This window comes from Gluconacetobacter dulcium, from assembly GCF_014174165.1.
Lineage (GTDB): Bacteria > Pseudomonadota > Alphaproteobacteria > Acetobacterales > Acetobacteraceae > Gluconacetobacter > Gluconacetobacter dulcium.
This window is the reverse complement of sequence record NZ_JABEQN010000003.1, coordinates 1-230,686: the sequence shown is the minus strand read 5'-3', so window position 1 is coordinate 230,686 and position 230,686 is coordinate 1. Positions and strand designations below refer to the sequence as shown.

Annotated in this window: 202 protein-coding genes, 2 tRNA genes, 3 pseudogenes and 1 riboswitch (1 of these 208 cut by a window edge); of the genes and pseudogenes, 97 read left to right on the top strand and 110 right to left on the bottom strand. The window is 62.8% G+C overall.

The annotated features are described in order from the left end of the window. The 11 genes from nuoC to HLH25_RS20630 all read right to left on the bottom strand — a co-directional run. Positions 1 to 941 carry the 5' portion of an NADH-quinone oxidoreductase subunit C/D gene (nuoC, locus tag HLH25_RS04010; RefSeq protein ID WP_310889063.1) on the bottom strand. Its footprint begins 790 nt before the window's first position, so the window shows 941 of its 1,731 coding nt (coding positions 1-941); its start codon is at positions 939 to 941; the stop codon falls past the left edge of the window. A gap of 63 nt (positions 942 to 1,004) precedes the next feature. Further along, positions 1,005 to 1,646 (bottom strand): NADH-quinone oxidoreductase subunit B, encoded by a 642-nt coding sequence (locus HLH25_RS04005; protein WP_182972839.1) that lies wholly within the window; start codon positions 1,644 to 1,646, stop codon positions 1,005 to 1,007. Between the two features lies 1 nt (position 1,647). After that, positions 1,648 to 2,052: an NADH-quinone oxidoreductase subunit A gene (locus HLH25_RS04000; protein WP_182972838.1), complete on the bottom strand. Its 405-nt coding sequence runs from the start codon at positions 2,050 to 2,052 to the stop codon at positions 1,648 to 1,650. 235 nt (positions 2,053 to 2,287) lie between these two features. Next, entirely contained in the window at positions 2,288 to 3,745 is a 1,458-nt protein-coding gene (locus tag HLH25_RS03995) for an efflux transporter outer membrane subunit (protein WP_310889058.1), read from the bottom strand. A 25-nt stretch (positions 3,746 to 3,770) separates the two neighbouring features. Then, positions 3,771 to 4,958, bottom strand: a complete 1,188-nt coding sequence (locus tag HLH25_RS03990) for an efflux RND transporter periplasmic adaptor subunit (protein WP_182972836.1) — start codon at positions 4,956 to 4,958, stop codon at positions 3,771 to 3,773. Further along, complete coding sequence (locus HLH25_RS03985; RefSeq protein WP_182972835.1) at positions 4,951 to 8,121, bottom strand: efflux RND transporter permease subunit; 3,171 nt, start codon at positions 8,119 to 8,121, stop codon at positions 4,951 to 4,953. The genes HLH25_RS03990 and HLH25_RS03985 overlap by 8 nt, the downstream gene beginning before the upstream one ends. 329 nt (positions 8,122 to 8,450) lie before the next feature. Further along, the gene (locus HLH25_RS03980; protein WP_182972834.1) at positions 8,451 to 8,957 is read right to left on the bottom strand and encodes a YciE/YciF ferroxidase family protein; all 507 of its coding nucleotides are present in this window, start codon (positions 8,955 to 8,957) and stop codon (positions 8,451 to 8,453) included. Between the two features lie 463 nt (positions 8,958 to 9,420). Continuing rightward, positions 9,421 to 9,915 (bottom strand): hypothetical protein, encoded by a 495-nt coding sequence (locus HLH25_RS03975; RefSeq protein ID WP_246401178.1) that lies wholly within the window; start codon positions 9,913 to 9,915, stop codon positions 9,421 to 9,423. 347 nt (positions 9,916 to 10,262) lie between these two features. Continuing rightward, complete coding sequence (locus tag HLH25_RS03970) at positions 10,263 to 10,796, bottom strand: polysaccharide biosynthesis/export family protein (RefSeq protein ID WP_343065488.1); 534 nt, start codon at positions 10,794 to 10,796, stop codon at positions 10,263 to 10,265. Positions 10,797 to 10,898: 102 nt separating this feature from the next. Continuing rightward, the gene (locus HLH25_RS03965) at positions 10,899 to 12,215 is read right to left on the bottom strand and encodes an outer membrane beta-barrel protein (protein ID WP_182972833.1); all 1,317 of its coding nucleotides are present in this window, start codon (positions 12,213 to 12,215) and stop codon (positions 10,899 to 10,901) included. A 64-nt stretch (positions 12,216 to 12,279) separates the two neighbouring features. Further along, positions 12,280 to 13,761, bottom strand: coding sequence for an O-antigen ligase family protein (locus HLH25_RS20630; protein WP_182972832.1), 1,482 nt, complete (start codon positions 13,759 to 13,761; stop codon positions 12,280 to 12,282). Between the two features lie 233 nt (positions 13,762 to 13,994). Here HLH25_RS20630 and HLH25_RS03955 point away from each other — a divergent pair, with 233 nt between their 5' ends. Further along, a complete protein-coding gene (locus tag HLH25_RS03955) occupies positions 13,995 to 14,855 on the top strand; it encodes a glycoside hydrolase family 16 protein (RefSeq protein WP_182972831.1) in 861 nt (286 codons plus the stop codon). Next, complete coding sequence (locus HLH25_RS03950) at positions 14,852 to 15,727, top strand: glycosyltransferase family 2 protein (protein WP_182972830.1); 876 nt, start codon at positions 14,852 to 14,854, stop codon at positions 15,725 to 15,727. Before HLH25_RS03955 ends, HLH25_RS03950 begins: the two co-directional genes overlap by 4 nt. A gap of 234 nt (positions 15,728 to 15,961) precedes the next feature. On the opposite strand, the gene HLH25_RS03945 is transcribed toward HLH25_RS03950, so the two are convergent. Continuing rightward, on the bottom strand, positions 15,962 to 17,962 hold the full coding sequence (locus HLH25_RS03945; protein ID WP_182972829.1) for an AfsR/SARP family transcriptional regulator: 2,001 nt from the start codon (positions 17,960 to 17,962) through the stop codon (positions 15,962 to 15,964). A 1,107-nt stretch (positions 17,963 to 19,069) separates the two neighbouring features. Between HLH25_RS03945 and HLH25_RS03940 the strand changes: the two genes are divergently transcribed. From HLH25_RS03940 to HLH25_RS03890, 11 genes are all read left to right on the top strand, one after another. Next, positions 19,070 to 19,774 (top strand): sugar transferase, encoded by a 705-nt coding sequence (locus HLH25_RS03940; protein ID WP_246401175.1) that lies wholly within the window; start codon positions 19,070 to 19,072, stop codon positions 19,772 to 19,774. 10 nt (positions 19,775 to 19,784) lie between these two features. After that, positions 19,785 to 22,016 carry a GumC family protein gene (locus HLH25_RS03935; RefSeq protein ID WP_182972828.1) on the top strand — a complete coding sequence of 744 codons (2,232 nt, stop codon included), beginning with the start codon at positions 19,785 to 19,787 and terminating at the stop codon, positions 22,014 to 22,016. Continuing rightward, complete coding sequence (locus HLH25_RS03930; RefSeq protein WP_182972827.1) at positions 22,003 to 23,151, top strand: glycosyltransferase family 4 protein; 1,149 nt, start codon at positions 22,003 to 22,005, stop codon at positions 23,149 to 23,151. Before HLH25_RS03935 ends, HLH25_RS03930 begins: the two co-directional genes overlap by 14 nt. Continuing rightward, positions 23,148 to 24,446, top strand: coding sequence for a glycosyltransferase (locus HLH25_RS03925; RefSeq protein WP_310889057.1), 1,299 nt, complete (start codon positions 23,148 to 23,150; stop codon positions 24,444 to 24,446). Before HLH25_RS03930 ends, HLH25_RS03925 begins: the two co-directional genes overlap by 4 nt. Continuing rightward, positions 24,443 to 25,642, top strand: coding sequence for a glycosyltransferase family 4 protein (locus tag HLH25_RS03920; protein ID WP_182972826.1), 1,200 nt, complete (start codon positions 24,443 to 24,445; stop codon positions 25,640 to 25,642). The genes HLH25_RS03925 and HLH25_RS03920 overlap by 4 nt, the downstream gene beginning before the upstream one ends. Then, positions 25,630 to 27,213: a lipopolysaccharide biosynthesis protein gene (locus tag HLH25_RS03915; RefSeq protein WP_182972825.1), complete on the top strand. Its 1,584-nt coding sequence runs from the start codon at positions 25,630 to 25,632 to the stop codon at positions 27,211 to 27,213. The genes HLH25_RS03920 and HLH25_RS03915 overlap by 13 nt, the downstream gene beginning before the upstream one ends. Before the next feature lie 55 nt (positions 27,214 to 27,268). Beyond that, positions 27,269 to 28,045 (top strand): glycosyltransferase family 25 protein, encoded by a 777-nt coding sequence (locus HLH25_RS03910; protein ID WP_182972824.1) that lies wholly within the window; start codon positions 27,269 to 27,271, stop codon positions 28,043 to 28,045. A gap of 210 nt (positions 28,046 to 28,255) precedes the next feature. Continuing rightward, positions 28,256 to 29,323 carry a glycosyltransferase family 8 protein gene (locus HLH25_RS03905; protein WP_246401173.1) on the top strand — a complete coding sequence of 356 codons (1,068 nt, stop codon included), beginning with the start codon at positions 28,256 to 28,258 and terminating at the stop codon, positions 29,321 to 29,323. A 200-nt stretch (positions 29,324 to 29,523) separates the two neighbouring features. Further along, complete coding sequence (locus HLH25_RS03900; RefSeq protein ID WP_182972823.1) at positions 29,524 to 30,987, top strand: mannose-1-phosphate guanylyltransferase/mannose-6-phosphate isomerase; 1,464 nt, start codon at positions 29,524 to 29,526, stop codon at positions 30,985 to 30,987. A gap of 36 nt (positions 30,988 to 31,023) precedes the next feature. Next, positions 31,024 to 32,031 (top strand): UDP-glucose 4-epimerase GalE, encoded by a 1,008-nt coding sequence (galE, locus tag HLH25_RS03895; RefSeq protein ID WP_182972822.1) that lies wholly within the window; start codon positions 31,024 to 31,026, stop codon positions 32,029 to 32,031. Positions 32,032 to 32,138: 107 nt separating this feature from the next. Further along, positions 32,139 to 32,345, top strand: coding sequence for a TOBE domain-containing protein (locus HLH25_RS03890; protein ID WP_114728029.1), 207 nt, complete (start codon positions 32,139 to 32,141; stop codon positions 32,343 to 32,345). A 21-nt stretch (positions 32,346 to 32,366) separates the two neighbouring features. On the opposite strand, the gene HLH25_RS03885 is transcribed toward HLH25_RS03890, so the two are convergent. After that, positions 32,367 to 34,439 (bottom strand): ATP-dependent helicase, encoded by a 2,073-nt coding sequence (locus tag HLH25_RS03885; RefSeq protein WP_182972821.1) that lies wholly within the window; start codon positions 34,437 to 34,439, stop codon positions 32,367 to 32,369. A 205-nt stretch (positions 34,440 to 34,644) separates the two neighbouring features. Here HLH25_RS03885 and HLH25_RS03880 point away from each other — a divergent pair, with 205 nt between their 5' ends. From HLH25_RS03880 to HLH25_RS03870, 3 genes are read left to right on the top strand one after another with little or no spacing between them, the layout of a single operon-like run. After that, positions 34,645 to 35,436, top strand: a complete 792-nt coding sequence (locus tag HLH25_RS03880; protein WP_182972820.1) for an ImuA family protein — start codon at positions 34,645 to 34,647, stop codon at positions 35,434 to 35,436. Then, a complete protein-coding gene (locus HLH25_RS03875) occupies positions 35,360 to 36,874 on the top strand; it encodes a DUF6504 family protein (protein WP_456305499.1) in 1,515 nt (504 codons plus the stop codon). Before HLH25_RS03880 ends, HLH25_RS03875 begins: the two co-directional genes overlap by 77 nt. After that, entirely contained in the window at positions 36,871 to 40,035 is a 3,165-nt protein-coding gene (locus HLH25_RS03870; protein WP_182972818.1) for an error-prone DNA polymerase, read from the top strand. Before HLH25_RS03875 ends, HLH25_RS03870 begins: the two co-directional genes overlap by 4 nt. A 15-nt stretch (positions 40,036 to 40,050) precedes the next feature. Here HLH25_RS03870 and HLH25_RS03865 read toward each other — a convergent pair whose 3' ends face one another. The 4 genes from HLH25_RS03865 to HLH25_RS03850 all read right to left on the bottom strand — a co-directional run bounded on the left by HLH25_RS03865 (position 40,051) and on the right by HLH25_RS03850 (position 42,662). Continuing rightward, entirely contained in the window at positions 40,051 to 40,230 is a 180-nt protein-coding gene (locus tag HLH25_RS03865) for a hypothetical protein (protein ID WP_182972817.1), read from the bottom strand. Between the two features lie 107 nt (positions 40,231 to 40,337). After that, positions 40,338 to 40,673 (bottom strand): hypothetical protein, encoded by a 336-nt coding sequence (locus tag HLH25_RS03860; protein WP_182972816.1) that lies wholly within the window; start codon positions 40,671 to 40,673, stop codon positions 40,338 to 40,340. Positions 40,674 to 40,800: 127 nt separating this feature from the next. Next, the gene (locus HLH25_RS03855; RefSeq protein ID WP_182972815.1) at positions 40,801 to 41,616 is read right to left on the bottom strand and encodes a family 1 encapsulin nanocompartment shell protein; all 816 of its coding nucleotides are present in this window, start codon (positions 41,614 to 41,616) and stop codon (positions 40,801 to 40,803) included. Between the two features lie 11 nt (positions 41,617 to 41,627). Beyond that, on the bottom strand, positions 41,628 to 42,662 hold the full coding sequence (locus HLH25_RS03850) for a Dyp-type peroxidase (RefSeq protein WP_182972814.1): 1,035 nt from the start codon (positions 42,660 to 42,662) through the stop codon (positions 41,628 to 41,630). 275 nt (positions 42,663 to 42,937) lie between these two features. Here HLH25_RS03850 and HLH25_RS03845 point away from each other — a divergent pair, with 275 nt between their 5' ends. Genes HLH25_RS03845 through HLH25_RS03835 form a run of 3 tightly spaced genes read left to right on the top strand, consistent with a single transcriptional unit; the run spans position 42,938 to position 45,529 of the window. Continuing rightward, positions 42,938 to 44,371, top strand: coding sequence for a cytochrome ubiquinol oxidase subunit I (locus tag HLH25_RS03845; RefSeq protein WP_182972813.1), 1,434 nt, complete (start codon positions 42,938 to 42,940; stop codon positions 44,369 to 44,371). A 2-nt stretch (positions 44,372 to 44,373) separates the two neighbouring features. Beyond that, complete coding sequence (gene cydB, locus HLH25_RS03840; RefSeq protein ID WP_182972812.1) at positions 44,374 to 45,393, top strand: cytochrome d ubiquinol oxidase subunit II; 1,020 nt, start codon at positions 44,374 to 44,376, stop codon at positions 45,391 to 45,393. After that, complete coding sequence (locus HLH25_RS03835; RefSeq protein ID WP_182972811.1) at positions 45,380 to 45,529, top strand: DUF2474 domain-containing protein; 150 nt, start codon at positions 45,380 to 45,382, stop codon at positions 45,527 to 45,529. The genes cydB and HLH25_RS03835 overlap by 14 nt, the downstream gene beginning before the upstream one ends. A gap of 4 nt (positions 45,530 to 45,533) precedes the next feature. Here the strand turns inward: HLH25_RS03835 and HLH25_RS03830 are convergent, their stop codons facing one another. From HLH25_RS03830 to exbB, 3 genes are read right to left on the bottom strand one after another with little or no spacing between them, the layout of a single operon-like run. After that, entirely contained in the window at positions 45,534 to 46,397 is an 864-nt protein-coding gene (locus HLH25_RS03830) for an energy transducer TonB (RefSeq protein ID WP_310889056.1), read from the bottom strand. Continuing rightward, a complete protein-coding gene (gene exbD, locus HLH25_RS03825) occupies positions 46,394 to 46,837 on the bottom strand; it encodes a TonB system transport protein ExbD (RefSeq protein ID WP_182972810.1) in 444 nt (147 codons plus the stop codon). Before exbD ends, HLH25_RS03830 begins: the two co-directional genes overlap by 4 nt. A gap of 6 nt (positions 46,838 to 46,843) precedes the next feature. After that, on the bottom strand, positions 46,844 to 47,584 hold the full coding sequence (gene exbB, locus HLH25_RS03820) for a tonB-system energizer ExbB (RefSeq protein ID WP_182972809.1): 741 nt from the start codon (positions 47,582 to 47,584) through the stop codon (positions 46,844 to 46,846). 171 nt (positions 47,585 to 47,755) lie between these two features. On the opposite strand from exbB, the gene HLH25_RS03815 reads away from it, so the two are divergent. Next, positions 47,756 to 48,022: a 2OG-Fe(II) oxygenase family protein gene (locus HLH25_RS03815; RefSeq protein ID WP_182972808.1), complete on the top strand. Its 267-nt coding sequence runs from the start codon at positions 47,756 to 47,758 to the stop codon at positions 48,020 to 48,022. A gap of 477 nt (positions 48,023 to 48,499) precedes the next feature. Here HLH25_RS03815 and HLH25_RS03810 read toward each other — a convergent pair whose 3' ends face one another. The 4 genes from HLH25_RS03810 to HLH25_RS03795 all read right to left on the bottom strand — a co-directional run bounded on the left by HLH25_RS03810 (position 48,500) and on the right by HLH25_RS03795 (position 53,796). Continuing rightward, positions 48,500 to 50,500 (bottom strand): FUSC family protein, encoded by a 2,001-nt coding sequence (locus HLH25_RS03810; RefSeq protein ID WP_182972807.1) that lies wholly within the window; start codon positions 50,498 to 50,500, stop codon positions 48,500 to 48,502. A 209-nt stretch (positions 50,501 to 50,709) separates the two neighbouring features. Beyond that, the gene (locus HLH25_RS03805) at positions 50,710 to 51,471 is read right to left on the bottom strand and encodes a class II aldolase/adducin family protein (RefSeq protein WP_182972806.1); all 762 of its coding nucleotides are present in this window, start codon (positions 51,469 to 51,471) and stop codon (positions 50,710 to 50,712) included. 131 nt (positions 51,472 to 51,602) lie between these two features. Continuing rightward, positions 51,603 to 52,361: an amino acid ABC transporter ATP-binding protein gene (locus HLH25_RS03800; protein ID WP_182972805.1), complete on the bottom strand. Its 759-nt coding sequence runs from the start codon at positions 52,359 to 52,361 to the stop codon at positions 51,603 to 51,605. After that, positions 52,351 to 53,796, bottom strand: a complete 1,446-nt coding sequence (locus HLH25_RS03795; RefSeq protein ID WP_343065487.1) for an ABC transporter substrate-binding protein/permease — start codon at positions 53,794 to 53,796, stop codon at positions 52,351 to 52,353. Before HLH25_RS03795 ends, HLH25_RS03800 begins: the two co-directional genes overlap by 11 nt. Positions 53,797 to 54,207: 411 nt before the next feature. Here HLH25_RS03795 and HLH25_RS03790 point away from each other — a divergent pair, with 411 nt between their 5' ends. Next, positions 54,208 to 55,080, top strand: coding sequence for a dimethylarginine dimethylaminohydrolase family protein (locus tag HLH25_RS03790; protein ID WP_182972803.1), 873 nt, complete (start codon positions 54,208 to 54,210; stop codon positions 55,078 to 55,080). Between the two features lie 167 nt (positions 55,081 to 55,247). Here HLH25_RS03790 and HLH25_RS03785 read toward each other — a convergent pair whose 3' ends face one another. Further along, on the bottom strand, positions 55,248 to 58,232 hold the full coding sequence (locus HLH25_RS03785; RefSeq protein ID WP_182972802.1) for an Rne/Rng family ribonuclease: 2,985 nt from the start codon (positions 58,230 to 58,232) through the stop codon (positions 55,248 to 55,250). Positions 58,233 to 58,793: 561 nt separating this feature from the next. Between HLH25_RS03785 and HLH25_RS03780 the strand changes: the two genes are divergently transcribed. From HLH25_RS03780 to HLH25_RS03770, 3 genes are all read left to right on the top strand, one after another. Continuing rightward, positions 58,794 to 59,699, top strand: a complete 906-nt coding sequence (locus HLH25_RS03780; protein ID WP_182972875.1) for an N-acetylmuramoyl-L-alanine amidase family protein — start codon at positions 58,794 to 58,796, stop codon at positions 59,697 to 59,699. Positions 59,700 to 59,748: 49 nt separating this feature from the next. Further along, positions 59,749 to 60,309 carry a chloramphenicol phosphotransferase CPT family protein gene (locus HLH25_RS03775; RefSeq protein ID WP_182972801.1) on the top strand — a complete coding sequence of 187 codons (561 nt, stop codon included), beginning with the start codon at positions 59,749 to 59,751 and terminating at the stop codon, positions 60,307 to 60,309. Positions 60,310 to 60,618: 309 nt separating this feature from the next. Further along, positions 60,619 to 62,199, top strand: coding sequence for a 2-isopropylmalate synthase (locus HLH25_RS03770; protein ID WP_182972800.1), 1,581 nt, complete (start codon positions 60,619 to 60,621; stop codon positions 62,197 to 62,199). 69 nt (positions 62,200 to 62,268) lie between these two features. Here the strand turns inward: HLH25_RS03770 and HLH25_RS20160 are convergent, their stop codons facing one another. Both HLH25_RS20160 and HLH25_RS03760 read right to left on the bottom strand, forming a co-directional pair. After that, positions 62,269 to 62,679, bottom strand: a complete 411-nt coding sequence (locus HLH25_RS20160) for a hypothetical protein (RefSeq protein ID WP_246401158.1) — start codon at positions 62,677 to 62,679, stop codon at positions 62,269 to 62,271. A 123-nt stretch (positions 62,680 to 62,802) separates the two neighbouring features. Continuing rightward, the gene (locus HLH25_RS03760; RefSeq protein ID WP_182972799.1) at positions 62,803 to 63,069 is read right to left on the bottom strand and encodes a cell envelope biogenesis protein OmpA; all 267 of its coding nucleotides are present in this window, start codon (positions 63,067 to 63,069) and stop codon (positions 62,803 to 62,805) included. 399 nt (positions 63,070 to 63,468) lie between these two features. Between HLH25_RS03760 and HLH25_RS03755 the strand changes: the two genes are divergently transcribed. The 6 genes from HLH25_RS03755 to HLH25_RS03730 all read left to right on the top strand — a co-directional run bounded on the left by HLH25_RS03755 (position 63,469) and on the right by HLH25_RS03730 (position 69,801). After that, positions 63,469 to 64,515: a rod shape-determining protein gene (locus HLH25_RS03755; protein WP_114727835.1), complete on the top strand. Its 1,047-nt coding sequence runs from the start codon at positions 63,469 to 63,471 to the stop codon at positions 64,513 to 64,515. 94 nt (positions 64,516 to 64,609) lie between these two features. Further along, positions 64,610 to 65,515 (top strand): rod shape-determining protein MreC, encoded by a 906-nt coding sequence (gene mreC / locus HLH25_RS03750; protein ID WP_182972798.1) that lies wholly within the window; start codon positions 64,610 to 64,612, stop codon positions 65,513 to 65,515. Between the two features lie 12 nt (positions 65,516 to 65,527). After that, the gene (locus HLH25_RS03745) at positions 65,528 to 66,091 is read left to right on the top strand and encodes a hypothetical protein (protein ID WP_182972797.1); all 564 of its coding nucleotides are present in this window, start codon (positions 65,528 to 65,530) and stop codon (positions 66,089 to 66,091) included. A 37-nt stretch (positions 66,092 to 66,128) separates the two neighbouring features. Next, a complete protein-coding gene (gene mrdA / locus HLH25_RS03740) occupies positions 66,129 to 68,042 on the top strand; it encodes a penicillin-binding protein 2 (RefSeq protein WP_182972796.1) in 1,914 nt (637 codons plus the stop codon). A 197-nt stretch (positions 68,043 to 68,239) separates the two neighbouring features. Further along, positions 68,240 to 69,391 carry a rod shape-determining protein RodA gene (gene rodA / locus HLH25_RS03735; protein WP_182972795.1) on the top strand — a complete coding sequence of 384 codons (1,152 nt, stop codon included), beginning with the start codon at positions 68,240 to 68,242 and terminating at the stop codon, positions 69,389 to 69,391. Next, the gene (locus HLH25_RS03730; RefSeq protein ID WP_182972794.1) at positions 69,388 to 69,801 is read left to right on the top strand and encodes a DUF3293 domain-containing protein; all 414 of its coding nucleotides are present in this window, start codon (positions 69,388 to 69,390) and stop codon (positions 69,799 to 69,801) included. Before rodA ends, HLH25_RS03730 begins: the two co-directional genes overlap by 4 nt. A 149-nt stretch (positions 69,802 to 69,950) precedes the next feature. Here the strand turns inward: HLH25_RS03730 and glyS are convergent, their stop codons facing one another. Continuing rightward, positions 69,951 to 72,011, bottom strand: coding sequence for a glycine--tRNA ligase subunit beta (glyS, locus tag HLH25_RS03725; protein ID WP_182972793.1), 2,061 nt, complete (start codon positions 72,009 to 72,011; stop codon positions 69,951 to 69,953). Between the two features lie 3 nt (positions 72,012 to 72,014). Further along, positions 72,015 to 72,887, bottom strand: coding sequence for a glycine--tRNA ligase subunit alpha (locus HLH25_RS03720; protein ID WP_114727829.1), 873 nt, complete (start codon positions 72,885 to 72,887; stop codon positions 72,015 to 72,017). 183 nt (positions 72,888 to 73,070) lie between these two features. Between HLH25_RS03720 and HLH25_RS03715 the strand changes: the two genes are divergently transcribed. The 5 genes from HLH25_RS03715 (at position 73,071) to HLH25_RS03695 (ending at position 76,825) form a co-directional block, all read left to right on the top strand. Beyond that, complete coding sequence (locus HLH25_RS03715) at positions 73,071 to 73,805, top strand: DUF2076 domain-containing protein (protein WP_182972792.1); 735 nt, start codon at positions 73,071 to 73,073, stop codon at positions 73,803 to 73,805. 313 nt (positions 73,806 to 74,118) lie between these two features. Further along, complete coding sequence (locus HLH25_RS03710; RefSeq protein WP_182972791.1) at positions 74,119 to 74,478, top strand: YidB family protein; 360 nt, start codon at positions 74,119 to 74,121, stop codon at positions 74,476 to 74,478. A gap of 68 nt (positions 74,479 to 74,546) precedes the next feature. Beyond that, entirely contained in the window at positions 74,547 to 75,356 is an 810-nt protein-coding gene (locus tag HLH25_RS03705; RefSeq protein ID WP_182972790.1) for a transglutaminase-like domain-containing protein, read from the top strand. Between the two features lie 165 nt (positions 75,357 to 75,521). Continuing rightward, entirely contained in the window at positions 75,522 to 76,538 is a 1,017-nt protein-coding gene (locus HLH25_RS03700; protein ID WP_182972789.1) for a Gfo/Idh/MocA family protein, read from the top strand. A gap of 104 nt (positions 76,539 to 76,642) precedes the next feature. Then, positions 76,643 to 76,825 (top strand): hypothetical protein, encoded by a 183-nt coding sequence (locus HLH25_RS03695; protein WP_182972788.1) that lies wholly within the window; start codon positions 76,643 to 76,645, stop codon positions 76,823 to 76,825. A 776-nt stretch (positions 76,826 to 77,601) separates the two neighbouring features. Here HLH25_RS03695 and HLH25_RS03690 read toward each other — a convergent pair. From HLH25_RS03690 to HLH25_RS03580, 24 genes are all read right to left on the bottom strand, one after another. Continuing rightward, entirely contained in the window at positions 77,602 to 78,264 is a 663-nt protein-coding gene (locus HLH25_RS03690) for an Abi-alpha family protein (RefSeq protein ID WP_182972787.1), read from the bottom strand. 75 nt (positions 78,265 to 78,339) lie between these two features. Continuing rightward, positions 78,340 to 78,717, bottom strand: coding sequence for a DUF6876 family protein (locus HLH25_RS03685; protein ID WP_246401156.1), 378 nt, complete (start codon positions 78,715 to 78,717; stop codon positions 78,340 to 78,342). Beyond that, complete coding sequence (locus HLH25_RS03680) at positions 78,714 to 78,884, bottom strand: hypothetical protein (protein WP_182972786.1); 171 nt, start codon at positions 78,882 to 78,884, stop codon at positions 78,714 to 78,716. Before HLH25_RS03680 ends, HLH25_RS03685 begins: the two co-directional genes overlap by 4 nt. Before the next feature lie 269 nt (positions 78,885 to 79,153). Beyond that, positions 79,154 to 79,447, bottom strand: coding sequence for a BrnT family toxin (locus HLH25_RS03675; RefSeq protein WP_182972785.1), 294 nt, complete (start codon positions 79,445 to 79,447; stop codon positions 79,154 to 79,156). 148 nt (positions 79,448 to 79,595) lie between these two features. Further along, positions 79,596 to 80,108 carry a hypothetical protein gene (locus HLH25_RS03670; protein ID WP_182972784.1) on the bottom strand — a complete coding sequence of 171 codons (513 nt, stop codon included), beginning with the start codon at positions 80,106 to 80,108 and terminating at the stop codon, positions 79,596 to 79,598. Positions 80,109 to 80,313: 205 nt separating this feature from the next. Then, the gene (locus HLH25_RS20735) at positions 80,314 to 80,478 is read right to left on the bottom strand and encodes a DUF6900 domain-containing protein (RefSeq protein ID WP_375288958.1); all 165 of its coding nucleotides are present in this window, start codon (positions 80,476 to 80,478) and stop codon (positions 80,314 to 80,316) included. A gap of 323 nt (positions 80,479 to 80,801) precedes the next feature. Further along, positions 80,802 to 81,437: a hypothetical protein gene (locus tag HLH25_RS03665; RefSeq protein ID WP_182972783.1), complete on the bottom strand. Its 636-nt coding sequence runs from the start codon at positions 81,435 to 81,437 to the stop codon at positions 80,802 to 80,804. 59 nt (positions 81,438 to 81,496) lie between these two features. Beyond that, positions 81,497 to 84,433, bottom strand: a complete 2,937-nt coding sequence (locus HLH25_RS03660) for a hypothetical protein (RefSeq protein ID WP_182972782.1) — start codon at positions 84,431 to 84,433, stop codon at positions 81,497 to 81,499. 14 nt (positions 84,434 to 84,447) lie between these two features. Beyond that, entirely contained in the window at positions 84,448 to 86,766 is a 2,319-nt protein-coding gene (locus HLH25_RS03655; RefSeq protein ID WP_182972781.1) for a putative phage tail protein, read from the bottom strand. 10 nt (positions 86,767 to 86,776) lie between these two features. After that, positions 86,777 to 87,868, bottom strand: a complete 1,092-nt coding sequence (locus HLH25_RS03650; protein ID WP_182972780.1) for a baseplate J/gp47 family protein — start codon at positions 87,866 to 87,868, stop codon at positions 86,777 to 86,779. Between the two features lie 257 nt (positions 87,869 to 88,125). Then, positions 88,126 to 89,559, bottom strand: coding sequence for a phage major capsid protein (locus tag HLH25_RS03645; protein WP_182972779.1), 1,434 nt, complete (start codon positions 89,557 to 89,559; stop codon positions 88,126 to 88,128). A gap of 53 nt (positions 89,560 to 89,612) precedes the next feature. Continuing rightward, on the bottom strand, positions 89,613 to 90,269 hold the full coding sequence (locus HLH25_RS03640; protein ID WP_182972778.1) for an HK97 family phage prohead protease: 657 nt from the start codon (positions 90,267 to 90,269) through the stop codon (positions 89,613 to 89,615). Further along, positions 90,269 to 91,525, bottom strand: a complete 1,257-nt coding sequence (locus HLH25_RS03635; RefSeq protein WP_182972777.1) for a phage portal protein — start codon at positions 91,523 to 91,525, stop codon at positions 90,269 to 90,271. Before HLH25_RS03635 ends, HLH25_RS03640 begins: the two co-directional genes overlap by 1 nt. 145 nt (positions 91,526 to 91,670) lie before the next feature. Continuing rightward, positions 91,671 to 93,386, bottom strand: coding sequence for a terminase large subunit (locus HLH25_RS03630; protein ID WP_182972776.1), 1,716 nt, complete (start codon positions 93,384 to 93,386; stop codon positions 91,671 to 91,673). Further along, positions 93,386 to 93,733 (bottom strand): P27 family phage terminase small subunit, encoded by a 348-nt coding sequence (locus HLH25_RS03625; RefSeq protein WP_182972775.1) that lies wholly within the window; start codon positions 93,731 to 93,733, stop codon positions 93,386 to 93,388. The genes HLH25_RS03630 and HLH25_RS03625 overlap by 1 nt, the downstream gene beginning before the upstream one ends. 194 nt (positions 93,734 to 93,927) lie before the next feature. Beyond that, a complete protein-coding gene (locus HLH25_RS03620; RefSeq protein ID WP_182972774.1) occupies positions 93,928 to 94,743 on the bottom strand; it encodes a DNA circularization N-terminal domain-containing protein in 816 nt (271 codons plus the stop codon). A gap of 9 nt (positions 94,744 to 94,752) precedes the next feature. Further along, positions 94,753 to 95,217: a phage GP46 family protein gene (locus tag HLH25_RS03615; protein ID WP_182972773.1), complete on the bottom strand. Its 465-nt coding sequence runs from the start codon at positions 95,215 to 95,217 to the stop codon at positions 94,753 to 94,755. 15 nt (positions 95,218 to 95,232) lie between these two features. Continuing rightward, a complete protein-coding gene (locus HLH25_RS03610; protein WP_182972772.1) occupies positions 95,233 to 95,448 on the bottom strand; it encodes a hypothetical protein in 216 nt (71 codons plus the stop codon). Continuing rightward, a complete protein-coding gene (locus tag HLH25_RS03605; protein WP_182972771.1) occupies positions 95,445 to 95,822 on the bottom strand; it encodes a hypothetical protein in 378 nt (125 codons plus the stop codon). The genes HLH25_RS03610 and HLH25_RS03605 overlap by 4 nt, the downstream gene beginning before the upstream one ends. Before the next feature lie 106 nt (positions 95,823 to 95,928). Then, complete coding sequence (locus HLH25_RS03600; protein WP_182972770.1) at positions 95,929 to 96,507, bottom strand: phage baseplate assembly protein V; 579 nt, start codon at positions 96,505 to 96,507, stop codon at positions 95,929 to 95,931. Positions 96,508 to 96,517: 10 nt separating this feature from the next. Then, positions 96,518 to 97,666, bottom strand: a complete 1,149-nt coding sequence (locus HLH25_RS03595) for a phage baseplate assembly protein (RefSeq protein ID WP_182972769.1) — start codon at positions 97,664 to 97,666, stop codon at positions 96,518 to 96,520. Next, positions 97,663 to 98,211, bottom strand: coding sequence for a hypothetical protein (locus tag HLH25_RS03590; RefSeq protein WP_182972768.1), 549 nt, complete (start codon positions 98,209 to 98,211; stop codon positions 97,663 to 97,665). The genes HLH25_RS03595 and HLH25_RS03590 overlap by 4 nt, the downstream gene beginning before the upstream one ends. Then, positions 98,208 to 98,582 (bottom strand): GIY-YIG nuclease family protein, encoded by a 375-nt coding sequence (locus HLH25_RS03585; RefSeq protein ID WP_220791669.1) that lies wholly within the window; start codon positions 98,580 to 98,582, stop codon positions 98,208 to 98,210. Before HLH25_RS03585 ends, HLH25_RS03590 begins: the two co-directional genes overlap by 4 nt. Before the next feature lie 49 nt (positions 98,583 to 98,631). After that, positions 98,632 to 99,159 carry a hypothetical protein gene (locus tag HLH25_RS03580; protein WP_182972766.1) on the bottom strand — a complete coding sequence of 176 codons (528 nt, stop codon included), beginning with the start codon at positions 99,157 to 99,159 and terminating at the stop codon, positions 98,632 to 98,634. A 125-nt stretch (positions 99,160 to 99,284) separates the two neighbouring features. Between HLH25_RS03580 and HLH25_RS03575 the strand changes: the two genes are divergently transcribed. Continuing rightward, entirely contained in the window at positions 99,285 to 99,611 is a 327-nt protein-coding gene (locus HLH25_RS03575; protein WP_182972765.1) for an HNH endonuclease, read from the top strand. A gap of 219 nt (positions 99,612 to 99,830) precedes the next feature. Here HLH25_RS03575 and HLH25_RS03570 read toward each other — a convergent pair whose 3' ends face one another. Together HLH25_RS03570 and HLH25_RS03565 are read right to left on the bottom strand one after the other, a co-directional pair. After that, positions 99,831 to 100,091, bottom strand: coding sequence for a hypothetical protein (locus HLH25_RS03570; RefSeq protein ID WP_182972764.1), 261 nt, complete (start codon positions 100,089 to 100,091; stop codon positions 99,831 to 99,833). Between the two features lie 185 nt (positions 100,092 to 100,276). Further along, entirely contained in the window at positions 100,277 to 100,444 is a 168-nt protein-coding gene (locus HLH25_RS03565) for a hypothetical protein (RefSeq protein WP_182972763.1), read from the bottom strand. 170 nt (positions 100,445 to 100,614) lie between these two features. Between HLH25_RS03565 and HLH25_RS03560 the strand changes: the two genes are divergently transcribed. Continuing rightward, entirely contained in the window at positions 100,615 to 101,091 is a 477-nt protein-coding gene (locus HLH25_RS03560) for a lysozyme (protein WP_182972762.1), read from the top strand. Positions 101,092 to 101,256: 165 nt separating this feature from the next. Here the strand turns inward: HLH25_RS03560 and HLH25_RS03555 are convergent, their stop codons facing one another. From HLH25_RS03555 to HLH25_RS03515, 9 genes are all read right to left on the bottom strand, one after another. Next, a complete protein-coding gene (locus HLH25_RS03555) occupies positions 101,257 to 103,308 on the bottom strand; it encodes a hypothetical protein (protein WP_182972761.1) in 2,052 nt (683 codons plus the stop codon). Positions 103,309 to 103,421: 113 nt separating this feature from the next. Next, positions 103,422 to 103,790, bottom strand: coding sequence for a phage tail tube protein (locus HLH25_RS03550; RefSeq protein WP_182972760.1), 369 nt, complete (start codon positions 103,788 to 103,790; stop codon positions 103,422 to 103,424). Between the two features lie 15 nt (positions 103,791 to 103,805). Continuing rightward, positions 103,806 to 104,927 carry a hypothetical protein gene (locus tag HLH25_RS03545; protein WP_182972759.1) on the bottom strand — a complete coding sequence of 374 codons (1,122 nt, stop codon included), beginning with the start codon at positions 104,925 to 104,927 and terminating at the stop codon, positions 103,806 to 103,808. A gap of 117 nt (positions 104,928 to 105,044) precedes the next feature. Beyond that, positions 105,045 to 105,611 (bottom strand): phage tail terminator protein, encoded by a 567-nt coding sequence (locus HLH25_RS03540; RefSeq protein WP_182972758.1) that lies wholly within the window; start codon positions 105,609 to 105,611, stop codon positions 105,045 to 105,047. Further along, complete coding sequence (locus HLH25_RS03535) at positions 105,608 to 106,012, bottom strand: hypothetical protein (protein ID WP_182972757.1); 405 nt, start codon at positions 106,010 to 106,012, stop codon at positions 105,608 to 105,610. Before HLH25_RS03535 ends, HLH25_RS03540 begins: the two co-directional genes overlap by 4 nt. Then, positions 106,012 to 106,386 carry a hypothetical protein gene (locus tag HLH25_RS03530; RefSeq protein WP_182972756.1) on the bottom strand — a complete coding sequence of 125 codons (375 nt, stop codon included), beginning with the start codon at positions 106,384 to 106,386 and terminating at the stop codon, positions 106,012 to 106,014. The genes HLH25_RS03535 and HLH25_RS03530 overlap by 1 nt, the downstream gene beginning before the upstream one ends. Beyond that, positions 106,383 to 106,976: a phage gp6-like head-tail connector protein gene (locus tag HLH25_RS03525; RefSeq protein ID WP_182972755.1), complete on the bottom strand. Its 594-nt coding sequence runs from the start codon at positions 106,974 to 106,976 to the stop codon at positions 106,383 to 106,385. Before HLH25_RS03525 ends, HLH25_RS03530 begins: the two co-directional genes overlap by 4 nt. Positions 106,977 to 108,161: 1,185 nt before the next feature. Further along, a complete protein-coding gene (locus HLH25_RS03520) occupies positions 108,162 to 108,704 on the bottom strand; it encodes an Ntn hydrolase family protein (protein ID WP_220791668.1) in 543 nt (180 codons plus the stop codon). Between the two features lie 49 nt (positions 108,705 to 108,753). Next, positions 108,754 to 109,389, bottom strand: a complete 636-nt coding sequence (locus HLH25_RS03515; RefSeq protein WP_182972753.1) for a hypothetical protein — start codon at positions 109,387 to 109,389, stop codon at positions 108,754 to 108,756. Positions 109,390 to 109,578: 189 nt separating this feature from the next. Between HLH25_RS03515 and HLH25_RS03510 the strand changes: the two genes are divergently transcribed. Then, complete coding sequence (locus tag HLH25_RS03510; protein WP_182972752.1) at positions 109,579 to 110,316, top strand: hypothetical protein; 738 nt, start codon at positions 109,579 to 109,581, stop codon at positions 110,314 to 110,316. On the opposite strand, the gene HLH25_RS03505 is transcribed toward HLH25_RS03510, so the two are convergent. From HLH25_RS03505 to ssb, 9 genes are all read right to left on the bottom strand, one after another. Next, a complete protein-coding gene (locus HLH25_RS03505; RefSeq protein WP_182972751.1) occupies positions 110,296 to 110,811 on the bottom strand; it encodes a hypothetical protein in 516 nt (171 codons plus the stop codon). The genes HLH25_RS03510 and HLH25_RS03505 overlap by 21 nt on opposite strands. Positions 110,812 to 111,860: 1,049 nt before the next feature. Then, positions 111,861 to 112,265 (bottom strand): hypothetical protein, encoded by a 405-nt coding sequence (locus HLH25_RS03500; RefSeq protein ID WP_182972750.1) that lies wholly within the window; start codon positions 112,263 to 112,265, stop codon positions 111,861 to 111,863. Between the two features lie 99 nt (positions 112,266 to 112,364). Beyond that, positions 112,365 to 113,045: a hypothetical protein gene (locus HLH25_RS03495; RefSeq protein ID WP_182972749.1), complete on the bottom strand. Its 681-nt coding sequence runs from the start codon at positions 113,043 to 113,045 to the stop codon at positions 112,365 to 112,367. After that, a complete protein-coding gene (locus HLH25_RS03490) occupies positions 113,045 to 113,929 on the bottom strand; it encodes a hypothetical protein (RefSeq protein ID WP_182972748.1) in 885 nt (294 codons plus the stop codon). Before HLH25_RS03490 ends, HLH25_RS03495 begins: the two co-directional genes overlap by 1 nt. A 364-nt stretch (positions 113,930 to 114,293) precedes the next feature. Beyond that, positions 114,294 to 115,598 carry a tyrosine-type recombinase/integrase gene (locus HLH25_RS20625; RefSeq protein WP_182972747.1) on the bottom strand — a complete coding sequence of 435 codons (1,305 nt, stop codon included), beginning with the start codon at positions 115,596 to 115,598 and terminating at the stop codon, positions 114,294 to 114,296. Positions 115,599 to 115,879: 281 nt separating this feature from the next. Further along, complete coding sequence (locus HLH25_RS03480; protein WP_114727825.1) at positions 115,880 to 116,365, bottom strand: peptidylprolyl isomerase; 486 nt, start codon at positions 116,363 to 116,365, stop codon at positions 115,880 to 115,882. Between the two features lie 55 nt (positions 116,366 to 116,420). Further along, on the bottom strand, positions 116,421 to 116,930 hold the full coding sequence (gene coaD, locus HLH25_RS03475; protein ID WP_182972746.1) for a pantetheine-phosphate adenylyltransferase: 510 nt from the start codon (positions 116,928 to 116,930) through the stop codon (positions 116,421 to 116,423). Then, entirely contained in the window at positions 116,923 to 119,724 is a 2,802-nt protein-coding gene (gene gyrA / locus HLH25_RS03470; RefSeq protein ID WP_182972745.1) for a DNA gyrase subunit A, read from the bottom strand. Before gyrA ends, coaD begins: the two co-directional genes overlap by 8 nt. Positions 119,725 to 119,891: 167 nt before the next feature. Then, positions 119,892 to 120,467, bottom strand: a complete 576-nt coding sequence (gene ssb / locus HLH25_RS03465) for a single-stranded DNA-binding protein (RefSeq protein WP_182972744.1) — start codon at positions 120,465 to 120,467, stop codon at positions 119,892 to 119,894. Positions 120,468 to 120,750: 283 nt separating this feature from the next. On the opposite strand from ssb, the gene uvrA reads away from it, so the two are divergent. From uvrA to speE, 3 genes are all read left to right on the top strand, one after another. Continuing rightward, on the top strand, positions 120,751 to 123,681 hold the full coding sequence (gene uvrA, locus HLH25_RS03460; protein ID WP_246401152.1) for an excinuclease ABC subunit UvrA: 2,931 nt from the start codon (positions 120,751 to 120,753) through the stop codon (positions 123,679 to 123,681). 160 nt (positions 123,682 to 123,841) lie between these two features. Then, entirely contained in the window at positions 123,842 to 124,303 is a 462-nt protein-coding gene (gene speD / locus HLH25_RS03455; protein WP_182972743.1) for an adenosylmethionine decarboxylase, read from the top strand. A 127-nt stretch (positions 124,304 to 124,430) separates the two neighbouring features. Next, the gene (gene speE, locus HLH25_RS03450; protein ID WP_182972742.1) at positions 124,431 to 125,300 is read left to right on the top strand and encodes a polyamine aminopropyltransferase; all 870 of its coding nucleotides are present in this window, start codon (positions 124,431 to 124,433) and stop codon (positions 125,298 to 125,300) included. A gap of 97 nt (positions 125,301 to 125,397) precedes the next feature. Here speE and HLH25_RS03445 read toward each other — a convergent pair whose 3' ends face one another. After that, complete coding sequence (locus tag HLH25_RS03445; protein ID WP_182972741.1) at positions 125,398 to 126,852, bottom strand: catalase; 1,455 nt, start codon at positions 126,850 to 126,852, stop codon at positions 125,398 to 125,400. Between the two features lie 101 nt (positions 126,853 to 126,953). On the opposite strand from HLH25_RS03445, the gene HLH25_RS03440 reads away from it, so the two are divergent. After that, entirely contained in the window at positions 126,954 to 127,907 is a 954-nt protein-coding gene (locus tag HLH25_RS03440; protein WP_182972740.1) for a hydrogen peroxide-inducible genes activator, read from the top strand. Positions 127,908 to 127,994: 87 nt separating this feature from the next. Here the strand turns inward: HLH25_RS03440 and HLH25_RS03435 are convergent, their stop codons facing one another. Then, entirely contained in the window at positions 127,995 to 128,300 is a 306-nt protein-coding gene (locus HLH25_RS03435; protein WP_182972739.1) for a putative quinol monooxygenase, read from the bottom strand. 125 nt (positions 128,301 to 128,425) lie between these two features. Beyond that, positions 128,426 to 128,513, top strand: a riboswitch (glycine riboswitch). 198 nt (positions 128,514 to 128,711) lie between these two features. Here HLH25_RS03435 and gcvT point away from each other — a divergent pair. From gcvT to HLH25_RS03415, 4 genes are all read left to right on the top strand, one after another. Next, the gene (gene gcvT / locus HLH25_RS03430) at positions 128,712 to 129,845 is read left to right on the top strand and encodes a glycine cleavage system aminomethyltransferase GcvT (RefSeq protein ID WP_182972738.1); all 1,134 of its coding nucleotides are present in this window, start codon (positions 128,712 to 128,714) and stop codon (positions 129,843 to 129,845) included. Between the two features lie 36 nt (positions 129,846 to 129,881). Further along, a complete protein-coding gene (gene gcvH, locus HLH25_RS03425) occupies positions 129,882 to 130,247 on the top strand; it encodes a glycine cleavage system protein GcvH (protein ID WP_182972737.1) in 366 nt (121 codons plus the stop codon). A gap of 114 nt (positions 130,248 to 130,361) precedes the next feature. Next, positions 130,362 to 133,244 (top strand): aminomethyl-transferring glycine dehydrogenase, encoded by a 2,883-nt coding sequence (gene gcvP / locus HLH25_RS03420; RefSeq protein WP_182972736.1) that lies wholly within the window; start codon positions 130,362 to 130,364, stop codon positions 133,242 to 133,244. A 241-nt stretch (positions 133,245 to 133,485) separates the two neighbouring features. Continuing rightward, a complete protein-coding gene (locus HLH25_RS03415) occupies positions 133,486 to 133,674 on the top strand; it encodes a hypothetical protein (protein ID WP_182972735.1) in 189 nt (62 codons plus the stop codon). Between the two features lie 222 nt (positions 133,675 to 133,896). On the opposite strand, the gene HLH25_RS03410 is transcribed toward HLH25_RS03415, so the two are convergent. Beyond that, positions 133,897 to 134,163 (bottom strand): hypothetical protein, encoded by a 267-nt coding sequence (locus tag HLH25_RS03410; RefSeq protein ID WP_220791682.1) that lies wholly within the window; start codon positions 134,161 to 134,163, stop codon positions 133,897 to 133,899. A 141-nt stretch (positions 134,164 to 134,304) separates the two neighbouring features. Between HLH25_RS03410 and rpmH the strand changes: the two genes are divergently transcribed. The 9 genes from rpmH to HLH25_RS03365 all read left to right on the top strand — a co-directional run bounded on the left by rpmH (position 134,305) and on the right by HLH25_RS03365 (position 141,407). Beyond that, positions 134,305 to 134,439, top strand: a complete 135-nt coding sequence (gene rpmH / locus HLH25_RS03405) for a 50S ribosomal protein L34 (protein WP_114727814.1) — start codon at positions 134,305 to 134,307, stop codon at positions 134,437 to 134,439. A 78-nt stretch (positions 134,440 to 134,517) separates the two neighbouring features. After that, positions 134,518 to 134,871: a ribonuclease P protein component gene (rnpA, locus tag HLH25_RS03400; protein ID WP_182972734.1), complete on the top strand. Its 354-nt coding sequence runs from the start codon at positions 134,518 to 134,520 to the stop codon at positions 134,869 to 134,871. Further along, complete coding sequence (gene yidD, locus HLH25_RS03395) at positions 134,868 to 135,194, top strand: membrane protein insertion efficiency factor YidD (protein ID WP_182972733.1); 327 nt, start codon at positions 134,868 to 134,870, stop codon at positions 135,192 to 135,194. Before rnpA ends, yidD begins: the two co-directional genes overlap by 4 nt. Beyond that, complete coding sequence (gene yidC / locus HLH25_RS03390; RefSeq protein WP_182972732.1) at positions 135,194 to 136,975, top strand: membrane protein insertase YidC; 1,782 nt, start codon at positions 135,194 to 135,196, stop codon at positions 136,973 to 136,975. Before yidD ends, yidC begins: the two co-directional genes overlap by 1 nt. 10 nt (positions 136,976 to 136,985) lie before the next feature. Continuing rightward, a complete protein-coding gene (gene yihA, locus HLH25_RS03385; protein WP_182972731.1) occupies positions 136,986 to 137,672 on the top strand; it encodes a ribosome biogenesis GTP-binding protein YihA/YsxC in 687 nt (228 codons plus the stop codon). A gap of 28 nt (positions 137,673 to 137,700) precedes the next feature. Continuing rightward, positions 137,701 to 138,630, top strand: a complete 930-nt coding sequence (argB, locus tag HLH25_RS03380; protein ID WP_182972730.1) for an acetylglutamate kinase — start codon at positions 137,701 to 137,703, stop codon at positions 138,628 to 138,630. 139 nt (positions 138,631 to 138,769) lie between these two features. Beyond that, complete coding sequence (gene dapD, locus HLH25_RS03375; RefSeq protein WP_182972729.1) at positions 138,770 to 139,615, top strand: 2,3,4,5-tetrahydropyridine-2,6-dicarboxylate N-succinyltransferase; 846 nt, start codon at positions 138,770 to 138,772, stop codon at positions 139,613 to 139,615. Positions 139,616 to 139,626: 11 nt separating this feature from the next. Then, positions 139,627 to 140,772 (top strand): succinyl-diaminopimelate desuccinylase, encoded by a 1,146-nt coding sequence (gene dapE / locus HLH25_RS03370; RefSeq protein WP_182972871.1) that lies wholly within the window; start codon positions 139,627 to 139,629, stop codon positions 140,770 to 140,772. Then, on the top strand, positions 140,769 to 141,407 hold the full coding sequence (locus HLH25_RS03365) for a hypothetical protein (RefSeq protein WP_182972728.1): 639 nt from the start codon (positions 140,769 to 140,771) through the stop codon (positions 141,405 to 141,407). Before dapE ends, HLH25_RS03365 begins: the two co-directional genes overlap by 4 nt. 54 nt (positions 141,408 to 141,461) lie before the next feature. Here the strand turns inward: HLH25_RS03365 and truA are convergent, their stop codons facing one another. The 3 genes from truA to def are packed head-to-tail and all read right to left on the bottom strand — an operon-like array spanning position 141,462 to position 143,741. Next, positions 141,462 to 142,271: a tRNA pseudouridine(38-40) synthase TruA gene (gene truA, locus HLH25_RS03360; RefSeq protein ID WP_182972727.1), complete on the bottom strand. Its 810-nt coding sequence runs from the start codon at positions 142,269 to 142,271 to the stop codon at positions 141,462 to 141,464. Further along, entirely contained in the window at positions 142,268 to 143,185 is a 918-nt protein-coding gene (gene fmt / locus HLH25_RS03355; RefSeq protein WP_182972726.1) for a methionyl-tRNA formyltransferase, read from the bottom strand. Before fmt ends, truA begins: the two co-directional genes overlap by 4 nt. Positions 143,186 to 143,201: 16 nt before the next feature. Beyond that, positions 143,202 to 143,741 carry a peptide deformylase gene (gene def / locus HLH25_RS03350; RefSeq protein ID WP_182972725.1) on the bottom strand — a complete coding sequence of 180 codons (540 nt, stop codon included), beginning with the start codon at positions 143,739 to 143,741 and terminating at the stop codon, positions 143,202 to 143,204. 176 nt (positions 143,742 to 143,917) lie between these two features. Between def and HLH25_RS03345 the strand changes: the two genes are divergently transcribed. Then, a complete protein-coding gene (locus HLH25_RS03345; protein WP_182972724.1) occupies positions 143,918 to 144,406 on the top strand; it encodes an Hsp20 family protein in 489 nt (162 codons plus the stop codon). Positions 144,407 to 144,538: 132 nt separating this feature from the next. Further along, the gene (locus HLH25_RS03340; protein WP_182972723.1) at positions 144,539 to 144,802 is read left to right on the top strand and encodes a DUF1150 family protein; all 264 of its coding nucleotides are present in this window, start codon (positions 144,539 to 144,541) and stop codon (positions 144,800 to 144,802) included. A gap of 73 nt (positions 144,803 to 144,875) precedes the next feature. Here HLH25_RS03340 and hpf read toward each other — a convergent pair whose 3' ends face one another. The 11 genes from hpf to HLH25_RS03285 form a co-directional block, all read right to left on the bottom strand. Next, positions 144,876 to 145,463, bottom strand: coding sequence for a ribosome hibernation-promoting factor, HPF/YfiA family (gene hpf, locus HLH25_RS03335; protein ID WP_182972722.1), 588 nt, complete (start codon positions 145,461 to 145,463; stop codon positions 144,876 to 144,878). Positions 145,464 to 145,550: 87 nt separating this feature from the next. After that, complete coding sequence (gene rpoN, locus HLH25_RS03330) at positions 145,551 to 146,921, bottom strand: RNA polymerase factor sigma-54 (RefSeq protein WP_182972721.1); 1,371 nt, start codon at positions 146,919 to 146,921, stop codon at positions 145,551 to 145,553. Positions 146,922 to 146,930: 9 nt separating this feature from the next. After that, complete coding sequence (gene lptB / locus HLH25_RS03325) at positions 146,931 to 147,722, bottom strand: LPS export ABC transporter ATP-binding protein (protein ID WP_114727799.1); 792 nt, start codon at positions 147,720 to 147,722, stop codon at positions 146,931 to 146,933. Then, the gene (locus HLH25_RS03320; RefSeq protein ID WP_182972720.1) at positions 147,722 to 148,693 is read right to left on the bottom strand and encodes an LptA/OstA family protein; all 972 of its coding nucleotides are present in this window, start codon (positions 148,691 to 148,693) and stop codon (positions 147,722 to 147,724) included. The genes lptB and HLH25_RS03320 overlap by 1 nt, the downstream gene beginning before the upstream one ends. Beyond that, the gene (gene lptC, locus HLH25_RS03315) at positions 148,690 to 149,463 is read right to left on the bottom strand and encodes an LPS export ABC transporter periplasmic protein LptC (RefSeq protein ID WP_182972719.1); all 774 of its coding nucleotides are present in this window, start codon (positions 149,461 to 149,463) and stop codon (positions 148,690 to 148,692) included. The genes HLH25_RS03320 and lptC overlap by 4 nt, the downstream gene beginning before the upstream one ends. Continuing rightward, positions 149,460 to 150,509: a KpsF/GutQ family sugar-phosphate isomerase gene (locus tag HLH25_RS03310; protein ID WP_182972718.1), complete on the bottom strand. Its 1,050-nt coding sequence runs from the start codon at positions 150,507 to 150,509 to the stop codon at positions 149,460 to 149,462. The genes lptC and HLH25_RS03310 overlap by 4 nt, the downstream gene beginning before the upstream one ends. Before the next feature lie 70 nt (positions 150,510 to 150,579). Then, entirely contained in the window at positions 150,580 to 151,209 is a 630-nt protein-coding gene (locus tag HLH25_RS03305; RefSeq protein WP_182972717.1) for a ribonuclease D, read from the bottom strand. 220 nt (positions 151,210 to 151,429) lie between these two features. After that, positions 151,430 to 151,516: transfer RNA gene (locus tag HLH25_RS03300), tRNA-Leu, on the bottom strand. A gap of 113 nt (positions 151,517 to 151,629) precedes the next feature. Continuing rightward, positions 151,630 to 153,768 carry a Hint domain-containing protein gene (locus tag HLH25_RS03295; RefSeq protein WP_182972716.1) on the bottom strand — a complete coding sequence of 713 codons (2,139 nt, stop codon included), beginning with the start codon at positions 153,766 to 153,768 and terminating at the stop codon, positions 151,630 to 151,632. Between the two features lie 15 nt (positions 153,769 to 153,783). Continuing rightward, on the bottom strand, positions 153,784 to 155,073 hold the full coding sequence (locus HLH25_RS03290) for an autotransporter strand-loop-strand O-heptosyltransferase (RefSeq protein ID WP_182972715.1): 1,290 nt from the start codon (positions 155,071 to 155,073) through the stop codon (positions 153,784 to 153,786). Positions 155,074 to 155,262: 189 nt separating this feature from the next. Next, positions 155,263 to 155,349, bottom strand: a tRNA-Leu gene (locus HLH25_RS03285). Positions 155,350 to 155,527: 178 nt separating this feature from the next. Here HLH25_RS03285 and HLH25_RS03280 point away from each other — a divergent pair. The 3 genes from HLH25_RS03280 (at position 155,528) to gltB (ending at position 162,665) form a co-directional block, all read left to right on the top strand. Further along, the gene (locus HLH25_RS03280) at positions 155,528 to 156,451 is read left to right on the top strand and encodes a complex I NDUFA9 subunit family protein (protein WP_182972714.1); all 924 of its coding nucleotides are present in this window, start codon (positions 155,528 to 155,530) and stop codon (positions 156,449 to 156,451) included. A 206-nt stretch (positions 156,452 to 156,657) separates the two neighbouring features. Next, the gene (locus HLH25_RS03275) at positions 156,658 to 158,112 is read left to right on the top strand and encodes an NAD(P)-dependent oxidoreductase (RefSeq protein WP_182972713.1); all 1,455 of its coding nucleotides are present in this window, start codon (positions 156,658 to 156,660) and stop codon (positions 158,110 to 158,112) included. Between the two features lie 5 nt (positions 158,113 to 158,117). Continuing rightward, a complete protein-coding gene (gltB, locus tag HLH25_RS03270) occupies positions 158,118 to 162,665 on the top strand; it encodes a glutamate synthase large subunit (protein ID WP_182972712.1) in 4,548 nt (1,515 codons plus the stop codon). A 157-nt stretch (positions 162,666 to 162,822) separates the two neighbouring features. On the opposite strand, the gene HLH25_RS03265 is transcribed toward gltB, so the two are convergent. After that, positions 162,823 to 163,992, bottom strand: coding sequence for a hypothetical protein (locus HLH25_RS03265; protein ID WP_182972711.1), 1,170 nt, complete (start codon positions 163,990 to 163,992; stop codon positions 162,823 to 162,825). Between the two features lie 106 nt (positions 163,993 to 164,098). Here HLH25_RS03265 and HLH25_RS03260 point away from each other — a divergent pair. Further along, positions 164,099 to 164,421 (top strand): annotated as a pseudogene (locus tag HLH25_RS03260) (IS701 family transposase); the annotation flags it as partial. Positions 164,422 to 164,589: 168 nt separating this feature from the next. Here the strand turns inward: HLH25_RS03260 and rfaE1 are convergent. The 6 genes from rfaE1 to HLH25_RS03230 form a co-directional block, all read right to left on the bottom strand. Next, positions 164,590 to 166,023, bottom strand: coding sequence for a D-glycero-beta-D-manno-heptose-7-phosphate kinase (rfaE1, locus tag HLH25_RS03255; RefSeq protein WP_182972710.1), 1,434 nt, complete (start codon positions 166,021 to 166,023; stop codon positions 164,590 to 164,592). A gap of 105 nt (positions 166,024 to 166,128) precedes the next feature. Further along, on the bottom strand, positions 166,129 to 167,037 hold the full coding sequence (rfbD, locus tag HLH25_RS03250; RefSeq protein ID WP_182972709.1) for a dTDP-4-dehydrorhamnose reductase: 909 nt from the start codon (positions 167,035 to 167,037) through the stop codon (positions 166,129 to 166,131). After that, positions 167,037 to 167,588: a dTDP-4-dehydrorhamnose 3,5-epimerase gene (gene rfbC, locus HLH25_RS03245; protein ID WP_182972708.1), complete on the bottom strand. Its 552-nt coding sequence runs from the start codon at positions 167,586 to 167,588 to the stop codon at positions 167,037 to 167,039. The genes rfbD and rfbC overlap by 1 nt, the downstream gene beginning before the upstream one ends. A gap of 6 nt (positions 167,589 to 167,594) precedes the next feature. Beyond that, positions 167,595 to 168,467, bottom strand: a complete 873-nt coding sequence (rfbA, locus tag HLH25_RS03240) for a glucose-1-phosphate thymidylyltransferase RfbA (protein WP_182972707.1) — start codon at positions 168,465 to 168,467, stop codon at positions 167,595 to 167,597. 35 nt (positions 168,468 to 168,502) lie between these two features. Beyond that, positions 168,503 to 169,585, bottom strand: coding sequence for a dTDP-glucose 4,6-dehydratase (rfbB, locus tag HLH25_RS03235; RefSeq protein WP_182972870.1), 1,083 nt, complete (start codon positions 169,583 to 169,585; stop codon positions 168,503 to 168,505). A 366-nt stretch (positions 169,586 to 169,951) separates the two neighbouring features. Then, positions 169,952 to 171,448: an LTA synthase family protein gene (locus tag HLH25_RS03230; protein WP_182972706.1), complete on the bottom strand. Its 1,497-nt coding sequence runs from the start codon at positions 171,446 to 171,448 to the stop codon at positions 169,952 to 169,954. Between the two features lie 142 nt (positions 171,449 to 171,590). Between HLH25_RS03230 and HLH25_RS03225 the strand changes: the two genes are divergently transcribed. The 5 genes from HLH25_RS03225 to HLH25_RS03205 all read left to right on the top strand — a co-directional run bounded on the left by HLH25_RS03225 (position 171,591) and on the right by HLH25_RS03205 (position 178,227). Then, positions 171,591 to 172,793: a glycosyltransferase family 4 protein gene (locus HLH25_RS03225; protein ID WP_182972705.1), complete on the top strand. Its 1,203-nt coding sequence runs from the start codon at positions 171,591 to 171,593 to the stop codon at positions 172,791 to 172,793. Positions 172,794 to 172,850: 57 nt separating this feature from the next. Next, positions 172,851 to 173,858 carry an NAD-dependent epimerase/dehydratase family protein gene (locus HLH25_RS03220; protein ID WP_182972704.1) on the top strand — a complete coding sequence of 336 codons (1,008 nt, stop codon included), beginning with the start codon at positions 172,851 to 172,853 and terminating at the stop codon, positions 173,856 to 173,858. 191 nt (positions 173,859 to 174,049) lie between these two features. Then, positions 174,050 to 175,726 carry a capsular polysaccharide export protein, LipB/KpsS family gene (locus HLH25_RS03215; RefSeq protein ID WP_182972703.1) on the top strand — a complete coding sequence of 559 codons (1,677 nt, stop codon included), beginning with the start codon at positions 174,050 to 174,052 and terminating at the stop codon, positions 175,724 to 175,726. Further along, positions 175,723 to 176,967, top strand: a complete 1,245-nt coding sequence (locus HLH25_RS03210) for a glycosyltransferase family 4 protein (RefSeq protein WP_220791665.1) — start codon at positions 175,723 to 175,725, stop codon at positions 176,965 to 176,967. Before HLH25_RS03215 ends, HLH25_RS03210 begins: the two co-directional genes overlap by 4 nt. Positions 176,968 to 177,033: 66 nt before the next feature. Then, positions 177,034 to 178,227 (top strand): capsule biosynthesis protein, encoded by a 1,194-nt coding sequence (locus tag HLH25_RS03205; protein ID WP_182972702.1) that lies wholly within the window; start codon positions 177,034 to 177,036, stop codon positions 178,225 to 178,227. On the opposite strand, the gene HLH25_RS03200 is transcribed toward HLH25_RS03205, so the two are convergent. The 6 genes from HLH25_RS03200 to HLH25_RS03175 all read right to left on the bottom strand — a co-directional run bounded on the left by HLH25_RS03200 (position 178,200) and on the right by HLH25_RS03175 (position 192,556). After that, positions 178,200 to 179,486, bottom strand: coding sequence for an aminotransferase class I/II-fold pyridoxal phosphate-dependent enzyme (locus HLH25_RS03200; protein WP_182972701.1), 1,287 nt, complete (start codon positions 179,484 to 179,486; stop codon positions 178,200 to 178,202). The genes HLH25_RS03205 and HLH25_RS03200 overlap by 28 nt on opposite strands. Continuing rightward, the gene (locus HLH25_RS03195) at positions 179,483 to 186,505 is read right to left on the bottom strand and encodes a type I polyketide synthase (protein ID WP_182972700.1); all 7,023 of its coding nucleotides are present in this window, start codon (positions 186,503 to 186,505) and stop codon (positions 179,483 to 179,485) included. Before HLH25_RS03195 ends, HLH25_RS03200 begins: the two co-directional genes overlap by 4 nt. A 1,024-nt stretch (positions 186,506 to 187,529) precedes the next feature. Beyond that, the gene (gene holA / locus HLH25_RS03190) at positions 187,530 to 188,546 is read right to left on the bottom strand and encodes a DNA polymerase III subunit delta (RefSeq protein WP_182972699.1); all 1,017 of its coding nucleotides are present in this window, start codon (positions 188,544 to 188,546) and stop codon (positions 187,530 to 187,532) included. Continuing rightward, complete coding sequence (locus tag HLH25_RS03185; protein WP_182972698.1) at positions 188,543 to 189,292, bottom strand: LPS assembly lipoprotein LptE; 750 nt, start codon at positions 189,290 to 189,292, stop codon at positions 188,543 to 188,545. Before HLH25_RS03185 ends, holA begins: the two co-directional genes overlap by 4 nt. 4 nt (positions 189,293 to 189,296) lie before the next feature. After that, entirely contained in the window at positions 189,297 to 191,912 is a 2,616-nt protein-coding gene (leuS, locus tag HLH25_RS03180) for a leucine--tRNA ligase (RefSeq protein ID WP_182972697.1), read from the bottom strand. Between the two features lie 122 nt (positions 191,913 to 192,034). After that, positions 192,035 to 192,556, bottom strand: a complete 522-nt coding sequence (locus HLH25_RS03175) for a DUF3576 domain-containing protein (RefSeq protein ID WP_182972696.1) — start codon at positions 192,554 to 192,556, stop codon at positions 192,035 to 192,037. A gap of 337 nt (positions 192,557 to 192,893) precedes the next feature. On the opposite strand from HLH25_RS03175, the gene HLH25_RS03170 reads away from it, so the two are divergent. Continuing rightward, entirely contained in the window at positions 192,894 to 194,846 is a 1,953-nt protein-coding gene (locus tag HLH25_RS03170) for a glycoside hydrolase family 3 C-terminal domain-containing protein (protein WP_343065486.1), read from the top strand. Positions 194,847 to 194,861: 15 nt separating this feature from the next. Here HLH25_RS03170 and HLH25_RS03165 read toward each other — a convergent pair whose 3' ends face one another. Continuing rightward, entirely contained in the window at positions 194,862 to 195,617 is a 756-nt protein-coding gene (locus HLH25_RS03165) for a competence/damage-inducible protein A (protein WP_182972695.1), read from the bottom strand. An 81-nt stretch (positions 195,618 to 195,698) separates the two neighbouring features. On the opposite strand from HLH25_RS03165, the gene HLH25_RS03160 reads away from it, so the two are divergent. Continuing rightward, positions 195,699 to 196,607 (top strand): SMP-30/gluconolactonase/LRE family protein, encoded by a 909-nt coding sequence (locus HLH25_RS03160; RefSeq protein WP_182972694.1) that lies wholly within the window; start codon positions 195,699 to 195,701, stop codon positions 196,605 to 196,607. Positions 196,608 to 196,675: 68 nt separating this feature from the next. Here HLH25_RS03160 and HLH25_RS20460 read toward each other — a convergent pair whose 3' ends face one another. From HLH25_RS20460 to HLH25_RS03145, 3 genes are all read right to left on the bottom strand, one after another. After that, entirely contained in the window at positions 196,676 to 197,677 is a 1,002-nt protein-coding gene (locus tag HLH25_RS20460) for a bifunctional GNAT family N-acetyltransferase/(deoxy)nucleoside triphosphate pyrophosphohydrolase (protein ID WP_182972693.1), read from the bottom strand. A 27-nt stretch (positions 197,678 to 197,704) separates the two neighbouring features. Next, a complete protein-coding gene (locus tag HLH25_RS03150; protein WP_182972692.1) occupies positions 197,705 to 198,790 on the bottom strand; it encodes an aromatic ring-hydroxylating oxygenase subunit alpha in 1,086 nt (361 codons plus the stop codon). Positions 198,791 to 199,006: 216 nt separating this feature from the next. After that, positions 199,007 to 199,921 carry an ATP-binding protein gene (locus tag HLH25_RS03145; protein ID WP_182972691.1) on the bottom strand — a complete coding sequence of 305 codons (915 nt, stop codon included), beginning with the start codon at positions 199,919 to 199,921 and terminating at the stop codon, positions 199,007 to 199,009. Positions 199,922 to 200,060: 139 nt separating this feature from the next. Here HLH25_RS03145 and yajC point away from each other — a divergent pair, with 139 nt between their 5' ends. Continuing rightward, complete coding sequence (yajC, locus tag HLH25_RS03140; RefSeq protein WP_182972690.1) at positions 200,061 to 200,441, top strand: preprotein translocase subunit YajC; 381 nt, start codon at positions 200,061 to 200,063, stop codon at positions 200,439 to 200,441. A gap of 163 nt (positions 200,442 to 200,604) precedes the next feature. Next, complete coding sequence (locus HLH25_RS03135) at positions 200,605 to 201,987, top strand: sugar porter family MFS transporter (RefSeq protein WP_182972867.1); 1,383 nt, start codon at positions 200,605 to 200,607, stop codon at positions 201,985 to 201,987. Between the two features lie 55 nt (positions 201,988 to 202,042). On the opposite strand, the gene HLH25_RS03130 is transcribed toward HLH25_RS03135, so the two are convergent. Next, entirely contained in the window at positions 202,043 to 202,651 is a 609-nt protein-coding gene (locus HLH25_RS03130; protein WP_182972689.1) for a superoxide dismutase, read from the bottom strand. Between the two features lie 147 nt (positions 202,652 to 202,798). Between HLH25_RS03130 and HLH25_RS03125 the strand changes: the two genes are divergently transcribed. Continuing rightward, on the top strand, positions 202,799 to 203,647 hold the full coding sequence (locus tag HLH25_RS03125) for a squalene/phytoene synthase family protein (RefSeq protein WP_246401135.1): 849 nt from the start codon (positions 202,799 to 202,801) through the stop codon (positions 203,645 to 203,647). Between the two features lie 13 nt (positions 203,648 to 203,660). Here HLH25_RS03125 and HLH25_RS03120 read toward each other — a convergent pair whose 3' ends face one another. Then, on the bottom strand, positions 203,661 to 204,557 hold the full coding sequence (locus HLH25_RS03120; RefSeq protein WP_182972688.1) for an NAD(P)-dependent oxidoreductase: 897 nt from the start codon (positions 204,555 to 204,557) through the stop codon (positions 203,661 to 203,663). 121 nt (positions 204,558 to 204,678) lie between these two features. Between HLH25_RS03120 and msrP the strand changes: the two genes are divergently transcribed. The 3 genes from msrP (at position 204,679) to HLH25_RS03105 (ending at position 208,199) form a co-directional block, all read left to right on the top strand. Beyond that, positions 204,679 to 205,635 carry a protein-methionine-sulfoxide reductase catalytic subunit MsrP gene (gene msrP / locus HLH25_RS03115; RefSeq protein WP_182972687.1) on the top strand — a complete coding sequence of 319 codons (957 nt, stop codon included), beginning with the start codon at positions 204,679 to 204,681 and terminating at the stop codon, positions 205,633 to 205,635. Then, a complete protein-coding gene (gene msrQ / locus HLH25_RS03110; RefSeq protein ID WP_182972686.1) occupies positions 205,635 to 206,246 on the top strand; it encodes a protein-methionine-sulfoxide reductase heme-binding subunit MsrQ in 612 nt (203 codons plus the stop codon). The genes msrP and msrQ overlap by 1 nt, the downstream gene beginning before the upstream one ends. A gap of 456 nt (positions 206,247 to 206,702) precedes the next feature. Next, positions 206,703 to 208,199 carry a malate:quinone oxidoreductase gene (locus HLH25_RS03105; protein ID WP_182972685.1) on the top strand — a complete coding sequence of 499 codons (1,497 nt, stop codon included), beginning with the start codon at positions 206,703 to 206,705 and terminating at the stop codon, positions 208,197 to 208,199. Positions 208,200 to 208,289: 90 nt separating this feature from the next. On the opposite strand, the gene HLH25_RS03100 is transcribed toward HLH25_RS03105, so the two are convergent. Continuing rightward, on the bottom strand, positions 208,290 to 208,904 hold the full coding sequence (locus HLH25_RS03100) for a LabA-like NYN domain-containing protein (RefSeq protein WP_182972684.1): 615 nt from the start codon (positions 208,902 to 208,904) through the stop codon (positions 208,290 to 208,292). Between the two features lie 225 nt (positions 208,905 to 209,129). On the opposite strand from HLH25_RS03100, the gene folK reads away from it, so the two are divergent. The 23 genes and pseudogenes from folK to HLH25_RS02985 form a co-directional block, all read left to right on the top strand. Beyond that, complete coding sequence (gene folK / locus HLH25_RS03095; protein WP_182972683.1) at positions 209,130 to 209,627, top strand: 2-amino-4-hydroxy-6-hydroxymethyldihydropteridine diphosphokinase; 498 nt, start codon at positions 209,130 to 209,132, stop codon at positions 209,625 to 209,627. 115 nt (positions 209,628 to 209,742) lie between these two features. Then, positions 209,743 to 210,138 carry a DNA-directed RNA polymerase subunit omega gene (gene rpoZ / locus HLH25_RS03090; RefSeq protein WP_114727759.1) on the top strand — a complete coding sequence of 132 codons (396 nt, stop codon included), beginning with the start codon at positions 209,743 to 209,745 and terminating at the stop codon, positions 210,136 to 210,138. Between the two features lie 4 nt (positions 210,139 to 210,142). Beyond that, entirely contained in the window at positions 210,143 to 212,509 is a 2,367-nt protein-coding gene (locus tag HLH25_RS03085) for a RelA/SpoT family protein (protein WP_246401133.1), read from the top strand. Next, the gene (acpS, locus tag HLH25_RS03080; RefSeq protein WP_182972682.1) at positions 212,506 to 212,916 is read left to right on the top strand and encodes a holo-ACP synthase; all 411 of its coding nucleotides are present in this window, start codon (positions 212,506 to 212,508) and stop codon (positions 212,914 to 212,916) included. Before HLH25_RS03085 ends, acpS begins: the two co-directional genes overlap by 4 nt. A gap of 189 nt (positions 212,917 to 213,105) precedes the next feature. Beyond that, positions 213,106 to 213,840, top strand: a complete 735-nt coding sequence (gene lepB / locus HLH25_RS03075) for a signal peptidase I (protein WP_246401130.1) — start codon at positions 213,106 to 213,108, stop codon at positions 213,838 to 213,840. Then, positions 213,837 to 214,586 (top strand): ribonuclease III, encoded by a 750-nt coding sequence (gene rnc, locus HLH25_RS03070; protein WP_182972680.1) that lies wholly within the window; start codon positions 213,837 to 213,839, stop codon positions 214,584 to 214,586. Before lepB ends, rnc begins: the two co-directional genes overlap by 4 nt. Positions 214,587 to 214,633: 47 nt before the next feature. Next, the gene (gene era, locus HLH25_RS03065; protein ID WP_182972679.1) at positions 214,634 to 215,527 is read left to right on the top strand and encodes a GTPase Era; all 894 of its coding nucleotides are present in this window, start codon (positions 214,634 to 214,636) and stop codon (positions 215,525 to 215,527) included. A gap of 135 nt (positions 215,528 to 215,662) precedes the next feature. Then, a complete protein-coding gene (pyrH, locus tag HLH25_RS03060) occupies positions 215,663 to 216,403 on the top strand; it encodes a UMP kinase (RefSeq protein ID WP_182972678.1) in 741 nt (246 codons plus the stop codon). A 92-nt stretch (positions 216,404 to 216,495) separates the two neighbouring features. Further along, positions 216,496 to 217,062, top strand: coding sequence for a ribosome recycling factor (frr, locus tag HLH25_RS03055; RefSeq protein ID WP_114727753.1), 567 nt, complete (start codon positions 216,496 to 216,498; stop codon positions 217,060 to 217,062). A gap of 142 nt (positions 217,063 to 217,204) precedes the next feature. Then, positions 217,205 to 217,882 (top strand): polyprenyl diphosphate synthase, encoded by a 678-nt coding sequence (uppS, locus tag HLH25_RS03050; RefSeq protein WP_246401209.1) that lies wholly within the window; start codon positions 217,205 to 217,207, stop codon positions 217,880 to 217,882. After that, a complete protein-coding gene (locus HLH25_RS03045; RefSeq protein ID WP_375289009.1) occupies positions 217,848 to 218,768 on the top strand; it encodes a phosphatidate cytidylyltransferase in 921 nt (306 codons plus the stop codon). Before uppS ends, HLH25_RS03045 begins: the two co-directional genes overlap by 35 nt. A gap of 43 nt (positions 218,769 to 218,811) precedes the next feature. Then, complete coding sequence (gene dxr / locus HLH25_RS03040; protein ID WP_182972863.1) at positions 218,812 to 219,969, top strand: 1-deoxy-D-xylulose-5-phosphate reductoisomerase; 1,158 nt, start codon at positions 218,812 to 218,814, stop codon at positions 219,967 to 219,969. 37 nt (positions 219,970 to 220,006) lie between these two features. Beyond that, on the top strand, positions 220,007 to 221,110 hold the full coding sequence (gene rseP / locus HLH25_RS03035; RefSeq protein WP_182972676.1) for an RIP metalloprotease RseP: 1,104 nt from the start codon (positions 220,007 to 220,009) through the stop codon (positions 221,108 to 221,110). Positions 221,111 to 221,377: 267 nt separating this feature from the next. Further along, entirely contained in the window at positions 221,378 to 223,684 is a 2,307-nt protein-coding gene (bamA, locus tag HLH25_RS03030) for an outer membrane protein assembly factor BamA (RefSeq protein WP_246401183.1), read from the top strand. A gap of 7 nt (positions 223,685 to 223,691) precedes the next feature. Next, positions 223,692 to 224,600 carry an OmpH family outer membrane protein gene (locus HLH25_RS03025; RefSeq protein WP_182972674.1) on the top strand — a complete coding sequence of 303 codons (909 nt, stop codon included), beginning with the start codon at positions 223,692 to 223,694 and terminating at the stop codon, positions 224,598 to 224,600. 15 nt (positions 224,601 to 224,615) lie between these two features. After that, positions 224,616 to 225,689 carry a UDP-3-O-(3-hydroxymyristoyl)glucosamine N-acyltransferase gene (gene lpxD, locus HLH25_RS03020; protein ID WP_182972673.1) on the top strand — a complete coding sequence of 358 codons (1,074 nt, stop codon included), beginning with the start codon at positions 224,616 to 224,618 and terminating at the stop codon, positions 225,687 to 225,689. A gap of 94 nt (positions 225,690 to 225,783) precedes the next feature. Further along, positions 225,784 to 226,269, top strand: a complete 486-nt coding sequence (fabZ, locus tag HLH25_RS03015) for a 3-hydroxyacyl-ACP dehydratase FabZ (protein ID WP_182972862.1) — start codon at positions 225,784 to 225,786, stop codon at positions 226,267 to 226,269. Positions 226,270 to 226,481: 212 nt separating this feature from the next. Next, entirely contained in the window at positions 226,482 to 227,336 is an 855-nt protein-coding gene (gene lpxA / locus HLH25_RS03010; RefSeq protein WP_182972861.1) for an acyl-ACP--UDP-N-acetylglucosamine O-acyltransferase, read from the top strand. Positions 227,337 to 227,356: 20 nt separating this feature from the next. Then, entirely contained in the window at positions 227,357 to 228,241 is an 885-nt protein-coding gene (locus tag HLH25_RS03005; protein ID WP_182972672.1) for an LpxI family protein, read from the top strand. A 2-nt stretch (positions 228,242 to 228,243) separates the two neighbouring features. Then, a complete protein-coding gene (gene gloA / locus HLH25_RS03000; RefSeq protein ID WP_182972671.1) occupies positions 228,244 to 228,633 on the top strand; it encodes a lactoylglutathione lyase in 390 nt (129 codons plus the stop codon). 76 nt (positions 228,634 to 228,709) lie between these two features. Next, a pseudogene (locus tag HLH25_RS02995) lies at positions 228,710 to 229,138 on the top strand (IS5 family transposase); the annotation flags it as partial. A 41-nt stretch (positions 229,139 to 229,179) separates the two neighbouring features. Beyond that, positions 229,180 to 230,145, top strand: coding sequence for a reverse transcriptase domain-containing protein (locus HLH25_RS02990; protein ID WP_220791664.1), 966 nt, complete (start codon positions 229,180 to 229,182; stop codon positions 230,143 to 230,145). 97 nt (positions 230,146 to 230,242) lie between these two features. After that, positions 230,243 to 230,539 (top strand): annotated as a pseudogene (locus HLH25_RS02985) (transposase); the annotation flags it as partial. Positions 230,540 to 230,686: the final 147 nt, after the last annotated feature.

The following is a 230,686-nucleotide window of genomic DNA, read 5'->3' as shown; positions in this document are numbered from 1 at the left end:
AACACGGGCGAAAGCTGGCCCACGTCCTGGCTCATGGTGCCGTAGAAGACCAGGTGGCTGGCGATACGGAACAGTTCGGCCAACATCACGCGGATCATCTGCGCGCGGGGCGGAACCTGGATGCCGGCCAGTGTTTCCACCGCCATGACATAGGGGAAATTGTTCATCACGCCGCCCAGATAGTCGACGCGATCGGTATAGGGGATGTAGCTGTGCCAGGATTGGCGCTCGCCCATCTTCTCGGCGCCGCGATGGTGGAAGCCGATATCGGGCACGGCATCGACGATCCGCTCGCCCTCCAGTTGCAGCACGATGCGGAAGACACCGTGCACGCTGGGGTGATTGGGGCCGAGATTGAGAAACATGAAATCGGTGTTCGCCGAATGCCGGCGCATGCCCCATTGGCCGGGGTCGAAGCGCAGGGCTTCCTGCTCGCGCTTTTCCGCGTCCTCGGTCAGGCTGTAGGGCGGCATTTCGGTGGCGCGGGCGTAATGGTCCTTGCGCAGGGGGTGGCCGGTCCATGTGGGGGGCGTCAGGATGCGGCGCAGGAACGGGTGGTCGTCGAAGACGATGCCGAACAGATCCCAGGCTTCGCATTCGTACCAGTTCGCGTTCGGCCACAGGTCGCTGATGGTGGGGGCGTGCGGGCGGTCTTCCGGCAGGGGGACTTTCACGCGCAGTTCGTCACCCGCGTTGGCGAACGAGAGCAGGTGATAGACCAGGGTGAAGGCGGATGGGGGCTGGCTACCGCGATGCCTGCGTTCGCGCTCGTCGATCACCGTGAGATCGAGCAGCATGCGGAGCGCCGTGTCCGGCTGTTTCAGGCGGGCGAGTGCCGCATGCACGTCCTGCCGCACGATCCACACCGTCGGGACGCCGTCGCGCGTGGGCTCGATGGCCAGGATCACCGGCGCGGGGGCATGCGCCAATTGTTCGAACATGGTTTCGGACGTGCGAAGATCGGCCGGCCGGGGTGGGGTGGCCACGATCATCATCGCCTCCGTTCAGAGCGCGTCGGGGGAGCGGAGGTCGCGTGCCGCCCGGCGCGCGTCGCGTTTGGCGTCGCGCATGCTGGGCGGGGTGACGCGCTCGATGCCTTGCGGGCCGACCATCCAGCTTAACGGGCGCCGCTGGGTGCCGATGGCGTTCTGCAACAGCATCAGCCCTTCCAGCAGGGCATCGGGGCGGGGTGGGCAGCCGGGCACGTAGACATCGACCGGCAGGAAGGAATCCACGCCCTGGACCACGCTGTAGATATCGTACATGCCGCCCGAATTGGCGCAGGAACCCATCGAGATGACCCAGCGCGGCTCCAGCATCTGATCGTAGAGATATTTGATGATCGGCGCCATTTTCACGAATACGGTGCCGGAGATGACAATCAGGTCGGCCTCGCGCGGGGTGGCGCGCAGCACTTCGGACCCGAAGCGGGCGATATCGTATTTGCTGGTGAAGGCGGTCGCCATTTCGACATAGCAGCAGGACAGGCCGAAATTGAACGGCCAGATCGAATGCTTCTGGCCCCAGGACACGAAATCCTGCAAACGGCCCATCACCAGGTTACGCCGGATCGTTTCGGTTACGCTCGGGTTCTCCGGTTGCACGGGAGGCGGCGCGTCCGTGGCCGATGTCAGGGACCAGCGCATGCTAGAGTACCTTTCGGGTCAGTCGTTGCGTCGGGCCCCATTCCAGGCCACCGCTGCGCCACAGATAGGCCAGCGCGACGGCCAGGAAGCCAAGGAATAGAACCACCGCGGCGTAGCCCTGCCACCCGGCCTGCCGCACCACCGTGGCCCATGAGAACAGGAAGACCGCCTCGGCATCGAAGATCACGAAAAACACGGCGATCAGGTAATATTGCACCGGCAGGCGCAGATGGGCCGAACCCACGGGCAGGATGCCGGATTCGAACGGCAGGTTCATCGACGCGCCACGGGCCGCCCCGACCCGGCGGTTGCCGGTGACGGATGCCAGGGCCAGCATCACCGACAGCAGCACCGCAATGGCGATGGCGTAAAGCATCAACGGATGCAGCACACAGAAGCTACACATGGACGAGACCATCGGGTTGGTCGCGGCTACCGGGAGTGGCGATGCCGCGTGCGTCGGTGTTGGGATCGCTCAGGGGCTGTTCTGAAAATATCTATTCTGGGTCGGGAACTGATCGGTGCAGGTTGCGGCCTGCGTTCTTTTTCTGGAAACGGTCTGTTCGAACCATAACGCGCTATGCCGGCTGAACGTGGGGCGCGGAGACCGGGTTGCTGGCCGGGCAATCTTTAACGGCGATTTAACGAAGTCGCAGGGTGGGGGATGGCGGACTGGCCGCTTGCCCCGCCCGCCATCCGCCACCCATGGCCCGCACGAGGTCGATCCCCGCGACCAGGCGGCGGGTGACGATGGCGATCATGCCCTCGCGTGCCTGAAGTTCCGCTGTCTGGGCGATGACGACCTGAAGATAATCCACCGCGCCTTCGCGATACTGGATCGTCGCCAACTGGTTGGTGCGGGCGGCGGCGGTAACGGCTTCCTCCTGTCGCGCGGAGGCGTCGGCCAGATGGTTGAGCAGGGCAAGCTGATCTTCGACCTCGCGGAAGGCCGTGAGGGATGTTTGCCGGTAATTCGCGGCCATTTCGGCATAGGCGGCGTGCATGGCCGCCAGATCGGCGAAGCGCCGGCCGCCGTCGAAGACCGCCAGTGTGGCCAGTGCCGGGCCGAGTGCCCAGACGCCTGTGCCGGAGGAGATGAGCATGCCGGTCGTCGTCGCCGATCCGCCCGAGGCGCCGAGGGTAATGGCGGGGAAGAAAGCCGCCCGCGCGATGCCGATGCGTGCGTTGGCCGCCGCCATATGCCGCTCGGCGGCGGCGACATCCGGCCGGCGTTGCAGCAGGGCAGACGGGGCCGTGGTGGGAATGACCGGGACCGGGTCCAGCGTGCTGACCGGCGGGAGCGAGAAAAGGGAGGGTTCCTCGCCGATCAGTACCGCGATGGCATGTTCGGTCAGGGCGCGATTGGCCACCTGCTGGTCCAGTTCGGACTGTACGGAGGCCAGTTGGGTGCGGGCTCGGCCGACATCGAGTTCGCTGGCGGCGCCGCCACTAAAGCGCGTCGTGGTCAGGTTCAATGCCGCCTGGTAGGCGCTGACCGTGCGCCGCAGCACGTCGATCCGGGCATCCAGTCCGCGTAACTGGAAATAATCCTCGGCCAGTTCGGCTTCCAGGCTGAGGCGCATGCCGGCCAGATCGTCGGCGCTGGCCTGGGCCTCGGACCGCGCGGCGGCGACGAGGTTGCGGATGCGGCCCCAGATGTCGGGCTCCCACGAGACGGTGCCCCCAGCCCTGTATGTACGATAATCGAAATAATTGCCGGTCTGGGGAAGGACGGCCCGCTCGCGCTCGGCGCTGGAGGACGCGTCGATCTGGGGAAAGAATTCGGCGCGCGCGCGTCGCACCAGGGCGCGGGCCTGATCATATCGCGCGACTGCCGCCGCGAGTTGCGGGCTGCCAAGTTCGATCCGGGCTTCCAGATCGTTCAGTCGGGTGTCGGCCATGATCGTCCACCAATCCTGGCGCGCCGATGCGTCAGACGGGTGGGCCGGGGTCCAGGGGCCGGTTTCCTTGAAGGTGGTGGGCAGGGTGGGGGACGACGGGGGCTGGTAATGCGGGGCCAGGTCGCAGCCGGCGAGCAGGGTGAGGGTCAGAAGCAGGGGGCCGCCCTGCACCCGGCCGGGAAAAATTGCCCCTGTCACCCGTGCTCGGGACAAACGCCGGCGCTCAGGCGCCATGCGGGTGCTCCGGTTCCCGCGGTTCGACGGCATCGCCGTCGCGCAGATCGTCCCTGGGATTGTCGATGACGGCGCTTTGTGGCGGCAGACCCGTGACCGCGAGTTCGGTGCCGAAATCGGTTACGATGGTGATGGGCTGGATTTTGACATGGTGGCTGGAATCCATCAGGGCGACGGTCGTGCCATTGCGTCGGAACAGCAGGCTGCTGGCGGGCACGCGGACGAGATCGGTGCCCCTGCTCGGATCGGTGCCGGGGAAGGTGAAGGCGATCTGGGCATAGGCACCCGGTTTCAGCAGGTTTTCGCCATTATCGTAGACAAGCTGCACCAGCATCGCGCCGGATTGGGGATCGACCGCGTCCGAGGAATGAATGAGGTGGGCCTGAAAGGTTCGGCCGGGATAGTCGGGCACCGTGAACGCGACCACCATGCCGTCCTGCATTCTCGCGGCATAGGTCTGGGGGACGCTGACATAGAGCCGTAACCGGACGACATCGGAGACGGTGAAGAGCGGCTGCGCCGCCGCGGTGCCGGCGGCGATCAGCGCGCCGATGTCGGTGGCGCGGCTGGTGACCACGCCGGCGAACGGCGCCACGATATGCTTGAAGCCGGAGAGGGTTTGCAGCCGCTCCACATCCGCCGCCGCCTCGTGGCGCATGGCTTCGCTAGCGGCGAAATTGCCTCTTCGTTCGTCGGTTTCCTGTTGCGAGACCGCGTTCTGCGCGTTGAGGCGGTCCCAGCGGCGGGTGGTGATTCCGGCGAGGTCGCGCTGGGCGGTGCGGGTCGCCAGCGCGGCGCGGGCGGCGGCGAGCTGCTGGTCGACGTCCGGTGTGTCGATCTCCGCCAGTAACTGCCCTTCCTGCACTTTTTCTCCGATATCGACGTACCAGCGCCGGAGATAGCCGTTGGTCCGCGCATAGACTGGCGCGCTGTACCAGGCCTGCAACCGGCCGGGCAGGACCAGCCTGTCCGTTGCCATGCCGCCAGGGTGGACGATGCTCACTGTCGGGATGGCGGCGGCTTGTGTCGATGCATGAAGCAGGTGGCGGGCATGGAGGCGCAGAAGCGTGCCTGCCACCAGGACCAGCGCGAAGACCGCGCCCGCGATCAGCACGAACCGGCCGAGCCGGGGCTGGGGCCGGTCGCCCTGTATCGTCCCTGGTGCGGGGTCAGGCATGGGCCGAGGCTCCCCGCGTGGCCAGCCGCGCGCGTCGTTCGTAGATGATCGCGAACAGGGTCGGCACGAAGAACAGCGAGGCACAGGTGGCGAAGACCAGACCGCCGACGACGGCGCGGCCGAGGGGGGCGTTCTGCTCGCCGCCCTCGCCGAAACCCATAGCCATGGGCAGCATGCCGATGACCATGGCCAGCGCGGTCATCAGCACGGGCCGCAGGCGGGTCTTGCCGGCCGTCAGCGCCGCTCGCAGCGCATCGCCATGTTCGTCGAGCTGCTCGCGGCAGAAAGCGATGACGAGGATGGAATTGGCGGTTGCCACCCCCATGCACATGATCGCACCGGTAAGGGCCGGGACCGATAGCGGCGTACCGGTGGCGAACAGCATCCAGCAGATCCCCGCCAGCGCCGCCGGCAGGGCGAGGATGATGATGCAGGGATCGGTCCAGCTCTGGAAATTGACGACGATCAGCAGGTAGATCAGCACAATCGCGCCCAGCAGCCCGGCACCCAGGCCGGTGAAGGCGGTGTTCATGGATTGGTACTGCCCGCGCAGCGTGACTGTGACCGTTGCCGGGCGCTGGTGCTCCAGACGGGTCAGCACCTCTTGCACCTCGGACGCGACGGCGCCGAGGTCGCGGCCGTCATTGCCGGCGAAGACGTCGATCAGCGGGCGGATGTTGTATTGCCCTTCGACGGGCGATGTTGTGCCGCGCGTGATCGTGCCCAATGCGCCCAGCACCTGGGGGCGGGTTGCCTGGGCGCCCGTGCCGGTTACGGGCAGGCCGATCACGTCCGAAAGGGCACCGATGCGGTATTCCGGCATCTGGACCGCGATCGGGTAGGTCACGTTGTTCTGCGGGTTCAGCCAGTACAGCGGCGCGGTCTGGGACGTGCCGGCGATGGAGGTCGCGATGCTGCTGGTAACGTCGCCCTCGGTCAGGCCAAGCTGGTTGATACGGGTGCGGTCGACCTCGAAACGCAGTTCGGGATAGTTGGCGGGCTGCTGGATCCGGGCATCGACCAGCCCGTCGATGTGGCGGATTTCCCGCAGGACAAGTTCGGCGAACTGCCGTGTTTCATCCGGGTGCGGGCCGCTGACCTGGACGTCGATCGGGGCCGGGGCGCCGAAATTGAGGATCTGGCTGGTGATGTCGGACGGCAGGAAGGCGAAGCTCGCCTGCGGGAACAGGCGGGGCAGTTCGGCACGCAGGCGGCGGATATAGCGTTGGGTGGCGTGATGGTTCTCCTTCAGGGCGATCAGGATGTCGCCGTCCTCGGGGCCGATGGTGCCGGAGGCGCTGTAGGAGACGTTGATGGCGCTGTTCGGCAGGCCGATCATGTCGGCGATCGACAGCACCTCCTCCACCGGGATGCGCGCGCGGATCGCTTTCTCGACGTCGAGGAACAGGGCGGCGGTTTCCTCGATCCGCATGCCCACCGGGCCGCGCACATGCAGCGTCATCGCGCCGGCATCGACCTGGGGGAAGAAATTACGCCCGAGGAAGGGGAGGAAGGCCAGGCTGAGGACGGCAAAGCCGAGGAAGAGGGCGACGAAGCGGCCGCGATGTGCCAGCACGGCTTCCAGCACCGCGCCGTATCGCTCACGAAAGGCGGCGAAGCGCCGTTCGAACCCCTGCTGGAAGCGGGTGAACAGGCCGCCGGCCGGCTTGCTTTCATGACTGTGGGCACGCAGCAGGAACATGGCCATGGTGGGGACCAGCGTGCGCGAGAGGATGAAGGACATCGTCATCGCGAACATCACCGACAGCGCCATCGGCACGAAGAGGAAGCCCGAAACACCCGGCAGATAGAACATCGGCACGAAGACGATGCAGATGCACAGCAGCGACAGGAAGGCCGGAACGATGATCTCGCCCGATCCGTCGATGATGGAGGCGTGCACGTCCTTGCCCATTTCCAGATGGCGCTCGATATTTTCGATCGTGACCGTCGCTTCGTCGACCAGGATGCCGACGGCCAGGGCGAGGCCGCCCAGCGTCATGACGTTCAGCGTCTGGCCGAGGACCGACAGGAGAGCGATGGCGCCCAGGATCGAAAGCGGGATCGACGTGGCGACGATCAGGGTGGAGCGCCACGAGCCGAGAAAGAGCAGGATCATCAGGCTGGTCAGCCCCGCCGCGATTGCACCCTCGCGCAGCACGCCGCTGACGGCGGCCTTGACGAACAGCGACTGGTCGTTGACCGGCGTGATCTTCAACTGGGCTGGCAGGCCGCGCCGGGCATCGGGGATCGTGTCGCGGATGCCCTGGACGATGGCGATGGTAGAGGTCTCGCCCGATTTCAGCACCGTCAGCAAGGCCGAGCGCTGGCCGTCGACATGGACGATATTCTGCTGCGGCAGCGCGCCGTCGCGCACATGGGCCACGTCGCGAATACGGACCACGGCGCCATTCACCGTTCTTATCGGCAGCATGTTGAGCTGTTCGACCGAGAGCGGGGCGTTGTTGAGCCGGAGGTTATACTGATATTCGCCGATTTTCACGAATCCGGCGGGTGTGATCTGGGTCTGGACGGACAGGGCATTGGCCACGTCCAGGCCGGAGACGCCCCGCGCCTGCAACTGGCTGGGGTTGAGATCCATCTGGATCTGCCGCACCCGTCCGCCAGTGGGGAAGGGGATGGCGGCGCCGGGCACCATCACCAGCCGGGTGCGGATAAAATTGAACCCGAAATCATAGAGCTGCTGTTCGGTCAGCCCCGTGCCCGACAGGCCGAGCTGAAGGATCGGCACGGTGGAGGCGTTGTAGTTGAGGATCAGCGGTGGGGTCGTGCCGAGTGGAAGCTGGCGCAGCAGCGTCTGCGCAATGGCGGTGACCTGAGCGTTGGCGAGGCGGATATCGGCGCCGGGCTGGAAGAAGACCTTGGTGATTCCGATCCCGGTCAGCGCCTGACCTTCGATATGCTCGATATCATTGACCGTCGTTGTCAGCGCGCGCTGGAAAGGAAGCTGGATGCGGCCCGACATGTCCTGCGGCGAGAGATTGGTATAGGTCCATGCGACTGCGACCACCGGGATGCTGATAGTGGGAAAGATGTCCTTGGGCGTACGGATGGCCGACAGCACGCCGGCAATCACGATCAGGATCGCCATGACCACGAAGGTGTAGGGCCGTGCGAGCGCCAGCCGGACGATGGCGTTCATGAGCGGATGGTGCGGGCTTGTAGCTGATCCGGTGGGAATGCCCCGCAGGTCGGCATCTCCGTCGGCCGTCTTCTTCGGGCGCCGCGCGGTCCCTTACGCCTCCAGGAATGTATCAAGCGCCATCTTTCCATGATCCGGGGTGTGGAACCGTCGCGTGGGGCATGGCTGCCCATCAACAGATATATAGCCGCCGGCAGGGATCGGAGGTTTGTCACATACGAGCGATCAGCATGAATTTTAGCGTCTCGGCAACCCGTGCGGCGCACCTTCCATCCCGTTCGCCCACCGTTGGGGGCGCGAGGAATGGAAGGCTTCGCCGGCAGGTCGTGTCATGTCGGCTGGAGGGCCGCTTCCGGATTGCTCTCGCGCTCGGCGATTGCGATGAGGAGGGCGTCGGTCCGCTTCTCCTCTTCGAGTGTCTCGGACAGCAATTCTTCTGCTTCCGTAAGCCCGAGCGTGGCAGCCCAGGCTTTGAGCGTGCCGTAGCGGGAGATTTCGTAATGCTCGATGGCTTGAGCGCAGCCGATCAGGACCGCGTCCGCCGCCTCGGTGGAGCCGAATGTTTCGAGGTCTTCCTCCATTTCCGCCAGGATGCCCTGTGTCGCCTCGCAGGTCTTGCTGCGCGGCGCCTTGCCGATCAGTCCGAACACCTCATTCAGCCGCTCGACATGGCGGGTGGTTTCGGTGGCGTGGGTTTCGAATGCCTTCTTGAGATCCGGCGCCTGGGCGGCGCGGACGGATCTCTTGAGGGCCTTCAGGATCTGCTTCTCGGCAAAGTAAATGTCCTTCAGCGTTTCATAGAACGCATCGGATAGCGTCTTCTCCTGGGTGGCCATGATGAATTCCTTTCCGTTTCAAGGGGTGCGCGGAGCCTCGGCGGATGTCGTCCGCTGGAGCGCCAGCCGGCCTGCATCTCGGGAAACGGTGCGGTGCGCGAGATGCCGGTCGATCACGTCCGTGGGCGGGTCTCATCCGCCGGGACCGCCTCGAGAGCGCCATCAAGAATGGCAGCTCCCCCGTCGGTAGGCATGTCTGACCCTACGCGCCTGTGCCGGGAGGGTTGCGGAGGATTCGAAATTTCTGCTGATGCACCCGTGCATGAATGAATGCCAGGCGATGCCGGAGTCCATCGACCGGGTGGCCGGGAGAGCAAATGTCGGGGAGCCGGATAAGTCGGGGAAAGGAACCCAGCAGAAGGCCCCGTCATGCCGATTCTGCTCGGGCTCCCAGGCGTTCCGATCGCCGACAGGCTGAGTTTGCAAAAAGCCTTCCATATCGACGCGGATAAGTAGGGCAGCATCACTTCGAATGGATGATGGTGCGTGATTCCTGGTTTTCAGTATCCACGCTGATCCGCTGGTAAACCGCCAGCGAGAGCACGATCACCGTTGCCGTCGCGAGGAGTCCGATGGGATAGAAGATCTGCTGTATGTGCTCGCGGCTTACTTCGAAAACCGCGACCAGCCCCTCGATGAAAATCGCGATAATGATCGTCGTGATGAATTTGGTGAGGCTCAGGCGGGCTTCGAGGGGCGACACCTTGGCACGACTTTGAATGACTTCCTCTTCCATGAAATATTTGGCCACGTCGAAAACGGCGATAGCGATCACGACGTAGCTGATGGCAAGAAGCAGCGCACCGCGCCCCTCATGCCAGGATGTCAGCAGCGTGAAGAACAGATTGAATACGCCGTAAAAGATGAGCCCTGTGGACAGGATCATCAGCATGATACTTGCAGTGCCGAAGGCAGCGCGTGAAACCTTCTTCAATATACTTTCATAGGTGATCGACATCTTCTAACCCGACCTCGTTGGGGAAATCCGCATCGTGGGGCGTATGATGAATGACCGGTGGGATCGTGGGTCGTTTCCGCACCCCGGAACATTCGACCGGGTGCGTCGAATAGCTGACGTTCGAGGGGCCTGACCCTTGGCCAGTGGAGTCTGCGATGCATCTGGAGTGCCGGACCCGAGCACACGGCCCGCGACGGCGGGTCGGGCGCTCAGCTTTCGGTTCCGGGCAGGCGATCCGTATCTTGTGCGCGGGTGAATCGACGGTGGGATACGGATTGAATGCCGGAAACCCGTCATGCGGGATGAGGGGTTTCCGGTGTTCCAGATGCCGCCCTCCGGGCGGTCGATCAGAAATGACGTTCGTAAATCTTGATGACATCGTCGGGCTTCACGTAATCCTGCGGTTCGATGCGGCCGACGACCGCGCCGCCAGGTTCCTGACGAACGACATAGGCATAGTCCTGGAACGCGCGATAGGAGAAGCCGCCGGCGGCCGCCACCGCCTTCAGCATGGTCATGCCCGGCTGATAGGAGAATTGGCCGCCATGTTCGACTTCGCCGATGACGGAAATGGGGCGGTAATCCAGGACCTGCACGGTCACCCGTGCGTTGCTGAGAATATGCTGGTCCTTCAGGGTCGTGGCGACGCGCTCGCTGAGTTCCCTGGTGGTCAGCCCCTCGGCCTTGACCATGCCGATCAGTGGAAAGGCAATGCTGCCGTCGACCGGCACGCGCGTATCGGTCTGGAACTGGTTTTCGCCGAATGTCGACACATTGATCCGGTCGCCGACACCGATCGTGTAGCTTGCCGGGTCATAGCGCGGGATCGGCGTCAGATTGGCTCCGGGCGCGCAGCCGGCGAGGCATGCTCCCGTGATCACGAACGGGAAGCCGATTCTTGCAGTGCGAGCACCAAGGGTATGACGAAGCGGCAACATGTCGGAACTTCCCTGTTGAGGTTGATTGGTGATGATCGTTTCAGGTCACAGATTTACGTCCACCCGTATCATGACGGTATTGACGGTAAATTTTCCCGTCGTACCCAGGACGTTCTGATTGGAGATATTATAATCGAGATTCAGCCTGAGATGCCGGTTCACGAGCCACTGGGCCGAAAGCCCTCCTCCGAAAATGGTCTGGTCGCCGCCGGCCTGCGTGAGGATGCTGCCGACGAGACGTGTGGGCGTGTTCTGGTATTGCCCTTTCTGAAAGGTGAAGTGACCGGAGAGGATAACGTCGCGCCGGTACTGGTGGCTGAGCCCGAGCTGTAAATTTGTATAGGTGAAGCCGGCCACGTTTTCGAAGGCGCTGTCCTCGATCCCGTGCTGGACATCCAGTTGGAGACGCGTCAGGCGTGAAGGTGCCCAGCTTGCCTGGGCTTCCACGATCGGAGTGGCGTAATCGGGATAGGCTGCGTTGCGGTAGAAACGACGCTGGTATCCGGCCAGAACGCGCAAATCGATCAGATGAATGGCGCTGTAATCGATGCCCGCCATAAGGGCCAGTCCGTTGGAATCGCGGCCTGGATAGCCTGCGAGGCCATGCGTGTACCGAATTTCGGTACCCCGCAGCATGACCAGCGCGCTGGCGGCTTCCGTCCAGTGATAACGGCCGGTGAGACTTTCGACGATCACTGCCCGGTTACGATAGGTCTGAGGAACGGAAATGCCGATGGCCGATGGGAGGCGGGCTCCCTGATCGAATGAGAAATTCGTTATGTTCCCTTCCGGAATCAGGGAAAAGCGCCCATCGCGCGCGACGGTATAGCTGAGAGCCGCCCGGTCGACCTGGTATTTCACAGGCTGGATCGTGGCAAAGCTGCCCAGCGTGTTGGGTGTCTGGACGAGGTTGAGGTGGGAATAGTCGAAACCCAGCCTGTCGTTCGCGATATCGTGGTAACCGCCGATCGCGGCTGTCCAGGTCGTCTGGTTCTGCGAACCCTGGCTTGGATAACGCAGATCGGAAACGGAAGCATTGGTGTAGAGCCGGTCCACCGACCAGTCCGAGGTGAGGCCGATCTGCGCGACGGTGGAGATGATCGCGCTCTGCCCGCCGCCGGGAAGGCGATTGGCATTGTCGATGTAGCCGACGCCTTCGTTCAGATCGCCGTTCAGCTTGAACCCGCCGAGATGCAGGCCCTGCGGCTGGAATTCCCTGCTAATGCGAATCTGTTCCGAATCGACCCAGGTTTCGCCGACACCTCGCCCAATTTCGGGGAAATACTGGCTCAGGACCTGGGCGGAAGCATGGGTTGGAAATAACGGCGCGGCACAGGCGACGGCTCCCACGATGCGGTACATGCCTGTTCTGCGCGTTGGTCTGTATGGCCCGTTCATGACGGGAAATCGTATTGTCACGGTCTGATCACCCACGAATGCTGGAGGGGGCGGTTCCGCGTATCCTGCCTGGGTTCGGGCTACGGCGTTCGGCGGGAGGGAAGAGGGGGGCGGGCGCCTTGCTTGCCTGTGTGCCTTCCGCCCGGGCGATGCCGGAAATCAGCAGGGCAAGAAAGACATAAAAAGACGCAGTGGTGATCGTCGGGGCGGAGAGACATGCCGAAACCAGATAGCCCGCGAGGGCCGCGCTGGCCCCGTTGACGACCTGGATATCCTCCAGCTTCCGGTCCATCCGGCGCAATGACCTGACACGGGAGATGAGGCGCCACGCGAACCAGATGAGGCCGAGCATGCCGGGAATGCCGATTGCCGCGAGCAGGCCGGGGATCAGGCTCGACGACCGGTTGTTGCCCCAGCCGACGCCGAAGCCGAACGTGTCGATGGCCGCTTGCAGGCTGTCGAGATCGGTGGAACTGCGGGCATTGTACGATTCACTGTCCTGCTTGTTCGTCACGCTGTCGACGATCGTGCCGAGACTGGTCAGCAGGTCCGGGGTCATGACGGTCACAAGGACCATGATCACGATACTGAAAATCAGAAACTGGACGGCCCGCCGCTTTATCATGGGCAGGAACCGCTTCGCGTGGATTGTAACGCCCATGAGCACCACGATCAGCGCGCCGATCCCAAGAGTGACGATCCCTGTTGCCGATGTGGAAAGAAAAACGCCGGCAACGGCTGCGGCCAGCGTGATTCTGACAAGGGTGCCAGGGAAGTCATTGAGGATCAGCCATCCTGCACAGAAGGCGCCAGCCGCCATGTAGCCGCCAAACGCGGATGGCTCTGAAAAAGTTGCATTGATTCGGGGGAGGGAACCAACTGTTTGTTCGGTAAGGATCGACCATCCCGGATTCGAATAAAGCATGTCCGAAGGGAAGGGGACATGCGCGACATGGCTGGCGAATTGCCAGACGCCGAAGCCGAAGGCGAGCAGTACGCTCGCGAAATAGGCTCGCAGGATGCTGACAGGATGAAATGGCCGCCCTGGAGCGCCCTGTCGGGTCATGTATAGCGCGACCATCACGAAAATGATGATGTTGAGAAGGAGATAAAGGTCCTGGTTGAGGTTCGCCGAACTGGGCGTGAGAGGGGTGATGACGAAGGGAGGCGTCGATTTCTGGGGCCAGACATAGACGCGCCCTTCAAAAAAGCGCGGACTCAGCCAGGATGTCAGGATTGCCCAGCCAGCGACGACGAGCAGCGGGATCAGAAGCGGCCAGACCCGTGCGCGGCCGGGATAGCGGGCGCCGAGCAGAAACTGCGCGCCGATATAGCAAACCATGGCTATGGCCGGCAGCGTGTTGGGGGCAATCCCGAAGCCGCCGACCGTGATCGCGGCGCTGGCCTCGAATATGCCCATGATGATCATGAGCTGGATCAGCCGCTCCGGTCGATTGATCCATAGGAGGCAAAGAGGCGCCAGGACCAGGAAGAAAAGCGTGATGCCCACGTGACTCCCTTCCACCGCGGCCAGGCGGCGTTGCGCATCGAACGTCCAAGCGTGATCAATCGAAAAGATGGACGAAATGCGTTGAATGTATTAACCATCGTCTACGTCCAAGCGAAGATCAAGTTTCTTTTCAGGTGCGTATCTGTCTTCCGGAATATGGAAGGGGAGGTGACCTCTGATCGGCGGGTGGCGAGACCACATCGCAAGAAACAGTCTTTGCCCAAGGAGGCGCCATGACCATGTCCATTTCAGCGATCGTCGAAAGACTGAGGCAGCGTATCATCCCCGCGATGGCAGGCAGTTTTGCCGCGCTGGGTGTCGGATGGGGTGGGGGCGCGCTCGGGGCCGCTCCAGGAGGCAGGATCGATCTTGATGGCAGGGCCGTGATCTTTGATGAGGAGTTCGACCATCTCAGTGTCTCGCCGCACGGACCTGATACGGTCTGGAGCGCGCATACGCCGTGGGGCGGTGATTTCGGCGATGCCACCTTCCGTGACAAGGAGCCGGGCTTGCCCTTCAGCGTTCGGGACGGAATCCTTCGCATCGAGATGCGTCGCACGGCGGACGGCAAATGGCAGTCCGGTTTGCTGTCGTCCGCGCCTGGCTTCGGCAGCGGTTTCACCGCGCCTTACGGTTATTTCGAGATGCGGGCGCGCCTGCCGGCGGGGGACGGGGTGTGGCCTGCCTTCTGGCTGGAGGAACTGACACCGACAGGATCGGGGAAACATGCCCTGGAAGTCGATATCATCGAGCATTACGGTCGTTTTCCTGCCGCCTATAACGTGACTGTTACGGAGCGGAATCCAGCAAACAGCCGTGAAAACCACTCGGAGATGCATACCCAGGCCGTTCCGAAAGGAAGTCTGTCGCAGGCCTTCCACACGTATGGTGCCGACGTGACGCCGCAATGGGTCATCGTCTATTTCGACCGCCGGGAGATCTGGCGTACGCCGACCCCGCCGCGTCCGCTTGCGGGCCTTGATGTGCTCGTCGATCTCGGATTGGGCGGCGGCTGGCCGATCGACAAGACGCCCAGCCCGTCGATCATGGAAGTTGACTATGTCCGTGTTTATCAAAGCAGGAAGACGCCATGAAGATTGTCGTCGGAATTGCCACGGCGGGACGGGCGCCTGTCCTTGCCGAAATACTTCGTGACCTCAGGGGCCAGATCCGCCAACCCGATGAAATTGTCGTCTGCGCGCCATCCGATGAGGATATGCAGGGCGCGGCGGAGGCGTTTCCCGGTGTGCGCCTGATTACCGGGCCGCGCGGATTGACCCGGCAGCGGAACGCGATCCTTGCCGCAATACCCGGCGCCGATGTCGTCATGTTCTTTGACGATGATTTCCTGGCCGAGCCGCATTACCTTGAGGCGGTCGAGAGACACCTGGAGACGAACGCTCGTACGGTTGTCGTGACCGGAGCGGTTCTAGCCGACGGGATCAAGGGGCCGGGCCTTGATGTCGCCGCAGGTCGGGCGATCCTGGCCGCGCGCGGAGAAGGCCATGGCCCATCAGGGCCGGAGCCTGTCTTTACCGGATATGGCTGCAACATGGCGCTTCGCCTGGCGCCGATGCGCGCATTCGGCCTGTCGTTCGACGAACGCCTGCCGCTCTATGGATGGCAGGAAGATGTGGATCTTTCGCGTCGGCTGGCGGCCCATGGCGATGTGCGGCTTCTGCCGGACGCACGGGGTGTTCATCTGGGTGTCAAACGCGGCCGCAGTTCCGGGATCAAGTTGGGCTATTCGCAGGGTGCAAACCCGCTTTATATCGCGGCAAAGAAGGAGGGGTATCCGCGAACGCGCGCCTGGGAGCATATTATCCGCAATCTGCTCTCCAACATTGTGAAGGCTATACGTCCGGAACCCTATATAGACCGGCGCGGGCGGCTGGTGGGCAATATGCTGGCTTTTTTCGATCTCGTGCGCGGTCGGATGTCACCGGAACGGGCGGCGACCTTATGAGGCCCTGTTTTTTTCGATATACTGATTCATGGGACGATCGCGCACAGGCATGATCCAGACAATTCTTGCCGCTATTGGCGCCTATATCGCTCTCAGCTTTCCGATTGCGCTGCTGATCGGCCGCTGGATCAGGATTTCACGCAGGAAATAACCGGCGAAGGAACAGGGATTCCTTCGCCGGCGACTTGTCGTGTCGTCACGCACAGAATGTTTCTTTTTCAGAGCGAGTCTTTCTCATTCCGGAAGGCCCGTCAGGTGCAATGCGGTCGCGAGTTTGGCGCGGGCCCCTGCCGGGAGAGACGGATTGCTCATTATCACGCGGCGGATCGTCAGCTCCGGGTCGAGCGCCGAGAGCCGGGCAAGGATGGCGGTGCGTTCCGCACCGTTCTCTTCGGTGGTGAGCGCGACGAGATGGTAGACAAGCGCTGATGGAAGCTGCGGATAGAGTGCGGCGACCATCCGCCCGACCCGGACTGCTTCCGTGGGCAGATCGGCGAGGAAGAGGTAAAGAACCGCGCAGGGATCCATCGCGACGCTGAGCGGCTGCGCGTTTCCCGATATGCGATAATGTTTCAGAAGATTTCGCGCGGTTTCCTCTCGGCCGTTTATCAAGGCAAGAAGGGCCTGAAGTGCCCGGTAGGGAGCGAACCATGCCTGATCAGCGTCTTCGTCATTGCTCTTGAATGGGGAGAGCAACGCGTCGGCCGTGTCCGCGTAGCCGGGAATATGACAATAAACGAAGGCGAGCAGGAAGTTCCGGCTGATATTATGCTGTGAAAGAACCGCCGCATGTTGGGCGGCGGCCAAGGCGCGCGCCACACTCGCCGCATGGTCGCCCTGGAGGAACGCGTTGGCGCGGGTCATCTCCGTTACGGCGCGGGCAATGGCGACGAGCGGCTGATTGGGGCCGAGCCATTCCGCGAATTTGAGAAGGGTTTCAGCTTCGTGCAGGGCATGAGGCTGGGCCTGTAGCAGCGTGACCAGCGCCCGGGCCGCCAACTGATCGGGAGTCAGTGCCTGGATACTGCATTTCAGAAGATGGCGGGCATGGCGAAGGATGGCGGACCATTGCGCCGACAGAACCGCCCTGGCAAGCAGGGGGGCGGCGAGGCCGGGATTCTGCCGGGTACCGGATGGCAGGGCGGCGCGTACTGTCCAGATCATCTCGCCGCCATTCTGCACGTCGATCAGTCGCAGCAGCAGGGCCGGGTGTTCCTCATTGCCTTTCACGCTGGAATGCAGGATGCCCGTGCACAGAAAATCGATCTGCTTGCCACGGAGGGCTTCGATCCAATCGCCCGTTGCATCCAGTTCGTCGCGTGGCGGCTGGGAAATGACCAGCGTAAAGGCGTCGGACCCGACGAACATCATGTTGAGCAGGCTTCCCAGTTCGTCCGCCAACGTCTTCAGGGATGGGTCTTTCGTCTCGATCGGCATGAGGGTGAGACTGAGGGACCGCACTTTCGCCGAGGCGGCCGGTGGCTGAGAGTCACCTTCTCCTTTTCCGTTCTGTGGGCGTGGCCCGATCGCGGGCGGATCAGACAGGCGGCGCAAGGTTTCGAGCCCCGGGGCACCGTTCTTCCAAGGAAAATGGCCAGCGGAAAGCGAATCGTTCGGCTGCGCATGAAACTGGCCCGCCCGCGCAATCGGGGGAGGGGTCTCAGGACCAGCGTCGCCTGGCATGGGGTCTTTGTCTGATGGAGAGTAGGAGGGGAGAATGCGTGCCAGACTGTCCGGGCTCACCTGGTCGGATTTCATCAGATGCTGGATATGGCGGGAGAAGCGCGCTCTCTGGGTCTGGAGCCATTGATCGAAGGCTGGATCGATTCCGTTCAGGTCAGTGAACAGCATCTCCTCAGGCTCAACCGTATCGTCCAGCGCACCGAGGTCTCCGGTATAGATATCCTCCACATCGACCGATGTCAGGTCCGGCCTGAGCGTTAATGTATGTCGCCCGATATCGATGATCTCGGTGCCGAAAGGCTGGAGCGCGTCGAGCAGGCGGTGGATTTCCTGCCGCAGGGAAGCGCGTGCAAGATCGGTCGGACGCGTGCTCCATAGAAGTTCGGTCAGGCGCTGACGCATGACGGGCTTGCGGTTGGAGAGAGCCAGAATGGCCAGCAATCCCCGTGTTCTCCGTGCTCCCGCCGGAAGAACGTTTTTGCCTGTCGGGGTCATGGCGACCATGTGCCCGATCAGTCGAATTTTTAGGATGTTCGCCCCCGTCGTCGGCACGTCATGCTAACTCCACGCTCGCGATGCGCACGCTTTGTCGCCGGGCCGTATCCCGAGGATATATGAAAAGCCAACGGCCTGCGATCCGCCGCGCCGCTTCTGTACAATGACCAGAAGGACAGGCTTCGGCATGACGAAGATATTATAGGAAATTTTGACAGAAAAAAGGCTCCGTGCTCCAGATTGCCTCCGGATCGGTTCAGGTCGATACCGAACCCGCTGCGCTAACGGCCTTCCAACTGTTTGGTTTCTGCGACATATACCGTTTCCTGTTCGTTTGCCGTCAAATAACAATGGCGTCACGAACTGGGGCGTCCCTGTCGGTTGCGGGCCGCCCCACCTTTGGCGGAAGGACGGCAGAGGACGGAGAGGTTCGAGCGGTGTGAACATGCAACGCGGTTCCATCAACGTGGCGATCAGAGATCCTGTATGGGTTTTCATCATCCTGCCAGGCTTTTCGAGCATGATCATAACCCCTTGCGTTCTCACTATAGGCTGCGCTCACGCGCCATGTCCCCGGCTGCGTTATGCGATGCCGCGCCCCGCTGCCGACATGGAATAATCACGACGCTTTACCGTTGAACGTGTCCATGAATTGATGGTGCGAGCAACAACGTCTAGCATTCCAGAAAGAAACAGGAAAAGACGGATGTTTGATAATATAAGAACTGTCCGGGTCTATTGTTTCGTATAATAATGAAATATTACGTTAAAAAAAGAGAATTTCTTCGTTAATTTTTAGTTGGCGGTCATCGCGGATTTTTCTCGCAATCACTGCGGAACTCGCATTTGCGTGATCAGAATTTCGCTCTGAGGGGACGAGATTCAGGCATTTTCTGGCACATGAATAAAGTGATTTCGAGATTCAAACAGTATTTTAACAGACAAATAACGATGTATTCATATCTATAATACTTACGAAAATGATTAAAAACACATTACGGCTTGTTTTTATTATTGCGCTTTGCTCATCCGCGCAGGCAACGTCCCGGTCATACCAGGGAGGTAGCGATCTGATTGAGATCACGCCGCTTCAACTTGCCTGCCAGCTTCATTCTTCGCTGATGACGAGGTGTTCGTATGTCTGGTCTGCAACAGGAAAAATTCATGGGGGCAGCCTTTCTCGCGGATGATGCGACGGTGGTTGTCCCCTATGCCGGGCTTATCGGCGTGCAAGTCGCCAGGCCCGAGAATGCCGTGCCGATCCGCGATCCGCGCAAGCGCGTGATGGATGTCATGATTGCGGCTGCGATGTTGTTCTTCGCCATGCCCGCCATGCTGGCGATCGTCGTGCTGGTCCGGCGCGATGGGGGGGCCGCGTTGTTCGGCCATAACAGGATCGGTGAGAACGGACGGATTTTCCGCTGCCTCAAATTCAGGAGCATGGTGGCGAATGCGGATGAGGTCCTGAAGGAGCTTCTGGAACGGGACGAAGCCGCCCGTGAGGAATGGGCGAGCACGCAGAAGCTGCGCCACGATCCGCGCATCACGCGGCTGGGCCGCTTCCTGCGGGCGACCAGCCTGGATGAGCTTCCGCAATTGCTGAATGTTCTGCGCGGTGACATGAGCCTGGTCGGGCCGCGTCCGATCGTTCAGGCCGAGGTCGAGCGGTATGGTGAGAACATCACCTATTATTATGCGACCCGACCGGGCCTGACCGGACTCTGGCAGGTCAGCGGGCGCAGCAATACCAGCTACGCCCGGCGCGTCGCCCTCGACAGCGCCTATGTCAGGCACTGGACGTTCTGGAAAGACGTTCTGATCCTCCTGAAGACCATTCCCGCCGTGCTTCGGCACGACGGCGCGCATTAGGCGACCCGCCATGACAATACTTTCTGTCCGCGACGAAACATTCGTCGGTCCGCCGCCCCTGCCGCTTGCGGCAGCGCCGGAGGAGCATGTGCCCCTGGGAAATGCGCTGGTCATCGTGCGGCGCAGGAAATGGACGGTCATGCTGATCACGGCCGGGCTGTTCATTCCCCTGGCGAGCGTGATCTTTTCCCTCCCGCGCTATTATGAAACCCAATCCTCGCTTCTCGTGGATACGGGAAAGACGGAATTTACCGATCTGCAGGCCCATGGCGGCGCCGTAAGCGGCGACACGCTCATGATCCATACCCAGACCGACATTCTGCTTTCGCGGGATATGGCGGGAAAGGTGGTCGATCGCATCGACCTCGTCCATCGGCCAGAGGTCCAGCAGATCATTTATCCGCCCGCGCCGATGCCCGGCCCGTGGGGCGTTTTCGACATGGTTCGTCATCGCCTGGGCCTTGATCGTGTCCGCCCACAGTTGCTGACGCGCGCGGAGCAGCGTCAGGTCGCGGTGGACTGGCTGCTGCGGCATGTCACGGTCCGGAATGACGGGCGCTCGTACACGCTCGCGATCAGTGCCAAGACGAACGACGCCGCGCTGAGTGCGCGGATCGCGAATGCCTACGCCTCCGCCTATCTGGATTTCATGCGCGATCTCAAGATCACCACTGTGGCCCACGCCCATGAATGGCTGAACGAACAGATCGGGGCGCTTCAGGCCCGTGTGGCAAAGGCCGAAAGCCGGGTCGAGGAATTTCGTCGGGCGCATGGCCTGGTTCTGAGCCAGGAAGTCTCGCGCGATGGCGACCAGACGACTCTGACGGGTCGTCGGATGAGCCGCGTGGATATTGCGCTGACCGAAGCTTCCAACAAGCTTGCCGAGCAGCAGAGCGCCTATGACCAGGTGCAGGCGGCGCGACGCGGTGGGTCGCTGGGTGCCTTGCCCGCCGTGGTGGCCTCTCCGCTCGTCCAGCGTCTGTCGGGCGAACTCGCGGAACTGGAAAAACAGCGGGCCGGTCTCGGGACGACGGATATGTCGGAAAGCCCGCGCCTGCGCCAGCTCGATTCCTCGATTGCCGGGTTGCGTGCCCAGCTTGGCGCGGAAGAGGGTCATATTGCCGGAAGCCTGCGGGCTCAGGTCGAGGCGACCCGCGCACAGGTCGCCACGCTGGAGGCGCGCGTGCGTGACCTCAAGGGAGCGGTCGCGGGTGAAAACGTGGCCGAGGTGCAGCTTCGCCAGCTCGTCAGCGAGGCCGACGCCGCCGAAGTGGTCTATCGCGACTATCTGACCCGGTTCGAGCAGACATCCGCCCAGGCGGCGATGCAGGAGCCCGATGCCGTACTCATTTCGTACGCGCAGACGCCCCTGGGTCCGTCTGGCCCGCATCGGGGCCAACTGACCGGTGCGGCGGGCCTTCTGTCGCTCGCGCTGGGCTGTTTCGGTGCGATCATGCTCGAAAGGCTGAGGCCGGGCGTGCGCACGCTGGAACAGCTTGAGCAGAAGACGACATTGTTTCCGCTCGGGGTCGTTCCCTTCGCCGGCCGCGAGCGCCGGCCGCTCATGGAATACCGGACATCGTCCTACACGCTCTCCGTCGATCATATCAGCAACATGCTGCGTCATGGCGACGACCGGTTCCGCGCGCAGGCTGTCCTGGTAACGTCTGCCCTGCCGGGGGAAGGCAAGACGTTTCTTTCCGTCGCCCTCGCCGCGAGCACCGCGCGGAATCATGGGCGGGCGCTGATCATCGACGCCGACATCCGCCGCAGCCAGGTCGGCGTGTCGATCCGTCCGACGTTCCGGCCGCCGCAGGGGGATGGCCCGAATGGGTCCGGCCTGCCGGGGCTCACGCGCGACATCATGCAGAATGTCGACCTGATCACGCTGCGCGGCGCGCGCTCCAACGGGAGTGGACGGTATCTGCTGGACCTGAAGCAGCTTGGGGCGATCATTGCCGAGGCACGCAACCTCTATGATCTGATCCTCGTTGACATGCCGCCGGCGCTGGTCATTCCGGATGCGGCTTCCGCCGGGCGGCTGGTGGATGGCGCGGTCATCGCCGTGCGGTGGCAGCGGACCGAGATGGATGCGGTGCTGACCACCCTGCGCCGGCTCCACGCATGCGGCGTGCGCGTGCTGGGCGGTATCCTGACCCAGGCCGACATGAACGATCTTGGACGGGAAAGTGGCATGCATGCCTATCTGGCGCAGGATCTGGGCGGCTATGACCGCGCATGAGGCGCGGGAACGCCCCGTCTATCTGAACGGCCGTTTCCTGCGGCAGGCGCTGAGCGGTGTCCAGCGTTTTGCCGCCGAAATTTCCGCCGGACTTGTGCGGCAGGGAATGATTTCGGAAATCGTCGTCCCTCCATCCGGCAAGGATGGAGGGGATCTGGAGGTGGCGCGTTCCGGACAGGTCCCGATCAGGCCATTCGGCTACGGCAGCGGCCATCTGTGGGAGCAGACGATGCTTCCGTGGGCAACGTCGGACGGCCTTCTGGTCAATCTGGGCAATACCGCCCCACTCCTGGCACGACGGCAGATCGTCGTGATCCATGATTGCGGATGGGCGAGCGTGCCGGAAGCCTATTCCACGCGCTTCCGGGCAACCTATCGCGTGATGCAGACGGGCCTGATTGCGAGACGGACCCGGATCGTCACGGTGTCGGAATTCGCCCGAGGCGAGATCATACGCCATCTCGGTGCGCGGCCCGAGCAGGTTTCCGTCATTCCCGAAGGCGGGGAGCATGTCCGGGCTGTTGTGGCCGATCCGACGGTTCTTGCCGAGAATGATCTGGTGCCGGGGCGTTATGTGCTCGTCGTGGGCAATCTCGTCGCGCACAAGAACCTGCGCGTTCTGGCAAAGCTCGGCGAGGCGCTGGAGGCACGCGGCATGGTGCTCGCCATCGCGGGAGCCCGGCGGGACGGGATCTTCCAGCAGCAGGGCGGCGCAGACATGCCGAGGGCTGCACGCTATCTCGGCCGGGTATCGGATGGCGCCCTGAGGGCGCTGTATGAACATGCCGCCTGCTTCGTGTTTCCCTCGCGCTACGAAGGGTTCGGATTGCCGGCGGTCGAGGCGATGGCCTGCGCCTGCCCGGTCGTCGCGAGCGATATTCCTGTCCTGCGCGAAGTCTGCGGTGAGGCCGCCCTGTTCGCCGATCCGTTCTCGCAGAACGCTTTCGTGCATCAGGTCATGCGTCTTCTTGACGAGGACGGGCTGGCCGATCGCCTCCGCGAGGCCGGGGCCGCGCGCCTGCTGCGCTACAACTGGGCGGAAGCCAGTACCGCCATGGCCAACGTCATCCAAGCCGCCCTGCATGCCGTTCCGACACATGTTCGCCGTCCTCCCAGCATGGAGCCATCCACATGATGCGCAATTCACATGCCGTGCCGGCGCAAGAGGTTGCCGGGCGCGGAAAGTCCGGCCCCCGGATTGCCGTGATCCATGAATGGCTGGAGAAACATGCCGGGTCGGAGCAGGTGCTGGAGCAGATCCTGCTCTGCTACCCGACGGCGGATGTCTTCGTCGTCGCGGACTTCATGCCAGAGAACAAAAGAGGTTTTTTAAAGGGGCATAACGTCAGGGCCTCGTTTATTCAGAAGCTTCCCTTTGCCCGGCGTCATTTCCGTAAATTCCTTGGACTGATGCCGCTGGCTGTCGAGCAGTTCGACCTCACAGGGTATGACCTCGTGATTTCCAGCCATCATGCGGTCGCGAAAGGGGTGATCACCGGGCCGGACCAGCTTCATGTCAGTTATGTCCATAGTCCGATGCGCTATGCCTGGGATCTCCAGGCCCGGTATCTTGAGGAACGCGGACTGGGTTGGGGGGGCTTGGGTCTTTATACGCGATGGCTTCTCCATCGGCTGCGGAACTGGGACGCGCGGTCGGCCGCGGGGGTGGATCTGTTCGTCGCCAATTCACGCTATATCGCCCGGCGCGTGCAGAAAGCATGGAGGCGGGAGGCGATTGTTCTCAACCCTCCTGTTTCCGTAGATAAATTTCGCCTTTCATTGGACAGGGAGGATTTCTATCTCGTCGTCTCGCGGTTCGTTCCATACAAGCGGATCGATCTTATCGCAGCAGCATTCAGCAAGATGCCCGATCGTCGGCTTGTCATCGTGGGAGAAGGCGAGGGCGATGCGGCGATCAGGGCGGCTGCTGCGGGTTGCCCGAATATCGAGATCCGCAAGCCCGTGCGGATCGACGAACTGGTTTCGCTGATGGGGCGGGCGCGCGCGTTCGTCTTTGCCGCCGCCGAGGATTTCGGGATTGTCATGGCGGAGGCGCAGGCCTGCGGCACGCCCGTCATCGCCTACGGGGTGGGCGGCGCCTGCGACATCGTGATTGGAGAGGATGCAACCGACCCTACCGGGCTGCTGTTTGCCGAGCAGACGGCGGAGGCGATCGTCGCGGCCGTGCGGAGGTTCGAACAGAATCGCCATCGTATCCATGCCGAAACCTGCCGGGCCAACGCCATGCGTTTTTCGGAGGAGGCATTCCGTCGCCGTTTCATGGAAATCGTCGATGAGGCCGTGGCGGCGCGTGCCGGCCAGCCATCCGCGCCCGCAGATCGGATTCCGATGATGCGGGGCACGGAGGCCGTCATGGCGGACCATCCGGACGCGCTGCGACGCCACGGATTGAAGGATCAGGTAGCATGAACAATTTTTCCAGATCACGAAGGACGATTGTTCATCTGTCGAAGCATTGCGGCCGTGGCAACGGCAATGTGCATGTGGCTGTCGACCTGGCATGCGAGCAGGCGAGAGCAGGGCATCATGTCTATTTCTGTAGCGGCGGAGGAACGTTTGTCCGTCTGCTGGAACGCGAGGGCGTCCATCATCTGACGCTGCCGCAGGACCAGCGGAGGCCTTTTGCCCTGCTGCGCAGCATGGCGGTGTTGACGCGGCTCTGCCGCGCCATCGGCGCGGACATCCTTCACGCTCACATGATGGGAGGCGTGCTGGTCGGCGCCGTCGCTTCGCGCTTCGCGGGGGTTCCGCTGGTGACGACGGTTCATAATTCCTTCGACCGGCATTCGGTTCTGATGCGCCTGGGGGACAGGATCGTCGCCGTCAGCGAGGCCGACCGGAAGTCTCTCATTGATCGGGGCTTTCCACAGGATCGCACGCGGGTGGTATGGAATGCGCCGGTCGCATCGGCCCGGAACGTAGACGTAGCTGACAGGGCGCCGGGGAGCGTGCCCCGGCTGCGCCGTCCCAATATCACGCTGATCTGCGGCCTTCACGCGCGCAAGGGTGTGTTCGACGTGATCGAGGCCGCGGCGTCGCTGTTGTCGTCGATGCCGGAATGGACACTCTACATCGCCGGGGAAGGCCCCGATCGGGCTGAACTGGAGGAACGGGTCGGCGCCTTGGGGCTGGCGGAGCGGATCATCTTCCTGGGCTATGTGGAAGGCCCGGAAGTTCTCTACAGTCAGACCGACATCTTCGTGCTGGCCTCCTATGCCGATCCGGGCAGCCTGACGATCGGCGAGGCGCGCGCGGCGGGGTGTGCGATCGTCGCGACCTCGGTCGGCGGAACGCCGGAGATGCTCGGGTTCGGGGCCGCCGGGCGGCTCGTCCCGCCAGGGCGTCCGGATATCATGGGGCGGGAGCTTGGCGAGATCATGCGCGACCGGCCAAGGCGGGCGGCCATGGGGCGGGCCGCGCTGCGGGGGGCGGAGATATTCGAGGCGAGCCGCCTGGTGCCGGATTATATGCGTGTCTACGAGGAAATCGTTCGACGACAACCGCCTGCCAAGAGACATTCGGCCGCCAGTCGCGTTTCGGAACATGGCATCTCCTCCGGCCCCACGGAGAAGACGAGGCGGCAGGAGAGCGCATGTCCGAGATAGCGCAGCCGGCCAATATCGGCTCGCGCGCCGCGACGGGTGCGGCGCTGATGGTTGCGGCACGCCTGCTGACGCGATTCATCGACCTCGCCAGCATGCTGGTCCTGACACGCATCCTGCTGCCTGCTGATTTTGGCCTGGTGGCGATTGCCGCCAGCCTGTGCGGGCTGACGGAGGCGATCCTTGAATTACAGATCAATCAGGCCCTGCTGCGCCTGCCGACCGTCGCGCGGCTGCATTACGACACGGCTTTCACCATCGGCCTGATCCGGGGCGTCGTCCTGATGGCCGTTCTCGTGGCCAGCGCGCTTCCTGTTGCGCGGTTCTACCATGACGCGCGCCTGTTCCCGCTTGTCTGCTTCCTCGGCCTGAGCCCCTTCATGCGTGGGATCGTGAGCCCGCGCATGGTTGCGTTTCAGAAGCAGCTCAGCTTCTGGCGTGACTTCGCCATCGAATTGTCCGGCAAGGGTATCAGCTTCGTCTTCGGCACGGTGATCGCGCTTCTGACGCACAGCTACTGGGCCATCGCACTGAATACGGTGATATATTCCGGTGCCATGATGGCGCAATCCTACTATTTCGCACCATACCGGCCGCGACTGAGCCTGCGTGAGCTTCATGTTTTCGCGGGCTTCGCCGGATGGATGACGATGGCGCAGATCGTCAGTGCCCTCAACTGGCAGTTCGAACGCCTGCTTCTGGGCAAGGTGATGAACCGGTCTGCCCTGGGTATGTTCTCGACCGCGATCGACATTACCAATATCCCGTTTCTGGCCCTCTTCACCCCGATGGCGCGGCCATTGCTGGCGGCGTTCTCTCATCTCAGCGAAGACAGGGAGCGATTGGCCGCGAGTTACCAGAAGGCATCGGTGGCGATGGCGACGGTCGGGTTGCCGCTGCTGATCGGCGAGAGCCTGGTGGCGGATAGTACGGTGCGTGTGGTCGTCGGCCCGGCCTGGGTGGGGGCGGTGCCCATGGTCCGCTGGCTGGCGCTGAGCCTGACGCCGGCGGTCTTCACGCTGGCGACATGGCCGCTGCTTCTGACCTTCGGACGAACAAAGACACTGCTGAAACGCAACCTTCTCGAATTCGGCGTCAAATTTCCGCTCGCGATCGCAGGTGTGCTGTGGGCGGGGTTCTCAGGTGTGATCGCCGCTCGTTTTGTGTCGGAACTCGCGTCGGATGTTTTTGGCCTTTTCCTGGTGCGCGGCCTGACCGGCCTTGGCGTCTGGGAGCAGGTGCTGGGGTGGAAGCGCAGCGTCGGGGCATCCCTGTTCATGGTTCTGGCGGTCGAGGGGCTGAAATGGCTGCTGCCGCCGGTCGATACGCTGGCGCATGCGGCGGTCGATCTGTTTGCCTGTTCCGCGTGCGGCGCCATTGCCTACACGTTCGGTCTTTGCATGCTCTGGATTCTTTCGGGACGTCCGGAGGGGATCGAGAAACTTGTTTTCGATCGTGCCCGTCATATCGTATCTTCGAGAAGGGGAAAGGAAAGCAGCGTCTTCGGCAAGTCGGTGTCGTTTCCTGTCAGCCAGCCGATCGTCGAACAGGGCTCCCAGGACTCCTTTCACTGACAATCCGGTGCCGATGCGCGGCATCTGGAGATTATGTTCTTGATCGAGGAAACGGATGACAAAAACGCTCATTCGCGTGATCAGCGTTGCAGGTAGTGCCCGACGCGACACGTTTCATCGTCCTCCCGCTGGGGTGGAGTGGGAATTCTTCGATGCATCCACCGGTCTGGCCGAAGGGTTCGAATATGATCTCGACGTGGCATGGGCGCACATAAAGCGCGCGCTCGCGCCGGGCGAGATCGGGTGCTATTGCAGCCATGTCCGGGCATGGCAGGCGCTTCTTGCCGACCCGACGGCAGACCAGATCCTGGTCGTTGAAGACGACGTTTACGTCGACTGGCCCGTCACACTGCATCTGACAGAGGTCGACTGGGCGTCGAAGGGCGTGCATTTCCTCAAGTTCTTCGGACGGTTCCCGGCAAAATTCCATGTCGCAGAGAAAAATTATCCGATATGGGACCGTCATGTGGTGCAATATCAGACGCAGCAGTTCGGGACGCAGATCTATCTTTTGACCCGCCATGCGGCCGAGCGTTTCGTACGGAATTTCCGGCGGCTCTCCCGACCGATCGATGTCGAGATGGAGCGTCCATGGGCAACCGGCATTCCCGTTGCCGGGATCGTCCCGCCGACGGCCCTTGAACTGTCGGTGCCAAGTTCGGTCGTCGACCGACGCGCCGATCGGGAGCCTACGCATCTTGAAAGCGCTCGCTATTATGGCGGCCGTGTCATCGAGCGTATTCGTGGGCGCGTATACCGTACGGCCGGGCCAAGGGTGAAAATAAACGGACGGGATCGGTCTCAATCCGTGTTCGACTATCGAAACCAATGAAGACTCCGAGACGTGGCGGCCGATACTCGTCGAGAAAATCATTTCTAAAATGATGTGATGAAAAATACGTGACATCCAATCGCAATCGAGAACGTTTATGTCCAGGTCATGCGTCGAAACCTCGTGGCCGTGGCAAGGAGTGGAAGCCGGATTCATCGACTTGTTCCAATCCCTCTGTGTGATCGAACGCCATTAGGAGAGCATGATCCGATGCGAACCCGAGAGCCCGCGCAAATCGAACGGAAGCCCGAGGATATGCGAAGAATCTGTGTCTGCTACACGCCGGATCAATCTTATCTCTTTCCGAGCTTCGTCAGCGCGTTGCAGGCGCGTCGGTTCACGCCGCGCGATCTGGCGGATATCGTCATTATCGCATTCGGGATCGATCCGGTCGCCGAAGTGATTTTCGCCGAGGCTTGCGCACGCGCGGATATCGTGTTTCTGACCCGAAGCGAGGCCGATATCGGAGGCGCTCCCGCCATGTTGGCACGGCTGTTTCTGGCGGACCTTCTCCCGAAACATTATGATTTTTTTCTTTATGTGGACGGCGATACCCAGATCCGTGGTCCGCTGGACGACCTGTTGCTGAATCCCGTTCCTTACGGGATGTTTTACGCCGCCGCCGATCCGATGACATTCGTGGGAGACGATTCGGACCGGCTGAGTCGTACCATCGCGGCGCATTTTGCGTCGCTTGGGCTCTCGTCGGTCGACGCATGCCGGTATTTTAATTCCGGCGTGATCTATGCGGAGCGCAACGGATGGGCGCGTATCGGAGCCGAAGCATGGAAGATGTTTTCCGGCCAGTCCGGCGCATCGCGTTTTCCCGATCAGGATGTTTTGAACCTCGTTGGTCTGCCGCACTGTCTTTCGATGTCGCTGGCATGGAATTTTCCGGTATATATGAATAGTATTCGCGTTCTTTCCGTTATACGGCCACGAATCGTCCATTACATGTCACGGCCGAAGCCGTGGGAAGGCGCTTTTCCACCCTGGAACGCTGAAGCCTCCGCGGTCTATGGCAAGGTGGCGTCCGCTTATCCGGAAACGGCGCGATATTGGCGCCGTATGAAACGCACGACCTGGTTCCGCTATCATCTTCAGCAGCGTTATAAGCGCTTGCACGCGATGGTCACATGGGGGTTTGGCGCGAAAAGACGGCGTATTCTTGCTTATGAGGGCAGATTGAAACAGTCGCAAGCCTTGCAGGGGGCATCCGGACGGGATGTAGGGGCGGTCCAGTCTGTCCTGACACCTTCCGTCGAGGCATCCTTCTGACACCGTTGAGAGAACCGTCCGGGATGGCGGAGATCGTTCCATGGTGCAGCGTCGTTTTTTCATATGCACTCCAGCTTTCTTCCGCGTGCAGATGAGATCGCATGATCGGATGAAGGCGTGACACCCCGATTATGATCATGTGGCGAGATCGTCGGTTTCCGAGATGATATTGTGGCTGAATAGAGCAAAAGGAGGATGCCATGTCTGACACGACGCTTCCGGTGATTGGCGCGCAGGCGGCGAGCACGACGAAGATTGTTCCGGTCATTCTGTCTGGCGGAACGGGGAGCCGGCTGTGGCCGCTGTCGCGGGCGAGCTATCCGAAGCAGCTCTGGTCGCTGGTAGGGAACCGGACGATGCTGCAGGAGACGGCGTGCCGTGGGGTTGGGGCGATGTTCGCGGCCCCGATCGTGATCTGCAACCACGACCATCGCTTTCTGATTGCCGAGCAACTGCGCGAGGCAGGGATCGAGAACGCGCGGATCGTGCTGGAACCGGCCGGTCGCAACTCCGCGCCGGCGATTGCCGCCGCGGCCCTGCTGGCCGCGGAAAGCAATCCGGATGCGGTGCTGTGGATCATGGCGGCCGATGCGGTGATGACCCGGCCGGAAACGCTGGAACAGCTTCTGCCGGTGGCGGCGGCTGCGGCGCAGCGGGGCCATATCGTCGTCTTCGGCATGCATCCGACCCGGCCGGAAACCGGTTACGGCTATATCGAGGCCGGCCAACCTTTGGCCAGACTGCCCGAGGTCAGCACGGTCGCCGGGTTTATCGAGAAGCCGGATGCGGAGACCGCCGCCGAACTGGTGGCGTCGGGCAAGTATATGTGGAATTCGGGGATGTTCGTCTTTACGGCGCACACCCTGCTCCAGGAAATGGAAGTCCATGCTCCGGTGGTGCTGGCGCCTGTGCGGCAGGCGGTGGAGCGTCGCACCGGCGACCTGATCTTCCAGCGCCTCGACCCGGCGTCGTTTCTCTCGGCGCCGGATATTTCCTTCGATTACGCGGTGATGGAACATACCGACCACGCGGCGGTCATCGCCGGAGATTTCGGCTGGACCGACATCGGAAGCTGGAATGCGCTGTGGGATATCGGCGAGAAGGACGGCGCGGGCAACGTGACGCAGGGTCATGTCTGCCTGGAAGGGGTGCATGACAGCTACGTTCGGTCGGACGAGATCCTGACCGCCGTTGTCGGGCTCGATGATGTCGTGGTGGTGACGACCCGTGATGCCGTGCTGGTGACGCAGAAGAGCCGGGCGCAGGACGTGAAGAAGATCGTGACCCGGCTGCAGGCCCAGGGGCGCAAGGAGGCGGAGGCCCATAACCGGTGCTACCGGCCATGGGGCTTCTATGAGAGCCTGATCCAGGATGCGCGCTTCCAGGTGAAACGCATCGTCGTGATGCCGGGCGAGAAGCTGTCGCTCCAGAAACATTACCATCGGGCGGAACATTGGGTGGTCGTCAGTGGCGTGGCGCTGGTGACGCGCAATGCCGAGCAGATCACCGTCCATGAGAACGAGAGCATCTACCTGCCGCAGGAATGCACCCATCGGATGGAAAATCCGGGCCGGATCCCGCTGGTGCTGATCGAGATCCAGACCGGGTCCTATCTGGGAGAGGATGATATCGTCCGCTTCGAGGACACCTATAACCGGACCTGATGGTTACAGATTGCAAGAGAAGTCGAGGCAGCGAAGATGACAGAACGATCCCGTTTTCTGGTGACCGGTGGGGCGGGCTATGTGGGCAGCCATGTGGTCGCCGCCCTGCGGGATGCGGGGCATGATGTGCTGGTGTTCGACAATCTGCGGACGGGGCATCGGGAGGCGGTGCCCGACGGGGTGACGTTCGTCGAGGGCGACCTGGCGGACCGCGCGCTGGTCGATACGATCCTGGCCAGCGGCCCGTGGGCCGGGGTGCTGCATTTCGCGGCGCTGTCGCTGGTGGGGGAGAGCATGCAGCACCCGCTGCGCTACATGGAAGCCAATGGGGGGCTGGGCTTCACGCTGATCGACGCCTGCATCCGCCATGGCGTGAAGCGTTTCGTGTTTTCCTCGACGGCGGCGCTGTTCGGGCAGACGGAGGATGCGCTGATCACGGAAGCGACGCCGATCGTTCCCGGTTCTCCCTATGGCGAAAGCAAGCATATGGTGGAGCGTGCCCTGCTGTGGGCCGACCGGATTCATGGGCTGCGCAGCGCGTGCCTGCGCTATTTCAATGCCGCCGGCGCCGATCCCGACGGGCGGCTCGGGGAGGACCATCGGCCGGAGACCCATCTGATCCCGCTGGTGATCGATGCGGCATTGGGGCGGAGGGAGGCGCTGCATCTGTTCGGCGACGACTATCCGACGCCCGACGGAACCTGCATCCGCGACTATGTCCATGTCACGGACCTGGCCCATGCCCATCTGGCGGCGCTGGATGCGATCCATGATCGCAGCGTGGTCTATAACGTCGGCACCGGGCGAGGGCATTCGAACATGGAGGTGATCCGCAGCGTGGAGCGGGTGACCGGGCGTGTGGTGCCGTGGCATCTGGCGCCCCGCCGCCCAGGCGACCCCGCCCGGCTGGTCGCGGGCGCCGACCGTCTGCGGCGGGAAACCGGCTGGACGCCGCGCTTCGTGGAACTCGACGAGATCGTCGCTACGGCTTACCGCTGGCGCCTGGAACACCCCCATGGATATGGTCCCGTCCAAGGCGGATAAGCGCGGCGACGGCCGGTCGGCCCATGCAGCGGCCATTCCGGCCGTGATCCGGGCATGCGCGCGGGTCAGGTCGGCCACGCAGGAAACGATACCCAGGGAGAGACGGCATGAAACTGAGCGCGCGCAATCAGATCAAGGGCACGGTCACGGCGGTGACCAAAGGCCAGACCACCGGCCATGTGACGATTGATATCGGCGGGGGCGTCGTGATCACCTCGGCGATCACGAACGAGGCGATCGACGATCTCGCCTTGGCGGTTGGCGATGAAGCCTATGCCGTTATCAAGGCATCGGACGTGATGGTGGGTAAATAGAGCGCGACACGTCGGCCGGCTCTACCCCCACATGTCGCGTAGCCGTGCGGCCATGTCGATGCGGACCTGTTTTGCCGCGTTCCGGCGTTTTGCATCCTCCGGCGTGACGACCGGCCAGGCGCGTGTTTCGAAGAGGGGCAGCATGGCCGGGTCGATAAAGCGCGTTCGCGCGGCATAGACATGCCGGTCGCCCATGCCATGCTGTCCGTGGACGTGAAAACGCTGCGGCACGATCAGGTCGAGGGAGTCCTTCGCCCGTGTCATGGCGACGTAGAGCAGGCGGCGTTCTTCGTCGATCTCCTCGGTTTCACCGGTACCGAGGTCGGAGGGGATGCACCCATCGACCGTGTTGAGGACGAAGACGCTCCGCCATTCCTGCCCCTTGGCGGAATGGATGGTGGAGAGGATCAGGTAATCTTCATCCAGCAGCGGCACGCCGGCCTGATCGGAAGTCGCGTCCGGCGGGTCCAGCGTCAGGTCGGTCAGGAACCGCTCGCGGGACGGATAGCCGCCCGCGATCTGTTCCAGTTGCCGCAGGTCGGACAGGCGGGTGGTCGCGTCCTCATGCAATCGTTCCAGATGGGGTTCATACCAGTGGCGGATCAGGCCGATTTCCGACGGCCAGCCGGCGGTGCGGTTGCGCAGGCCGTGCATCGTGTCGACAAATCCGGCCCAGCCTTCGCCCGCACGCGCCGGTGCCCTGACCTGCATCAGGGCGGCGATCGGGTCCGGCGCGTCCTGCATGGCGTCCAGCACACGCCGGGCCGAGGTCGGGCCTACGGCGGGCAGCAACTGCATCACCCGGAACCCGGCGACCCGGTCGCGTGGGTTTTCCGCAAAGCGCAGCATGGCCAGCACGTCCTTGACATGGGCGCTGTCGAGAAATTTCAGCCCGCCGAACTTCACAAACGGGATGTTGCGCCGCGTCAGTTCGACTTCCAGTGAGCCGCTATGGTGCGCGGCGCGGAACAGCACCGCCTGCTGCTTCAGCATCGTGCCCTGTTCGCGGTCTTCCAGCACCCGTTCGACGATATAGCGGGCCTGGTCGGAATCGTCCTTCACGCAGACCAGGCGGGGCAGGGCGTCGGATGCGCGGTCGGTCCACAGATTCTTGGTGAACCGTTCGGAGGCCCGTTCGATCACCGCGTTGGCGGCGGCGAGGATCGGCTGGCTGGAACGATAATTGCGCTCCAGCGTCAGCACGGTGGCCGGGGTAGGGAAGGCGGACGGGAAATCGAGGATGTTGCGCACCGTCGCGGCCCGGAAGGCATAGATGCTCTGGGCATCGTCGCCCACGACGGTCAGCCCCGCGCCGTCGGGCTTCATGCCCAGCAGGATCCTGGCCTGCAACCGGTTGGTGTCCTGATATTCGTCGACCAGCACATGGTCCCATGTCCCGCCGATTTCGGCGGCCAGGATCGGGTCGCCCATCATCTGCGCCCAGATCAGCAGCAGGTCGTCATAATCCAGCACGTTCTGGGCCTGCTTGGCCGCGACATAGGTGCCGAACAGCGTCTTGAGCTGCTCCTGCCAGCCCGCGCACCACGGGTAATGCTTCGGCAGCACATCGGCCAGCGGTTGCTCGGCGTTCGCCACGCGGGAATAGATCGCCAGACAGGTGCCTTTGGCCGGGAAGCGACTTTCGGTCCGGGAGAACCCCAGTTCGTGCCGGACCAGATTCATCAGGTCGGCGGAATCCTCGCGGTCATGGATCGAAAAGGCCGGGTCCATGCCGATCTGTTCGGCATGGGCGCGGATGATCCGCGCGCCGATCCCATGGAACGTGCCGGTCCAGCCCAGGGCACCGGCCAGCGCGCCGGCCCTGTCGCCCAGCACCTGGGCGCAGATCCGCTCCACCCGCCGTGCCATCTCGGCACTCGCGCGGCGTGAGAAGGTCATCAGCAGGATGCGGCGGGGATCGGCACCGTTGACGAGCAGATGCGCGACACGGTGGGCCAGCGTGTTGGTCTTGCCCGATCCGGCCCCGGCGATGACCAGAAGAGGCGCGGCCGGAGGGGCTGTACCCTGTGCGACTCCGTGCGTCACGGCGGCGCGTTGCGCGTCATTCAGCCTGTCGAGATATCCGTCGGCCACGATTGCTCCCGTAACGCCCTGAAAATGGGGTTATTCCCTGATGAGTGCCTGTAGTTTCCGCCATGGCGCGCTGTGGATCAAATAGGGCGGCCCGGTGCGAAAGTCGTTGACGCCTGTCCCTGATATGGAACAAATAGAGAACATAATGACCCGTCCACCGATTGGGAAGCCTCGGTGGAACGCCATGGATGGACTGTCCTGCCACATGCCCGCATCCGAATCCCGTCCCGCGCTGGAGGTGCTGCGGGAGCAGATCAGTCGTCTGGGGGGCCGCTCGGGGCGCAGGCGGGCTGTCCTGCCATTCGGTCTGGATGAGATCGACAGCCGGTTGCCGGGCGGGGGGCTGATGCTGGGGGCTCTTCATGAAGTGGCGGGGGGAGGATGCGATGCCCTTCATGCCGCGGCGGCCGGCCAGTTCGCGGCAGGGATCGCGGGGCGCACGCGGGGAAAAGTGCTGTGGATCGTCAGCCGTCAGGATGTGTTCGCGCCGGCCCTGATGCAGGTAGGGCTGTCGGGGCGGCGGGTCATCTATGTCGAGGCCCGGTCGGATGTGGATGTGCTGGCCTGTTTTGAGGAGGGGCTGCGACATGGCGGCCTGGGGGCCGTGGTGGCGGAAGTGGCGCGGCTGTCGATGACGGCGTCGCGCCGCCTGCAACTGGCGGCCGAGACCTCGGGGGCGCTGGGCATCGCGCTCCGGCGCTGGAGGCGGCCGACCGGGGCGGCCGATTTCGGTCAGTCGACGGCCAGCGTCACGCGCTGGCGGGTGTCGGTTCTGCCATCGGTCGCGCTGCCGGTGCCCGGTGTGGGGCGGCCACGCTGGCGGCTGGAACTGATCCGGGCACGGGCCGGGGATGAAGCCATTTTTGAAGTGGAGGCCTGCGATGGCCAGGGGAGACTTGCCCAGAGCGGGCTTGTCGAGAATCGTCTCGCTCTACCTGCCGTTCTGGCCGACGGATCGGATCAGGAGGCGGTTGGGCGCCGACGCGCCCGCGCCTGAGGCCGCGCTGGCGCTGGTGGGCCGTGCAGGACGGCGCCGGGTCGTGCGCTCGGTCGATCTCGTCGCCCGCAAGGCGGGATTGTGTCCTGGCACGCCGGTGGCCAAGGCACAGGCGCTGTATCCCGATCTGACCATCATGGACGCCGATCCACAGGGGGACCGCGAGGGGCTGGAAAAATTGGCCCTGTGGTTCCAGCGCCGCATGGCCCCTGTCGTGGCCGTCGACCCGCCGGATGGCATTGTGCTGGATACGACGGGGGCCGATCACCTGCATGGGGGCGAGCAGGCCATGCTGGCGGCGATGGTCCTGCGGCTGCGGCGCACCGGGGTCACGGCCAAGGCAGCCGTTGCCGATAGTTTGGGGGCCGCCCATGCGCTGGCGCGCTACGGGCGGGCACGGATGCTGGTCGTACCCCCCGGCGAGGCGGCCGCCGCGATGGCCGATCTGCCCATCGCGGCACTGCGCCTGCCCGATGATATCGTCGATGGGCTGCATGCTCTTGGCGTGTCCCGCATCGGCCCGCTTGCCGGTATGCCGCGCGCGCCGTTGGCACTGCGTTTCGGGCCGGAGGTCGCGCGCCGGCTGGACCAGGCATTCGGGCGGGTGGCGGAGGCCATCGTCCCGATCCGCCCCGTCGAACCGGTAGAGGTCAGCCGGAATTTCGCCGAGCCGATCGGTGCCGCCGAGACGATCGCGCGCATGATCGGCACGCTGGTGCCGCCCCTCTGCCAGTTGCTGGAAGAGCGCGGGCAGGGGGGCCGGTGTTTCGACCTGCTGCTGCACCGCGTAGACAGCCGCGCCGAGGCGATCCGGATTGCCACCGCCCAGCCGGTGCGGGCCGCCGGACGGCTGATCCGCCTCTTGTGCGAGAAGATCGAGACGATCGACCCTGGTTTCGGGATCGAACGGATGGTGCTGACGGTGTCGTGGGCCGAGCCGATGGGCGTGCGCCAGGCCATGTCGTTGCTGGACGAGGCGGATGAGCCTGATGTTTCGGGCCTGATCGACAGTCTGGCCAACCGCGTGGGTACGCAGGCGCTGTATCGCTTTATGCCGGTCGAAAGCGACATGCCCGAACGCTCCTTCTGCCGCGTGCCGGCGCTGGCACCGGACGAGGCGAAGGACTGGCCGGATCACTGGCCGCGTCCGATGCGCCTGCTGCCCCGGCCCGAGCCCGTGCACGCCATGGCCGAATTGCCCGATCAGCCGCCGATCTTCTTTATCTGGCGCGGTGTCCGGCGGAAGGTGCGATGCGCCGACGGGCCGGAGCGCGTGTTTGGCGAATGGTGGAAGGGGGATGCCGAACTGACCACGGCCCGTGACTATTTCCGGGTGGAAGATACATCCGGCGAGCGGTTCTGGATCTACCGGGCCGGCGATGGGGAACATGGCGAAACCGGGTCGCAGGGCTGGTTCCTGCACGGGATCTTCGGATGACCCGCTATGCCGAATTGCAGGTGACGAGTTATTTTTCCTTCCTGCGCGGGGCGTCGTCGCCGGCCGAACTGTTCCGGCGGGCGAAGGCGCTGGGGGTCGAAGCCCTGGGGTTGTGCGACCGGAATACGCTGGCCGGCATGGTGCAGGCCCATGTGGCGGCGAAGGAGGCCGGGATACGGCTCGTCGTCGGCTGTCGCCTCGACCTGGCCGATTTTTCGCCCGTGCTGGTCTATCCGACCGATCGGGCCGCCTATGGCCGCCTGTGCCGCCTGCTGACCATCGGCAAGACGCGGGCAGGGAAGGGAGGATGCCATCTGCTGTGGGAGGATCTGGTCTCCTGGGGCGAGGGGTCGCTCGTTCTCCTGATTCCGGACAGGGCGGATGAGGACTGCGCGCAGCATCTGCGGATGCTGAAGGCCGCGTTTCATGATCGGGCCTTTATGACGCTGACGCTGCGACGGCGGCCCAATGATCAGATGCGGCTGTATGAACTGGCCGGCCTGGCGCATCGGGCGCGGGTGCCGACGGTGGTGACCAACGATGTGCTGTTTCACACGCATGATCGGCGCGTTTTGCAGGATGTCGTGACCTGCATTCGACATAATACCACCATAGACGAGGCCGGGTTCGCACGGGAGCGCCACGCCGATCGCTATATCAAGCCGCCTCACGAGATGGCGCGTCTGTTCGGCCGCTATCCCGAGGCGATCGACCGCACGATCGAGATCGTGGAGCGCTGCACATTCAGCCTGGAAGACCTGGCCTACCAATATCCCGACGAGGTGTCGGTGCCGGGGCAGACGCCGCAGCAGGCGCTGGAGGCATTGACCTGGAAAGGGGCTGGAAAATTCTATCCCGAAGGGATTCCCGATACGGTCAGGAAAAGCCTGGAGCATGAGCTGGCCCTGATCGGGCGCATGCAGTACGCACCCTATTTCCTGACTGTGAACAGTATCGTCCGCCATGCCCGTTCCCAGGACATTCTGTGTCAGGGGCGGGGATCGGCGGCCAATAGTGCGGTCTGCTACGTGCTGGGCATCACCGCCATCGACCCCGCGCGCAATAATCTGCTGTTTGAACGGTTCGTTTCCGAGGCGCGGCGCGAGCCGCCCGATATCGATGTCGATTTCGAACATGCGCGGCGCGAGGAGGTGATCCAGTGGGTCTACGGCCATTATGGCCGCAATCGGGCGGCCCTGACGGCGGTGGTGATCCGTTATCGCGCCAAGGGCGCATTGCGCGATGTCGCCAAGGTCATGGGCTTGCCGGAAGATTTGATCCGCACGCTGTCCGGCCAGATCTGGGGCTGGTCGAAGGAAGCGGACCCCGCGTTGTTCAGGGATACCGGCATCGATCTGTCCGACCGGCGCATCCGGCTGACGCTCGATCTGGCCTGCTGCCTGATCGGCGTGCCGCGCCATCTCTCCCAGCATCCGGGGGGCTTCGTGCTGACCCATGACCGGCTGGACGAGCTGGTCCCGGTCGAGCCGGCGGCGATGGACGATCGCCAGATCATCGAATGGGACAAGGACGATATCGGTGTCCTGAAATTCATGAAGGTCGATTGCCTGGCACTGGGCATGCTGACCTGCATGAAGAAGGGGCTCGATCTGCTGGCCGAGCATAAAGGCGAGCATGTCACGCTGTCCACCATTCCGGCCGAGGATGCCGAGACCTACGACATGATCTGCAAGGCGGATACGATTGGCGTGTTCCAGATCGAATCCCGCGCCCAGATGTCCATGCTGCCGCGTCTGAAGCCGCGTGAATTCTATGATCTGGTGATCGAGGTCGCCATCGTCCGGCCGGGGCCGATCCAGGGCGATATGGTCCATCCTTATCTCCGCCGCCGTGAAAAACTGGAAGAGGAAGAGTATCCGACGCCGGAGCTGAAAAACGTGCTGAAGAAAACGCTCGGTATTCCGTTGTTTCAGGAACAGGCGATGCAGGTGGCAATGGTCTGCGCCGATTTTTCGGCGGGAGAGGCGGACCAGTTGCGACGGGCCATGGCCACGTTCAAGCATACCGGCAATATGTCGCAGTTTCAGTCCCGGCTGATCGAGGGGATGAAGAAGAAAAACTATTCCGAAGCCTTTGCGCAGCGGATCTATCAGCAGCTCGAAGGCTTCGGGTCTTACGGTTTTCCGGAGAGCCATGCCGCCAGCTTTGCGATCCTCGCCTACTCCTCGTCCTGGATGAAATGCAAGCACCCCGATGTGTTCCTGGCCGCACTGCTCAATTCCCAGCCGATGGGGTTCTATGCGCCGGCCCAACTGGTGCGCGATGCGCGGGAACATGGGGTCGAGGTGCGGCCGGTCTGCGTCAATGCCTCGCGCTGGGACAGCACGCTGGAAGGACCGGCGACGAAAAAAGGGTGTTTCGCCGTCCGGCTGGGGATGAGCCTGGTCAAGGGCCTGACCGAGAAGGATGCGGCGCGCATTGTGGGCGTCCGGGGGCAACGCCCCTTCGCGTCAGTCGATGATCTCTGGCGCAGGGCAGAGGTCAGGGGGGCGGCATTGACGCATCTGGCCGAGGCCGATGCGTTCCGGCCGGGCCTTGGCCTGCCACGGCGCGAGGCGCTGTGGGCGATCAAGGCGTTGCGTGACGAGCCCTTGCCGCTGTTCGCGGCAGCCTCTGTCGCGCGGGAGGCGAATGAACCCGCTGTGCGGCTCCAGCCGATGCGTGAGGGGGCCGAGGTGACGCGGGATTACAACCGCATCGGCCTGACCCTGCGCGACCATCCGGTCGCCTTTCTGCGTGACGACCTGCGCCGGATGGGTATCGTGTCCTGCCGGCAGGCAATCGAATCCAGGGATGGCAGGCGCCTGATGGCGGCGGGGCTGGTTTTGGTGCGCCAGCGCCCCGGTTCGGCTGAGGGGGTGGTGTTCCTGACGCTGGAAGATGAAACCAGCGCGTTGAACGTCATTATATGGCGGGATCTGTTCGATCGGTATCGCAGCCGGGTCATGGCGGGGCAGATGCTCGCCGTCACGGGAAATGTGCAGAAAGAAGGGGATGTCGTGCATCTCGTGGCGCGCGAGATCACGGATCTTTCCGATCTTCTGACCGATGTCGGCAATCGGGGCGCAGGCGGAGCCATCGGGGCGGATAAAGAGCCGCAAGCTGAGAGCGTTCTCGTGAAATCGAGAAATTTTCACTAAACCGGGGCTGTATGCTCAGAAAGGGGAGGGGCCGCCTGCCTCAGGGTCCGGTTCCTGCTGGTCGATCGACAGCACGGCCTCTTCCCTGCTGGAAAAGGGGCCTGCCAGAAGGATGGTAGGGCCATCCATGATGTACCATCCGTTTTCACGAGGGGCGACGGGATCGCTCCTGGCGTCGAGATAGATTGCGATCATCCGAAGCCTCCCATGGGGTTTTCTGTCCGGGACCTGACGGTCAGATCGTCTGCCGCTGCCGCCCGTGCTGCCGGGCGCGCGTCAGATACCCTTATGGCCTGCGTGCGTCAGGCCTCGTCTTTCAGGGCTTTCTCTTCTTCCTGCCGGGTTGCGAACGGGGTTTCCCGCTTGTTGTCCAGTTCGTTCATGGACCCGCCGGGATTGCCCAGATTGTCTTCCAGCCGCGCATCTTCGATGGGCTGACCGTTGGCGTCGAGGGGAACGGGAGATTCCACCGGGATCTGCCCGGCATCGGCATTGAGTTCCATCCCGATCAGGTCGGACGCGGCTTCCATGTAGGCATCCGGCCCGGCGCCGGGCCTGCCGTCGGCAATCCACATCTCCTTTGCCTTGGCGAGAATGCGTGCATCTCGTTCGGGAGAGGATTCCAGGGGGGTTTCCATTCCAATAATCCTTGTGCAGGCTTGCGATGAGTCTGTCTGCTTCGAAAGGGGCGGCCAGGGCCTGCTGGTATAAAACGCTCCATGCCCGCATCCGTTGCCCGCGCCCGTTCGGGGCGCGGGCGGGCGATCAGGCCGCAGGCTGTTCGGCCGGTTCGATGGCGACGGTCGCTTCGCTCGTCAGGACACGGAAGACGAAGCTTTCCTGCAAGTAAAGCTCGACCGCGTCCGCCGAGTGGGACAGGTAGCCGATCGAAAAATCCTGCCCGATATCCAGCGCCAGGTCGCCGCCGCGCATCGACACGACGAACGCGCCCTCGATGGCCGGCGCCCAGACGATTTTTCCGTCGATCATGCTCTCGATATGGTTGAGGACGGGATAGCCGTCATCGTCGCCGCCGCTGACATTCGCGAAAGCCTGCGCCCCCAGAACCACCGAATAGGGACCGTTCACGCCGGCCAGACGCAACGCGCTCAAGGCTTCGGCGATGGTATGCGCGTAATCCTTGGCCAGGGCGGGCAGCTTCAGATGGGCATTCGATGTGCCGTTGCGGATGCCGGGAATACCCGCTGCCGCGTAGCCGTCGAAGATCGCGCGATCCTCGGCAAAGGCAATCTGCCTTGCCGCGTCCTTGACCGGCTGCCAGTCGGAATCCAGAGACCCACGCTCGACGGCGTCGATCTCGCTACGCAGGAGCGTAAAGGGAACACGCAGTTCCACCAGCGGGAGAATGTCACGCCGCAGGGCACGGATACCGTGTCCGGGGGCGTCGATCAGCGTGCCGCGCCCTGTGCCGACCCCCGCGAATGCGGTGCCTTTCGGCTCCGCCGTATCGACGACGCGCCGGCCGGCGAGGTGGCGGCGGATGGTGCGGGCGGCTTCTTCCTCGATCTGCGCCCAGGCCGCGCTCGAAATGGGGGCCAGATGCCGGTGGAGATTATTCATGTCAGGTTTCCTTACTTCAAGGAGCCGATGCCAAGCGAGCCGTCCCGCGCGCGCGCGCCCTGCCGATCGGTGGATGGGGCGGAAGAGGGGGGCTGGCCGTCCGGTTCTGGCGGTTCGGCGCCCATGTCTGGCGCGCCATCGAGAAATTCGCCGGTAGGGATAAAGAACAGGGCGCCGGTCACGGCCGTGCTGACATCGAGAAGCCGGTCGTAATTGCCGGGCGGCTTGCCGACGAACATGTTCCGCAACATCTGCTCGGTGCGCGCGGGAGAGCGCGCATAGCCGATGAAATAGGTGCCGAACTCCCCTTTGCGCACTTCGCCGAAGGGCATGTTGTCACGCACGATCTGCAATTGCTGCCCATTTTCCTCGATATTGGTGAGGACATTATGGGCATAGCTGGGCTTGGCCGCGTCCGCGAGTTCGATATCCGACACCTTGCGGCGGCCGATGATATGTTCCTGGACTTCGGTGGGAATGGCATCCCACTTCTTGAGGTCGTGCAGGTATTTCTGGACGATGACATAGCTGCCGCCGATGAAGGCGGGGTCTTCGTCTCCGACGATGGCCGCGTCGAGCGCCGGCTGTCCGGTAGGGTTCTCGGTTCCGTCCACGAAGCCGAGCAGATCGCGCTCGTCGAAATATTTGAACCCGTGGACTTCATCCACGATCTCGCCGGCGCCTTCCAGCCGGGAGACGATGGCTGCCGCGAGTTCGAAACACAGATCCATCCGGGTCGCGCGGATATGAAAGAGCAGGTCGCCCGGCGTGGCGGGAGCATGATGTACGCCCCGGATTTCCTGGAACGGATGAAGGTCTCGCGGGCGGGGGGTGCCGAAGAGTTGATCCCAGGCATGCGAACCGATGCCGGTGATGCAGCTTAACCGTCCATCGGGCACCCGAAAGCCGACCCCGCGCACCAGAGATGAGAGATCTCCCAGAAGATCGCGGATCTGGGCGTTGATCGAAACGCTCTCGCTTAAAGTTGCGACAAGAAAGATGGCTGCCTGGGTCAGCTTCGTACCAACGGGTTGCGGTGTGACCAACGGACTGAAACTCCCTGCGGACGGGTTCGTATATACAACGCGCACTGATGTTCAGCATAGGCGGATGGCTGTTTATGACAAGCGGCCGGGGTGGAGGAAGTAACCGGGCCGGGCAAAATCTGCTCCCGCTTGCAAGAAGAAATAATTCCATAAGGAAAAGATACTGGACGCCCGTTTGGTGAATGATCTGGCAGAAATACCGGACCATTGTGGCATGCCGAGGGGGACCTGTTCTCGGGACGGCATGCCGATGTTCCGCTTTTAGGAAGGTGCTGATGCAGACCGCTCCAGACCTCGCGCTCCTCCTTGCGCGCTTTCAGTTCGCCTTCACCGTGGGCGTTCATATCATCTTTCCGGCCTTCTCCATCGGGCTGGCGGCCTATCTGGCCGTTCTGGAGGGGCTGTGGCTCAAGACCGGACGGCAGGTCTTTCTTGATCTGTACCGATACTGGATCAAGGCGTTTTCGATCGTCTTCAGCATGGGTGTCGTGTCAGGGCTGGTCATGTCCTATGAATTCGGGACCAACTGGTCGGTCTTTTCGAAGAAAGCCGGCCCGATCACGGGCGTCCTTCTGTCCTACGAAGTCATGACCGCCTTCTTTCTGGAGGCCGGGTTCCTCGGCGTCATGCTGTTCGGCATGAACAAGGTGGGGCGAGGGTTGCATTTCGCGGCCACCTGCTGCGTGTCCGTCGGCACGCTGATTTCGATGACCTGGATACTGGCATCGAATTCGTGGATGCAGACCCCGCGCGGCTATACGATCGACCCGGCCACCGGGCGTTTCCTGCCGGATGACTGGCTGGCCATCATCTTCAATCCGTCCTTCCCGTTCCGGCTGGTCCATATGGGGCTGGCGGCGTTCCTCTCCGTGGCGTTCGTGGTGGGGGCGACCGGTGCGTGGCATATGCTCAAGGCGCGGCGGGCTGGGGCGATGGCGCGCGAACCGGTGCGGGTCATGTTCTCCATGGCCATGTGGATGGCCACCATCGTGGCGCCATTGCAGATTCTGGCGGGGGACGCGCATGGCCTGAACACGCTGAAATACCAGCCGGTGAAGATCGCGGCGATGGAAGGCGACTGGGAGACCGAGGGACGGGCTCCGGAGCTTCTGTTCGGAATTCCCGACATGAAGACGGAACGGACGGATTACGCCGTCAAGGTCCCGCTGCTCGGCTCGTTGATCCTGACGCACAGTCTCGACGGCAAGGTGCCGGGCATGAAGGATTTCCCCCGCGACCAGCGTCCGCCGTCGCCGATCATTTTCTTTTCGTTCCGCATCATGGTCGCGCTCGGCATGCTGATGGCGCTGGTCGGGTTCTGGTCGCTATGGCTGCGCCGGAGCGGCGCCCTGTTCACCAGCCCGTTCTTTCATCGTGTGGCGGTGTGCATGGCGCCTGCGGGCTTCATCGCACTGTTATGCGGCTGGGTAACCACCGAGGTCGGCCGGCAGCCCTGGACGGTCTATGGCCTGCTACGGACTTCCGAGAGTGTTTCCCCCATCGTCCTGTCCAGCATGGCGGTAACGATGACGGCCTTCGTCGTGGTCTATGTGATCGTGTTCGGGTCGGGCCTGGTGATCCTGCTTCGTCTGCTGGGCCGCGCGCCGGAGGAAGGCGAGCATAATGCCAGCCCCGCGCATGCCGCCGATGTTCTGGCAACGCACACGCATCCGGGGATCGCCGGCCCCATTCCCGGTGAAGGAGCCTGATCATGATGGATTTCGCACATTGGCTCCCCATCGTGTGGGCCGTCATCCTGGTGGCCGCGATTACGATCTACGTCATTCTCGACGGGTTCGACCTGGGCATCGGGATGCTGTTCGCTCTGGAACGCGATCAGGGCCGGCGGGATGTCATGGTCAATACGATCGCGCCGGTGTGGGACGGAAACGAGACGTGGATGGTCCTGGGGGGCGCCGTGCTCTACGGCGTGTTTCCGGGCGCCTATGCAACCCTTCTACCGGCCCTCTACCTGCCGATCGTCCTGATGTTGCTGGCCCTGATCTTTCGTGGTGTGTCGTTCGAATTCCGCATCATGACGCGGGGAACCGCGCGTGAGGCATTATGGGAGGTCGGCTTCATGGCCGGGTCGGGCATTGCCGCCTTCAGCCAGGGCGTGATCCTGGGCGGGGTGATCCAGGGCATTGCCGTTACCAATGGTGAATTTACCGGCGGCGCGCTCGACTGGCTGACGCCGTTCAGTGTTCTGTGCGGGCTGGCGGTCATGTGCGGATATGCCCTGCTGGGCGCGACCTGGCTGGTGTGGCGGACGACCGGCGTGTTGGAGGCATCCTGCCGCAAATGGGCCGTGTGGCTGGCCATCGGGCTGTTCGCGGGCATCGTGGCGGTCAGCCTATGGACGCCGCTGCTGCATGCGCCCTATCTGCGGCGCTGGACCGACTGGCCGAACATTCTCTTTGTGGCACCGGTGCCCGTGCTGGTCGCCGTATTGGGCGCGCTGCTGGCCATGGGGCTGCGTCGCGGGCATTCCAGGGTGCCGTTCCTGTGTGCTCTCGGCTGGTTCTTCCTGTGCCTCTCGGGCCTCGGGATCACGGTCTGGCCCTATGCCGTGCCGCCCAGCCTGACGCTGTGGGATGTATCGTCACCACCATCGAGCCAGTTCTTTCAGCTTGTCGGCACGGCGATCCTGCTGCCGATCATCCTCACCTACACCATTTATTCCTACCGCGTGTTTCGCGGGAAAGTGACGGAAGCCGATGGTTATCACTGAAATCGTAAAGGGCAACGGAGATGACGCGCCGAAGCGCCTGGCCACACGGATCGGTTGGTTCATGGCCATCTGGGCGCTCAGCACGGTGGCGTTTTTTGTGGTGGCGTCCCTGCTCCATCTGATGGTTCCCAAATGATGGGTCAGTTTCTGGACTGGTCCAGGTAGAATTCGATCGGCACGGTAAGGGTGATCGCATCGCCCGGAATGCCGTCAGGGGGAACCGGCAGGGGTGCCGCCCGGTGTAAAAGGGCAAGCGTCTCTTCATCCAGGGTTGCATGATGCGAGCTGGCACTGATCCGTGCCGACAGCACATGCCCTTTGCGATCCATGACGAAATGCAGCATCGCGATGCCCTCTTCATGACGCGCCTGGGATTCGGCTGGATAACGCTTGTATTGTTCAAGCCGTGCCAGCAATTCACCCTGCCATGTAACCGGATCATGGCTTGCCTGCGATGACGAGGCGCTGGAGACGGATGTCGCGGAAGGCAGTGCGGCAGCGGCTTCCGAGGCCGGGGGCGCCGTTGTTTCCTGAGCCGGTGGGGGCCTGTCCGGAACCGGCTTTCGTTCATGCGTGTGGAGCGGGATCTTTTTTTTCAGCGGGCGGGGCCTCTCGGGCCGCGCCACTGGAACAGGCGGCGTCGGCGCGGGGGAAGGGGGAACTGTCATTTTGGGCGGCGGCTCGGGTTGCGGATCGGGCACCGAGACGGCCTGCCGCGGGCCGACCGGGGCGTCGGTCGGCGGCGTGGGGATGGAGACCGGCTCGGGCGCAAGGTCGATGGCGATCGCGGCGGGAGACGGCTCGGGCACCGGCATCACCGGGGGTGGCAGGTGCATGACCCACAACACCACGCCACCCGTCACGGCCAGCACGGTGACGAAGGATACCCCCCAGCGCACGACCTCGCGCCGCCGTTCGCGGCGAAGCTGCCGGGTCCGCCAGTCGGCGAAGAACAGGAGCGTACGGCCGTCAGCCATTCGCCCCATGTCCGCCGTATCGCTCACGGCGTGCCTCCGGCCGCGCCGCCTTCTTCCTGGCCCTGAAGATTGACCAGCGCGACCCTGAGGTACCCCGCCGCCCGCAATCTATCCATCACGCCCATCAGGGTGCCGTAATCGACCGTCCTGTCGGCGCGCAGGAAGATCCGCTCGTCCTTGTTGCCCTTGGTCGCCGTTGCCAGCGCCGCCGGCATGGCGTCCGCCGCGATATCGTCCTCGCCCAGCGCCAGGCCGTGATCAGCCTTGACGGTCAGGAACACCGGGTCGTCCGGGCGCGGGGCCGGCTTTTCGGTCGAGGACGGGAGGTCCACCGGCACGTTGACCGTGGTCAGCGGGGCGGTGACCATGAAGATCACCAGCAGCACCAGCATCACGTCGATGAACGGCGTGACGTTGATCTCGCTCGCCTCATGCGGGTTTTCATCGGCGTGGCGGATATGGATCATCGCGCCTCACTCCCCGGCGATGCGGGCGCCGAAATGCACCACCTGCCCGCTGGCGGTGAGCATCTGCATGCGGCCGAGGTCACGCGAGACCAGGCGCATGACCAGCGCCGTCAGGTCCGCCACCTGGGCGCGGCAGGTGGCCGACTGGCGGGCGAGATGGTTGTAGATCACCACCGCCGGAATGGCCGCGACCAGACCCAGCGCGGTGGCCAGCAGGGCCTCGGCGATGCCGGGGGCGACGACGGCGAGGCTGGTCGCCTTGCTGGCGGCAATGCCGGTAAAGGAGGTCATGATGCCCCACACGGTGCCGAACAGGCCGATGAAGGGCGAGGTGGCGCCGATGGTGGCCAGCAGGCCGGTGCCGCGCATCAGCCTGCGGCCCTCGGCGGCTTCCAGCCGCTCCAGATGCAGCACGATCCGCTCCTTCAGCCCGTCATGGTCGTCGGCGATATCGTGCGAGCGAATGCGTTCTTCCTCGGCGGCCGCAACGAACATGTGCGCGACGCTGCGTGTCGCCCGGCTCCGTTCCTCCGCGATCTGGAGAGAGGCAGCTTCGGCAAGGCTTCGTGTGTCTCGTTCAAGGCGCCGTCCGAGGCGGAAGAACTCCACGGATTTTGCGAGAAAGACCGTCCAGCTCAGCACTGATGCAAAAGCCAGCAGTGACATGACCATACGGACAACCGGCCCGGCGTTGAGAAACATCTCCCAGGGAGAAAAAGGCATCGCAGCGGACGGCAGTGGGGACATGTGACGAATACCTTCGACAGGCCAGATCATTGCGCGATGGCGCAGCGCCACGCGGTCCGACGAAATGTCGTCGAATATATGGCCCGCATGGAGAGAATATGCAACTAAGAATTGATCGCATAAACGCATCGACGGAATGTCGCTCCATGTCAATCGCTGCTCGAAAGATCAATGCTGTTACATATTCCCAAAATGCTGACGCCGGATGCACTGGCGCATTGTCATCGGGGGCTGGACCCGATCGCACGGAACGATGCCGTTACCAGCATGGGCTACCACCGGGCATCTTTTTGCCGCTATTTCGATGCGCGTGTGGATGTTGCGATTTATCCTGATCTTGAAAAGGGATTTCGTGTGAGTCCGGGCGTGTTGCCCACGCTCCTCCTGACTTGGCCGGACGCATATGCCGGCGAGGAACTGATGATCCGGGACACATGAGGACCACATGGCGTCAAGCTGCTGGCGGGCGATCTGGTTCTGTATCCCTCGACAAGCCAGCGTCGTATGCGCCGCATTACATAGGACGATTGGGTGGTATTGTTATGATCGATCCGGTTAATTGTAAAACCTGACATTGACCGATCATAATCTGGTTCGCAGATGGTCGGCGTCGTGATGAATCTGGATGACATCCGATATGTTGGATAGGGCAAATGCCCTCCCAGGCAATATGCCGGATAGGGTGGATGTCCAGTTCCTGCTGGAGCAGATTCATCGTTCATGCGCCGGAGATGTTCGTATCCGCTGCCGGGAGTGGCCGGTCACGCGCCGCGAGCATGTTCAGTCGCGCTGATGAAGCTACTTGGGGCATGACACGAAATATACCGCGTACACTTGAATAATTCGAATCGGAGGCGGACGAAGCAGACTGCCGACAGCACGTTTTTACAGGGGTCAGCCCCCCGTGCCTTCGGTTCAGTGTGCCTGCCTGAGAAACAGCAGCATGTCGCGCAGATGGGCACCGGTGGAAGACGGTGCGGAGAGTTGGTCCGAGAACTGTCGCAGGGCCGCCTGATAGGTCTGTGCCGTCGGGGCCGATGCGTGGTCGGTACTGCGTTCAAGCCAACTTGTGCTGGCGATGCCGGCCTGCTGGCGCAGATGAAAGAGGATTTCCGTGCAGATTTTCAGGTTTTCCGAGCGGCGGAGCCCTTCGAGGCTGGTCTGCTGGCACAGGATCTCGGCCTGGTTGGACGTGGTGCCCGCCTCGCGGCGTGCCTGTTCGGTTTCCTCGCGGTTGCCGTCGCCGCTTGTGACGAGCGCGGCATAGCGCAGATTGGCCAGGAAAGCGCGGCTGACCAGGGTAGGGAGGGAGGCGGTGGATTTTTCCGGCCAGAGCAGCAGGCAGGCCGCCATGCCGACAAGGCTGCCGATAATGTTGTTTTCGGCGCGGGCAAAGCCCAGCAACCAGCCGGTATCGGACCCGAGAAGGTCGGTGACCAACACGAAAAGCTGGGTCATGAAGGTGACGCACAACGTGTAGTTGACGCTGCGCAGGGCGATGGTGGTGGCCGACAGCGGAAAAATCAGCAGCAGCACCATCCATTTCGGGCACAGCGTGCCTGCGATCGCGGCGAGGATGCCGCCTGCGACGCTGCCGGCCACGCGCTCGATGGTGCGGGAGAGGGTGGTACTCCTGCCGGGTTGGGTAACGACGACGACGGCCATCATCGCCCAGTAGGCATAGGGTAGATGAAAGGCGAGCGTCATGCCGAACGCGGCCAGCACCGCGACCGACAGGCGCGCCGCGTGACGCACGAAGATCGGGCTGAGCGGCAGCAATGGCGTCGTCGGTGCGGATGAGGTGGTGCCGCCGCGAGCCGGGGCTTTGTCCAGCCATGCCGTTTGCAGGTCGGTCAGGGCGGCGGCGTTCCAGGCGGCGGCGCGGGCTGACAAGGCATTGGAATGGGCGCCGAGGCGCGTGAACGCGCGGATATAGAGGCTGAGACTGTCCGGAACGGGGCGACCTTGCGGAATGTCTCGTGCGATGCGGCGAAGGGCGGCGGCTGTAATGCGGACGACGCGGGCGGTCTCGGGCGGCAACGGCGCGGAGAACGCGGCATGTTCGAACGCGATCAGGGTGACGAAGATGCGGTCGGCCGCCTCGATAGCGGGAAGAAGGGCGGCACGGGTCGGACGGATCAGCGCGTCGCCCGAGAGTTTTTCGACGGAGGATCGGACTTGTTCGATGCGCCGCCGGATATCGCGGCGCCAGGTGCTGAGTTCCCTCTGCTGGGTGGGAAGGCTGGCCGCTTGAAGATGCGGCAGGCTGAGCAGGCGGAAAGCCATGCTGGCCTGTTCGCGAAACAGGGCGGCGCAGGCCTGCTTCTGCGGTGCGCTGGGGTCGGCGGGCCAGGCCAGCAGGCAGATCAGCATGGCCCACACCACGCCCAGCGAGAACAGGCCGGCAAGGATCAAGGCACCCATCGGCGTCTGTGGATAACAGACGGCGACGACGCCGACGATGGCGGCAAGGACGCTGACCTGGGTTGCCGCGGCCCCCCAGGCCCGGGCCAGCCCGCATAGCAACGCGCAGAAGCCGAGCCCCACACAGGCGGCGACGGTGCTGTACCCCGCCAGGGCGGATATGGTGCCCGTGATGACCGCACCTGCCAGGCCGAAGGATGTCAGGGCCTTGATTCGGGGGCGGAGAAGGCCGCCAGGGTCAGCAAGGCTGGTCCAGAATGCGGCGAAGGCGGACCATGCCATGAGGGGCATGTTGATATGCCACGCGACGAGCATGACGGTGCTGACCGCAACGCCGGCGCGCAACCCCTCGCGGATGGCGATCTGTTCAGGCGCGATGGCGATGGCACGCGCGCCCAGCCAGTGCGTGATGACCGAAGGCATCACGCTATGGGCCAGCGCCTTCAGAAAGCGTGGCTTGCGGGGGAGGGGGGGAAAGAGATTGTTTTTCATCGGGCCGGCGCAGGGAGTAGACCACGGATGATATAACAAGAATTCATGAAAAGAGGAGGGGCTCGTCGCGCGCGCCCCCATGCCGAACGATGGGGCCTCGCCAGGCTAGGGCATTTCCACCGAAAACCGGTTCGATGGAAATGCTCTGGTTTATTGCTTTTACGTGCATCTTCACCTGTTTGAATGCACGCATTCAAACAGGATATGTTCTAGCGGATGTAATCCGGCTGTTCACGATCCAGCTTGCGGCGCAGGGCGCGCCAGACCAGTTGACCCTGATCCGGGTCGCTCTCGAATTGTGCGCGGGTGCGTAGCAACTTGTCTTCGGAAGGCAGGTGCAGTGGAGCCCCGGTCGCTTGTGCGGAGATCTGGATGCGACAGGCCTGTTCCAGATAGTAGGTGCGGTAGAACGCCTGGGCGACCGAGATACCGACTGTCAGCAGGCCATGATTCTGGAGGATCAGGCCGATATTGTCGCCGAGGTCGCGGACCAGACGCTCGCGTTCGCTCAGATTGTCGTCCGCCGCGATCCCTTCGTAGGGATGAAAGCCGACGCGGCCGTGGAATTCGGCATTGATCTGGTTGAGCGGCAGGATTCCATGCTGCTGGGCGGCGACGGTCATGCCGGCCAGCGTGTGGGTATGCATGACGCAGGCGGCGTCAGGACGGCTGCGATGAACGGCGGAATGGATGACGAAGCCGGCCGGATTCACCGGCCAGCTCGTCGGCTGTTTCGGTAGGCCGTCGGCATCCACCACGACCAGCGAACTGGCGGTGATCTCCTCGAACAGCAGACCGTACGGATTGACCAGGAATGTATGGCCAGGCCCAGGCAGACGTACCGAGAGGTGGGTATAGACAAGGTCCGTCATGTCGAACAGAGCCAGTAGCCGGTAGGCGGCGGCCAGATCCTCGCGCAGGGACCGTTCGTCCTGTTCAGCCTGCCGTGGGGGGAAGATTGATGTGGTCATGCGTGTTCAGTCTTCCGTTTTAAATGCCCGAAGGTGCCGAGGCTGCGCGCGCCGACCGACGGTAACAGTTCACCCCGTGCCGCCTTTCTGCCTTGCCATTGGGGGCGATTTTGCTTCTCGATGCAAGCCCGTCAGTGGCGGATCATCTGTGCGAGGAACGTTCGCGCTCTTTCGGTGCGCGGCGCGGTAAAGAATTCTTCGGGGGGTGTGATTTCCAGCACCGCGCCCCGGTCCATGAAGACGATGCGGTCGGCGATATGGCGGGCGAAGCCCATTTCATGGGTTACGCAGACGGTGGTGATTCCCTGCTCGGTCAGATCGCGCATGATGCCGACGATTCCGGAGATGGATTCCGGGTCGAGGGCGGCCGTGGGTTCGTCGAACAGAATGATCTCGGGGTTCATGCACAGGGCGCGGGCGATCGCGACGCGCTGCTGTTGGCCGCCCGAAAGCTGGATCGGGAATTTGTCGGCCTGTTCGGCGATATTGACCTGCGAGAGATAGCGGCGGGCCGTGGCCTTGGCATCGGATGTCCCGACGCCCCGCACCAGCCGAGGCGCCAGCGTGCAATTGTCGAGAACGCTGAGATGAGGAAACAGATTATAGTTCTGGAACACCATGCCGACCGAGCCGCGCAACGCCGTAAGGTCCGTGCGGTCATCGATGACGCGGCCGTCGATCATCAGAACCCCGCTGTCATGTGGCTCGATGCGGTTGAGACAGCGGATGAAGGTGGATTTGCCCGATCCCGACGGTCCGAGTACCACGATCCTCTCGCCCTTGCGGACATCGAGATCGACCCGATCGAGAGCGAGGTAATCTTTGTAGAACTTGCTCAGTCCACGGATCGAGATCCGCGCGGTCGGGTCGGGGGAGGTGCTAAGCTGCATCGGCGGACGCCTTGTCACGGTCGGCCCAGACGAAGCGACGTTCGATCCGCTTTTGCAGGAACAGAAAGAAGAAGACCATCGCCAGATAATAGACCAGGGCGGCGGCATAATATTCGGTAAACTGGAACGTGCGGGCCACCTGAATCTGGGTAACGGCCAGAAGCTCCTGCAACGAGATGACCGAAGCGAGCGAGGTCGTCTTCAACAGGCTGATGAATTCGTTGATGGTGGGCGGAAGGGCGATGCGTAGCGCCTGCGGAAAGATGACGTGGCGGTATGTCTGCGCCGTCGTCATGCCCAGGGCGTCGGCGGCCAGGACCTGGCCCGGATCGACGGCGCGCAGCGCGGCACGGTTGATTTCAACCTGATAGGCGGATTCATTGATCGACAGGGAGAGCCAGGTTGCCAGAAACGGGGTGAACCAGTGCTCACGGAAGATGGGGAAAAATTGCGGCAGCGCGTTCCAGATGAACAGCAGTTGCAGAAGCGTCGGTGCCCCCCGGAATATGGCGACATAGAGACCGAGCAGCCTTCTGACGATCGAATCCCGGCCGTTCAGCTTCATGGCCATGGGGACCGAGATGATGATGGCCGTCAGGTGCGAAAGGATGGCGATGACCAGCGTCAGTGCGGCGCCCTTGAGGAAGGCTGTCGAGAACAGGGCGCTGAAGAACGTGGCGAAATCGAAGCGCGATGACGCTTTCCGGTCGGTGAAGACGCTCTGATGGTCGCCCGATATGCCCCATTTCCTTGCCATGGCGGAGAGTTCGCCCTGTCGGGTCAGGTCGTCGATCGCCGTCTGCAAAAGTTCGGTGTCGTGCGCATCATTGCGGATATAGACGGCGAATTGATGAAAATCCGCATAGTCCGGCGTCAGGATGATGGTAACTTTTCCGCCCAGTTGCTTCTGTCGGTAGTAGAGTTCGACATCCTGGCTGACGAAAGCATGGGCGCGCCCGATCAGGACCTGCTGCACGACCTGATCTTCCGTCGGGTATTGTTGCAGGATGATCGGTAGCCGTCCGGCCGCGCGCAGGCGATCATTCTCCCGTTCGATCTGCGCGGCGTAGCTGGTGCCGGACTGGACGGCGACGGTCTGGCCGGACAGATCGGCCATGGTGCGGATTTTCGGTGTGCCGACGCGGGCGACGGCCACCACGCTGGAGTCCAGATAGGCCACCGCATCATAATTCCGCAGTCGGCCTGCCTGCCGCAGGACGCCGCTGATGACCATGCCGCAACGCTGGGCGGAGAGGCTGGGGAACAGCCCTTCGAAATCCATCGTCTGGGGCACAAGCGGGACATGCCAGTAGGCCGCGAGGCGCCGGGCGAGGTCGATATCCATCCCGGCCAGGGCATTGGTGTCGGACCCGTTGACGAACGTCATCGGTGGCAGGGTGGGGTTGGTACAGAGCGTCAATTGTCCGTCATGCACGAAACTTGGGAGATCGTCGGCATGTGCCCGCGCGGCGGGCAGGATGAGGGCCAGAACGAATGGAGCCGCCAGGCATATGCGGCGCCATGGAGCGGCCCGCCGTGTGATGCGCTGAAGGGCTGGTGTACGCCGGGATCTGGATAAAGCGAGGGCGGGCGGGCAGGTGCTCGGCAAGCGGGACCATCCTTCGTATGGCGGCATGACGCGGAACGGCTACCGGAATCATAGGCGGAATGGTCCGGCTGGCGCCAGCCGGATAGCGACCCTATATGCTATTTCGGTTGGTTCTTGATTTGCGAAGACCTGAAGAGAACGCCCCTCGATTTAAATCGTGTATCCTGTATCTCCTGCTTGGATTGGTGAAGAACAGGATCGGGCTCGCTTTACATTCGAGCGGAAGGAGAATGGGATATGACGTCGAACCGGTGGTTCATCGACAGCGAAACCGGCGAATTGTCGGATGTTCTTTTATGCCCGCCCGACAATTATAACTGGATACCCAGCAACGACATCGCGATCCAGACCATGGCGAAGGGCGTACGGATCGACCGGGGTGCCCTGGCGGCACAGTTCGGCGAGCTGGTCTCAGCCCTGGAAGGGGCGGGGGCGGCCTGCCATTTCCTCAAGCCGCGCGCGGGCATGCCCTATCAGGTCTATACGCGCGACAGTTCGCAGACCACGCCCTGGGGCACGGTCGTTACCCGCATGATGCGCCCCGAGCGCAAGGCGGAAGAGGGAGAGATCCGCACGTTCTACGAGCCGGACGATATCTGGAAGAGCGCGACCCAGGGCCATATCGAAGGGGGCGATATCCATATCATCCGTCCCGGTCTGGTGGCCGTGGGCGTGACGGGCGGCCGCACGGATCAGGCCGGCGCGCGCGAATTCCTGGGCTGGTTCGAGGATGCCGGCTGGACGACGCGGATGATCCATTTTCCGGAACATTTCCTGCATCTGGATGTCATTTTCACGATGGTGACAGAAAACCTGGCCATCGCGGCGACTGACGTGCTGGATGACGAGGATCTCGACTGGTTCCGCGCGCAGGGCATCCGTCTGCTGCCGGTCAGCTACAAGGAAGCGATGCGGGACATGGGCTGCAACGTGCTGGCGCTCGGTCGCGACCGTGTGGTGAGCCCGCGCCATTCGAAGCGCATCAACGAGATGCTGCGGGCCGAGGGGCTGACCGTGATCGACCCCGAGTTGAACCAGTTCTCACAGGGCGGGGGCAGCATCCATTGCATGACGATGCCGCTGCGCCGCGCCTCGCTCGCCGCCGGCTGAGGCCGTGCCGGCGGCCGATGTGCCGCCGGAGCGTTTCAAACAACACCTTATAATGCGAACAGGCCCGCCTCCAGATGGGGGCGGGCCTGTATCGCTGACGTGCTGGACATGCATTCATCATGTCCCCGCGTCCGCTTTGGACGCAGGGACATGATTGCGGCAGCGGCTTAGCGACGCCACCAGCCGGTCCGGCGTGCCGGGGCAGGGGTGGCATCGTCGATGACGATCGGCTGCACCACCGGTCCGTCCGCTGTCTCAGCCTTGGGGGCCGCTTCGGCATCCATCGCGGCTGCCTTCGTAGCCTTTGCCCGTGCGGGGGCCTTGCGGGCTCGCTTGGGTTTTGCGGGGGCAGGATCGGCCAGTTCGGCGCTCGTGTCGGCTGCTTCCACGGGGGTCGCTTCGACCTTCTCGACCTTCTCGGCTTTCGTGGTCTTGCGGGCCTTGGTGCCGGTCGTCGCGCGTGTCGCCGGCTTGCGGCCGGGCTTTTTCTTCTCCGGCGCTTCCTTCACGACATCGGCGACCTCTTCCGGAGCCTCGACAGGCGCCTCTTCGGCCACGTCCTCAACCGGGGCCGCAGTCTTGACCGTGCGCCGACGGCGCGTCCGCGTCGGCGTGGCGGGTGCCTCCACTACCGGCTCGGCGCTTTCGGCCGGTGCCTCAGGGGCTGCGACCACCGGTGCGGGCTCCGCCGCCGCCTCGACCGTGGCGGGTTCGACCGCTGCCGGTTCGGCGTCCACGCTCTTGCGGGTCCGCGGGCTCCGGCGGCGGCGCGGCTTGGGGGCGTCCTCACCGGGCTCGGCCGTGGGCACGGTTTCGGGTGCTGCTTCCACCACCGTTTCCGCCACCACGGCCACCGGCACGGCTTCGGGCTCCGACACCGCGAGCGTCTCGGCGATATCGACGATCTCCGTCGGTTCGGGGGCCGGGCGCCGGGCCGGGGGCACCACAGGCAGGGCGGCTTCGGTCGACTGTTCGATCACGTCGAAGATGTCGATGATGCCGTTGCCGAACGGGTTGGCCGGCGTCGGGCCGCGATACGGAGCGTCCACCGCTTTGGGTTCGCGCCGGTCACGCCGACGGCGCGGGCGGTCACGGCCCTCATCCTCGCGTTCCCGGAGAACGGGCACTTCGGGAGCCGGTTCGCTCGTCGTGACGACGGGCTCGACGGTGTCGTCGTCCGACTCATCGTCCTCGCCATTGCCATCGAGAAGAGCCGACTGAGGCGCGCCATCGACGGTCCGTTCGCCGTTCCGCCGACGCCGACGCCGACGGCGACGCCGGCGATGGTCGGTCCCGTCTTCCGCGCCTTCGGTGGCGCGAGGGGCTTCCTCGACGGCGGCGGGGGCTTCAGCCTGGATCGGGATCTCGCGCACCGCGGGGGCGGGCGCATCGGCCTCGATTTCAGCTTCGGTCTCGATCGGTTCGGCAAGCGTGGCCTGCGCCACCGGTTCGAATCGCTCGGTCTGGGGCCGCACGCGCTCGATGCGCAACTGAGGCGGCAGCAGCGAAGCGTCGGGTGAGAACACCACGCGCATCTTGTGCCGCTTCTCGATCTCGTCGAGCCACGCGCGCTTGTTGTTGAGGATATACAGCGCGATCTCGGCGGCGACATGGACCGTGATCTCGGCCGCGCGGCGGCGGGCGCCTTCTTCCTCGATCGCACGCAGCACATGCAGCGCCGCGCTTTCGGTGCCGCGGATGATGCCCGTGCCCTGGCAATGCGGGCAGGGGGTGAAGCTCGATTCCGTGATCGAGGGCCGCAGACGCTGCCGCGACATCTCCAGCAGGCCGAAATGCGAAATCGAACCGACCTGAATCCGCGCGCGATCGGTCCGCAGCGCGTCTTTCAGACGCCGCTCGACCATCGCATTGTGCTTGCGGCTTTCCATGTCGATGAAATCGATGACGATCAGGCCGGCGAGATCGCGCAGACGCAACTGGCGAGCCACTTCCTCGGCGGCTTCCAGATTGGTGCGCAGCGCCGTTTCCTCGATATTGCGCTCGCGGGTCGACCGGCCCGAATTGACGTCGATCGCCACCAGCGCCTCGGCCTGGTTGATGACCAGATAACCGCCCGAGCGCAACTGCACCGTCGGCGACAGCATCGAATCCAGCAGGCCCTCGACATTGAAATGCGAGAACAGCGGCTGGGCGCCATCGCGCCAGCATTTCACCTTCGGCGCGCTCTGCGGCATCAGCATGCGCATGAAGTCGCGCGCCGATTTCCAGCCAGGCTCGCCATCCACCAGGATCTCGGTCACGTCGCGGGTATAGATGTCGCGGATCGCGCGCTTGATCAGGCTGGCTTCCTCATAGATCAGCGCGGGCGCCACCGAATTCATCGTCAGGTCGCGGATGTCGTCCCACAGCCGCAGCAGATATTCGCAGTCGCGCATGATCTCGGGCCGGGGGCGCTGGGCACCCGCCGTGCGTACGATCATGGCCATGCCGCGCGGAATCTGCAGTTCCGCGATCACGTCCTTCAGGCGCCGCCGGTCGGCGACCGACGTGATCTTGCGTGACACGCCGCCGCCCCGCAGCGAATTGGGCATGAGCACGCAATAGCGGCCGGCCAGCGAAATATAGGTGGTCAGCGCAGCACCCTTGTTGCCGCGTTCCTCCTTGACCACCTGGACCAGCAGAACCTGGCGGCGCCGGATCACTTCCTGGATCTTGTAGTTGCGCAGGAAGCGGGCGATGCGGCGCTGTACCATGCTCTCGTCGCCGGTATCGGTCTCGCCGCCGACGGTTTCCGGCATCGGTTCCGCCTCGCCGTCAGGCGCGTCCTCGGCCGGAGCGTCCGCCATCGCGGGCGCTGCATCGGCATCGGCGTCGTCGTCAGCCTGGGCTTCCTCGGCGCGGGCTTCCTCTTCCTGAAGGGCCAGCAGCTTCTCCCGATCCGCGACCGGAATCTGGTAATAATCCGGGTGGATCTCGCTGAAGGCCAGGAAGCCGTGGCGGTTGCCGCCATATTCGACGAAGGCGGCCTGCAGGCTGGGTTCTACCCGGATGACCTTGGCCAGATAGATATTGCCCTTGAGCTGCTTCTTGGCCGAAGCCTCGACGTCGTAATCTTCGAGCCTGTTACCATCCATCACGACCACGCGGGTTTCTTCCGCGTGTGTCGTGTCGATCAGCATGCGCTTGGTCATTAAAAACGGAACTCCGGAATGCCCGCTCCTGCCGTCTGTCCGGCGTCCTCATGGGGGACGCGCCTTTGCGACGGGGGGGAGGGGCAAAGATGGAAATGGGAGACAATTCGACGGATCCGGAAGCCGTTGCGGCGAAATCCGCGCAGATCATGCCCGCGCGCGTCCCATGTGACGCGCGCTGTACCGGGCTGTCTGCGAACGCGGATCGCGTGGCGTTCATCCATCCTCATCAGGCGGTGACGCACACCTGCGCATGCGCGGTGCGGCGTCGGAATAAAGGGCATCGTCATCCTGCGCCGGCCTTGCGGTCGGGGCGGAGCGGCATCCGTGGTCCGTGGGTCACGGGTGCGGCCTGCCGGATGGGCCAGATCCTGCCGGTCGGGCCGTTTTCCGGCGCCAACAGGCGGAGACCCATCACGGTACAAGCATGACCCAACTGAGCCCGCGCTGCAAGCGCTGTCGCAACGCGCGACGACAGGCTGATGGTCCGCGTCAAAGATTTCCTGCAAGCTGTTGAAATGCAGACGAAGGGAACAGAGTCTGCTATCGTTGCGCGTGGAAATGGCCATAAGGGGCGGTTTCATGGATGCTGATCATTCCGCAGCGCGGCCGGCCGGGCAGGGGCGGCGCGCGATCCTGCTGGCCACCCTGGGCGCGGGGCTGGCCGCGCGGCCAGGCGGCGCGGGGGCGGTCACGCACCGGGCCGCCGCGCATGCGCGGCCGCACCCCCTGCATGCTCCGGCGATCATAGGGCGGGCGGCGGCGCCCCTGCCGCTGATCATGCTCGATCCCGGCCATGGCGGGAAGGATCCCGGCGCGATCGGGGTTTCCGGCACCTACGAAAAACATATCGCCGAGGCCGCCGCCAGCGAACTGCAACGGCAATTACTGGCCAGCGGCGCCTACCGCGTTGCCATGACCAGGACAGACGACCGCTTCATCCCGCTGGAAGGGCGGGTGGAGATCGCGCACGCGCACAGTGCGTCGCTGTTCATTTCCATGCATGCCGACGCACTGACCGACCGGTCGGTACGTGGGGCCAGCGTCTATACGTTGTCGGGGCAGGCTTCCGACGCCCAGAGCGCGGCCCTGGCGCGGACCGAAAACAGCGCCGACCGGTTCGGCGGCCCGCGTGTGCATGCCAATTCGCCCGAAGTGGCGGCGATCCTGGCCAGCCTGGTGACGGAGGAAACGCGGCGCGGGGCCGCGCACATGGCCGCCAGCGTGGTGGATTCCTTCAGGCCCCGGATCGGCCTGCTGACCCATCCGGCACGCCATGCGGCGTTCGTCGTGCTGAAATCGGCCGACATTCCGTCAGTTCTGGTAGAGATGGGGTTCATGTCCAACCGGATGGACGAGGCCGCGCTGCGTCAGGCGGGGCATCGAATGATGGTTGCCGGCGCGATGAAGCAGGCGGTCGACCGCTATTTCGCCTCGGCCGGCGGCGTGACCCGTCTGACCGGCTGACGCGCGTGGGGGGCGCCCGTCCTCCAATCCTCCGCTGCGGAGTGTCCGAATGGTCCGACGATCTTGCGTGGTCATCCTCAACGGCGTCGGCAGCGTCGGCAAAAGTTCCGCCGCGCGGGCATTCCAGGAGCTGACGGAGCGGCCTTTCCTGCATGTCGCAATGGACGATTTCATCGGCATGCTGCCGCCCCGCCTGTTGGGCCATCCAGACGGTCTGGCGTTCGTACCCGAGATCGCGGATGGTTACCCTGCGATGGCCATTCGCGGCGGCCCGGTGATGGGGCGCCTGATGCACGGCATGCGCCACGCCGTGGCGGCGCTGGCGGGGCAGGGGAACGACCTGATCGTGGACGACGTGATGCTCGATGCCGCTGACGCGCGCGCCTATCGGGCATTGCTGGCGGGTTGTGACGTGCGTCTGGTCGGGCTGTTCGCGCCGCTGGAGGTTCTTGAAGAGCGGGAGCGCGCGCGGGGCGACCGCGCGATCGGCCTGGCGCGCTGGCAGTACGGCCGCGTGCATCGCAACATGGACTACGATCTGGAACTGGATACGGCCGGCATGACGCCCGTGCAGGTCGCGCAGGGCATTCGCGACGCCTTCGCCTTGTGATGGCGTACGGGCTGGTTGTCCTCGCCCGATAATTCTGTTGCAATCGGCGGATCGGCCTGTATGGTGCCGCCCATGAATTCCGCAACGATCATGACGGCAGGCTTGTCGGGCGCAGTGGCGCCGGCCCTGTCGCGTGCCCGTGGTCGGGTCGCCCTTCTCCTTAGCCTTCGACTTATCTGCCCCTGAGCGTTCAGGGTCGGCTTGGTGCCGGCGCGCCCAGGGGAGATCGCGGGGGATGCCCCGTATGCGAGGAGCCAACGCCGCATCGGCGTTTGCAGGCGAACATTCCGGACCTGTCCGAGGTATTTCATGACAATCGACCATCCGTCCTTCGGCCGTATTGACGACGACCGGGTCATCATCTTCGACACGACCCTGCGCGACGGCGAACAATCTCCCGGCTTCTCGATGAATCTGGCCGAGAAGCTCCGGATGGCGGAAGCCCTGGCCGAGTTGGGCGTCGATGTCATCGAGGCCGGCTTTCCGGTAGCCTCGAAGGGCGATTTCGAGAGCGTGCATCAGATCGCCTCCACCATCCGTGGCCCGGTGATCTGCGCCCTGGCCCGCAGCGGCGGCAAGAACGACATCGCCAGCGCGGGCGAGGCCATCCGCCCGGCGGAACGCGGCCGCATTCATAATTTCATCTCCACCTCGCCGCTGCACATGAAATACAAGCTGCGGATGGAGCCGGAGACGGTGCTGGAACTGATTGTCGCCGGCAACAAGGCGGCGCGTCAGTTCACGGACGATGTCGAATGGTCGGCCGAGGACGGTTCGCGTACCGACCCGGATTTCCTGTGCCGTTGCGTCGAAGCCGCGATCAAGGCCGGGGCGACCACCATCAACATCCCCGATACCGTCGGTTATGCGACGCCGGAAGATATGGCCCGGATCTTCGCCGACCTGAAGGCGCGTGTTCCCGGCGCGGACACGGTGATCTTCTCGGCCCATAATCATAATGATCTGGGCCTGGGTGTCGCCAACACCATCGCCGCGCTGGCGGCCGGTGCGCGACAGATCGAATGCACGATCAACGGCATCGGCGAACGCGCGGGCAATGCGGCGCTGGAAGAAATCGTGATGGCGCTGCGGACGCGTCAGGATGTACTGCCCTACAAAACGGGCATCCAGACGCAGAACCTGCTGCGAACCTCGCGGATGCTGGCGACGATCACCGGATTCGATGTGCAGCCCAACAAGGCGATCGTCGGACGCAACGCCTTCGCGCATGAAAGCGGCATCCATCAGGATGGCGTGCTGAAGAACGCCGCCACCTACGAGATCATGACCCCGGAGAGCGTAGGCTGGACCCGGTCGTCGCTGGTGCTGGGCAAGCATTCGGGCCGTGCGGCCTTCCGCGACAAGCTGAAGGCCATGGGCTATGGCGAGATGGACGATGCGCATCTGAACGATGCCTTCGCACGCTTCAAGGACCTGGCCGACCGCAAGAAGGTCGTCTACGACGAAGACCTGGTCGCCCTGGTGGATGACGAAGCGCGCGATCACGCCCGCATCCGCTTCGTTTCCCTGGATATCGAGGCCGGTTCCCGCCGCCCGGCGCGCGCGGCCCTGACGCTGGATATCGACGGAGAGACGCGAAGCGCCGAGGCAAACGGGCAGGGGCCGGTCGATGCGGCGTTCAACGCCGTGCGGGCAATCTTCCCTCACGACGCCAGCCTGCAACTCTATTCAGTCGGAGCGGTGACCGAAGGCAGCGACGCGCAGGCGCGCACGACCGTTCGGCTGGAAGAGAGCGGCAAGCTGGTCGATGGCCAGGGCGCGGACAGCGACACGCTGGTTTCCGCCGTCAGGGCCTATGTCCATGCCCTGAACAAATTGCTGGTCAAACGTGCCCGGACCGAGCCCGAGGCGCTGAGCGCGACCATCTGATAGCTGGTATCGCGGACTGAGCGGACAGGCGGGGCCTCTTTCGGGAGGCCCCGTTTTTTTTATGCCGGGTCAGTAATCGTAATAGCCCGCGGGTGGCGGCGGGGGCGGCGGCGGCGGATAGCCCGGCGGCGGGTAGGATGGCTGCCCATATGGCCCGTATTGTCCGTAGCCAGGGGCCGCGTAACCTCGCGACGGATAATAATATTGTCGCGGCCGGTTCGGCGTGGTGGCGGCGCCGGTTGCCGCGCCGACCGCGCCACCGGCCAGTGCGCCGATCGCGGCCCCCGGGCCTCCGCCCGCCAGTGCGCCGATCGCCGCGCCGCCGCCAGCGCCGATCAGGCCGCCGCCGAGCGCACGTTGGCCGGGATCATATGGATTGCTGCACGCCGCAAGCGACACGGCCACGACGCTCAGTGTCAGGACGCCGGCCTTGCGGATGAGGCCACGGGTTGGAACGGCGGAAGTGCGGGGAGGGCTCATGGAATTCTCGTGGTTTCAGTCCCGTACGGGACCATGGATATCAAAGGATACGCCGGATTGCGTGCTCTCCCCATCGCTGGACGATGGAGAGAGCCAGTGTCGCCGGCGGATCGGTAATCCGGCTTAATATCTGCGGCGGGACGGCGGATTGGGCGTGGTGGCGGCTCCGGTGGCGGCTCCGAGCGCGCCGCCGCCGAGGGCACCGATCAGGGCGCCTCTTCCTCCGCCAGCCAGTCCACCGATTGCAGCACCGCCGCCCGCGCCGATCAGCGCGCCCGTTCCGGCGCGTGCACCGGGATCGTATGGGTTGCCGCAACCCGCCAGCGCCAGGAGCCCGGCACCGAGCAGGGCTGCGCGAGTGAAGAGAGAGGCTTGGGTGCGGATCGTCATGATCGTCTTCCTTGTCGAGAGGCCACGCTGTTTGCCAGCTACGGGGTAATGTCTTCCGATGCCATGAGTTTCCATGCAGGTCATGTGCGTGGCGGGGCGTTCCGGTGGCGAAAAAAAGGCGACCCGCGTTTTTTCGCCGGTCGTTTCCCTCTGGCGGGAAGAGTGGCCTGAGGCAGATATGGGCATGGAGCCTGTCTTTTTCATGGTCGGAAGAGGGTGACGGCCTGAAAAGCACGAATTAATGTCGCTGGGCCTTGCCCGTGTTCTGTAGCCCCGGTAAGCCCTCGGCCTGATCCAACCGATTGGGGCGCGTCCCGACGGACTGCTGTTCGGCAGGTCGTGCGCGCGCCATTTCGGATCATGTGCCGCCGTGTCGTGCTTGTTTGTCGGGAGTTCTGGATGTTTGCTCGTCTGCTGGGTCTCTTATCGGCCGATATGGCCATCGACCTCGGCACGGCCAATACCCTTGTTTATGTCAAGGGACGTGGCGTTGTCCTGAACGAACCGTCGGTGGTCGCCATCGCCGATGTGCGCGGCAAGAAGCAGGTGCTGGCGGTCGGCGAGGAAGCCAAGCAGATGGTCGGGCGCACGCCGGGCAACATCACGGCCATCCGCCCCCTGCGCGACGGGGTGATCGCCGATTTCGAGGTTGCGGAGGAAATGATCAAGCATTTCATCCGCAAGGTGCATAACCGGCGGATGTTCGCCAGCCCGCTGATCATCGTCTGCGTGCCGTCCGGCTCCACGGCCGTCGAGCGCCGGGCAATCCAGGAAAGTGCCGAGAGCGCCGGCGCGCGCAAGGTGTTCCTGATCGAGGAGCCGATGGCGGCCGCGATCGGCGCCGGCCTGCCGGTGACCGAGCCTTCGGGCAGCATGATCGTCGATATCGGTGGCGGCACCACCGAGGTCGCCGTGATCTCGCTGGGTGGCATCGTCTATGCGCGTTCGGCCCGCGTCGGCGGCGACAAGATGGATGAGGCGATTATCTCCTACATCCGGCGCAATCATAATCTGCTGATCGGCGAAAGCTCGGCCGAGCGTATCAAGATCGAACTGGGCTCGGCGCTGCCGCCCGACGATCCCGACGACCATGGTGGCTGGCGCGAGGTCAAGGGGCGCGACCTGATCAACGGCGTCCCGCGCGAGGTGGTGGTGTCGCAGGCGCAGATCGCCGAAAGCCTGGCCGAGCCTGTCAGCCAGATTGTCGACGCGGTGACGACGGCGCTGGAGAACACGCCGCCCGAACTGTCGGCCGATATCGTGGACAAGGGTATCGTCCTGACGGGTGGCGGCGCCCTGCTTTATCGTCTGGACGACGTGCTGCGCCGGGCCACCGGCCTGCCGGTCACGGTCGGCGAGGATGCGCTCTCCTGCGTGGCGCTCGGGACTGGACGCGCCCTGGAAGAGATGAAACGTTTGAAGAATGTCCTGACCAGCATGTATTGACGGCAGGCGAAACGCGGGGGGCCGAGGCGATGAACGTCCGGCATAATGAGGGCTGCGACTGGCGCGGGTACGCACGATACCCGGCAGGTCGGTCATGATTCCGCTATCCATCACCTTGCGTCAGGCGCTGGAGCGGCTGGTTCTTCCGATTCTGATCGTTGCGGCGCTGGGGATCATCCTGCTCGGGCAGGCGGACCGCAGCCTGACCGAACGGGTGCGCATGGGATTGGCCGATATCCTGGCTCCCGCGTACGGGCTGGTTGTCTGGCCGCAGGAACAGGCGCGCACGCTGCTGGATCGCATGCGCGACATGGGCCGAATCGAAGCCGAAAATCAGCGCCTGCGCGCGGAAAACGCCAATCTTCGACATTGGTACGATGTCGCGGCCGCGCTGGCCGATGAAAACGCGTCGCTGAAGGCCAATCTGCACTGGATGCCCGATCCCTCGCCCTCCTTCGTCACGGGGCGGGTCGTTCGCGATACCAGCGGCCTGTATGCGCGCAGCGTGCTGGTGGCCGCCAATGTCGATGCGGGAATCCATAAGGACGAAATCGTGCTCGACGGTTCCGGCCTGGTGGGGCGCGTGACCGAGATCGGCAGCCGGTCGGTGCGTGTCCTGCTGATCACCGATGCGTCCAGCCGCATACCGGTCAGACTGGAAGTCAGTCACGGGGCCGCTATAATGGCCGGCGATAATTCGGGTACGCCTCGCCTTATCTACTATCCCCAGGACAATCCTCCTATCGAGGGAGAGCGCGTCGTCACCAATGGCGAGATCGACACAATGCCTCCGGGCCTGCCCGTCGGGCAGATCCATTATGTTCGTCCTGGCCAGCCGGTCGTCATCCCCTTCGCGTCACTGGGGCATCTCGACATCGTCCGGGTCTTTGATTATGGGCGCTCCACTGTCGTCCCCCCCGATGCGCCGGGGCGGATTCCGGTGCGGCGCCCGGCCGATTCCCTCTCGCTCCCCTTTCCCTCCCCACTCCGCCGTGGATGAGAGTGTGCATGGATGACGCCCGACCAGGCTCCAGAGTTCCAACCAGGCATCCAGCCTCGGCCCAGCCTGTGGCGGCGGCTGGACATATTGTCGCGTCGCGGCCTGCCGGCGGTGCTGACGGCGCTGGCTGTCCTGCTGCTGTCCGCGCCATTCGGCGTGCCCGGACAGGCCGAACTGCTGCCGGGCATCCTGCTGTCGTCGGTCTTCTTCTGGTCGGTGTTCCGGCCGGCCTCGATGTCGTCGCCCATTGTGTTCCTGCTGGGCATATTGGTCGATCTGCTGGGGTTCGGGCCGCCGGGCGTGATGCTTCTGGTGGTGCTGCTCGTGCATGGGGTGGCGCTGTCGGGGCGTTACGGCTTTTCGCGGGCGCATATCCTCCTGCTGTGGCTGGTGTTCGCCGGGGTATCGCTGGGGGCGACGGCGTTGCAATGGGGGCTGATTTCCGCACTGTCGCTGCATCTGGTGCCGGCGATCGCCTTCGCGTTCCAATGGGTGCTCGGGGTGGGCCTGTTTCCGCTTCTCTGCGTGGTGTTCAGTACCATGGGGCGTTCGATCGCCAACCCGGATCGGGCCTGATGGCGGTTTCCCAGTTTACCCGGATCGGAATGGGCTGATGATCGGGCGGCGCAAAACCTTGCAGCGTCTGATGTCGCGGCCCGATGCCGACACGCCGTCGCGCGGGGTCTTTACCCGGCGCGCCCTGGTGGTGCTGGGGGCGCAGATGGCGGCTTTCGGCCTGCTGGGGCACCGGCTCTACGGGTTGCAGGTGCTGGAAGGCGATCATTTCGCCCGGATGGCCGAGAATAACCGTGTCAGCCGTCGTCTGATCGCCCCGCCACGCGGGCGCGTGGTCGACCGGTTCGGGATTGCCGTGGCCGCCAACAAGGTCAATTGGCGCGCCCTGCTGCTGCCCGAGGAAACCAGCGACATTCCAGGCACGCTGGATCGCTTCTCCGCCCTCGTGCCGATCGAGGCCAGGGACCGGGCGCGCATCGAGCGCGAGATCCGGCACAAGCGGCGTTTTATCCCGGTCATGCTGCACGATTTCCTGTCGTGGGACGACATGGCGCGGATCGAGCTGAACGCGCCCTCGCTCCCCGGTGTGCTGATTGATGTCGGGACCACCCGGAACTATCCGTTCGGGCCGCTGCTGGCGCATGTGGTGGGTTATGTGGCCCCCCCCGGCGAAAAGGACGTGGCGCAGGACCAGACGCTGGCGCTCCCCGGCATGCGGGTGGGGCGGGCGGGCATCGAACAGACGCAGGACGGGCTGCTGCGCGGCCAGGTCGGCGCGGTCGAGGTGGAGGTCAACGCGGTCGGCCGCCTGATGTCCGAACTGTCGCGGGACGAGGGGCAGCCGGGCGACGAAATCACCCTGACCATCGATTCGGGTTTGCAGCAGGCCGTGCTGGGGCGGATCGGCGACCAGTCGGCCAGCGCGGTGGTGATGGATTGCCGCAATGGCGAAGTCCTGGCCATGGTCAGCAACCCCTCCTTCGACCCCTCGCTGTTCGACAGCGGGGTCAGCCAGGCGCAATGGCAGGAATGGGCCACCGATCCGCGCACGCCCCTGATCAACAAGGCGGTGGCGGGCGTTTATCCGCCGGGCTCCACGTTCAAGCCGGCGGTGGCGATGGCGGCATTGCAGGCCGGCACCCTGTCGCCGACCGACCGGATCTTCTGCCCCGGCTATCTCGATGTGGGCGGCACGCGCTTCCATTGCTGGTCGCGCTACGGCCACGGGTCGCTGACCCTCAAGGAAGCCCTGAAATTTTCCTGCGACGTCTTCTTCTATGAAGTGGCGCGGCGGACCGGGATGGATGCGATCGCGGCGGCGTCGCACAATTTCGGGCTGGGTACGAACCTGGATATCGAACTGCCGCATACCCGTCCGGGCCTGATCCCGACGCCCGAATGGCGGCGGGCGCATGGCCAGCACTGGAATGGCGGCGATACGATCGTCAGCGGCATCGGCCAGGGCTTCGTGCAGGTGACGCCGCTACAGCTCGCGACCTATGCCTCGCGGATCGCCAGCGGGCGGGCGGTGCAGCCGCATCTGGTGCGCGCGGTCTCCGGCCGGCTGGGCGCGAGTGCCGAGGGGAGCCATTGGCCGGCGCTGGACATGCCCGAACCCTTCCTGAACCAGTTGCGGGTCGGCATGTATGCCGTGGTCAATGAGGAGCATGGGTCCGCACCCAAGGCGCGCCTGGATATTCCGGGGGTGCAGATGGCCGGCAAGACCGGGTCGGCACAGGTGCGCCATGTTTCGCGCGCTCTGCGCGAGAGCGGCCATTTCGATTCGTCCTTGCTGCCGTGGGAATACCGGCCCCACGCGTTGTTCATCTGTTTCGCGCCCTATGATGCGCCGCGTTACGCGGCGGCGATCGTCGTGGAACATGGCAATGCGGGGGCGGCGGTCGCTGCCCCGCTGGCGCGCGATATCATGACCGATACGCTGACCCGCGACCCGTCGAACCGCAAGGAACCGCCGGGCCAGGTAGTCGCGGAAGTCGAGGATTTCGGCTAGGGCATCCGCACCGCAAGCCGCTTCGGTGGACATGCTCCAGTGCATTGTGTTTACCGGCCTCTTCACCTGTCTGGCTGCACGCGTTCAAACAGGCTCCGCCCCGGCAGCATCCACCGGGCTCTGGACATGGGTGGACCGGGCGCGCATGTGTGGCCGCCGTCCGCGCGGCATCGCGGGCATGACTCGGGATCGAGAGCATGAATTTCCAGAAACGGCTGCTGCGCGCCGAACCCAATTTCCGCATCCTGGCCAAGCTGTGGCAGGTCAACTGGCTGTATGTGCTGTTGATCTGCGCGTTGGCCATGGTGGGGTATTGCGCGCTGTATTCCGCCGCCGGCGGGTCGTCGCGCCCGTTCGCGGGGCCGCAGACCATCCGCTTTGCCATCGGGCTGGTCATGATGGTCTGCGTGGCGCTGATGAGCCCCCGCGTGCTCACGCGGTTGGCCTGGCCGCTCTATGGTCTGTCGCTGGTGCTGCTGGTCGCCGTGCTGCGCATGGGTCACGTCGGCAAGGGGGCGGAGCGATGGCTCGTGATCGGCGGCGTGCAACTCCAGCCATCGGAACTGGCCAAGATCGCGCTGGTGCTGGTTCTGGCGACCTGGTTTCATCGCGTCAGCTACCGGCGCATGGTCAATCCGCTGTATCTGCTGCCTCCGGCCGCCATGGTGCTGGTGCCGGTGGGGCTGGTGTTGAAGGAGCCCAATCTGGGCACGGGCGTGATCATCGGGGTCGTGGGGGCCACGGTCTTCTTCGGCGCCGGAATGCGCCTGTGGCAGATCGCGCTGCTGCTGCTGCCGCTGCCGTTTCTGGGCAAGCTCGCCTACAGCCATCTGCACGATTACCAGAAGGCGCGCATCACCACCTTCCTCAACCCCGAGAGCGACCCGCTGGGGGCGGGCTACAACATCATCCAGTCGAAGATCGCGCTCGGCTCGGGCGGCATGTGGGGGCAGGGCTACCTGCACGGCACGCAGGGCCAGTTGAACTTCCTGCCTGAAAAGCAGACGGACTTCATCTTCACCATGATCGCCGAGGAATGGGGCTATGTCGGCGGGATCGCGGTAATCGGGCTGCTGATGCTGATGGTGGTCGGCGGCATGCTGATCGCCATGCGCAGCCGCAACCAGTTCGGGCGGTTGCTGGGGTTGGGGATCGCGACCAATTTCTTCCTGTATTGCGCGGTCAACCTGTCGATGGTGATGGGGACGATCCCGGTCGGCGGCGTGCCGTTGCCCCTGATTTCCTACGGCGGTTCGGCCATGCTGACGGTGATGTTCGGCTTCGGCCTGCTGATGTCCGCCTGGGTCCATCGCAACGACCAGTTCGGCGAGGGCGAGGACCGGTCGTGACCGGGCTGCGGCCGGTCGATGAAGCGACCGCGCGTGCCTATCGGCGCAGCCTGTATCGCGCGGGCGGAATTTCGGTGCGGGTCGGCCAGCGCCCGCTGCCCGATGGTCCAGAGGGATCTGGATGGTGGCGGCGGGGCGACGTGGTCTTTATCAGTGCCGCAAATCCGGGCGGCCGCCGTCGGCCGGATGGCTGGAATCGCCGCCGGATGCGGGCTCTGGCGGGGCGTCTCGCGGGCTGCGAACGCCATGAAGGCGAGGGCAGGCTGGGGCAATGGGCCGAGCCATTGTTCGCCGCGTGCCTGCCATTGGCGCGCGCGCGGGTGATTGCCCGCCATTTCGGGCAGAACGCGGTTCTGCTCGTGCGGGACGGCGGTCCGGGGCGGCTGGTATTTCTTGATGGACGCGGATGACATTCTTCTTTTCCGAAGAAAAAGAAGAATAAAGACTGTTATTCGCCTGTCATATGCTTGCTGGAAAAGTGCTTCAGCAAATCAAAATTCGTGTCTTTTGTCTGAAACCGCAATTCCCCACCCGGCCTGACCGCCGGGTGGGGAAAAAATCAGCCCTCGATCTGGCTGAAATCCGCGATCAGCACAGTCATGCGCCGCAGTTCCGCAAGCAGGCGCAGCCGGTTCAGGCGCAGGTCGGCGCGGTCGGCATTGACCGTGACGGCTTCGAAGAAGCGATCCAGCACCGGCCGCAGGCGCGCGGCCTCGCGCATCGCGTCCGTGTAGCGTTCGCTGGCGATCGCGGCCTCGACGGCGGGAATGACATCCAGCAGCATGTTGGCCAGATCCCGTTCCTCGGCCTGCTCGTACAGCGTCGGGTCGGGGGTGCCGTCGTGCGGCCCGTCCTTGCGGTCTTCGATCCGCAGGATGTTGGCGGCGCGCTTCGTGGCTGCCAGCAGGTTTCGTCCGTCATCGGTGGCCAGCATGGCGGCCAGCGCGTCGGTGCGGGCCAGCAGGCGCGTGATGTCGCTGTCCTCATTGCCGCTGGAAATCGCGGCCAGGATATCGTGGCGTGCGCCCTCGGCGCGCAACTGCACGCGCAGACGTTCGGCCACGAAGCCGGGCAGCAGAGTCAGGTCCGGTGCGTCGCGCAGGGCCTCGGGCAGGGCGTCGGCCGCCAGCACGAACAGCCGGACCAGATCCAGCCGCAGTGCGTTTTCCCGGATGATACGGATAATGCCCAGGGCAGCGCGGCGCAGCGCGTAGGGGTCGCCCGAGCCGCCGGGCTTCTCGCCAGCCGCGAAGAAGGCGGTCAGGCTGTCGATCTTGTCGGCCAGCGCGACTGCGATCGAAACCGGCGATGTCGGCACACCGTCATTCTGGCCGCGCGGCATGTAATGCTCGGCAACGGCCGTGGCGACGCTGGCAGGCTCGCCGTCATGCCGGGCGTAGTACGATCCCATCACGCCCTGAAGCTCGGGGAACTCCCCCACCATGCCGGTGGTCAGATCGGCCTTGGCCAACAGGGCGGCGCGCTCGGCTTCGGCGACCGGGGCACCCACCATCGGCGCCAGCAGGCCGGCCAGACGGACGATGCGCCGCACGCGCGCGCCCTGGCTGCCGAGGGCGGCATGGAAGACGATGGCATCCAGCGCCGCCACCCGGCTGGCCAGGGGGCGGGCACGATCCAGATCCCAGAAATGGCGGGCGTCGGCGAAGCGTGCGCGCAGCACCCGCTCGTTGCCCGCGATGGTCAGCGCGCCGCCGTCCGTTGGCTGAAGATTGGCGACGAAGGCGAAACGCGGGGCGGCGGAGCCGTCGTCACGGACCAGCGCGAAATAGCGCTGGTTGACGCGCATCGACACCTGCATGACCTCGGGCGGCAGGTCCATGAAGGTCTCGTCGATCCGGCCCAGGAACGGCACCGGCCATTCGGTCAGCCCCGCGACTTCCTCCACCAGGCCCGGATCGGCGACGATGCGCAGCCCTTCCTCGGCGGCCAGTCGCGCGATGCCGTCCGCGATCAGCGTGCGGCGCTCGGCTGCATCGACCAGAACCTGCCGGGCGCGCAGGCCCTCGCGCCAGTCGGCGGCACCGGTTACGGCGAAGGCGCCGGGGGCGGTAAAGCGGTGGCCCTCGGTCAGTCGGCCGGCGCGCAGGCCGTGACCGTTATCCTCGCCGTCGGCCAGCGCGATATCGACGACCTCGCCATCCAGCAGGCACAGGATGCGGCGCAGGGGCCGGACCCAGGTGAAGGCGCTGCCCTCGCCCCAGCGCATGGATTTGGGCCAGGGAAAGCGCCGCAGGAGAGGCGGCAGAATTTCGGCGATGCGGGTAGCCGCCTCGACCGGCGGAACGGTGCGATTGAGCACCCAGAAGCCGCCTTCCAGCACCAGATCGTCCTGGCTGACGCCATGCTTGCGGGTAAAGCCGGCCAGGGCCTTTTCCGGCGCGCCTTCGCGCGGGCCGCGTTCGGCGATGGTGGTGCCGGGAACGGTGCCGTCCAGCACCAGGGTCAGGGCGATGCGGCGCGGACCGGCGAAGGCGGTGGCATCGCGCGGGTTCAGCGGGGCAAGGGCCTCGGTGACCAGCCGCAGCAGGTCGTCCGCCCCGCGCGCCTGCATGCGCGCGGGGATTTCCTCGGAAAACAGTTCAAGCAGAAATTCGGGCATGACTTATTCCTCGCCGGCCAGCCATGCGTCGCAGCAGCGTCGGGCCAGAGCCCTGACGCGGCCGATATAGGAGGCGCGCTCGCTGACGCTGATCACGCCGCGCGCGTCCAGCAGGTTGAACAGATGGCTGGCCTTCAGGCACTGGTCGTAGGCGGGCTGGGCGATACCGGCTTCCGCCAGCGCCGTGGCCTCGCGCTCCGCGTCGATGAAATGGCGATGCAACATCTCGGTGTCGGCCAGCTCGAAATTATGGCGCGAATAATCCCGCTCGGCGCGCAGGAAAACGTCGCCATAGGTCAGGCCCTGACCGTTGAAATCGAGATCGTAGACATTCTCGACTCCCTGGACATACATCGCCAGCCGTTCCAGCCCATAGGTCAGTTCGGTGGACGGCAGGACGGTGGGGATGCCGCCGACCTGCTGGAAATAGGTGAACTGCGTCACCTCCATGCCGTCGCACCAGACTTCCCAGCCCAGTCCCCAGGCGCCGATCGTGGGGTTCTCCCAATCGTCCTCGACGAAGCGAATATCGTGTTCCAGCGGGTCGATGCCGATGGCGCGATAGCTGTCCAGCAACAGTTTCTGGCTGTCCTCGGGCGTCGGCTTCAGCAGCACCTGGTACTGATAATAATGTTGCAGCCGGTTCGGATTCTCGCCGTACCGTCCGTCGGAGGGCCGGCGGCAGGGCTGGACATAGGCTGCCTTCCACGGCCGCTTGCCCAGCGCGCGCAGGGTGGTGTGCGGCGAGAGCGTACCGGCCCCGACCTCGGTATCGTATGGTTGCAGGATGGCGCAGCCCTGTGCGGACCAGAACTGATGCAGTTTCAGGATCAGGTCCTGAAAGGACAGGGGGCGAGGCGCGGAGGCCGGGACCATGGACGGGGATGCTCCGGTAAGCGATGGAAAACGCATGCCATCCGGCACGCACAGGGGCCGCACCATACAGCCATGAGGCGCGGATCGAAAGGCGGCGCGTAGCGGGGCAGGCTGGGCTTGCGCAATCCATGCGTGCGGGCCACATCTAGGCTTGGCACTCTTGTCGGAGACAGGGACGGAAAGATGAATACCGAAGAACGCGACCTGATCACGAAGTTCGTCGCCCGGGTGGGGGGCGCGCCGCAGGGGGGCTTCGGCAGCGTTCCTGCGACAACGCCCAATCTGCCGCCGATCGACCCGGAGGCCGACCAGTTCATCGGCCAGATGTTCCAGCAATATCCCGAGGCCCGCTACCGCGTGACCCAGATGGCGGTGGTGCAGGAAGCGGCGCTGGTGGCGGCGCAGAATCGCATCCAGCAGTTGCAGTGGCAGCTTCAGCAGGCGCAGCAGGCCCTCCAGGCGCAGCAGCAGCAGCGCCCCGCCGGCAGTGGCGGCGGCATTTTCGGCGGCCTGTTCGGCGGTGGCCAGCGCGCGCAGGCGGCACCTCCGCCGGGTTGGGGCCAGCAGGCCGCTCCGCCGCCGCCTCAGCCGCAGCAGGGCTATCCGATGGGAATGCAGCCGGGGATGTTTCCGGCGCGTGGCTCCGGCTTCCTCGGGTCGGCCCTGACGACGGCGGCCGGCGTCGCGGGCGGCATGATGGTGGGCAACGCCCTGACCGACCTGTTCAGTGGCCATCATGACGCCGGAGGCTTCGGTGGCGCCGGGGCGGGTGGCGAGACGATCATCAACAACAATTACGGGGCGGCTCCGGGGGCCGACCCGTTCGGTGGCGGCGGGACCGATGTCGATCCGGGCTTCGATGCCGGCGGTGGCGACGGCGGCGGTGACTGGGGCGGTGGCGGCGACGACAATTTCTGAGCCGCGCTGATTTCGGCGACGATGAAAGGCGGCCCGAAAGGGCCGCCTTTTTTTGTGTTCGGGGGAGAATCTGCCCTCCGCTCACATTGCCGCGAGGGTGATTGATATCAAACATGAATGAGTGTTATTCAGAAATCGGCCACTAAGGCCATTTCCTCTGTGTCGTCTCATCCGCGGGAAACCGGGGCCGAAAGGCTCCGGTTTTTCCGTTTTGGGGCCGTGCCATCCTCAACCATTCGGGAGGACGGGAACGAGGCGGTTTTCGCCGCGTTGCGGGTATCAGGCCACAACGTTTCGAGAATGGAGAGGCACTATGTCCATCACCGACTCCGCAACGACGCTTGGCGATTTCCTGACCGGCGCCACTTACGATCATTCGGGCCTGGTGACCGCGATCCACGAATATCTGGACGGCGTGAAGCGCGAGCATGGGGTGAACGGCTTCGCCGATCGCGCCGTCGCCGCGGGCTATGGCGATATGGTCGCGCGCTGGAGGGCCGACGGCAACACCGGTCCCATAACCGAGGACATGGTGCGCACCCTGATCGCGCAACATGACCTGGAGCATTTCGCCGCCCAGACCGGCCTGTCGGTACCGGCCGTGGTCACGATCCTGGCGAAACAATTGCCGATCGTGATCTACAAGCGGGCGCACGCGGTCGAACCGCACTGACTTGGCCGACTTGACATCGTGAACGGGTACGGGCGGGGTGATGAAGACGGTCAGGAAGGGAAGACGGCGTGCTGATTCGTGCCGGTTATGACATTGCCCTGACGGTTCAGGCCCCGACCGCGATGGTACTGATGCTCGAGGTCCATCCGGATCGCGAGCCGGACCTGATGACCCCCCAGACCCCGATCTTCGACCCGCCCGTACCGGCACAGCGTTATCTCGACGGGTTCGGCAATCGCTGCACCCGCGTTTTGGCGCCGGCCGGCACATTGCGCACCAGCCTGTCCTTCGTCATCGCTGACAGCGGTCTGCCCGACCGGTGGATGCCCGGCGCGCGGGAGGTGCCGGTGGCGGACCTGCCGGCGGACTGCCTGGTGTTCCTGATGGGCAGCCGCTATTGCGAGACCGATCTGCTGTCTTCCATTGCGTGGTCGATGTTCGGCCATCTGGCGCCGGGCTGGGGGCGGGTGCAGGCGATCGTCTCGTTCGTGCACCAGCATATCCGTTTCGACTACCAGCAGGCGCGCCCGACCCGTACGGCCTATGAAGCCTATCAGGAAGGGGTGGGCGTGTGTCGCGATTATGCCCATCTGGCGGTGACGCTCTGCCGCTGCATGAATATTCCCGCCCGTTACTGCACCGGGTATCTGGGCGATATCGGGATTCCGCCGGTCGATTACCCGATGGATTTCTCGGCGTGGTTCGAAGTCTGGCTGGAAGGCCAGTGGTTCACGTTCGATGCGCGGCACAACATGCCCCGGATCGGACGGATCGTGATGGCGCGGGGACGCGACGCGACGGACGTAGCCCTGACCACGACCTTCGGCCCGGCGGTTCTGTCCAACTTTTTCGTGACGACATATGAGGAATTCGGCTGAAGCGCCGATCGTCCCCGGTCATCATCACCTCGGCCATGTGCGATAAGACTCGCGCGGCTTTTCCTGCTTCCTGTATTGATCGTGTTCATGTCATCCATGGATATCGCCTCGCTTGCCCCAATCGGGCCGGCAGATCGCTCACGCACGTCTCTCGGATGGGGCATTGTGGGCACGGGTGTTATCGCCCGTCATTTCGCCGAAGACCTTGCGCGCGTTCCCGGTTGCCATCTGGCGGGTGTCTCGTCCCGCACGATGGAGAGGGCCGCGCAATTCGCCGGTCTTTACGGCGGGGTCGCGTATGAGGGTCATGACGCGCTGTTGCAGGATGCGCGTGTTGACGCGGTGTATATCGCCACGCCCAATTCATCTCATTTTTCCATGGCCTGGGCCGCCATCGAAAGCGGCAAGAGCGTTCTCGTCGAGAAGCCACTGGTTGTGAATGTGGAGCAGGCCGAACGCCTGATCGGCTTTGCCAGAGAACGGAATGTCTTCCTGATGGAAGGCGTGTGGTGCCGCTTCCTGCCGGCGATCCGGTTCGTGCAACAGGCTCTGGACCGTGGCTCGATTGGAACGGTGCGCAGCGTGACGGGGGAACTCGCGTTTCAACATCCCTACGATGCGACGGACCGATTCTTCGACCCTCTTCAGGGAGGAGGCGCCTTGCTCGATCTGGGATGTTATCTGGTGTCCCTTTCGCTCATGCTCCTGGGACGGCCCGATACGGTTTCAGGCGCATGGTGCGCCGCGCCGACAGGGGTCGATCGGACGGCGCGTCTGGACCTGGATTTCGGTGGCGTTCCGGCGACCCTGCGGTGCGCGTTCGACAATACGGGTGGCAATCTGTTCGTGATCGAAGGCACACGGGGGACGCTTGTCCTGCCATCCCCTTTCATCGGCGCGCGCCAGGTGCTGGAGACCGGACCTGCCATAGGCAGGACTATTCGGGCGTTGGGTAAAAGCCCGTTTGCAGCGCGCCTTTTCTCGAAAATCGCACGGAAGCTGCCCCTGCCGGGTGTCCGGCGCCATGCTTTTGATTTTCCGGGATATGGGCTGCAATTTGAAATAGAGGCAGCGACACGGGCCATACAAAGCGGCGAGACGGCGGCTACGCTTTCTCCGCCCGATGAAACGCTGGAAGTGCTGAAGATTATCCAGACAATACGCGATCTGCCGTGTTCCTGAGGGAAGGCGACGGCGTAGTAAGGAAACCCTCGTTCTTTTTTTGAAAAAAGAACCGGAGAATCCTGATTCGTTCAGGACCATCATGCCGGGTCATGCTCTGGTTCATGAGCGGACCGGAAATCTTTCTTCTTCTTTTCTTCGGAAAAGAAGAGTGGCGCACGCAATGTGATCGGGGAAAGAAGATGGTGAGCCGGGTGGGATTCGAACCCACGACCATTCGATTAAAAGTTAAATACGACCCCGAAAAATCGGCAGAAAACTGCGAACCTCTGGCGGGGCTTTGCTAGAGGTTTGCGATTCGCGCGCAGTTAAATGCTACTGCTCTGCATGTAACATTTTCGTGAGATATGTTGGTGAGCCGGGTGGGACTCGAACCCACGACCATTCGATTACGTACCACTTCGGCTTTAGCCGCCCCGAGGGTTCGTGGTCTGGACTTTATCTTCACCATGGGCCGAAGGCCGTTAGGTGGACCCTGTCAAGTCTCTACACCTTCCATCTTGCGATGGCTTGGCTCGGTATTGGCACGACGCAGAGGTCAGAGCGTTCACCGAGTTTAAGGTCTGTTCCACAGCCAGTTTCCCGACTGCGCTCCCATTGAAAGTCGAATGCTCTACCGACTGAGCTACCGGCTCTCACCAATGCGGCCTCTCTTATAGGGCTTGATCTGAAAGGGCAAGCCCATAGATGGCGTCCCGTGGCCCCCCTATATATAAGGTACCGCTGCGCGCTCAGAGGTCCAACGTCAGCCGCTTCCATTCATGGCATAGCAGCACGGATAGGGGCCTGACGCGGTGCCTGCGACACCTCAAGGCATCCCGGACCTCAGCCATGCTCTTCGTGCCATCAAGCGAATCGAGCCTGACGATTCGCGTCTCATGACACCTCTGACAGTGGGCCTTTAGCTGCCAGTCCTTGTAGGTCGCGACTCGGCTCGCCAGGACGAACCGGCGTTCCTCTTCTTTCTTACGTTGTGACACCGCATGGCCCATGATGAGAACGTATCATGAACATAGGATGTCACGCTAGCAGAGGTTGGATTCCAAGGTCGAAAAGGTCGGGATCAATCAGCTTTGGTAGGTGGTGATGTGATCTCGACGATCTTCCTTCCTAAGGTAGTATATTGGTAAGGAGATTTGCCAATGTGCCCTATCGCAGAAAGTCCACTTGTCTTTCCCTTTGATATGAGCTTGATCGATTCAAGATGAACAAATGCTAGATCAATATCGTCATCGGAAAACGACGATTGGGGCCATATTTCATTTATATGACTGTTGAAAAGATTGTAAACATTTATGCCTGATGCTGAGACGGTGTAAGAGATTTTTGGTATAACGGTAAGAATAGCAACATCAATCTCTTGTAGGCTTTTGATGATCTCCATCCATTCCGGCCGGATTGTCCGCAACTGACCGGTCATCAATCGAGCAACCATAGCGGCCCATAGCTTCTGAAGCTCTTCGCGATCCTCATCTTTCGCGACATCAATGATTTGCTCGGCGACTTTAGATGAGGCTTTTTCATCTAGAGGTAGACCGTCGGTGAATGCTCTTACTTGTTTAGCAATCTCTTCGAGATTGCTGCGTTCGCGATCTTGTCTCCATCTTCGTATCGTGTCGCTACCTGCCCCAACGATTTGTTCAGCGAGTTCTTTTGATCCAGCAGGGAGAAGCCGCACAATGTCTCGGCCGGCAGTGGCTGCGTCGATAATAGGCTGTAGGTCCATGATATCCTCCGATTTGAGATTGGCTTGGATTCCAATCATGGAAAAGCCCCGGCCTTCGCAGACCAGGGCTACCCCTCAGTACTCGGAGGGAAGGAGGATCACGCGATCGTTAACCTCAAGGAAAGCGTAGAGCGTGATCTCCTTGAGGGGGAAGTCCGTGAAGCCGATGAACTGCTCGATCAGGGTAATGGGTCCATCACCCTTGTCACCATCGGTACATACAGCGCGACCCGTCAGCGCATCGTGATCGACAGTGAGCGTCCAGAACTGTCTCTCTTCGGCTTTGACCTTCGCCTCACCCTGGTAGCTGACGATGAGGTCGATGAGCCAAGCCGCTCCATTGTCCATGAGGAACTTCACGCCATCGGTCACGAGGATGCCGGGATAGTAGCGATACCAATGCTCGGTTCCTGTGAACTGGCTGAGGTTCGCCCGTGTGATCTCTTGTGTCATGCTATGTCCTGATTCAACACGACAAGCTCCTTGCGTGTCATTGGTGTGTTGAAGCGAGACAAGTTGTCTTCGATATCCTGATACTCATCCTTGGTGATGACCATCTCCCTGCTATCAATGATGCGATCATCGGAGAGGGAATATGTTTCAAGAACAACGTAGAGCATTGCTTGTCTCCTTCCCTCATTTTCTAGTACCGGGAAGGAGCAGGTACAACCGATCTTTGGCCTGTTAGGTCATATTGATTGGTTGACTTGTTGGTTTTCTGGAAAGGAAGTTTTGAGATTTAGCCAAAAAAAAGCCCGGACTGTGCCGGGCTCTGTGGACCTATTTCGGTCCTCTATAATACTTGCCTCTTACGGCATGTCTTCCATCAAACTCACATGGTCCATCGGGGGGAGGCTCTTTAGCGAGCCTCTTTAGCAGTTCGATTTGGTCAGGCGGTAAATCGAGATTCATATCTTCTAATCTCCGCTCGGGTAGCTTGTCGAACAGAGATGATGCGTCCTTGTTCGGTTCCATCATACATTTCCTCCAAGTCTGTGTGGACAACGAAAAAGTAACCTTCAAGTTTGCCGATTGTTTGCCATCTATCACCGTCCTCGTGAGGATCGGGCTCTGTTAATGCGTTGGGGTCATTCTCAAGTAACCTAGCCCCGATAGCAAGTGAAATCCCGTTATGCTTTTGCCTGTTTATCTCGTCTTTTTTCTTTGACCAGACCCATTGCATCGTTTTGTAAGTCCTTCTTTCTGCTTACAAAACAACTTTATGTTCGATGAATACCTGTTCCTACGCCAAAGGTTTGTTTTTATTACCTTTTTGTTCTTGCTCTTGCATCAAAAAGAAACCCGGCAGTTACGCCGGGTTGGGTAGTGGCTTAGTGTCCTCGCGTGTTGCGTTCCGTCTTGCCGGTCTTCGGTGTTTCCGGCTTTGCTGTTGCGGTCTCTGCTGCCGCCTCAGGCTCGTCTGCTTTGCGCTTGCGCTCCGATGTCTCAAGCAAGGGCTTGTCGAGTTCTCCGGCGTTCGCTGCCTGGATCAGCAGTTCCAGAACCGCCTTTACATCGTCCAGCTTCGGGCCTGTTTTGATGATGCTGCCTGCGTCGGAAAGCTGGATCTTCTTGCTGCCATAACGCGGCTCCACGCTGTAGCCCTTCGGCCCTTTGGTCCACCATGTTGAGAACCGGACTGCCTTGTCGAACTTTACTGTTTCACCAGCTTCATCCTTCTCACGACGCTCCCTCGTGAGGGTGAAGGGCTTGTTCTCGACTTCGGCTTGCAGGGCCTGCAACTGGACTTCGACGCCCTCCACGAAGCGTTTACGGACGTGAGGCGCACGATCGTGTTCGGCTTCGACTTCGGCAACAAAAGTGAGTTTGCTAAGTGCGGACATTTTTTAATCTCTGTGCTCTGTAGTGCTTTGCGTTGTTGCTGCCCTACAAAGCAACAATGCTGCCTTCCTGATTCCATTCCTACGTCAAAGACAAGGTTTCTTATAATCTTTGGCGTTGACATAAAGGATATTTGGAAATGCACGCATTCGCGAAAGTCACAAAAAAAGGCAGCTTGTAGCTGCCTTTTTTCTTGCTCTTTGCTGTTTACGGTATGCCGTCGCGCTTCCCCAGCTCATATGCGTGTTTGAGCATTTTGACGAGGTTGCCAATGTATATGGACTTAAAATCCTCCTGGTCATTGTTTTTAGGCTCGATAGCGCGGAAGCCCGAGTATCCCGTGATAACTTTAAGGAGTTGTTCGTCTGTCACTTGTAAGTTCCTCTTTCTGCTTACAAGTTAAGCGTAGTACCTATGATGCGTAGGTACTACCGTTTTCCTCCTATCTTATTATCTTTTATAGGTTGACGTATATAAGAAAAGATAAACCAACAGGTAGACGTATATCTGGAGTTGATTTGTTCCATGTAGAATGTATGTTATGAATACAGGACCAGATGGTCGAAAAACGCCAATATCCTCGCGTATCGCTGATATCGTCAGTCTTATTTCGGTCCTATGGCCATCCAGAAAAATGGTCCTGATTGCCCATCAACTGTATGGACTATGTATCCTGTTCCAGACTGATCGGAAATTTATAGATCCATATGTGTCGTTATAGGAGTAACAACAATGGAAACTGGTGTATCACTGAACGCGGTGGAAAAGGTTATATTTCCAGGGGCGTTGCTTCGGCCAGATTGAATGAGATGGCCTGGATCAAGGGGAAGATTAGCTGTCGGTGTGTAGCTGGATAACGCATTATCAACGAAAGCTGTCGTGGCAACATTAGTCGATGAATCGCCCGCTGATGGCGTCAAGGTTGTTGATCCACCGGGCATTTGAACTTGACCCGAGAAAACAGGGCTTGCCTTTGGAGCTAACAGCGAATCAGCATTTTCTCTTGCTGTTGCTTCAGCGGATATCAGACCTTGAACAAATGCTGTGCTGGCTGCGTTGGTCGAGTTATCGGTTTCCGCGACAGTCTGGATATTGAGCGATCCCGTTATCGTTCCACCAGTAAGCGGAAGATAGCCACCAATCATGTCGGAAAGGATCGTGGACATCTGGTTGGTCTTGGTGCCGTCCAGAACGCCACCACGATCTATGATGACCGCTGCTATCTCGCCTTGAATGTTATTGGCCCATGAAGCACTGATCGGTGTTCCGGGTGTTAATGTCGATGGATCAGCATCCTGAAACTGACCGTTTTCTGTGTTAATGAGTTCCATATAATACCTTCGAAGTTAATAGATTCGAAGGTATTTATTTTTTATGATTGTTTTATCTGTTATGAAATAGTTGTTTGTATGCTTGAATATAGGTTTTGATAGATCGTGTCACGCTGATCATCCGTGACGGCGCTATCAACGCCAATGAAACCTATAATGTCTGAAACGGTACATGAAGGGTAGAAGCGGTTCCAGCATACGTTCATGATACCATTGAACTGGTCCACGATAGGTCCTTCCGCTGAATCGCTATATATCTGTGAACCGTTCTTGCAGATCCTTAGATATCCATCTTTCTTATATATTAGGTATCTAGCCGATCCCCAATATTCAGTTAGAAGGACGTATATATATGTATAGTCAGACCATACAAAACGCATCCCTCCATTAAACTCACCACTGGAGACAAGATAATGTCCAGCCGTATAACTGATAGAAGATGAGGACCCTGAAGCGGTCACTGATATCTCGCCAGTAGACTGATTGGCACCGATCGTTATTCCCGAAGATCCTCCGACAAAGTTCAGGATAAGTGAACCGCTCTCTGAGGTTGTGCTGCCGTCTTCGGATGAAAACAGAGATCCACCATTATACTCAACGCTGTAGATGTTTAGCTGGCTTCTCACAAAGGGAACATTCGTGACGATCTCACTCTCGCCTGTTATGTTTAACTGTGAGTTTGGTCCAAAGATGAAGTTCTTCTGAGAGTAAGCGTATGTGAAAGTGTAGTCATCTAAACCAATGGCTATATTGGCACCAAAGGCGAAGAAAAATGTATAGTACATCTCGCCGTCTATAGGTAGCGTCATATCCATACGGTTGTAGAGACGATCATTATTATCGTAATCGCCGAAGTCGCCGCCGAAGTGGGGAACGTAAAAGTTCACATCGCGGGCCATCATATATCGCGGATAATCGGTATATGTAGATGGTGGATTCGTCGTCGTCGCATTCCCCCATTGGGAATCTTCACCCTTGAATGGACCTAAATCGGCACCATTTCCGCTCTGATCATACCATGTCTTGACCAACGGGGTATCAGGTGAAAACTGACTTACGATCGTAGGATCGACGGTAGCACCAATGCCGTTCTCTGCCCCACCAAGGGTATAATAGAAGTCAGTAGGCGATGTTCCGTCTGACTTGGTTAAGGAGAATGCTGGACCTTTATAATCGGCAACGAGCCTACATGGCCAGATAACAGTGGTCGGAGATAGGCCAAGATCAACGAACATATCGGTATTAAAGAATATCTGAAGTGATGATGGCGATACCAAGATCGTGTCGGTGTTCGTTTCGGATAAACTGAACAGAGCACAGCAGGCACCTTTTGCTGGCGTATAGTTTATGGCGTGCGTCTGTGTTGGAAGATTTTCCGTGATCGTCGCTCCACTACCATCAGGAAAAGCTCCGTTGGCTCCGCCATCCAGCACGTTGATATCAAAGCTGTATGTTGGATTGTATGGGAAATCGACGGTCACTACCGAGGTGTTGTCACTGTTGACCGTAACTGATGGGATTAGCTTCCAAGACAGACTGATATCAGGCTCGAAATATCGAGAGAACTGTCCAAGGACTGGTGACTCTGGGCCATTCTCATAAATGCCGTAGCGTGTCGTTGATCCAAATGGGTCTAAGGTGAGAGGATATGTGTTCTCATGTAATCCAGAGAAGTCAGTATAATAACCGTTGAACTGTGGTCCAGAGCACCAGATTCCCATGGGTATATTTTCATAGTAGCATCCATTCGTCATTCCGGTGACTACTTCCTTCCACGAATCCGAGGATAGAGATTCCTTGGTGTCTTGCTGACCACCGCCCGTTTCCCCGATCATGAACTTCCAACCATATTGCTCGGCAAATGGCTTCACCCATTCTAAGCGTCTTGGTCCGGTCTGGGCACTGATTGGATAGTCGGAGTAGCCGTCACCTTCCTTCATAATGTCATCCATATAAGGCGCTCCACCTCCCGAATATGTATCGAGATAGATATCCCATACGATGAAGTCTCGATTGGATGGGTCCTTTATGTTCGCGATACCAGCGTTTAGACTGCTGAACTGAGTGGGGTTTCCTCCGATCCCATCGACAAGAACGTATATCTGATCGTTGATTTCCCTGACTGCGGATAAACCGATTTCACTGAACCTATTGAAGATATCGGTTGTCATACCTTGTAGGGCCACTGATGCTGGCTCGCCGTTCAGTTGGATGCCACAAAATCCCGGAGCGTCTTGGAAAACTCTTGTCTGGGTCTGTAATAGATTCTCAAATACTTTCTCGGTGAATATACCATCTCCGAATACGCCTACGCATCCATCCAGGCACCATTGAGAATCGTTATGGTTGGAGGTGATCGTTTTAATGCCATACTTGTAAGCGGTGCTTATTGATGTTCTCTGCATGACGGAGTTGAATGGCTGAGGATCGCCGAAAGGCTGATCTTGAATAAGTTCATAGGCGTTACAAAGTCGTTGATATTTCAGATTTCTCTGACTGTAATATGAGTAATAACCTTCAGTAATCCAGAACGGGTTTCGTGCGAAAATATTGGTAAGACTACCCCATCGATAGCTTTCCGGCGATGAAAAAGACAGGAAGCTGAAAAAGCTTGGCAGATCATCTACAGGAGCAGGTGCGGAAGATAGTGAGTAGAAGCTCGTTATCTCGTCCTGTGTTGTGGTAACTCCGTTATAGATAATCGTGCAGGGGATCGGTGTTGTGTCGATTAGGCAGTTATGGGCGTCGTAGAGCATCATATAGAATGTCTTAACAAAATCACTTGTTACATTGTCATTTACCTCGACCTCAACTGTCGCTGTCTGCTGACCTTCTTCAAAGGTCACAAATCCCTTTGAAAAGGTATAGTCGACGAGGTTCTTATCCGGTAAGCCTTCGACAAAAGATCCCGCGCTTCCATCGACCAGAGAATATTTACAGAATGCCGGTTCTGGCATTGGATGGGTTAGGGTTATATTAAATCTTGCTATCGCCATTTAAATCTACCTCATTAATGTTGCATATAATCTATGGTGTATGGAATCTTTTGTGTGATGGTGTTTGTTCCATCTGTACAAGTGAGTGTTATATAATGAACGCCATTTGTAACTGTATTTACGGTGCCTTCACCGACATAGATGGTGAGAGGGATCATCACGACATCCATGACGCCGGACGATGCGTTGACGATGTAGCCGTAACCGGATGGAGTTGAAGAGACGGTTGAGCTATTGAGCCCGATAAGATCACCACCACCTACGTCAGGTTCGAGTGTATAAGTCATTTCAATGTAGGCATCACTGTTTAGGACATATAGGGGACCTCCTAATGTTTCAGTGAAGCCGTGAGAAAGATCCGTGACAGTGATTTCAGTTTCGCTGGTAGGTAGGTTCTGGAACGTCATTACACTTGCGCCGCCGACTATATAGTAGGTCGCCGTACTGTTGAGATTATTGCCATCAAGCGTAATGTTGATTTCAGACTGAGAGGAAGAGAGCGGCTTGAACTGCATCATGAGTGCCGCCCCAGATATCTCCCTCGCGCTTCCCGTTATAGTGGCTGTATGGTCATCAATCTGTGTGTAAAGCGTCGGGAAATAGTTTCCGAAGTTTCTTATCAAGCAGTCAGGGGCGGATACGGTGAGCATCATGGTATGGTTCATGTCAGACCCAAGATTGTCTGCCACTATGGACGCCCTGACGGCGCTATATACGGACATTGGCATAGTGAACGGGGTATCTACAGTGTTGCCGCCATTGAAGATGACTTTAGGCACGCATACGCCGGGATCTACGGTCGTTACGTTTACCGTTGTTGGAGAAGAGATCGCTTTGATGGGAGATCCGGGATTTATAACAACGAGTTTTCGTTGCGGTATTCCATCTTCGGAATCATATGCGAGATAGAAATATCTTCTGGACTGTCCGGGTGCTAAGGTGCGAATGCGAATATCAACCGTGTCCGATGTAACTGCGCCACTGGATGCCACATAATCGATTCCGGCCTTCGCGGTTCCATCTTCAGTTCGGTAATAGGTTCCTTCAGGGATACTTGATACGTCTACGGCCTGTGTTGTCAGAATGTTCGCGGTGACGGTAGAATGCGCAACAGGGTAGATCGGCATACCGCCGCATTGCCCGATGCCGTATCCGATCTGCGGAACCGTTTGATCATACCATTTGAAGACGACATTAAACTGTGCCTCTTCTCCTATAGTCTGTGTGAGCAGAGGTACGTTCGCATAAACGGTTTTCCATCCGGGAGGGATAAGGGTGCCGTGTTCTGTGGATTCGTAATCTACATCCTGAACGGCTGTGCCATCTTGCGTCTCCCAGGTGATCAGTCTTGGAATGGTATCGGTGAACGGAACGGAGAACGGAACCTTCAGGGTATTCTGAACAGGTGCTACGGGTGGATAACTGACCGCGCAAGTCGCTGACGTATCGGATATGGACCCATCCTCATATGTCAGCTTTATCGGGATTCTAAATGATATATTGGCGTCGGCCGTGCCGTAGTTCGGCATGATCGTTATGGGTAGAGTAAAGGACTTGCCAGAGCTATCGAGTGTAGCTGATCCGCTCGTTGAAAGGTAGTCAAAGCCCGATACCGCCGTTATGTCAGCCGTGGAGTAGGTGAGAGAACTGAGATTCTCCAAAGAACCAGAGAGCGTGACTTGGCAGTCTGCTGTGACGGATTCTGGCAAAGGATAGGTCAGATTCGAGAGGTTTGTTTGATCCAGAGTAGCTGTGGCTGAGATAAGTGGTCCCGGAGAACCTTCGTACCAGTAAACACTAATATGTGCTGGGATAAGGGGAGTAAGTTCACATTGTAGAACTGAAAGGCTCTGGTCTGTGGTGAGGTTTTGAATCGTAATCACGAAATCAATATCGCTGGAACTTGCCACACCTAATGTACCGCCTACCTGAGATAATCCGCAGGTAAATCCGCTCCATTCAGTAATCTTGATCTGATATCCAAGCATCGCCGCATAGTCGATGTAGAACTGCTTTGACATCCTGCCTGTCCAAGTCAGACGGGAGACGATCTGGGCGCGTTGCTGTTCCAGTGTAAGCGATGAGGCGGCGCAGGTGCTCTGGCCGACTGTATCTTGCCATTCATCAATGAAGTTCGTTGTCGTGGCGGGAAATACATCAACGAGGAGATCACAGGCCGAATCATCCGTGCGTTGTAGTTCTTGTGAAAGCCCATCAATGACCGATCCCATAACGCTGGGATGGTCTTTAGGCCATGCTGGGCCGTTGGGAAGAAGCTGTCTGAGGGCGGTAGAATACTGCTTTGCTGTCGTACGTGGTGTTAAGTCTGTCATCCAGTTCTCCTTAGTTCCAGGCTATCGTGCCAACTTCGGGAAGTTGGCCGATAACTAGGCTGATATCCCCCGATGGAGAGAGAAGACTGAATGACGTTGTTCCTGCGGCTGCGCTTATTGTGTTAATAATACTCGCGTTTGATATGTAGGTTCCCAACGGTGTTCCTTCGAGATGGAACAGATCGCTGATCGCTGTTTTGACGGCTGACTGGACAGACGCGGTTGCCGACGACAGGCCAGTGATTGAGAAAGCTATGGACGTGTTGACGGGACTACAGACAACGAGGATCTCGCCCACGGGCTTCTCGGAATCCAGAGCATTGGCAACGGTCAACTGGTCGCCGGTAGCCGTGGTGTATCTGGGCTCGCCTGTAGCGGCTCCGTTGGTGCCTTGTGGGTAGCCCTGGAACTGGTTTGTTCGATCACCCATCACATAGAGCATGACCTGACCGCTCTTGATCGGGGTTGTGGCGCACCAAGCCTGATTGACGCCTGGAACCGCGAGAGCCCAATCAACATGGTCCTGTGCCGATCCCCCGATGGAACGGATACTGAAGGCGTCCTTCATGCGGACGCGAAGTGAGTCGTCCGTCTCCATGTCAGCGCCCGAGGTGATGGCCGAGGTGAGGGTGGCCTGGCTCTGAACACCTGCTATGGGGCTGGCCAGCGAGAGCGTCGTGCCCGCTGCTGTGTTGCCCTGGGAGCCCGAGGCCGTAGCTGTGATGGCTACAGGGCTTCCAACATTGGAAAGAACGTCAGTGGTGTAGGTGAAGCCGTCTGATCGCTGGATGACGGTGCCGGCTGGTATGCTGGTTCCTGCCGTTCCAGTGAAGGTTATGGTCCCGATAGCAAAACTGGCGGGCTTTCTCGTGATCCCTTTGAGGGATGCCCATTCTTCCAGATAAACGTCAGTGGATGTGCCGGGAATGGACTGTAGGGAGACGTATTGAAGGAAACCCCATATCAGGTAGAGTTCCTTGGCCTGGGCTCTTGAGAAATATCGAACCGTAGAAGTGTTTGGTAAGTTGACGCCGGTAGAGTTGACTACATCTTGTTCTATTCGCGCCTGTATGGCGCTGTATGTCGGGGATGGTAATGGCATAGATCGACCTCAATAATGATGAATATTCATCGACTATTTAGAGGTTCGGTCTGTTCGTGATGGCCGATGCCAGAAGACGAGGGACGCTCTCAGACGCCCGTACAGTGCTGTCGAGCTGTGCTGCGCTCTCAGCTAGCTGGTGGGGGGAAAGCACGCTGTGCGGGCTTCTCAGGGGCTCGTTGGGTGCCCTCGTAACTGCGGATACAGGAAAGCCCCGGCATTGCTGCCGGGGCTCCATGGTTCACGATATGTTCCTATTAAGAACGAGCTTTTGCGCCGGATGCCTGCGATCCGCCAGTGTTTGGTGTGATGGTTGGATTCATCAACGCATCGACATTTCCTAGTGACCAGTTATCTGCGTTCAACTGAACAACAGCATTGGGGTTGGTAACAGTGAAGTCGATTCTGTTCGATAGTTTCCAAGCAACCAAGTCCTGGCCGAAGGTGTTAATCTGCTGTCCAGATGAGTTCACGAATGAACCTTCATTGGTCTGCTCAATCTGATAAGACCCAGCATCGGCAACCAAGAGGTGCTGTGGAGCAGCTAGGAAGATTGGCGAGACAGTGTTGGTTGGTGTCTCTGCTGTGTTGGCAACGTCAGTTGGAAGCTGAGTTGTACATAGAATATCATATCCCATCAACTTTCCGCTGTTGAGTTCGTCGCGGAACGGATACACACCCAATGTAGAAGATGATGCCTTGAGGAAGTTCTTAATGCGAGGGTTCATGATCCATTTCAAGTTGGAAGAATCAACAACATTACCTTCAATCTGAGATACGGCACGCAATAGGTCCATGGAGATTGATTGGAAATCGAATCCCGATGATGCGATGGTATTGGAAGCATCGGAGCCAGCTACGAAACCTGCAAGACCCATTGGCTGACCCTGATTTGAACCAGTTGTTAGGTTTGTAAGAAGAGCCTTATCCTCGAAAAGTGCTGTCTGTTCAACAAGATCGTATGTGATCTTGGTGGCAAGATCGAATGCGGAGAACTGAAGCATTTCACGGGTTGCGTAAGTAAATGCTGCGAGTTTCTTCCAGATCAGGTTAATGGTGTCGATGTTTAGGCTTGAACTTGTGATCTGTGAACCTTCTGCGGTCCAGTAAGCGGTTGCGCCTGCTACCTGACGTGGAATGGTCAAGTTGCCGTTTGGCATAACGATGGAATCAGCGATACTACGGATAACTGATTTTGCACGAAGAAGCTCAATGAAGCCTCTGTAGTCCTGGGCAACGACTGGCTGACCTGTTGACGTCATGTCTTTGACCAAGCGAGTAGCTTCCGTCTCACCAAACGATTTTGTCAAATCAGAATGAACGGCGGTTGCATTCCTCTTCTGCTGTAGAAGAAGGCTTGTAACGGCTTTGCGACCTATAGCGAAGCGGTCATCAAGATCAGGTGTTGCACCCTTGTTGATGTTGAAACGCTTTACAGACTTCTCGTCTCTATCGTCAGAGTCGTCTTCCTTATCTTCACACTCATCAGCTTTCGAGGCTTCAATCTCTTCCGAACGAGCAAGACGTGTCTCAAGCTGACGAACACGATTCTGTAGGTCTTCGTATTCCTTTTCAGCGTCAGTTGTATCATCGCCGTCATCCTCAGCCTTGGAAAGTACCTGGAATGCCTTCTCTAGTCTTTTTACGGCCTTATCTAGCTCGGCCTTTATTTCAAATGATCTAATGGACATATAGTGTCTCCTTAAATGTTTCGGTAATCACCTCTCCTATTTATTGCGTGTGATTATTTTGTTGTTCTTAGTTTGATTTTTGCGAGTTCTATCTCGCGCTCTAATCTCTTGCGGTTAATCTTCTTGACGTTTGGAATAACGGGCACTTCGATTTCGATGGACTTCTCGCTCTCTTCGATGGGAAGGCGAGGAACAAGAAGGGCTTCCTGATTGCAGGGAACAGGGACAATCGAGAACTCAAGTAGTTCTGATTCCGTGATCTGCATTCCGCCTTCGTCGTTGATGCTGTAGTTGAGGGCTCGGAATCCAATGCTCACGGCACTGATGAAGCCGTCGCGTAATGCTCGACGGCAGAACTCAGCATCAGGACCAACGACAGGGTAATCGCCTGGGCAGAACTGGACGGTGCCTTGCCAGCCATTATCGACGCGACGAAGATCAACGCATTTTCCAATGGGCCATGCTTGATCGTTATGGATTTTGAGAACTACCGGATTTCTCAGATAGTTCGTAATATCGAGGCCGTCAGGTTCAACGATATCGCAGGCGCGATCCATGGCGTCGTTGGTGATGATGAACGTGAACAGTTCATGGTCATCAGAATCAACAGCCTTGATCTGGTAGTCTCGTGTTATTGTTTTATCGAGAGTCGTAATGTCTTGTGCCTTAATGGCCTCCTTAAAACTCTTTAGACTGATATGATTTTTCATTATGATTCTTCACTTTCAACTTCATTATCGGTTGGCATTTCTCCTGCTTGTGTTGTTTCGGAGCCGTCTTTCTCACCGACTGCTCCGGTATTGAGGGGACGCATGATAGTGTCGCCGCCTTCATAGCCAGGACGACCTTCATCAGCGCGCCATTCATTGGGTGACAAGAGACCGGAGACGACAGCCTTTACGCCTGCGTCAACGCGATCCTTGTAGACAGGCATTACCAGTTGTGTGTCATCGAACTTGATACGGTAATGCTTCTTGTCATCACCGACGAGTAGTAGATCATTGACGATCTGCTCGAACTGCTTGGTGATAGGTTCGAGTGTTTCGCTGATGTAGGTGCGCTCTTTCTGTTCGATGGATGCTGCTGCGTCTTTGTCATCCAGCCCCAGCTTATGGGGAGGGAAGTTCCAGAGCATCGCGACGTTGCGCTTCGACTCTTCACCCATTTCGGGAAGCATCAAGTCCCGTGGGCTCAGGTTCATTGGAATGAGATCAACATCAGGGGGAAGGGCAGGTCCGACGCCTGTGTTGGCCGTCCCCGCTATGCCTTTCATCAAGTTCTCGCGGAGTTCCTGTAGCTTCTCAGGCTTATATCGCCCCGAGGTCTTGATGATGTATTGGAGGGAAACGCCGTTACGGAATGCGCCGGCACGGGTCTCTTGAATGGCAAGGTCGATACCGATGACCTCGGCCGCCAGGGTAATGGGGCTTTGACCGACGATATTGTTGTTGAGGTTCGATCCGACGAGGTGGATCATGTCGTCTTGGAAGATAGTTCGAGAGGGGCCGTTTATGTCTTCGTTGGCTTTACTCGTCTTTTTTCCAACGAACTGTTTTGATGTTGCGTGATATACGCGATCGCCATTCTGTGCCTCAGAGACGCTGACCTGTCCGCTATCCAGTCCGATCAACTCCGATGGCCTGCCATCACGACCACGGATGATTGCCAGATAGGCATTACCAAACAGGAGATATTGAATCAGATTGTTGTTCAAGAACTGGAACCACGATTTATCTCGTGAGTTCGGCCTGCTGAACAAATCGGATAGGGGATGATATGGTGCGTCAATCCATCCGCCCGTCTCATGGAGTGCCTGAACCTTGAGGGGCATCTTCGCGATGGACGAAGCGATTGTGGTGACGCAGGTATAAACCGTGCTGGACTTCATCGCTGTCGAAGGAGTGACCACGACACCTGAGAAGGTTGTGCCGCCGCTCAGAAGGCCAGGGTTGATCCCGAAGAACATCGGGGGTTCGACAAAGTTTGGAACCTGGGTATCTGCCTTAATAACTGGCTCAACCCTAGAAGGTGGGGAAGAACCGTTTCCCTTTAGTCTTGAAAATATTGACACATGAATACCTCACTGAAATATCTTTGAGGTATTTATTGGTTTACCATACAACTTCGGTTGATACTGGTCCCGTGTCGTTGATGATCATCTCGTGTATGGCGTTAATGGCTGCTGCTAGTCCGTCTATCTTGTTCCCTGATTCGTCGTTCTCCTTGCTTATCATCAGGTTATCCAGATGGTCATATGAGGCGAAAGCATTCAGGCAGTTCCATTGGAATATGGGATTGTTGAACTTGATCGTTCCATCCAATATCCTCTTCTGAAATGCGTTGTTGGCGTTGCTGAGATTCCTACCTTGGTTCACAGGGTCCGTTGGTATCATCTCTTCTTCGAGTGCTTTGACGATCTCATCGGCTTTCCATTTGTCATATCCGACGACCTGAACATCATAGTCTTTATCAAGATCAATGATGAACTGGCTTATCTCTCCGTAATCGACTGACTTTGAATCTTGGGCAATCAGATGACCATCACGAACCCATTCGGGATATAGGGCGTTGCCGGATTCCTCGACGGTTGGCCGTGGAAGCCAATAGCGAGTGAAAACAACCAGTTCATCATCGCGTTCGAATACGACCGACACGGCCGACATATCGTTGACCTTCGAGAGGTCGATACCGATCCAGCAGGGTTGGCCCTTGAAATCCTCGATGTTGAGGGAGGGCTCATAGGCGGCTCTTACGTCCTGGGGGTTGAGCCACTGGCTCGAACTGGACAGCCAGGTATTGAGGTGGCGGGTGAAGAAGGCAGATCGGAAGCCGGGAACCTGCTTGGCTTCCTTGGCCTTGGACCGGAAGAAGTTATGGTCGATTGCGCTGTCCCATGAGGGGTTGGCCTTTCGCCATGTCGCCTCATCGAAGGGATTGTCGCCCTCATCCATGCGCCAGATACAGCCGAAGAACGTGTCGTCCTTGATCTTGCCCCTGAGAATGTCCTCGCATCGGCGATCCGTCTCGAAGCCGATGTTGGTCATGCTGTCGCCGGCGGTTGAGATAATCATGGTCAGCGGTTGGGATCGCTTGCCCATACCCGTTGTCATGACATCCCAGAGCTTGCGGTTGGGTTGCGCATGAAGCTCATCGAAGATCGCGACATGGACGTTCAGACCATCGAGGCGCTTCGCGTCACTGGATACGGCACGGAAGGAGCCTCGGCTGATCTGCTTGCTGCCATTGACCACCATGGGTTGCTCGACCAACAGCCTGAACGCCATCGGCCTGATGCCGAGGAACCTCATCAGCTTCTCGTGGTTCTGAGCGTGCTGGAGGGACTTGTTGAAGAGAATGGTGGCCTGCTGCTGTGAGGTCGCGCAGGCATAGATTTCTGGGCCGAACTCGTTGTCTCGGCTCATGAAGTAGAGCGGCATCCCGGAGACTTCGGTGGTCTTGCCGTTGCCGCGTGCCTTGGTGATGTAGGCGGTCAGGAACCTGCGAAGGTCCGTGTTGTCGCGCTTCCATCCCAAGATTTGGGACATCGACCAGACCTGATAGGGATCGAGGATGATGGGTGTTCCGCCCTTTGGCCCCTCAAGGTGGGTGAGGTGGGCCATGAGCTTTCGGTATTTGTCACCGGGCTCCGGGTCGTAGTGGAAGCCGAACCCGGGAGTACCGGCGCGTTCCAGATCATGAAGGCTGCGCTCACACGCGAGCTTGGTCAGTTCGCAGGTGATAACCCGTTCATCGAGAACGTCTTTGACGTATTGGTATTGGGCCTGCTGGGTTAGGTCTCCAGCATCAATGGCCTTGAAGCGAGACATTAAAGGTCATCGAAAGCCGAGAAATCCTCGTCCTTCTCGACGCCCTTGCTCAGTGCCTTCGCGTCGCTGGGAGTCAGACCAAACTTGCCCGCGTAGGAGATGATCCCGCTCTGGACGGTTCTCAGCATCGCGACGGCTGGGTGGGGGCGCTTCATGAGCCCTGCGCTGTAGATGATCCCCTCAGCATCTATGAGGGCTCTGAGGTCTTCCGCGTCTGTAATCAGCGTGACGAGTTGAACCAGAGCGGGTTCATGATCCGCTATGTAATGGGCTTGGCTGGTATAATGATTAAAAAGCTGTTCGCGCCTCTTGTTCGATTTAATACCTAGAGGATATTGTTTTTTCATATGGTTCTCCGACTTCGTTGTGTCGAAGATATTTATGTTTTGGAGTTTTTATCTTTTTGAAAACTGCTCTGTGATGAAGCCAGTTCCCCGTGCGCTCGTTCCTGGGCCTGCTCAACATTTGACAACGCATACCCCTGCGTCGTGCTGACATTGGATTCCAAGGATGAATCTTCCAACGTTGGAAGGTTTGGCTCTTAGGAGGTAAGGACCGTCACGCTGCTGGCTACGATGCGTCGGGCGTCCGTGGTCTTCTGGATCACGGCGCTCGTCACGTCACTGGTGATCTCTTTGGGTGTCTGAGCCGTGTCGATGCCTGAGAGGACTTCCGCGCTGACCGTGGCCGTCTGAGCATATCGGCCGAGTGTCGCTGCTCCACCGAACAGGCTATCAATGCCACTGACCGATCCCAATAGACCCGTTGATGTCGAGAGCAGTCCGGTCACTGATGTGCCGATCGTCGTCAGTGCTGCCGTGGGATTGCTCAGTAGGCTCTTGGCCTGCATGGCTGTATTGAATGCCGCTCCGATGGCACCCAGGCCCGTTCCCTGATTGCCCGTGACCACGTTGGTGATCTGACTGAATATGCTCTGGCGGGGTGAGGCCATCTTTCCCTGAGCATAGAAAGTCATTCGGATTTCAACGACTCCTTGTCGTCTCGCGTCTTCGCTAAAGGGACATTCAAGGATTGTGCCGAACCAGCTTCCCATTGTTGGGTGGACGAGTTCAACGAAATCCCCGGAGTTGTCGTTCATCAGGCTCATGAGGTCCGTTAAGTCCTGATAAGCATCGCTTCCCGTGATGGCGCTGAATGCCCTGCCCAGTAATCCACCATCATTGACGTTCAGGTATCCCTCGATCTCGAATATGGTTGGCTTCTGACCAAGTGTCTCGACCATTGGCTGTAGGCCGCCGGGATAGGTATGGAGAATGCGGTTCACGCCGTAGCTGGCTGTCGTGACGTGAGCGGCGTAGATGGTCGTTCCTGCTATCGTACATTCTTGCTTGGCCATAGGTTCTCCTTATTGCTTTGTTGTTGACCATATGTAGGAGAACGACTGGCTATCTCTGGCCTTCGTCACCGTGATGGATATATGGAGTTGTTTCGTTCCCTGTAGGGTACAGGATATGTCGATGGTGTCCGCGATCTTATCTTCGATCATCACCTGTAGGGCTTCTCTCACGAAGTCATTGGCTCTTGCCTCATAGGCAGCCTTATCCGTGACGGGGAGATACCAAAGCTGCCAGAGTCTTGATCCCGTCTGGCCCTGCTCATCGAGTGCGTCGTACCACCAGCCTTCCTTGTTGGCTGTCGTGGTCCATGAGCTTTGCGCTCTTCTGTTGGTGAAAAGTCGGAGGATCAGATATGATTCAAGGTCATTATCCGTGTCTATGTCCGTGACTTCGACGCCATTGATGATCTTGGTGGTCCATTTCCAGTCCACACATTGATTCGTATCATCCCAATATAATCCAATGTCTGCCATATCTGATCCCCTGGGTTATTCCGATGCCGTTGGGATCGTTGACTTGATCTGCGTATCCTCGACGCCTGCGGCTTTTACCGTGTCGATGATCGCATTCCATTCATCGGTTGTTGGTGCTCTGTTTTCCGAAAAGATCGCGATGATCTTCTCAACGAGTTGCCAGAAGACCGGTGCTTCCTGAACGACCAATCCCGCGAGGCTTGCGAGTTCCCCTAAGAGTGCTGGACTCATTTGTTTTCTCCTGTTGTTTTTCCAATGTTGTGGGTGGCTAGGTAGTCCGCTAATGCGGTGACTGCCTGGGTTGCCAATGCCACGGCTGTTGAGCCGAGACCGGTTCCGTCACGTTCTGCCGTATCGACTGTCACGAGTGCGTCGGATGCGTTCTTGTCCAGGGTCAGAAGGTCATTCTCGACCCTGGTATCCGGGGTTCCGAACGTGCCTTTCGTGTACTGGACAACCAGGCCGTGGGCTGTCGTGTAGGCAGCACTGATGGCGTAGGCTGACTGGCTCTGCTGGGTTGTTGAGCAAGCCGAGAGACCCAAAAGTCCGCCGAAGAATATCCCAATACTCGTTACGCCTATGATTGTTGCTTTTCTGAGAGACATGATTCTCCTTTCTTGTTGTTGTCGTGTATTTACAAGAAAACCCCCGACACTTTTGGTATCGGGGGTCGAACAACGAATAGGAAAACGGCCATAGGGCCATTCATATTTAGTTCGGTGGGCTGGTTGGTGAACCTTGTGCCGCGCTCGTGTGTGTATGACCCCTGAGCGACGTGCCGGCGGCCACGACATCCGTTTGAGCCGTCAGGGTGCCGCTGACCTGAACGTCACCGGTAATCTTGATCGTCTTATCATCGACTTCGAAGACAAGATCGGAGCCTATGGTGATCGTGACCTTCTGTTTTCCAGTTATCTGGATTGCGTCTTGGCTCAGGTAAATGCTTTGGCCCTGATTATCGTAGATTTGCGTCTCGCCAGCTTTCATGCCCGATGGATGATATCTCGGGTCATGGGTGGCGATGACGATCTTGTTGTCATTGCGGCCTGTGCTGGAAAGCGTATGGCCAAGGGCACCTGATAGCGGGGCTGATGCGAAGCCATATTGGCCTATGACATTCACCTCATGAAGCTCGCCGGTATTGCCGTAGGTCTGTGCCTGGATGGTATGAACCGCGCCCTTGGTGTTGGCATCTGTCGTGAACTGCGATGGTTTGGTGACATGAAGAACACGGGATTCCAATGTCGCAATGCGTTCTTGTAGGTTTGAGATCAGGCTATATAGGTCCATGGCGTCTCCCTTATTGGCGTGTGGAATAATAATCGGCGTTGGGGTTGATGACATTGGGTTCGACCGAGAATGCTTCTCGGGGCATCAAGGTCAGCGTGGTCGTTGAGCCCTGGTGTTCGGTCTGGGCCATCGTGTAGCCCGCCACTATCATTGTCATGCCGTCGATCCCGGTAAGTCGGTCTGTGACCGTGACCAGGGTATTCACGTCCCATAGGTTCTGGTTGAAGTCGTCGGTGAGGAATCCCGTCATCACCAGTGTCATGACCATGGAGCGCCCATAGTTTCGGTTCGCCTGCCACTGCGCGATGTTCTGCGCGAACTGGTGGTCTGGTGAGTCCAGGCTGTTGATGATGAGGAGCTTGCGTTCGCTGCCGACGAGATCGGGCTGGGGATCGGTGCCTACGCCGCGTGGGGCGGGGATCTGAGCCGATGAACCATATTGGTAGTTAGGCATCGCTATGACTTCGTAGGTCGCCATGCGCTGGCTGATATCGAGGGAGAACGAGGTGCCTTCGACCTGATTGATTGACGTGTCGATCGTGGTCACGGATGATCCGCTGGCTACGTCGGCAATGACCAGGGCACCCGCCACGCTGTCATAGAGGATTTTGCCATAGACACGGGCCGCGCGCTGTAGGATCGCGTATGGCGTTTCACCAGCGTTGAGGTTCATGGTCTGTAGCTGGGTGGTCTGATACGAGGTCGCGGCACTGGTTCCGCTCTTCATGTAGGTCTTGACGTTGAAGGGGCCGCAGACCTTGTTCGCGAGGTCCAAGATATCGCCGTACTGAACCACGTAGCCGGTAATGCCGCTCGAACAGTCGAAGAGGTCGCGGAGAGCGGATCGGCCTTGGATGACGATGCCATGCTGAGAGGGATCGGCGTTGACCGCTACATGCTCGATGATCCCGGTGAACATCAGTTTTTTCGCGACATAGAAGGTCGCCTTGTAGTTCGCATGGCAGGCTTCAAGGAGTTCCGGCACATTGGTTCCCGCGAGTGCCATGGTGATCGTGAAGTTGCCGGGTAGCTGCTCAAGGGAGCGATTGAACGCGAAGCTCGTGTAGTTATGGAGTTCTTTTCCGTTGACGTAGATGTGGAACGCATCGTCGCTTGGCCTAAATGCCTTTCCCGTTACGGTGATATCAGTGGAAGTCATTTACTCAATACCTCCACGATCAGAGGCATGAAGAGCGGCCTGATGGGGTTATTTCTGATGATGATCTCGTCTTCTCGCGTGCCATCTCCGTAGAGGATTTCGGCTATTACGCAGGGCGGCAATGATGTGCTGCTCGTGTAGGTCGTCAGGTCAGGCAGGCCATAGCCTCGTGTCTGAACGTCTTTCGAGATATCGGAGACCGCACCGTTGAAATACTCAAAGACGTCCACCTCGTCGTGATCGCCCGCATAGGTGATCTCAGCGAGGAAGAGGGGAAGAATGGAATCTCGAAAGGCCAGGGCATCAGTACTGGACTGCCATTCGACATTCGGTTCCGTCTGATAGATGGCGTCGAGGCAGATGCGTCGTGCCATCGCGAAGGTCGCATCGTCGGTCGTCGTGGTGATCGACTGTGTGTTGGCCTCATAACCATACTGGCCGATCAACTGCGCGAGTATGGAAACGTAAGTCGCGGGATCGGTGTATATCGCGGCTAGATTGGATATAACCTCCTGAAATGCCTGTGGTGCGTTGCTTATGCTCATATGGTCTCCGGCTTGTTGATAAAGTTCTTCGATGTCCTTCTGTTGGTAATCATCGACACGTTGTCGTTCATGGAATCTTCGCGGAAGATCGCGTGAGTCGAATAGAGGAGATAAGATTCCCAATAATCCATTTCAGTTAGATTCGCGCATAGATAGACGACTTGTCGTTCTACCTCTTGCTCTCGGCCGCCAATGTGTTGGAGCCATCGCTTGCCTGAACCGAAATAGTCCTGATATTTCGTCGGCTTGCCTTTTGGGCTCTTGATGGTCTTCTTGCCAATATACCAGAAGCCATCGAGGGACATTCGGTAAACGATTCCCCGTATGGCTTCTGTAGGCTCAAATGGCTTATTGTCATATATCCAGTTCATTCCGTATTTACTGGATATGGAAAACCCGGCTCATTGGCCGGGCAATCCGTTATTTCTTGTCTCGAAGTTCTTGTGCCCACTGACGGCAGAACACTATGAGGTCGGTAGCCGCGTCATTAAGCGCGACAGTCGATTTCTTCACTTTCATATCCCAAAGGCTATGATCGAGTGACGTGGGCTTCTTGATATCGTCTTCATCGAGGGGAGCCATGCCCATAGCTTGACGGACTTCATCAACGGAGATCCTGCCGCTTTCCAGGCCAACGGCTATTGCCTCAATCTCGCTGGGCTGTAGGGGTTCTGGATCAGGGGTCGATACTGTTTTGGGTTTATCGTCAAGGGCATCACTGACTACCACCTTGAGTTCAACGGGCATCGTGTATGCGCGAAGTGCTTTATTTTTCTTGCTGTTATATCGGATGCCTTCTGCTTCCGATGGAGTGATATAGAACGAACCTCTTTTGATTCTGCTATTGATGTTCCTTTTTAGGTCCATCCAACGCTTCTCATATCCGCCTGTAGCGGTTGCTATCATCAGATCAAGGTATTCATCTAGGTTTGGATTTAGGTTTGTCATTGTACTCTCTCTCGCTCTTAAATGACTTTTTGATTCGCGGTAATGTTTCCGCATTTCTATTTATTAATAAGAGAGAAAATAAGTCGATTTACGATAACCATTTGAGCATTTGATTAGGAGAAAGAATGGCAAAACAAGTTTATGACCATAAATGGAGAAAGCTGTCTGAGACGATCCGACATATGACGCCTTACTGTGAAGACTGCCGTGACGAAGGCGTTATCACGACAGCCGAGGATATGAGGCTTGATGTCGATCACATCATTCCCATCGAAGTCGATCCATCGTTGAAATATGATACGTCGAACCTGCGTGTTCGCTGTATCCGTCATCACTCAATCAAAACTGTCCGTGAGAACTCCCACTGCCTGGATTCCAATCTCAGGAAGCCAAAGCAATGGTGGATGAGTGATGAATGGGATAGCGATGAAGAGCAAGAAGCCCCGGTTTAAGGCCGGGGCTTTCTCATTTCCTTCCTTTTCCGATTTCCTTTTCTCGGATTTCGGCAATCTGATTTGCTCTCTTGGTCCACCATTCAAGCTCACCGAGATTCATATGGTAAGCTGAACAGGGATCATTCTCGTTTACGTGCGGCCATTCAAAAAATAGGATCAGTTCTCTGATGTTGTATCGGAGTTGATCGAGATAGTCGCTCGTTATCGTATGAGCATTCAGGTTGCCAAAAAATCGTCGATGGCCTTTATCACTGCTCCTGGCATGATCGCTAGATCAAGAGGGGAAAGGCCCGTTACCGTTTGGTATAGGAAATCGTTGGCCTCTGCTGTGCCCGTCGGAGTGCCGTCATTCTTGCCAAGTGCGACTTTGATCTCTGAATAGTTGGGCTTGCGAACGGTGATCTTCTTGTGTCCAGAGATGGCTGGTGAAAGATCAATCTCTAATGTTTCGTCGGTCTTAATGGTCATTTTTGCCATATCGTTCTCCTGAATGTCTTCGTTATTCGTTCGATGGATTTGTCCATCGTCATATTTATGAGGATCAGGAGATTGATGGCTCAGGGGAGGGGCGCTGCGCGAGCCCCTGAGAGCGTCGCTAGCAGCTTCTCAGGCCGCTTGCGTAAGCAGCACGCTGCCCGCGCGTAACCGCGCTGTACGGGCTTCTACGGCTCTCTATGGGGCAGGCCCAGCTTCTCGCATACCCACAATCCGAACCAGAGGAACGGCGTGAAGAGAATAATCACGAGCCAACCGAGCAGCGAGAGCAATGCTGTGACGATCGGCCAGAGGATAAAGAATCCGATAAGCAATAATACAATAAGGGTAATCATGTAAGCTCCTTGTGCTTGTGTTTCCTCTTGTTATTGTCTGCACTTGTGCCTGAGCAAGAAGTATTTTGGTCGTGCTTCATAAATATATAGCACGGCTGATGGCAAACATAACATGAGGGCTGCTCAGAGCATTGGGCTCAATCCATCAGTCGTGCTTATCGAGGCACGAAGTGGAAACAAGCAAAACGGGCATTCAGCTTATCACCCATTATGAAGGGTGTTCTCTTTCTTCCTATCCTGATGTTGGTGGCATTTGGACGATTGGCTATGGGACGACAGGACCGGACATCAAAGAAGGAATGACGATCACGCAGAACGACGCTCTGTCATTGCTTTCCAATGATCTCAAGGCATTCGAGAATATGTTGAACAAGCGTCTTGCCAATCCCATAAAGCAAAATGAGTTCGATGCTCTTATGAGCTTTCTCTATAACGTGGGTCCAGGTGGTAGATCGAAAGACGGCCTATTCGAGTTGAAATCGGGTCGGCCATCATCACTCTGGTCATATGTCGTTGGAGGTCAGATGACGCTTGCCGCATCTCAGTTCCAACTTTGGAATAGGGTCGGCGGCGTGATCGTTCACGGACTGTCTCTGCGTCGTCATAGTGAGGCAATGCTCTTCTCGACCAACCGGTTAGTATTTTAATCCCGTATAGAGAAGAAGCGATAAAAGTCCGATCAGGAATAGGTGTCGTATCGAGAATGCTAGAAGGATCGAGATATAGATGACACGAAGTATGGGCCAGAAGTGTCCCTTGATCCATATCCATAAGCTGATGATGAAGTTTGTATCCGTGGTCATGATGGCTCCTTAAACGACGGTAGATGGAAGAGCCTGATGAACACGGGGCGGAGGAATGTTCATGCCGCCTCCGCTCTTTGCTCGTGCCTTAACTCGGTCGTCACTGACGTTGACGTTTAATGTATGGTTGAAATCCTGTGCTTGTGTCGCGCCCGCTATCTGCGTGCCTGCTACGCGGGCTTGTGTCTGTGCCTGATTGTTATTGGCGTCTGCTAATCTGCTGTTCGAGTTGGTTGCCTGAGCAAGAATCTGTGTGTTCTGCTTGGTTGCTGCCAACTGGTCATTGATTGCCGTGATATATTTCGTTGGATCGGTTCCGAAGCCATCACGACTGGAAACACCTGTGCTGAGGTATTTGCTTGCTCCGCCAGCACCTGAGTTATGGGCAAGACCCAAGATGCCAAGGCGCTGTTCAGCGGACATTCCCGCGAAGGTCGATGAATGACCCATGAGGTATTTCTGGTTGTCCATCGTGTAGCGGGCGAAATATCGCTCCTGCATGGCTGGGTTTGCCAGGAAGGCGTCACGGGTCGGTGTGGCTTCTCCCAGGTCTTTCGCGGCCTGCGCTATGGCGGTCATCGACATCTGGTATTTGCCGTTATAGGCGTTGTTGAAGCCGCCGACTGTCCCGTAGGCATTGCGTCGGCGGCCTGTCTCGATCCCAGCGACACCCGCTGACATGGCATCCCATTGCTGCCTGCTGTAGCCGCCTGATGCCGCTATCGAATACGCGCTGCCATTGTTGACCGGCGAACTGGCGGCTGAGGTGGTGGCCAGACCAAGAGCGCGACCCACGCGGGTATTCCTGATCGAGGTGATTGCGCCCTTCACCTTGTCCCAATGCTGGTAGAGTTCATATGCCGCGACCCCAAGGGCACCGACTGCCGCGATGGCAATGCCGATAGGTGAGGCGATGGCCGCAATACTCGTTCCGATAGCACCGAACACCTCAACCAGTGTTCCGGCTCCCGCAAGTGTCTTCAGGGCTGATGCGAACTGTAGGGCAGGGCCTATGGCACCGATGAAGAAGCCTGCGATCTTGAGACCCATGATCCCGATGATGATGCCTTTGACGCCTCCGAGGGCATTGATGACACTCGTTGCGCCATGAACAACGCCGGGCCAGTCGATGCTCGCAATCCAACGTGCGAAGTTCGCTATGCCGTTGCTAATGTCGGTAATCATCTGATTGGCTTGGGGTGAAGTCGCGATCCATGTTGCGAACTTATCGACCATCGGAGCCAGAACAGGAGCCAGGCGTGATGCGATGGCATCACCGAAGCCACGGACAGCCAGGCCAACGCCTTGAAAGGATTGTGCCAGTTGTGCGCCTGCCTGGGTGTTGATTTCGTTGGTGCGGAGAAGAAGAGCGGATCGCTTCTGTAGGTCGTCATAGACCTGACTGACCTGTTTGCCCTGGGCCTGTGCCTGCGCGATCATACCCATCATCGCGGGATCAACGCCCGCATCACCAAGGCGGGCTCTCGCTGTCGCTGCCGACATACCGCGCTGCGCCATATCCGTCTGAGTGCGTTGTAGGGCTGTCTTGATCCACTGGTCCGTTGACATGCCTACGTTGAGGCCCATGGCGGTTATTGCGGCCTGTTGGTTCCCCGATGCTGTTCCAATGCGGTAGGATCGTTGGACGTTCTGAACTGCCTCTGTCGTGCTGCCGAAGGCATCGCCCAGGCCAGTGAGGCGACCCATGCCGGAAAGGGTTCTGATCCGATTTCCCGCGATACCGAGTTTGCCCGATAGGTTCTCGACCTGCTGGCTCATGTCAGCGAAGCCCTTAATCATGTCGGCCACGCCCGCGACGGAACTCAAGCCGACCAGTCCAGCCATGTGCTTGCCGGCGGTCTCCAGCTTACCCGCGAGGTTGGCAACGCCTTTGCCCATCGCGGTGATACCGGTGTTCTTGCCAAGCTGCTTCAACTGGTTCTGAAGGCCACGCATAGGTGCTTGAGCGGCCTTCAACTGTGTGTTGAAGCCCTTGAGGGATTGGGTCGCGCCTTTGAGATCGAGACCGACCGATAATCGGTATGAGCCAGTTGTTGCCATTAATAAGCCTCTGAATGTGATTCGTTAATGGTATTTACAAAACAAAGAGCCCCAGCCTTTCGGCTGGGGCGTAGTTAATAAAGGAGTTTTGAGTAAAAATTACTCAGTGTTATTTATACCTCGATGATGCTGAGGCATGAGATTTCTAGGTCTGCGGTTCCATCCTTCGGATTGATACGAATAGCATCTCCGAACAAGCATCCGCTTGCTGTAACGAGAATACCGTCTCGTGTGGTAAAGGTGACAACCGCGTCAGTAAAACCTGCGAAGAAACTGGGGTTGATCCCTAATCCTGTGTATCGAATGGAAGTACTAATCGTGCCTGGGGTTGGCTCAAACGATGTGACGTTCTCGACACCTTGTAGAGCACGCAAATACTCTTTTTTGTTGATGGGAATGGAATAGGTGAGTTCCGCATCTTCTGGGATACTTAATGCGATACCATTAATCGCGAATGATGAAATACCAACTGCTTTTGACATAAATGTCTCCTTATATTATCTGCTGAAAACGAGTGAAATATTGATCTGACGGAGAACGCCAGCTACCGTTGCTGGGTAATAGGCTGCGATGATGCCTGGGCTCTGGATTTCAACACTGACGTTCGCGTTAAATGTGTCTTGATCCTGACAATATAGGGCCGTCACATAATCGGAATACGATGCAATGAGTTCTGCCTTGATGGTGTTCGGATTAACGGCATTCGAGCCAGGAACAATCTGCGTGGTGTTCGAAACGAGCTTCTTCGAGTTTGCTCCAAAGAACTTGCTGTTAAGTCTCGCCTGTAGATCGATACGGATATAAGAGAGGATATTGAGAACTTCGATATCCTGATAGGAATCGTCTGCTGTGCCTTCTGCGTTCTTCTGATAGGTCATACGAGGACGCTCAAGATAGACGTTCCCGTAGGTGTCTTGCTTGGTGATGCCTATGCCTGCGTTGAAGATCGCTGTTCTGTCTGCGATCGCGAATGTGCTGGTCTGTGGAGCCAAGGCGGCGTTAAGGGTGATGCCCTGGATCGGTAGAGCAGGATCGGCACTGGCCTTCTGAGCTACCACCGCACCAACGGCTGCTGCCTGTTCCGCTATGGTGTCCGTTGAGCCAGGAGCGAAGGCTGTGATGCTCGAATAGGCCGAGTTCACCGTGCCGCCGAGGGTTACGAGGTTCGCAACAGTATCCGAGGCCGCTGTAACGTGGATGCCATCAAGACCGCTATTGTATGACCAACGCGACTGGAAGAAGGTATCGAAGGCACTGATTGCTGCGGCTGTGTTGAATGGCGAGATGATGAGGTTCGCTGGAATGTCACCAAGACTCGTTAGAGCAGCGGTGATGTCCGTGGCTTCACTGGATGCGGCATTTACGAGATAGACGGTCGTGATGGGATCAACAGCACGATATCTCGTATAGGCTTTTGCGAGGTCAGAGGTCGCGCCATATACGCTTTGAACACCTGATGTCGTACTCGCCAGGACAGGTGTATTGGTTGTCCCTTGTGACGCGGTTGCGATGATAACAACCGTGTAGGTCTGCGTGCTGGTCGATGATCCTGCGCTAGAAACGGTAATCCATGTTCCCGGTATTGGAAAACTAAGTGGTATATTGGTTGAAATGGACATGAAGATATATCTCCTAAAAAATACAAACAAAGAGAGTTAGCTAAACTTTGTTTGGTATTTAGCGGAGATGGATAAAGTAACGGCTATTATTGGCTTGCCGTTACCTGTTTCGTATCTTCATTTGATCTGGATGCTGGGGAATGGTCCGGGGTTCCCGCTTATCGTCATTGTCGTGTTGATTGATGTGAGGTCTGGTAGGTCATCATCTTGATAGATATCGTCGTCGCTGATGACGAATGTGATATCGAAGTCGAAGTGATAGACCGCGCGGCTGTTCGAACTATCAAGGCTCGATACCATTGATCCGCCGCTATAGGACATCGGATAGCCGTTTGATCGTTCAGGGCAGATGTCCCAGCCCATCAAGCATCCCTTCAAATCTGCTCTTGCGAGATCGAAGGCATCGCTGGCTGCTTGGTATCCGGTGTCATCGGTTGTCATGTCGAGAACAACGACCACCTGATAGGTTGTTGTCTCGTAGGCCATATAACCCGGCATATTCTCGTTTTCAGATGCCGTAGTCATTGGAACCCATACACCTGCGAATGGCATATCAGTCTGATTGATGGTCTGCTGGTTCATCATACGGTTGATATCCGCGATACCAGAGACCTTTTTGAAGTATTTTGTCTTGTCTCGTATTCTCTTAATCACATCGACTGTTCTGGGTATTGGTGCTGTCATGGCTTCTCCATTTTGAGTTGTAGGATGGCTTCAAGTCGTTTTTCGATTTCGGGGCGCATTTGATCGAGGACGGTCGAGAGATAGGGACGGGGAGCAACGACTGATCCATTGTTCAGAGTTGCTCCTGCTTCCAGGGCGGTCGCGTATCTCGCGGTGTCGATGATCGTCACCTTGTTGTTTTTGACCTGGACCCGGATGAGCTTGGCGAGGTTCCCGGTCCAGCTTGCTGGCGCTTGGCCTGGCTGGCTCGCTTTATGAGGGCTCTTGCTCGCCTGGGCTCGGATGAGGGCCTGCGTCTTCTTCTTGACCTCGTTACCGATCAGGCGAAGCTCTTTCTTCAGAGCGTCCTTGTTCAGGATAAGCTGGCCGGGATCACTGAGTTGGAATCTGATCGTCGGCATCAGGGAGCGCCCGTCTGCTTCGACAGGTGGCACGTCAGGTATCTGTTTTCCTGTTCGACGGCCATTTGCCTGACCACCTGATAATAGACCGTGATGACCGACCTATCGGGCTGGCGGACCTGCTGGGAGACGTAGGTGAAGGCGTTGAGGTCGGAGCGGTAGCGGGTTCTGAGGATCGACGTGAAATCCCTCATGTTCTCTTGGACGCCATTGACGACAGGGAAGGGGTTTACGTCGAAGAGTTCGCCATACTCGTATCTGGGGTTGGTCAACTGCTTGGTGTTGCCACGGCCATCTTCTGTCTCGGCCTGTTCCCAATCCCAAAATGTGAGCTTTTGTAGGAACTTACCCTCATCAATGATGCTGCTTGTCATACGCGCACCCCGAACGAGAAGCGTTGATGAAGATCCAACAGGGAGTCGATGAAGCTGTTCGTGAGGCCGATCTCGTCAGCGCCACGGTTCTTATAAAAACGTTTCGTCATTTCCCGTATCGCGAGCGTCAGGTTGGCGGGGATGCTGGATGCGTCTGGTGCGATCCCGCCGATATAGCTGATGACCATGTGGCTATGGGTGCGGTACAGGTCGTTCAGGTTGTAGTTGAACGACATTTGGATACGGGCAGGGTCGGTCGTGATATCAGCGAAGAAATCGACGCCCTCGGTCAGTGGGAGGTCAGTGCCGCCCCACATGGCTGCCGTAACGCCTGTGATGCTCTGTGCGCCGGTTGGTAGGTTGATCCACTGGCCCTGGTTCGTGCCGAAGCCGAAGACCCCTGTGCCGCTGCTGAGGAACGAACGGAAGAAGTAGTCGTCTTGGGCCATCTCGCCTTTGGCGATGACCCATGTGATGGGCGTATAGACGAGAAAGTCACCTATGCGGTCCTGTACGTAATCCTGAGCCGTCTGTGCCAGGGCTTGGATCAAGGTCGCTTGCGAGGGGTCGAGGACCGCGCAATAGTCCATCAAGTCATCAACATCTATGACTAGGGGAGGCTTGGTTCCTTTTAGGTTGGATATCATCGCATTCCCCTTATTTGGTTATCTTGTCGGGGATGGATTCGTAGGCATCCAAGACGACGGCATAGTTATTTTCAACGAGTTTGGTACCAACTTGAGATCGAACGAGGTATATTCGACCCTCTTCGTATTTTTTACCGTAAGGTTTAATCATTTTTATTTTCATATAATGGCCTCTTGAATGCGGTTTACCAATATATTTATTTCGGAATCTGGAGTTGTCCCCTGGTTCCGATTTCCATTGTCACCGCTGCCGGCGCTTGATAAGCATGAAAGCGCCTGCCGAGATTCACGTGAGGAGGCAGGCATCCGCAGTGCCACATTGGGCTGCGAACGCGAATACTTGCTCATTTGAGGAGTTTGTATCTTGTTACCTACAGTAATGACTGATCTTTTGGCTGACCTTGATCATAATATCAAAGGGTTAGTTAGGTCTATACCGAGAGCTGACCTTCGGAACGAGGGTATATTGGCAGGTGACGCTATTTTTTATATGGTCGCAGCGTCTTTTATCTCTGGCCAATATAGTGGGATGACGAAAATCGTTCCTGTGGATGGTCCTGGTGGACCAACTGTCGCTACAACACAGGGGCCGCCCGGATTGTGGTCGCTGACGTCGGTTCAGGACGCTTGGTCTCAATGGCGAAATACCGATGGACCTCATAGGCCGGGTGCTTATGATACACAAGCAGATCAGCTTGCTGCGATTAGCCCTCAGCTTCCAATAGCTGTTTGGCGTAGCCTCGGCGCTGCGTGTGCTTCTCTGTTATAATCGTAGCATCATGGTTAAAGGGATGTGATTACCAGTCACATCCCTTTAACAAATTTGTCCGCAAATGATCCAGCTTCCCGGCGACAATCATTTGCTCTCGAGAGACACCACGGCATAGCCATGACTGTCTGAATATATTTATTTATTCAACACATGAGCAAACTTGTTCTCGATTAGTCCGGATCTTTCGGCATCATCTCTGATTTCCAATAGATAGTTTACGAACAAGTTGTCAGTGTCATACGGACTTACCAAGTTCTGTTCTTTCATTTTTTTGATAAGATCAGGATCATCAATGGTTAGTGTGATTGTTTCTTTTGATTCTATTTTCATATTAATCTCCTTTGGTTTAACTTATTTTATTTAGTTCGGTAGTTAAATGGTCCAGAGACTGTCGTGGTATATCGTTCTGCTACCTCTAGTGCGATCCTGACCTTATCGGAAACAGGTATGTCCAACTCTTGAGTCGATGCCAGTGATCCAAGTGCAAACTGATATCCCGATCCCACGGATGCGAATGGGTCCACAGTCTTCGATACTTGAAAATCGCTCGATATTTCGTAGAGTTGACCCTTATAGCCGACTAAGAACTGAACGCCTGCATCTGCGTCTTTTTCACTTGCGGGTGTAAAACCATGTGTTGATAAAGTGTGTCTCACTGCTGGCACAAAACTCATAACCATAAAGGCCATGTCTGTCTGACTTGAGAGTTGTTCCGGGATTACTAAATGGTATTCGAGTATCTGGCCCATTCGAAATGAGGTCGTATATCCGATAATCATTGGACCATTGATGAAGGCTTTTGATTCCACGTATATAGTCTTCGAATGTCCATTGGAGCCTAGTGAATCGGCTCCAATGATAACCTTGTCATTTTCCATGTATCCTACAATGCACGTCATAATGTCCTTTCTTATTCGGGTTTCTTGAGGTATTTAGTTCATAATCAAGTTATTGTTTTGTGATCTCCCAGCCATTCCTTTCTAGGGTTGGCGCTATAGAGTTATGTTTCGCCATTATTCGTTCCATGGAATGATGGATCATGTATGAATAAATACTTCTCATATTGTTTGTTAAAAGGTCTTTATATCCTACTTTTTCTATCAGAGAGTTTATGTTTTCGCCAAGATAAGATTTTATGGCATGTCTGCACTTTATCGTATTATTCCGACTCACGTTGAGTTTTTCTAAAGCGATATATATATTTCCAACAGAACCGATAAAATCAATCAGGGCTTTTTCTCTGTACTCGTATCCTACTTGGTGTTCCTGAGTTTTTTCATAACAAGCAATGGCGTCGTCGCTCAATCTTCTCAATATTTCATTGACAGAAGCAAACTCATCAACATCAAGACTTCTCTTGGATATCTCTTCAGTTCTATCGGAGGCTCGTTTGGCCCACATCGCTGCGATACAAGCGACTATTACTGCTAAGAATGAGGCCGAAGCTGACGCCCAATCGGCGATTGTTCCGTTCACTTCGGCGTTTTGTGTCAGCATATAGTTTCGTAGACGTAGACCTTCGATTACAACCAGCGTGACGAGGCTAATATTCTGAACGTATCGCTCTAACTTCGGCTGCGTCATGATGTATATGTATTCCTAATCTAATGACAACCTTCTCGAATGCGGATTAATGATCGTATATATCTAACCATAACGCAAGCAACCTAGACGCTTTATGCTCTCTAGGCTAAGTCAATAAGATGAAGTGCGGAGAGCATGAAAGTGTCAAGGTCACGTATTAGGACATGGTTCAGTCGCATAGCGTCGTTTATGAAATATCCGATTTTTGTCGGTACGTTTTTGATATTCGTCATGATTTTCGCGACTTTCGTCGATACATTCGGCATCGACAAGGTTGCTAAGTTTACGACTATATTCACATCCATGATCCCAGGGATCATGTTATTCCTTGTTGCGCGTCAGCAGTTCTTTATAGCAAGGGAACAGAAGGAAATAGCACGGGAGCAAAAGGAGATCGCTAGGGGAAAGTTTAGACTCGATCTTTTTGAAAAAAGGCACGATGTATATAATGTTTTCGTAGATTTTTTTGCTTACTGCCATGACCTCAGTCTGAAAGTCGACGATTATACAAAAATTACTACTGATGAAGAGTTTGATATTTTATATAATTATCCTGGGTCTGAAGTTATCGATGAAATAACGGACCGTGGCGCTAATAATATAGGACTTGTAAGGGATTGCCTGGATGGTTCAAAAAACAAATGTGAGATTGCTCTGAATAAAATGATTTTTTTGTATGACGAATCTATTAGCCATAAGATGGGTGAATTCGCTAGGGACGTCTATGACCTGGGATATGACATTCACAACTATATGGGACAGGAAATCCTAAATTGGCGCGCCTGCTATGTATTTGGTGACGATTATGTGGCGGCGAGTACATTGGAACTTGAAAAGAAGAAAAGCGAGTTATCAAAAAGGCTAAAAGGAGAAATAACGAGTGAGATGATGCCGTTTCTTCATATTTCATATTCGGATGTCTCCTGATGTCGTCTTGTTGTATGGGCCTCTCTTCCGCCCCTTCATCTTTGCCGCTCTCGCTGCTTTGCGTTCCGGGCTCCATGTTGCCTTCGGCTTTCCTTTGCAACTTTCGCCAATGGATTTCTTGTGTTCGTTGCTCTTCGGCTTTTTGAGTTTTGCCTTTGCCTCGTCGGTCTTCTTCTCACCGGCGCGAAGTCTGTTGTTCACTTTGCTGTTCTGGCTTGTGTAGAGGCCGGCTGTTTCGATGGTCATTGCTGCGCCTGTTCGTGCAAAGCCGGGTTTCCATGTCAAACAGATATCGACCTTAAACATTGGCCGGTCTGTCTTACCGAGCAGGTAAGCGTCATGTTGTCTGGTGAGTCTGGTCAGTGCTGACTTCTTGCGTGCAAACATTTCGAGGTATTGTTCTTCTGTGATCTGGAAGTCTATGCCTTTTGCGAGTTGGCGTTCTCTGGACTTTGTGTAACGTCCTATCAAATATGCCTTGATGTCTTCGTTCATGATGCGTCTCCTTTGTTCGGAGTCCATGACAGAAAGAACATCAAAGAATCGTCACCATTCTCATGAGCCTCTACTGTGTCTCGCAAACGACAATATCTCTGTATGAGAGCGTCTATATCGTAGTGATGTTTTCTGGATTCATCTAATGTTGAAAATTTGACAGTGTAGTATTCCTCGCAATCGACCGCACGGCGCATATTTGCTTCGTGAGGGCCACCGGTCCATATCTCGTCGAATGTTATGAAATCGTCATATATGGTCGAAGTGCCGCATTCGTCGTGATGCTTGAGTGCGAAGTCCTGTAATGCTTTGCGGGCTTCATCCCGCTTGTTATAAAATTCTATGACATTAGACATGGTGGAGTCTTTCAAAATAGGAAAAGCCGACCAACTAGCTGGAAGACCCCACCACAGGACCAGCTAATCAATCGGCTTTTCATATGTTTATTTATTGGGAAGCATATCTTGGTGGGGTCTGCTTCTTCTTGTATTTCTATTTATAATCTGAGGCGTCTTCGCGTCATTATTTTAATAGAGTAACACAAAAAGACATCTTCATTCATTCTGGATATATCACTGGAATATGGAAATCCGTACCGGATCATTTTCAGATTTTAATAGAGTAGAACAATATACTTTAAGGAAGCGTGAGCTTTATTTTAATAGAGTAGCATCATATATACTATAGTATATAGTATACCACCCCATCAAAACAAAACTCACAAATCGCAAACGGCTTGGTGCCACTTCGCATTCGCTATCGCTCATGCTCGTGGCTCCATCCGAGTGCTTGAGCTATCGCTCATAACCACCGGGTGCTTCGCACGACGCTAGCGCGTCCTGTCTGCCGCAGGCATCCAGTACGCTTGCGGCGCAGCCGCATACCTCTTGGCCGCAGGCGCGTAGGGAGGCCGGGCGCCCTCTGCAACGCCCTCAGAAGCCCGCTGAGACGGTCAAGCTGTATCCGGCAGCGTGTGTGCTGCCCCGAGCACTAATCCAGCACACGGGGCTCTCAGGGGTTCTGTGGGCGTCGTTGCGTCAGGTCACAGCTTACCGACCGAGACGGCTAGCGATCTCCGAGGACATCTTGATCAGGATATCATCGAACTCGCCAGCTTCCGCGCTCTCCCGGACTTTCTCGTAGAAGCCGATCAGAGTGTCGTAGCCCTGACCAACCTTGAACGTCTTGCCCTTGGTCATGCCCGGCAGATCAATGGTCCTAGCGCCATAGCGGATATCGGTCGTGATGTTTCCCGCAAAGTCCGTCTTGAACCAAAGGCGTGAAGCCTTCTTGCCCGTCTGTAGGTCTTTGCCGTCACGGAGAGTTTCAGCGGCATCGATTTGCTTATCGATGGCTGCGATGAAAGCGTCACGCGGGCTCTTCTGAACGCCCGTCTTCTTTGCGACGATCTCCACGTCTTTGAGGAACGAAAACTTAGTTGGTGCTCTTCCCATGACATCTACCTTTGCTCGATGACAAGTTGTCGTCCCTTTTCATCATTAACAGGTTTCTAGAACGATGAAAGCCCGTGACAAGTTGTCACGGGCCTTTGTTCAGTCGTCACGTCTCAGTTTGGAAAACCTCTCTTTGGCGTCGAGAAGTCGGCCACGTTCCTCTATCAAGGGCTTTTCATACCTTCTAAGGTAGTCCTCAACGATACTGATCATAGTCCTATTCAGGATCTCTTTTTCACTTTCTCCCGAGCCAGTAAGCTCATATTCGCTTCTTCTGACCATCACCGGCATATGAAGAGTTGCCTCTATCTCGCCTTCTCGCGGCTCCCGGAAGAATGAACGCTCATCTGGAGTCATTTCATCCCAGATGCCTTGGGCATCTTCGAGAGCCGTTTCGTGCTTGCGAACAAGAGCCTTTTCGTCTCTCACTCGCTTTGCATGACCAGCAGAGGTCTTGGCCGCTGTACTTCGTTTGCGACGGCCTTCCGCGCGTTTCTTGTTAGCGAAAAACGCCACTGCTTCTGACGTCTTCTTAAAGTACGCCTCCGCTTCGCCGGAAAGATCGGGGTATGACCTTTGGTCCTGATACCGATCTCGTTTGCTCTGCTCGTACGTGTCTTTCTCGACAGTCATCTGCTTCGCGGTGAGGACGCCGAGGTTAACGAGCGCATCCCACGTCACTGTATGCTTCTCGATAGAACGGAGCGCATGCAGGCAGTTATGGACAGGAGCGAGGGCAGCAACGCTGCCCTCGTCCTCCGTGGCATACGGATTGCCCATTAGACAGCTTCCTCCGGAGTCGCCTCCGCTGCCTCGGGACCTCCCTCTAGTACCGTTAGTGGAGGCTGCTTTTTCTCCTCTGGGAGACGAGCATTTGTGGCCTCGACAGCTTTGAGAGCCATAGACATCGCCTGAGACAACTCCCCGAGGATGCGAAACTCTCCCTCGACCTTCATGCCGTAAACCACTACGAGCGTGTCTGATGTCAGAGACCCAATCGGCTTCGCAGGCAAGGTTTTGGCCTTACTTTGTAGGGCATCTGCACGTTTGATCTTACGATCTGTGAGAGAAGGATTATTGATATCCCTCTCGGCCTTTCTGATCCCTACAAGACCTTTCGGATAAGCCTTGTCGTTGCTATCGGTCTCCTTGAAATCACGGATGAAGCCAGCCGCCTTTTTGACCTCGACGTTATTTCGGTCGAGGTATGCAAGTACCGCCGCATTCTTGTCCTGGCTCGGATTCCGAATGAACTTGGGATATTTCCCAATCACCGGAAGGTTGATCGTTTTGTCGCCATCGAAACGACCGAAATACATTCGGATCACGGGAAGCCATTTGTTTTGACCTTCGGTCGGCGCGGCAAGCCCATGAGTAGCGTAAAGCATGTTACGATCTCCGCTCGACATCTCGAACAGCTTGCGTCCAAGCGCATAAGCATTCGCAATCTGGTTAATCAACCGATCACGTGCTCGTTCTTCTTCTGCGTAGCAGAGAGCCGCAAACTCTTTGCCTTTGAGGTAAAGAGTTTTGGTCTCTTCATCGAGCGTGAGATTTGACAGTGTCAGGATGGCATTGAGGCTACCGAGTGCCCTATCCGCCTCAGTCGTGACGTTTTCCTTGGACACAACAATGGTATCCGCGTGCGGGGTTACTTTAGCCATTACGGCCTCCTTGCTTATATGTAGAAATACTTGGCTTCTACCAAGATCAGACGTTGTTTCGTCCTGATGAGATTGTAGATGACATAGTATCCGGTCATTAAAAAGAGTTTTTTACTTGCATTCCACTGGTTTAAAGAAATGCTCATTGGAGAGAAAATGGCGGTTTTCTACCAAAAAACCGGCTGAAAGTTTTTTGCTTTGCTAGGTGGTTTAACAAAGCAAAAGGGTCGATATGGCGCTGTAACGCCCTGAGAGCGTCGCTCGCTGGAGGTCGGCACACTCGGCAAGCTGGGATGCTGGAAACAAAAAAGCCCAGCGAGTGAAGCTCGCTGGGCTTGGGGTGCAGGCGGTTTGGGTCTGGGGATTATTCTTTAATCGTAAACTCTATCTGGGGGTCGCGGTTCGAACCCTTGGAAAAGTCTATGGCCGTCGAAGCCGGACGGAGTTTATCTGCGTGCTGTTCAACGGCTCGATGTGCGTACCATTCTTCGATCATCTTCACGCTGGTGCCTGCGTTGCGCGCGATGAGATGAATATCCGCTCCCTCATTTAGCATACGGGTGATGTAGTAATGACGGAACGAGTATGAGGTGCGTCGATGTCCTCTATAATCGGTCCGCAGACCGCATTCTGTAAGGGCCTCGACAAGCTGCTCATTGAACGTCTTCACATGATCGCCGTCGGCCTGCCGCCACACCAACGATGTCTTTTCCATGGGAAGGCCGCGAGCTACCTGTAAGAGGTAGAGCGTATTGAGAAAGAACGCGACGTTATGCCACGGCACCAGCGTTCGACCTTCTTTTCCTTTACCGTAAACCTGTATGCCAAACTCATCGGGAGACCGCTCTCCAGGGTCAAGGAAGTTAATCCCTTTGAAATCCCCCCAGCGCAGTCGCTGGCATTCGGTAGGTCGCATACCTGAGCCACGCATTGTCTCCACATAGGTGAAGAGCATATGAGCGTCGTAGTGTCTCTTTTGGTCGCCGTTTGATCTCGTGACGTTGCTGATTAAATGATTAATCAGGGTCGTCATCTCGTCTTCTGTGAAACTCGGACGGGCGTTGATCGAGACCTTCGTTTTTTCGAAGTCTGGTATGCGATTGATGTATCCTTCGTTGAGGCAGAACTTGAGAAACTTTCGAAGAACGACCTCTTCTGAATGTCGGGTGGATTCTGATGGGATTTTGCGGGTAGGGGGGCGGCGGATCAGTTTGCCGTCTCGCTCATACTCCACGTATTTGATGTCGCGACCCGGACCGTCAATCCAGTAGGTCTCACGCCATCTCTGGAACTTTGGGATTGTCCGACTCGTGATCGACTCGGGTTTATCCTCACCCCAGAAGCCAACGATATATCGGGTCAGAGCCGTCTTCTCTGGATTTGTGAGCTTGCCGACCGCTATCCAATCGTCTGCGATTCCGCTGACGATTTTGGTCTTAACTGCCAGACCCTGCTCGGCGCGTATCAGACACTCGTGATAGTACCGAGAGGCAAGCGCATAGGCTTGATGGTAGTCGTCTGTGCCCAGGCTTTTGCGTTGCTGGCCTTGGCCTTTGATGGAGAACCGGACGAGCCAGTTTTTCGTGTTCGATTGCTGATAAAGTGTGAAGGGCTGTTTAGGTTGCCCTGTTAACGGTCGCCCGTCTTTGCTGCTACTTTGCTTCGCCACGCTTAACCCCTTGATCTAACTGAGCCCGAAGCGCACTAAAAACTGCTTTGCTAGGGCTTTGTTAAACGTGCTGCCAGTCCAGAAAAAGGACAACCGCCAGCTATATCAACTGGTTAGCTACGTTTTGCATCTGGGGGAGGGGGTTTGTGAGCTATTAAAAGTCGAATGCTCTACCGACTGAGCTACCGGCTCACCGGGACCGCTTGGCGGTGCGGCCCCGGGTACCGGCTTCAGGCGGTCAAGTCAACCATCAAAGCGGCTGACGCGATGCGCTTTGTCGCTCAGGCCGCGACCGGACGCATGGAAATGATGCGATCGGGGTCCTGCACCACGCCGCTCTGGCCCGCGCCGCGCTTGACCTGGTCGATATGCTCCATGCCTTCGACCACCTGGCCGACGATGGTGTACTGACCGTCCAGATGGGGCGAGGGCTCGAACATGATGAAGAACTGGCTGTTCGCGCTGTCGGGGTTCATGGTGCGGGCCATGCCGACCGTGCCGCGCTCGAACTTCGCCGCACGGGTGAATTCGGCCTTCAGGTCGGGCAGGTGGCTGCCGCTGGTGCCGGTGCCGGTCGGGTCGCCGCCCTGCGCCATGAAGCCATGGATGACGCGGTGGAAGGGCGTGTTGTCGTAGAACCCCTCGGCGGCCAGCGTGCGAATCCGCTCGGCAGCCAGCGGCGCCAGGTCGGGGCGGAGCTGGATGATCACATGGCCGGTCTTCAGCTCCACGTCGATCAGGTCGGCCTTCGGTGCGGTGTCAGACATCGTTCGTATTCCAGTTTGCTTGCGTGCCGCGCGGCAAGGGGCCGCGCGACCGGCGTTATCCCCCCAGCCGCGCCAGGATGCGCTGGCGGGTGAAGGGGGGAACGAAGCTGGTGATGTCGCCGCCCAGGCGGGCGACCTCCTTCACCAGCCGCGAAGAGATATATTGGCTGCGCTCGGTGGCCATCAGGAACACCGTCTCGATATCGGGGGCCAGATGATGGTTCATGCCGAACATCTGGACCTCGTAATCGAAATCGGTGACCACCCGCAGCCCGCGCACGATCAGGGTCGCCCCATGGGTGCGCGCCTCCTCGACCAGCAGGTTGCTGAACCCGATGACCGAGATCTGGCTGCCCGTCCGTTCGGCGATGGGACGGGTTTCCTCCGTGACGCAGGTGATGCGCTCGTCCAGCGGCATCAATGGCTGCTTGCCGGAATTTTCCGCCACACCGATGATCAGCCGGTCAACCAGCCGCGCCGCACGCTCGACGATATCCAGATGACCGGTGGTCACCGGGTCGAACGTGCCGGGATAGAAGCCCGTGCGCGGCCCGGTATCAGGCATCGGGGGTCTCCTCGGGGGTGGCATCTTCCTCCGCCGCGTCGTCGCCCTCATCGTCATTTTCCATGACGGGGAAGACGCTGATGACGTGCTCGGTGGCGTCCAGCCGGAACAGCGTCACACCGCTGGCCTGCCGCGACATGACGCGGATCTGATCGACCGGCACGCGGATCAGGCGGCCGGCATCCGTGACCAGCATGACATCCGTGCCGCCGATCACCGGCAGGGTGGCCACGACCTCGTTCCCCCGCTTGCCGGAGGTGAAGGTCATGTTGGAGATACCCTGGCCGCCACGGCCGCTCACACGATAATCGTAGGCCGACGACCGGCGCCCGAAACCCGCATTGCTGACGATCAGCAGGATTTCCTCGGCCAGTTCGAGTTCGGCGAATCGTTCCGGATCAATGACCGAATCGGCCGGTACCGCTTCTTCGTCCGATGCGTCGGGGCTGTCGTTCGCAGCTTCGTCGGCGTCCTCGCTCCCCTGGCTGGCCGCGAGTTCCGCGCGGCGGCGGGCGTTGGCCAGCCGCAGATACGATGCGCGTTCCTCGACCGTCGCCTCGACATGGTTCAGCACGCACAGGCTGTTGACCTCGTCGCCCTCGCCGAGGCGGATGCCGCGCACGCCCGAACTGTCACGCCCGGCAAAGACGCGCAACGTGTCGTCGGTGATCTGGAAGCGGATGCAGCGCGCCTTGCGCGTGGCCAGGAACACGTCCTGCCCCTCGCGACAGGTCGCGACCCCGATCAGCCGGTCGCCTTCATCCAGCTTCATCGCGATCAGGCCCGACGCGCGGATATTGCGGAAATCGCTCAGCCGGTTGCGGCGCACGGTGCCCGAGGCCGTGGCGAAGACCAGATGCAGGTTCTCCCACAGCGTCTCGTCCTGCGGCAGGGGCAGGACGGCCGTGATCGAATCGCCGCCCAGGTCGGGCAGCAGGTTGATCAGCGCCCGGCCCTTGGCCGTCGGGCTGGCCTCGGGCAGGCGCCAGACCTTCTCGCGATACGCCTTGCCGCCCGAGGAGAAGAACAGCACCCATTGATGGGTATGGGCGTTGAACGACCGCACCACGATGTCGTCGCCCCGGCGGCCGGCGGCGGTGCGGCCACGCCCGCCGCGATTCTGCGCACGGAAGATGTCCAGCGGCGTGCGCTTGATGAAGCCCTCGCGCGTGATCGTCACCACCATCTGGCCGGGTTCGATCAGGCTTTCGTCCGTCTGGTCGCCGGCGTAATCGGCGATCTCGGTCATGCGCGGGGTGGCGAGTTCGGCGCGGATCGCCGCCAGCTCATCCTGCATCACGTTCATACGGCGCGGGCGGCTGGCGATGATCTCCAGAAGCTCGCTGATCTTTTCCGCGACTTCGGAGAGTTCCTGCTGGATCTTCTCGCGCTCCAGCCCGGTCAGGCGTTGCAGGCGCAACTCCAGGATGCCACGGGCCTGGGCCTCGGTCAGGTGGACCTTGCCGTCGACGATCACGTTGCCTTCGTCGAGGATCAGGGCCAGCAGCGGCTCGATATCGGCGGCGTCCCACGGCGTGGTCATCAGCGCGGCGCGGGCGCTGGCGGCGTCGGGGGCGGAGCGGATCAGCGCGATCACGGCGTCGATATTCGCCACCGCGATGACCAGCCCGACCAGCAGATGGGCGCGGTCGCGCGCCTTCATCAGGTCGTGGCGGGCGCGACGCAGGATGACTTCTTCACGGAAGGTGATGAAGGCTTCCAGCACGTCCTTCAGCCCCATCAGGCGGGGCTGGCCGTTATCCAGCGCCAGCATGTTGACCCCGAACGAGGTCTGAAGCTGGGTGAAGCGGTAGAGATGGTTCAGCACCACTTCCGGCGTGGCGTCGCGCTTGACCTCGATGACGATGCGCATGCCCGACCGGTCGCTTTCGTCGCGGATGTCGGAAATGCCCTCGATCTGCTTGGAGCGCACCAGATCGGCAATGCGTTCCTGCAAGGTCGATTTGTTCACCTGATACGGGATCTCGGTGATGATGATCGCGTGGCGGTCGCGGTTCAGATCCTCGATCTCGGCGCGGGCGCGGATGATGACCGAGCCGCGCCCGGTCTCGAACGCGCTGCGGATGCCCGCGCGGCCCAGGATGATGCCGCCGGTCGGGAAGTCCGGCCCCGGCACGATCTTCATCAGGTCTTCGAGCGTCAGGTCCGGCTGCGCGATCAGCGCCAGCGTGGCGTCGATGATCTCGCCCGGATTGTGGGTCGGGATGTTGGTGGCCATGCCGACCGCGATGCCCGAGGCGCCGTTGATCAGCAGGTTGGGGAAGGTGGCGGGCAGGATCTTGGGTTCCTGCTCGCTTTCATCGTAGTTCGGCTGGAAATCGACGGTATCGCGGTCGATATCGTCCAGCAGGAAGGATGCGGCCTTGGCCAGGCGTGCTTCGGTATACCGCATCGCGGCCGGAGAATCGCCGTCAACCGAACCGAAATTGCCCTGGCCGTCGATCAGCTTCACGCGCATCGACCAGGATTGCGCCATGCGGACCATGGCGTCGTAGATCGAGGAATCGCCGTGCGGATGGTATTTACCCATCACGTCACCGACCGCGCGGGCCGATTTGCGATAGGGCTTGTCGTGCGTAAACCCGCTTTCGCGCATCGAATAGAGGATGCGCCGATGGACCGGCTTCAACCCGTCCCGCACGTCCGGCAGGGCGCGGCTGACGATGACCGACATCGCATAGGCGAGGTAGGAGGAACGCATTTCCTCCTCGACGGTTACCGGAACGATGTCGGAAGGGGCCGGCGGCTGCGGCGAGTCGGGAATCTCGGTCAAGGCATATCCGTCATGTCAGTGCCATCTCTCTTGCGCCGGGCGCGCCGGATGGCGGGAACTGGTCCGGCGCAGGTGGATGAGACCACCCTAGCATAGAGTGCCGGCCGGGGAAAAACCGCGCCCGGCGACGAGGCCCGACAGGGCCTCGGGCCGGGCGGAGGCCCGCCTCAGAACGGAATTTCGTCGTCCAGGTCGCTGCCGCCACCGTGCGGGGCGTCCCAGCCGCCACCGCCGGCCGGCGCGCCGGGGCCGCCATGGCTGCCGCCGCCCGCGTTGCCGCGTCCGCCGCCGATCTGGCGCGGAGCCGCCGCCGGCGCGCCGTATCCGCCGCCGCCGCCATAACCGCCACCGCCATATCCGCCGCCGGCATCATCGCCGCCTTCGCCGCCGCGGTTGCTGTCCAGCAGCACCAGCTCGCCACGGAAACGGTCCACGACCACTTCGGTCGTATAGCGTTCCTGCCCCGACTGGTCGGTCCATTTGCGGGTCTGGAGCGAGCCTTCCAGATAGATTTTGCGGCCCTTGCGCAGGAAACGCTCGGCAACGTCGGCGATGCGCTCGTTGAAGATGACGACGCGATGCCACTCGGTCTTCTCGCGCCGCTCGCCCGATGCCTTGTCGTTCCAGCTGTCGCTGGTGGCCAGCGTCAGCGAGACGATCTTGGCGCCGTTCTGGCTGTTCCTGACTTCCGGGTCCTTCCCCAGATTGCCCACGAGGATGACCTTGTTGACGCTACCCGCCATAGTACTGCCCTGCCGCTGTCCGGTCCGGGGCCGCGCACCAGAGCGCCGCCCCCTCAAAAAAAACCGTCCACCCGGACCGGTGCGGTTGGGGGACGGGACTCACCCGCGATCCTAACCCAGATGGCCGCCGGATGATACCTGCATGTGGCCCGCCCGCGCCGGCCGGACGCCGCGCGGCGGTCTTTTCCGGGGGCTGGATCTTGGCGACGGCGGCGGAATCCGGCAGAACAGAGTGTGAACGATGCGCTCCGTCATGCCGGAGCAGAACGGAGATGCGGACATCATGGCGAAGCGATCCGGCCCGGTTGCGGCCGCGCCGACAGAATCGACCCCGCTGCACGGGACGCAGACCATCAGGGTGCGCGGCGCGCGGGCGCACAACCTGAAGAATGTCGATGTCGAGATTCCGCGCGATGCGCTGACGGTGGTAACGGGCCTGTCGGGCTCCGGCAAATCGTCGCTGGCGTTCGATACTATCTATGCCGAGGGGCAGCGGCGCTATGTCGAGAGCCTCTCGGCCTATGCGCGGCAGTTCCTGGAACTGATGGGCAAGCCCGATGTGGACGCGATCGAGGGCCTGTCGCCCGCGATTTCCATCGAGCAGAAGACGACCTCGAAGAATCCGCGTTCGACCGTCGGCACGATTACCGAGATCCATGATTACATGCGCCTGCTATGGGCGCGGGCGGGCGTGCCGTATTCCCCGGCCACCGGCCTGCCGATCGAGGCGCAGACCGTCAGCCAGATGGTCGACCGGGTGATGGCGCTGCCCGAGGGCACCCGGCTGATGCTGCTGGCGCCCGTGGTGCGCGACCGCAAGGGCGAGTGCCGCAAGGAACTGGCGGACTTGCAGCGCAAGGGCTTTGCCCGCGTGAAGGTGGACGGCGAACTGTACGAGATCGCCGACGTGCCCGACCTGAACCGCAAGCTGCGCCATACGGTCGAGGCCGTGGTGGATCGCGTAGTGGTGCGGCCGGGCGTGGAATCCCGCCTGGCGGACAGTTTCGAGACCGCGCTGGGCCTCTCCGACGGGCTGGTCTATGCCGAGGAAGTGGTGCGCGACGGGGCGGAGGCGCCGCCGCATATCGTGTTTTCCTCGCGCTTCGCATGCCCGGTCAGCGGTTTTACGCTGGAGGAGATCGAGCCCCGGCTATTCTCGTTCAACGCCCCGCAGGGGGCCTGCCCGGCCTGCGACGGGATCGGGACCGAGACCTTCTTCGACCCTCACCTGATCGTGCCGGACGAATCGCTGTCGCTGGCGGCCGGGGCCATCGCGCCGTGGCGCAACACGCAGAGCCCCTATTACCAGCAGACGCTGGAAAGCCTGGCCGCCCATTACGGCGTGAAGATGGACACGCCGTGGCGCGACCTGCCGGCGGGCGTGCGCGACGTGATCATGGAGGGCGGCGAGGACGAGGTGACCTTCCAGTACCGCGACGGCCGCAAGAGCTACAGCCTGACCAAGCGGTTCGAGGGCGTGGTGGCCAACCTGCGCCGCCGGATGGCCGAGACCGACAGCGTGTGGGTGCGCGAGGAACTGTCGCGCTACCAGTCCGACAAGCCGTGCCATGTGTGCCATGGCGCGCGACTGCGGCCGGAGGCGCTGTCGGTGCGGGTGGCGAACCGCACCATCGCCCAGGCGTCCGACCTGCCGATCCGGCGGGCGCTGGAATGGTTCGGCACCGTGGAGGCGACGCTGACGCCGCAGCGGGCCGAGATCGCGCGGCGCATCCTGCGCGAGATCCTGGACCGGCTGCGCTTTCTCGACGATGTGGGGCTGGATTACCTGACGCTGTCGCGCGGATCGGCCACGCTGTCGGGCGGCGAGAGCCAGCGCATCCGGCTGGCCAGCCAGATCGGGTCGGGCCTGACGGGCGTGCTGTACGTGCTGGACGAGCCGTCGATCGGCCTGCACCAGCGCGACAACGAGCGGTTGCTGGGCACGTTGCAGCGGCTGAAACGGCTGGGGAATACGCTGATCGTCGTGGAGCATGACGAGGATGCGATCCGCTCGGCCGACTGGCTGATCGACATGGGGCCGGGGGCGGGCGTCAATGGCGGCCATGTGGTGGCGATCGGCACGCCGGAGCAGGTGGCGGCCAACCCGGCCAGCCTGACGGGCGACTATTTGTCCGGCCGCAGGCAGATCGCGGTGCCGGAAAAGCGCCGGCCGGTGGACCCCAAGCGGATGCTGGTGCTGGAAGGGGCCAGCGGCAACAACCTGCATGACGTGACCGCGCGCTTTCCGCTGGGCACCTTTACCTGCGTGACCGGGGTCTCCGGCGGCGGCAAATCCACGCTGGTGATCGATACGCTGTACAAGGCGCTGTCGCGGCACCTGATGGGGTCGGGGCAGAATCCGGCGCCCTATCGCCGGATCGTCGGCATGGACCTGCTGGACAAGATCATCGATATCGACCAGTCGCCGATCGGCCGCACGCCGCGTTCGAACCCCGCGACCTATACCGACCTGTTCACGCCGATCCGCGACTGGTTCGCAGAACTGCCGGAGAGCAAGGCACGCGGCTACAAGCCCGGCCGGTTCTCGTTCAACGTCAAGGGCGGGCGGTGCGAGGCGTGTCAGGGCGACGGTGTGCTGAAGATCGAGATGCACTTCCTGCCCGACGTGTTCGTGACCTGCGATACCTGCAAGGGCGCGCGCTACAATCGCGAAACGCTGGATGTGAAATTCCGTGGCAAGTCGATCGCCGACGTGCTGGCGATGACGGTGGATGAAGCCCTGCCGTATTTCTCCGCCGTGCCGCGCATCCGCGACCGGCTGGCCATCCTGCAACAGGTCGGGCTGGGCTATGTCGCGCTGGGCCAGCAGGCGACCACGCTTTCGGGCGGCGAGGCGCAGCGGGTGAAGCTGTCCAAGGAACTGGCGCGCCGTGCGACGGGGCGCACGTTGTACATCCTCGACGAGCCGACGACGGGCCTGCATTCCGAGGATGTGCGCAAGCTGCTGGACGTGCTGCACGCCCTGGTGGACCAGGGCAATACCGTGCTGGTGATCGAGCATAATCTGGACGTGATCAAGACGGCGGACTGGGTGCTGGACATGGGGCCGGAAGGTGGCGACGGCGGCGGCCGGATCGTGGCCGAGGGCACGCCCGAGGACATCGCGGCCTGTGCGGAAAGCCATACCGGGCGGTTCCTGGCGCCGCTTCTGCCCGCGCCGTCCAAAGGGCGGAAACGCCGCGCGAAAGCCTGAATGCCGCCCGGAGAAAGAAGCTTGTGTGAAAGGGACGAAAAAAAACGGGGTTAGGGGGCAAAAGTTCTTGCGTTGACAGGGGGAACGCCTTATCAGCGGCCCCCTTGGCCCAAGGGGGCGATCCCGCCCAACAGGCTGTCTACTGGTTTGGGGGTACGTGATGAACGCACTTGCTCAGCTGGGGATGGTCTCGGAACTCCCGAGCAATATCCAGATGTCTTCAGCTCCGTCTTCGTCTGACGAGGATCGGAAGGATTATTTCGTCGAGCGGGACGGGATGAAGTTTGCGGGGACGCATCTTCTCGTCGACCTCTGGGACGCCCGGAATCTCGATGATCCGGAGAAGATCGACCGTACGCTGTGCGAAGCGGCGGTGACGGCGGGGGCGACGATCCTGCACAGCCACTTCCATCACTTCACGCCCAATGGCGGCGTGTCGGGCGTGGTGGTGCTGGCCGAGAGCCACATTTCGATCCACACGTGGCCGGAGCGGAATTTCGCCGCCGTCGACATCTTCATGTGCGGCGCGTGCGACCCGCACCTGGCGATCCCGGTGATGCAGCGCCTGTTCCAGGCGGACCGGGTGGTCGTGGACGAGCAGCGTCGCGGCCGGGTCGCCTGATGGCGAGGGTGCCGGCCTGGCCGGCGCCCGACCGTCCGGTGCGGCGTCAGGCCGCGCAGGAGTTTAAGGGCCGGATTCGTCCGGCCTTTTTTTATGTGTCCATTTTCGTGCCGGGGAGACACAGGCAATGACCGACGCATGGATCGGCGAAACACTCTATGACGGCTGGCAGCAGCGTTTCCGTGTTCGCAAGGAACTGGCCCGTACCAAAAGCCCCTTCCAGGATATCGTTGTTTTCGAAAGCGAGACGCATGGCCGCGTACTCGTGCTCGACGGGGTGATCCAGATCACCGAGGGTGACGAGTTCGTCTATCAGGAAATGCTGACGCATGTGCCGGTGCTGGCCCATGGCGATGCGAAGAGCGTGCTGATCATCGGTGCCGGCGATGGTGGCGTGCTGCGCCGCGTGTTGCAGCATCGTGGCGTCGAACGTGCCGTGATGGTCGAGATCGACGGGGCGGTGATCGAACTGTCCAAACAGTTCCTGCCGGGCATCGCCGGCGATGCTTGGACCGACCCGCGCGCCGACGTGATCGTGGGCGACGGCATCGACTACGTCGCCAAGGCGGAAAGCGGCTCGGTCGATGTCATCATCGTCGACAGCACCGATCCGATCGGGGTGGGCGAGGTACTGTTCACCGATGCGTTCTACGCGCATTGCGCCCGAATCCTGACGCCCAACGGCATCATCGTGAACCAGTGCGGCGTGCCGTTCATGCAGGCGGACGAACTGCGCGAGACCAGCCTGCGCCGGGCGCAGTTCTTTCCGCATGTCTCGGCCTATGTGGCGGCGGTGCCGACCTATGTCGGCGGCTTCATGACGCTGGGTGTGGCGGCGAAGGGAACCAACCCGGCCCTGCATGCGGTCGAGACGATCCGCGCGCGGGCCGAGCAGGCGGGCATCCTGGGGACGACCGGTTACTGGACGCCGGAGATCCATGCCGGCGCCTTCAACCTGCCGCCCTATATCGCCAAACATCTGCCGGCGTCGAAGTAGGATCGGATGCCTGGGGGAGGGAGAGCATGACCAGGGCTCTCCCCACCGCTGCTAATACGGTGTCCTGACTCCGAAATTCAGAGATGAATCCCGGAGATCAGCCGGCAGCGCGCGCCAACGCCAGGCGCACGCCCTCCGCCCAGGCCGGATCGGCCTTGGCGAAATGCCCCAACTGGCGTTCGACGATATCGGCCGGAACGCCTTGCATCGCGGCGGCGATATTCGCGAAGAAACGCTGTTTCTGCGCATCGTCGAACAGGCGGAACAGGGCGGCGGGCTGGCTGTAATCGTCATTGCCCGTGCGATGGTCGTAATATCCCGCCGCTCCGTCCAGCATCAGCGGCGGTTCCTTCGCCCGCGCGTCCTCCACCGGGCCGCCGAACGAGTTCGGCTCGTAATACGCATCGGTTCCGCGCGGCGCGTCGAAACGCATCGCCCCGTCGGCATGATAGGTCCGAACCGGGCATTTCGGCTGGTTGACCGGCAGGCTCTCATAATGCGTGCCGACGCGATAACGATGGGCGTCGGCATAGGCGAACAGGCGTGCCTGCAAGACCTTGTCGGGCGAATAGCCGATTCCGCGCACGATATTGGACGGCGAGAACGACGCCTGCTCGATTTCCGCGAAATAATGCGCCGGGTTGCGGTTCAGTTCCAGCACGCCCACCTCGACCAGCGGGAAATCCGCATGCGGCCAGACCTTGGTCAGGTCGAACGGATCGAAGGTTTGCCGCGCGGCATCGGCCTCCGCCATGATCTGGACCGACAGCGTCCAGCGTGGGAAATCGCCGCCCTCGATGGCGTCATACAGGTCGCGCTGCGCGCTTTCCCGATCCTGGCCGACAATGCCGGCGGCCTCGTCATTGGTCCAGTGGCGATGCCCCTGCCGGGTCGTGAAATGGAACTTCACCCAGAACCGCTCGCCCGCATCGTTCCAGAACGAATAGGTATGGCTGCCGTAGCCGTTCATGAAGCGATACCCGCGCGGCAACCCACGGTCCGAGAACAGGATCGCGACCTGATGCAGGCTTTCCGGGCTCAGGGACCAGAAATCCCACATCGCCGTCGCCGAGCGCATGTTGGTACGCGGATGACGCTTCTGCGTATGGATGAAATCGGGAAATTTCATCGGGTCGCGAATGAAGAAGACCGGCGTATTGTTCCCCACCAGGTCCCAGTTGCCTTCGTCGGTGTAGAATTTCAGCGCGAAACCACGCACGTCCCGCTCGGCATCCGCGGCCCCCCGCTCTCCGGCAACGGTGGAAAACCGGGCCAGTACCTCGGTCGTCCTGCCGATCTCGCCGAAGATCGCGGCATTCGTATAGCGTGTGACATCCCCGGTGACGGTAAAGCGGCCATACGCGCCGGACCCCTTGGCATGCACCACCCGCTCGGGAATGCGTTCTCGGTTCTGATGGGCCAGCTTTTGCAGCAACTGATAGTTTTCCAGCAGCAGCGGGCCGTGCCGGCCGGCGCTCTTGCTGTTCTGGTTGTCGGGGACGGGCGCGCCGGCACTGGTGGTCAGGACGGGGCGGACACTCTGGTCGGACATGGCGTTTTCCTCTCCGGAAAGAATACGATCCCTGCCTACCGCCCCATGATTTATAGATAAAATCGATTCTCATTATAAAATTGATAGGCTACACCTATCGTATGTCCTTCCCTCCCTCGCGCTCCCTCGCCGGCCTGACTTTGCGCGATCTCGATTATGTCCTCGCGGTCAGCCGCACCGGCCATTTCGGGCAGGCCGCGCATGCCTGCGGCGTCAGCCAGCCCGGCCTCAGCGAGCAGATCCGCAAGGTCGAAGCCCTGCTGGGCTGCACGCTCTTCGAGCGCGGGCGCCGCGGCACCCGTCCGACCCGGCGGGGCGCGGCCCTGATCCCCCTGGTCGAACGCATCGTCCGCGACGCGCATGTCCTGATGGAGCAGGCGCACGGCACCGGGCACACGCTGGCCGGCCCCCTGGCGCTGGGCATCATTCCGACATTGGCGCCGTATTACATGCCCACGCTGCTGCGGCACATTCGCGCCGCCCATCCGGACATCGCGCTGCGCCTCACCGAGGACCGGACGGCGGACCTGACGCGGCACCTGCTCGATTACACGCTGGATATCGTTATCGCGGCGATGCCCGCGCCGGACACCGGCATCGCCACCGCCGTCCTGTTCTTCGAGCCGTTTCGCGTCCTGGTCCCCCGTACCCACCCGCTGGCCGCGAAATCCGCGCTGTCGTCCGCCGATCTCGACAGTGCCGACCTGATGCTCCTCGATCCCGGCCATTGCCTGCGCGACCAGACCGTCTCGTTGTGCGATCCGTCCGTCCCGCTCCATCCGGGTCTCGACGGCCCGATCGCGACCAGCGTGGAAATGCTGCGCTACATGGTCGATGCCGGCGAGGGAATCGCCGTCATGCCGGCGCTGGCGGTCGATACCGACACCGAGGCTCGCGGCTTCTCCCGCGCCATACCGTTCGCATCGCCCGAAATCGGCCGGACCATCGGGCTGTGGTGGCGCGCCACCGACCCGCGCGCCCCGCTCTTCGCGCAACTGGCCCAGGAGCTGGGTACAAGCCCCAAAAGACCGGCCAGCAAAAAGCCGGGGCGATAAATCCGCCCCGGCGCCTGCCGCCCCATCGCGGCCGACCAGCCGATCCCGCCGGCTTCGATACAGCCGGCCGGGACGGGCTGGTCGCGCTCAGGCGCGGTGTGTCGCCAGCAGACGCACCGCGACGGTCTGGATACCCAGGTCGCGCACCGCGTCGTCGAAGACCTTGAAATGCGGGGTCTTCAGGTGGCTGTCGAATGCCGCGCGGTCGGTATAGATCTCGTGCAGGATGACGGTATGCGGTGCGTCCTCGGGCAACAGGACATCGAAGGCATGGCAGCCGGGCTCGTCGGCGACCGAGCGTTCGGCGTCGTAAGCGCAGAGTTCCAGAAATTTCGCGCGGTTTTCGTCGGTTGTGGTGAATTCCGCGAGGATGGTCAGTGGTGTGGCGTCCATGGTCACGCGCCTCCTTGTCGTCTTGTGTCCGGGGGGCAAGGGTAGGGCGCCGGGGGCCTGCGATCCACCCCTCGCGGCGGTGTGAGGACGATTGACTTGATTGCGCAACATATGCGAAGCATCCGGATGCTGACGCGGGAGAGACTGGCGAGAGCCGGCGCCGAAGGAGCAACCGCCCCGGAAACTCTCAGGCCAAAGGACCGCCCGGCTTCGACTTCTGGAGAGAGGCGCCTCGCGCGTCCGCCGACGGGATAGCGATCTCAGGCAAACCGACAGAAGGGGCATTCGGATCCGGTTGTGGGTTCAGGAGGCTCTGTTCATGTCACGTTGGCCGTCTTTCCTTGTTTTCTCATGTTCGGATCGGTGCGATCCGTCCCTCGCGCATGGCGCTGCCGGCGCCCGGAGGGCGGCATGAGCGATTCGCTGCTGCGCACGCCGCTTTATGACCTGCACCTGTCGCTGGGCGGACGCATGGTGCCGTTCGCGGGCTATGAAATGCCGGTGCAGTACCGCGCCGGCGTGATGGCCGAGCACCAGCACACGCGCAATGCCGCCGGCCTGTTCGACGTGTCGCACATGGGGCAGGCGCATCTGCATGCGCGCTCGGGGCGGGTCGAGGACGCGGCGCTGGCGCTGGAGCGGCTGGTGCCGGCCGACATCCTGTCGCTGAAGACGGGGCGCCAGCGTTATACGCAGTTGACCGACGGCAAGGGCGGCATCCTTGACGACCTGATGGTCTCGCGGCTGGGCGATACGCTGATCCTGGTGGTCAACGCGGCCTGCAAGGATGCGGATCTGGCGCATATCGCAACCGCGCTGGGCGAGGATTGCATTGTCGAGCCGCTGCCCGATCGGGCGCTGATCGCGTTGCAGGGACCGCAGGCCGGGGCCGTGCTGGCGCGTCTGGCGCCCGCGTCGGCGGAGATGCGCTTCATGGATGTGGCGGCGTTCGAGGTGGCGGGCGTGCCCTGCGTGGCATCGCGGTCCGGCTACACGGGCGAGGACGGGTTCGAACTCGGCATGGCGGCCGATGCCGCCGTGCGGGTGGCCGAGGCGCTGCTGGCCGAGCCCGAGGTGGCGCCGGCCGGACTGGGCGCGCGCGACAGCCTGCGGCTGGAAGCCGGATTGTGCCTGTATGGATCGGATATCGACCGCGAGACGACGCCGGTCGAGGGCGCGCTGGAATGGTCGATCCAGAAAACCCGCCGTGCCGGTGGGGCGCGGGCGGGGGGCTTCCCCGGCGCCGACATCATTCTGGGACAGATCGAAGGCGGCGTAAGCCGGCGCCGCGTGGGCATCGCGGTCGAGGGCCGCGCGCCGGTACGGGGCGGGGCGCGCCTGTTCGCCGACGAGGCGGGCACGCAGCCGGTCGGGCATGTAACCTCCGGCGCGTTCGGCCCGACCTTCGGCGGGCCGGTCGCCATGGGCTACGTGGAAACGGCGTTCGCCGCGACGGGCACGCCCCTGTTCGCCGAACTGCGCGGGCGCTATCTGCCGGCCACCGTGGCGGCGCTGCCGTTCGTGGCCCCCGGTTTCAAACGCTGAATTTCAAACGCTGACCTGCTGGATGGAGATCGGAACATGACCGTCTATTACACGAAAGAACATGAGTGGCTGCGCGTCGAGGGTGATGTCGCCATCGTCGGCATCACCGCCCATGCCGCCGAGGAACTGGGCGAACTGGTCTTCGTCGAGGCGAAGGACGAAGGCACCGAGGTCGCGCAGGGCGACAGCGCCGCCGTGGTGGAATCGGTCAAGGCCGCGTCGGACATCTATGCCCCCGTGTCGGGCACCGTCGTCGGGTTCAACGCGGCGCTGTCGGACGATCCGTCGCTGGTCAACCGCGACCCGGAGGCCGAAGGCTGGATTCTGAAGCTGCGCATCGCCGATGCCGGGCAGCTCGCCGCGCTGCTGGACGCCGACGGCTACGCCGCCCTGATCGGCTGAAGACCGGCCCGCCGGCGCGCCGATGCGCGGTCCCGCGTTTCGGGGTGCCGGTGGATGGTTCGTTAAAACAGTTTCTCGACACCGTTTCTGTTTCTGTCGCGGAGAATATTGATCGTGACCTCCACTTCTCTCTGGCAGGGCACGCAGCCCGCCGCCGATGCTTTCTGTGCCCGCCATGTCGGGCCGGGGGCGCGGGATGTCGCCGCCATGCTGGAGGTCGTGGGCGCGGGCTCGCTCGACGAACTGATGGAACAGACAGTGCCGGCGTCCATCCGCCTGCGTGGCGCGATGGGGCTGGGGGCCGGCCTGTCCGAGCCCGAGGCGCTGGCGCGCCTGCGCACGATCGCCGGCCGCAACCGGGTGATGACCTCCCTGATCGGGCAGGGCTATTACAACACGGTGCTGCCGGGCGTCATCCAGCGCAACGTGCTGGAAAACCCGGCCTGGTACACGGCCTATACGCCGTATCAGCCGGAAATCAGCCAGGGGCGTCTTGAGGCACTGCTGAACTTCCAGACCATGGTGCGCGACCTGACCGGGCTGGACGTGGCCAATGCCTCGCTGCTGGACGAGGCGACGGCGGCGGCCGAGGCGATGGCCCTGGCGCGCCGGGTGGCGAAATCGAAGGCCGAGGGGTTCTTCGTCGATGCCGACTGCCATCCGCAGACGCTGGCGGTGCTGCGCACGCGCGCCGAGCCGATGGGCTGGCGGATCGTGGTCGGCGACCCCGAGCGCGACCTGGACCCCGGCGCGGTGTTCGGTGCGCTGTTGCAATATCCCGGTTCGTCGGGGCAGGTGCGCGATCCGCGCGCGTGGATCGAAAAACTGCACGCGGCACAGGCCGTGGTGGCGATGGCGGCCGACCCGCTGGCGCTGACGGTGCTGGAATCGCCGGGCGCGCTGGGGGCCGATATCGCGGTGGGCTCGATGCAGCGTTACGGCATGCCGATGGGGGCCGGTGGGCCGCATGCGGCGTATATGGCCGTGCGCGACGCCTACAAGCGCAACATGCCGGGCCGTCTGGTGGGCGTCTCGGTCGATAGCCGGGGCGAGCCGGCCTATCGTCTGGCGTTGCAGACGCGCGAACAGCATATCCGCCGCGAGAAGGCGACCTCGAACATCTGCACCGCGCAGGTGCTGCCGGCGGTCATTTCCGCGATGTATGCGGTCTATCACGGCCCAGAGGGTCTGACGGCGATCGCGCAGCGGGTGCATCGCCTGACGGCGATCCTGGCGGCGGGGCTGCGCGCGCTGTCGGTGCGCGTCGAGACGGATGCGTTTTTCGACACGATTACGGTCGCGACCGGCGGCACCGCCATGCTGGTCCGCGCCCGTGCCGAGGACGCGGGCATGAACCTGCGCGCGATCGACGAGGACCGTGTCGGGATCAGCCTGGACGAGACGACGACGCCAGAGATCGTCCGCGCCGTGTGGCGCTGCTTCTGCCCCGACGCCCAGCGTCTGGCGGCGATGGAGCAGACGCTGTCGGCGCCGGACAGCCTGCTGCCGCCGGCCCTGCTGCGCCAGGGCACGTTCATGACCCATCCGGTGTTCCATGCCCACCGGTCCGAGACCGACATGCTGCGCTACCTGCGCCGCCTGTCCGACCGCGACCTGGCGCTGGATCGCACGATGATCCCGCTGGGGTCATGCACCATGAAGCTGAACGCGACGGTCGAGATGATGCCGATCACCTGGCCGGGGTTCTGCGACATCCATCCTTTCGCGCCCGAGGAACAGCAGCAGGGCTATGCCGAACTGTTCCGCGACCTGGAGCGGATGCTCAGGGATGTCAGCGGCTACGACGCGGTCTCGCTCCAGCCCAATTCCGGGGCGCAGGGGGAATATGCCGGTCTGCTGGCCATTCGCGCCTATCACCGTTCGCGGGGCGACGAAGGGCGCGATGTCTGCCTGATTCCGGCGTCGGCCCACGGCACCAACCCGGCCTCGGCCCAGATGGCGGGGATGCGGGTGGTGGTCGTGGCCTGCGACGACCAGGGCAATGTGGACATCGCCGACCTGAAGGTGAAGATCGCGCAGAATGCCGACCGTCTGGCGGCGATCATGATCACCTATCCGTCGACGCACGGCGTGTTCGAGGAATCGGTGGTCGAGATCTGCGACCTCGTGCACGCGGCCGGCGGGCAGGTCTATCTCGACGGCGCGAACATGAACGCGCAGGTCGGGCTGTCGCGCCCCGGTGCCTACGGCGCCGATGTCAGCCATTTCAACCTGCACAAGACCTTCTGCATTCCGCATGGCGGCGGCGGGCCGGGCATGGGGCCGATCGGGGTGGGCGCGCATCTGGCGCCGTTCCTGCCCGGCGCGCCGCAGGATGGCGGGGCGAACGCGGTTTCGGCCGCGCCGTTCGGCTCGGCGGCGGTGCTGCCGATTTCCTGGACCTACATGATGCTGATGGGCGACGCCGGGCTGCGCCGCGCCACCGAGGTCGCGATCCTGAATTCCAACTATATCGCGGCCCGTCTGGAAGGCCATTACCCGGTGCTGTATCGCGGGACCAACGGCCGGGTGGCGCATGAATGCATCGTCGACCTGCGCCCGATCCGCGATACGGTCGGGGTGACGGTGGACGATATCGCCAAGAGGCTGATCGACCACGGGTTCCACGCGCCGACGGTCAGCTTCCCCGTGGCCGGCACCTTCATGATCGAACCGACCGAGTCCGAGGGCCGGGTGGAACTGGACCGGTTCTGCGATGCGATGATCGCGATCCGCGACGAGATCCGCGAGATCGAGCAGGGCCGGATGACGGCCGAGCAGAGCCCGCTGCGCCATGCGCCGCATACGGTGCGCGACCTGACCGATCCGGAGTGGGACCGCGCCTATGACCGGCGGCTGGGCTGCCTGCCGGGCGATGTGGTGCCGGAGTCGAAATACTGGTCGCCGGTCAACCGGCTGGATAACGCCTATGGCGACCGCAACCTGGTCTGCTCCTGCCCCGACATCTCGGTCTATGCCGAGGAAGGCGCGGCCTGACCCGACCTCGCCTGACCTGACGCGGCGCGCCGTTCCACCGGCGTGTCATGCGTGCGGCGCCGGGCCTGGCCCGGCTGCCGTGCGTCTGGCGCCGGGCAACGGGCATTTTGTTTCAAGAGATTGCGACTGACCCCGAATCGCCTTTGGCAGCCGGCCCGTCAGGGTCCATGGTCATGATGCATCCGGACGAACCCGCCGCCGCGCGCGGCAGAGAAGAAGGGACGGTCCGGGGGAGGCTCATATGTTCCATATCGGTATGGCGGGACCGAAACGGTCTTTCGCGAACGGCGCATGGCACACGGTTGCCCTGCATCATGACGATCCGGCATGGATCGATGCGCGTGACCGGATGGTGGTCGGGCTGATCTGCTGCGGTCTGCTCAGCGCGTTCCTCATCGACATGGTCGTGCTCTACTTCTCGATGTTCTGAACCGGATTTGCGGCCGGAGACGGGCGCTGGCGGCGATCCGGCGCGCGTTCCCGGCGCTTCGTGCCCGGACCACGCGCCGGGCGCTGCGCTGCGCGCTCGCTCACCAGCCCGCGTCTCCGGCCACGAACCGGGCCGCCGAGGCAGGCAAGGGCGGCCCGTTCCAGCGCGCGCCGGCGCGCGCTGGATGGAGGCACCCGCCTGCTCGGTCGCCGGCCTGGGTGGTCAGGATCGGGGGATGTCTTTCAGGCGCAGGGCGGCCTGTTCTATGGACCGGACGATCTGGTCGGCCAGTTCGCGCACCTTGGGGTCGGCGTGCAGGCTCAGCCGGTCGGCGGCGAGCATGGCCGGCGACAACTGGCCGCGTATATCGTGCAGCACCTTGGCGCGCGATGCCGGGGCGGGCACCGAATCGGCCTGGGTGTCCGAGGGGCCGGTGCCGAGGGCAGGGGCGGAATGATTGTCGTCCGGAAGCGGGTCTGGGCCTTGCATGGAGGCTCTTTTCTTGCACGTTGACGCGCGGGGAAACGGGACGTATAAGGCGCGCCTCAGGTCAGGCGGCCTTCGGGCTGCTCCGGCGCGTCGTGGATATAGCCGCGTCGCGTTTATTCTTGTCAATCGGGGAGTCGCGTCGTGAAGCGCACGTATCAACCGTCCAAGCTGGTCCGCAAGCGCCGTCACGGCTTCCGCGCCCGTATGGAAACCGTCGGTGGCCGTCGGGTCATCGCCAATCGCCGTTCCAAGGGCCGCAAGCGCCTGTCCGCCTGATCCGTCAGGTCTGGTCGCGTTCAGGGCCCGGTTCTTCCGATCCGGGTCCGGATAGCGCGTTAGAGGGGGCTGCGAAGAGTGGCCGACCGTTCCGTCCGTCTCAAGAAGCGTGCCGAGTTCCTCCGGATTGCATCCAAGGGGCGCAAGGTGCCGTGCCCTGGGCTGGTGCTCCAGGCATTGGGCCGTGACGATGCCGATCCGGCACGGGTCGGGTTCACCGTAACGAAGAAAGTCGGCAACGCCGTCATTCGCAATCGCACGCGCCGCCGCCTGCGCGAAGCCGTGCGGATCGTCGTCACGCGCGAGCAGCAATTGACGGGTGTCGATCTGGTCGTGATCGGCCGTGACGGGACGCGCGGGCGCGCGTTCTCCGCCCTGGTCGAAGACCTGCGGCGGGCCTTGCGCAAGGCCGGCGTGCGGGGGGCGGAATGATCCGTCCGGTCCGGGCCGCGACGGTCTGGACTCTGGTCGGGGCGATTCGCGTCTATCAGCGGTTCGTCAGCCCGCTTCTGGGGCCGAATTGCCGTTTCGTGCCCTCGTGCAGCGAATATGCGCAGGACGCGATCCGTACATATGGCCCGTTGCGGGGCGCAATTCTGGCCGGTTGGCGGATCTTGCGTTGCAATCCGTGGAATATCGGCGGATACGATCCCGTGCCCACCCGACAGCAGGCGCATGCCTCCTGCTGTCCTTCCCCCCGCAGTTCTTCCCCCGCTGTTCTTCCCACAGATAACGAGAGTCTGGCCGGTCGCTGATGGATACCAAGCGCTTAATCGTGGCGACGTTGCTTTCCGCCATGGTCCTGGTTGGCTTCGAATATTTCATGCCGAAGCAGACCCATCAGGAGGTCGCGCAGCAGGCTGCGCAGACCAACCGGCAGACGCCGCCGTCCGACGCGCGCCGTCCGGCGGCCCCTGTCGCGGGCGTGAGTTCGCAGCCGGTTTCGGTGGCCTCGCCGCAGGCGGAAACGCGGCTGGAGATCGACGCCCCGGCCGTGCGCGGGTCGATCGACCTGCTGGGCGCGCGGCTGGATGACATGGTGCTGCGCGACTATCACGAGACGGTGGCCGCCGGCAGCCCGCTGGTGCGCATCCTCGAAGCCGCGCACGACCCGCAGCCCAATTACGTCGAGATCGGCTGGATGAACCTGGCCGGCGGCCAGGTGCGCGTGCCCGACGCCACCACCGTCTGGACCGCCGACGCGCCGAAGCTGACGGCCGACCACCCGGTCACGCTGTCGTGGGACAATGGCGAAGGCGTAACCTTCCAGATCGTCGTCGGCATCGACGCGCACTACATGTTCGCGATCGAGCAGCGGATCGTGAACCATTCGGCCCAGCCGGTGTCGCTCTACCCGTTCGCCCGCGTCAACCGCGCCTACACGCCCGAGGAAACCGGCGGGTATCTGGTGCATGAAGGGCCGATTTCGGTCGTTGACGGCCGGCTGGACGAAAGCAGCTACAAGAGCCTGCGCACCGGCGCGACACCGCCGGGCAACACGTCCTGGACCAAGGCCGGGCAGGGCGGATGGGCCGGCATTACCGACAAATACTGGCTGACCGCCGTGGTGCCCCAGCAGGGCGTGCCGGTGACCGGCAGCTATGGCTATCAGGCCAATGGCGGCGCGGGCGTCTATCAGGTCGGCTTCATCGCGCAGACGCCGACCGTGGTCGGGGCGGGTGCGACGGCCTCGACGGCCAGCCATGTGTTCGCCGGCGCCAAGGAAGTCAACCTGCTGGAGCAGTATCAGTCCAGCCTGCATATCCCCGATTTCTGGAAGGCCGTCGATTTCGGCTGGTTCGCGTTCCTGACGCGGCCGATCTTCTATGTGCTCGATTACCTGAACACGTTGCTGGGCAATTTCGGCCTGGCGCTGATGGCCTTCACGCTGCTGGTCAAGGCGCTCTTCTTCCCGCTGGCGACGCGGCAGTTCCGCTCCATGGCCCGGATGCGCAAGCTCCAGCCCAAGGTGCAGGAGATCCGCGAGCGGTACAAGGGCGACCAGATGGCGATGAACCAGCACATGATGGCGCTGTACAAGACCGAAGGCGTCAATCCGGCCGCCGGCTGCCTGCCGATGATCGTGCAGATTCCGGTGTTCTGGAGCCTGTACAAGGATCTGTACATCACCATCGAAATGCGGCATGCGCCGTTCTTCGGCTGGATTCACGATCTGTCCGCACCGGACCTGACCAATCTGTTCAATCTCTTCGGCCTGATCCCGTGGGACCCGAACGTGCTGTCGCCCTACCTGCAACTGGGCGTGTGGCCGATCCTGTTCGGGGTGACGATGTTCCTGCAACAGAAGCTGAACCCGGCACCGATGGACCCCGCGCAGCAGCGCGTGTTCCAGGTGATGCCGGTGCTGTTCACCTTCTTCATGGCGCGTCAGCCGGCTGGCCTGGTCATCTATTATTGCTGGAACAACCTGCTGACGATGGCGCAGCAGATGGTCATCCAGCGTCGTATCCAGGGCGCGACCCGGCCGGCCGCACCCGTGCCTGCGCCCGCGCAAAAGCCGGCGAAGCGGAAATAAGGTTGGTCTGATGTCGGAGTTCGTCACCCCCGCGCCCTCGCCCGAGGAGCAGGAGCGCCTGCGCGAAGCGGGGCGGCTGCTGTTTGCCGGGCCGTGCGATTTTTTCTTCGGGGCACAGAAGCTGGAGCAGCTTCCGCCGATCACCGTGCCGGAAATCGCGTTCGCCGGCCGGTCGAATGTCGGCAAGTCCAGCCTGATCAACGCCCTGACCGGGCGCAAGGCGCTGGCGCGCGCCTCGTCCGAGCCGGGGCGCACCAAGCAGCTCAATTTCTTCAACCTCGGCGACCGGCTGACGCTGGTGGACATGCCGGGCTATGGCTACGCCAAGGCCGCGAAGGACGTGAAGGAAGACTGGCAGGGCATGATGTTCGCGTATCTGCGCGGACGGCCGACGCTTCAGCGCGTCATCCTGCTGCTGGATTCGCGGATCGAGATCAAGGCGTCGGATCGCGAGATCATGACCCTGCTGGACCGTGCCGCCGTGACGTTCGAGATCGTCCTGACCAAGTGCGATGCGCTCAAGCCCGGCCCGCTGGAGGCCAAGCGCGCCCAGGTGGCCGATCTGGCGCGCCAGCATCCCGCGGCCTATCCGGAGATATTGCTGACCAGCAGCGAGAGCGGACTGGGCATACCCGAACTGCGGGCCGGGCTGGCCAGTCTGGCCCTGCCGCCGGCGGACGAAACGGTTTCATCCTGATCACGAGCACAAGACAGGGCACGACCCGATGAGCCAACCGACAAGCGAGACTACCGGCGATATCGTCCAGACGATGAAGGACGCCCAGGAGCGCGCCGCCGTGCTGGCCCAGGCGCTGCCGTTCCTGCGTCGCTATGCCGGCGATACGATCGTGGTCAAATATGGCGGCCACGCCATGGTGGACGATTCCCTGTCCAACGCCTTCGGACATGACATCGCGCTGCTGAAGCTGGTCGGGGTCAATCCCGTGGTGGTCCATGGGGGCGGCCCGCAGATCAGCGCCATGCTCAACCGGTTGCAGATTCCCTCGACCTTCGTCGACGGCCTGCGCGTGACCGACGCGGCGATGGTCGATGTGATCGAGATGGTCCTGGCGGGCAAGGTCAACAAGCAGGTCGCCGGGCTGATCAATCAGGCCGGGGCGCTGGCCGTGGGCATTTCGGGCAAGGATGGCGGGCTGATCACCGCGCGCCGCCTGCGCCGCACGGTGCGCGATGCCGACAGCCAGATCGAGCAGGTGCTGGATTTGGGCTTCGTGGGCGAGCCGGTGCGCATCGACCCCCGCGTGCTCTATGCGTTGTCGGGGTCGGGGCTGATTCCGGTCGTGGCCCCCGTGGGCATCGGCGAGAAGGGCGAGACCTACAATATCAACGCCGACACGGCGGCCGGCGCGATCGCCGGTGCCGTGCATGCCACGCGGTTGCTGATGCTGACCGACGTGCCCGGCGTGCTGGACGAAAACGGCGACCTGATCCCCGAACTGACGGCCGAGGAAGCACGGCGCGGCATCGCCAGCGGCATGATCAGCGGCGGCATGATCCCGAAGGTGGAAACCTGCCTGGAAGCGGTGCGTGCCGGTGCCAGGGCGGCGGTGATCCTCGACGGGCGGGTGCCGCATGCCTGCCTGCTGGAACTGTTCACCGAGGCCGGCCCGGGTACGCTGATCCGCGGCGAGTAAGGCAAGGCGGGGCCGGTGGCGACGCATCGCAAGATGCGTTGACACGAGGGGGCATCCTTCGCATGGTCCCGCCACATAGCGAAACACATGGCGAAAATGGGCGCCGGCCGGGCCGGCGCGGACAGAGGATTGCAGGAATATGAACGACGAACACGCCCTTCGGACCCATATCGAGGCGGTGTGGGAACGGCGCGATACCCTGTCCTCCGCGACGACGGGTGCCGACCGCGCGGCGGTCGAGCAGGCGCTGGCCGGGCTGGATGCCGGCACGCTGCGCGTCGCCGCCCCGTCCGATTCCGGCTGGGTGGTCAATGAATGGCTCAAGAAGGCGGTGCTGCTGTCGTTCCGGCTGAATGACAGCGCGGTGATGCCGGGCGCTCCCGCGCCGTTCTACGACAAGGTGCCGCTGAAGTTCGCGGACTGGGACCCGGCGCGCTTTGCCGAGGCCGGATTCCGTGCCGTGCCCGGCGCGATCGTCCGGCGTTCGGCCTATGTCGCGCCCGGCGTGGTGCTCATGCCCAGCTTCGTCAATGCCGGCGCGCGCGTCGAAAGCGGCACGATGGTCGATACGTGGGTCACGATCGGAAGCTGCGCCCAGATCGGGCGCAACTGCCACATCAGCGGCGGCGTGGGCATCGGCGGCGTGCTGGAGCCGTTGCAGGCCGCGCCCGTGATCATCGAGGACGACTGCTTCATCGGCGCGCGGTCGGAAGTGGCCGAGGGCGTGATCGTGGAGCGGGGAAGCGTCCTGTCGATGGGCGTGTTTCTCGGCGCCTCGACCAAGATCGTCGATCGGGCGACGGGCGAGGTGTTCGTGGGCCGTGTGCCGGCCTACTCGGTCGTGGTGCCCGGCACGCTGCCGCCGCGCCAGCCGACCGGGCCGGATGGCGCGCCGCTGCCGTCGCTGGCCTGCGCCGTGATCGTCAAGCGCGTGGACGAGCGCACGCGCGCCAAGACCTCGATCAACGAATTGCTGCGCGATTGACCGGCCCCGTCATGGAGCCGGAACTGGTCGATGCGCTGCATCTGGCGCAGGAACTGATCCGCGCGCCGTCCATCACGCCCGATCGCGGCGGGGCGATCGGCGTGCTGGGCGACGTGCTGCGCCGGCTGGGGTTCGATGTCGTCGACCTGCCGTTCGGCGAGGGGGCGGAGCGCACGGCCAACCTGTTCGCCCGGCTGGGCATGGAGGGGCCGCATCTCTGCTTCGCCGGCCATACCGACGTAGTGCCGCCGGGCGACGAGGGCTGGACCACGGGGCCGTTCGACGCCGCCGTGCGGGGCGACGTGCTGTACGGACGCGGCGCCTGCGACATGAAGGGCGGGATCGCCGCCTTCGTCAGCGCGGTGGCGCGGCACCTGGGGGGCGGCAGGCCGCTGAACGGCTCGATCAGCCTGCTGATTACCGGCGATGAGGAAGGCCCCGCCACCTACGGCACCGTGAAGGTGCTGGAATGGATGGCGGCCAATGGCCAGATCCCCGATTTCTGCATCGTCGGCGAGCCGACGAACCCCGAGCATATGGGCGATGTGGTCAAGATCGGGCGGCGCGGCAGCCTGAACGCGCGCATCGTCGTCCATGGCATCCAGGGGCACGTCGCCTACCCGCAGCGGGCCGACAACCCGATCCACCGTCTGATGGCGATCCTGTCGGACCTGACGGCCCATCCGCTGGACAAGGGGTCGGAATGGTTCGAGCCGTCGAGCGTGCAGGTCACCAGCGTCGATGTGGGCAACACGGCCACCAACGTCATTCCGGCCAGGGCAACGGCCCGGCTGAACATCCGCTTCAACGACCTGCACACGGGCAAGGACCTGGCACGGTGGATCACCGAGACCGTCCGGGCGCGTGCGCCGGGGGCGGAGATCGACATCCGTGTCAGCGGTGAATCGTTCCTGACCCCGCCCACACCACAACTGGGCCAACTGGTCGAGGCCGTGCAGGACGTGACGGGGCACCAGCCCCGGCTGGATACGGGTGGGGGCACGTCGGATGCGCGCTTCATCAGCCGCTATTGCCCGGTCGCCGAATTTGGCCTGGTGGGCGCCAGCATGCACAAGGCGAACGAAAATGTGTCCGTCACCGACCTGCGGACGCTGACCGATATCTACGCGGCGTTTATCGAAAGGCTGATGGGATGACGCAGGGACGCGGCGCACCGCCCCGACCGATGCCCGGCTCCGCTGGGGGCATCTTCCGGGGCATGATGCTGCTGGGCCGTGGCCGGCGTGACGGCATGAGCTGTTTCGGCACCACCCCCGATGCCGTGCTCGCGGCGCTGGCGCCCCGCGTCGCCCTGTGGCTGGTCGGCGGTGTGCTGACGCTGGCGCAGGCACCGACGATGCTGAGCGCCGCCAAGATCGTGTTCTCGCTGTGCCTGGTTCTGACGCCGGTGGTCCTGACCCACCAGCTGGCGCGCCTGTGGGGGCGCGAGGCCCTGTGGCCGCGCTACATGGCGGCGGCCCTGTGGTGCGACTGGCTGGTGCTGTTCGTGATGCTCGCGGCGGTCGGGGTGATCGCCGGCCTCATGCCCGCCGGGGTGAGCATGATGCATTCGGCGCTGCTGCTGAACGGGGTCATATTCGCCTATAATCTCTGGCTCACCTGGTTCGTCGCGCGGGTGGGGCTGGCGCTGGGGGCATGGCGGGCGCTGCTGGTGGTCCTGGCGATCGCCGCCGCCATCATGGCGCTGAGCGGGATCTCGTCCGTGCTGCCGCCGCATTATGCGCCGTGGCAGGATTTTCTGGCGCTGCCGTCGGCGCACGGCGGCCGATAGGCCGCATGTCGCGGGCGGCCGGGGAAAGATCCCCGGCGGCGCGGGCCGGAGCGATCAGCACGCCACGCTGAAGGGGTCGGGATCGTAGCCGACACCGGTCAGGTACAGCCCGTCCGGCGGCGCCGTGGGGCCGGCGGCGCGGCGGTCGCAGGCGCGCAGGGCCTCGCCGACGCGCTCGGGTGCCCAGGTGCCTTCGCCCACCAGTTTCAGCGTACCCACCATGTTGCGGACCTGATGGTGCAGGAAGGAACGCGCGTCGGCTTCGATCGTGATCTCTTCGCCGTGGCGCATCACCGCCAGCCGGTCCAGCGTGCGCAGCGGGCTTTTGGCCTGGCAGGCGCTGGCACGGAAGGACGTGAAATCGTGGCGGCCCAGAAGATGCCGCGCCGCCTCGTTCATCGCGTCGATGTCGAGGGCGCGCTTGACCAGCCAGACACGGCCGTCGTCGAGCGCCAGCCGGCCGCGCCGGTTCACGATCCGGTAGCGATAGAATCGGCGGTTGGCGGAAAACCGGGCGTTCCATGCGCTATCGACCGGCATGGCCTGAAGGATGGCGACCGGGTGGGGCTTCATATGGAAATTCAGCGCGTCACGGACCTTCGACCCCGTCAGTCCGGTACCCATGGGGAAATCCAGATGCGCGACCTGACCGGTCGCATGCACGCCGGCATCGGTGCGGCCGGCGGTGATGCTGGTGACGGGCCGGCCAGCCGCCAGACGGCCCGCCGCCTCTTCCAGCACCTGCTGCACGGACAGGCCGGTGATCTGGCGCTGCCAGCCGACGAAGGGGCGGCCGTCATATTCAATCCGGACGGCCCAGCGTTCCACGGCCGGTTCTGGCGCGGTGCCCGCGTCGGCGGTCACGAGCCCAGGACCGTCCCGGCCGGTACCGGTTGGCCACGCAGGAACGAACCGGCATCCATCATGCCGCGACCGGGCCGCTGAATGCGCGTGACGCGGAGGGCACCCTGTCCGCAGGCCACGGTCAGCGCGTCGTCGAGAATGGTCCCCGGCGGCGCGGAACGGGGGGCTGAAACAAGGGCGGCACCGCCGATCTTCAGAACCTGCCCGTCCAAGGTGGTAAAGGTGCCGGGCCAGGGGGTCAGCGCCCGGATCTGCCGGTCCAGCGCGGCGGCGTCGCGCGACCAGTCGATGCGCCCGTCCTCGCGCGTCAGGCGGCCGGCGTAGGTAACGCCCTGTTCCGGCTGGGGCTGGCCGGGGCCGACCGGCTGGTTCAGGGTCGTCACGATCAGGCGGGCGCCCATGGCGGCGAGCGCGTCATGCAGCGTGGTGGCGGTGGTGGCCGGTGTCAGCGCCACCTGGTCGGACAGCAGCATCGCGCCGGTATCCAGCCCTTCGTCCATCCGCATGATGGTGACGCCGCTCTCGCTGTCGCCGGCCAGGATCGCGGCCTGGATCGGGGCCGCGCCACGCCAGCGCGGCAGCAGGCTGGCATGGATGTTCAGGCAGCCCAGGCGCGGGGCATCAAGCATCGCCGCCGGCAGGATCAGCCCATAGGCGGCGACCACGGCGGCATCGAGGTTCAGGTCGCGGAAGGCGGCGTGCTCGTCCGCGTTGGTCCGCAGGCGCGCGGGTGTGCGCACCGGCAGGCCGAGCGTCTCGGCGGCCTGATGGACGGGCGACAGGCGGACCGACTGGCCGCGCCCGGCCGGCCGGGGCGGCTGGCTGTAGACGGCGGCGATCTCGTGCCCCGCCGCGTGGAGGGCGAGCAGGGCGGGCACCGCGAAATCGGGGGTACCCATGAAGGCCAGGCGCATGACGGGTCTCCAGCCTTTATCGTTTCTGGCGCTGTTCCTTGGCCAGGCGCCGCATGATCATGTTGCGCTTGAGCGTGGAGAGATGATCGACGAAGAGGATGCCCTCCAGATGGTCGATCTCGTGCTGGATGCAGGTGGCCAGCAGATCGTCGGCCTCCATCTCCTGCTCGGTACCGTCCAGGCTACGGTAGCGGACGCGCACCTGCTGGGGGCGGACGACCTCGGCATACTGGTTGGGCAGCGACAGGCACCCTTCCTCGCGTGAGACGAGGGTCTCCGATTCCGCGATCACTTCGGGATTGATCAGGACCAGCGGTTCGCGCTGCCGCTCCTCGCCCAGATCGACGATGGCGAAGCGCAGGCCCATGCCGACCTGCGGGGCGGCCAGACCGATGCCCGGCGCCGCGTACATCGCGGCGAACATGCGGGGCAGGGCATCGCGCAGCATCGGCTCGTCCTCGGGCCGGACCAGGCGGGTCTTCTGGCGCAGGATGGCCTGCGGGGCCACCAGGATCGGCATGGGCGTGGCGGCGGCGATTTCGTCGTGACTGATCATAGGGGCGATGTAGCGATCCTGGCGCGCGCGCGCCAGTGGGAACGCGCGCGTCAGGCGGCATGGCGGCGCGGCGTTCCCACGCGGTCTTGCGGAACGGGCCGGGCGTCCCATATCATGACGACGCGGGCGCCGAAGGCGGGTCCGCGTGATCGTCTCGCTCGGTTGAGGAGGCCTTGATGTCGGGTAGACTTTTTGGATCCCCCATGTTTCTGGGGTTTGACCATCTGGAACAGATGTTGGAACGTGCGTCGAAAGGGGCGGCCGATGGCTATCCCCCATATAATATCGAGCAACTGAACGCCACGTCGCTCCGGATCTCGCTGGCGGTCGCGGGGTTCGTGATGGACGATCTGCAAATCACGCAGGAAGACAATCAGCTCGTCATCCGTGGACGGCAGACCGACGACACGCAGGGGCGCGTTTTCCTGCATCGGGGCATTGCCGCCCGGCAGTTCCAGAAGGCGTTCGTGCTGGCCGAGGGGATCGAGGTCAGCGGGGCGTGGCTTGATAACGGCCTGCTCCATATCGATCTGGTAAGGCCGCAGCCGGAAGTCCGCGTGAAGCTGATCGAGATCACGCAGGGCCGTTCGGGCGGCGCACCGACCGAGATCGACCTGCCGAAGGCCCGCCCACAGCGTGTCGTGCGGGCGCTTGAGGACGATTGAGCGGCCCACGGGCCGTGAATGATCTCCAGCTATCGACATGGCCGGCAGCCCGCGAACAATGACATGACGGGCGCGCTGGCCAACGGGACGATCGCCGCATGATGGGGAATCGTCCTTACGGAGGATCGGATCATGAGAATTACGACACAGAACGGGCAGGTCGTGCTTCAGGCCGACCATACGCCGATCGCCGCCGATGTGCGTCATCTGACGGATATCCAGATGCGGGCACTCGGGGTTTCGCGGGTCGCCTACATCAAGCCCGTGATCATCGAGGGAGAAGACGCGTTCGCCATCCACGCGGCGGACGGAACCCCGATGGCCCTGACCGAGGACCAGCAGACGGCCGTGGAGGCGATCCTGCAACACGAGATGGTGCCCGCCCTGCTGCACTGAGCCGCTCCCCCTGCCGCACCGTCCGCTGGCGGGACGATTCCCGATCGTCCCGGCAGCGGGGTTGCCCCCGGCGTCAGCCGGGGGAAGGGTCCAGCCAGCCGATATTGCCGTCCTGCCGGCGATAGATCACGTTGATCTGCTCGCTGATGCTGTTGCGGAACATCAGCAGGGTAGAGGCCGCCAGATCGAGGCGCATCACCGCCTCGCTGACGCTCAGCGTGGCGATTTCCGACGGGCGTTCGGCAATGATGGTGGCGTGGGCGCCGGAATCCTGCGCCGCGCCGTCCGCCGCCAGCCCGGAATCGTCAGAGGGGCGGAGGATGTAGCTGCGTCCCATTTCCGGTGATTTGCGGCGGGGCAGGGTGCGGATATGGTCGTTGACCCGCTCGCGATAGCGGCGCAGGCGGCGGGCCATGTGTTCGGCGGCATCGTCGAAGGCGCCATGGGCATCCGTGCCCTCGCCCTCGCCCCGCAGGGTCAGGCCCCGCGCGGCGTGAAGATTGATATCACAGGTAAAGAAGGACCGCGCGCGGCTGAAGGTGACCTGGGCTTCCAGGGCGCGATCGAAATATTTGTCGGCAAGCCGGTCGAGATGGCCCGTAACACGGTTTTTCAGGGCGTCGGAGAGGTCGATCTGTTTGCCAGCGACATTGATCTGCATGTGACATCACCCCTTGCATAGAGGAGCGTCCGAAACCGGACGGAACCGTGCCGGCGGTCCATAATGCGCGTTCCACCGGGCATGGCGTCAGGCTTCGAAAGCCTTTTCCCGTTTTCTCTGCGCCGAATTGGGTATCCTCAGCGCATCGCGGTATTTGGCCACGGTTCGGCGAGAGATGTCTATTCCTTCCTTTCTTAATTCGTTCACAATTGCATCGTCGGAGAGGATGTCCCGATCGGATTCCCGTGAAATCAGGGCCTTGATCCGGTGCCGCACGGCCTCGGCGCTATGGTCGCCGCTGCCCGTGCGCCCAGCGATGGCGGTGGTGAAGAAATATTTCAGTTCGAACAGGCCGCGTGGGGTGGCGATGTATTTGTTCGCCGTCACCCGGCTCACGGTGCTTTCATGCAGCCCGACCGCCTCGGCGATATCGCGGAGCACCAGCGGCCGCAGGTGACTGACCCCATGGGCCAGGAACTCGCTCTGGCGGCGCATGATGGCGGTGGCCACGCGGATGATGGTTTCGGCCCGCTGCTGAAGCGCGCGGACCAGCCAGTTGGCGCTGGCCAGGCGTTCGGTCAGGAAGGGCCGGTCGGCGGCCCGCAGCGTGGTGCGCAGGGTCAGGGCCGAATTGACCACCACGCGCGGCATGGTGTCGGGATTGAGTTCGATGATCCAGTCATCGTCCGCCGCCGGCAGCATCAGGATGTCCGGTACGATGATGCAGGCTTCGGGTGCCGTCGCATCCAGCGCCGGGCGGGGCGACAGGGCGCGGATTTCCGCGATCATGGCCGTCAGATCGTCCTGATCGACGCCGCACAGGGTGCGCAGCCGGCGCAGGTCGCGCCGGGCCAGCAGGTCCAGGTGCCGCAGCAGCATGGCCATCGCCGGGTCCAGCCGGTCGCGCTCGCGCAGTTGCGCGGCCAGGCACTCGCCCAGATCGTGGGCGAACAGGCCGGTCGGGTCGAACTGCATCATGGCCAGGCGCACCCGCTCGACCCGCGCCGCTCCGGTGCCCTGGGGGGCGAAGCCGAGCGCCTGGGCGATATCAGCGGAAGGCGTGGCCAGCCGGCCGTCGGCATCCAGCAGGGTGATCAGGTGGGCGGCGATCCGCCGCTCGTCGGCATCGAAGGGTGACAGCCGCACCTGCTCCGCCAGCCGTTCGTGCAGCGGGGGGGCGGGGCCGGCCAACCCATCCTGCGAATCGTGCCATGTGCCCGGAGTCCGGGACGCGCCGAGCGTGGGCAGAACGGGTTGGCGCGGTATGCCCTCGAAGGCCGGCAATGGCACGTCGGCCGGCTCGGGGCGCTCCAGCAGGGGGTTGCGCTCCATCTCCTGCTCGACCACGGACCAGGCGTCGAGATTGGAGAGTTGCAGCAGCAGGATCGCCTGCCGCAACTGCGGCGTCATGACCAGGGATTGGGCCTGCCGGAGGGCAAGCTTGGGTCCGATCGTCATGACGGCCGGTCAGAGGGAAAAATTTTCTCCAAGATAGACGCGCCGCACGTCCTCGTTGGCGACGATCTCCTCGGGGCGGCCTTCCATCAGTACCTGGCCGCTATGCATGATATAGGCGCGGTCGATCACTTCCAGCGTCTCGCGGACATTGTGGTCGGTGATCAGCACGCCGATCCCGCGATCCTTGAGGTGCGAGACCAGATCGCGGATTTCACCCACCGCGATCGGGTCGATGCCGGCCAGGGGTTCGTCGAGCAGGATGTAATGCGGCTGGCTGGCCAGGGCGCGGGCGATTTCCAGCCGCCGCCGCTCGCCGCCCGAGAGCGCCAGCGAAGGCGAACGGCGCAGGTGAGAAATCCCGAACTCGCCCAGCAGGCCGGTCAGCATTTCCTCGCGCCGGTCGGGATCGGACTCCACGACTTCCAGCGCCGCCATGATGTTCTGCTCGACATTCAGGCCCCGGAAGATGCTGGCTTCCTGCGGCAGGTAGCCGATGCCCAGGCGGGCACGGCGATACATCGGCAGGCGCGTGATGTCGGTGCCGTCCAGGGTGATCGAGCCGCTGTCGGGCTGGACCAGCCCCACGATCATGTAGAAGCTGGTGGTCTTGCCCGCGCCGTTGGGTCCCAGGAGGCCGACGGCCTCGCCGCGATTGACCTGGATCGAGACGTTCCGGACGACGGGGCGCTTCTTGTAGCTCTTGCCGATGCCGTTGGCGATCAATCCGCTGAGGGCGCTGCCGAAGGAAGCCCCGGCGGCATTTTTCGCCTCGTCGGACAGGGCGTAGGGGATGTCGTTCATCAGTGGGTTCCGGCAGGAGGGGGATTGGCCTCGTTGGGGACGATCAGGCCGCTGACCCGTCCGCCCGGCCGTTCGGTCATCGTGGCGATTCCGGTGCGCATGTTCACGATTGCCGCCGCTCCGCTGATCTGGTTCTGGCCCCGCGTGATATGCACGTTGCCGACAATCCGCGCGATTCCCGTGTCGGGAACGTAGACGCCACGGTCGCCGGTCACGGTCTCGGTCTGCGTGCGGACGAACACATGGCCGAATGCGTTCACTTTTTCCAGCTTCCCCGAACCGGTCAATGGCTCCGAGCCATGCCCGGCGGGTTGCGGGGAGGCAGGTTGCGCCGCCGGCTGGTTCGGCGCGCTGTAGCCGACCAGCACATCGGCCCGGATCTGCCGCCCGTCATTGGTGGTGACCGTGGCATCGCCCCTGCCGACCGACATCCGGGTCTGGGAATAATATTCCATCGAATCCCGGGCCGTCAGGACATCCTGCGGGGTGGTCAGTTTCAGCCCCTTGCCGGTCAGGACCATGACCGCCTGGTCGATGTCGTAGACCGCCTTGTCGCCCCACGCCTGATCGGTATCGGTGAAGATATGGACATGCCCCAGCGCGTTGAGACGATAGACCTCATTGGCGCCCGATCCGGCCTCCATGCCCTGCGCGCCATCGGCGGCGGGCTGGGCCGCGGGCTGGGCAGGGGCGGCCGCGCCGGTCGCGGCCTTCTTGCGGTAGAAGGCGATCAGCCGGTCGGCGGTCACGGTGACGTTGCCTCTGGTGGCCTGCGCCTTGTCATAGGCGGTAACGGTCTGGGTCTTCTGGTCCCAGTCGAATCCGCCGGCCGCCGTGACGTTGATCTGGCCGCCATGCGACAGGTCGATGGCCTGGGCGCGCGCGCCGCCCATAGGAAGGCCCATGGGAAGAAGGAACGCCGAGGCGCCGAGGAACAGGAACGCGGAGGCGACCTTTGCGGGGGCGGTCATCGACTGGGCTCCGTCTGGGAGGCTTGGGGAGGGGCCGGCGCGGGGCCGGCATGGGCGTCATCGTTCAGGATCAGCCGCCCCGGACCACGGAACTGGGCGACCCCATCATGCTGCGACAGCAGGAAGCCCTGCGCGTCCAGCATGCCGAACGGGCCTTCGGCATGCACCCACTGGTCGGAGGCGATGATGCCCTGCCTGAGATCCATATCGGCGGTGACCCCGGTCATGATCACGCCGTCCTCGCGGTAGAGCGATACGTCCTGCGTCAGATCCAGTACCTGTTCCCGTTGCAGATACACGCCCTGGGCCGCGCTGACCATCATCCAGTCCCCGCCCTGGGTCTGGGTGTCGGCGGCCGGGCGGGTCAGGTTGATGCGGTCCGGCCCGATCTGCTGGGCCTGGTCGGCGGTGATCATGAATGGCCGGTCGTGCTCGTCCAGTCCCCGATAGACGGCGCCGAGCATGCTGCCGCTGGACACGCGCAGGTTTTCCATCTCGCGCAGGGCGCCGCGCTGCATGTTGATCAGCCGGTCCACGGCCGGCCACACCGCGATCGACCCCAGCAGCAGCAGGGCCGTCGCCGGCAAGGCCCATTTGGCCCAGCGGACCAGACGCTGGCGCCGGGCGATGTCGTCGGGCCGGAGCACCCGCCGCAGCCGGGACGTATCCTGGCGCAGCGCCGACCGCTGCCGCGCGACCTGATCGGCGGAGCGCGCGAAATCCTCGCGCCGGGGCGGGCCTTTGCCGTCGGAGGGCGGGGGCGCACTCATGCCACGCCCGCGCGCAGCAGGTCATGAACATGGAGGATGCCGACCGGCACCCTGTCGCCATCCAGCACGAACAGGCTGGTGATCGGGCGGGCGCGCGCGTTCATCAGCCGCAGCGCCTCGGCCGCCAGCACGTCCGGCCCGGTGGTCAGGGGCTCGGTGTTCATGATCTCCGCCGCGCGGGTACGGTCCAGGTCGCGGTCCAGGACGCGGCGCAGATCGCCGTCGGTGATCAGCCCGCACAGCCTGCCGTCGGCGCCGACCACGCCCATGCAGCCGAACGCCTTGCGCGTCATTTCCATGATGACCTGGCGCAGCGAGGTGTCCGGCGTGCCCAGCGGCATGATGCCGCCGCGATGCATCAGGTCGGCGACGCGGCGCAGCCGGGTGCCCAGCCGCCCGCCGGGATGAAAGATGCTGAACTCGGTCGCGGAGAATCCCCGCCGCTCCAGCAGGACCACCGCCAGGGCATCGCCCAGCGCCAGTTGCATCATCGACGAGGTAGTGGGGGCCAGGCCCATCGGGCAGGCTTCCGGCGCATCGGGGATGATGAGGGGGATGTCGGCGGCGCGCGCCAGCGTGGATTCGATGCGTGTCGTGATCGCCACCAGCAGCAGCCCGTAGCGCCGCGTATGCGCCACGATGTCGGCCAGTTCCGCCGTTTCGCCCGAATTGGACAGGGCCAGCACCGCATCGCCCGGCTGGAGCATCCCCAGGTCGCCGTGCGAGGCTTCCGACGGGTGGACGAAGACCGATGGCGTGCCCGTGGAGGCCAACGTGGACTGGATCTTGCGGCCGATCTGCCCGGACTTGCCGATACCGGTAACGACGACGCGCCCGGCCAGGGTGGAGAAGGCCGCGATCGTCCGCGTGAATGTCTCGCCCAGGGGCGGCGTCTCGTCGCCGTCGCGCGCGGGCGCGCGCAGGGCGGCCGCCATCTGCATCAGCCCGTCGGTCTCGCGCGCCAGCACCCGGCACGCGGCCGCGATGTCCGCGTCGGACTGGCCGGAATCGGAAGCACTACCGATGGGAGGGGCGGATTGGGTCATGCCAGAGGTGTATTGCCATGGCGGCGGTCCAGGTCAAACGGAACGATGGAGCGCGCGGGGGAAAGGGGTTTCATGCCCGGTGGGCGAAGATGTCCGGCTCTTCGTATCCCAGCAGGTCCAGCCGCGCGCGGGCGGGCAGAAAATCGTAGCAGGCCTGGGCCAGGTCGCGCCGGCCCTCGCGGTGCAGGAGTGCTTCCAGCGTGGCCCAGAGCGCATGCAGATACAGCACGTCCGACGCGGCGTAGGCTTTCTGCTCGGGCGTCAGGTCCGGGGCACCCCAGTCCGATGTCTGCTGCTGCTTGCTCAGGTCCACCCCCAGCAATTCGCGGCAGAGTTGCGCCAGTCCGTGGCGGTCGGTGAAGGTGCGGACCAGTTTGGAGGCGATCTTGGTGCAGATGACCGGCGCGACGGTGATGCCGAGCGCGTGCTGAAGGATCGCCACGTCGAACCGCGCGAAATGCATCAGCTTGGTGATGGCGGGGTCGGCCATCAGCCGGGCGAGGTTGGGGCAGGGGGTACCGGGCAGGATCTGCACCAGATGGGCGGAATTGTCCCCGGCCGAGATCTGCACCAGACACAGGCGGTCGCGATGCGGCTTCAGTCCCATCGTCTCGGTATCGACGGCGATGAGGCCGTGGAAGGTCACGTCGTCCGGCAGATCGCCGCGATGCAGATGGATCGTGGGCGCGGTGGCGATCATGCGTGGGCCCCCGCGCGGCGGGCATGACGACGGAAAATGAAAGAACGGTCCATGATTCCAATCCGCAAGACGCATGTCGGCGCCGGTATGCCGGCATGCGCGGCTGCCGGGGCAGTGACGGACATATAATATCGGAAGTGCCGTTGCGCGAGGGGGGGGGCAAACGCCCGAGGGCCTCGTGACGCCCGAGCGGGCGATGTCGCTGATCCGGCTGAAGAGATGGTGCCCAGAAGAAGACTCGAACTTCCACGACCTTGCGGCCACAGGTACCTGAAACCTGCGCGTCTACCAATTCCGCCATCTGGGCTTAGAAGGCCCCCGTTTCCGGGGTGGTGAGGGGCGTTTAACCTGAACATACGGAGCGGTCAACTCCGTATGTTCATAATTCCTTACAGGACAGGACGCCGCCCCGCCGATCCGTCAGGCGATGCGCGCGACGGCGTCCGCATCCGTCTCGGGGACGAAGTACGGCCCGCCCGCCCTGACCTCCAGGGCCAGCAGGGCCATGCGCTCCGATCGACGCGCGCCCAGCGGCAGGATGGCGTTCCCCGTGGTCCAGCGCAGCCTCTCCTGTCCGGAGGTGCTCCAGCCATGCCGTTCGTTCGCGCTCAGATGGGCGGTTACCTCGGTCGAGTGGCTGCCTTCAAAGAGCGTGATCTCGCCGATCAGCACGCCCAGATGGCGGCGGTCATCGACGAAGGGGCCGATGACATCGCTGGGCCTGCTGGCGCGCGAGACGATGTGGACCTCCTGGATATCGGCGGGGAGCATGAACATGACGTGCGCGCCGTTCTGGCGGACGGGCCGGATGATGGCGCCCGCGCCGGTGACCAGATGCAGGTCCATCTCGTCGGTCAGGACGTGGTCCGACCCGCGCGTCGGCGCGCCGATCTGCGCGGCGCGGGCCGCGATCCGCCGGAACAGGGGCTCGACGAAGGCGCGGCTGACATCCAGCGGGCAGGCCGCGTCGTTCCAGGTCAGGGCGCGGTCGGGGGCCAGGCTGGCGATCCGCCCATGCTGCCGGAAGACCTCGCGGTTTCCGGTATCCAGATAGCTTTCGGTCAGCACGCCGTCGGCCATGACGACGGCATGGCCCTCGGTCTCGATATGGTAATAGGCATAGGCGGGGATGGAGCGGTCGTAGAAGATCGACTGTCCGTTGACCAACATGCGGGCCGGCACGAATGCCCCGTCGAAGAACAGGCAATGTTCCGAGGTGATCAGCATGTCCTTGTAAGGCACGCCGTCGGCGAAGGCGTCCTTCACGATGCGCAGCGGCCAGCCGGCTTCGTCCCCGGCCGGGCGCGGACGGACATGGACGCGCGCCATGCCGGCCCAGACGATCGTGCGCGCGACCGGTTGGCCGTCAACATAGGCCAGGATGGTGTCGCCGGTCGAAAGCTCTTCCACCGCCACGTCGCCGGTCGGCGTCCGGATCATGGTGCCGGCCAGGAAGCAGGCTTCGTAGGAGGCACCCTTGTTGACCGTCAGGGCCTGGTTGACGACGGTCGGCGCCGAGATGCTGCCGCCGGCGGCGACGGTGACGCTGGCGGTTCCGTCGCCGCCGGCGAAGGCGGTGCCGTTGAGCATGCCCGATGTCCAGCCAGACATATAGGATTCGGTGAAGACATCGTTGGTGGACGAACCGCCGGAAAGGATGTTGGTGACTTCCGATTCGTAGGTATTGTTCTGCGTGACGCCACCGGAATAGACGTTGAGATAGCCGTTTGCGGTATAGGAATTCTCGATGGTGCCGCCGGCGCTGACATTGATCGTCGGGCCGACGTTGCCGTAGGGGGCGACGGCGGTCAGGCCGGAGACGACGGCGCCGCTGGTCACGTTGAGGATGGCGGTCCCCCACAGATTGACCGGACCGGCGACGGTGGTGGAACCGCTGCTATAGACGGTGGCGCCGCTGGGATCGCGCGAGGCGGTCCAAATTCCGCCCGAAATGGTCGTGGCGGTATTGGTGATCACCGGCGGCGCGGCCGGCGTGGTCGCGGACTCGTAGGAGGCGCCCTTGTTGACCGTCAGGGACTGGTTGACGACGCTGGGCGCCGCGATGCTGCCGCCGGCATAGACATAGACGGAGCTGGTGCCGTCGCCGCCGGCGAAGGCGGTGCCGTTGAGCGTGCCCGATGTCCAGCCCGACATATCGGATTCGGTGAAAACGTCTTTGGTGGACGAACCGCCGGAATAGATCTTGGTGACTTCCGATTCGTAGGTATTGTTCTGCGTGATGCCACCGGAATAGACGTTGAGATAGCCGTTCGCGGTATAGGAATTCTCGATGGTGCCGCCGGCGCTGACATTGATCGTCGGGCCGACGTTGCCGAAGCGGGCGACGGCGGTCAGGCCGGAGACGACGGCGCCGCTGTTCACGTTGAGGATGGCGGTCCCCCACAGATTGACCGGACCGCTGACGGTTGTGGAACCGCTGCTATAGACGGTGGCGCCGCTGGGATCGAGCGACGCCGTCCACGTCCCGCCCGAAATGGTCGTGGCCGTATTGGTGATCGTCGGTGGGGGCTGGGGGATCGTCGAGGATACGGTAGCCATGGCCGGTTCCGCCTTTCATCGTTCAGTGGGTTTACGTGGTCCGGGCGGCAGAAGCCGCTCGATCACCCGGATCACGTAAGCCGACGGAATAAGCCGGGTGCATTCGAACTGGCGGTCCGTGTCGCGATGTCGCGGGCACCACAGGAAGTCCTGATGGTCGAACCGTTCGCGGGGGTCGTTCCAGCAGGCGTTGCAGGTGTGCCAGTTGATGACGCGGCCGGGTGTCGCGAATTCGTTGTCGGGATGCGTGAAGCCCGAAATCATCGTCACCGGGCACCCGGCGGACCAGGCCAGCCACGCCAGGCCGGAACTGCCGCCGATGAACAGAGCCGCATGTTTCAGCCACCACGCGCGCTCGGTCAGCGGGCGGTCGCCCGTCTGGTCCTCGACCCCGAAGGGGATGTGGTTCCACACTAGGCCGGTGCCGTGGACGGGTTTGCGGTCGATGCACACGACGCGATAGCCCTGCCCCTTCAGCCAGGCGATGACCTCCGCCCAGCCGAACGGGTTGTTCCAGTATTTGCATTGCGACGATGCCTGGACCGCGATGCAGACATAAGGCTCGGCCAGCGGCCGGCCGGGGTCGGCGAACGCGATCCTGGCCGGTTCCTCGTCCCGGCTGACCCCGAGGATATAGGCCGCCGTCTTGTGCAGGCCGACCTGGCGGAAATCGATCGGATGCCAGTCATGCGCCACGTCGTCGAAGAATAGCCCGAGATAATAGGTGGCATAGGCGGACTGCGTGATCTCCCGCGGGTCGAGTTCCTCCGGCGTGAGGAAAAGGATATGCGGATACGCCGTCTCGAAAAGCGGCCGGATCAGGCCGGACAGGGCGCAGACGACCCGCGCGCCGTGCTGCTCCGCGAATCGCGCAGCGTAGGGCATCCAGGCCAGCGTGTCGCCAAGGGTGCCGACGGAAAACTGGATCACGACGGTCCGATCGCGCAGATCCATGGCATGGCGCAGAACCGGCGTTTCGCCCCCGCCGGCCGGGTCTTCCACCCAGACCTCGATCTCGAATCGCACGTACCAGCGTTTGCTGGAGCGAACCAGGCCGCTTTCCATGCCGCGCCGTTCGAACAGGATGTTGCCGGTATCCAGATCCGACAGGCGGATGTGCCATGTCCGTCCATCCTCCCTGGCGGGCAGCAGCACGCGACATCCCAGATTGAAATCGAAGACGATCCCCTCGGCCCCCTTCTGCGTCGGCGGCGTGGCGGCGGCATGGCCAAAGGGCGTGGGGGCAGGCACGTCCGGCGATGGCACGCCCCGGTCGGCACGTTCGGAAAAAGAGAGGTCGAACATCGGCCAATACCCGTCCGCGATCGGTTGTTTTTTTAGATACAACACCGCTGGGTAAACAAAATCATAAGGCTGTTCGGACGGAACGGATCGCGGGCATCGCCGCGCCGCGCCTCATCGGGTATTCAGAAGGGGAGGGGAGAAGTCGACCGGTCACACCGTGACGGGTCGATCGTGATCCATCGAAATGGATGGTGCCCAGAAGAAGACTCGAACTTCCACGACCTTGCGGCCACAGGTACCTGAAACCTGCGCGTCTACCAATTCCGCCATCTGGGCACAGAGGCTCCCCGTTTCCGGGGTGGTGAAGGGCGTTTACTCTGCCCATGGGGGGCGGTCAACATGGGGGGAACGATTCGGGTCGTTTTTATTGCATGGGTGGGGAGAAGAGGCGGGTCCGGCCGCATGGCGCAGGCATTGTGCTAGAGAATAGGAAAAAACAGGACAGGGGCGGGACATGACGACGCGAAAAGTGGCGGCGGTAATCGGCGGTTCAGGGTTCCTGGGGCGCCATGTGGTGCGTCGCCTGGCCGAAGACGGCTATGTGGTGCGGGTGGCCGCGCGGCGCGCCGACCGGGCGGCATCGCTGCGCCCGCTGGGCGATGTGGGGCAGATCGTGCCGCTGGGCGCCTCGATCCTGAATCACGCCTCGCTGGTGCCGGTCGTGGAAGGCGCCAGGGTGGTGGTGAACCTCGTCGGTATCCTGGCCGAGCGCGGGCCGGCGACGTTCCAGGCCGTGCATGTGGACGGCGCCGCGCAGGTAGCCCGTCTGGCGGCGTCGGCGGGGGTGGAACGGCTGGTGCATGTCTCGGCCATCGGGGCCGCGCCGGACAGCCCCTCGGCCTATGGCCGCAGCAAGGCCGCCGGCGAGGACGCGGTGCTGCGGGCAATGCCGGAGGCGACGATCGTGCGGCCGTCCATCCTGTTCGGGGCGGAGGACCATTTCACCAATCTCTTCGCCACGCTCGCGCGGTTCAGCCCGGTGGTGCCGGTCTATGGCGCGCGGACGCGCCTGCAACCGGTCCATGTCGCCGACGTAGCCGAAGGGATACGGCGTCTGGTGGCGGACAGCGGGCAGGACGGGGCGATCTTCGAATTCGGCGGCCCGGCGGTCCGGACGATGGAGGAGATCGCGCGGCTGATCGTGGCGGCGGTCGGCCGGCGCCGACTGGTGATCGCGGTGCCTCCGGCCCTGGCCTGGTGGCAGGCCATGTGGCTGGAGCGTCTGCCCGGACGGATGCTGACGCGTGACCAGCTTGCGATGCTCGCGAGCGACAATGTAGCGGCCGATGGCGCTCCCGGCCTGCAACAGCTTGGCATTCAACCCGCGTCGATGGAAATGATTGTTCCATCCTATCTGAGCGGATATAAAATTACATAAACAAGCATGTTCAAAGCATTATATGGTCAATTGGTCCGAATCGGACCAATGTGACCGGGGGCTTCATTCTCCCGGACGGCTCCCGAGCGGCCTTTTTGGTATAAATGGCAGCAATGCTGTCTTTTATGCTGGATGTGTCTGGCGTAGGTGTTCCGCCAACACAACGTACCGCAGGTGACGGTCGGGCGTTATCCAGGGGGGGACCGATGGTCGAGCACATGCTGAAATTCGTCTCCGTGCCGCAAAGCCAGCCCGACAAGCGGCCGGCCGCGGAGCGGAATGGCGATTTCGACGAGATCTATCGCGCATTCGCGGTCGAGAAGGCGGAGCAGCAGGCCAGCCGCTGCTCGCAATGCGGCGTGCCGTTCTGCTCGGTCCATTGCCCGCTGGGCAACAACATCCCCGACTGGCTGAAGATGACGGCCGAGGGACGGCTGGAGGAGGCATATGCGCTGTCTTCCGCCACCAACAATTTCCCCGAGATCTGCGGCCGGATCTGCCCCCAGGACCGGCTGTGCGAAGGCAATTGCGTGATCGAGAAGGGGTTCGAGAGCGTCACCATCGGCGCCGTCGAACGCTTCATCACCGATACCGCCTTCGCCAGCGGCTGGGTCGAACCGATCCGTCCGCCCTTCGAGCGCGAAACCTCGATCGGCATCGTCGGTGCCGGCCCCGGCGGCCTGGCGGCGGCGATGCAGTTTCGCCAGCAGGGCTATCAGGTGCATGTCTATGACCGGTACGACCGGATCGGCGGCCTGATGATCTATGGCATTCCGGGCTTCAAGCTGGAAAAGGACATCGTCGCGCGCCGTCACCTCTATCTGGAGGAATCGGGCGTCCAGTTCCATCTCGGGGTGGACATCACGGACGGCGACGGCGCGGGCACGCTCTCTTTCGCGACCTTGCAGGCGCGGCATGACGCGGTGCTGATCGCCACGGGCGTGTACAAATCGCGCGATATCGGCGGGCCGGGCGCGGGGCTGGGCGGCATCGTCAAGGCGCTGGATTATCTGACGATGTCCAACCGGCTGTCGCTGGGCGACGAGTTCGCCCCTGAGGAGAGCGCCGCATTGAATGCCGCCGGTAAGTCGGTGGTGGTGATCGGCGGTGGCGACACGGCGATGGATTGCGTGCGCACCGCCATTCGCCAGGGCGCGAAATCGGTCAAATGCCTCTATCGCCGCGACCGCGCGAACATGCCCGGCTCGATCCGCGAGGTGAAGAACGCCGAGGAAGAAGGCGTGTCCTTCGTCTGGCTGGCGGCGCCCGAGGCGTTCCTGGGGGATGATACCGTCAGCGGCGTACGCGCCGTGCGCATGAAGCTGGGCATGCCCGATGCCAGCGGCCGCCAGTCCGTGGAGCCGGTGGAAGACAGCGCCTTCGTGCTGGAAGCCGACCTGGTGATCAAGGCGCTGGGCTTCGACCCCGAGCCGCTGCCGACCCTGTGGGGCCAGCCGGGCCTTGCCGTGTCGCGCTGGGGCACGCTGCGGGTCGACCATGAGAGCTTCATGACCAGCCTGCCGGGCGTGTTCGCGGCGGGGGATATCGTGCGCGGGGCCAGCCTGGTGGTGTGGGCCATTCGCGATGGACGGGATGCGGCGGCGCAGATGCATCGCTGGCTGGAAAACCGGGCGGCCCAGTGCGCCCAGGCGGCGGAGTGACGGACATGGACCAGTTGACCCAGGATCACGGATCGCGGGATGCCGGCCAGGACTTCGTGGCCGAATGGCAGGATAACGCGCAGGCGATCAGCGGACTGTATGACGCCACGCAGGAGCGCGATGCCTGCGGCGTCGGCCTGATCGCCTCGCTCGACGGCCGCAAGCGGCGCGAGGTGGTCGAAGCCGGGATCGCGGCCCTGAAGGCCCTGTGGCATCGCGGCGCGGTGGATGCCGACGGCAAGACCGGTGACGGCGCGGGCATTCACCTGGAAATTCCGCAGGATTTCTTTGCCGAGGCGATCCATAGCGGCGGCGAGGGCTGCGTGGATACGCAGATCGCCATCGGCATGGTGTTCCTGCCCAAGACGGATCTGGCCGCGCAGGAGCGTTGCCGCCAGATCATCGAGACGGAGATCCTGGCCGTCGGCTACGGCATCTATGGCTGGCGCCAGGTGCCGATCGACACGGCATGCATCGGCGAGAAGGCCAATGCCACCCGGCCCGAGATCGAGCAGATCATGATCCGCAACCTGCCGGGGCGGGACGAGGAAGCGTTCGAGCGCGACCTGTATGTGATCCGCCGGCGGATCGAGAAGAGCGCGCAGGCCAATTCGCTCGACCTGTATATCTGCTCCATGTCCTGCCGGTCGGTGATCTACAAGGGCATGTTCCTCGCCCAGAACCTGACGGATTTCTATCCCGACCTGCTGGATACGCGCTTCGTCAGCCGGTTTGCGATCTATCACCAGCGGTATTCGACCAACACGTTCCCGACCTGGAAGCTGGCGCAGCCCTTCCGCCGGCTGGCGCATAACGGCGAGATCAACACGATCTCGGGCAACGTCAACTGGATGAAGAGCCACGAGACGCGGCTGGCCGACCCGGTGCTGGACCCGGTGATGGAAGACCTCAAGCCGGTGGTGCAGGCCGCGGGCTCCGACACCGCGATGCTGGACAATGTGTTCGAACTGCTGACCTTCGCCGGGCGCGACGCGCCGATGGTCAAGGCGCTGATGGTGCCGGCCAGCGTCGGCGGCAATTCGGGCATGCCGCAGAAGCACCAGGATCTGTACGCCTACTGCAACGCGGTGATGGAACCGTGGGACGGCCCGGCGGCGCTGTGCGCCACCGACGGGCGCTGGGTCGTGGCCGGGCTGGACCGCAGCGGCCTGCGCCCCCTGCGCTATACCGTGACGGCGGACGGGCTGCTGATCGTGGGTTCGGAAACCGGCATGGTGAAGGTGCCCGAGACCGACATCGTGCGGCGCGGGCGGCTTGGGCCGGGGCAGATGATCGGCCTCGACCTTCAGGAAGCCAAGCTCTACGGCCACGAGGCATTGCTGGACCTGCTGGCCGGGCGCCGGGATTTCGGCACCTGGGTCAAGAACATCCAGAAGATCGGCACCGTGGTGCGGGCCGACGTGCAGGAGCCGGTGCTGTTCGGCCGGGACGAACTGCGCCGCCGGCAACTGGCGGTCGGCACGACCCTGGAGGAACTGGAAACCATCCTGCACCCGATGGTCGAGACCGCGGCCGAGGCCATCGGCTCGATGGGCGACGATGCGCCGCTGGCGGTGCTGTCCTCGCGCTATCGGGGGCTGGCGCATTATTTCCGCCAGGCGTTCAGCCAGGTAACCAACCCGCCGATCGACAGCCTGCGCGAGACGCGGGTGATGAGCCTGCTGACCCGTCTGGGCAATCTGGGCAACATCCTGGAGGAATCCGAGGTCCAGTGCGACCTGCTGCAACTGCCCAGCCCGGTGCTGACCAGCGGCGAATTCGAGGCGCTGCGCAATTTCTGCGGTGACAGCGGCTTCGTGATCGACTGCACCTTTCCGGCGGCGGAAGGCGAGGCGGGGCTGCGCGAGGCGATCGCCCGCATCCGGCGCGAGGCCGAGGATCGGGTGCGCGAAGGCTGCACCCACCTGTTCCTGACCGATCAGGCGCAGTCGGGCGACCGCGCCTATATCCCGATGATCCTGGCGACGGCGGCGGTGCATACGCATCTGGTCCGCCAGTCGCTGCGCACCTTCACCTCGCTGAACGTGCGCTCGGCCGAGGCGCTGGACGTGCATGCGATCGCCGTGACGATCGGCGTCGGCGCAACCAGCATCAACCCCTACCTGGCGCAGGAAAGCATTGCCGACCGGCAGCGGCGCGGCCTGTTCGGCGAGATCTCGCTGCGCGAGGCGGTGGAACGCTATCGCAAGGCGGTGGACAAGGGGCTGCTGAAGGTGATGTCCAAGATGGGCATCTCGATCGTCTCGGCCTATCGCGGCGGCTATAATTTCGAGGCGATCGGCCTGTCGCGGGCGCTGACGGCGGAATTCTTCCCCGGCATGCCCTCGCGCATCTCCGGCATCGGCCTGTCGGGCATCGCAACCAACGTGCTGAGCTTCCATCGGACCGCGTGGGACCAGACGGTGATCGCGCTGCCGGTGGGCGGCCAGTACAAGATGCGCCGCCATGGCGAGGTCCACGCCTTCGACGGCAACCTGATCCATATGCTGCAAACGGCGGTGGCGACCGACAGCTTCACCATCTATCGCCGCTATGCCGATGCGGTGCGGCGCCAGCCGCCGGTGGCATTGCGCGACCTGCTGGATTTCCGTGGCGGACGGACGCCGATCCCCGTCGAGGCGGTCGAGAGCATCACCCAGTTGCGCAAGCGGCTGATCGCACCGGGGATCTCGCTGGGGGCGCTGAGCCCCGAGGCGCACGAGACCCTGTCGATCGCCATGAACCGGATCGGCGCGAAGTCGGATTCCGGCGAGGGGGGCGAAGACCCCGCGCGCGCGAAGCCGCGCCCGAACGGCGACAATGCGTCCTCGGCCATCAAGCAGATCGCCTCGGGGCGCTTCGGCGTCACGGCGCAGTATCTGAACGATTGCCGCGAGATCGAGATCAAGATGGCCCAGGGCGCCAAGCCCGGCGAGGGCGGGCAGTTGCCCGGCTTCAAGGTGACGGGGCTGATCGCGAAGCTGCGGCATGCGACACCCGGCGTGACGCTGATCTCGCCGCCGCCGCATCATGACATCTATTCGATCGAGGATCTGGCGCAACTCATCTACGACCTCAAGCAGATCAATCCCGAAGCCACGGTGACGGTGAAGCTGGTCGCGCGCTCGGGCATCGGCACCATCGCCGCCGGCGTGGCCAAGGCCAAGGCCGACGCGATCCTGATTTCCGGCCATAGCGGGGGCACCGGGGCCAGCCCGCAGAGTTCGGTCAAATATGCCGGACTACCGTGGGAACTGGGGCTGGCGGAAGCGCATCAGGTGCTGATGCTGAACCGCCTGCGCCACCGGGTGAAGCTGCGTACCGATGGCGGGCTGAAGACCGGGCGCGACGTGGTGATCGCGGCGATGCTGGGGGCCGAGGAATTCGGCATCGGCACCGCCAGCCTGGTCGCCATGGGCTGCATCATGGTGCGGCAGTGCCATTCCAACACCTGCCCGGTCGGCGTCTGTACTCAGGACGAGGCGCTGCGCGCCAAGTTCGAGGGCTCGCCGGAAAAGGTGATCAACCTGTTCTCGTTCATCGCCGACGACGTGCGCAACATCCTGGCCTCGCTCGGGTTCTCGTCGCTGAACGAGATCATCGGGCGGACGGACCTGCTCAAGCAGGTGTCGCGCGGGGCGGATTATCTGGACGATCTGGACCTCAATTCGCTGCTGGCCCAGGCCGATCCGGGGCCGCATGCGCGCTACTGCACCCGCGAAGGGCGCAATGAGGTGCCCGAGACGCTGGATGCGCAGATGATCGCCGATGCGCGGCCGCTGTTCGACCATGGCGAGAAGATGCAACTGCACTACAACGTGCAGAACACGCACCGGGCGATCGGCACGCGCATTTCCTCGCTGATCGTGCGCCAGTTCGGCATGGCCAAGCTGGCGCCGGGGCACCTGACGGTGCGCCTGCGCGGCTCGGCGGGCCAGTCGCTGGGGGCGTTCGCGGTCCAGGGGCTGAAGCTGGAAGTGCTGGGCGACGCCAACGATTATGTCGGCAAGGGCCTGTCGGGCGCGACCATCGTGGTGCGGCAGTCGCCGTCGTCGAACCTGGTGTCGAACGAGAACGCCATTATCGGCAACACGGTGCTGTATGGCGCGACGGCCGGGGCGCTCTACGCCGCCGGGCAGGCGGGCGAGCGCTTTGCCGTGCGCAATTCGGGTGCCACGGCGGTCGTGGAAGGCTGCGGGTCGAACGGCTGCGAATACATGACCGGCGGTACCGTGGTCATTCTGGGTGAGGCGGGCGACAATTTCGGCGCCGGTTTCACCGGCGGCATGGCCTTCGTCTATGACGAGAACGGCACGTTCGAGCAGCGGATCAACCCCGATACGCTGCTGTGGAACCGTGTGATCGACCCGAAATGGGAGGCGGTTCTGCGCGGGTTGGTGGAGACCCATGCGCGCGAGACGCACAGCCGCTACGCCGCGCTGATGCTGCACAAGTGGGAGAATATCCTGCCGCGCTTCTGGCAATTGGTGCCGCGCGAATATGCGAAGGTGATCGGGTATAACCTGACGACCGAAGCGGCGCGTAGCGCGTAAGGCCGCGCGTCGTATTGATCTCTGCTGTTGCTATCTCTGCTGTTGAGCGCTCATGTGCGCGTAACAGCAGAGATGTTGCTGGGGAGTCGGTTTGATGTCCGGAAGTCTGGCGAATTGCGTTGCCGCATAGCATCGGCCATGCCCTGACAGGGGATGATTACCTTGGTTCGAAGGGTGTGATCTGGACTGGTGGGCCGGCGCCTGGAAAAAGTTTGAGCAGGCGCCGATCAACCCATGCGCGATGAGGCCCCCAATCTTCATAGACAATATAGATATTCTCTCCATCCTTGATCCAGCGGGCATATTGAAGACCGCACCGCGTGCTTGGTGACGGCCATGCTTCCTGGAGTAGCGGCCGGGTAGCAATGGCCCATTGGCCGCTATTCCAACGCGGCCACAGGCCGACGGGGGCTCTCGCCAAGCCGAACACCCAGTCCTGTCCATCGGTACAGGTCAGGCTCTTGTTGGGAGCTTCGGCCAGAATATAGTGATAGCCGCCTGAGGTGATCGAGGATGTCTCGCCCACGCCCACGCAGCCGTTGGACCAGGTCTGGCAATTGGCGGGGGCAAGGATGGCGTCGTTGGGCAGGTCCGCACTATTGGTAATCCATGTATGGAAATCGGTCGTCTTGGCGATGCCGCGATAGCTGTGTTTCGACTGGTAATCGAAGCCGTGGAACGTTACGTAAAAATAGGCGCCGCGCTTCTCCACGATGTCCGGCGTGCCTTCATCCCTGGTTAACAGCGGATCGCAGGCTTTTCCGCCGCCGGCGCAAATCTGCGACCAGAGTTGGTTGCCTCGTACAACGGGATTGGCCGGATCGGCGACAAATGGACCGAGGGGTGTAAGTGCTTTGCGACTATAGTGGCACAGGGCCCAGCCACCTTTACTCTCCTTGTCGAGGCATTGTACGATCATATCCCAGGTTGCCGTCTGCGGAGTAAAGTAGGTGCTGCCATCAAGGATGGCGCATCCATCGCCAGTCCTGCTGGTGCCGGGCAGCACGGCGATGGCGGGTGGATTGGACCAGTGTTTGCCCTGATCGTGGCTCACGCGGACGACGACAGCGGTGTGATCCTGACGACAGCCGGTAGCAGGTTGCATGATCTGATTACGGTTGAACACGTACCAGTCGTTCCCAACGACCGAGAACCAGCCGCCCTGCTCCTGGGGATTGGAATAGGGGCGGGCTCCCCAGTCGAGAGTCCCAATTTGCGCGAAGTGGGCAGAACCGGAAAAGAGTTGTCTAAGTAGATCCTGCGCCATTGCGCTTGTTGGAACCGAATAGAGAAAAATAATCCATATTATTGATATGATAAATCGCATAGTTTAAAACCTTCATATTGTTAAATGATACGATTTTTTAAGTATAATATAAAGTAATTTTTGAAAAATTCGGCAGGTTCCTTGACGATGCGGTTGGGTTTTTCTTGAGGCATGGACGAAAAAGCCAGACCGCCTGGCGGCATCCCGTGTGCCGGGCGATGTTCAGTTTGCCAGAAAACCGTCACTGGCCACTCCGATGATCGGCCGTACGCTTGCGGCCGATGTGTCGTTCCGGTGGGTAGCCGGCGACAGCGTCCATGGCGTCGGCGAACTGGAAATGGCTTTGCGCCGTGCGGGCCGGGGCTACGTTCTGGGCGTGAATGCCAATCATCACGTCCACGCCCGGCGGCCTGGGTCCGCTGTTCCGTTGGACACGGCACCAAGGGCGAGCGGCTGTATGACTGGCTATATTGCCCGATGGTCGATCTTTCGACGCGCTTATCGGCACCGCAGCATACATCTCCCATATCAACGTGAAAGCGCACCTATGGTGCTGGAACTTTTCCACCGAAAATCCCTTCGGTGGAAGATCTCTGGTTTATTGTTTTTACGCGCGTCTTCATCTGTTTGAATGCCTGCATCCAAACAGGATCTGCTCTATCCCGGCAGCATTTTCCGCACGATCGACGTGGTCGAACGTCCCGCGACCAGATCGACGAGAACCACCGACCCGCCATAGGATTTCACGATATCCCCGCCAACGACTTCATGTTCCTGATAGTCGCTGCCCTTGACGATGATATCGGGCCGCAGGGCGCGGATCGTCTCCAGCGGGGTGTCCTCGTCGAAGATGACGACCAGGTCCACGTCGCGCAGGGCGCCGATGACGGTCGCCCGGGCCTGCTCGTCCTGTAGTGGCCGCGCGGGGCCTTTCAGGCGGGCGACGGACGCATCGCTGTTCAGGGCCACCACCAGCTTGTCTCCCTGCCGCGCCGCCGCGCGGATCAGGGAGATATGGCCGGGATGGATCAGGTCGAAACAGCCGTTGGTAAAGACGATGCGCGCGCCATGATGCCGCCATCCCTCCGTCAGGGCGCGGGCACGGTCGATGGAGACCAGGGCGCCGTCCTCGCGCATTTCGGCACTCAGCGCGGCACTGAGTTCGTGACGGGTCACGGTGGCGGTGCCCAGCTTGCCGACGACGATGGACGCGGCGCAGGTCGCGATCACGATCGCGGTTTCCAGGTCCTGGCCCGCCGACAGCACGCTCGCGATCGTCGCCACCACGGTATCGCCCGCACCCGAAACGTCATAGACCTCGGACTTGCGCGCGCGGGCATGGGTCACCCGTCCATCCCGCCGCACCAGGGTCATGCCTTCTTCCGAGCGCGTCACCAGCACGTCACCGCCGAACTGGTCGGAAACTTCGCGGGCGGCTCGCTCGATATCGGCATCGCTGCCCAGGGACATCCCGGTCGCAACGGCGATTTCGCCCCGATTGGGCGTCACCAGCGTGGCCCCGCGATAAGCGGCGAAATCCTTGCGCTTGGGGTCGACGATCACCGGTACGCCAAGCTGCCGCGCATGGCCGATCACGGCTTTCAGCACGTCGTCGCAGAGCACGCCTTTGGCGTAGTCGGAGCAGATCAGCACGTCGGCGCGCCCGACCGCCCGGCAGGCGGCGTCGATCAGCCGGGTCCGGGTATCCTGCGCGATGGGGTCGATAAATTCCTCGTCGATCCGTACGATCTGCTGCCGGCCGCTGATGACGCGTGTCTTGGTGATCGTGGTCCAGGCCGGGTCGGCCACGATCCCGGACAGGTCGATGTTCCGGCTTCCCGACAGGGTCTTCTTCAGCGTGTCGGCGGGGGCATCACATCCCACAAGGCCGATCAGTTCCACGGTGCAGCCCAGGGTGGCGGCATTCATCGCGACATTGGCGGCTCCGCCCGGCACGGCGGTATGGTGGGCGCGCAGCAGCACCGGCACCGGGGCTTCGGGTGAAATCCTGCCCACCGAGCCGTTGATGTAGCTGTCGAGCACCAGGTCACCGAGAACGGCGACACGGCCAAAATTGAAATTTTCGATCATGATACGCCAGAATCTCGCAACCGGTCCAAGGCGCCCCCAAGCGGAGGGTGGGGCCGATTGTTAGTCCATAATCGCCGCGACCGCCATGGCGGTCGCGGCGGCCCATCAGGCGGCAGGCACCGCCATCAATCGCGCGACGCTGCGGGCAACGCCGTCGCGCCAGTCGGGCAGGCGGATGCCGAACACGTCGTGCAGACGGGTGCAGTCCAGGCGGGAATCCTGCGGCCGGGCGGCCGGGGTCGGCCAGTCGGCGGTGCCGATGGCCAGAACCTCCGGCATCGGCTGGCCGGCCTTCGCCGCCTCCCGCAACGCCGCGACCGCCAGCCCGTGCCAGGTCGTCTCCCCGCCGCCGGCGGCATGGAACAGGCCGGCATAGTCATCGCGCCAGCCCGTACGGTCGATCCTGTCGATGATGGCCAGGATGGCGTCCGCCAGATCATCGGCGCTGGTCGGGTTGCCAAGCTGGTCGCCCACCACCCGCAGAACGGGATTCTTCATTCCCGCATTCAGCATGGTGCGCACGAAATTCCGGCCATAGGGCGAATAGACCCAGGCGGTGCGCAGGATGATCGCCCGGCCATGGGCGGCCAGGATCGCGCGCTCGCCCTCCGCCTTGCTGCGTCCATACACGGTGCGGGGCGAGATCGGATCGCTCTCGACATACGGCGCGCCCTTGGTGCCGTCGAACACATAGTCGGTCGAGACATGGATCAGCGGAATCCCGCGTTCGGCGCACAGCCGGGCCAGCAGGGCAGGGCCGTCGCGATTGGCGCGCGCGGCGCCCTCGGGGTCGCTTTCGGCCGCGTCCACCGCCGTCCAGGCGGCGGCATTCACGACCAGGGCGGGGGAAAGCGCGGCAAAAGCCGCCGCCAGCGTCTCCGGTCGGTCGAAATCAATATCCGGCCGGCCAAGACAGTGGATGTCCGATCGGTCGGCACGTCCCAGCGCGGTGGCCAACTGGCCGGACCGGCCGACGACCAGAATCGGAGAAAGCCGGGCCGGCGCCGTGTCCATCAGAACCAGTCCCGCACGGCGGAGAAGCCCGGGGCCTCGGCATCCTTGTCGGACAGGATCGCCTCGCCGGCCGCCACCGGCCAGGCAATCGCCAGTTCCGCCGAATCCCAGCGCACCGAACGCTCGCAGTCACGGTCCCACAGATCGGTGCATTTATACTGCACCTCCACGTCCTCGCTCAGGGTGCAGAACCCATGCAGGAAACCAGGCGGGATCCATAATTGCGATCCGTTCTCCGCGCTGAGTTCCGCCGAAACCCATTGGCCGAAGCTGGGCGAATCCTGCCGGGCGTCAACCGCCACATCCCAGATCGCGCCGCGCGTGCAGCGTACCAGCTTGCCCTGGGCGTGGGGGGCAAGCTGGCAATGCAGCCCCCGGATCACGCCGCGCTGGCGCGACAGGCTGTGATTGTCCTGCACGAAAGGCTGGGCAATGCCGGCGTCAGCCATCGTGCGGATATTATAGGTTTCGCAGAAAAAACCGCGTGCGTCCGCGAAACGGCGCGGCGTCAGCAGCAGGATGTCGGGAATGGCCAGGCGTTCGATCTGCATCGGTCTCTACTGCGCTCCGTCGGCGATGTCGCGCAGCACGCGACCCAGTTCGGTCTTGGGAATCTCGCCGGCAATCACGCGCAACTGCCCGGCGTCGATAAAGCCCATGCGAAAGGCGACCTCGGCCGGCGAGCCGACCAACATGCCCTGGCGGGACTGGATGGTCTGCACGAACATGCCGGCCTGAAGCAGGGCATCGGGCACGCCGGCATCCAGCCACGCACAGCCCCGGCCGAGTTTTTCGACCTGGAGCGAGCCTTCTTCGAGATAGATCCGGTTCAGGTCCGTAATTTCCAGTTCTCCCCGCGCCGAGGGGCGGATTTCGCGGGCGAAGGTACTGACGCGGGCATCGTAGAAATACAGCCCTGTGACCGCCCAGGGGGAGGCCGGATTGGCGGGTTTCTCGACCAGCGCGCTGGCGCGACCTTCGGCATCGAAGCTCACCACGCCGTAGCGTTCGGGGTCGCGCACCTGATAGGCGAAGACGGTGGCCCCGCTGTCGCGCGTGGCCGCCTGCTGCATCAGCGTGCTGAGATGATCGGCGAAGATCAGGTTATCGCCCAGCGCCAGGGCGCAGGGGGCGCCGTCCAGCCAGTCCTCGGCGATCAGGAAGGCCTGGGCGATGCCGTCCGGGCTGGGCTGGGCGCGGTAGCTGAAGCGCACGCCATAGCGCGACCCGTCGCCCAGCAGGCGCCGGAACTGCGGCAGGTCGTCGGGGGTGGAGATGATCATGATATCGCGGATGCCGGCCAGCATCAGCGTCGAGAGCGGATAATAGATCATCGGCTTGTCGTAGACCGGCAACAACTGCTTGCTGGTGGCCAGCGTCATCGGGTGCAGCCGGGTGCCCGACCCGCCGGCCAGCAGAATGCCCTTCATTCCCGTGTCCATCGCCGCCCTCGTCGCGTTCCTGCTCATGGTGCGGCCGTCCCCGTGGCAACCCCAGTGGCCGTTCCCAGGCGCTTCGTGCTGTCGTGCCGGGCCTGGAGCGCGGTCCACCAGTCGCGATGTTCCAGATACCATTGCACCGTGCGGCGCAGACCGGTTTCGAAATCGTGGCGGGGGCGCCAGCCCAGTTCGGCCTCGGCGTGCGACGGGTCGATCTCGTAGCGGAAATCATGCCCCGGCCGGTCGGTGACATAGCGGATCAGCCGTGCGTGCGGCCCCGCCGGGTCGGGGCGCAACTCGTCCAGAATGGCGCAGATGGCGCGGACGACCTCCAGGTTGGTGCGCGGCTGGCGGGCGCCGATGGCGTAGGTCTCGCCGGGCTGGCCGCGTTCCACCGCCAGCACCAGGGCTTCGGCGTGGTCGTCGACGAACAGCCAGTCGCGCATGTTGCCGCCATCGCCGTAAACGGGCAGGGCGCGCCCGTTGATGGCATTGATCGTCACCAGCGGGATCAGCTTTTCGGGAAAATGCCAGAAGCCGTAATTGTTGGTGGTGTTGGTCACGAAGGTCGGCAGCCCGTACGTATGCTGCCAGGCCCGCACCAGATGGTCCGAAGCCGCCTTGGAGGCCGAGTAGGGGCTGCGCGGGTCATAGGGTGTGGTTTCGGTAAAAGGCGGATCGCCCGGCTGCAACGTGCCGAACACCTCGTCGGTCGAGATGTGATGGAAGCGGAACGCCGCCTGCCGCGCCGCGTCCAGCCCCGACCAGTAATCCCGCGCCGCCTGTAGCAGGGTGAAGGTGCCCAGCACATTGGTCGTCATGAACACGCCGGGGCCGTCGATCGAACGGTCCACATGGCTTTCGGCGGCCAGATGCATCACCGCATCCGGCTGATGGGTCGTAAAGACGGCCCGCATCGCCGCGCCATCGGTAATGTCGGCCTGGATATGCAGGTAACGCGGGTCCGCCGCCACATCGGCAGTGGAGTCCCGCGTGGCGGCATAGGTCATGGTATCGACATTCACCACGGTGTGGCCGGTGGCCCCGATCACATGCCGCACCACCGCCGACCCGATAAAACCGCATCCACCTGTTACCAGTATACGCACACTCATGCCTCGTTTGTTGGTGTAATCATGCTACAATCAAAAAGCCACTGCGCAAGAAAATAAATGTTATAAGATGTTTCGTTATTTTGTTTTGATGGCAGAGTTTTTATTATTTATTTAACCTCTGTCTGGCTGGAGGAACTGGCCGAATGGATGGCTGGTTATTTCGTATTTTCCTGCCACCGGTTTCGTCCTGCATCGCGGCATATGGGCGGCAGGATATCGGGCAGAAGATAATGGGTCGTAAAGGCGCTCGTCGCTGCATCTCCCTGCAACGGCTGCCGTCCGGTCGAGTTGCGCAATCGGGCACGGCACGATGAAAACCCGGCCCCCGCCACGCGGCGCGCGCGCCGCGCAAACAGCCTCTTACCGGCCGGCCACGGCGCGCGGCAGGGGGGTATGGTTCATCAGGCATCCGGCAAGCTCCCGGCCAAGCTGATCGACGCGGATATCGTGCCGTGGGCCGGCAGGGCGCGTGCGGTCGAGAATGAAATAATCGGTCGAAGCGCCGATATGCGCGCCATCGTTCATGAGAACCGGCAGGCTGGGCTGGTGGTCGCCATAGAGCGCGAAGATCCCGCCATCCTCATTCAGCCAGCGGGAGCCTGCCAGTTGGCCGATCATCCGGTCGGTGCCCATCAGGCTGTCCAGATAACCGCCCAGCATGGGCGCGAACGGGCTGTCGGTTTCGGCCCGCGCAGACCACGGGCCGTGATTGGCGACCGTGATGGCGAACAGAAAGACGGGCCGCGTCTCGCGGGCGATGAAATCGTTGATCCAGGCGCCCAGCACTTCGTCGGGCACCAGTTCGCCGCGCCGGGATTCGAACGCCTCGCCACCGATGAAGTGATCGAAGCCGAGATTGGGCATGACCTTGTGCCGCCCATAGAAGCGGCGGTCATAGGGGTGCACGCACACGGTCAGATAGCCGGCCTGCCGCATGCGCGCCGCCAGCGTGTCCAGCGGCCGGCGCGCGAAGGAATAATAGGGATTGAACCGGTCCAGCCCCAGATCGGCCGGGGTGGCACCGCTGATGGCCGCGAATTCGCTGCGGGTGGTATTGGCTCCCCAGGAATCGACATCGAGGCGCCCATGCCGCCACGCCTGGTCGCGGCAGGCCTGGAATTCCGTCAGCGGTGACGGCAGGGCCGGGTCCAGCCTGCCGATATCGAAGAACGATTCGGCCTGGACCAGCACGACCGGCGGCTTGTCCGGCGGCACGCTCACGCTACCGAAACGGCAGGCCGCCTGGCGCGCCGGCCGTTCCTGGCGCGAGCAGACGGTATGCGCGGCGAAGCTGCCCAGCATTCCCAGCGTCCTGGCGTCCTCCACCGGGTCGCCGCTGGGCCGCAGCAGGCGGATCACCCTGGCCATGACGTTCAGCGACGGCCGCCAGAAATAGGCGGCGATCGGCACGATCAGCAGCAGCGCCCCGACCAGCCGCGACAGCGCCGGGTCGCCCGGCATCGCCGGGGGCTCGATGGAAAACAGCAGCGCCGTCGCCCCCACCAGCAACCCGCCGATCCCGTAGAAGATCGCGGGATGGACATAGGGCAGGTAGAAGCGCGGATGGGTAAAGACCAGCAGCAGTTCGCTGGCATCGGCAAACACGATCGGCTCGCGCAGAACCGCCCGCTTGGTATGGTCGGCCAGCAGCAACCCCGCCGCCAGCACCACCCACAGCAACGCCGACGATGCCGGGCGCTGCGTCAGCAACGCCAGCGAGAGCCATAAGATCAGAGCGACCGCCACATCGGGCAGATCGTTCCAGATCGGCCGGAACGGCCTGCAACTCGTGATCCGAAGAATGACAAGTGCGATGATCGCGAGACCTGATACGGCCGCGACAGCCCAGCCGTGCATCCTATGCTCCCGTTTTCCGCGCGCGGCGCGGCGCGGTCATCTGTCGCGTCTGGGCACTCGGGGGCATGCTCGGCAAAATTCGGTTCTCGTCGCGTAGGGATCGATGGGGCATGTCTCTTACCGGGAAGAAGGAGCTTTTGCCATGCCGATGATCTGGCTGGATGCCCGGAACATGAACCGGACTGGTGGCACTGGTGTGGCACGCTATACGGAACTCACCGCCGAATGTCTGGCCGGGGCGGGCATGCAGCCGACCTACCTCACCGACTACGCCCCCGGCATGGCCCCGGCTAACCCGCACACGCTGGCCCGGCAGATCTGGCGCCGGCTGCAAAGCCTGCGCCCGCATTACCGCGCGACCCTGCACTCTGCGAACCAGGGCGGGGCGGCCGATGGGGCAGGGCAGGCACCCAGTGCGGCGCCGTGGGCGGTCTGTCCCGACATTTTCCGCATCGCCCATGTCAAATTCACGCATCAGGGCACCCTGGCACGGGTCAGGACAGCCGCGCCGCCCGACATCATGCACTGGACCTATCCCCTGCCGATCCGGCTGGAAGGCGCGCGCAACGTGGTCACGGTCCACGATGCCGTGCCGCTGACCCATCCGGACCTGACGGGAATCGACTCCGAACGGTTCCGGCGCCTGATGATGCGCCTGGCCGAAAGCAGCGATGTGATCGTAACGGTTTCCGAAACCGCGCGGCAGGACATCATCACCCAGTGCGGCATCGCCCCGTCGCGCATCCACAACCTCTACCAGGCCGTGACGTTCTCCGAAGACGAACTGCGGCAGGCGCGCGCCGCCCGGCCGCCGGCCCCGCCGGGCTATTTCGTGCATGTCGGCCGGGTCGAGCGACGCAAGAACATCTGCCGCCTGGTCGCCGCCCATGCGCGCAGCGGCACGCGCCGGCCGCTGGTGCTGATCGGCCCCGACGGCGACGACAGGCCGGATTACGCACCGTTCGTCGGCGACACGCCGGTCATCCGCCTGCCCTGGAGCGATCGCGCCACCCTGGTCCGGACGATGCAGGACGCCCACGCCCTGCTCTTTCCCTCCCTGGCCGAAGGATTCGGCATCCCGATCATCGAGGCGATGCTCCTGGGCACCCCGGTCCTGACCGCGCGCGGCGGCGCGACCGGCGAGATTGCGACGAAAGACGCCGCGATCCTGGTCGATCCGCTCGATGTCTCCGCCATCGCCCAGGGGATTCGCGTGCTGGATGGCTGGGGCGAGAACGATCCGGCCCGCCTGGCGCTGATTGCCAGAGGGGCGGCCCGCGCCACCCGCTTTTCGCCCGATGCCTATCTCGACCGGTTGCGCGGGTTTTACGCTTCACTGATGTGACGCGCGCCATGCCGGCAGGGCCTGGCGTGGCTCGTCCGGTATTTCCTGGAGTTTCAGATGCGTATTCTCGTGACCGGCACGGCAGGTTTCATCGGGTTTCATGTCGCCAGACGGCTGCTGGAAGACGGCTATACGGTCATCGGCATCGACGGGATGACGGATTATTACGACGTTTCCCTGAAACGCCGGCGTCATGCCATCCTGCATCTGTTCGAGACTTTCACGTCCCACGAATTCATGCTGGAGGATGCGCGGGCGCTGGGCGAGGTGTTCGCGCAACGGGCGCCGCAGATGGTCCTGCATCTCGCCGCCCAGGCGGGCGTCTCCCACAGTCTGGACGCACCCGGCACCTATATCGGCTCCAATATCCTCGGCACCTATACGCTGCTGGAGGCCATGCGCCGCAACCCGCCTCTTCATTTCATGATGGCGTCGTCCTCCTCGGTCTACGGGGCGAACGCGGTCCTGCCTTTTTCCGAGGCGCATCGCTGCGATCATCCGCTGAGCCTGTACGCGGCGACCAAGAAGGCGGCCGAAGACCTGGCGCACGCCTATGCCAATATCTGGAGACTCCCCACCACCGTCATGCGCTTCTTCACCGTGTACGGCCCATGGGGGCGGCCGGACATGGCACTGTTCAGGTTCATCGCCAACATCCATGCGGGCCAGCCGGTCACGCTGTACAATAACGGCGAGATGGCACGCGATTTCACCTATATCGACGACGTGGTGGAAGCCGTCCTGCGCCTCTCCAGGGTCGCCCCCGAAAAGGCAGGGGAGAGCGATCCGGGGAGCAGCCCCGTGGCCCCCTATCGCGTGGTCAATATCGGCAACAGCCAGCCCGTCAGCCTGGCGGCATTTGTCGCGGCGATCGAAAAAGCGACCGGCCGGCCATGCGTGCGCCATTATCTGCCGATACAACCGGGTGACGTGCCCCGAACCTGGGCCGACTGCTCGGCCCTCGAGGCCCTGACCGGATTCCGTCCTTCCACGCCCCTTCAAACCGGCGTGGATGCGGTCGTCGCGTGGTACGACGCGCAATACGCGCCTTCCAGCCAGCGATAAACCCACCAGCGAGAAACCCGGGGCCATCCACCGGGGCCGGATGTTTCGGCGCGGAGACGAGCGTGCTAGGAGACGGGCGTGCTAACAGACTGTTTCATAAGTCTTCGACAGGAGGGTGGTGACATGCAGGCAGCACACGGGGGGACCGCCCGACCCTGCTTCGCCCTCCTCTCGCCGGGCCGCCCACGGGCATGACCGGGTTCCTGCGGATACCGCCCTTCCACCGATCGGTGCCCGTGCTCGCCCGCGCGCGGCAGGACACCGCACCTGCGTTCCCCGTTGCGGATGCGGAGCGGGACGAACTGGCGGAGCGGATCTGTCGCGAACGGGTCGGCGGGTGTTTCTGGGCGCCGGCACCCACGCAGCGGCGTCCGGTCCTGGTCGTCCTGTCCCGCACGGCGCGCGCACGCCATCGCGCCGTGGCCATGCTGAAGCACGTCCTGGCGGCCCATCCCGCGCGGGATGTCCTGCTGGTCCGCCGGGGACCGGCGGAGGCCGCCTCGGGGCTGGCTGGGCGCCTCGGCATCGCGCATGCGCCCTGGCAGAGCGATCCGCATGCGCTGCTCGATGGCGTGACGCGGGTCTACGCCGATTCGGTGGGCGATGTCGTGCGGCTGGCAGCCCTGCGGGACCTGCCTGTCGTGCTTGGGGCGGAAGGCGGGCAGGAGCAGCCCTTGCTGCGGGCCGATGTGCTGGCCGATCTTCTGGACCGCACGGATTACGTCAGTCCCTACAGCTCCGCGCCAATCCCCTGTGCCGAGGCAATTACCCTGCTGGCCGACTGGCGCCGCACGATCCTGGTCAACCGCCAGATCGTGGCCTGCCTGGGCATGTCGCGGTGGAAACGGCGGCGCATCGCCGATTTCCTGGCGCAGGCGCCCGGCGCTCCCCCGTTCATCCCGGCTTTTCGCGCCGGCCCGCCGGGCGCCATCGCGGTCTGGGCAACGCGCCTGCCACCGGGGCTGGAGGACGATGCCCGCCGGGCGGGCACGCCTCTCTGGCGCGTGGAAGACGGGTTCGTCCGCTCCATCGGCCTGGGCAGCGCGCTGATGCCGCCATCCTCGATCACCCTCGACACGCGCGGAATCTATTACGATCCGGCGCGGGAGAGCGACCTGGAACATATCCTGGCGACCGCCTCCTTCGACCCGGCGCTGCGCGCCCGCGCCCGGCGGCTCACCGACTCCCTGGTCCGGCTCGGCATTTCCAAATACGGCGCCGGCCAGGCCGCCCGCGTGTCCGAAGCGTGGGACAGCGGAGACCGGCGGACGATCCTGGTGCCCGGACAGGTGGCGGACGACCAGTCGGTGCGCTGCGGCGGCGGCCGGATCGGCGGCAATCTGGAACTGCTCCAGGCCGTCCGGCGACATAATCCTGACGCCTTTATCGTCTACAGGCCACATCCTGATGTCGAGGCAACGCACAGATTGGGCCACATGGAGGATTCCGTCGTCATGCAACTGGCCGATCGCATCGACCGGGGCGGGGCGATCCTCGATACGATCGCCCGGGTCGACGAGGTCCATACCCTGACCTCCCTTGCCGGGTTCGAGGCGCTTATGCGCGGACGGCGGGTTGTGACCTATGGCGCGCCGTTCTATGCGGGGTGGGGGCTGACGGTCGACCTGGGGGATGTTCCCGCACGCCGGACACGGCGCCTGTCCCTGGAAGACCTCGTTGCCGGAGTGCTGATTCTGTTCCCGCGCTATCTCGACCCGGTTACGCGACTGCCCTGCGGTCCGGAAGTTCTGATCGACCGTCTGCAAACCCCCGACCTGTGGCGCCCCACGCCATGGATGCGCGCGCTGGCCGCGCAGACGGCGCTGCGCAAGGCATGGGCGCGCATCCGGTCGGCCCGCCCCGCATGAGCGGCAGTGTGGCGCACGGTTCGCGACGGCCGGCCGACATCCTGCCCCGTCCGGTTCTGATGGATATCTCCCGCCTGCTGTCGCGCGCCGGCAGCGCCGTGCCGACGGGGATCGACCGTGTGGAACTGGAATATGCGCTGTATCTCATGCGCTTTCCCGCGTCCCAGGTCATGTTCGTGGCCTTTCACCCGATCGGGCGCATCGGCCTCATGCCGCGTCGGCTGACGGATCGTTTCCTGCGGACCCTCGCACGCGCCTGGGCAGGCGGCACGCGGCCGTCGCGCACGGCGTCGCTGCTGGCCGGGCTGCTGTTGCAGGCCGCGGCCCTCGGGGCGGCCGGCCGTGCGAAACACCGCCGGACCTATCTGCTGCTTTCGCATCATCACCTGATGCGCGACGACGCGATCGAGGTTTTTCTGAAACGGGCCGATGCCACGATGGCGGTCATGGTCCACGACCTGATCCCGATCGAATATCCCGAATATGCCCGCCCGACCGAACCCGACCGCCATCGCCGCCGCATGGATACCGTGGGGCGGCTGGCGGAGTGCGTGATCGTCCCGTCCCGGCCGGTCGGGGACGCATTGCGCGATTATCTGGCCCCCCACGGGCCTTGTCCGCCGGTCAGCGTGGTGCATCACGGCTGCCTTGTTCCGTCCAACGGTCCGGCATTGGTGGGCAATCTGGCGCCCGACGCCCCCTATTTCGTGATCCTGGGCACGATCGAGCCGCGCAAGAACCACCTGCTGCTGCTGAATCTGTGGCGCCAGATGGCGATGGAGGGCGGCACCACGCCCCTGCCGCATCTGGTGATCATCGGCCGACGCGGATGGGAAAACGAGAACATCCTGGACATGATCGAACGATGCCCCGCCTTGCAGGGGGTCGTGCACGAACACGCCACGTTATCCGACCAGGCCGTGGCGGGGCTGGTCCGGGGTGCGCGCGCGTTGCTGTTCCCGTCATTTGCCGAAGGGTTCGGCCTTCCGCTGCTGGAAGCATTGGCAATGGGCGTTCCGTGCCTGTGCAGCGACCTGCCGGTCTTTCGCGAAATCGCCGGGGACCTCCCGGTCTATCTCGATCCATTGGACGGCCCCGGCTGGCGACGTGCGATCCGCGAACGGAGCGGGCATGACAGGGGGGCGGCCGCGCAGGCACCCCCGTCATTCGCCGACTGGCCGACCCAGGTGGTGGCCGGCCTCGCCGCCCTGGCCGTGATCGAGTGCGGAAACGAGCAATAGCGGAATCGCCGACAGGCGCGCCATGGGGCGTTCAAGGGACGGACGGACGGGGAAGGTGGGAACGGTTTGCTAAGTTTTCTGATGCTGCAAGGAAATGCCACGCCGTTCTTCTCCGAACTGGCGATTGCGCTCCGGGCAGCCGGCCATCATGTCCGCCGCATTGCCTTCAATGGCGGCGATGTCGTCTTTTCGCACGATGTCACATGGTTTCGCGGGCGCGAGCGCGCCCTGCCTGCCTTCCTCGAAAAGATCATCGCCGAGGACAAGCCGGACGGACTCATCCTGTTCGGCGACTGCCGCCCGATTCATCTCGTGGCAACCGACATCGCCCGCGCGCACGGCATCGCCATCTGGGTGTTCGAGGAAGGCTATCTCAGGCCCGGCTGGATCACGCTGGAGCCCCATGGCGTCAACGGCTTTTCGGCCCTGCCGCGCGATGCCGCGCATATCCGCGAACGGGGCCAGGCACCCTGGCCCCCCATGCATTACAACCCGCATTCCGATTTCCTGCGGCGCGCGGTCTACGATGTTTCCTATCACGGCCTGCGCGTGGCCATGGCGGCGCTGTTTCCCCATGCGCGTTTCCATGCGGCGGTCAGTCCGTTCGTGGAATATGCGGGCTGGCTGCGGGACTGGACGGGGCGCCTGGTGCGCAAGCCCAAGGACGCGATCCTGCCCCAGGGGCCGTTCATGCTGGTGCCGATGCAACTGGATGGCGACTACCAGTTGCGGGTCCATTCGCCGTTTCGCGGCATGGCCGAGGCGCTGGAACAGATCCTGGCCTCCTTCGCCGCCCATGCGCCCGACACGCTCTCCCTGGTCGTCCGCCGCCATCCGCTCGATCCGCGCCTGACGGACTGGGAAGGGCTGATCACCCAGCGCGCGCGCGCGCTGGGCATCGCGGCACGGGTCTATTTCATGGCCGATGGCCAGCTCGACCCCGTGCTGGACGCCAGCGAAGGGATCGTCACGGTCAACAGCACGGTCGGGCTGCTGGCCCTGCGGCGCGACCGCCCGGTCAAGATTCTTGGCGAAGCCATCTACGATGTTCCGGGTCTGACGTTCCAGGAACCGCTGGACCTCTTCTGGCGCGAGGCCAGCAGACCGGATGCCGAACTGCTCGATGCGTTCTGCCGCATGCTGATCCAGGAAGTCCTGGTCGAAGGCGATTTCTTCACCCCCGAGGGGCGAGCCCTCGCGGTAGAGGGCTCGGTGCGGCGGATATTGTCAGCCTATTCCGACAGGGCGCGCAGCGCCTGAGTCACGATCGAGACGGTCTGCGCGATCTGCTCGGGCGTGTGTGAGGCGCTGACGAAGAAGCGCAGCCGGGCCGCCTTCTCCGGCACGGCCGGGTGAATGATGGGCTGAACATTCAGCCCGCGCTCGAACAGCGCCTGCGACAACCGGCCGGCCAGCAGCGAACTGCCGGTGACCAGCGGCACGATGCCGTAGCCTTCCGAGGTTCCGGTATCGAAACCGGCCTCGCGGAACAGACGTAGCAGCAGCGTCGCGTTCTCGCGCAGGCGCGCGATGCGCCAGGGTTCCTCGCGGATAATGTCCAGCGCCGCCATCGAGGCCGCCGCATTGGTCGGCGGCAGGCCGACGGAATAGACAAAGCCCGCGGCGGTGCGCTTCAGGTAGGTAATGATCTCGGCCCGGCCGGCAATATAGCCGCCGCACGAGATCAGGCTCTTGCTCAGCGTCCCCATCCACAGGTCGATCGCGTCGGGCGGCACGCCGGCCTCTTCGGCAATGCCATGCCCGCGCGCGCCCAGCACGCCGGTCGAATGCGCCTCGTCCACCAGCGTCATGCAGTCGAATTCGCGGGCCAGTTCCACGAACGCCGCCAGATCAGGGATGTCGCCATCCATGCTGTAATGGCCTTCAAGCACCAGCAGCGCGCGCTTGTGCGCCCGGCGATGCATCCATAATTGCTCGCGCGCCGCCGCCACGTCGTTATGCGGAAACGCGATGCGCCGCGCACCCGACAGGATCGCGCCCTGGATCAGGCTGTTATGGGCCAGCGCATCATGGATGATCAGGTCGCCCGGCCGCATCAGTTGCGCCAGCGTGGTCACGTTGGTCGCGTGGCCCGACACCATCACCACGCAATCCTCGGCGCCATGCCAGTCGGCCAGCGCCCGCTCCAGTTCCCGATGGAACGGCCGCTCGCCAGACACCATGCGGCTGGCGGAAACCGTCGTGCCGTAGCGGTGCAGGGCCGCTTCCACCTGGGCGATGACGCGCGGATCGCCATTCAGCCCCAGATAATCGTAGGACGAGAAATTGATGTATTCCCGCCCGTCGATCAGGGTGGTGGCGGCGGCCAGCCCGTCATGCTGGCGAAAGAACGGGTCGGAAACGCCCAGCGCCGCCGCCCGCTTGGCGATGAACTCCATTTCCTCCACGCCGGGCAGCGACCAGCCGCGCGTGCTGCTCTCCGCCGGTGCGCCGCCCGACAGGCTGGCCAGCAGCTTGATGCGTTCGCCCAGCCGCCGGCCGAATTTCGGTCCTGTCATCGAGTCGTTTCTTCTTCGTTCGAAAACACGGGCTCGGGCGTCCCGGTCCCTTCGGCAACCTCGCCAGCCTCGACCACCACGTTCCGTTCCTCGTCCGAGGCCAGATGGCGCGCCATCACGGCCTCATCCGGCGTGGCGGCGGCGGCTTCCTGCCCCTTGTTGCCCAGCAGGGTGGAGACCTGGCGCGCAACGCGCCGCACCGTCATTTCCTGCCAGGCAAAGCCGGGCAGCGACACGCCCAGCCGGCGTTCCAGCCCCAGCGCCAGTTCGACCGCCGTCAGCGAATCCATACCCAGTTCAGCCAGCGGCTGGTCCAGGGGCAGGGCCTCGCGGTCGGTCTGCATGATGCGGGTCAGCTCGCCCAGGATCAGGTCGGCGACGATCTCTTCCCGCCGTTCCTCGGTGGCCGTGGCCAGCAGGCTCATCAGGTCGCCGCTATCGCCGTCCTCGTCCCGGCGCCGCGCCACGGCGCCGAACAGCGGCTCGCTCAGGATCGGCAGGCTGCCCGTGGCCTGCCAGTCCATTTCCGCCAGCACCGGCCAGGGGTCGGAGGAAGCCAGCAGGTCGGGCAGGGCATCCAGCGCCGCCATCGCGCGCATCGAACGCGCGCCCAGCCGCCGGTCCAGCGCCTCGCGCGCCGCTTCGTTGCGTTCCAGGAAACCCGCATCGGCGATCGGCCCCCAGCGCACGGCACAACCGGGCAGGCCCGCATCCCGCCGGCGCTGGATCAGCGCCTCGACCGCCGCATTGGCCGCCACATAGGCCCCCTGACCCGGCGCGCCGAGCGTGATGGTGGCGGAGGAGAAGACCAGGAACAGCGCCAGCGGATCATCCCGCGTCAGCGCGTCCAGCGACAGCGCGCCGGCCAGCTTGGCCTGTACCGAAGCCGTCACCTGTTCTTCGGATAGCGTCGCCACCAGCCCGTCCGCCACCGTCACGGCGGCATGAACGATCCCGCCCAGAGGCGGCATGGTGGCGCGGATCTCGGCAATCAGCGCCGCCAGCGCCGCATGGTCGGTCACGTCGCAGGCCCGCACCTCCACGGTCCGCGCACCGGCTTCCAGCAGCGTTTCGCGCAACGCCGCCACGCCTTCGGCCGCCGGCCCGCGCCGGCTCACCAGCACCAGATGGCGCGCCCCACGGGTCACGAGCCACCGCGCGGCCCGCGCGCCGAAGCCGCCGGTCCCGCCCGTCACCAGCATGGTGCGGTCGGCGGGCAGATCCAGCGCGGGCGGCACATGGACCGGCCCCCTCGTCAGCACGATCTTGCCGACATGCGCCGAGGTCCGCATCAGCGCGAACGCATCCGTCGCGGCCGAGGCCGGGAAGGCGGTATAAGGCAGCGGCCCGATCGCCCCATCCTCAAGCAGCGTATGCAGGCGGTCGGTCACGGTCGAAACCAGGTCCGGCCGATGCCGCACCAGCGCATCCACGTCGATCGCGTGATAGCTGACATTCTGCCGCAGCGGGCCGATACCGACGCGCGTATTGGCCAGGAAGTCGCGCTTGCCCAGTTCCAGGAAGCGGCCGAACGGGCGCACCAGTTCCAGGCTGCGCTCCATGGCCTCGCCGCTCAGGGCATTGAGCACCACATCCACGCCCAGCCCACCGGTCGCGGCCAGCACATCGGCCCCGAAGCGCAGCGACCGGCTGTCCAGCACGGTCTCGATCCCCAGTTCGCGCAGGGCCGCCCGCTTGGCGGGCGAGCCGGCGGTGGCGATGATGCGCGCGCCGACATGGCTGGCGTACTGAATGGCCGCCAGGCCGACACCGCCGGCCGCGCCATGGATCAGGATCGTCTCGCCCGCCCGCAACTGGCCAACGGTCTCCAGCGCATAGAGCACGGTCAGATACGTCACCGGGATGGTCGCACCCGCCGCGAAGGACAACCATTCCGGCAGCGCGAAGACGCTGCGCCGGTCGGTCACCACCCGGCTGGCATGGGCGGCGGCGGCCAGCGCCATCACCCGGTCGCCGGGTGCAAGGTCTGTCACCTCCGCACCCACCGCCAGCACGGTCCCCGCACATTCCATGCCCAGCGTGGCGCCGGCAAAACCGTCCAGCAGCAATTCGTCAGGCAACATGCCGATGGCCGAGAGCACATCGCGATAGTTCAGGCCGCTGGCCTGCACGTCGATCACCACGTCGCGCGGACCGGGTTCGACCCGAGGTTCCGGCATCCAGCATAACCGGTCCAGCGGGCCGGGCACGGGCTGGATCAGCCGCACATCCCCCTGCGGGCCGGCGGCGCGGGCCGGCAGGCCCTCGCGCAGGCGGCGCACAAAGCGTCCATCCGCCGTCCAGCGCACTTCGCGCTCGTCATCGGTCGCATCGCGTTCGGCATCCAGCGCCGCCGCAACCGCCGTCTCCGACAGGCCGGCAGAGAGATCGATCCGACGACAGCGCAGGGCAGGGAACTCGTTGGCGATCGTCCGGCCCAGGGCAACACGCGCGGCCTCATGCGGCGTGGCCGCCGCATCGCGGGTCACGATCGCCAGGCACTCTCCGGCTTCGGCGGCGGCACGGGCATCGCGGGCCAGCGCCAGCATCGCCTGAGCGGTCCGCGCGGTGTCATCTCCGGCATCCTGCGCGGGAGCATGCGACACGCGAATCACCGGGGCGGCCGAGACGGCCTCACCCTCGGATTCATCCGCGTCGATCGCGACCGCCGCCAGCAGGGCAAGCGGGAAGGGCGCCTGGGCGGGCACGCTCTCGGCCACCGCGCGCAGGCGGTGCGGCAGGTCGCGCCAGGCACCGATCGTCAGCAGCGGTTCAGGCGACAACGCGCGCAAGGTGGCCCAGCCCGCATCCTCGGCGGCTTCCACCACCAGGATCAGGCCGCCCGGCGCCAGCCGATCGGCATGGGCCAGCGTCGCCGCCGGCACCTGGCCGTGCAGACCGGGCGCATAGGCAACCAGCACGTCATACGCACCGGCCGGCACGGTCTCGGCCATGACGATGCCGGGCAGATGCGCCAGCACGCTCGGCCGCAGCCGCGCCTGCCGCTCGCGGTTCGGCTCCAGGATCGTGTAGTCCAGCCGGCCCGGCAGGTCTGCCAGACGCGGAACAAGCTGCCGCGTCAGCGCGGCGCGGTCGGCATGCAGTTCCAGCACGCGCAGCGGGCGATCCTGCGGCCAGTCCCGCGCATAGGCCGCGATGGTGGTCGCGATCTGCTCGGCCGCCAGTTCCACACTGCGACCGGACAGCAACTGCCGGAACGCCACGTCGGGGAAGGCATCGTCGGCGGCAACCGCCGCATTCTTCCGCTCGTCGATCCACGCCAGCAGCAATGCCGCCGGCAACCATTGCGGCAGGTCGAGGAAAAGCGTCTGCCACAACCGCGCGGCGTCCGGAGCATCGCCGGCCGGCGAAGTCTGCCCAGACAGGATCGTATGCGCCAGCAGCCCGGCATCCTTGTCGTCCGCATCGCCGACCGGCGTTTCCATGGCCGGGCGCAGCGCCAGAAACCGCTCGTCCGAGAGCGGGGCCGACGCCACGGGAGACGGCAGCCAGACCTCGTGGAAACTGCGCTCGGCCACCGGCACCGGCCGTTCGCCCGGCATGCGGGTAAACCAGCAGCCGGTCGCCGACAGCACGGCCCGGCCGGTGGCATCCAGCATCACGATGTCGGCCTCGGTTTCGCGCGGGCCGGACGTCGTTACGGCAGCCTGTCCCCGAGCAGCCGGCCCGGCCGACAGGTCCAGCCGGATCACGCCGAACTTGCGCGGCAGCGGCGCTTCGGCCGCATCGGCATGGTTGACCGCCAGCCCGACCAGCGCCTGAAAGGTGCCGTCCAGCGCCGTCGGGTCCAGGGTCAGCCCGTCGAGCGGCGGCACGCCCGTCAAGGTCGCCTCGACCCGCCCCTCGGCCATCGAAATCGCACCGACACGGCGGAAAGCCGGCCCATAGGCCAGCCCGGCGGCACGCGCGACGGCATAGAGCGCATCACCGGTCATGGCGGTATCGGTCGCGGCCGTCGGCAGGGCCGCGGGCGCGACTGGCGACAGGCCGGCACGCGCGGTGGCATGGCGCGTCCAGACCGCGTGCGACAGCCGGGGCCGGCTGTCGATGGTCACGGCGCCGTCCGCCGCCAGCCGCACCCGGATCTCGCGCAACTGCGTCTGTTCGATGATCACCGGACGCAGGATCTGGAAATCGCGCAATTCCAGAATCTCGGCCTCGGGCCACGTCGCCCGCGCGGCGGTAAAGGCGAATTCGATCAGGCAGGCAGCCGCCAGAACGATCGTCTCGCCCACCTTGTGGTCGGCCAGCCAGGGCTGCACCGCGCCATCCAGATGCGCGGTCCATTCGCTGGCATCTGCCTTGCCATGACCGCCCAGCAGGGGATGCGTACCCTGCTGGTTCCACAGCACGGCCAGCGCTTCCTCGGTCGGTTCGTACCAATGCCGCTCGCGCTGCCACTGCACGCCGGGCAGGCCCCGCACATGCGCCGGCCCCGCGAAATGCGCCGCGGACAGAATGTCGCAACCCGCCGCGAAACATGCCAGCGCGGTGCGCGGGAACGGATCGGTCGTAATCTTGGCCGGCACCGCCGGCATCACGCGCGACTGCGTATCGCCACCCCGCAGAATGTCGCGCAGATAATGCTGTAGCACCGGACGAGGGCTGATCTCGATAAAGACCGAGCCCCCTTCGGCCGCCGCCTGACGCACCGATTCCGCAAACAGCACCGGCGCGCGGACATTCCGCCACCAGTAATCGGCATCGGGCAGGACCGTGAAAGGCTGGCTGGTCACGGTCGAGATCATCAGCCGCTCGGGCTGGCGTGCGGTAATCGCACCCAGATCGCGGATCAGCGCCTCGGCAATCCGGTCCATATGGCTGCTATGATACGCATACCCCACCTTCAGGCGGTGGATCAGCAGCGACGAACTGCCCTTCGCCGCTTCCAGTCGGTCCAGCGCCTCGGCCTCGCCGGCCACCGCCAGCGCGTTGGGTGCGTTGAAGGCCGCAATCTCCAGCGTCGGCCCGGCTTCGGCCAGCAGCCGCCGCGCCTCCTCGGCATCGCCATGGAGCGCGATCATGCCCCCACCGGGCGCGGTGGCCTGATGGCGGCTGCGCAGCGCAACGATGCGCGCGGCCTCGTCCATCTCCAGCATGCCGGCATGCACCCCGGCCGCGATTTCCCCGACGCTATGGCCAACGATGATATCGGCCTTGAGTCCCTGCCGTTCCAACCCGCGCAGAACGCCGATCTGGAACGCAAACAGCATCGGCTGGGCGACATCGGCCGGATCGGCCGACCAGTCGCCCGAGCGCATCGCCTCCAGAACCGACCAGCCGAGATGCGGACGCAATGCCACATCCGCCTCCGCCACCCCGGCGGCGAAAACGGGGCTGATCTCCAGCAGATCCCGCCCCATGCCCGAGAACTGGCTGCCATTGCCGGAAAAGACAAAGACGGTGCGCGCCTGCGCAAGGGCCTGCCCGGTGACGACATCGGCCTGGGCGCGGGTCTCCACCCACGTCGCCAGCGCCGCGCGCATCTCCGCCGCGTCCCCACCGGGAACGCCCAGACGATGCGGCAGGTGGGCACGTCGCGTCGCCACGCCGCGCAGTTCGGAATCGGTCCAGGTCCGCGTGGACCAGACCCGCGCAAGACTGGCCAGACCAGCCTCGGAACGCGCGGACAGCAGCAACGGCACGGCATCGTCCGACGCCGGCGCGGCGGCCGGCGCGTCTGCCGGTTCGATCGGCGCGCTGGCCAGAACCACATGGGCATTGGCGCCGCCGAAACCGAAATTATTGACACCGGCAATCAGCGGGCCATCGTCAAGCGGACGCGCCTCGGTGACGACTTCCAGATTAAGCTCGGCGAAGGGAATGGCCGGGTTCGGGTTCGCGCAATGCAGCGAGGCGGGCAGGCGCCGGTTCTGGAGCGCAAGCATGGCCTTCAACATGCTGACCAGGCCCGATGCCGGTTCCAGATGGCCGAGATTGGTCTTGATCGAGCCGATCGGCAGCGCCGTGGCGCGCAACTGGCCCAGGGCCTTGCCCAGCGCCGTCGTCTCGACCGGATCTCCCGCCTGGGTGCCGGTGCCGTGGGCCTCCACGAAGGCGACCTGATCCGGCGAGACACCGGCCCGATCATAAACCTCGCGCAACAGATCGGCCTGGGCCTGGGCACTGGGGAAGGTCAGGCCGGGCGTCCGCCCATCGGCATTGATCCCGCTGGCCATGATCACCGCGCGGATATCGTCGCCATCCCGCCGCGCCGCCGACAGCGGCTTGAGCAGCAGCATGACGCCGCCCTCGCCACGGACATAGCCATCGGCATCGGCACTGAAGGCATGGCAACGCCCGGTCGGGGACAGCATGCTGGCCGCGCAGAAGCCGATGAAGGGATAGGGCGTCAGCAGCATGCTCACACCGCCGACCAGCGCCACGTCCGTGCGGCCCGCGCGGAGATCCTCGCAAGCCTCATGCAGGGCGAACAGCGACGACGAGCACGCCGTATCGATGGTCATGCTCGGCCCATGCAGCCCCAGCGCGTACGACACGCGATTGGAGAAGATGCTCAGCGTGTTGCCGGGCATGAAATAGGCGTTGCCCGACGACGGGTCGGTCAGGCGCAGATTGGCATATTCCAGGCCCGACGCGCCGACATACACACCGGCCGACGCGATGCGCTCCGCCGTCGTGCCGGCATCTTCCAGGGCTTCCCAGGCCAGTTCCAGCAACAGTCGCTGCTGCGGGTCCATCTGCCGGGCCTCGCGGGCCGAAATGCCGAAAAAGGCGGCATCGAACAGTTCGATCTCGTCCAGGGTCGAGGCACGGGTGGCATAGAACTTGCCGGTCTCGCCGCGACGAGGATGCCAGTAATCCCTTAATGGAAAGCGATTCTCCGGGATCGGCCGCACGCTTTCGCGTTCCTCGTCCAGCAGCTGCCACAGGCTGGTAACGTCCGGCGCCCCGGGAAGGCGGCAGGATGCGCCAACGATGGCGATGGGCTCATCCCGAGTAGTGGTCTTGGGCTCGGACGTCGAACTGTTATGCATGAAGAGATATGTGTCCCAATGCGATGATCGGATTACGATGTAACGCGGTCGGGTCGGGGGGAAAAGCCATATCGGCGTTGAAAAAATAGTTCCGCTCGTTTCATGTGCTTCCCTCGCCCGTAAACCCGTAAACAAGGCGTCAACGCCGGAACAGGCAATGGCCTTATGCTGTAAGTATATGGCGGAATACGAACTTCAGATTTTCAGCCGCTGCCGGCTGTCGCGTTATGCCTAAATTTTAATCACATCCTCGCCTATCGAACCGGCATCTGCCATGCCTGCCTGACAGGAGCGGCGCGCGTCCCGGCATCCCGCCTGGCCGGAGGCGCCAGCATTTTGCTGCCCATTCCCGGCGATTGGCAGCCATGCAACGCTTTACGACAGTCAGGCATCGTCTGGCCGGCCCTCCGGCGATCACTGTAATTCTCGTCTCCGACAGCGCCGCCGATGCCAACGAGCAGGCCCGCCGACCAGCCATCCACCGGGCTCTTCAAGTATAAATTCTTTATGTCTGTGTTCTTTTTATGTCTTCCGGCGGTTCGGGGTCGAAACGACCCATGCTCCATGCATGTGCGCAAAAGACATATCAGTGTCCCACTCACCAGACATGCCCGGAAAGCGGGGCAGGGAGCGTGAAACGCATCCCGGCGCAATGATGGTGTCCGCGGCGGGATTCGAACCCACGGCCCCAGGATTCATCCCACTTCGGCTTTCACCGCCGCCATCCGAAAATGGCGTTCGTGGTCTGGACTGTCCCTTCACCCTAAGCCCGAAGGCCGACAGGTGCCGCCCGTCCAGTCTCTACACCTTCCCGGCAGGACCGGGCTTGGCTCGGGATCGGCACGACACACGGTGTCAGAGCGTTCCCCGAATTTGAGCGGATCCGTCATGAGGTTTCCCGCCATGACGCCCAATTTGAAAACCAGGAATCCTGTGCTCTATCCTGCTGAGCTACGCGGACACACGCTCTGCTTCTAGCCGAGCACAGGGATTCGGGCAAGCGCCCCCGCGGCCGGAAGGCGCGTCAGCGGTCGCGGCGCAGCATCGAAGCGGTCGCGGCCAGCCGCGCGATATGCCGGCGGCACAATGCCAGGTCGGGCGACCCGGTCTGCTTGCAGTCCTTCTCCAGCGCCTGGGTCTGCTCGGCGGCATCCATCAGACGCTCGGCGCTCCAGAGCGACAACGCCTGGCCAAAGGATTCGGTCCGCTTGAAGAACACGGGCGGCCGCAATCCCCGCATCGCATCCGCCCGGCTCTGCCCCGAATCCATCGCGATCCGCGCGCGCCTCAGCCGGTGCAGGTGCGACAGCAACGCCCGCGCAACGGCGATCGGACTGGTGCCTTCGGCCAGCGCCCGCTCGATCGCGGTATCGGCGCCGGCCCGATCGCCGGCGGTGGCGGCATAGGCCGCATCTTCCAGCGACACGCCGGCGGCATCGCCGATGCAGGTACGCACATCGTCCAGCGTCAGATGCCCGCCCCGCCCGGCATAGAGCGCCAGTTTCTCAACCTCGCCCCGCATCGCGGCCCGATCCGGCCCCAGCAACCCGGCGAACCACGCCAGCGCATCGGCGTCGATGCGGATCTCCTCTTCCCCAAGGCTCTGGCGAATCGTGCCTTCCAGCGCCCGGCCTTCCTCGGGATAACAGCCGATGGCCGCGCAACCGGCCTGGGCTTCGACCAGCGCGCGCAGGCGCGAGCGACTGGCAAGGCCGGGAGCTTCGATGATGACCAGCGTATCGGACTCGCGGGCCAGGCTGGCCTTCAACGGCGCCGTCAGACTGTCCCCCCCGTCGCGCACCCAGACGACCCGCCGCCCGCCGCTGAGGGAAAGAGAGAAGATTTCCTCTTCCAGCCGCTCCGCCGCATCCCGGTCCAGCACCGCGACGCGAAAGGGGTCGTCCAGTTGCGGGGCAATGGCGGTCGCGGCCTGGCGGGCGCGCTCGCGAATCAGCCCGGTATCCTCGCCATGCAGCAGAATGGCCCTGAGCGCGCCGGGCTCGCGCAGGACCCTGGCGACCGAGCGCGCGTCGATCTTCACTGGCTGTTGACTGTTCCGTTGCCCGGATCGCCGCCCGCCGTGCCGGACGGATCGGGCGAGGACCGGCCGATAGCCATGCCCGGCAGACCGTCTTCACCGACCGACTGACGCGGGATTTCGGTGCTGGAATTGGGCATCACGTTCGGGTCGACATAGGTCGCCTGCGGCATCACCGTCCGCTGGGCGGGGGCGGCGTGGGTCTTGAACCAGATCGCAAGCTGCTGGGTAATCCGGTCGGCGACCGCCTGGGCCACCCGGCGCGCCAGCGCGGTCTGGTTCAGGTTCTGGGCGAAATACTGCTCGAACGTCTCGTTTTCGCCGTCCATGACCTGGGTATCGCCCTGGGTCACCAGCATCGGGGTGGGCGCGACGGTATAGAGCATCCAGTGCGCGTGGGCGGTGGCGCGGGTCCGGCCGGTCGTGTTGTCCGAATGGATGTCGATCGCTTCGTTCATCACATAGGAATTGACGCGCAGCGTATAGCCGTTCGGGTCTTCCTGCTCGGCTCCGGCCAGGTTCTGTTGCAGGAACAGCCGCAATTCCTGCCCGTACCGTTCAGGGATGCTGGCCACGTAAATCTGGCGCAACTGGTCGGGGATCGTCCCGCCCGCGGCAGCGCTGCCGGCCGGCGACCCATACAGGGGCTGAAAGCCGCACCCGCCCAGCATCGTCACCATGGCCATCAGCACCGCCCGGCGCAGCGGGCGAGACGAACGGAGCGCGTCGGGACGGGGCAGATGCGGCATCCGATCAGCCCGCGATCACGAAATTGACGATGCGGTTGGGCACATGAATGCGCTTGACGATGCGCTTGCCCTCCAGCAGCCGCGCCACATTGGGCTCGTTTTCCGCCAGAGCGATCACCGTCTCGGCCGGCGCATCGGGCGGCGCGGCCACGGTCCCACGCAGCTTGCCCATGATCTGGACCGCGATGGTCAGTTCGCGCGCCACCAGCAATTCCGGCTCGGCCACCGGCCACGGACGATCGACGGCCGGCGCCTGGCCGGGCTCCAGCAGGGCCAGCATCTCTTCCGCCTGATGGGGCACCATCGGCGCGGCCAGCAGGCACAGGCTCAGCGCGGCCTCGCGCCGGGCATACGCCATGCCGGCATCGTCGGCCGCGCGCTCGGCGTCCGCCAGGGCGGAGGTCAGCTCATGCAGACGCGCCACCGCCACGTTGATCGCGAAGCCTTCCAGCGCCTCGCTCACGGCCGCGATGGCGCGGTGGGTGGCACGACGCAGCGTGTCGGCGGCTTCAGAGAGCACCGCCTCCGGGGCAGCGGCGGCCGGAACGGTCTCGGCCACGATCCGCACCACGCGATAGAGCCGTTGCAGGAAGCGCGCCGCACCGGCCACGCCGGCCTCGGTCCACTCCATGTCGCGTTCCGGCGGGCTGTCCGACAGCACGAACCAGCGCGCGGTATCGGCCCCGAACCGCTCGATGATCGCCACCGGCGCCACGGTATTGCGCTTGGATTTGGACATCTTCTCAACGCGGCCGATCGTCACCGGCGCACCGGTTTCCCGATGCACCGCGCCATCGCCGCGCCGCTCGACCTCTTCGGGATACAGCCACAGCCCGTCGGTATCGCGATAGCTTTCGTGATTGACCATCCCCTGGGTGAACAGACCGTCGAACGGCTCGTCCAGCCCCAGATGCCCCGTCTCCCGCATCGCCCGCGTGAAGAAACGGGCATAGAGCAGATGCAGGATCGCATGCTCGATCCCGCCGATATACTGGTCGACCGGCAGCCAGCCATCCGCCGCCGGGCGCACGGTCGGCGCGGCCGCGTGCGGGGCGGTAAAGCGGGCGAAATACCACGAACTGTCCACGAAGGTATCGAACGTGTCGGTCTCGCGCGTGGCGTCGGCGCCGCAGCGCGGGCAGGCGACATGCTTCCAGGTCGGATGATGGTCCAGCGGATTGCCCGGCCGGTCGAACGTCACATCCTCGGGCAGGGTAACGGGCAACTGGTCGTCGGGCACCGGCACCGGGCCGCAGGCGGCGCAATGAATGACCGGAATCGGGCAGCCCCAGTAGCGCTGGCGCGAAATGCCCCAGTCCCGCAGCCGCCAGTTCTCGACCCCCCGGCCGACGCCCAGCCCTTCCAGGCGGCTGATGGCCCCAGCCCGCGCCGCCCTGGTGTCCAGCCCGTCCAGAAAGCCGGAATTGATCATCGTGCCGTCACCGTCCCACGCCTTGGCGGTGATGGCGAAGGTCGATGCATCCTCGCCCGGCGGCAGAACGACGGGGCGGAAGGGCAGGTGATAGGCGTTGGCGAAATCCAGATCCCGCTGGTCGCCGCACGGACAGCCGAAAATGGCGCCGGTGCCGTAATCCATCAGCACGAAATTGGCGATCCAGACCGGAAAGCTCTCGTCGGGCATGAACGGATGCGACACACGCAGGCCGGTATCGAACCCGCGCTTCTCGGCCTTCTCGATCGCCTCCTCGGAGGTCCCGAGGCGGCGGCATTCGGCAATGAAGGCGGCGGCGTCCGCATTGTCGCGCGCAACCTTCGCGGCCAGCGGATGGTCGGGCGCGACGGCCAGAAACGCCATGCCGAACAGCGTGTCGGGCCGCGTGGTATAAACCTCGACCGAATCCAGGTCGGTATCGAAGCCCTGGGGCGGGCTATGCAGCCCGAAGCGCACGCGCGCGCCGACCGAACGCCCGATCCAGCGCTCCTGCATGACGCGAACCCGCTCCGGCCAGCGCGGCAGATGCGACAGCCCCTCCAGCAGGTCGGGCGCGAATTTGGTGATGCGCAGGAACCATTGCGAGAGCTTCTTCTTCTCGATCAGCGCGCCCGAACGCCAGCCGCGCCCGTCCACCACCTGCTCGTTCGCCAGCACGGTATGGTCCACCGGGTCCCAGTTCACCCAGCTTTCGCGCCGCTCGACCAGATCGCCCTGAAGCATGTCCAGAAACAGCTTCTGCTGCTTGCCGTAATATTCGGGCAGGCAGGTCGCGATCTCCCGGTCCCAGTTGAACGAGAAGCCCAGCCGCTTCAGCGTGCCGCGCATGGCGGCGATATTGTCCAGCGTCCAGGTCTGCGGATGCACGCCGCGCTCCCGCGCCGCGTTTTCCGCCGGCAGGCCGAAGGCATCCCAGCCCATCGGATGCAGCACCGAAAACCCCTTGGCCCGCTTGAAGCGCGCCACCACGTCGCCCAGCGTGTAGTTGCGCACATGGCCCATATGAAGCTGCCCCGACGGATACGGGAACATCTCCAGCACGTAATATTTGGGGCGGTCGGCCGGCGGCACGTCGGGCACGTCGAAGGCGCCCGCCCGCTCCCACTCGGCCTGCCAGCGCGGTTCGGCCGTGCGGAAATCGTAGGAAGCGGGGGTCATTTCAGTCATGTCAGGGTCCAGGAGCACGGGCCGGGGCGTCACGGTCTGTCACGACCGGCCGATACGAAGCAGAAGGATGCCGGGCAACGGCCCGGCATCGTCCCCGGCGCGGGAACGCCGGGGGAAGGGGCTTACTTGCCGCCGCCATTATCGGCGCGAAGCTGCCGCGCACGGGTCAGGATTCGCGTCGTGATGTCCGACACCGTGTTCGGGGCAACCGGCGTATCGACCCACTGCCCATCCGTGAACGCCTGGCGGAAGACCGACACGCGCAGCGCGTCCGACCGCAGATTGCGCGACAGCACATAGGCCGTGATCTTGAAGCGTTCGTTCTTGGTGGCCGGCGGGGTGTACCAGTCCGTCAGGATCACGCCGCCGATGGCATCGGCCGAGGCGAAGGGCATGAACGACAGCGTGTCGATCGCGCCGCGCCACAGATAGGCATTCACGCCGCTCTTGCCGATCTGGTCGTCGCCGCCGCTGGCGGAGCGGTCCTGGGTGATCAGATGGTTCTGCGGCATCGCCAGCCCCGCGTCCGCGCGGCGCGGCGAGGAACATGCGGTCAGGCCCAGAATCGGGGAAAGGGCCAGCACGCCCAGCAGGCGGGCCGATGGCGAAAGGCGGTGAATGGCGGATGGCGGTCGAACGGTCATGTTGCCCCTGTGGTCCCCTCGGGTCTGGCCCCGCTGATGGATCGGCGGCCGTGGCGGTTCCTGCCCGTCCGGGGCCGGCGGTCGGACCACGGTTCAGCCGGTTTCACTGCCGTCTTCATATCCCGGAGCGCCATCCCCGCCAAGCCGGGCGGTGATTTTCTCCCTGCCGCACCCGCGGGCAACCACGTCCCGGCGGCAACGGACGACCGGCAAGACCATCCCGAGCCTTGCCTTCACGGGTCCGGCCGGTTTGAAAAGACCGATCAGGCCGCGCCGCGCGGGGGAGTCGCCGCGCGACGGCACGAAAGATTCGGCATGAAAGATTCGGAGGGGCGGCGTGGCAGGCATCGCGGGCAGGGGGGCAGGGGCCGGCGGGCCGTGGCGGGGCATGGCCCTGCTGGCGGCCCTGGCGCTGTCCGCCCCCCCGGCCGGCGCGGCCGACCACCCGGCGCGGACGGCCTCCCCGGCCGCCCGCCTGACCCAGACGGAGAAACTCACCCTGGTGCGGGCGGAGGTCGTGGCCACGCCGGTCGCGGGCGTGTCGCTCGTCACGCTGCCCGGCGTGCCGCGCGCCGGCCTGCCGGCCCTGCGCATGGCCCTGCTGGAAGCCGGCGCGGGGCAGCGCTCGCCGCTGGCGCTGATGGCGACCTGGGACCGCGACCTGGCGCGGCGGGCGGGGCAGGCGCGGGCGCGGGCGATCCGGGCCGGCGGCCGGGCGATCGCGGCGGTCGGCGGCGTCGGCCCCCTGCCGGCCGGCCGCGCCTATGATGGCGAGGACCCCTTGCTGGCCGGCCGGATGATGGGCGCGGTCGCATCCGGGCTGATCGCCGGCCATGTGCTGCCGCTGTTCGGCGGCCGTGGCCAGCCCGACGCCGACGCGGCCGACGCGGCGTCCGAGGACCGCATGCTGGCCCTCCATGTCGCCCTGGAGCAGGCAAGGGGCGCGGGCATGCTCTGCCACGTCACGATCGTGGATGCGCGGCCATGCGGCGCGCTGGACGGCATGGAACGCACGCTGCGCGACGGATGGCATTATGGCGGCATGATCGCCCTGCTGGCGGACCGCCCGACGCCGGACGGCACGGCGGCCCGCCGTCCGATGCTGCTGTCGGCATTGGCGGCCGGCATCGACGTGGCGGGCGAACCCGGCACCGCCGATACGGCGTTGTTCGGCGCCTCGCTGCGCCAGGCGGTCATGAAGGGAGGCTTCGTGCCACCCGCCCGGCTGGACCGCATGGCCGCCCATGTCATGCAGTCGATGGACGACGCCGGCGTGACCGAGAATCCGCCACCATTCGGCGCGCTGCGCGCCCCCGTGCATTATCGCGACCCGCTGGCGGAAGACGTGGTCGCCGAAGGCACGGTGCTGCTGCGCAATGAAAACGCGATCCTGCCCCTGGCCGGCACCACCGCCGAGCCGATCCTCGTCCTGGGCACCGGGGCGGCGCGGGAGGCAGCGGATATCATGGCCGACGCCCTGAGCCGGACAGGGCAGGTCGCGCGCCGGGCCGCCGACGCGCCGGCGGACGGCCCCGTGCCGCCCTATATCACCCAGGCCGGCCATATCGTCCTCTTCTCCGCCGGCCCCGAGGACGACCGCCTGATCGACGCGGTGGCCGACACGGGCGCGCACGTTCTCGTCGTCCTGCTGTCGGACGATCCCGCCCGCCCCATGCCGTGGCTGGACCAGGTCGACGGCGTGGTGCAGGCGTGGTCGTGGCGCGAGGGCGGCGGTGACGCGCTGGCGGACCTGCTGACCGGCCAGCGCGAGTTTTCCGGACGCCTGCCCGTCACCTTTACCGGCGGCGCCGCGCCGCCCCACCCGCATCTGGCGGCATACAAGGCATTCGACCGGGCACATGTCGCGCCGCTGTTCCCGTTCGGATACGGGCTCTCGGCCCGCGCGCGTTTCGCCTATGGCGACCTGAAGGTAACGCGGGACGGCTCACGGCTGCTGGTCGCCTTCAGCGTCTCCAATCGCGGGGCCATGGCCGGCCGCGACGTGCCGCAGATCTATCTCGACCTCCCCGAAGGAACCGGCGACGCCCCCAAGCGCCTGATCGGCTGGCGGAGCGTGCAGCTTACCCCCGGACAGGCCGCACGGCTGGCGGTGGGGATCGACGCGCGCATGCTGGGCCACTGGAATCCGGCAACGCTGGACTGGGTGGTGCCGGCGGGCGAGTACGGCGTGTCGCTGGGCGGCCACTCCGCCAATCTGGGCCAGCAGACGACGCTCCACCTGCCGGAGATGCACATCCCCGGCGCCTTGCCCGATGCCGAAGGCGGCTGAGAAGCCTCCCCACGCTCAGGGCGGCGGCTCGCCTTCCTGCGGCGCAAAGCCCAACTGCACGATCAGGTCGCGCGTCGCCTGCGCCGCCGCCAGCACGGCACCGCGATCCACCCCCTTGCAGACCAGGGCCACGCCCCGCCGTCCATCCGGCCGCCTGAACGGATAGGACCCGATATCGAGGTCCGGATAACGGTCCTGGATCTCGGACAGGCCGGCGGCCAGCGCCCCCTCGAACAGCTCCAGCGCATACCAGCTTCGCGAGGTCACGGGCGTGCCATGCCGCAGGGTCGGGGCCACCGCCTCGAACATCGCCTGCATGATGCGCGGCACGCCGGCCAGCACATGGACATTGCCGATGCTGAATCCCGGCGCGATCGAAACGTTGTTGGCGATCGGGGTCGCCCCCTGCGGCAGGGTCGCCATGCGCTGCCGGGCGGCATTGAACTCCCCCGGCCGAAAATGCGCTTCCAGCAGCCGGAAGGTCTCGGGATGGACGACCCACGGCACCCCGAACGCCTCGGCGACGCAGGGCGCGGTAATGTCGTCATGGGTCGGCCCGATGCCGCCGGTGGTGAAGACATGCTCGAATCGCGCCCGCACATCGCACAGCGTGGTCACGATCACCTCGCGGCGATCGGGGATGATCCGCACTTCGGCGAGCGTGATCCCCAGTTCGGACAGGCGTCGTGCGATATATTGCACGTTGACGTCCTGCGTCCGGCCCGAGAGAATCTCGTTACCGATGACCAGGATGCAGGCTGTCGGGTTCATGATGGCGGGTTCCCGTCCAATGGCATTGAACCGCATTATGAGCCCGGAATCCGCTTCCGGCCAGACAGGAGGATTGGGGCGATGAGGGAAGGACCGATGTGCGGCGTGCCGCGCTGCGTGTGGGAACTTCCAGCCATGCTGGGCGAAGGCCCCGTCTGGTCGGAAGCCGAACAGGCGCTGTATTTCGTCGATATCGTGGGAAAGGCGATCCACCGCTACCGGCCGGAAAGCGGCGAGAGAACCTCCTGGCCCGCTCCGGACCGGCCCGGCTTCCTGGTGCCGCTCGCCGACGGCACCTTCCTGTGCGGCCTGCGCGACGGGCTGCACCGGTTTTCCCCCGCCACCGGCCGATTCGGCCTCGACCTGCCCGTCGAGCCCGACCAGCCCGGCAACCGGATCAATGACGGCCATGTGGACCGGTTCGGCCGCCTGTGGTTCGGCACCATGCACGATGCCGAGACCGAGCCCACCGGCTCGCTCTATTCCGTCCGCCAGGACCGTGGCGCCCTGTCGATCCGGCGCGAGGATACGGGCTACGTGGTCAGCAACGGCCCGGCCCTGTCGCCTGACGGCCGCACGCTCTACCACAACCACTCACCCGCCCGGACCGTCTACGCCTTCGACGTGTCGCCCGAGGGCACCCTGTCGAACCGCCGGGTCTTCGCCACCCTGCGGGACGGCTACCCCGACGGCATCGCGGTCGACAGCGCGGGCTTCCTCTGGGTCGGCGTATGGGACGGCGGGCGGATCGAACGTCTGGCCCCCGACGGCACCGGGGTCGAGCCCATTCCCATGCCGGCCCGCAACGTCACCAAGGTCGCCTTCGGCGGCGCCGATTACCGCACCGTCTTCGTCACCACCGCCCGCAAGGGCCTGTCGGCCCGCCAACTCGTGGACCAGCCCCTCAGCGGCAGCCTGTTCGCCTTCGGCACCAGCATCGCCGGCCAGAAACAGGCCACCTTCACGCTGGACGCACCCTTCGCTCTATAGAGGGGGTCGCCCCACAGAGGGCCGCCCCATAGAGGGTCTCCATGCAGAGGGCCGGCCGTCGCCGTCTCTCACACCAGATCGCGCAGCAGAGGCACCAGCGGCAGATCCGCTTCCGGCATCGGATAGGCCGAAAGATCGTCCCCCCGAACCCACGCCAGCGTCTGGCCTTCCCGCGGGCGGGGCACATTCTTCCAGCGCCGGCAGACATAGACGGGCATCAGCAGATGAAAATGCCCGTAATCGTGCGACACGAACGTATAGGGCGCGAGGCAGGACCGGCTGACATCCAGGCCAAGCTCCTCGTCCAGTTCGCGGATCAGCGCCGCCTCCGGCGTCTCCCCGGCCTCGACCTTGCCGCCGGGGAACTCCCACAGGCCCGCCATCGGCTTGCCTTCCGGCCGACGGGCCAGAAGAATGCGGCCATCGGTATCGATCAGCGCGACGGCGGCCACCAGCACCACGCGCTTCCGCTCCCCGGCCTGGGTGGTCGCGGCGCCGGACGACGCATCCATCGCCATATCCTCCCGGTTCGCCTCGAACAGCAGCACCGGATGCTCCCCGCCGCGCGAGACGAATTCCTGGTGCCCGGTTCCGGTCTCGCGAAACCCCAGCCGCCGCAGCACGGCGATCGAGGCCGGGTTATCATGCGCCACGGCGGCGGCCACGCGGTCCACCGGCATGTTGGCCAGCGCCCAGCGCGCGATCCGCCCCACCGCGCTGGTGGCGACCTTGCGGTTCCAGTAAGGGCGGCCAACCCAGTATCCCACGGTGGCCGACCGGCGGCCCCGATCGACCTGCAACCCGATGCAGCCGATCAGCGAATCGGGCGTATCCGATTCGGGGTGGGTAATGGCGAAATGATAGGCCACCCCCCGCCGCGCCAGTTCAGCGGTCGAGGCGATCCATTCATCCGTCAGCCCGCGCGGGTAGGGAAACGGCACCCGGCTGAGCATCCGGATCACGCTCCAGTCATTGACCAGCCGGTGCATCGCGCCCGCGTCCGACGACACAAGCGCCCGCAGCCGGAAGGGGCCGGCCTCCAGGGTGGTATCCGTCCGCTCGTCGATCATGGAACTGACATGGAGCTTGCGAAACCCTCAGCCGATCTCGGGTACGCGAATGCCGCATTCGGCCAGAAGCTGGCGCAGGTCGCGAATCACCGGGAACACTTCCTGGTTATGGTCGCCGCCCAGTTCGTTCCACGCATTCTGCTCCAGTTCCACGATCTCGCGATCCTCGCGGAAGATCCGCTCGGTAAACGCGACCAGGAACGGCCAGGCCAGGTCCAGCACGCCCGGCAGCTTGGGGCGCTTGATCGACAGCAGCCCGAAGACCCGGTTGGTCAACTGCTCCTCGTCCTGCGGCACGTAGGCAATCCACAGATCCATCACCGCCTCGCCGCCGGTCGGCTCGATCTTCAGCGTCTGGTACGGATATTCGGTGCGGATGGTCATGACATCGCGATGGGCGAATTTCGCGCTGTTGTCGCGCTTCTGCCCGAAGACCAGCGCCTCGCCGATCGGCTGCTTGCCGCCGGTGCGGGCGAAGGTATAGCGCGCCTCGATCATGCCGGGGCCACGATCCTGGCCCAGGAAGCGCGGCTTCATCTGGCCCATCTGCTTCATGTGCATGAACTGATGGTTCATATCCATCAGGTTCTCATGCATGAAGCTGTAGTGGCATTTCACATGCCGGCCGAAGCGGCGGGTCTTGTAGTCGGGGTTGGCAACCTGCGACAGCCGGGGCATCGGCACGGTCTCGGCCTTCTCCGGATCGCCGGGAAAGATGAAGATCAGCCCGTCCTGCTCGCGGCAGGGATAGGTCTTCACGCCGTTGGGCAGCTTGCCCTTGCCCAGATAGGGCACGTCGATGCACCGGCCCGAGCGCCCATAGGCCCAGCCGTGATAGCAGCACTGCACCGCCTGGCCCTTCACCGTGCCCTTGCTCAGCGGCACCTGCCGATGGGCGCAGCGGTCCTCCAGCGCGAAGACATCGCCTTCAACGGGGCGCACAAGGGCGATCGGCAGGCCGGCATAACGGGTGCCGATGGTCTTGCCGGCCTTGAGTTCGCGTGACCAGGCCACGGGATACCAGAAATCGGGATCGCAGCGGATGCGACGCAGATCCTCCCCAAGGGTCAGGGTGGGGCGGGGCATGCTGTCCGTCGAAAAAATCTGGTTCATCGTCTCTCTATGTGCTCGGTCGCCTGCGGCTGTCCGGTGGGTCGCGCGGCATCGTGACAGAAGCCGCACGCATTAAAGAGGCATCTCATCCTGTCGCGCAATTGATAATCCATGTCATTGCCCGACAGCGGCAAGGGCCCGGTTTCTCTTCCCGCCGGTCAGGCTGGAAGCCCTTATGATATCAGGCAACGCACCGGTCGCCGGCCTTGATTCTGATCAAGGACGTGTCGATTCCCCAACGGGCTCCCCAACGTGCGGCGAGGTGGCGAGTTCGGCGGTCAGGTCCTCGATAAACTGCCAGGCGACGCGCCCCGAGCGCCCGCCACGGGCAACCGACCAGGCATTGGCGCGCCGCGCCAGCTCGTCCTCCCCGATCGCGAGGCGCCGGGTCGCGGCATAGGCCCGCACCATGTCCAGAAAGACATCCTGCGCGCAGTTATGAAAGCCGATCCAGAGCCCGAACCGGTCGGACAGCGAGACCTTCTCCTCGACCGCCTCGGACGGATTGATGGCGGTCGAGCGTTCGTTGTCGATCATGTCGCGGGGCATCAGGTGCCGCCGGTTGGAGGTCGCGTAGAACAGCACGTTCTCCGGCCGGCCCGAGATCCCGCCATCCAGCACCGATTTCAGCGCCTTGTAATCGGCATCCTCGCTCTCGAACGACAGGTCGTCGCAGAAGACGACGAAGCGGCGCGCACTGGTGCGCAGCAGCGCCAGCAGGTCGGGCAGGGTGGACAGGTCCTCGCGCTGGATTTCGATCAGCACCAGGCTCCCCCGGCCGGGCGCCGCCGGCACGCCCTCCGCCGTCAGGTTGGCCTGCGCATGGGCGGCCTTGACCAGCGAGGACTTGCCCATGCCGCGCGCGCCCCACAGCATCACGTTGTTGGCCGGCAAACCACGGGCGAAATGCAGCGTATTGTCCAGCACCAGCCGGCGTTGTGTCTCGACGCCGCGCAACAGGTCCATATCGACATGCGCCACATGGGCCACCGGCTCCAGGCGGCCCCGCGCGGGGTGCCAGACGAAGGCATCGGCGGCATCCAGCCCGGCCAGGCTCGGCGGCGGCGGCGACAGCCGCTCCAGCGCCTGGGCGATACGGTCGAGAAAGGGCAGGAGAGGGTGAGACTCCATCGTCGGTCCTGTGGCTGGAAAGGCGCGATCGGACCCGGAGCGCGGCGGAAAGCAAACCGACGCCTTGACGGGAAACGGACGAAAACTATGGTCCACTGCCTCAGCCCGCAACCCATTAAATGAGCGCCGAAAGCACGACATGACCGCACTTTCAGATTTCCTTGTGACCCCGGCATATGCCCAGAGCGCCGGAGGCGAGGGGGGGCTCCTGAGCGCCGGCGGGCTGATGTCGATCCTCCCTTACGTCGCGATGTTCGCGATCTTCTATTTCCTCCTGATCCGCCCGCAGCAGCAGAAGCAGAAGCAGTTGCGCGCCCAGCTCGCGGCGATCCGTCGCGGCGACCGGGTGCTGACGGCCGGCGGCATCATCGGCGTGGTGCAGAAGATCCGCGACGATTCGAACGAAATCGAGATCGAAATCGCCCCCAACGTCCGCGTGACGGTGGTGCGCGAGACCCTGACCTCGGTCGTCACCAGCACCGCCAAGCCCGCCAACGACGCCGCCCCCAAGGCCGGCTGAACCGCGCCCGGCGGCGGCCGGCGAACCGGCCGCTTCGCCGGCCGTTAGCCCTCTCCGGGGGGAAAGGGGCATGACGCTGTACGGAGAGATCGAGGCAGTCAGAGCCGAGCGCGGGGCCGGGCGGGGCGCCGAACGCTTCCAGCCCGTCTGCCAGCCCGCCTGCATGCGCGGCCAGGCCGGCGTGGCCTCGGGCCTGGCGTCGGTGGCCGGGCTCATGTTCGGTCTCGATATCGGCGTCATCTCCGGCGCGCTCGGCCCCGTCGCGCGCGAATTTCACGCCACCCGGCTCGTGCAGGAATGGATCGTCGCGGCCATGATGGTGGGCGCGGCCTTGGGCGTGCCCATCGCGGCGCGGCTCTCCTTCGGCTGGGGGCGCAAGCACACGCTGCTGATCGGCGCGGCCCTGTTCGTGGCGGGGTCGCTGTTCTGCGCCATGGCCGGGTCGGTCGGCACGCTGATCGCCGGGCGGGTGACGATGGGCCTCGCGGTCGGCATCTCCACCTTCACCGCGCCGCTCTATATCGCCGAGATCGCCGATCCCCGGCACCGGGGCGCCATGGTCGCGATCTACCAGCTCATGATCACCATCGGCATCATGGCGGCGTTCGTCTCCAACGCGCTGTTTTCCTATTTCGAGACATGGCGCTGGATGCTGGGCATCGTGGCCTTTCCCGGCATCGTCTTCATGATCGGCGTCGCCTTCCTGCCCGCCAGCCCGCGCTGGCTGATGATGCGCGGCAAGCGCGAGGCCGCGCGGCGCGCGTTGCAGGACCTGCGCGGCCAGGGCCAGAGTGTCGCCCGCGAACTGCGCGAGATCGACGCCCGCCTGCACGTCCGCACCTCGGGCTGGGCGCTCCTGCGCAAGGACCGGAATTTCCGCCGCTCGGTGGCGCTGGGGGTGACGTTGCAGCTCGTCCAGCAATTCACCGGCATGAACGTGGTCATGTATTACGCCCCGCGCATCCTGGGCCTCGCCGGCTTCATCGACCATGGGCGCCTGTGGGGCACCGTCATCGTGGGCGCGGTGAACGTGGCCGCCACCTTCGTGGCGATCGGGCTGGTCGATCGCTGGGGCCGCCGCCCGCTGCTGGTCTGCGGCCTGGTCGTGATGGCCATCGGCATGGCGCTGCTGGGCATCTCCCCCTCCGCCGAAGTGCGCGAGACGACGGCCCAGGCGCTCGCCATCGGCGGCATGATCTGTTTCGTGTCCGGATTCGCCTTTTCGGCCGGGCCGGTGACATGGGTGCTGTGCGCGGAAATCCAGCCGCTGCAAGGCCGGGAGTTCGGCGTGGGCTGCTCCACCGCCGCCAACTGGGTCGCCAACATGATCGTGGGCGTGTCGTTCCTGTCGCTGATGGACCGCCTGGGCCTGTCCGCGACCTTCTGGCTCTATGCGGGGCTGAACGCGCTGTTCGTGCTGCTGGTCGCCCTGTTCGTGCCCGAGACCAAGGGCCTGACGCTGGAGCGGATCGAGCGGGACCTCGCGTCCGGCGTCAGGCTGCGCGATATCGGGCACGCCGGGCCGCTCTCCGGCGGCCGTACATGAAAAACCCGGCCCCAAGGGGGCCGGGCATTCCAGGTCACGCGGTACCGTCGGCCGTTCAGGCGGCCTTGAGCTGCGCCTCGGCGAACTCGTAGTTCGCCAGCTTGTCCAGATAGTTGGTCACGTAGTCGGGGCGACGGTTGCGGAAGTCGAGATAGTAGGAATGCTCCCACACATCGAGGCCCAGCAGCACCTTGCCCTGGCCTTCGGCCAGCGGGTTGGAGCCGTTGGCGCTCTTGGTCACCTTCAGCTTGCCGTCCGAACCCAGCACCAGCCACGCCCAGCCCGAGCCGAACTGCGAGGTCGCAGCCGCCTTGAAGTCGGTCTTGAACGTATCGACACTGCCGAAATCCTCGGCAATCTTGGCGGCCAGCGCGTCGGGGATCGTGCCGCCGGTCGGCGACAGGTTCTGCCAGAACAGGATATGGTTCCAATGCTGGCCGGCATTGTTGAACACCGGCGCCAGGGCCGCATCCCCCTTGACCGCCAGGATGATTTCATCGAGCGACTTGCCCTGAAGTTCGGGCTTGGCTTCGACGAAGCCGTTCAGCGCGGTGACATAGGCCTGGTGGTGCTTGCCGTGATGCAGCTCCAGCGTTTCCTGGCACATGCCGCGCGCCGCCAGCGCGTTGGTCTGGAACGGAAGAGTGGGCAATTCGAAAGCCATGGACGTTCTCCTTGGAATTGCAGCGGCGAAAACGCCGCCCGTCAGAGCTATGGGGGCGGGGAAGGGGCGTCAAGTGACGGAACAGGGACGGCCGACCCGCCGGCCGAAACTCTTGCGCCACGCCGTCGCGCGCGGCAAGCCATTGTCATGACACGCACTGCCATGACGGCCCCCCCGGAAAGACGCGCCGCCGCCGCCGGAGTTTCCCCCGACGCCCCCATTGCCCGGCGCGCCGACCCCGACCGCTTCCTGTGCGCGCTGTTCCTGCCGGCGGCGGCGCGCGAAGCCGCCTTCACCCTGCTCGCCTTCAATCACGAAACCGTTCGTGCCCTCGGCGGCATGCAATCCCGCGCCGTCGCGGGGTCGATGGCGGGGCTGATCCGCCTGCAATGGTGGCGCGAAATCATCGAAGGCGCCCCCCACCCGCACGAAATTGCCGACCCCATCCGCGCGCTGATCGCGCAGGGCCGCGTGAAGCCCGAAACCCTGCTGGGCATCCTCGACGCCCGCGAGGCCGAACTGGACGGGCTGGCGGACTGGCCCGCCTGGCGCACGGCAATGCGCGGCGGCGCCGGCGGCATACAGGTCGCCATCGCCCAGGCGGCCGGCGTGACGGACCCGGACCTGCTGAAAGCGGTCGAATCGCACGGCGCCGCCTACGGCGCGGGCGGCCTGGTGCGGCATCTGGAACTGGTGCTGGCCAGCGGCCGCTGCCCGGTGCCCGATTCCGCGCTGGCCGAATCCGGCCTGTCGGGCGACACGATTCGCGACGGCGCCCCCCTGCCGCCGGACATCGCGCGGGCGCTGCGCGCGGACCTGCGCCGCGAAGGGCAGGCATTCCTGGCCGAGGCCGGCCGCCGGCGCCTGCCGCGCCAGGCCAGGGCGGCGGCGCTGCCGGGCGTGCTGGCCCGGCGCGACTTCGCCCGTGGGGCCGACCCGGCGCCACGCGGCCTCGGCGACCGGCTGGCCGTCATGGCGGCAATGGCATTCGGCTGAGGGCCGGCGCGCCCTACGGCGTATTGGCCACCATGCTTTCCAGCACGGCGAACAACGCGGAATAATCGTCGTTCGCATGCCCCCGCCGCGTCAGCGACAGAAGCTGGGTGGTGGTCGCCATGGTCGGCACCGGGGCGGCGACACGGGCGGCGGCGTCCAGCAGCAGCCGCATGTCTTTCTGCATCAGCCGGGTCGGGAATTGCGGCCGGAAATCGCCCGCCCTGGCCGCCTTGAGCTTGCGCTTGTGATGGGGCGAGATCACCGCGACCGAATCGAGCGCCTCGAACAGCATGTCCCGGTCCAGCCCGGCGGCCACGCCGTAGCTGAAGCCTTCGGCAACCGCCGCCAGCCCCACACCCATGATGCCGTTGATCACCAGCTTCAGCTTCGAGCCACAGCCGGCCGGCCCGGCATGGATCGTCGTCTGGCCGATAATGTCGAAGATCGGCTGGGCGCGCGCCACAACCTCCGCCTCTCCGCCGACCAGCACCACCAGCGTGCCGGCATCGGCCTCCGGTGTGCTGCCCGACACCGGGGCATCGAGGGCGGCGATCCCCCGTTCGCCGGCCGCCTCCGCCAGCGCCAGCGAGGCTTCCGGCGACACCGAACTGGTATTGATCAGCAGCGTCCCGGCCGCCATGCCCGCCAGCACGCCGTCGGGGCCATAGGCGGCACTTTCCAGCGCCTCGTCATCGGGCACGCAGAGAATGACGGTCCCGCCCGAGGCTTCGGCCAACTGGCGGGGCGAGGGCAGAAAGCGGGTCGTGCCGTCGCCACCCTTGCCCGATGGGGTATAGGCTACGATCTGATAGCCGGAGGCTTCGAGATTCCGGCCCATGCGGCTGGCCATGGCGCCAAAGCCGACAAAGCCGACAGTCCCTGCCGTGCCGTGATCAGAGGAATCGGTCATGGTCATGCTCCTTTTCAATACCGTCCCGTTTCCGGCAAGGTGCCGGACGATCCCAGCGGTGTCACGCCCTCCGCCCGGCGCGTGCCGGGACCCCAGGAGGCCCCAGGAAAGAAGGCCCCTCATGCGCGTCTTTCGCTACCCCGCACCGCCATCCTCAGCCATCACGCCACCCGCGCTGTGGCTGTCGCGGCGCGCCATGCTGGCCGCCGCCGCCGGCGCCGGCCTCACGGGTTCGATCCTGCCGCCACGCCCGGCCGGGGCGGCGGAGCTGGCGGCCCGTCCGGGCGCCCTGTCGGGCACGGGGCTCAAGCCCACGCCCCTGCGCGACGTGACGCACTACAATAATTTCTACGAATTCGGACTGGAGAAGACCGACCCGGCCGAACGGTCCGGCGCGTTCCACCCCCGTCCCTGGACCGTGCGGGTCGACGGCATGGTGGCCAAACCCCGCACCTACGACATCGACGCGCTGCTGACCCGCCCCCTGGAAGAGCGGACCTACCGCATGCGCTGCGTCGAGGCGTGGTCGATGGTCATCCCCTGGATCGGCTTCGCGCTGCGCGACCTGCTGGCCGAGGTCGAGCCGCTGGGCAGCGCGAAATATGTCGCCTTCGAATCGGTGGTGCGCCCGTCGGAAATGCCGGAGCAGGGCGGCGTGCTGCCGGTGCTCGACTGGCCCTATGTCGAGGGGCTGCGTCTGGACGAGGCCATGCACCCGCTCACGATCCTGGCGGTCGGGCTGTACGGCCAGACCCTGCCCAACCAGAACGGCGCGCCGATCCGGCTGGTCGTGCCGTGGAAATACGGGTTCAAGGGCATCAAATCGATCGTGCGCATCCGCCTGACCGACCGGCAGCCCCGCACATCGTGGAACCTCCGCGCTCCCGACGAATACGGCTTCTACGCCAACGTCAATCCGGCCGTGGACCATCCGCGCTGGAGCCAGGCCAGCGAGCGGCCGATCGGTGCCGGCGGCGGCTTCTTCGGCGCCGCCCGTCAGCCCACCCTGCCGTTCAACGGCTATGGCGAACAGGTGGCCGGCCTCTATGCCGGCATGGACCTGCGGCGCGATTTCTGATGGCGCCATGGCACGCAAGGTCCGCCGGCCCGATCCGGCTGGCCCTCTACGGTTTCGGGCTGCTTCCGGCGGCGGTGTCGTTCGTGCTGGGCGCGACCGACCGGCTGGGCGCCGATCCGGTCAATACATTCGAGCGCACGCTGGGCCTGTGGGCCTTGCGCTTCCTGATCCTGTCGCTGTGCGTCACGCCGCTGCGGGACCTGACCGGGATAAACCTTCTCCGCTACCGGCGGGCGCTGGGGCTACTGGCCTTCTGGTACGCGCTGTTCCACCTGTCGGCCTATGTGGCGCTGGACCAGGGGTTCGACCTGCTCACCCTGCTGGCCGACGTGACGAAACGGCCCTTCATCATCCTCGGCATGGTCGCCTTCACCATCCTGGCCGCGCTGGCCGCGACATCGAACGGCTGGTCGATCCGCCGGCTGGGCAGGCGCTGGAAGGTGCTGCATCGCCTAGCCTACGCGGCCGCGATTTGCGCCGCCATCCATTTCATCCTGTCTTTCAAGGTGATCCGGGCGGAAACGCTGCTCTATGGCGGGGTCGTGTCCGGCCTGCTGGCCTACCGGGTCTGGCGGGCCATGCCCCGGCGCGCAAAGCCGCCGCCGGCCTGAACCGGCCATCCGGATTTCGGTGATGGTTCCCTTGCCACGATGCGGGAAAAGCCTGACAGTCATGCGCTGCCGGAATGGAAAGACCGGCAATTCCGCCGGGGAATTCCAGAAAATGGAAGCAATAAGAAGGAACAGGCCGGATCGGTCTTCTGTCCCCGCTTGCCGCGCCCAATGGAGCGGGTCAGGATGGGCTCGCGCAGAGATGATGTCTCGGAATGCCGGTTCAGATGGCAAGAGGTTGGGGCGTTCCGGAGGACCGGACCGGGTTATGGCTCTGCGATCCCGTTTGTGCGATGGGCGGATTGTCCGCGACGATACGGCCCGCATGCCACCCGGTTCAGGTTCGTCCGGTCCTTGGACGACCACTCTTTCCCGCCTTCGGTCCGCCGCGATGGGACCGGCGGCCCAGACCGTATTCACAGGCTTCGGCCTGCGCGCCTCGTTCCGGAGAATGTCATGACCTCGAATACGACCCGAACCGAATCCGCCTATGATGTCGTCCTGATCGGCGGAGGGGTCATGAGCGCGACGCTCGGCGCGCTGCTCAAGCTCCTGCAGCCGGACTGGTCGATCGGGATGTTCGGACGGCTGGACGACGTGGCGAAGGAAAGCTCCAACGCCTGGAACAACGCCGGCACGGGCCATTCCGCGCTGTGCGAACTCAACTACACCCCCGCGCGCGCCGACGGCACGATCGACATTTCCAAGGCGGTCGGCGTGAACGAGGCATTCCAGCTTTCGCGGCAGTTCTGGGCCTATCTGGTCGAATCGGGCATCATCGCCTCGCCCCGCGCGTTCCTCAATCCGATCCCGCACATGAGCTTCGTCTGGGGCGACGAAAACTGCGACTATCTGCGCCGCCGGTACGAAGCCCTGAAGGATCATCCGCTGTTCAGCGGCATGCGCTTCTCCACCGACCCGGCGCAGCTTGCGCAATGGATGCCGCTGGTGATGGAAGGCCGCACCGCCGGCACCAAGCTGGCCGCGACCTGGATCGCGGCGGGCACCGATGTCAATTTCGGCGCGCTGACGCACCTGCTGGTCAATTTCCTCTCCGGCCAGCCGGGTTTCGACCTCAAACTGTCGCATGAGGTCGAGGACCTGAAGCAGGACGCCTCCGGTTCCTGGCGGCTGGCGGTGCGCGATCTCACGTCGAACGCCACCGTGTCGGTCGGCGCGCGCTTCGTCTTCATCGGCGCGGGCGGCGGCGCGCTGCCGCTGTTGCAGAAGACCGGCATCCCCGAATCGAAGGGCGTCGGCGGCTTCCCGGTCAGCGGCCAGTTCCTGCGCTGTACCAACCCGGACATCGTCTCCCGCCATCATGCCAAGGTCTACGGCAAGGCATCGGTCGGCGCGCCGCCGATGTCCGTGCCGCATCTCGACACCCGCGTGATCGACGGCAAGGAGGGGCTGCTGTTCGGCCCCTATGCCGGCTTCTCGACCAAGTTCCTCAAGCAGGGCTCGCTGTGGGACCTGCCGAAATCCATTCGCATGGACAATCTCGGCGCCATGCTGGCGGTGGCGCGCGACAACATGCCGCTCACCCGCTACCTGGTGCAGCAGGTGCTGCAATCCAACGAGACGCGGCTCAATGCCCTGCGCGATTTCGTGCCGAACGCCCAGGCGAAGGATTGGGAACTGATCACCGCCGGCCAGCGCGTGCAGGTCATCAAGAAGGACGCCAAAAAGGGCGGCGTGCTGCAATTCGGCACCGAAGTCGTCACCGGGGCCAACGGCACGGTCGCGGCCCTGCTCGGCGCGTCGCCTGGGGCCTCGACCGCCGTTTCGATCATGCTGACCGTGATCAGCAAATGCTTCCCCAGCGAACTGCCGCGCTGGGAGGCAAAGCTGCGGGAAATGATCCCGTCCTACGGCGCCCCGCTGGCCGACCGGCCCGAACTCTGCGCCCAGGTGCACGAGCGCACGACGCGCAGCCTGCAACTCGAAAGCTGAGAGTCTGACCGCAAACGCGCGCTGGCGGCCTGTCCTCCGCGCGTCTCGGCCGGGCAGGGCGCATGGCGCCCCGCCCGGCGGTGCCGCAAGTCAGTCTTCGTCGTCGTCCAGTTCGCTGAACTGGTCGGCGGGGTGGCGGATCGGGGCCTGCTGCTGGCGCACGACCCGCGCCTCGCTCTGGCGCCGGGTGAAGTGCGATGCGATATCGGCCAGATCGACAAACTGGTCGGCCTGCCGCCGCAGGTCGTCGCCGATCAGCGGCGGCGAGGTGCGCACGGACGAAATGACCGTGGTCCGCACGCCCTGGCGCTGCACGCTTTCCAAAAGGCGGCGGAAATCGGCGTCCCCGCTGAACAGGATGGCATGGTCCATCTTCGCGGCCATCTCCATCATGTCGACGGCCAGTTCGATATCCATGCTGCCCTTCACGCGCCGGCGCCCGTTCTGGTCGACGAACTCGCGGGCCGTCTTGGTAACGAGCGAATAGCCGTTATAGACCAGCCAGTCGGTCAGCGGTTTGAGCGGGGAATATTCCTCGCTTTCCAGGATCGCCGAATAGTAATAGGCACGGATGATATGGCATTTCGAGCGAAAGAATGTCAGCAGATTGCGGTAATCGACATCGAACCCCAGATGACGCGAGGCCGAGTAGAGATTTGAGCCGTCGATGAAAAGACAAGTCCGTTCGCCGGGTTGAAAAAACATGGGTTATGAATCCTCGTAAAATGACCTGAGGTTGAAAAGTCGTGCGGATGAAGTGCTGAACCTGAAGAATATGCTCAACAAACGTCAGATTAGAGCCGTCGCGGACAAATTGATACGGTCGAAACGGACCATATAAGACGTTTTTTTGTAAAAAAATATAAAATTTTCAATTGGATATTTCATGTTTCAGAAGATTTCGATCATCCCGTCAACCAGGCCGTCACCATGATCCTGATCGCCATCGGGGCCAACCTGCCGCGTGAAGGGGGCAGCACGCCGATCGAGACCTGTCGCTGGGCGGTCGGGCGCATCGCCGCCATTCCCGGCCTGCGGGTGGTCGCGGTCTCGGCGTGGTACGAAAGCGCGCCGGTTCCTCCCTCGGGCCAGCCGCCTTACGTCAACGGCGTGGTGGGCGTGGCGGGCGAGATCGACCCCGCCGCGCTGCTGGCCGCCTTGCAGGCGATCGAGGCCGAGGCGGGCCGGCGGCGCACGGTCGCCAACGCGGCGCGGCCGCTGGATCTCGATATCGTGGCGATGGGCTCCTGCGTGCGTGACGCGCCCGATCCCATCCTGCCGCATCCCAGGGCGGAGGAGCGGGCCTTCGTCCTGCTCCCGCTGCGCGATGTGGCGCCGGACTGGCGCAATCCTCGCACGGGGCATCGTGTCGGGGCGGCGATCGCATCCCTCCCGGCGCAGGAGATCCGCCGGCTGGACGATGCGTGACGGGGCAACCCGCCAACCCGCCAACCGGGCAACCCACCAAACCCGGCCTTGCGTTTGCGCCGCACTGTGGATAAAATCGTTTTTTTTAATAATGTAAATACCGGAGGCTTGCCTTATGGCGCGCGTCACCGTCGAAGATTGCGTTGAACGGGTTCCCAATCGCTTCGAGCTGGTTCTGCTGGCGGCGCAGCGCGCGCGCGGCCTGTCGCGTGGCGAGGAGATGACGATCGACCGCGACAACGACAAGAACCCGGTCGTCGCGCTGCGGGAAATCGCCGACCAGACGATCGAGCTCGAACAGATCCGCACCGATCTCGTCCGTTCGCTGGCCCGCGCGCCGGAGCCCGAGCCGGCCGACGAGGAAGTGATGGACCTGATCCCGACCGAGCAGAACATCTTCGGTCTTCAGGACGTTTCGGCCGAGGAAGAGGCCGCCCACGGCGCCGGCATGTCGGCCGAAGAGCTGGAGGCCGCGATCGAGGCCGAACTGGGCGGCCGTTCGCGGCGATAAGCCCATGGCAGCGGATGCGGCCGGCCCGACCGACATGGTCGTCGATGTCACCGCCCAGGCGCCGGCCTCGCCCGCGCCGGGCGATGGCCGGGCGCTGGTTTCCGCTGCTTCGACCGCGCCTGAAGGCACGGATGGGCCTGAAGACACGGATGGGAATGCGGCGCCCGAGCCCCCTCCCGCCCGCGTCATTTCCTGCGAAGGACTGGTGCGGCGCGTCCGTGCCTATGCTCCGGATGCCGATCTCGACCTGATCCGCCGCGCCTTCGCCGTCGCGCAGGAAGCCCATGCCGGGCAGGCGCGCGATAACGGCGACCCCTACATTACCCATCCGCTGGCCGTCGCCAGCATCCTCGCCGGCTTCCATCTCGACCCGGCTTCCATCGCGACCGCGCTGCTGCACGACACGATCGAGGATACCGGGGTCACGCACGATCGCCTGCGCGCCGAATTCGGCCCGGCGATCGCCGATCTGGTGGACGGCGTCACCAAGCTGACCCGGCTGGAACTCCAGTCGGACCGCACCAAGCAGGCCGAAAATTTCCGCAAGCTGGTGCTCGCGATGTCCAAGGACATCCGGGTGCTGATCGTCAAGCTGGCGGACCGGCTTCACAACATGCGCACGCTGCATTACGTGCAGCGGCTGGACCGGCGCCAGCGCATCGCCCGCGAGACCATGGAAATCTATGCGCCCCTGGCCGGGCGCATCGGCATGGACAAGGTCAAGACCGAACTCCAGAACCTGTCCTTCGCGGAACTGGAGCCGGAAGCCAACACCACCATCCGCGCGCGGCTCAACTACCTGCGCGGCCAGGGCGCGGATGTGATCGAAGAGGTCCGGCGCGATCTGGTCCGGCTCTGCCGCGAGGCCGGCCTGGGCGAGGTCGAGGTATCGGGGCGCGAAAAATCGCCCTTCTCGATCTGGGAAAAGATGCAGAAGCGCAATGTCGCCTTCGAGCAGCTTTCCGACATCATGGCCTTCCGCATCCTCGTCCCGACGCGCGAGGCTTGTTACGTGGCCCTGGGCGCGGTCCACGCGGCCTTCCCGGTCATCGTCGGCCGCTTCAAGGATTACATCTCCACCCCCAAGGCCAACGGTTATCAGAGCCTGCATACGGGCGTGACGCTGCGCTATCCGCGCAACCAGAAGATCGAGGTGCAGATCCGCACCGCCGAAATGCACGACATCGCCGAAAACGGCGTGGCATCGCACTGGATGTACAAGCAACTGCCCGGTGCCGGCGGCGCGGGGCAGGTCGTCACCGGCCTGCGCTGGGTGCAGGATCTGCTGGACATCCTGGAGGATTCGGCGGCCCCGGACGAGTTCCTGGAAAACACCAAGCTCGAACTCTACCAGGATCAGGTCTTCTGCTTCACGCCCAAGGGGCAACTGATCTCGCTGCCGCGCGGCGCCACGCCGGTCGATTTCGCCTACGCGGTGCACAGCCAGGTCGGCGACACCTGCGTGGGCGCGCGCATCAACGGCCGGCTGATGCCGCTGCGTCACGAATTGCAGAACGGCGATCAGGTCGAGATCATGACGGCGCGCGGCGGCACGCCGTCACCGTCGTGGGAGCGATTCGTCGTCACCGGCAAGGCGCGGGCGCGCATCCGCCGCCATGTGGCGGCCCAGCAGCGCGAAGCCCATGTCGATAACGGCCGCGCCGCACTGGCCAAGGCGTTCCGGCAAGAGGGCGTGGACGGGTCGGAAAAGGTGCTGGACAGCCTTCTCGCCGACCTCAAGCAGGCGTCGGTCGAAGATCTGTACGTCGCGGTCGGCAACGGCAATATCGGGCCGCGCGACGTGGTACACGCCGCCTATCCCGAACTGCGCCAGACGCCGCGCGCGCCGCGCATGGTCCCCGGCATCCCCATGCGCGCGCCCGCGCGCACCGCAAAGGCCAGGTCGGGCGGCGGCATGGCGCTGGCCGGCATCGGGCCGGGCATCGCGGTTCATTTCGCGGGGTGCTGCCATCCCCTGCCGGGCGACCGCATCGTGGGCATCGTCGCCACCGGCAAGGGCATCACCATCCACACCGCCGGCTGCCAGACGCTGGAAAGCTTCGCCGCCACGCCCGAGCGTTTCATGGATGTGGACTGGGATTACGACGTGATCGGTCGCGGCACCGGCGAGCCGCATATCGGGCGGTTGAGCATCGTCGCCGCCAACGAGCCCTCCATCCTCGCCACCCTGACCAATGTCGCCTCCAAGCATGACGGCACCATCGTCAATCTGCGCATCGTCAACCGCCAGCTCGATTTCATGGAGATCCTGGCGGATATCGAAGTGCGCGACCTGCGCCACCTGTCCTCGCTGATCGCGGCGATGCGCGCGGCCAGCAGCGTCGTCCAGGTGGAGCGGGCGAAGGGATGAACCTGCTCGGCATCGGCTCCGACCTGTGTGACATCCGCCGCATCGAGCGCGCGCTGGGCCGCCACGGCGAACGCTTCCTGGACCGGGTCTTCACCGAAGCCGAGCGGCGGCGCGCCGACCGGCGCAACGGGCAGGCGCGCCTGGGGGCCTACGCCAAGCGGTGGGCGGCCAAGGAAGCATGTGCCAAGGCGTTGGGGACAGGGTTTTCCCACGGCGTGTTCCACCGCGACCTGGGCGTGGACAATCTGCCGACCGGCCAGCCCGTGATGGTGCTCACCGGCGGCGCGCGCGCAAGGCTGGACGCGCTGCTGCCGCCCGGCGCCACGGCGCGCATTCTGCTGACGATGACCGACGAATATCCCTATGCGTTCGCACAGGTGATGATCGACGCTGGCCCCGTGGGTTAGGATCGGGCTAATAAGATCGCGCGCCGGTTGACAGGGGACGGTCCCCCCGGCTTCATCCGCTGGCCCCACGGGCGGCCCCCGCATCACCTTCCGGATTCAGACACCATACCTATGGATGACCCGCACAAGACCCATACATCACCCCTCTCGTCAGGGGGCGTTCTTCCGGCCTTGCGCGGCGTCTGGGACATGGCCCGCACCATCATCATCGCCGGCGCGCTGGCGATCGGGGTGCGCACCGTCCTGTTCGAGCCGTTCAACATCCCCTCCGGGTCCATGATCCCGACCTTGCAGGTCGGCGACTATCTCTGGGTCGCGAAATACAGCTACGGCTACTCCCATTTCTCGCTGCCGCGCTCGCCCGACCTGTTCAGCGGGCGCATCTTCGCGCGCACGCCTCATCGCGGCGATGTCGCGGTCTTCCGCTTCACCAAGGACACGTCGATCGACTACATCAAGCGCATCATCGGCCTGCCCGGTGACCGCGTGCAGGTGCGCGGCGGCGAACTCTATCTCAACGACGTGCTGGTCCCCCGCGTGTCGAAGGGCGATTACGTGGCGGTGGACGAGCACCGCACCCGCATGGAAGGCCAGCGTTTTCAAGAAGATCTGCCGGGCAGTGCCGGCGCGCCGACCGTCCGGCACGACATCCTGAAGCTGACCAACGAGGGCTTCCAGAACGACACCCCGGTCTATGTCGTGCCGCAGGGCTATTTCTTCGCGATGGGCGACAATCGCGACGACAGCGCCGACAGCCGCTTCATGGGCGACGACCCGGAAGATCTCGGTTTCGTGCCGATGGAGAACCTGATCGGCCAGGCCAAATGGATATTCCTGTCGCTCGATACGCGCTATCCGGTGTGGGAATTCTGGATGTGGCCGGCCGAAATCCGTTGGAACCGCCTCTTCATGGGCGTGAAATGACTGCCGAAGGCACCGTGGAAGAGGTCGCGCCCGGTGGCGACGTGGCGGCGGTCGAGGCCCGGCTAGGCTATCATTTCCGCCGCACCGACCTGCTGCGCGAAGCCCTGACCCATCGCTCCGCCGCCCACCAGCGCAGCGGCGGATCAGGCCGCCGCGGCCGTCAACCGGCATCCCGCCGCGGCGCCGGCTCCAACGAACGGCTGGAATTCATCGGTGACCGCGTCCTGGGTCTGCTGATGGCCGAATGGCTGCTGGAGCGCTTTCCAGACGAGCAGGAAGGCGCGCTGGGGCCACGCCACGCGCATCTGGTGTCGCGCCCGATCCTGGCCGCCATCGCGGCCACGATGGACCTGACGCGGGCGCTGGACGTGGCCGAGCACGAGGCCCGCGCCGGCGTGCGCCAGGTCGCCAACGTGCTGGCTGACGCGGTGGAGGCGATTCTGGGCGCGATGTATCTGGATGGCGGCCTGGAACCCGCGCGCCGTTTCGTGCGCGCGGCCTGGAACGACGCGATCATCGCCCAGGCCCGCCCGCCCAAGGACCCCAAGACCGCCTTGCAGGAATGGGTGCTGGCGCGCGGGCAACCGCTGCCGTCCTATCAGACGGTACTGGTCGACGGGCCGTCGCATGCCCCCCGGTTCGTGATCGCGGTGACGGCCGGCGGCCAGTCGGGCGAAGGGGAGGCGGGCAGCAAGCGCGCGGCCGAAAGTGCCGCGGCGGCAGACCTGCTGCGGCGGATCGGATGACGGATTATTGTGGCGAGGGGACGACCTCGCCGGAAAGGGTACACGAAATGACCACCCGCTGCGGCTTTGTCGCCATCGTCGGTGCGCCGAATGCCGGGAAATCGACCTTGCTGAACCGGATGGCGGGGGCGAAACTGTCCATCGTCAGTCCGAAGGCACAGACGACCCGCTTCCGCGTGCTGGGCATTCTGATGCGCGGCGCCAGCCAGATCCTGCTGGTGGACACGCCGGGCATCTTCAAGCCCCGTCGCCGGCTGGACCGCGCGATGGTGAAGGCGGCCTGGACCGGTGCCGAGGATGCCGACATTACGCTGCTGCTGATCGACGCACGTCGCGGCCTGTGTGACACGGTGCGCCCCATTATCGAGCAGTTGGCCAAGACGCGCCGCCGCGTCTGGCTGGTGCTGAACAAGACCGACCTGGTGGATCGCCAGGCCCTGCTTCCGCTGACGGCCGAACTGTCCGGCCTGCTGGATGTGGAGCACGTCTACATGGTCAGCGCGCGGAGCGGCGACGGGGTTGACGACCTCCTGGATGCGCTGGGCGCGGCATTGCCCGAGGGACCGTACCTGTATCCCGAGGACGACCTGACCGACCTGCCCGATCGCCTGCTGGCGGCCGAACTGGTGCGCGAACAGATCTTTCTCCAGACGCACGAAGAAGTGCCCTACGCCGCCACCGCCGAAACCGAGAACTTCCGCGAGCAACCCGACGGCTCGGTGCGGATCGAGGTGACGATCTATGTGGCGCGCGCAGGGCACAAGGCGATCCTGATCGGCGAAAAAGGCAGCCGGATCCGCGCGATCGGCGAGAAGGCGCGCAAGGATCTGTCGCGTCTGCTGGGCCGGACGTGCCATCTGTTTCTGAATGTGAAGGAGCGCGCCGGCTGGGACGAGGAGAAGGCCCGCCTGCGCGCGCTCGGACTGGACGACGCCTCCTGAACGGGAGGATTGAGTTTGGAATGACGAGTGTGCTTGTGACCGGTCATCAGGGGGATTAAGAGGATCGGCGTAAGTGTGGTCCAGGCGGGGAGCATTCCCCGTGAGGAGCCATCGTATAAGCAATCGGGGGACCTCGTGACGGATCGTGAAGCACAAGACGTTCAGGGTTACCGCCGTGTCCTGCTGAAAATTTCGGGCGAGGCCCTGATGGGCGACGGCTCGTATGGCATCGACCCTGAAATGGTGGACACCATCGCCGCGGACGTGGCGATCGTCGCCCAGACCGGGGTCGAGGTCTGCCTGGTGATCGGTGGCGGCAACATCTTCCGTGGCGTTGCGGCGGCCGCGCGCGGCATGGACCGGGCGCAGGGCGATTATGCCGGCATGCTGGCGACCGTGATCAACGCCCTGATGGTGCAGAATGCCCTGGAGCGCCATGGCGTTCCGACGCGCGTGATGTCGGCGATCCATATGTCGTCGGTGGCCGAGCCCTATATCCGCCGGCGGGCGGTCCGCCATATGGAAAAGGGCCGGGTCGTCATTTTTGCGGCGGGGACGGGTAATCCGTTCTTTACCACCGATACGGCGGCCGCGCTGCGTGCCGCCGAAATGGATTGCGATGCGCTGCTCAAGGGCACGCAGGTCGATGGCGTCTATTCGGCCGATCCGCGCAAGGTGCCCGACGCCACCCGTTTCGAGACGCTGACCTATCTCGATGTGCTGGCGCGCGACCTGCATGTGATGGATGCCGCCGCCATCAGCCTGGCGCGCGAAAACCGCCTGCCGATTCTTGTGTTCAATATCCACGCACCGGGCGCGTTTCCCCAGGTAATGCGGGGCGAGGGACTGTATACCAAGATCGTCGAGGCGTCCTGACAGTCAGGGCGCCCCGGCGCTCCTGTGGCGAGTTGATGTGTATGACGGGTGGCCGCTCCGGTGGCCGCCCTGCTTGAGTGTGGAGGGCCACTGTGGCTGCTGATCAGAAGACACTGCTGGATGACCTTGTCCGCCGGATGGACGGCGCGCTGGAAAGCCTGCGCCGCGATTTCGCCGGATTGCGGTCGGGACGGGCCAGCCCGGCCCTGATCGAACCGGTGCGCGTGGAAGCTTATGGCGGTGAAGTGCCATTGACGCAGGTCGGGTCGATCGCAGTGCCGGAAGCCCGGATGCTGACGGTGCAGGTGTGGGACCGCTCGCTGGTCGGTGCCGTGGAGCGTGCGATTCGCGATAGCGGCCTGGGGCTGAACCCGGCGGCCGATGGCCAGACGGTGCGGGTGCCGATCCCGCAATTGACCGAAGAACGTCGCAACGACCTGGCGCGCACGGCCGGCAAATATTCCGAAAACGCCAAGATCGCGGTGCGCGGTGTGCGGCGCGACGGCATGGACCAGACGAAGACGTTCGAGAAGAAGAGCGAAATCAGTCAGGACGACGTAAAAGTCTGGTCCGAGGCGATCCAGAAATTGACCGACCAGTATGTAAAGCGGATCGACGACATGCTCGCGGAGAAGGAACGCGAGATCAAGCAGGTCTGACCTCGCCGTGACCATGGGCTCCGTACCTGGCCCGGCGGCCGGGACAACAGACGCGCAGATACCCCCCAATACCCCTCTCGATATAGCGGGTCGGGGCAATGGTGGCGCTGTGCCGGCTCCGCCGGGGCATGTCGCGTTGATCATGGATGGCAACGGCCGCTGGGCCATGGCGCACGGGCTACCCCGCGCCGCCGGACACAGCGCGGGCGCGGAGGCCGTGCGGCGATGCGTGCAGGCCGCGATCAGGCGCGGGGTCGGTTATCTGACACTATATGCATTTTCGTCTGAAAACTGGCGCCGTACCCCAGACGAGGTGGCGGATCTGACGTCGCTCCTCCGCTATTACCTGCGTCACAAGGTGGCCGAATTGTCGCGCGAGGGGGTGCGGATCCGCATCATCGGCGATCTGTCGCGCTTTGACGACGATGTACGGGCCGAAGCGAAACGGGCGGAGGACGTAACGTCCGCAAACCGCCGGCTCACACTGGTGCTGGCGCTGTCCTATGGCGGGCGGGCGGATATCATGCAGGCGGCGAAGCACGTAGCGCTGGCGGTGCGTGACGGCGCGCTGGACCCGGCGCAACTGGATGAATCGCTGTTCGGCCGTTTTCTGCTCACGGCCGATCTGCCCGATCCCGACCTGATCATTCGGACCAGCGGTGAGTGCCGGCTGTCCAATTTTCTGCTCTGGCAGTCGGCCTATGCCGAACTTGTGTTTCTCGACACCCTGTGGCCGGATTTCAATGAACAGCATTTCGACGCGGCGTTGGACATGTTCGCCCGGCGTGAAAGACGCTTCGGTGCCCGACCCACGCTCTGAGCCTTCCGCCATTCCACGCGGAGGCAGGAACTGGAAAGACCTGCGTGCGCGCCTGATCTCCGCCGCGGTACTGGTTCCCGTGGCTGCATTGTGTATTTGGGCGGGCGGAGCGGCTTATGCGCTGCTGGTCCTGCTGGCCAGCGCAGGCATGGCGGTGGAATGGGGGCGCCTGTTCGGGCTCAATCTCCGGTCCTGGCGTGGTGCGCTCTATGTCCTCTGGCCGGTTGCCGTCATGGCTGCGGCGCTGGGCGGACATTGGCTGGAATCATTTCTGGTGATCGGCGGTGCATTCGTTTTCGGGCCAGCGCTGTGGAGCGGCCAGATGGTGATTGGCTGCGCCGGCCTGGCGTTGCTGTGGCTGCGCCTGATGACAGTGCCGGGTGCCAGTGTCGTGCTGTTCGTCATCACCTGTGTCGCCGTCAGCGACAGCGGGGCCTATCTGATCGGCCGCCTGATCGGTGGCCCCAAGCTGGCCCCGGCGATCTCACCGGCCAAGACATGGTCGGGATCGCTGGGGGGGCTGGGCTGCGCCATGGTGGCCGGCAGCGTAATCTGCGCGCTTGTCTCCGGTTCGGGGGCCTGGGGGCATGGAATAATGTTCGGTGGCCTGATGGCTGTGGCAGCCCAAATTGGGGATTTGGCGGAAAGTGCGCTGAAACGGGCGCGCGGGGTAAAGGATTCCGGTGCGATCATTCCAGGGCATGGCGGATTGCTGGATCGGTTCGACGGCTTGCTGGTTGCGGCGCCGCTGGCAGCCCTGTTGTCTCTGGGGGCGGCGGGGGCCGGGGCATTTTGGTATGTGACGCCCACCGGTCTGGTTTCCGCCGTGTTTGGGACGTACACGGATATGCCGCATATGGCGCGTGGCGGGCATACGGTCGAATGAGAGTGATGGCGTGTCGACGCCTAACGGCAGGGAAGAAAAAGGCATGAAGTCAGTCACCGTTCTGGGCAGCACCGGCAGCATCGGATGCTCCACGGTCGATCTGCTGCTGCAGGCACCGGAGCGTTTTCGTGCCGTGGCGCTCGTCGGCGGCCGTAACGTCCAGCGCTTGGCCGAGCAGGCGCGGGCGCTACGCGCCGAGCAGGCCGTCATCGCCGATGAAGCTTGTCTGCCGGACCTGCGCGCGCTGCTGGCAGGCACCGGCATTATGGCTTCGGGCGGCCGTCAGGCGGTGATCGAGGCGGCTGCGCGTCAGGTAGATTGGACCATGGCCGCCATTACCGGGGCGATCGGGCTTGAACCAACCCTGGCGGCGGTCCGGAATGGTGGTTTCGTCGCGCTGGCGAACAAGGAAGCCCTTGTCTGCGCGGGTGACGTCATGCTGCGCGCCGTCGAACAGGCTGGGGCTACGTTGCTGCCGGTCGATTCCGAGCATAATGCGATTTTCCAGTCGATGGCCGACCGTCAGGTTGCCGAGGTGGAAAAAATCGTGCTGACCGCCTCGGGCGGTCCATTCCGCCGTGCCACGCTCGCCGAGATGGAAAAGGCAACGCTGGAAGCTGCGCTGAAGCATCCGACATGGACAATGGGCGCCAAGATCACCATCGATTCGGCCACCATGTTCAACAAGGGTCTGGAAGTGATCGAGGCCGCGCGCCTGTTCGCGCTGACCGAGGACCGAATCGGCGTTGTGGTTCATCCGCAATCAGTCGTGCATGGGCTCGTTCAGTATAGCGACGGCAGCATCGTGGCGCAGATGGGCTCGGCCGACATGCGTATTCCCATCGCGCACACCCTGGCCTGGCCGGCACGCATGGCGACGAACTCGCCTCGGCTGGACCTTGCCGCGCTCGGACGAATGGATTTCGAGGAACCGGACGAGGTACGTTTCCCCGCCCTGCGTTTGGCGCGTGAATCCTTGCGTGTCGGCGGCGCCGTCCCCACTATCCTGTCAGCGGCGAATGAGATCGCGGTCGAGGCATTCTTGGGCGGCTCCATAGGGTTCCTCGACATTGCGCGGGTGGTAGAGGGCGTGATGCTGGCTCTCGGGCGCCAGAGTGCTGATTCGCTTGAAGAGGTGCTGCATTGGGACGAGGAAGCTCGTCGCGCTGCCCGGCTGCGGACGACATCCCTCGCTGCTTGACCTCAGCGATATCGTTATGAGGAGCTGATCCATCATCATGCCCGAGTTGCTTCGGACCCTTCTTGCCTTCGCCCTGGTGCTGGGTGTGTTGGTCTTTATTCACGAGTTGGGCCACTATCTGGCCGCCCGTTGGCGGGGGGTGCATGTCGAGGTCTTCTCGATCGGCTTCGGGCGCCCCCTGCTGCGCTGGCACGATCGTGTCGGTACGGAATGGCGACTATGTCCGATTCCGCTGGGAGGATACGTCAAGCCACATGGGTTCGAAGGACCTGATGAGGCGACGCCCGAACAGATGGCGGCTTGGCTGCCAGGACGAACCTTTCATGACAAACCTGTGCTCTCGCGCGCGATCGTAATCGCTGCCGGGCCGATATTCAATTTTCTGCTCGCTATCGTGCTGTTTGCCGGTCTCTTCATGTTCGCGGGTCGGCCGGAGATCCGCAATGTCGTGGGACAGGTCGTGGCAGGCAGTGCAGCCGAGGCCGCCGGAGTGAAACCGGATGACGTGATTGTCAGGATCGGGGATCATACGGTTTCTGATGTCGCGGATATTCAGGCTCGTGTTACCGCGGAACCTGGGGCGCATACCGAACTGGGCGTTCGACGCGGCGGTCAGGTTGTGACGCTTCCCGTGATCGTGGGGACCGTGACGGACAAAAGCGGCACCAGGACCGGGCAGCTTGGGGTGATGTTTACTGCGACAGTCGGCAAGCCGATGTCGCCCATGGCAGCGGTGGGCGCGGCCGTGCAGGAGACTTGGCGCCTGATAATCCAGACGCTGGGCGGGTTGTGGCAGATGCTGACCGGGCAGCACAGCGCGAAGGACTTGGGCGGTCCCCTGCGCATCGCTCAGATGTCGGGCCAAGTGGCACAATACGGGGTAGCCAGTCTCGTGTCGTTCATGGCGTTGCTGTCCGTCAATCTGGGGTTGATCAACCTGTTTCCGATTCCCGTGCTGGATGGCGGGAGGTTGGTGTTCTACGGGTTGGAGGCGCTGCTCGGGCGTCCGGTTTCGCGCCGTGTGCGCGACATCAGTTTTCAGGCAGGGTTTGCCGTGATCGCGGGACTATTTCTCTTTTCCACGTTTAATGACCTGTCGCATTTTGGCCTGTTTCGCTGGGTTGCGTCCTTGAACGGTTGACGCGCTCGCATATCCGAACACGCGGGTGCTTGCGCGAAGGGGGGGATTTCGGATACGTCCGCCAAGCGGATATGATCGACCGTGAGCACTACGACTCTGGTTGTATGGTGCGGTTAAGGGTTCGCGGAGCGTCTGGTTTGGGGGAAGCTGAATTTGCCGACTAAACGTTCAACGCTTCTGGCGTCGGTCTGCCTCGTGCCGCTGTTTCTCGCCGGAACCGCCGAGGCGCGGCGTGGAGTCCCGGCAGATCACGCTCCGGCGGGGCATATGGCTCGATCCGGCGGCATTATCGAAGCAATACAGGTCACCGGCAATGACCGGATCGAGACCAGCACCGTTCTATCCTATATGGTGGTGCAGCCCGGGGATCCGTTCAATCAGGACCAACTCGATCGTTCGCTGAAGACATTGTATGCAACCGGTTTGTTCCGGGATGTGACGCTTCATCGGGCGGGTAATGTGCTTCAAGTACGTCTGGCCGAGAATCCGATTGTCAATCGCATCGCCTTTGAAGGCAACCATGCCGCGAAGGACGAGGATCTACGAAAGGTGATCGCGTTACGTCCGCGCGCGGTGTTCTCCACTCAAATCACGGCGGCCGATCGTAAAAAGATCCTGGAGGTCTACGCCAGCAAGGCACGGTATGCCGCAACGGTAACGCCACAGATCATCCGGCTGGCGCATAATCGGGTCGATGTGGTCTTTCAGATCAACGAAGCCCAGCAAACCCTGATCCACAAAATTTCATTCGTTGGCAACAAGGCGTTCAGTGAAGCCCGTCTGGCCCAAGTCATATCCTCGAAGGAAACGGCATGGTATCGGTTCTTCGCTTCGTCCGATGAATATAACCCCGAGCGTATTCGCTACGATTCCGAGCTGTTGCGCCGATTTTACCTCCGTAATGGGTTCGTCGATTTTCAGGTGCGCAACCAGACGGGCGAACTCGCGCCTGATCGCAAATCCTTCTATGTGACCTTCGCGGTGGATGAAGGGCCGCGCTATCGGTTAGGTAAGGTCAATATTCGCTCGTCGCTGAAGCATGTGAGCGCAGCATCGATGCGCAAATATATCGAGTTGTTTGCGAACCAGTGGTACGATGGCAGCGCAGTGCAGCATAACGCGACTGACATGCAGGAGATTCTACAGGGGCAGGGCTATCCGTTTGCGATGGTGCGCCCAGAAATCGCCCGCAACCCTGAAAAGCGCGTTGTGGACCTGCTGTTCGATGTAAGCGAAGGGCCACGCGCCTATGTTGAGCGGATCGATATCAATGGCAACACGATTACGCAGGATTCGGTGATCCGACGCCAGATCCCGATGTCTGAAGGCGACCCGTACACTCCCACCGAGCGGAAATACACCAAGGCGATCTTGCAGGATCTGGGTTTCTTCAGCAGCGTCTCGGTGGACCAGACACCGGGTTCGGCACCAGACCGGACGAACGTGGCGGTTAATGTCGTCGAGAAGCCAACAGGCGAATTTTCGCTGGGTGGTGGCTATTCGACCGACGTAGGTATTCTGGGTAATATTGGGCTGAAGCAGCATAATCTGCTGGGATCTGGTGTTGATGCTGGTATTTCCGGGACGATGGCCTATTACCAGCGGCAGGCGGACGTGTCGGTCAGCGATCCTTACTTCCTGAACCGCAACTTGGTCGCTGGCGTCGATCTGTTCGTTATTGAAAATAATTACCAGACCTACCAGAACTATTCAGAAGGGCGCTACGGCATCACGCTGAGGATGGGGTATGCCTATACCAATCGTCTGTCGCAGTCTTGGAGCTACACGCTGACGGATCGTCACGTTGATAACGCGTACAGCGATGCATCCTGGTATGTTCTCGACCAGACCGGCTGGTCGCTGCTATCGCAGCTCAGTACGACTATCACGTACGACACGCGCGATAACCGCATGCAGCCACATAGTGGCTACGTCGTAAGACTTGGCGGTGATTTCGCCGGTTTGGGCGGTAACGAACGCTATGTGCGCGGCAAGGTGGATCTAGGCTACTACATTCCGATGGACGATCTCACGGGTAACCATGACTGGACATTGGCGCTGACGGCTGGTGCAGGAGAGATTGCCAATTGGGGTGGTGGTCGTAGTGACATCATCGATAACTTCTATCTAGGCGGTAATACGCTACGCGGCTTTCTGGACGGAGGTGCAGGGCCACGTAGCATGGGCATCCCAGCCTATACGTGGAACGGCCAGACCTATCCGATGCATTCGCAAGAGGATTTCATCGGCGGCCGCTTCCTTTATACCGCCTCGGCCACCCTTAATTTTCCGATGCCTTTCGGGGCGGATATGGGGATTCGCGGCCGTTATTTCGTGGATATGGGTGGATTGGACGGTCTGCGTGTGCGGAATCGCTATACGGCCTATCCGCAGGACATGCCCCGCTATACGCCGGTTTATGGTGACACGTTGACGCCCCGCGTGACGACTGGCGTAGGCTTTGCGTGGAAAAGCCCATTTGGCCTGATCAATATCGATCTTGGTATTCCGGTCCTTAAGCAGAAACATGACCGGACCCAATTGTTCCGCTTCGGCTTCGGCCAGCAATTCTGAGGTGACAATGCTTCGTTCAAGTGGCGTATCCGCTCTGGTCGCGGCTGTCGTGCTGTCATGCGCCGGCACGGCCTGTGTTCCGGCATGGGCGCAGGGGGTAGCGCCCTCCGGTGGAAATGCCGGTTGGTTCGTTCCCAAGACTGCCCAGCCCGGCCCGGCTGCGTCGGCTCCCCGTAGTCAGGCTCATCCTGCGCCGGTTCCGATGCCAGCATCCCCAGCCGATGGCGACGAGGCGCAATCCCAGACACCGCCTGTGTTGCCGCTGCCGCCTGTGCCGCCGTCGCCCGACATTCCACGTGGCGTTGCACCGCCTGTGCCTGTAATTGGCGTGATCAGTGTGCCTGACGTAATGCGCCTTTCCAGTGCCGCGCAACAGGCCGAACGCGTGCTGGGGGCACGGCGTGATGAACTGGCGCGCGACGCGCAGAAGGAACAAGCCGGCTGGCGAGACGAGCAGCAGAAGTTGCAGGCCCAAGCGAAAAATATGGCTTCCGATCAGATTCAGCAGCGCGAGCGTCATCTGCAGGAGCGTGTAATCAGCGCCCAGCGCGATTTCCGCAATCGTAATCGCGTCGTTCAGGAAGCGGCTCAGGTCTCGCTGGGGCAGATCGAGCGTGAACTGGTTCAGATCATCCGTCAGGTTGCGAGTAGTCGGGGAATGAACCTGATTCTGCATCGTGAGCAGGTGGCTCTCAGCCAAGACGGGCTGGACATCACCCAGCAAGTTGCCGATCAACTGAACAAGGTATTGCCGACGGTGTTTATCCCGGCGGCGAATGTTGATCCCGAAGTGTTGGCAAAGTCTGGTACGATGCCCACCACCGCCGATGTTGAACGTCAGCAGCAGGAGGCTCAGGCCCCGGTAGCGTCACCTGAAGCTCCTGCCGCGGCTGCGCCCGCGGTGGCACATCACTGAGGGGCGCAACTGGGAATGAAAGGGCAGGTCGACGCCGCCCTGCCGGGTGATGAGCGGTTCTTCGAGCGGAACGGTCCGTTTCCGCTCCAGAAGCTCGCGGAATGTGCGGATGCCCGGATCGTTGGGAATGAAGGCATTGATCCCGATAGGCTGTATGTCGGCATAGCTCCGCTGCAATCGGCCGGTCCGCAGGATGTCAGCTTCCTGGATAATCGCCGCTATGCGCCGTTGCTGGAGCAGACGCGCGCGGGTGTAGTGCTTTTGGGTCAGGCTTTTGTCGACCGGTTGCCCAAGAGTACCGTCGGGCTGGTCTGTCAGGCGCCCTATCTGGCGTGGGCACGGGTGGCTAGTCTGTTTCATCCGGCGCCAGCCGTGGTTCCAGGCATTCATCCGACGGCGTTGGTGGGAACGGAGGCTGCCGTCGATCCATCGGCGCAGATCGGTCCTTTCGTTGTGATCGGAGCACGAGCATCCATCGGGGCAGGAACCCGTATCGACTCGCACGCGGTGATCGGTGAAGGGGTAAGGATTGGTGAGCGATGCAGAGTAGGCGCCCATGCCTGCGTATCACACGCGTTTTTGGGTGATCGGGTGACGTTGCTGGCAGGGGTAAGGATCGGTCAGGAAGGATTTGGTTTTGCGGTGGGCCCTAATGGCTTCGAGACCGTTCCACAATTGGGGCGCGTGATCTTGGAGGATGGGGTCGAAGTCGGGGCGAACTCCACGATAGACCGAGGCTCGTCACAGGACACTGTTGTCGGTGCAGGCTCGCGCCTCGACAATCTGGTGCAGATTGGTCATAATGCGCGCTTGGGTCGCTGCTGTATCGTGGTTTCTCAGGCGGGGATATCAGGATCTACGGAACTCGGCGATTTCGTTACCGTTGCTGCCCAGGCTGGCTTGATTGGCCATATTCGTATTGGCACCAAAGCCCGGATCGGTGCGCAATGTGGAGTGATGTCGGACGTGGAGGCAGGGGCTGACGTTATCGGCAGTCCCGCGATGCCATTCCGGGAGTTTTTTCGGAATGTGGCAGTGTTGCGGCGCTTGGCGAAAAAGACGCCGCGCGAGGGAGGAGGAGAGGCCTGAGACAGCAGGCCCCCGGAATTCAACCGGGATAGGTGGGTGTTTGTATGAAAAGGTGCTTGGACCTGCCGTCCTGAGCAAAATATGGTCGGACGACGTGAATAAAGAAGTAGAGGTTCCCGCAGTGGGCGATAGCCCGACGAGTATTGAGTCGATCGACGTGATGCGGATTATGGAGGCGATTCCTCATCGCTATCCATTTCTGCTTATTGACCGGATGGTCGATATAATACTGGGTTCTTCCGCTGTAGGCATCAAGAATGTTACCGCAAGTGAACCGCATTTCCAGGGGCATTTCCCATCCCGCCCCGTAATGCCTGGTGTGCTGATAATTGAGGCGATGGCGCAGACGGCGGCGACTCTCGTCGTATTGACCCTGGGGGCCGCCTTTGAAGGTAAATTGGTTTATTTCATGACCATCGACGGAGCCAAGTTCCGCCGTCCGGTAGAACCTGGCGATCAGTTGCGGATCCATGTCGAAAAGGAACGTAGTCGTGCTAATGTCTGGAAATTCAGGGGCGTGGCACGTGTGGATGGCGTATCGGTAGCCGAGGCGACATTCAGCGCGATGATTATGGGCTAAAGCCGCCGCTGGGTCGGATTGAAACGTTCCGTTCCGTTTCTGGGCAATAGTTTCCTCCTTGCGTGGAATGCGATATCCGATTCGCTGGTATGCGGCGCTTGACGAGAGATCACCGCGCTGAAGATGAACGCTGGCTGAACCGGGGCATCGGCATGCAGACGGTTCTGGGCCGAGCCCCGCTGTGGGAGAGCATATTGACCGATTTGGTACAAATGGACTCAGTAAGCCGAGCAGCAGAGATTCATTCGTCCTCGATCGTCGCCGACGGGGCGGTGATTGGGCATGGGGTCCGGATTGGTCCATGGTGTTCGATTGGTCCCGACGTCGTGATCGAAGATGGCGTGCATTTGATCGCCAATGTGATCGTCGATGGTCATACGCAGATTGGTCCAGGAGTTGTCTGTTATCCATTCACTACGATCGGCATGGCACCTCAAGACCTGAAATACCGAGGAGAGTCGACGCGCTGTATCATCGGAGCACGAACCGTGATCCGAGAGCATGTGACTATTCATCGGGGCACTGCGACCGGCACCGGCGTGACACGCGTGGGTGACGATTGCCTGATCATGGCCAATTCCCACGTTGCGCATGACTGCGCGCTAGGGAACAGCGTGATCATCGTGAACAATGTCGTCATGGGAGGGCATGTCACAATCGGGGACCACGCGCGAATCATGGGTGCAGCGGCATTGCATCAGTTCGTGCGTATCGGTCGTGCGGCGCTGGTCGGCGGCGTATGCGGTGTAGAGGCCGATGTGATTCCCTATGGCAGCGTGCTTGGAAATCGAGCCCGGCTGGTCGGGCTGCATTGGATTTGGTTAAAGCGTAATGGCGTGCAGGCCGAAGAGGTGCATCGCTTGCGGCGTGCGTTCCGTGCGCTTTATCCCCGCGCAATGGAAGAGCAATCGATGGCGTTCAGCCAGCGTATGGCTTCGGTGCGAACGGAATATGGTGATGAGCCGAAGGTGGCTGAGATTTTAGCCTTCATCGAAGCTCCCAGCCATCGCGGATTGGTGCGAGTGGCTGGCGGTGGTGCGGTATCGATTGAATCTGACGGGGTATAGGGCGAGGATAGGGTATCGGCATGATCGTCGGTGACGGCCCTAGACTAGCCGGAAGCTGCGTGGGCATTTTGGCTGGAGGAGGGCCACTGCCGGGGCAGGTAGCGCGCACCGTGGAAAGGCTTGGGCGTCGCGTCTTCATCGTTGGGTTCCAGGATTTTGCCGAACCTGGCGTGGTCGAACCTTGGCCGCACCGTTATATCAGGCTGGCTGCGGCCGGTGAGATCCTGTCTTGTCTGCGAGCGGAAGGGTGCCGAGATCTGGTCCTGATCGGGCCGGTACGCCGGCCATCTTTTTCCGATCTGCGCCCAGATGCGGCGGGTGTGCGGATCATGGGACGAATCGGACGGGCACTGTTCTCGGGTGATGATGGATTGCTTGCGGCGATCGTACGTGTGCTGGCCGAAGAAGGCTTTGTTATTCATGGCGCCCATGAGTTCCTTTCGGGTTCAGTTGGTCGCTCTGGTGTATTGGGGCGCATCCAGCCCGATTCGGGAGCCTTGGCGGACATCCGTCGCGGTCAGGATGTGGTCGAGGCGATCGGGCGGTTGGATATCGGACAGGGGTGTGTGGTGCAGGACGGTTTGGTGCTGGCCGTCGAGGCGATGGAAGGTACTGACCGGATGCTGTTGCGGGCCGGAGAATGCAGGCAACCGGGGCGGCCGGGTGGTGTTCTGGTCAAGATGCTCAAACCTGGGCAGGATCTCCGCGCCGATCTGCCGACGATTGGATCGGATACCGTCCGGCGTGCTGCAGAGGTGGGGCTACGTGGTATCGCCTTTCAAGCAGGTGCGACTCTGATGATCGATTCGGCGGCCTGCGTCGCCGCTGCCGATGAGACTGGCCTGTTCCTGATGGGGATCAATGAGGGGGCGGTGGGTGTGCCAACTGGTAGAACAGGAGAATGACGATGGCTACCTATCTGCACACGATGGTCCGTGTCCATAATCTCGATACCAGCATTGCTTTCTATAAATTGCTCGGTATGCATGAGTTGCGCCGACGTGACGTGCCCGAGGGTAAATATACTCTGGTCTTTATTGGTTATGCCGATAACGACGCAGGTCAGGCAGAAATCGAACTGACCTATAACTGGGGTAAAGATGACGGATATCAAGCCGGCACTGGATTCGGGCATTTTGCGGTCGGCGTGCCCGATGTTGCGGAGATGGTTGAGGTGGTGCGGGCCGGCGGCGGTAAAGTCATCCGTGAGGCCGGACCCGTGAAATTCGGCACTACTGTCATTGCTTTTGTCGAAGACCCGGACGGGTACAAGATCGAACTGATCCAGAGAGTCTGAGTGTCTGACTTAAAATGAGTTGAGTGATTTCAGCAGGTTATGATTCATGGGTTTGCGATGACCTGATGAGATCAAGATGGCCTGGACTGAAATCACCCGCGCGCAGTATCGTCGGGACGACCTTGAGTATGCAAGTGACCTGCGCGATGCGGAGTGGGCGCTGATTGAGCCGCTGATGCCCGAGAGGAAACGTCTGGGGAGGCCGCGCCGCACGGATTTGCGCCGCGTCATGGAGGCGATCCTCTATATCGTCACGACCGGCTGCCAATGGCGGCAACTGCCCCGGCATTTTCCCGCCTTTACGACCGTGCAAGGTTATTTCTATTGGTGGATACGCGAGGGACGATGGGAGGCCATGAACCATATTCTCGTGATCCTGTCGCGTGAGCAGGATGGACGAGACGCCACGCCTTCGGTGGGCATCATCGACAGCCAGTCGGTGAAAACCGCAGAAAATGGCGGCCCGCGTGGCTATGACGCGGGCAAGAGTGCGCCTCGAAGGCGCGCATCATCTATGGAGGAAGGTTCCATCCGGAGAGTTGTCGATTGATCCGGAAGCTGACGAGCGGCGCGGCTGGGCAACTGGTCTCGTCGAAGCCTCGTGACAAAGGCCGCCTTGGGCGGCTGAGCGATCCAACGGGCCGTAACGTGAGTGAAGTTCGAGCAGGCCTCGAAAGAGTCGATGCCGACTTGTCGAAATATTTCGACACGATCCCACACGCGGACCTCCTCCGATCGGTGGCCCGCCGTATCCTCGATCGGAATGTGCTGCGGCTGATCAAGCTGTGGCTACAAGTGCCGGTCGAGGAACGGGATGGCGACGGGAAGCGGCGCATGAGCGGCGGCAAGAGCAACACTCGCGGCACTCCCCAGGGTGGGGTCGTCAGTCCACTGCTCTCCGTCATCTACATGAACCGCTTTCTGAAGTATTGGCGGTTGACGGCGCGCGGCGAGGTTTTCCACGCCCATGTCATCTCCTATGCCGACGACTTCGTCATCCTCAGCCGCGGACATGCGGAGGAGGCTCTGACGTGGACGAGAGCGGTGATGACGAGGCTCGGGCTGAGGCTCAACGAGGCGAAAACCTCGGTGAAGAATGCTCGGCGTGAAGGCTTCGACTTCCTTGGCTATACACTGGGGCCGCGCCACCTCCCCAATGGTGGCCGCTGGTACTTGGGGGCAAGCCCATCCAAGAAGAGCGTGCAGCGGGTCAAGGCGAAGATCGGCGAACTGCTGGTGCCCGGCAACAAGGGCGCATGGGACGAAGTGCGAGCCCGGTTGAACCGCGTTCTGCGTGGTTGGTCGGCCTATTTCTTCCATGGGGCTCTCGCGTCCGCATACGAGGCCGTCGATCAGCATGTCTATGACCGAACGCAGCATTTCCTCCGTCAACGACACAAAGTGCAGGGGCGTGGAACGGACCAGTTCTCCCGAGACTATGTCTACGGGGAATTGGCTGTCCGATGCCTTCGACGCGAGCGCAGTCGGTCGTCGCCGTGGGCCTTGCGGTGAAGCCAGTCGGAAAGCCGGATGCGGGAAATCCGCACGTCCGGTTTGATGAGCGGGGACGGGAAACGGGGCAATGCTACCGCGCCCGTCCTCGACTCTACAGATCAAGGGACGCAAGCGGCATATCGCAACCGACACGATGGGTCACGTCGTAGCGGCTGTCGTGCATCCCGCCGACGTTCAGGATCGTGACGGCGCGCCGCTGGTGGCAACCCGGATACGCTCCCTGTTCCCCTGGCTCCGCCATCTGATCGGTGACGGAGGGTATGCTGGCGAGAGGCTGCGTAACGCGATGGCCGAACTCGGCCGGTGGACGATCGAGATTGTCAAGCGCAGCGATCGGACAGAAGGCTTTGTCGTCCTGCCAAAACGCTGGATCGTGGAGCGCAGCTTTGCATAGCTCGGACGCTGCCGCCGCCTCACAAGGGATGTCTGAACCGCCCCGGGTTTACCGGAGAGTTTTTGGTTCAATAGTCAGGCTGCTTTTTTATCATCGTTCAGGATTGTATAGAAGATCTCCTCTGCTTCGTTCGGCGTGACGTAA

What these genes read in the sequence shown, in the direction of transcription:
- HLH25_RS03275 (WP_182972713.1), top strand. Translation starts at nt 156,658, where the DNA reads ATGGTCGAGCACATGCTGAAATTCGTCTCCGTGCCGCAAAGCCAGCCC.
- HLH25_RS03185 (WP_182972698.1), bottom strand. Translation starts at nt 189,292, where the DNA reads ATGCCGCATCTGCCCCGTCCCGACGCGCTCCGTTCGTCTCGCCCGCTG.
- yajC (WP_182972690.1), top strand. Translation starts at nt 200,061, where the DNA reads ATGACCGCACTTTCAGATTTCCTTGTGACCCCGGCATATGCCCAGAGC.
- HLH25_RS03745 (WP_182972797.1), top strand. Translation starts at nt 65,528, where the DNA reads ATGACGCCCGACCAGGCTCCAGAGTTCCAACCAGGCATCCAGCCTCGG.
- HLH25_RS03710 (WP_182972791.1), top strand. Translation starts at nt 74,119, where the DNA reads ATGTCCATCACCGACTCCGCAACGACGCTTGGCGATTTCCTGACCGGC.
- HLH25_RS03775 (WP_182972801.1), top strand. Translation starts at nt 59,749, where the DNA reads ATGGTCCGACGATCTTGCGTGGTCATCCTCAACGGCGTCGGCAGCGTC.
- coaD (WP_182972746.1), bottom strand. Translation starts at nt 116,930, where the DNA reads ATGCCTGATACCGGGCCGCGCACGGGCTTCTATCCCGGCACGTTCGAC.
- HLH25_RS03595 (WP_182972769.1), bottom strand. Translation starts at nt 97,666, where the DNA reads ATGACTTCCACTGATATCACCGTAACGGGAAAGGCATTTAGGCCAAGC.
- HLH25_RS03790 (WP_182972803.1), top strand. Translation starts at nt 54,208, where the DNA reads ATGACGTCGAACCGGTGGTTCATCGACAGCGAAACCGGCGAATTGTCG.
- HLH25_RS03525 (WP_182972755.1), bottom strand. Translation starts at nt 106,976, where the DNA reads ATGGACTATTGCGCGGTCCTCGACCCCTCGCAAGCGACCTTGATCCAA.
- HLH25_RS03215 (WP_182972703.1), top strand. Translation starts at nt 174,050, where the DNA reads ATGACCGGGTTCCTGCGGATACCGCCCTTCCACCGATCGGTGCCCGTG.
- HLH25_RS03520 (WP_220791668.1), bottom strand. Translation starts at nt 108,704, where the DNA reads ATGACGTGCATTGTAGGATACATGGAAAATGACAAGGTTATCATTGGA.
- HLH25_RS03855 (WP_182972815.1), bottom strand. Translation starts at nt 41,616, where the DNA reads ATGAATAATCTCCACCGGCATCTGGCCCCCATTTCGAGCGCGGCCTGG.
- HLH25_RS20160 (WP_246401158.1), bottom strand. Translation starts at nt 62,679, where the DNA reads ATGAGCCCTCCCCGCACTTCCGCCGTTCCAACCCGTGGCCTCATCCGC.
- argB (WP_182972730.1), top strand. Translation starts at nt 137,701, where the DNA reads ATGAGCCAACCGACAAGCGAGACTACCGGCGATATCGTCCAGACGATG.
- HLH25_RS03265 (WP_182972711.1), bottom strand. Translation starts at nt 163,992, where the DNA reads ATGCGATTTATCATATCAATAATATGGATTATTTTTCTCTATTCGGTT.
- HLH25_RS03890 (WP_114728029.1), top strand. Translation starts at nt 32,139, where the DNA reads ATGAAACTGAGCGCGCGCAATCAGATCAAGGGCACGGTCACGGCGGTG.
- HLH25_RS03845 (WP_182972813.1), top strand. Translation starts at nt 42,938, where the DNA reads ATGCAGACCGCTCCAGACCTCGCGCTCCTCCTTGCGCGCTTTCAGTTC.
- uvrA (WP_246401152.1), top strand. Translation starts at nt 120,751, where the DNA reads ATGGCGAAGCGATCCGGCCCGGTTGCGGCCGCGCCGACAGAATCGACC.
- def (WP_182972725.1), bottom strand. Translation starts at nt 143,741, where the DNA reads ATGATCAGTCACGACGAAATCGCCGCCGCCACGCCCATGCCGATCCTG.
- HLH25_RS03580 (WP_182972766.1), bottom strand. Translation starts at nt 99,159, where the DNA reads ATGACAAACCTAAATCCAAACCTAGATGAATACCTTGATCTGATGATA.
- HLH25_RS03665 (WP_182972783.1), bottom strand. Translation starts at nt 81,437, where the DNA reads ATGGAACTCATTAACACAGAAAACGGTCAGTTTCAGGATGCTGATCCA.
- exbB (WP_182972809.1), bottom strand. Translation starts at nt 47,584, where the DNA reads ATGTCCCCACTGCCGTCCGCTGCGATGCCTTTTTCTCCCTGGGAGATG.
- yihA (WP_182972731.1), top strand. Translation starts at nt 136,986, where the DNA reads ATGTCGGAGTTCGTCACCCCCGCGCCCTCGCCCGAGGAGCAGGAGCGC.
- HLH25_RS03785 (WP_182972802.1), bottom strand. Translation starts at nt 58,232, where the DNA reads ATGACCAAGCGCATGCTGATCGACACGACACACGCGGAAGAAACCCGC.
- HLH25_RS04005 (WP_182972839.1), bottom strand. Translation starts at nt 1,646, where the DNA reads ATGCGCTGGTCCCTGACATCGGCCACGGACGCGCCGCCTCCCGTGCAA.
- dapD (WP_182972729.1), top strand. Translation starts at nt 138,770, where the DNA reads ATGAACGACGAACACGCCCTTCGGACCCATATCGAGGCGGTGTGGGAA.
- mrdA (WP_182972796.1), top strand. Translation starts at nt 66,129, where the DNA reads ATGATCGGGCGGCGCAAAACCTTGCAGCGTCTGATGTCGCGGCCCGAT.
- msrP (WP_182972687.1), top strand. Translation starts at nt 204,679, where the DNA reads ATGCGCGTCTTTCGCTACCCCGCACCGCCATCCTCAGCCATCACGCCA.
- HLH25_RS03025 (WP_182972674.1), top strand. Translation starts at nt 223,692, where the DNA reads ATGCTTCGTTCAAGTGGCGTATCCGCTCTGGTCGCGGCTGTCGTGCTG.
- HLH25_RS03175 (WP_182972696.1), bottom strand. Translation starts at nt 192,556, where the DNA reads ATGACCGTTCGACCGCCATCCGCCATTCACCGCCTTTCGCCATCGGCC.
- rfbC (WP_182972708.1), bottom strand. Translation starts at nt 167,588, where the DNA reads ATGCAGATCGAACGCCTGGCCATTCCCGACATCCTGCTGCTGACGCCG.
- HLH25_RS03620 (WP_182972774.1), bottom strand. Translation starts at nt 94,743, where the DNA reads ATGGCCAAGCAAGAATGTACGATAGCAGGAACGACCATCTACGCCGCT.
- HLH25_RS03150 (WP_182972692.1), bottom strand. Translation starts at nt 198,790, where the DNA reads ATGAACCAGATTTTTTCGACGGACAGCATGCCCCGCCCCACCCTGACC.
- HLH25_RS03165 (WP_182972695.1), bottom strand. Translation starts at nt 195,617, where the DNA reads ATGAACCCGACAGCCTGCATCCTGGTCATCGGTAACGAGATTCTCTCG.
- hpf (WP_182972722.1), bottom strand. Translation starts at nt 145,463, where the DNA reads ATGCAGATCAATGTCGCTGGCAAACAGATCGACCTCTCCGACGCCCTG.
- HLH25_RS03985 (WP_182972835.1), bottom strand. Translation starts at nt 8,121, where the DNA reads ATGAACGCCATCGTCCGGCTGGCGCTCGCACGGCCCTACACCTTCGTG.
- speD (WP_182972743.1), top strand. Translation starts at nt 123,842, where the DNA reads ATGAACGCACTTGCTCAGCTGGGGATGGTCTCGGAACTCCCGAGCAAT.
- HLH25_RS03975 (WP_246401178.1), bottom strand. Translation starts at nt 9,915, where the DNA reads ATGTCGATCACCTATGAAAGTATATTGAAGAAGGTTTCACGCGCTGCC.
- HLH25_RS03610 (WP_182972772.1), bottom strand. Translation starts at nt 95,448, where the DNA reads ATGAGTCCAGCACTCTTAGGGGAACTCGCAAGCCTCGCGGGATTGGTC.
- HLH25_RS03880 (WP_182972820.1), top strand. Translation starts at nt 34,645, where the DNA reads ATGCCCGCATCCGAATCCCGTCCCGCGCTGGAGGTGCTGCGGGAGCAG.
- rseP (WP_182972676.1), top strand. Translation starts at nt 220,007, where the DNA reads ATGCCCGAGTTGCTTCGGACCCTTCTTGCCTTCGCCCTGGTGCTGGGT.
- exbD (WP_182972810.1), bottom strand. Translation starts at nt 46,837, where the DNA reads ATGATCCATATCCGCCACGCCGATGAAAACCCGCATGAGGCGAGCGAG.
- HLH25_RS03295 (WP_182972716.1), bottom strand. Translation starts at nt 153,768, where the DNA reads ATGGCTACCGTATCCTCGACGATCCCCCAGCCCCCACCGACGATCACC.
- HLH25_RS03755 (WP_114727835.1), top strand. Translation starts at nt 63,469, where the DNA reads ATGTTTGCTCGTCTGCTGGGTCTCTTATCGGCCGATATGGCCATCGAC.
- HLH25_RS03660 (WP_182972782.1), bottom strand. Translation starts at nt 84,433, where the DNA reads ATGGCGATAGCAAGATTTAATATAACCCTAACCCATCCAATGCCAGAA.
- HLH25_RS03615 (WP_182972773.1), bottom strand. Translation starts at nt 95,217, where the DNA reads ATGGCAGACATTGGATTATATTGGGATGATACGAATCAATGTGTGGAC.
- mreC (WP_182972798.1), top strand. Translation starts at nt 64,610, where the DNA reads ATGATTCCGCTATCCATCACCTTGCGTCAGGCGCTGGAGCGGCTGGTT.
- HLH25_RS03200 (WP_182972701.1), bottom strand. Translation starts at nt 179,486, where the DNA reads ATGACAGGACCGAAATTCGGCCGGCGGCTGGGCGAACGCATCAAGCTG.
- HLH25_RS03410 (WP_220791682.1), bottom strand. Translation starts at nt 134,163, where the DNA reads ATGCAAGGCCCAGACCCGCTTCCGGACGACAATCATTCCGCCCCTGCC.
- HLH25_RS03540 (WP_182972758.1), bottom strand. Translation starts at nt 105,611, where the DNA reads ATGACAGCACCAATACCCAGAACAGTCGATGTGATTAAGAGAATACGA.
- speE (WP_182972742.1), top strand. Translation starts at nt 124,431, where the DNA reads ATGACCGACGCATGGATCGGCGAAACACTCTATGACGGCTGGCAGCAG.
- HLH25_RS03720 (WP_114727829.1), bottom strand. Translation starts at nt 72,887, where the DNA reads ATGGTCCCGGCCTCCGCGCCTCGCCCCCTGTCCTTTCAGGACCTGATC.
- lepB (WP_246401130.1), top strand. Translation starts at nt 213,106, where the DNA reads ATGGCCCGCACCATCATCATCGCCGGCGCGCTGGCGATCGGGGTGCGC.
- HLH25_RS03640 (WP_182972778.1), bottom strand. Translation starts at nt 90,269, where the DNA reads ATGAAAAATCATATCAGTCTAAAGAGTTTTAAGGAGGCCATTAAGGCA.
- HLH25_RS03780 (WP_182972875.1), top strand. Translation starts at nt 58,794, where the DNA reads ATGGCCATAAGGGGCGGTTTCATGGATGCTGATCATTCCGCAGCGCGG.
- HLH25_RS03230 (WP_182972706.1), bottom strand. Translation starts at nt 171,448, where the DNA reads ATGCACGGCTGGGCTGTCGCGGCCGTATCAGGTCTCGCGATCATCGCA.
- cydB (WP_182972812.1), top strand. Translation starts at nt 44,374, where the DNA reads ATGATGGATTTCGCACATTGGCTCCCCATCGTGTGGGCCGTCATCCTG.
- HLH25_RS03685 (WP_246401156.1), bottom strand. Translation starts at nt 78,717, where the DNA reads ATGACACAAGAGATCACACGGGCGAACCTCAGCCAGTTCACAGGAACC.
- HLH25_RS03670 (WP_182972784.1), bottom strand. Translation starts at nt 80,108, where the DNA reads ATGTCCGCACTTAGCAAACTCACTTTTGTTGCCGAAGTCGAAGCCGAA.
- fmt (WP_182972726.1), bottom strand. Translation starts at nt 143,185, where the DNA reads ATGCGCCTGGCCTTCATGGGTACCCCCGATTTCGCGGTGCCCGCCCTG.
- HLH25_RS03510 (WP_182972752.1), top strand. Translation starts at nt 109,579, where the DNA reads ATGAAATATCCGATTTTTGTCGGTACGTTTTTGATATTCGTCATGATT.
- HLH25_RS03650 (WP_182972780.1), bottom strand. Translation starts at nt 87,868, where the DNA reads ATGCCATTACCATCCCCGACATACAGCGCCATACAGGCGCGAATAGAA.
- HLH25_RS03625 (WP_182972775.1), bottom strand. Translation starts at nt 93,733, where the DNA reads ATGAAAAAACAATATCCTCTAGGTATTAAATCGAACAAGAGGCGCGAA.
- HLH25_RS03915 (WP_182972825.1), top strand. Translation starts at nt 25,630, where the DNA reads ATGTCCGAGATAGCGCAGCCGGCCAATATCGGCTCGCGCGCCGCGACG.
- HLH25_RS03940 (WP_246401175.1), top strand. Translation starts at nt 19,070, where the DNA reads ATGGGGGCAGCCTTTCTCGCGGATGATGCGACGGTGGTTGTCCCCTAT.
- HLH25_RS03935 (WP_182972828.1), top strand. Translation starts at nt 19,785, where the DNA reads ATGACAATACTTTCTGTCCGCGACGAAACATTCGTCGGTCCGCCGCCC.
- HLH25_RS03195 (WP_182972700.1), bottom strand. Translation starts at nt 186,505, where the DNA reads ATGCATAACAGTTCGACGTCCGAGCCCAAGACCACTACTCGGGATGAG.
- HLH25_RS03605 (WP_182972771.1), bottom strand. Translation starts at nt 95,822, where the DNA reads ATGTCTCTCAGAAAAGCAACAATCATAGGCGTAACGAGTATTGGGATA.
- HLH25_RS03635 (WP_182972777.1), bottom strand. Translation starts at nt 91,525, where the DNA reads ATGTTCTTCGGGATCAACCCTGGCCTTCTGAGCGGCGGCACAACCTTC.
- msrQ (WP_182972686.1), top strand. Translation starts at nt 205,635, where the DNA reads ATGGCGCCATGGCACGCAAGGTCCGCCGGCCCGATCCGGCTGGCCCTC.
- HLH25_RS03220 (WP_182972704.1), top strand. Translation starts at nt 172,851, where the DNA reads ATGCGTATTCTCGTGACCGGCACGGCAGGTTTCATCGGGTTTCATGTC.
- rodA (WP_182972795.1), top strand. Translation starts at nt 68,240, where the DNA reads ATGAATTTCCAGAAACGGCTGCTGCGCGCCGAACCCAATTTCCGCATC.
- dxr (WP_182972863.1), top strand. Translation starts at nt 218,812, where the DNA reads ATGAAGTCAGTCACCGTTCTGGGCAGCACCGGCAGCATCGGATGCTCC.
- rfbD (WP_182972709.1), bottom strand. Translation starts at nt 167,037, where the DNA reads ATGGACACGGCGCCGGCCCGGCTTTCTCCGATTCTGGTCGTCGGCCGG.
- HLH25_RS03815 (WP_182972808.1), top strand. Translation starts at nt 47,756, where the DNA reads ATGCTGTTACATATTCCCAAAATGCTGACGCCGGATGCACTGGCGCAT.
- HLH25_RS03800 (WP_182972805.1), bottom strand. Translation starts at nt 52,361, where the DNA reads ATGCAGCTTAGCACCTCCCCCGACCCGACCGCGCGGATCTCGATCCGT.
- HLH25_RS03125 (WP_246401135.1), top strand. Translation starts at nt 202,799, where the DNA reads ATGACACGCACTGCCATGACGGCCCCCCCGGAAAGACGCGCCGCCGCC.
- gloA (WP_182972671.1), top strand. Translation starts at nt 228,244, where the DNA reads ATGGCTACCTATCTGCACACGATGGTCCGTGTCCATAATCTCGATACC.
- HLH25_RS03210 (WP_220791665.1), top strand. Translation starts at nt 175,723, where the DNA reads ATGAGCGGCAGTGTGGCGCACGGTTCGCGACGGCCGGCCGACATCCTG.
- HLH25_RS04000 (WP_182972838.1), bottom strand. Translation starts at nt 2,052, where the DNA reads ATGTGTAGCTTCTGTGTGCTGCATCCGTTGATGCTTTACGCCATCGCC.
- HLH25_RS03490 (WP_182972748.1), bottom strand. Translation starts at nt 113,929, where the DNA reads ATGGCTAAAGTAACCCCGCACGCGGATACCATTGTTGTGTCCAAGGAA.
- glyS (WP_182972793.1), bottom strand. Translation starts at nt 72,011, where the DNA reads ATGCCCGAATTTCTGCTTGAACTGTTTTCCGAGGAAATCCCCGCGCGC.
- HLH25_RS03575 (WP_182972765.1), top strand. Translation starts at nt 99,285, where the DNA reads ATGGCAAAACAAGTTTATGACCATAAATGGAGAAAGCTGTCTGAGACG.
- rnc (WP_182972680.1), top strand. Translation starts at nt 213,837, where the DNA reads ATGACTGCCGAAGGCACCGTGGAAGAGGTCGCGCCCGGTGGCGACGTG.
- HLH25_RS03530 (WP_182972756.1), bottom strand. Translation starts at nt 106,386, where the DNA reads ATGACAAGCAGCATCATTGATGAGGGTAAGTTCCTACAAAAGCTCACA.
- HLH25_RS03305 (WP_182972717.1), bottom strand. Translation starts at nt 151,209, where the DNA reads ATGATCGCCACCGCGCCCACGATCCATCTGCATCGCGGCGATCTGCCG.
- HLH25_RS03715 (WP_182972792.1), top strand. Translation starts at nt 73,071, where the DNA reads ATGAATACCGAAGAACGCGACCTGATCACGAAGTTCGTCGCCCGGGTG.
- HLH25_RS03570 (WP_182972764.1), bottom strand. Translation starts at nt 100,091, where the DNA reads ATGGCAAAAATGACCATTAAGACCGACGAAACATTAGAGATTGATCTT.
- HLH25_RS03655 (WP_182972781.1), bottom strand. Translation starts at nt 86,766, where the DNA reads ATGACAGACTTAACACCACGTACGACAGCAAAGCAGTATTCTACCGCC.
- ssb (WP_182972744.1), bottom strand. Translation starts at nt 120,467, where the DNA reads ATGGCGGGTAGCGTCAACAAGGTCATCCTCGTGGGCAATCTGGGGAAG.
- HLH25_RS03675 (WP_182972785.1), bottom strand. Translation starts at nt 79,447, where the DNA reads ATGCAATGGGTCTGGTCAAAGAAAAAAGACGAGATAAACAGGCAAAAG.
- HLH25_RS20460 (WP_182972693.1), bottom strand. Translation starts at nt 197,677, where the DNA reads ATGATCGACGAGCGGACGGATACCACCCTGGAGGCCGGCCCCTTCCGG.
- HLH25_RS03835 (WP_182972811.1), top strand. Translation starts at nt 45,380, where the DNA reads ATGGTTATCACTGAAATCGTAAAGGGCAACGGAGATGACGCGCCGAAG.
- HLH25_RS03870 (WP_182972818.1), top strand. Translation starts at nt 36,871, where the DNA reads ATGACCCGCTATGCCGAATTGCAGGTGACGAGTTATTTTTCCTTCCTG.
- gcvT (WP_182972738.1), top strand. Translation starts at nt 128,712, where the DNA reads ATGAGCGATTCGCTGCTGCGCACGCCGCTTTATGACCTGCACCTGTCG.
- HLH25_RS03900 (WP_182972823.1), top strand. Translation starts at nt 29,524, where the DNA reads ATGTCTGACACGACGCTTCCGGTGATTGGCGCGCAGGCGGCGAGCACG.
- HLH25_RS03005 (WP_182972672.1), top strand. Translation starts at nt 227,357, where the DNA reads ATGATCGTCGGTGACGGCCCTAGACTAGCCGGAAGCTGCGTGGGCATT.
- HLH25_RS03925 (WP_310889057.1), top strand. Translation starts at nt 23,148, where the DNA reads ATGATGCGCAATTCACATGCCGTGCCGGCGCAAGAGGTTGCCGGGCGC.
- HLH25_RS03990 (WP_182972836.1), bottom strand. Translation starts at nt 4,958, where the DNA reads ATGCCTGACCCCGCACCAGGGACGATACAGGGCGACCGGCCCCAGCCC.
- HLH25_RS03495 (WP_182972749.1), bottom strand. Translation starts at nt 113,045, where the DNA reads ATGGGCAATCCGTATGCCACGGAGGACGAGGGCAGCGTTGCTGCCCTC.
- HLH25_RS03760 (WP_182972799.1), bottom strand. Translation starts at nt 63,069, where the DNA reads ATGACGATCCGCACCCAAGCCTCTCTCTTCACTCGCGCAGCCCTGCTC.
- HLH25_RS03160 (WP_182972694.1), top strand. Translation starts at nt 195,699, where the DNA reads ATGAGGGAAGGACCGATGTGCGGCGTGCCGCGCTGCGTGTGGGAACTT.
- rpoN (WP_182972721.1), bottom strand. Translation starts at nt 146,921, where the DNA reads ATGACGATCGGACCCAAGCTTGCCCTCCGGCAGGCCCAATCCCTGGTC.
- HLH25_RS03600 (WP_182972770.1), bottom strand. Translation starts at nt 96,507, where the DNA reads ATGGACCTATATAGCCTGATCTCAAACCTACAAGAACGCATTGCGACA.
- HLH25_RS03965 (WP_182972833.1), bottom strand. Translation starts at nt 12,215, where the DNA reads ATGTACCGCATCGTGGGAGCCGTCGCCTGTGCCGCGCCGTTATTTCCA.
- rpoZ (WP_114727759.1), top strand. Translation starts at nt 209,743, where the DNA reads ATGGCGCGCGTCACCGTCGAAGATTGCGTTGAACGGGTTCCCAATCGC.
- HLH25_RS03695 (WP_182972788.1), top strand. Translation starts at nt 76,643, where the DNA reads ATGAGCGGACCGGAAATCTTTCTTCTTCTTTTCTTCGGAAAAGAAGAG.
- yidC (WP_182972732.1), top strand. Translation starts at nt 135,194, where the DNA reads ATGGATACCAAGCGCTTAATCGTGGCGACGTTGCTTTCCGCCATGGTC.
- HLH25_RS03145 (WP_182972691.1), bottom strand. Translation starts at nt 199,921, where the DNA reads ATGGAGTCTCACCCTCTCCTGCCCTTTCTCGACCGTATCGCCCAGGCG.
- HLH25_RS03550 (WP_182972760.1), bottom strand. Translation starts at nt 103,790, where the DNA reads ATGTCAAAAGCAGTTGGTATTTCATCATTCGCGATTAATGGTATCGCA.
- gltB (WP_182972712.1), top strand. Translation starts at nt 158,118, where the DNA reads ATGGACCAGTTGACCCAGGATCACGGATCGCGGGATGCCGGCCAGGAC.
- HLH25_RS03440 (WP_182972740.1), top strand. Translation starts at nt 126,954, where the DNA reads ATGTCCTTCCCTCCCTCGCGCTCCCTCGCCGGCCTGACTTTGCGCGAT.
- HLH25_RS03565 (WP_182972763.1), bottom strand. Translation starts at nt 100,444, where the DNA reads ATGATTACCCTTATTGTATTATTGCTTATCGGATTCTTTATCCTCTGG.
- HLH25_RS03910 (WP_182972824.1), top strand. Translation starts at nt 27,269, where the DNA reads ATGACAAAAACGCTCATTCGCGTGATCAGCGTTGCAGGTAGTGCCCGA.
- HLH25_RS03545 (WP_182972759.1), bottom strand. Translation starts at nt 104,927, where the DNA reads ATGTCCATTTCAACCAATATACCACTTAGTTTTCCAATACCGGGAACA.
- HLH25_RS03930 (WP_182972827.1), top strand. Translation starts at nt 22,003, where the DNA reads ATGACCGCGCATGAGGCGCGGGAACGCCCCGTCTATCTGAACGGCCGT.
- HLH25_RS03290 (WP_182972715.1), bottom strand. Translation starts at nt 155,073, where the DNA reads ATGTTCGACCTCTCTTTTTCCGAACGTGCCGACCGGGGCGTGCCATCG.
- HLH25_RS03100 (WP_182972684.1), bottom strand. Translation starts at nt 208,904, where the DNA reads ATGTTTTTTCAACCCGGCGAACGGACTTGTCTTTTCATCGACGGCTCA.
- HLH25_RS03955 (WP_182972831.1), top strand. Translation starts at nt 13,995, where the DNA reads ATGACCATGTCCATTTCAGCGATCGTCGAAAGACTGAGGCAGCGTATC.
- HLH25_RS03345 (WP_182972724.1), top strand. Translation starts at nt 143,918, where the DNA reads ATGTCGGGTAGACTTTTTGGATCCCCCATGTTTCTGGGGTTTGACCAT.
- gcvH (WP_182972737.1), top strand. Translation starts at nt 129,882, where the DNA reads ATGACCGTCTATTACACGAAAGAACATGAGTGGCTGCGCGTCGAGGGT.
- HLH25_RS03980 (WP_182972834.1), bottom strand. Translation starts at nt 8,957, where the DNA reads ATGGCCACCCAGGAGAAGACGCTATCCGATGCGTTCTATGAAACGCTG.
- HLH25_RS03860 (WP_182972816.1), bottom strand. Translation starts at nt 40,673, where the DNA reads ATGGAAACCCCCCTGGAATCCTCTCCCGAACGAGATGCACGCATTCTC.
- dapE (WP_182972871.1), top strand. Translation starts at nt 139,627, where the DNA reads ATGGAGCCGGAACTGGTCGATGCGCTGCATCTGGCGCAGGAACTGATC.
- galE (WP_182972822.1), top strand. Translation starts at nt 31,024, where the DNA reads ATGACAGAACGATCCCGTTTTCTGGTGACCGGTGGGGCGGGCTATGTG.
- lptC (WP_182972719.1), bottom strand. Translation starts at nt 149,463, where the DNA reads ATGAGTGCGCCCCCGCCCTCCGACGGCAAAGGCCCGCCCCGGCGCGAG.
- rfaE1 (WP_182972710.1), bottom strand. Translation starts at nt 166,023, where the DNA reads ATGATCGAAAATTTCAATTTTGGCCGTGTCGCCGTTCTCGGTGACCTG.
- HLH25_RS03085 (WP_246401133.1), top strand. Translation starts at nt 210,143, where the DNA reads ATGGCAGCGGATGCGGCCGGCCCGACCGACATGGTCGTCGATGTCACC.
- HLH25_RS03770 (WP_182972800.1), top strand. Translation starts at nt 60,619, where the DNA reads ATGACAATCGACCATCCGTCCTTCGGCCGTATTGACGACGACCGGGTC.
- HLH25_RS03645 (WP_182972779.1), bottom strand. Translation starts at nt 89,559, where the DNA reads ATGTCCATTAGATCATTTGAAATAAAGGCCGAGCTAGATAAGGCCGTA.
- HLH25_RS03415 (WP_182972735.1), top strand. Translation starts at nt 133,486, where the DNA reads ATGTTCCATATCGGTATGGCGGGACCGAAACGGTCTTTCGCGAACGGC.
- HLH25_RS03505 (WP_182972751.1), bottom strand. Translation starts at nt 110,811, where the DNA reads ATGAACGAAGACATCAAGGCATATTTGATAGGACGTTACACAAAGTCC.
- HLH25_RS03950 (WP_182972830.1), top strand. Translation starts at nt 14,852, where the DNA reads ATGAAGATTGTCGTCGGAATTGCCACGGCGGGACGGGCGCCTGTCCTT.
- lpxA (WP_182972861.1), top strand. Translation starts at nt 226,482, where the DNA reads ATGGACTCAGTAAGCCGAGCAGCAGAGATTCATTCGTCCTCGATCGTC.
- bamA (WP_246401183.1), top strand. Translation starts at nt 221,378, where the DNA reads ATGGCTCGATCCGGCGGCATTATCGAAGCAATACAGGTCACCGGCAAT.
- uppS (WP_246401209.1), top strand. Translation starts at nt 217,205, where the DNA reads ATGGATGGCAACGGCCGCTGGGCCATGGCGCACGGGCTACCCCGCGCC.
- folK (WP_182972683.1), top strand. Translation starts at nt 209,130, where the DNA reads ATGATCCTGATCGCCATCGGGGCCAACCTGCCGCGTGAAGGGGGCAGC.
- HLH25_RS03120 (WP_182972688.1), bottom strand. Translation starts at nt 204,557, where the DNA reads ATGACCGATTCCTCTGATCACGGCACGGCAGGGACTGTCGGCTTTGTC.
- HLH25_RS03515 (WP_182972753.1), bottom strand. Translation starts at nt 109,389, where the DNA reads ATGACGCAGCCGAAGTTAGAGCGATACGTTCAGAATATTAGCCTCGTC.
- HLH25_RS03535 (WP_182972757.1), bottom strand. Translation starts at nt 106,012, where the DNA reads ATGCCGACGATCAGATTCCAACTCAGTGATCCCGGCCAGCTTATCCTG.
- HLH25_RS03680 (WP_182972786.1), bottom strand. Translation starts at nt 78,884, where the DNA reads ATGCTCTACGTTGTTCTTGAAACATATTCCCTCTCCGATGATCGCATC.
- HLH25_RS03865 (WP_182972817.1), bottom strand. Translation starts at nt 40,230, where the DNA reads ATGATCGCAATCTATCTCGACGCCAGGAGCGATCCCGTCGCCCCTCGT.
- HLH25_RS03340 (WP_182972723.1), top strand. Translation starts at nt 144,539, where the DNA reads ATGAGAATTACGACACAGAACGGGCAGGTCGTGCTTCAGGCCGACCAT.
- era (WP_182972679.1), top strand. Translation starts at nt 214,634, where the DNA reads ATGACCACCCGCTGCGGCTTTGTCGCCATCGTCGGTGCGCCGAATGCC.
- HLH25_RS03280 (WP_182972714.1), top strand. Translation starts at nt 155,528, where the DNA reads ATGACGACGCGAAAAGTGGCGGCGGTAATCGGCGGTTCAGGGTTCCTG.
- HLH25_RS03690 (WP_182972787.1), bottom strand. Translation starts at nt 78,264, where the DNA reads ATGGACCTACAGCCTATTATCGACGCAGCCACTGCCGGCCGAGACATT.
- HLH25_RS03135 (WP_182972867.1), top strand. Translation starts at nt 200,605, where the DNA reads ATGCGCGGCCAGGCCGGCGTGGCCTCGGGCCTGGCGTCGGTGGCCGGG.
- HLH25_RS03130 (WP_182972689.1), bottom strand. Translation starts at nt 202,651, where the DNA reads ATGGCTTTCGAATTGCCCACTCTTCCGTTCCAGACCAACGCGCTGGCG.
- HLH25_RS03320 (WP_182972720.1), bottom strand. Translation starts at nt 148,693, where the DNA reads ATGACCGCCCCCGCAAAGGTCGCCTCCGCGTTCCTGTTCCTCGGCGCC.
- HLH25_RS03445 (WP_182972741.1), bottom strand. Translation starts at nt 126,852, where the DNA reads ATGTCCGACCAGAGTGTCCGCCCCGTCCTGACCACCAGTGCCGGCGCG.
- rfbA (WP_182972707.1), bottom strand. Translation starts at nt 168,467, where the DNA reads ATGAAGGGCATTCTGCTGGCCGGCGGGTCGGGCACCCGGCTGCACCCG.
- HLH25_RS03905 (WP_246401173.1), top strand. Translation starts at nt 28,256, where the DNA reads ATGCGAACCCGAGAGCCCGCGCAAATCGAACGGAAGCCCGAGGATATG.
- HLH25_RS03435 (WP_182972739.1), bottom strand. Translation starts at nt 128,300, where the DNA reads ATGGACGCCACACCACTGACCATCCTCGCGGAATTCACCACAACCGAC.
- HLH25_RS03365 (WP_182972728.1), top strand. Translation starts at nt 140,769, where the DNA reads ATGACGCAGGGACGCGGCGCACCGCCCCGACCGATGCCCGGCTCCGCT.
- HLH25_RS03310 (WP_182972718.1), bottom strand. Translation starts at nt 150,509, where the DNA reads ATGACCCAATCCGCCCCTCCCATCGGTAGTGCTTCCGATTCCGGCCAG.
- HLH25_RS03805 (WP_182972806.1), bottom strand. Translation starts at nt 51,471, where the DNA reads ATGACCACATCAATCTTCCCCCCACGGCAGGCTGAACAGGACGAACGG.
- HLH25_RS03590 (WP_182972768.1), bottom strand. Translation starts at nt 98,211, where the DNA reads ATGAGCATAAGCAACGCACCACAGGCATTTCAGGAGGTTATATCCAAT.
- lpxD (WP_182972673.1), top strand. Translation starts at nt 224,616, where the DNA reads ATGAAAGGGCAGGTCGACGCCGCCCTGCCGGGTGATGAGCGGTTCTTC.
- lptB (WP_114727799.1), bottom strand. Translation starts at nt 147,722, where the DNA reads ATGAACGACATCCCCTACGCCCTGTCCGACGAGGCGAAAAATGCCGCC.
- acpS (WP_182972682.1), top strand. Translation starts at nt 212,506, where the DNA reads ATGAACCTGCTCGGCATCGGCTCCGACCTGTGTGACATCCGCCGCATC.
- HLH25_RS03810 (WP_182972807.1), bottom strand. Translation starts at nt 50,500, where the DNA reads ATGAAAAACAATCTCTTTCCCCCCCTCCCCCGCAAGCCACGCTTTCTG.
- HLH25_RS03555 (WP_182972761.1), bottom strand. Translation starts at nt 103,308, where the DNA reads ATGGCAACAACTGGCTCATACCGATTATCGGTCGGTCTCGATCTCAAA.
- HLH25_RS03920 (WP_182972826.1), top strand. Translation starts at nt 24,443, where the DNA reads ATGAACAATTTTTCCAGATCACGAAGGACGATTGTTCATCTGTCGAAG.
- HLH25_RS03225 (WP_182972705.1), top strand. Translation starts at nt 171,591, where the DNA reads ATGCCGATGATCTGGCTGGATGCCCGGAACATGAACCGGACTGGTGGC.
- leuS (WP_182972697.1), bottom strand. Translation starts at nt 191,912, where the DNA reads ATGACTGAAATGACCCCCGCTTCCTACGATTTCCGCACGGCCGAACCG.
- HLH25_RS03630 (WP_182972776.1), bottom strand. Translation starts at nt 93,386, where the DNA reads ATGTCTCGCTTCAAGGCCATTGATGCTGGAGACCTAACCCAGCAGGCC.
- HLH25_RS03105 (WP_182972685.1), top strand. Translation starts at nt 206,703, where the DNA reads ATGACCTCGAATACGACCCGAACCGAATCCGCCTATGATGTCGTCCTG.
- HLH25_RS03480 (WP_114727825.1), bottom strand. Translation starts at nt 116,365, where the DNA reads ATGTCTGACACCGCACCGAAGGCCGACCTGATCGACGTGGAGCTGAAG.
- HLH25_RS03585 (WP_220791669.1), bottom strand. Translation starts at nt 98,582, where the DNA reads ATGAACTGGATATATGACAATAAGCCATTTGAGCCTACAGAAGCCATA.
- yidD (WP_182972733.1), top strand. Translation starts at nt 134,868, where the DNA reads ATGATCCGTCCGGTCCGGGCCGCGACGGTCTGGACTCTGGTCGGGGCG.
- HLH25_RS03500 (WP_182972750.1), bottom strand. Translation starts at nt 112,265, where the DNA reads ATGGGAAGAGCACCAACTAAGTTTTCGTTCCTCAAAGACGTGGAGATC.